Source organism: Micromonospora sp. NPDC007208 (assembly GCF_042869175.1).
Taxonomy (GTDB): Bacteria; Actinomycetota; Actinomycetes; order Mycobacteriales; family Micromonosporaceae; genus Micromonospora; species Micromonospora foliorum.
Map to the genome: position 1 here is coordinate 1 of NZ_JBIAFG010000011.1, position 226,729 is coordinate 226,729.

The window sequence follows — 226,729 nt, forward strand, 5'->3', positions numbered from 1 at the left end:
CCAGGCACCATCTACCAGCACACCCAAGATCCCAACCAACTGACACATGTATCGGGACTTCAACACTGACAGATGTCATGGGACTCAATAGTTAGCGCGGAACGGAAACTGTCCAAGATTGCCAGAACGGCGCAGACCGCTTCCGGTCGGATGGGGGAACCGACGGTCGGGGTCGCGCGTCCGACGGGAATGAGACCCGCATCGACGACCGCCGTCACGGTCGCGCTTCTGGCCGCGCTCCTGACCGGTTGCACAAGCGTCGACCGAGCCCCCACCACCACCTCTACCCAGCCCTCGGCCACCACCGCCACCGGCCCGGCTGCCCCGGCAACCGGCACCTTGCTGCCGACCACCGCCCCCACCGTCAGCGCCGAGGCCAGCGGGATGGCCCCCCGAGTGATGTTGCGGAGCTCCGGCGGCTTCGCCGGGCGCGGTGACTCCATCGTCGTCGAGCCGGACGGTCAGTGGACCGTGACGGACCGGGCCGGCAGTCGGCGCAACGGCCGGCTCACCCCTGCCGACCAGGGCACTCTCGCGGGACTGGCCGCCGACCCCCGGCTCGCCAGCGAGGCACGGCAGCCGACCACCGCAACCAGTTGCGCGGACGTCATGCACTACCGCCTCACCGTGGGCAGCACCGAAACCGGGTACGCCGACTGCCCGGCCGAGGGGCCCCCACCGCCGGCCACCCAGGCGGTGGTCAAGCTGCTGCTGCGGGCCACCGGCACCTAGGTCAGGTAGTCCGGGGGCAGGCCGGTGCCGCGCAGCTCCGGCGGAAGATGGGCCACGTCGTTGACGGCGACCAGACTCGGCGGGCCGGCCGCGCTGTACCGGATGACGGTCAGCCCCGCGTTGTGCGAGTTCAAGCCCAGCCACCGCCACTCCGGCGCGTCGAGGGCGTGCCGCACCAGCCAGGCGATCAGGAAGCTGTGCGTCACCACCAGCTCGCGGACCGGCTCACCGCCGGCGGGCCCCTCACCCACCGGGCCGGCGAACCGCCGCACGGCGTCCGCCGTCACTCGCGGCCCGTCGACCCGCTCGGCCGCCGAGAACTGCGTCAGGAATTCGGCGTACGCGGGCGGCAGGCCAGCCGGATCCGTGTCGTGTGGGAGATGGTCGCCGGCCAGCTCCGTCTCGTACACCGGAACCTCGGGCAGCGACTTGGCGATCAGCTCGGCGGTCTGCGCGGCCCGGCGCAGCGGCCCGTGATGGACGGCGGCGAACCGCCGGGCTCGCAGCCGTTCACCCAGCAGGGTGGCCTGCCGCCGGCCGCGCTCCGACAGGCCGGTATCCGGTTCGCCGCCATCGGACCCACTCAGCTCGGGCAGATCCTGCTCGGCGTGTCGGGTCAGGTACAGCAACCGGGTCACCATGGCACCCAGCTCAACACACCGGGAGGTACGGGTTCGACCCGCACCTCCCGGTGTTGCGGCCGTCGGCTCAGTCGGCCTGTCCGGACGCCGCCCGCGTGAAGGTGACCGACACCCACAGCCAGCCGGCCGTCACCGTCAAGCCGAACGCCACCATCACGGCCGGTGCCGGCTGGACGATCAGAGTCACCCAGGCCACCGCGAAGAACATCCCGGTCGCCAGGCTGTACGCGGCGCGACCGCGCGACCCCTGCCGGGCAGCCCGACGGGCCGCCACGTCGCCGCCTGCAGGATCGCCGAGCCGGCGAAGATCGGGCCGGCGAGCACCCCGCCGATCAGCAGCAGACGGTCCCACCCCACGGCGGCCGGTCGTACCACGGGAAACGCCGCGGCCTGGCTCATCACCCGCTCCCCTACGCCTGGGGGAACATCTGGCCGATGCGGATCCGGTTGCCGAACGGGTCCCGGATGCCGAAGTCGATCCCGTACGGGCGCTCGGTCGGCTCGTCAGTGATCTCGACGCCCTTCGCCACCAGATCCTCGTGGGTCTTGCGGGCGTCGTCCGTGGTCATGAAGAGGTACCCCCCGAGGGCACCCTTGGTGAGCAGCTCCCGGACCTGCTCGGCGGTGGCCGGGTCCAGCGCGGGCGGGCCCGGCTTCTCCAACAGGATCTCCCGCTCCGGGTCGCCGGGCAGGTTGACCGTGAGCCACCGCATGAAGCCGAGGTCCTGGTCGGTGTTGACCTCCATGCCGAGCTTGTTGACGTAGAAGTCAAGCGCGGCGTCCTGGTCGAGGACGTAGATCTGGGAGCGGCTGATCGCGTTCATCGTCATGCCCATGACGCTAGAGGTAGACCCTGACCTGCGCTTATCCAAAACTGCTTGGTCGGGTCCAGGCTTTGGTGAAGCACGACGGCACGTTGGCCGGCGCGACGCGCTGACGCCGGAAATCCGAGGGAGAATCCCCGACGATCTGCCGGAACGTCCGACTGAACGTGCCCAGGCTGCCGAAGCCGACGGCGTAGCAGATGTCCGTCACGTCCCGGTCGGTCTCCACCAGCAACGCCATCGCCCGCTCCACCCGACGGCGTTGCAGATAGCGGTGCGGCGTCTCACCGAAGGTGGCCCGGAAGGTACGGATGAAGTGCGCCTCCGAGACGTGCGCGATCCGGGCCAACGCGGGAATGTCCAGAGGCTCGGCGTACGCCCGGTCCATCGCGTCCCGGGCGCGCAGCATCGCCCGGTTCGACTCCTCCACCGCGCGACTCATCGACCCCCCGGCCCCACTTCGCTCGCCGCCGGAGCCCAGGCTACCGCCAGGCACTGCGTCGTCCGGTTGGTAGCGCGCTGCTCACCTCGGGGCATCCGCCGTGGCTGAGCTGTCACTTGCGGTAGTAGAAGTCGGCGGCTTCACCAGCGCGAGCCGGCGCGGTGATCTTCAAGGGCTTCCCGTGATCTTTCAAGGTGGTGGTCATCGTCAGTTTCGGGCCCTCGCTGGGGCTCAACTCCACCTTGATCGAGGTGACCCAGCCCTGGTCGTCGGTGGTGATCGTGAACGGCGACAGACGTGTGCCGATCGAGACGATGCTCGGTGCACCCACGGGAAGGAACGCAGTGGCGTCCTTGCCGTCGGGGTCGAAACGGCCGGTGTAGGTGTGCGGGTCGACGCGGTCCACCGAGACGATCGACGAGGTGAACGCCTTCAGACCGGTCGGGTCGGCCCAGTCGAAGCGCAGGAAGATATCGTCGCGCTTCACTCGCTTCAGGTCGACGTGCACCCAGTCCTTCTCGTCCGACGGCCGTACGTAACTGTCGGTGCCAATCACGATCCGGCTCCCCGCCGACGGGTATTTCCCGCCGGTGACCGAGATTGTGGTCTGGAAACGGCGCTTCTTCGGATCGAAGGCGCCCGTGCCGGTGACCTTCTTCCCTTCGGGCAGGTCGCCGCGCACCGCGTACCGGTGCGCAACCCCCTGCGACCGCTGCAGTCCCGCGACCAACTCGCCGCGGACGTCGGGCGTCGGAGAGGGAACGGCGGTGGTGGCCTGGACCGGTTTCTCGGCGCGCGTGGGCTCCGCCTTGGGAGTGCAGCCGGCAGCGACGAGCAGACCGCCGGCCACACCCAGCACGAGCAGGGTGGTGCTCTGTTTCATTGTGGTTCCCCCGTGGACCGCCGCCTGGTGGCGGACGGAGGCACGATAGCGAACTTGATCGAGGCCCGGGTGCCCCACGGGCGGACCGGCAGATGCGCAGCATTGCCGGTCCGGAAAGGTCTGATGGAATTGGAGCCCCCGGCCGGGATCGAACCGGCGACATCTCGCTTACAAGGCGAGTGCTCTGGCCAGCTGAGCTACAGGGGCGCGTGCGTCGAGGTCAGCATAGCGACTGACGTCCGGTTATCCCGATCGCGAGGCCTCCCGAGCATGGGAATCGTCAACAACCCGACGCACGACCGTTTGACTCGGCGTCGATTGATGTCTGACCGTGCCCGAGTGACCGGAATGCGTAGCCCGCCTGGCGCGATCGGCGGCCCCCCGCCTTGGCAGCACGGGTAAACGCGTTTACGGTTCACTGACACGGACGACAACCCGGGCGCCCCCGCGACCGGGCCGCCGTCCGCTGACCGGCACGGACACGTGCCGGTTGCTCCTTCACTCGGATCGTCCGGCACGTTCCTGCCGGTGAAAGGAAGCGCTTCACCATGGCTACGGTCACCTATTCCAAGGCGTCCCGGGTCTACCCGGGCCAAGAGCGTCCCGCCGTCAACGAGCTGGACCTCGAGATCGGCGACGGGGAGTTCCTCGTCCTGGTCGGCCCCTCCGGTTGCGGTAAGTCCACCAGCCTGCGGATGCTCGCCGGCCTGGAGGACGTGGACGCCGGTTCGATCTACATCGACCAGCGTGACGTCACCCACCTTCCCCCGAAGGCCCGCGACATCGCGATGGTCTTCCAGAACTACGCCCTCTACCCGCACATGACGGTGTACGAGAACATGGCGTTCGCCCTCAAGCTCCGCAAGACCTCCAAGTCGGAGATCGACCGGCGGGTCAAGGAGGCGGCCGGGCTGCTCCAGTTGGAGGAGTACCTCAGCCGTAAGCCGAAGGCGCTCTCCGGTGGTCAGCGTCAGCGTGTCGCGATGGGTCGGGCGATCGTCCGCGAGCCGCAGGTCTTCCTCATGGACGAGCCGCTGTCGAACCTCGACGCCAAGCTCCGTGTGCAGACCCGTACCCAGATCGCGTCGCTCCAGGCCAAGCTGGGCGTCACCACGGTCTACGTCACGCACGACCAGGTCGAGGCCATGACCATGGGTCACCGGGTCGCGGTGCTGCTCGACGGTGTCCTGCAGCAGGTGGACACCCCGCGGGCGCTCTACGACACCCCGGCCAACGTGTTCGTCGCCGGCTTCATGGGCTCTCCCGCCATGAACATCAAGACCGTTCCGCTCAACGAGCGGGGCGCCGAGTTCGCCGAGCTGCAGATCCCGCTGACCCGGGAGCAGGTCGAGGCGGCCCGCGCCGAGGGTGGCGACGGCAAGGTCACCGTGGGCTTCCGCCCGGAGGACTGCGAGCTGGTCAGCCCGACCGAGGGCGGCATGCCGGTCGTGGTCGAGCTGGTCGAGGACCTCGGCTCGGACGCCAACGTCTACGGTCACGCCGCGCTGGGTGGCAACTCGGAGCGCTTCGTCGTCCGCACCGACCGGCGCAACATGCCGAACATGGGTGACACCGTGTTCGTCAAGCCGGTTGCCGGTCGCAGCCACGTCTTCCACGCCTCCACCGGTGGCCGGATCTGACGTAACGCCGTACCGACAGGGGGCGGTCCGCTTCGGCGGGCCGCCCCCTTCGTCGTACCCGAAGCGGTTCTTCATCCTGATCTGACCACGAAGGCCCCCTCCCGCGCTCGGCGGGAGGGGGCCTTCGTCGACGTGCGTTACAGCTCGACGGAGCGCCGGCGGGCGACCTCGGCCAGGGCGACCGCCGCGGCCACGCTGGCGTTGAGCGACTCGACCTCGGAGATCATCGGGATGCTGACGGTCAGGTCGCAGGTCTCCCCGACCAGGCGGGACAGGCCGCGCCCCTCGGAGCCGACCACCACCACCAGCGGACCGACCGCGGCCTCCAGGTTGTAGAGGTCGGTGTCGCCGTCGGCGTCCAGGCCGACGACCATGAAGCCGGCGTCCCGGCACGCCTTCAGCGACCGGGTCAGGTTGGTCACCTGGGCGACGGGCACCCGCGCGGCCGCGCCGGCGCTGGTCCGCCAGGCGGTCGCGGTGATCCCGGCGGCACGACGCTCGGGTACGAAGACACCCTGCGCGCCGAACGCGGCAGCCGACCGGATCACGGCGCCCAGGTTGCGCGGGTCGGTGACACCGTCCAGCGCGACCAGCAGCGGAGCCTGCTGCTCCAGGGCAGCGGCGACCATGTCCTCGAACGGCTGGTACGCGAAGGGCGGCACCTGCAAGCCGACACCCTGGTGCAGCACCCCGCCGGTCATCCGGTCCAACTCGGCGCGGCTGATCTCCAGGTTGGCGATGCCCCGGTCGGCGGCGGTCCGGATGATCTCGTTGACCCGGTCGTCCATGTCGATGCCCTGGGCGGTGTAGAGCGCCGTCGCCGGCACGTTGGCGCGCAGCGCCTCCAGCACCGGGTTACGCCCGACCAGCAGCTCCGGGGTGTCCTTGGACGGGTTGGACTTGCGCCCCGGCGCGACCCGGGGGCCGGACCGCCCGGTGGGCTTGCCGCCCCGTCCGCCGGTGGCGCCGCGACCGACGGGTACGCCCCGACCGCCGCCCCGACCCCAGGTGGTGTCCTTGCTACCGGGCTGGCCGATCTTCGGGGCGCGCCCCTCCTCGGCCGCCGCGCGGCGCTCCTTGTCCTGCTTCCAGGCGGTGCGCTGGGGCAGCTTCTCGGTGCCCGAGTAGCCCTTGTGCCAGGGACGCTCGTCCGCGGGCAGGGTGCGACCCCGCCCGGCCAACGAGTCCTTGTTCTTGCCGCCGGTGCCCTTGGGGGCGCCTGCCTTCGACGTCAGTCGCCGGCCACGGCGCTGCGAGTTGCCGGCCATCAGTCCTGCTCTCCAATAGTCCAACGGGGGCCCTGGGGGGTGTCCTCGACCACCACGCCGGCCAGCTTGAGCTGGTCACGCACGGCGTCCGCGGCGGTCCAGTCCTTGCGGCCCCGCGCCTGCGCACGCTGCTCCAGGGCCAGCGCGATCAGGGAGTCCACCACGGCACGAAGGTCGTCCGATCGGCCGCCACCGGTCCAGGCCGGGTCGAGGGGGTCGATCCCGAGAATATCCAGCATTGCCCGCACCACGGCCAGCGTGGTGCGGACGGTCACATCGTCACCGACGCTCAGCGCGGTGTTGCCGTCCCGAATGTGCTGTTGCAGCACGGCCAGCGCGGCGGACGTGTTGAGGTCGTCGTTCATCGCCGCGACGAAGCCGGCGGGCAGCTCACCGATCTGCCCGGCACCGACCCGCTCGGCGGCCCGCTGCACGAAACCCTCGATCCGCCGGTACGCGGTGGCCGCGTCGCGCAGCGAATCCTCCGAGTAGTCGATCACCGAGCGGTAGTGCGCGGCGGCGTAGTAGTAGCGCAGCTCCACCGGCCGCACCCCGAGCGAGTCCACGTACGCCAGGTCCAGTGCGTTGCCGGCGGACTTGCCCATCTTGGCCCCACCGATGCTGAGCAGCCCGTGGTGCACCCAGTAGCGGGCGAACGGCAACCCGGCCGCCTGGGACTGGGCGATCTCGTTCTCGTGGTGCGGGAACGTCAGATCCAGCCCACCGCCGTGGATGTCGAACTCCGGGCCGAGGTAGCGCCAGCACATCGCCGAGCACTCGATGTGCCAACCCGGACGGCCCAACCCCCACGGCGAGGGCCAGTAGGCGTCCGCCGGCTCGTCCGGTTTGGCACCCTTCCACAGCGCGAAGTCGCGCGGGTCCCGCTTGCCCCGATCCGGGGCGTCCCCGGCGGACTGCATGGCGTCCGGAGACTGACCCGACAGCGACCCGTACGCCGGCCAGGACGCCACGTCGAAGTAGACGTCGCCGGAGCCGTCACTCGCCGGGTATGCGTGCCCGTCGGCGATCAACTTCGTGATCAGCTCATGCATCTCGGGGATGTGCCCCGTGGCGCGCGGCTCATACGTGGGCGCCAGCACGTTCAACGACCGGTACGACTCGGCGAGCAGCAACTCGTTGGCGTACGCGATCGACCAGAACGGACGACCCTGCTCGCCCGCCTTGGCCAGGATCTTGTCGTCGATGTCGGTCAGGTTGCGAATGAAGGTGACCTCGAAGCCGGCGGCCAACAGCCAACGGCGCAGGACGTCATAGTTGACGCCGGAGCGAAGATGACCGATGTGCGGCGGGGCCTGGAGGGTGAGACCACACAGGTAGACCCCCACCTTGCCGGCTTCCCGCGGGACGAAGTCCCGCACCGATCGGGTGGCGGTGTCATACAGGCGTAGCGTCACCGTACAAGGGTAGCTGTCCGTGCCTGTCCGGGTCCGCCGGTGCCGGGTCGTACGCTGCCAGGCGTGGATGCGACCGCACGCTCCGGTGGCTCCGGTGACACGCCAGCCGACCCCACCGCCCCCACCGACCCGGCCCCGGGGCCGGTCTTCGGACGAGCCTCCGGGTCCGCCGACGCGGCCGACGCTGGCGTGGGGCGGGCCGACGCGGTTGCGGGGCGGGGTGGGGAGACGTCACAGACGCTGGACCGGGGTCTGCGGCTGCTGCACCTGGTCGCCGACGCCTCTGGCGGTCTGACCGTCACCGAGGCCGCGAATCGGCTCGGCATCGGCCGGGCCGCCGTATACCGGCTGGTCAGTGCGCTGACCGGGCACGGCATGCTGCGCCGCGACGGGGACGGCCGGCTGCGCCTCGGTGCCGGCTTACTGCACCTGGCCCGACGCGCCCAGCCGCTGCTCGCCGAGGGCGCGCTGCCCGCGCTACGCCGCCTCGCCGAGCAGGCCGGCGCGACCGCGCACCTGACCGTGGTCGAGGGTGGAGAGGGCGTCGCCCTGGCCGTGGTCGAGCCGAGCTGGACGTCGTTCCACGTCGCATACCGGGCCGGGGCACGGCACCCACTGGACCGAGGAGCGGCCGGGCGGGCGATCCTGGCCGGTCGAGCCGGGATGGCAGAGCCGCTGAGTAGCAGCGGAGAGTTGCAGGCCGGGGCGTACGGGGTGGCCGCACCGGTGCTCGGCGTACCCGGCCTGGAGGCCAGCGTCGGCGTGGTCGCGCTCGCCCCACTGGACGTCGACACCATCGGCCCCCAGGTGCTGGCCGCCGCCCGAGCCATCACCACCGCCCTCAGCTGACCCCGTCCGCCGGGCCCCCTCGCCGACGCCCGGTTGGCTTGATCGACTCGGGTTCACGGAAGTCGCGGCATCCCGATGCCGGTGATCACCCGACTTTCAGGAACGCGAGTGGATCACCGCCCGTCGACGGCCCCAATGCCGGATTGATCGGTCGTTCTGGCCGTGCCATAGCACGATCGGCAGGCGGATTCGTGGTTGTCCACAGGTCCGGCGGCACGCGCGGGCCGGGTTGTCCACAGGGGTTTCGGTGGCCAGTCGGTCGCCGGCAGGCTGCTCGGCATGCCCCCACGTCCGCATCGCCCCGACGCCCTGGCCTGGCAGGTCTTCCGCGGCTCCGACGCTGTCCGGGACGGCCTGCTCACCGAACATCAGCTACGCAACTCCGCCTGGGTACGGTTGCGCCACGACATCTACGCCGACTCGCGGCTCGACCGGGACCACGCCCTCGCCTGTCGCGCCGCCCTCCTCCGGCTACCGCCCGGAGTGGTGGTCGGCGGCCCGTCGGCCGCCTACCTGCACGGCGTCCCGCACGCCGCGAGCTTCACCGACGATGTGCACGTCCTCGTGCCCCGACCGCTGCGGATCGGCCCACAGCGAGGCCTCCGCGTGCACGTCAACGCCATCACCCCACTCTCGGCGAGCGAGATCCCTGAGCCGGCCGCGCCAACCACACGACGATCGGCAGGCACAAGACGACCATCAGGCCGGCCACCGGACGCGGTCCGACCGCCAGGTGCAGGACGAGCGCCGGACGCAGACCAACCGCCAGGTGCAGGCCGAGCGCCGGACGCAGGCCAACCGCCAGGTGCAGGCCGACTGCCGGACGCGGGACGACCGTCGAGCGCTGGACGTCCACGTGATGCAGCGCGACCTACGGGAGTAGGGCGCCCACCTGCCGGCGGAACGTCAACACGCCCAGCACGGCAGCCCTCCCGGCCGGTCGCCGTGCCCGTCGGAGCAGGGGGCATGGTGGCGGCCGGTAGTGGCGAGGCGTGGGTGGCGGCCAGCCCGCTCAGGCCCAGAGACCGCGACCTGCCGATCCCGCGGTCCGACCCCGGGCGGGCCGCCTGGGAGACGGCTGTCTGGCTCGACCCGATCCGGGCGGTGGCCATCGTCGACTCGCTGCTCGGGCAGGGGCTGGCCGATCGCGACACCCTGGCAGCCATGGCTGCCCGCAATGCTGACCGGCCGGGTGGGCGACGAGCGCGCTGGGTGTTCGACCTGGCCGACGGAGGAGCCGAGTCTCCGCCGGAGTCACACCTACGCGTGCGGTTGGTGCTGGGCGGGCTGCCGCGTCCAGCGGTTCACCATCCGGTACGCCTGCCCACCGGCATAGTTCTGCACCCCGACCTGGCCTGGCCGCGATATCGGGTGGCGGTGGAGTACGACGGGAAGTGGCACTCCGACGCGGAGCAACTGCACCGCGACCGCCGTCGGCTGAATCAGCTGGTCGCCGCGGGTTGGCTGGTCCTGCACGTGACCAGCCGACGGTTGCACGGCGAGTTCCCGGCTGTGCTTCGAGAGGTACGCGACGCGCTGGTCAGCCGTGGGTGGCGACAGGGATCGTCCACATGACCCGGATCAACTCGGGTTCCTGGAAGCCGCGCCATCCTTCAGGCACCAACACCGCGCCTTTCAAGGAAACCGAGTCGATCATGACCGAATCCCGAACGGCTGGTACCGGAAGGCGGAGCCGTGAGACGGCGGGCACCGGACCCGGACCACGACTGGCAGGCGCGGACGACGACTTGCAGCGGCCCCGGACGGCCCGGGGCCCGGTCGACGAGTGTCGACCGGGCCCCGGGGGCGGTGGCAGTTGGGCCACCTCCGCACTGCGATGTGCGTTACGGGCGGGCGTTCGGCTTGAGCGGGGTCTTCACCGCCGCGTAGGCGTCGACGATCCCGTAGCCGTAGAAGCCGTTGAAGTTGACCCCACCGGCGCAGTACGCGTCGTAGGTCTCGTCCCGGCCCTCGTTGCGGTACTGCTGGAGGCGCGGCTCCGGGCAGGCGTGCTCGGCAGCCGTGCGGTAGAGGTGCTGCTCGACCTGGTCCGGCGACATCCCGAAGCCAGTCCGACCCTGCGCCTTGCCGTACCGGCTGACGATCAGCGCGGCGACACCGGCAGCGTGCGGGGACGCCATCGAGGTGCCCTGGAGGTACGTGTAGTAGCCGCACTCACCGTTGGCCTTGCACTGCTTGAACACGCTCGTGGCGACGCGCGGATCGATGTTGCCGTCCGCGTCCACCTTGGGGTCCGGGATGGTGACGGAGATGGGCTCCTCCTGGAGCACCTTCAGCGGGTAGCTGGAGAGGATCCGGTTGCCGGGGGTGTTGTACGTCGGGGTCCCGAAGCCATCCCTCGCGAATCCACCGGGCGCGGCGACCGAGATCTGCTCGGTGCCGTAGTTGGAGAAGTCCGACTTCTTGCCGGACGGGCCGACCGACGACACACCGATCACGTGCGGGCCCTCGGTGGGCAGGTCCCAGCAGCTCTCGTTGTCGATCGGTCGGTCGTACGGGTCGGCGCCGTAGTCGGGGCTTGTGGTGTCGGTACGCGGCGCGCCCAGGTCCTCGTTGTTGTTGCCGAGCGCACCGACGAGGGTGACGCCCTTGTTGTGCGCGAAGATCAGCGCCCGCTTCATCGCCTTGATGATGGCCCGCTGCTCGGCCTGGTCCTCCGGCGAGTCGGCCGGGTTGGCGGTGCAGTTGTAGAGCCACGGGTCGACGTAGAACGACATGTTGACCACGTCGATGCCGGACCGGCCGGCGTAGACCAGGGCGTTGACCACCGGGTCGAGGAAGAAGTAGCCGGAGTCCTGGCCGCCCTTGAGTTCGACCAGCGAGACGTTCGGGGCGACGCCGGAGAGGCCGAAGCCGTTGGCCGCGGCGCCGATGGTGCCGGCCACGTGGGTGCCGTGCCCGCCGTCGTCGGTGCCGACCGGGTCGAGGCAGCTCGCCACCTCGCAGGGGCCGTCCACGTCGGTCAGGTCGGGGGCGAAGTTACGCGACAGCAACCAGTTGAAGTTCGGCGCGATGTCCGGGTTGCTCGCGTCGACGCCGGTGTCCAGTACGCCGACGGTCACCCGACGGTCACCCGGCTCGATCTTGCGGGCCTCGTCGGCCCGGATCATCTCCAGGCCCCACAGCTTGTCATCGAGCGGGTCCATCTTGGCGCCGCGCCGGGCTGCGGCCCCCGCCGGCGCCGCCGTCAGGTCCTCCTGCTCGACCCGGTCCAGCTTCGGCTTGCGCCCGATGGCCTTCTGCTCGGCGGCGCCGATCAGCGTCGGCGCGGCGGTCGCCCTGGCCGCGAAGTCGGCCCGGTCGCTGCTGACCTGGAACATGCCGACCTCGTCGGACCGGGACACCACAGTGCCGCCAGCTGCCCGGATCGCGGCGACGGCCGTGTCGGCGGCGACGCCATCCTCGGCGACGACGGTGAAGGTGCGGGAGGTGCTAGGCGCGGCGTTGGCCGGCACACCCAACCCCGTAGCCGTAAGTACCAGCACTGCCGCGGTCGCGACCGTGCGGGCGGTGAAGCGCTTGCTCACCACATCGGATCCTCTCGTTGAGGGACGTGGCAGCCATCACACAACACCGTTTCGGATTACGCCAGTTGAACGCCCGTTATGGCCGTGAATCCCGCCAACGCGGCTGGCAGATCGGCCATGCTGGAGACTTCGGCGTCGGGCATGCAGTCGGGTGGGCGAGGCAGGCCGAGCCGGTTCAGCCACACCGATCGCAGACCGGCCCGCCGGGGCGCCACCACGTCGTGCTCCCAGGAGTCGCCGACGTACATGATCTGCCCGGCCGGCACACCGGCCGCCGCGACCACCGCGGCGTAGAACTCGGGGGCCGGTTTCTTGGGCAGGCCGTTCTCGTGCGCGTACAGCTCGAAGGCGAACTCGCCGGCGAGCCCGCACCGCTCGGCGCGGCTGTTGCCGTTGGTGGCGAAGCCCAGCGTGTACCGGTGGCGCAGCGTGGCCAGCGCCGGTGGTACGTCCGGAAACGGTCGGGTGAGAGCGAAGCGCTGGGCGAAGAAGAGGTCGGCGATCTCGTCCAGGTGGTGGACCAGCGCGGCGCGGGCCAGCGACCGGGCCAGTGCGGCGCGCCGGATCTCCGCCACCGGGGCGGCGCTCAGTTCGCCGAAGACCGCGCCCCAGTCCGACTCCAGATCGGCGAGCGTCACCCCGGCCGCCGCCGATGTGCGCCGCCGCATCTCGTCGAGGACGGCCACCAGCCCGCCCGTGACCGCTGGACGCAGGTCCAGCAGCGTCTCGTCAGCATCGAACACCACAGTGGTCAGCACGACGCCCACTCTCTCACCGCCCGCCGAACTCACCGCCCGCCGAACTCACCGCCCGCCGAACTCACCGCCCGTGGACAAGCGGCGACCATCAGGAGCAAACGGACGCCGAACCTCACCGAGCGTCGAGCGCCAGCTCAGGCTCGGGCGAGGCCGCCGCCGTCGCCGTCGCGGGCGACCCACGCAGCTCGTCGAGGCGTACCAGGGCGACGCCGGCGACGATCAGCGCACCGCCGAACAACTGCCAGCCGGTGGGCAACTCATTCAGGAAGAGCCAGGCGATCAGCACCGCGAAGAGCACCTCGGTCAGCCCGACGAACGACGACAGTCGGGGGCCGAGGATCCGGGTGCCGGCGATACCGGCGAGGTACGCGATGACGGCGGCCACCAGCGAGAGCCCGGCGATGGGCAGCAACCAGGTGGTGGTCTGTCCGGCGAAGGTGACCTCGCCGAAGGTCGCGTGCAGCGGCAGCACTCCAGTCAGCCCGATGAGAAGCAGCACGGCGGCGCCGACGGCCATTCCGCCGCTGGCCATGGCGACCGAGGGCAGCCGAGGGTCGACCCGGCCGGCGAGCACGAAGTACCCGGCCAGGCCGAACGCGGCGCCCAGTCCCCAGAGCACACCCACCGGGTGGAAGTCGGCGGTGCCGGCGAGGTCGAGCACGAATGCCAGCCCGGCCAGCGCGGCCACCGACCCGGCGACGGTGAGCCGGCGGGGCGGTTGCCCGTGCCGTAGCCACATCCAGACCACGACGAGGATGATGCCCAGGTATTCCAGCAGTAGCGCGACACCGACCGGCAGGTAGCGCACGGCGTTGAAGAAGCACACCTGGGCCAGGGCCACCCCGAGGAGCCCGAACAGCCCGATGGCTGTGGCGTTACTCCGCAGCACGTGCCACTTGCCTCGCAACGACAGCAGGGCGGGGATCGCCAGCACCAGGGCGGCCACGCCGACGCGGGCGATCACCGCGGACTCGGCTGACCAGCCGGCCTCGATGAGCGATCGCGCGAACGTACCGGAGGTGGCGAAGGTGACTGCGGAGAGCAGCGCCAACCCGACGCCGGCAGCAGGTCGTGAGTCCATGTCGCGCTCCTCGGGATGGGCACCATGTCATGAGCAAACTATCCTTGTGCTGATGACGCTAGGCGGAAGCCATGACAGGAGTCAAGTTGCTATTCGCTCATGACACCGAATGTTCGCTGATCGCCGCCGCGGCGTTGGTCAACACCGCAGGTCGGGACGGTGAGTTGCTGCCCGACATCGCGGCGCTGGACGCGTTCTTCGTCCGCTACTCCTACAGCGGTCGGCACGAGCACACCGACGCCGAGCTGCAGGCCGTCCGCGAGCTGCGGCCCCAACTGCGCCGCATCTGGTACGCCGAGCCACCCGAGATCGTCGCGGTCGTCAACGGTCTACTGCTGGAACACAAGGCGCTGCCCCAGCTCATCGAGCACGACGACGAGCCGTACCACCTGCACGCCGTGCCCCGCGACGCGCCGCTGGCCACCAGGATCGCGGTGGAGGCCGCCATGGCGATGGCCGATCTGGTCCGCGCCGGCGAACTGAGCCGGCTGCGGATCTGCGAGTACCCGGACTGCGACAACGTGGTCGTCGACCTGTCCCGCAACCGGTCCCGGCGGTTCTGCGAGGCCGGCTGCGGCAACCGCGCCGCGGTGACCGCCTACCGCGCCCGCCGGGCCGCCGGCCGCTCCTGACCGGCGGTCGCCCACTCCTCGGCCCGCACCTCGTACTCCACCTCGCCGTGCTCGGTTCCCGGAATCGGGTCGTCCCACTGCAGGTGGAAGGTCCGCACGTAGTGCAGCCCAGCCTTCACCATCACCCGCCGGGAGCGTTCGTTGACACTCATCGTCTCGGCCCAGACTCGACGCACCCCGACGGTGTCGAAGGCGTACCGGACCAACGCCCGCGACCCCTCGGTGGCCAGCCCTCGCCCCCACGTCGAGCGGCGCAGCCGGTAGCCCAACTCGGCCTCGGTGCCGTCCTCCGACGGGTCGAGCGCGAACCAACCCAGGAACTCGCCGGACTCCCGATCGTGCGCCGCCCACCGACCCAACCCGGGATGCCTGTCGTACTGGGCCAGCAGCCTCGGCAACTGCTCGTCGCGCACGGTCGCCAGCGGGGTCGCGACTCCACCGGTGAGAAACCGCATCACCTCGGGGTCGCTGTCCAGCTCGACCAGCGCGTCCACGTCGGCCCTGGTCAGCCGCCGCAACCGCAGCCGCTCGGTCCCCGCCGGCACACCCGCGCCATCGTCACCCATAGCCCGGATCATCCGTCCTGCTCGGGACACCGTCGACCCGTTTACCCGGGCCGCCAAGATCCACGCAACGTCAGGGAAACTGCTGTCTCAGGCCACACCGAGGCAGCAACTTCGGCGAAATTGCGCGAGAAGCCCGGCCGCCGTCGCGGACAAGGTGGTCGGGTCAGCGCGGAGGCGCGCCCACGAAGAGCCGCCAGGAGTACGCGTCGACGACGAGCACGGGCCCGTCCGAGTCCTTGCTGTCTCGCACCCCGACCACGTCCCCAAGATTCGTCGCCACCTCGACGCACTGGTCGTTGGAACCACTTCGGCTGCTCTTACGCCACTGAGCTCGGGTCAACTCCACGACTCTGCCAATTCCCTCAGCAACTCGATCGACTCCTGCGGTGGCAACGCCTGCCCGAGGGTAGCTTCCCAGGTCCGTTGTAGACGTAACAGATCCGCAGGCCGATCGAGTTCCTGGCCGCCGATCTGGCCACCAAGGTAGGCAAGATCGCTATGGTCGGCCACGGTGGCGAGGATGAATGGCCCGTTCAGGCCCGGATACTCCTCGGCCGAGCGATGCACCACATGGAGCTGAACTCGCGGATGCTCGGTCGCCAAGCGCGCCAGGTGCAGCGCCTGCTCGCACATGACCTTTCGACCGCCGACGCGTCGCCTCAGCACCGACTCGTCAAGCACCGCGACTACGTGCGGGGGGCGATCCCCATAGAGGACCTGCTGGCTGTCCATCCGGTCCGTCAGCCGACGCTCGACCTCATCGGCATCGAGCAGTCGGTCCGACTCGAAGATGGCGCGGGCATAGTCCTCGGTTTGCAGCAGCCCAGGGACGTGCAACGGGTCGAACCATCGCAGCGCCCGCGCCTCCGCGAGGATGGCACGCCAGCCGCGTAGCCAGGGCTGCGCCCGGTCAAGGCTGACGAGTTCGGTAGACATCCGGCCGAACAGGCCGCCGGTGTCCAGGGCGCGGTCGACGAGTTCCAGGTACTTGGCGGTGGGCGGCTGCTGGCCCAGCTCGACAGCGCTGACCATCGACGCCGAGTAGTTGACCGCCTTGGCCAGCTCGTCCTGACTCCAGCCCCGCCGAACCCGCGCCCGGCGCAGCTCCGCGATCAGGAACGCCGCCGCCGTCATCTGTCCATCGGCCATGCCGTGCCCGCCCTCCACCCCGCCGACGATCATCTCCAGCCGGTTGCCAGCGTCGCTGCCACCCAAAACAGGGCGACTATGACGACGCGGCCAAACCCTTCCGACCGTAGTCGCCTGATCACCAGACTGTGAAGTGCGGCGCCGCTCCCCGTCCCCCGGGATCTGCCGACGCCGCACGGGACCGCCCGCTCCCCCGTGCCGGGCGGTCCCACCCCCAGACCGAGCCGACCGACCGCGCAAGATCGTGCTCGATCGTGGAAGTAGTGGGGTCCTAACGTGCGGAAACCACTACATCCTGGATCGAGCGCGATCTTGGCGTGGCACCGCCACCGGGGCGCGGGGTGATGCCACAAACGAGTCAGCTCGAAAGGACCGCACCATGTCCCGGACCACGCTGGACGACCGCGCGACCACACCCCGTCGACCGCACCTGCCGCTGCGCCCGCTCTGGCTCTGCCGGGTCTGCGCCGCGCCCTGGCCGTGCCCGGTCGCCCGACTCACCCTGCGTCAGGAGTACGCGCACGACCGGATCGGGTTGAACATCTACCTGTGCACCGTCCTGCACGAGGCGGCTGCCGACCTGTACCGACTCAACCCGCACGACGGCCAGGACCCCGCGGCGCTCTTCACCCGCTTCCTGGGCTGGGCGAGACCACGGCACCTGCGCTGAGCAGGGCGAGGTAGGGCAACGCTGAGCGGGACGGGCAGGACGGGCTGAGCGGGACGGACAGGGAACCGCTGAGCGGGACGGGAAGGGCAGGGCAGGGCCGAGCGGGGCAGCGCGGGCGGGGCGGATCAGGGGTGGGTCATTCGGAGCAGGTCCAGCGTCTCGTCGAGCTGGGTCTCGGTGAGCTTGCCGGAGTCGACGTGGCCCCGGGAGATCACCACCTCGCGGATCGAGGTCTGCTTGGCCAGCGCCTCCTTCGCGATCGACGCGGCCTCGTCGTACCCCAGGTAGCGGTTGAGTGGGGTGACGATCGACGGTGAGCCCTCGGCGTACGCCAAACAGACCTCGGCGTCCGCGAACAGGCCGGCCACCAGCCGGTCGGCGAAGAGCCGGCTCACCGCGGAGAGCAGCCGGATCGACTCCAGCAGGTTGCGACCCATCACGGGGAGCATCACGTTCAGCTCGAAGTCGCCCTGCGATCCGGCGAACCCGACCGTCGCGTCGTTGCCGATCACCTGGGCGCAGACCTGCCGCATCGCCTCGGCGACCACCGGGTTGACCTTGCCCGGCATGATCGACGAGCCGGGCTGGAGGTCGGGGATGCGCAGCTCACGCAGACCGGCGCGAGGGCCGGAACCCATCCAGCGGATGTCATTGGCGATCTTGTAGAGGCCGATGGCCACGGTCCGCAACTGCCCCGAGGTCTCCACCAGCGCGTCCCGCGCGCCCTGCGCCTCGAAGTGGTTACGCGCCTCGCTCAGCGGCAGCCCGGTCGACTCACGCAGCTTGTCGATCACTGCGGCGGCGAAGCCGAGCGGGGTGTTGATCCCGGTGCCGACGGCGGTGCCGCCCAGCGGCAGCTCGGCCAGTCGGGGCAGCGCGCCCTCCAGGCGTTCGATTCCGTAGCGGACCTGGGCGGCGTACCCGCCGAACTCCTGGCCGAGGGTGACCGGCGTGGCGTCCATCAGGTGCGTACGCCCGGCCTTGACCACCGTCTCGAACTCCGCGGCCTTGGCCTCCAGCCCAGCCGCCAGGTGGGCCAGCGACGGCAGCAGGTCCTCCACGATGAACTGGGTGGCCGCCAGGTGGATGGAGGACGGGAAGACGTCGTTGCTCGACTGGGAGGCGTTGACGTGGTCGTTCGGGTGCACAGGTGAGCCCAGCTCACGGCTCGCCAGGGTGGCGATCACCTCGTTGGTGTTCATGTTCGACGACGTGCCCGATCCGGTCTGGAACACGTCCACCGGGAACTGGTCGTCGTAACCGCCGTCGGCCACGTGCGCTGCGGCGGCGGCGATGGCGGCGGCCACGTTGGCGTCGATCACGCCCAGCTCGCCGTTGACCTCGGCCGCCGCGCCCTTGATCTGGGCGAGGGCCTTGATCTGGGCCGGTTCGAGACCCCGGCCGGAAATCGGGAAGTTCTGCACGGCACGCTGGGTCTGCGCCCGCCACAGCGCCTCGGCGGGCACCTCCACCTCGCCCATCGAGTCGCGTTCGATGCGGTAACCGGTCGCCTCTGGAGTCGTCACGCGTACCATCCTGCCGCGCCCGTGGCCGACTCGCAGATGATCCGTCAGCCCAACTCGGTGAGCAGCCGTTCCGCCTCGTGCTGGTCCGGCGACTCAATCTGCCGGAACAGCGCCAGCGCCTGCCCCAGGTGCGCGCGGGCCGTCGTCGGGTCGGTGTCCCGTACGCAGCGGGCGATGCCCTCCAACGCCCGGGCCTTCTCGTAGCGGGCGCCGAGTCGGCTGGCGTCGGCGAGCACCCGGCGGTGCAGGTCGAGCGCGCTGGCGGCGTCCCCCTGCTCCAGGATCGCCCGGGCGAGCAGATTGCGCGAGCCGCACTGGGCGATGCGGTCCCCCACCTCGGTCATCGCGACGAGCGCCGCACGATGCAGGTCGGCGGCTCGTTCCGGACGACCGGCCGCACGCTCCATCGTTCCGATCTCGTTCAGCACCTCACCCTCACCGAACCGGGCGCCGGCCTGCCGCTTGAGGCGCAGAGCCGACCGCAGCAACCGACGTGCCGGCTCCGCGTCACCCAACCGGTGGCGGATCATGCCCAGGTGCCCCAACGCGTTGCCGATCTGTCGCGGGTCGCCAAGCTCGCGGGCCAGCGAGAGATGCCGTCGACACATGTCCAACGCCTCGTCGTACCGACCCCAGTAGAGCAGGGTGACGGACAGATTGTTGAGCGTGTTCGCCAGTGACACCTGCTCCTGCATCTGCCGAGCCAGCGCTGCGGATGCCTCCAGGTACTCCCGGCCCCGGCGATAGTCGCCATTGGCGACATACGAGTTGCCCAGATTCCCCAGGGTGTTGCGCACATCGCTCTGCAACCCGAGCCGGCGGTAGCCGTCGAGCGCCATCTCCATGAGCCGGTTCGACTCGGCAAACCGACCCAAGCGGTAGTGAGCCGAGGCGAGGTAGTTGAGAATCATCGCCACCGCCACCTCGTCGCCAAGTTGCTCGGCCGCACGCAGTCCAACCGCGTGCGTCTCGATCAACTCGTCGAGGTGACCGCTCTCGAACTGGGCGTACCAGCTGGCCCGCGCCAGTTGCCAGCAGTGCCGGGGAAAGCCCTCCGCCTCGGCCAGGCGGACCAGTGCGGTCAACGCGGCCAGGTTGTCGTCGAACCATCCTCGGCCCTGCTCGACGACGGGCAGGACCAGATCGGGACGCGCCGGGTCGGGCAGCAGCGCCAGGGTGAAGCTGGAGGAGAGTTCCCTCCTGCGGGCGATCGCCGTGGCGACATGCAGGTGATGGTCGAGCAGACCCTCGATGGCGTCCCGCCGCTCACCTGCCCACTCCGGCTCGGCGACGAGCGTCCGCGCGTACTCCCGGACCAGGTCGTGCAACCGGTAGCGGCCGGACCCCGTCTCCTCGACCAGGTTCGCGTCGACCAGTTCGTCGAGCAGGTCCTGCGCCTCCGGCAGCGGCTGCCCGGTGAGAGCGGCGACCACCGGGTTGTCGAACCGCACCCCGGGGTGCAGGCCCAACAACCGGAACGCGCGCTGCGCGGCCGGGGACACCTGGGCGTACGACAGGGCGAAGGCGCGACCGACGGACCGTTCGCCCGCTTCGAACTCGGCCAACCGATCCGGTCTGGTGCTCAGCCGCTCGGCCAGGTCGGCGATTCGCCAACGGGGTCGGTGTGCCAGCCGGGCACCGGCCAGCCGGATGGCCAGTGGTAGATGGCCGCAGCGTCGGACGACCTCGATGGCCGCCTCCGGCTCGGCCGCCACCCGCTTCACGCCGACGACCCGCCCGAGCAACTCGACCGCCTCGTCGCTGTCGAGCACGGGCAGCGACGACGGTCGTCCCTCGTCCACCCCGACCAGCCGACGACGGCTGGTGATGAGGATCAGGCAGTGCGAGCCGTTGGGGAGCAGCGGTGTCACCTGGTCGGCGGTCGCCGCGTTGTCGAGCACCAGGATTGCGCGGCGGCCGGCCAGCTCGCTACGCCAGAGCGCCAGTCGGTCGTCCTGGCTCGTCGGCACCCGCTCGGCGGGCACACCGAGCTGGCGCAGGAGCGTGGCGACCGCCGCAGCCGGCGTCAAGGGGGTGCGCTCGCTGTAGCCATGCAGGTCGATGTAGAGCTGGGCGTCCGGGTAGTCGTCCGCGAGGGCCGTGGCGACGTGCACCGCGAGGGTGGTCTTGCCGCTGCCGGCCATACCGTCGATGAGCTGGATCCGCGCACCGGCCTCCACCTCCTTCACCAGGCGGGCCACGGTCTCCTGCCGACCGACGAAGTCCCCGATAGCCCGGGGCAGCGAGCGGACCGCGCCGGCAGGCCCAGCCGGTCGGCCGGCCAGGGCCAGGTCACCCGCGAGCACCCGTTGGTGCAGCTCCTGCAGTTCCACCCCCGGTTCGATGCCCAGCTCGTCGGCGTAGATCCGCCGGCCCTCGCGGTAGACGGCGAGTGCGTCGGCCTGCCGCCCGACCGAGGACAGCGCCAGCATCAGTTGGCCTCGCAGGCGCTCCCGCAACGGATGCCGGTCGACGCTCTCCGCCAGTTCCTCGACCAGCTCGGCTGCCTGACCGAGGCGCAGCTCGACGTCGACGCACTCCTCCAACGCGGTGAGGCGTTGCTCGTCGAGCGCCTCCGCGCGGCGGCGGACGCTCCGGCTCGGAATGCCAGCGAGGGTCGGCCCCCGCCACAGCGCCAAGGCGGCGCGGAATCCCGTACGCGCCTCGCCCAGTCGGCCGGCGACGACCAGGGCGCGCGCCGCCTCCACGCCCCGGGCGAAGACCTCGGTGTCCAGGTCGTTCGGTGCGGTACGCACGCCGTACCCCGCCGGGTCGGTGACGATGAGTTCCGGTGCCAGCCCCAGTTCGGCGAACCGGCGACGCAACCGGGACACGCAGGTCTGCAACTGGGCGCGGGCGGTGGCCGGCGGCCGGTCCTCCCACACCGCGTCGACCAACTCGTCGACCGGCACCAGCCGGCCGGCCCGCAACAACAGCATGGCGAGCACGATCCGGTCGCGTCCCGCGGTGACAGTGGACTCGCCACCGCCCACCCGCAGGGGCCCCAGGATCCCGAACCGCATCTGCTCTCCCGCATCAATGGTGCAACTTCCAGCAGCGTAGTCCGGTGGTAACAGAGCGCCTCGGCCAGGCGATAGTGATCTGAGAGCGGATCGACAGCGGTGCGCAGGACACTCGGTCAGGGTTGTCGGTGACGGCATCCGACGGGGGCGGTGCGCCCGTCCCACCCCAGCGGGGCGGGCGTACCGATGTCGGCAGAGCACGGACGACAGAACGGGCGTCGGGCGAGTTCGCCCGGCGCCCGTTCGCGTGCCTGTCGGGTCAGCGGCGGCCGACGGTGAGCACCGGCTTGGTGACCTCGGCGAAGAAGTCGTTGCCCTTGTCGTCGACCACGATGAAGGCGGGGAAGTCCTCCACCTCGATCTTCCAGACCGCCTCCATGCCCAGCTCCGCGTATTCGAGCACTTCGACGTGCTTGATGCAGTCCTGGGCGAGGCGGGCCGCGGGGCCGCCGATCGAGCCGAGGTAGAAGCCGCCGTGCCGCTGGCAGGAGCGGGTCACCTGACCCGACCGGTTGCCCTTGGCCAGCATCACCTGCGAGCCGCCGGCGGCCTGGAACTTCTCCACGTAGGCGTCCATCCGGCCGGCGGTGGTCGGGCCGAACGAGCCGGAGGCGTACCCCTCGGGGGTCTTCGCCGGGCCGGCGTAGTAGACGGCGTGGTCACGCAGGTACTGCGGCATCGGCTCACCGGCGTCCAACCGCTCGGCGATCTTGGCGTGCGCGATGTCCCGGGCGACGACGAGCGGCCCGGAGAGCGAGAGGCGCGTCTTCACCGGGTACTTCGACAGCTCGGCGCGGATCTCGTCCATCGGCCGGTTGAGGTCGACCCGGACGACCAACTCGGCGTCGAGCGAATCGTCGGTGACGTCGGGCAGGAACCGCGCCGGGTCGGTTTCGAGCCGCTCCAGCCACACGCCCGACGGGGTGATCTTGGCGACGGCCTGGCGGTCCGCCGAGCAGGAGACGGCGATCGCCACCGGGCAGGACGCGCCGTGCCGGGGCAACCGGACCACCCGTACGTCATGGCAGAAGTACCGCCCACCGAACTGCGCGCCGATGCCGAAGTTGCGGGTCAGCTCCAGCACCTCCGCCTCCAGCTCCAGGTCGCGGAAGCCGTGCGCGCTCATCGAACCCGAGGTCGGCAGCGCGTCGAGATACTTGGCGCTGGCGTACTTCGCGGTCTTCAGCGCGTACTCGGCGGAGGTGCCGCCGATGACGATGGCCAGGTGGTACGGCGGGCAGGCGGCGGTGCCGATCAGCCGCAGCTTCTCCTCCAGGAACTGCATCATCCGCACCGGGTTGAGCAGCGCCTTCGTCTCCTGGTAGAGGTACGACTTGTTGGCCGAGCCACCGCCCTTGGCCATGAACAGGAACTTGTACGCGTCGGGGTGCCCGTCCGGGTCCTCGGCGTACAGGTCCACCTGGGCGGGCAGGTTGCTGCCGGTGTTCCGTTCGTCCCACATGGTCAGCGGGGCGAGCTGGGAGTAGCGCAGGTTGAGCTTGGTGTACGCCTGGTAGACGCCCCGGGAGATGGCCTCCGCGTCGGCACCGTCGGTCAGCACGTGCCGACCGCGTTTGCCCATCACGATGGCGGTGCCGGTGTCCTGACACATGGGCAGGACACCGCCGGCGGCGATGTTGGCGTTGCGCAGCAGGTCCAGGGCGACGAACCGGTCGTTCGGCGACGCGGCCGGGTCGTCGATGATCGACCGGAGCTGCGCCAGGTGCGCGGGGCGCAGGAAGTGCGCGATGTCGTGCATCGCCTCGGCGGTCAGCGCGGTGAGCGCGGCCGGCTCCACGGTGAGGAACCGACGGCCTCCCGGGCCGTGTACGACGTCCACGCCCTCGTCGGTGACGAGGCGGTAGTCCGTCTGGTCCGGGCCGGTCGGCAGCAGAGGGGCGTACGAGAATGCGGCGGCACTGCTCATGAGCGGCAAGCCTAGGGCAGACCGGTCGATCACTCCCACCCGCCGGGCGGGTCCTGGGACGCCGCTCTCATCCACCAGGCGTGCCGGGCCCGGCCGCCGTTCGAATCATGCGGCGAACCGCCCGCTCAGCCGTCCTTGCCGCCGTCCGGGTCGGGGCAGAGTTCCCCCTTCGGCCCGCAGTCGCCGTTGTTCGGACCGCCGGGGCCGGGACCGCCTGGGCCGGGATTCCCACCGTCGCCGGGCGGCCGGGTGGGCGAGCTTCCGGACCCGCCGCCGAAGCGGACGTACCCGATCTCCCGCCCCTCGCCAATGATCATGCCCTGCGACCCGACGGCGAGGGCGTTCGCCGAGGTGCGCAGTGCGGCCAACTCCCGGCCGGTGCGCGGGTCCAGTGCCGCCAGCCGGGACGGCTTCTCGTCGGCCACCACCGCCGCGTACGGGGTGAGCGCGGCCCCGGCCTTGCCACTGGCCTGTCGCGTCCAGAGCACCTTCTCGGTGCCCAGCTCACGGGCGATGACCGAGCGCTTGTCGGCGGCCCGGAACACCGCGAAACGATCGTCCACCGCGACCAACTTGGTGCCCGGCTCACCGACCCAGAGCAGCCGTCCGTCGTACCCGTCGATGACCGCCTCACGGCCGTCCGGAGCGACGCCGATCAGCACGTTCCGCGCACCCTGCGGGTCCTCGCGTTGCACGCAGCCGGCGGAGTCGGCGGTGCGCAGGTTGATGCCGGCCCGCTGCCAGGCCTCCTGCCCGGTCGCCGAGTCCCGGGCGGAGATGGCGAAGTAGCAGGTGCCGTCCTGGGAGCGGGCGGCGATCCGCAGCAGCCGGCCGCCCACCACGGAGAGCCGCTCGTCCCGGCTGGGCTCGACGTTCTGCAACACCCGGCCGGTGGCGGTGTCGACCACGTGGACCCGACCGTCGACCGGGAAGCCGAGCAGCGGTGGCGCGGCCTCCGCCCCGGCCACGCCGTCGTCGACCCGGGTGGCGGCGAGCCGTCTGGTGCCGCGCAGACCCGGGTTGTCGGCGAGCAGGCCGCTGTGCACCCCGGGCAGGAAGGCCGTCCAGAGCGGCGCGGTGCCACGCGGGTCCCAGGCGCTCAGGGTGCAGTCGGTGGCCTCCGTGCACCGGGCGTCGAGGAGCAGGTTGCGGTACGTCCAGACGGCCACCGCGTCATCGTCACGTCGCCGGGTCGCCCCGGTCGTCGGGTCGAGCAGCTCGTACCCCTTGACCAGGAGCTTGCCCACCGCCACGACCGGGTCGCGGTCGCCGCCGGCGACCGCCGCCCAGTCAGCCTTGCGCTCCCAGAGCTGGGCGCCGGTGGCCAGGCTGCGAGCCTCGACCCGGGTGCGCTGCTCGACCACGACGGCGTCACCGGCGATGGTCACGCTGCGCGGAGTGCCGCCGACCCGTTGCTGCCAGACCACGTCGGGCTCGGAGATGGGTTCGCTGCGGTCCACCCACTCCCACAAACCGGGGAACGGGTTCCACACGCCGGTCGCGGCGAGCGCGACGACCACGGCGAGGCCGAGCAGCAGCCCACCGCGCACGCTCCCCTTCGCCACCCGCACACCGTAGCCACGATCACGGATCTTCCGTACGCCCGCGCCGCCGTGTCGTCGCGCTTTCTGGGCTCGGAGGTGTTACAGCGCTTTTCCCTCGGCCCGAACAGCGCTGCGCACCAGCGGAAGCGTGCGGTAGGGGATCTGCTCGGCCAACGCGATGATCGTCGAGGCCCGGGTGATGCCCGCGGACGACACGATCTGGTCGATGACCCGTTGCAGGTCGGTGTTGGAGCGGGCCACGATCCGGCAGAGCAGGTCGCTGGAGCCGGTGATGGTGTGCGCCTCCAGGACCTCGGGGATGGCGGCGAGGTGGGCGGTGACCGGGTCGTGGCCGTGCCGCTGACTGATCTCCAGGGTGACGAAGCTGGTCACCCCGAACCCGATCGCGGCCGGTGAGATCTCCGGGCCGAAGCCCTCGATGACCCGCCGCTCCACCAGTTTGTCCAGCCTCGCCTGCACCGTCCCCCGGGCCACCCCGAGCCGCCGGGAGCACTCCAGCACCCCGATCCGCGGCTCCTCGGCGAGCAGTTCGATCAAGCGCACGTCGAGCGTGTCGAGCTGTACATTCTGCTCACCATTCATGAGTGACGACCATACCGAATGCGCAACCTGACCAGCATTTCTGGCAACAGTTGCCCACCTGAGGCCGGGCCAGCGATCCTCGCCACAAGAACCGACCACGGCGGCCCACAAGGCCGGCCGGTACGCGAGGGAGCCCACCATGACCCAGGCGATCGACCGACCCCAGTCGACCGAGGACGTCGACGTCGACCGGCTCGTTGGCGCTGTCGACCACGACATCAGCCACGACCCGTTCCCGGTCCGGGGCCTCGACCACGTGCACTTCCTGGTCGGCAACGCCAAGCAGGCCGCCCACTACTACTCCACCGCCTTCGGCATGACCTGCGTGGCGTACCGCGGCCCCGAGCAGGGCTACCGGGACCACGCCCAGTACGTGCTGACCAGCGGCTCGGCCCGGTTCGTGCTGACCGGCGCGGTGCGCCCGGACGCCGACGGCGCCGAGCACGTGGCCCGGCACAGCGACGGGATCAGCGACATCGCGCTGGAGGTCCCGGACGTGGACGCCGCGTACGCGCACGCCATCGCGCAGGGCGCCGCCAGCGTCGTCGAGCCGCACGAGGTGACCGACGAGCACGGCACGGTCCGGATGGCCGCCATCGCCGCGTACGGCGACACCCGGCACACGCTTGTCGACAGGTCCCGCTACACCGGCCCGTTCCTGCCCGGCTTCGTGGCCCGGGGCCCGATCGTGGACCGGCAGCCGATGATCGACGCCGGCATCCAGCCGAAGCGCTTCTTCCAGGCCGTCGACCACGTGGTCGGCAACGTGGAGCTGGGCCGGATGGACGAGTGGGTCGAGTTCTACAAGCGGGTGATGGGCTTCTCCAACATGGCGGAGTTCGTCGGCGACGACATCGCCACCGACTACTCGGCACTGATGAGCAAGGTCGTGGCGAACGGCACCCGGAAGGTGAAGTTCCCGCTCAACGAGCCGGCCATCGCCCGCAAGAAGTCCCAGATCGACGAGTACCTGGAGTTCTACCAGGGCCCGGGCGCGCAGCACATCGCCGTCGCCACCAACGACATCCTGGCCAGCGTCGACGCGATGCGCGCGGCCGGTCTGGAGTTCCTGGACACCCCGGACTCGTACTACGACGACCCGGAGCTGCGCGAGCGGATCGGCAAGGTGCGGGTGCCGATCGAGGAGCTGAAGGCCCGCAAGATCCTGGTCGACCGGGACGAGGACGGCTACCTGCTCCAGATCTTCACCAAGCCGGTGCAGGACCGTCCCACGGTCTTCTTCGAGCTGATCGAGCGGCACGGATCGCTGGGCTTCGGCAAGGGCAACTTCAAGGCGCTCTTCCAGGCGATCGAGCGGGAGCAGGAAGCCCGCGGCAACCTGTAACACTTGCGAGCGTGACGCAACCTCCGTCGTACCCGACGCCGCCGGCCGGTGGGCCCCAACCCGCCACCGGCGGCGTCGCCCCGCAGTACCGCCATGCCGAGTTCGCGGGACCAGTCGTCGTTAAGGTGTCCCCGTGAGCGAGCGAAGCGGAGCTGTGACGGCGTGAGCGTGCAACCTGGTTGGTACGTCGACCCCGCCGACACCGAGACCCGGCGTTACTGGGACGGCGAGGGTTGGCTCGGTGCGCCCATTCCCGTCGACGTGACCCCGCCGGACGGCCCGCCGCCGGCCGAGCCACCGCCCGCGCCGGTCACCCCGGCCGCGCCAGCGGCGTCGACAACCCCCGGCTCGGCAACCCCCGCCTCGGCGCCTCCCGCGCCGGGCTGGCCGCCGCAGCACGACCAACAGCCGGGGTACGGCCCACCCCCGGGGTACGGCCCGCAACCGGGACACGGCCCGGGCTGGGGCCCGCAGGCTGGTCCTCCGGGTTGGGGCCCGCAGGGCGCTCCACCCGGTTGGGGCCCGCAGGTCGGTCACCCCGGCTGGGCCGGACGACCCCCCGAGCCGCGACCGCACGGCCTCCGGCTGGCCGGCTACGGCCGGAGGTTCGTCGCCCGGCTGATCGACTTCGGCCTCGTCTTCGCACTGAACGTGGTCGTCAACGGCTGGTTCGTCTGGCGGTGGGCGCAGGAGTGGGCGCCGTACTGGCAGGAGGTCTTCCGGCGCGCGGCACGGGGGGACTCCTCCGCCGAGGGCCTGCCGATGCCCGGTGAGCAGGCCGGTTCCCTGCTGGTGGCGATCCTGCTGATCGCCACCGCGCTGTGGCTGGCGTACGAGGTGCCGACCATGGCCTCCGGCGGGCAGACCATCGGCAAGCGGGTGATGCGGATCCGGGCGGTGCCGATGGCCGCCGACCAGCCGCTGGGCGTCCGCCGGGCGCTGAGCCGGTGGAGCACGCTGGGCCTGCCAACTCTGCTCTGGTACTGCGTCGGGCTCGGCCTGGTCCTGCAACTGGTCGATGCTCTCTCCCCCCTCTTCGATCACCCGCTGCGCCAGGCGCTGCACGACAAGCGCGCGCAGACGGTGGTCGTCGAAGTCCCCTACCGCACCGATACCGCCCCCTCGAACGACCGCAACCAGCCCCCGGGAGACACCCCATGACCGACTCCGGACGTCACCAGCCGGCGCTGCGGCTGACCCGCGTCGACCTGGACGCGCTGCCCAGCTACGTGCCGGGGCGCAGCCCCGCCGACCTGGCCCGCGAGTTGGGCCTGCCGGAGGCCATCAAGCTGGCCAGCAACGAGGTGCCGTACGGGCCGCTGCCCGGCGTGGTGCAGGCGGTCACCGAGGCGATCACCACCTCGCACCGCTACCCGGACATGGGCGTGGTCGCGCTTCGGGACGCGCTGGCCCAGCGGTACGGGGTGGACGCGGACCGGATCGCCACCGGCTGCGGTTCGGTGGCGCTCGCCGAGCACCTGGTGCGGGCCACCTGCCTGCCCGGCGACGAGGTGCTCTACTCGTGGCGGTCCTTCGAGGCGTACCCGATCATCGTGGCGACCAGCGGCGCGACAAGCGTGCGGGTGCCCAACGACGCCGGGCACGGGCACGACCTGGCGGCGATGGCCGCGGCGGTGACCGACCGGACCCGGGTGATCTTCGTCTGCAACCCGAACAACCCCACGGGTACGGCAGTGCGCCGGGCCGAGTTGGACCGGTTCCTCGACGCGGTGCCGGACGACGTGCTGGTGGTGATCGACGAGGCGTACCGGGAGTTCGTCACCGACGCGGAGGTGCCGGACGGCCTCGACTACCTGGACCGGCCCAACGTGGCGGTCTTGCGCACGCTGTCGAAGGCGTGGGGGCTCGCCGGGCTGCGAATGGGCTGGCTGGTTGCCCAGCCGGTGGTGGCCGCCGCCATCCGCAAGGTGGCGACCCCGTTCTCCAGCAGCACGGCAGCCCAGGCCGGGGCGCTCGCCGCGCTGACCCAGGCCACCGAGATGGAGCGTCGCTGCGCCCTGGTCGTTGCCGAGCGGGACCGGGTCACCGAGGCGATGCGCAAGTTCGTGCCCGAGGTGCCGACGAGTCAGGCCAACTTCGTCTGGTTGCCGCTTGCCGAGCGGGCCGTGACGTTCGGCAAGGCGTGCGAGGCGCGCGGGGTGATCGTGCGGCCGTTCGCCGGGGACGGGGTCCGGGTCACCATCGGCACCCCGGCCGAGAACGACGCGTTCCTGGCCGCCGCGGAGGCAGCGCTGACCTGAGCGGCGACCGCTCGGCTGTGACCAAGGCATGACGAATGTGCCGTTTGTCCGGTTTCGTGCCTTGTTTGCCTTATCTTGCGAAGTAGCCAGACGTGCCGAGGATCGCGTCCGGCTCACTTCGAGGACGGGGTAAAACACAGTGCGTACTGCCAAGATCTGTCTGGCCGGGGCGGCCGCCGCGGCGATGGTGGGCTTCCTCGCCGCGCCGGCTGCCGCCGCGCCCACCGACACCACCGACACCACCTTCGAGGTGCTCGCCGGCACCCTCGACATCGTCGCGCCGACCGTCGCCGACCTCGGTGACGGCGCCCCCGGTGGCGTCATCACCGGCCAGCTCGGCGTGGTGACGGTCACCGACTCCCGAGGCGCCGCCGACGCCTCCTGGGTCGCCTCGGTGACCGCGAGTGTCTTCCAGACCGGCGGCGGCTCACCGCCCGAGACGGTCCTCCCCGAGGAGATCGACTACTGGTCCGGCCCGGAAACGGCGACCACCGGCAACGGCACCTTCACGCCGGGGCAGGCCACCGCCGGCGACGCTCAACCGTTGTCGAGCGTCACCCCGCTCACCGCGTTCACCCACAGCGGCGGCACCGGCGGCAACACCGCCAGCTGGAACCCCACCCTGGAGGTCAACGTCCCGCTGGACAGCATCGCGGGCCTCTACACCGGCACGGTGACACATTCCGTGGCGTAGTCGCCGGGGGCGGTCGACCATTTCGGTCGTGCTCGCCCTGTTCTGCCTCGCCGGTCCGGGTCTGCCGACCCGGGCCGGCGCGGTCGAACCGGATGCGGGATCGGACGACGGCACCATCGGGATCCGGTTGCTGGAGGCCCCGACCGAGCGCCGCACCGACCCCCGGGCGCTGCGCTACATCGTCGACCACCTACCGCCGGGCACCACCATCAAGCGGCAACTACTGATCGTCAACCGCACCGACCAAACCCGGCGGGTCGATGTGTATCCGGCGGCCGCGACCCTCAAGGATGCGGCGTTCCACTTCGGCGAGGGTCGCGCCGAGAACGAGCTGACCTCGTGGGTCACCCTCGACGAGCGCTCCGTGGAGCTGGGTCCGTGGGGCGAGACCCGGGTCCGAGCGACCATCACCGTGCCGTCGGCCGCCTCAAGGGGCGAGCGCTACGGAGTGGTTTGGGCGTCCACCGCCTCAACCCCCCGAGCCGGCGGCGAGATCACCCAGGTCCACCGGGTCGGAGTCCGGATGTACCTCGACATCGGGCCCGGTGGCGAGCCCGCCTCCGACTTCTCCATCGGCGAGGTCCGGCCGGCCCGCAGCCCCGAGGGCGAACCGTCGCTGACCGTCCAGGTCAGCAACACCGGAGGCCGTGCCATCGACCTGACCGGCGCGGTCGCCCTCACCGATGGCCCAGCCGGCAGCCGGGCAGGCCCGTTTCCGGTCGGACAGGGCGTCACGCTGGCACCGGGCGCGTCCGGGCAGGTCATCGCCCGACTTCCGGTCACGCTGCCGAACGGCCCCTGGAAGGTCGAGGTGAACCTGGAGAGCGGCCTGGTGAAGCGGAGCGTCACCGCGCAGATCACGTTCCCCGACGCCGGTCAGGTCGGGAAACGGGGCAGTGTCGTCTCCCGAATCTTCTCCGGGTGGACGGTGGCGGCGGCCGTCGCGGTCCTGCTGCTGGTTGTCGGCCTCGCCGTACTGGCCCGCCGCTCCCGGTCCGGTCGGCCTCCCACCGGCGGTCCGAGGGAACGCGTCGCGGCCGGTCGGTGACCGTGCCTACAGGCCGGACCCGGTCAGCTCGGCCGCCTGCGGCGGGCGGCGAACCACCCGACGACGATCAGGGCTGCGCCCAGCACGGCGAGTAGCAGCGCCGACCCGCCCGACCCGGTCACCGGCAATTCGCCGCCGTGGCTGGGCGGGGGTTGGGGTGGCGCCGTCGGCGTGGACGTGGGTGGCGGTTGGGTCGGAGGTGGGGTCGGCGACGCCGGCACGATCTCGAAGGTGACGCCGGTGTCCGCCGACGGCTCGGCCCGGGCGGCGCTGAACCCGCGCGCCGAGGCAGGGTCGGCGGCGGCCAGCACCGGCGACACCGCCAACGCCAGGCCCGCGGTGGCGGCGAGCGCGCCACCCACCAGGTAGTTGGCTGCTGTCCTGGCCATGCGTCGACCCCTTCCACCGGAAACCTGAACCATGAAAAACATACCCTTTCTGGACAAAGGGAATGGATCGGTTGAGTGTTCCGGCGCCGAAGACGCACGATCAGGTGGCGGCCAGAATCACCGTCTCCCCGGTGTAGTAGTAGCGCCGGTCGTCACCGGTGGGGTCGACCGGCTTGCGGAGCCGCTCGACCGCGACGAACCCGTCCTCGGCCGTCACTGCCCCGGGTGCCCAGCCGGTCCCGTCCGAGCCGACGTTGAGTGCGAAGCGGGACAACTGCCTACCGGTCACCGGATCCAGCGTCACCAGATCGTTCGCCTCGGTGAGCAGGTGCACCCGGCCCGGCTGCCCGGCCAACACCCGGGCCGCGCCCAGACCCACGGATCGCCACAGCTCCGCGCCCGTGCGTGCCGATCGACCCACCGCGACCCCGTCGAGCACGGCGACGGACTGTTCACCGACCAGCACGGTGCCGGCCGGGTCCAGCGCCGGGGCGGGGACCGGCGCGCCGGCACCCAACAACCAACCCCGACCGCCCTCGTCGCCCGGCCCGGCGGTCCGCAACCCCAGACAGTCCGACCGGCCGGTACGGCAGCCGAGCGGCGTCACCGCCAACGCGTCCGGGCCGTTCGGCGGTCGCCAACGCTCGCGCACCGCGCCCGTCGCCGCGTCCCGGAACTCGACAGTGGCCGCCCCGGCGCAGGTGTCCAGACCGATCAGTTGCCCGGCGGCGGTGGTGCCGACATCACTGCGGCACCTGCCCGGCAGCTCGACCCGCCACAGCTCCCGGCCGCCGCTCAGCTCGACCCCACGCGCCTGGGCCTCCCCGCTCACCACAAGCACGACCCGCCCGTCGGGGAGGTCGGTGAGCTGGAGCCCGGGTGCATCCCAGACGGTCGCCGCCCCGGTACGCCGCACCAGCGCGGCGCTCTCGGCGGGCTCCGGACCGTCGGTTCGCCAGAGCACCCCGCCGGTCCGGGCGTCCAGTGCGACAAGTTGCCCGTCGGACCAGCGGCTGACCACCGTGCTGCCGCTGGCCACCACCGCGGTCAGCTCCGCCGGCCACCGCCGGTACGACCAGTACGGGCTGGTCCGGTACCGCCCGTCGACCGGGCGGTCGGCGTAGACCTGGCGGTGTGCGGCGTACACCCGCAGCCTCCCGTCCACGATCAACGGGGCGACCGGCAACCGACCGATCACTCCGGCAGCCGGTCGGGCCGGGGCCGGATAGTCGGCCCGCGCCACCGTGCTCACCTCAGCCGGCGCGAGGACCCGGTGCACGATGACCGCGACGGCCGCCGTCGCGAGCAGCGCCGCGACCGCGATCACGAGCCGTCGCCGGCCTCTCGGGAACCTCATGCCGCACCTCCGCCCGGCACCCTACCCAGCGGAGAGGGCCGGACCCCGTTCAGGTCACGGCGAGGGGTGGCCGACTGGCGCTCAGGCGGCTTCGACGGAGCCGGTGGCACCGGCCGCGACGGCCAGGTCGGCGAGATCACGCCAGAGGGCCGCCTCGACCGCCCGCGCGGCCAGCCCGCCGAGCAGCAGCGCCACGACCCGACCGTACGGAGCGGTCGGCACCGCCTCCTGGGTGACGGTGACCGCTGTGCACCCCCGACGGCGGCGGCGGACCGGTCGTAGGCTCCAGGTGATGCGGTAGTCCGCGCCGGCACCGGAGGAACAGAGCACCAGTCGCTGCGGCGCGAACGCCTCGACCACCAGGAACTCCTCGGTCAGCGTGCCGCCGCCCGGCTGGACGCGCTCCTCGCGCCAGGAGGTGCCCGGCCCGAACGAACCCGGCGTGAGCACCTCGATCGGGCCGGCTGCGGTCAGCCGGGCCGCTCGGCCGGGCAGATCGGTCAGCAGACGCCAGACGTCGACAGCGTGCGCCTCGATGATCCCGGTAATCGCCACCGTCGACATGCCACCCTCCCGTGTCCCCGACGGTACGCGGAGTGAGGGCCGCACGGGGCCCCCGGGACGGAATTTCCACCACCCGGAGGCCACGTTGTCCGATTGGGCGGTCGCTCCGGCACCGGTCGTCGTCGACCGGTGCCGAAGCGCCGGTCAGCGTTCGAAGCGACCGGCCCGAATCGCGCCGATGAACGCTGTCCACCCCGGCGGGCTGACCGCGAGTGTGGGACCGGTCTGGTCCTTGGAGTCGCGGACCCCGACCAGACCATGGACATCGACCAGGTTGTCCGCCACTTCCACGCAGAGCCCCTGGTCGTTTGAGCGGCTGCTGGTACGCCAGACCGCGCCCGCAAGATCGTGCATCGTCGTTACCTCCGTGTGCGTCGGGATTGCCCCACCGCTGGCGGCCGGACAGAGGCCGGCTCGGATTGCGCGGTGTGGCAACGGAATCCGGACGCTCAACGGATCAACCAGGGCCGGTGATCGCACAGCCGGTGCGATCACGGGTCCCGTGCACGAGACGGGCGGCGGGTGCCCGCTCAGCGGGCCGGACGAACCGTCCCGGATACCTCACCGAGGGCGATGGTGGTGCCGTCCGGGCCGGGCGCGGTGGCCGTGATGGTCACCGTGTCACCGTCGTCGAGGAAGGTGCGGCTCTCACCGCCCACCTTGACCGGCTCGGCCCCTCCCCAGGTCAGTTCCAGGAAGGACCCGACCTGCCCCCGGTCCGGGCCGGAGACGGTGCCGGAGGCGTACAGGTCGCCGGTACGCAGCGAGGCGCCGTTGACGGTGAGGTGCGCCAACTGCTGTGCGGGGGTCCAGTACATGGTGGCGAACGGGGGCTCGCTGACCTGCTCGCCGTTCCACTCCACCGCCAGGCGGAGGTCCAGGCCCAGGTGCGGCACGTCCCGCAGGTAGTCGACCACCGGCGGGTCCTGGTCGGGGGCCGGCACGAAGGCGTCGGCGAGTGCGTCCAGCGGCGTCACCCAGGCCGAGACCGAGGTGGCGAACGACTTGCCGAGGAACGGGCCGAGCGGCTGGTACTCCCAGGCCTGGATGTCCCGGGCCGACCAGTCGTTGACCAGCACCACACCGAAGACGTGCTCGGTGAAGTCGTCCACGGCTACCCGATCGCCCAACGCGCTGGGTACGCCCACCACGAAGCCGACCTCGGCCTCGATGTCGAGGCGTACCGATGGGCCGGTGACCGGGCCCTCGGCGGAGGCCCGCTGCCCGGTCGGCCGGGTCACCGGCGTGCCGGAGACGACAACCGTGCCGGCCCGACCGTGGTAGCCGATCGGCAGGTGCTTCCAGTTGGGCAGCAGCGGTGGCTGGCCGGGGCGGAAGATCTGCCCGACGTTCGACGCGTGGTGTTCGGAGGAATAGAAGTCGACGTAGTCGGCCACCTCGATGGGGAGCAGCAGCTCCACGTCGTCGAGGGGCACCAGCAGCGGCTCCACCGCGGCCCGGTGCGCCGGGTCGGTCAGCAGCTCGGTGAGCCGCTGCCGCACCGCCGTCCACTGCGGACGACCCAGCGCCATGAAGTCGTTGAGCACGGGTCGGCACAGCGTGCCGGCGGCAAGCACCAGCTCGGCGGCCTCCGCCGCGGCGAGGTCGAGGACCCAGGACCCGATCCGTACGCCGATCCGCGACGGACCCCCGTTCTGCCGGAACACCCCGTACGGCAGGTTCGTCACCCCGTACGGCGAACCGTCGGCGCCGGTCACCCAGGTCATGCGTCGTAGCCCCCGTTCACCAGCCCAAGCCGGATCAGATCGGTAAGTGGTTCCAGGATGCTGCACGAGCCGAAGCCCACCCACAGGGGGCGAGGCACGTCCAGCCGGGCCGTCGCGCGCTCCACCAGGGGACGCGGGTCGACGACGGTCAGCAGCTCGGCGACCGAGCGCACACCGTCACCATCGGCGGCGGCCAGGGTCGCGGCCAGCACGTTGGCGTAGCCGTGGTGGGTGAACCCGGTCTCCGGGTCGAGGTGTCGGACCGCCTGGTGCAGCCCGGCGGTGAGCTTGAACGGCAGAACCCGGTCGCGGCAGGCGCAGATCACCGTGGCCAGCTCGGTCGGGGTGGGGAAGAGTTCGGCGGCCAGGCCGCCGGTGCGGAACTTGGCCGCGATCGGCACCCCGTCGGCTCGCGCGGCGACGAGCGCGTCCAGCGCGCCCATCAGCCCGAAGGTCAGCGGCAGCTCGGCGTAGACGGCCTCCACGCCCGGTAGCGCGTCGGTCAGCCGCAGCAACTGGGCGATGCCGGGCAGCGGGTCCTCACCGCGCTTGGCGACCGCCACCTCGACCTGCCGCGCGGTGACGCCGTCCGGGGCGAGGAACGACAGCGCGAACGGCAGGTTCCCGACCCCGGTGTCACCGATCACGCCGACCACCAGGCCCTCGCCCGGGTCGACGAGACCGCTCAGCTGACCGGCGGCCACGTCCGAGGCGGGGATCAGCAGCGGGCCGACCAGGTCGGCGTACCAGGCGGCGCGGTGCTGGCGGTGGGCGGCCAGGGCGTCGTGCAGCGCGGCGCTGCCCGGCGGGAAGACGGCGGCGTCGTCCACCAGGCCGTGGAGGAGTGCGGGCACCTGCGTTGACACGGAACAAGAATGTACGGGACGCTACGAGGAACGGACAACAGCGTCCGACTATCGGACGCCTTCGGCCGGTGAACGGGACATATCGGGAGGCGAGATGCCGTACTACCGCAGCGTCGGCGAGGTGCCGCGCAAGCGCCACACCCAGTTCCGGCAGCCCGACGGCAGCCTCTACGCCGAGGAGCTGATGGGCCAGGAGGGCTTCTCCTCCGACTCGTCCCTGCTCTACCACCGGTACGCGCCCACCGCGATCCTGGCCGCCGACGAGTTCACCCCGCCCGCGTTCACCCGGGCGCCGAACCTGCCGCTCAAGCCCCGCCACCTGCGCACCCACAAACTGGACACCGGCGGCTCCGACCCCGTCCTCGGCCGGCAGTACCTGCTCGCCAACGACGACGTACGGATCGGTTACGTCCTCGCCGACCGGCCCTCACCGCTGTTCCGCGACGCCACCGGCGACCAGTGCCTCTACGTCGAGTCGGGCACCCTGCGGGTCGAGTCCCCGTTCGGGGTGCTGGACGCGGTCGCCGGCGACTACGTCGTCATCCCCACCTCGACCATCCACCGGCTGGTGCCCACCGGCGACCAACCCGTCCGGCTGCTCGCCGTCGAGGCGTCCGGGCACATCGGCCCGCCCAAGCGCTACCTCTCCGTACGCGGCCAGTTCCTGGAGCACTCGCCGTACTGCGAGCGGGACGTCCGCGGCCCCGACGCCCCGCTGCTCGTCGACGGCGAGGAGGTCGAGGTGCTGGTCCGGCACCGGTCCCGGGCCGCAGGCTCCGGTGGCAGCGGCACTGCGTGGACTCGTCATACTTATGCCCACCATCCGTTCGACGTGGTCGGCTGGGACGGGCACCTCTACCCGTGGGCGTTCTCCATCCACGACTTCGAGCCGATCACCGGCCGCATCCACCAGCCCCCGCCGGTGCACCAGACCTTCCAGGGGCCCAACTTCGTCATCTGCTCGTTCGTGCCCCGCAAGGTCGACTACCACCCGCAGTCGATCCCGGTGCCGTACAACCACCACAACGTCGACTCCGACGAGATGCTCTTCTACACCGGGGGCAACTACGAGGCCCGGCGCGGCTCCGGCATCGAGCAGGGCTCGATCTCGCTGCACCCGTCCGGCTTCACCCACGGCCCCCAGCCGGGTGCCGCCGAGCGTTCCATCGGCGCGGACTACTTCGACGAGCTGGCCGTCATGGTCGACACCTTCCGCCCACTGGATCTCTGCGAGGCAGCCAGCGCCTGCGAGGACGAGGGGTACGCCTGGACCTGGGCGCGTCGCGGCTAGCGGATGGCGGTCCTGGTGAAGACGGCGAACTCGGCTACCGCCGTGACGGCGATGGCCAGCACCAGGGGCCACGGGGAGCCGACCATGGCGTACACCACCAGCAGCAGCGGCGCGGCGGCCACGGCGTAGATCGCGAGGGCCATCGTGCGGTCCGCGTGCAGCAGGGCGGGCAGGACGGTCCGGGTCAGCCCCGGCAGCCGGGCCGCGAGCTGCCAGACGACGACCCCGCCGGTGAGCGCGGCGAGCACCGCCAGGATGCGGGAGAACCCGTCGTTCGCCGACGCCGCGAACGCCACCAGCACCGCCGCCACCAGCGACCAGCCCGCGCCGTAGAGCACCAGGCGGTGCAGTCCGTACGCGAGGGTCCGTGGCGAGTCGATCCGGCTCGGGCTGACCGTCACCGCTTCGGCGATGTGCTCCAACGCCTCCGACCAGCGGCGCTGCTCCAGCCGCATGACGCCCACGTCGTGGCCCGCCTCCGCGATGCGCGGGTCGAGCCGCAGCGCCTCCCGGTAGGCCCGCTCGGCCAGGTCGAACAGGTCCAGCCGGGCGGCGACCAGGCTGAGCACGAGGTGCGCCTGCGGCTCCTGCGGGGCCAGCTCGACACCGCGCCAGGCCGCGTTCAGCGCCGGCTGACCGTTGCGCGCGCCGGCCAGGATCGCCGCCGCGCTCCGCTGGGCGTACGCGTCGGTCGGGCCGAGGGCGATGATCCGGTCGGCGGTGGCCGCCGCCTCGGTGTAGCGCTCCAGATCGGACAGGGCCATGCCCCTGGCGACCAGCGGCGGCAGCGCCTCCGGCGCGGCGGCCACGGCCGTGTCGGCGGCGCTGAGCGCCTCGGCCGGGCGGTCGGCGGCCAGGTGCACCCGGGCCAGCATGGTGAGCGCGTCCACGTCATCCGGTTGGAGGGCCAACCCGTAGGCCAGCTCGCCAGCCGCCTCGTCGTAGCGGCCGAGTTCGGCGAGGAGTTGGGCCCGCTGGACGTAGCCGTCGGCGGCGGACTGGTCGGGGGCGGGGTCGCTGGACATCGCGGCGAGCTTAGGCGGCCGGCGCGTCGTACACCAGGGCCACCGCGACCCCGGCCAAGCCTTCCTCACGGCCGGCGAAGCCGAGCCCGTCGGTGGTCGCCGCCGAGACGGTGACCGGGGCGCCGACAGCGGCAGAGAGGACCTCCTGAGCCTCCGCGCGGCGCCGGCCGATCTTGGGGCGGTTGCCGATGACCTGCACGGACACGTTGCCGATCTCCAGGCCGGCGGCCCGCACCCGGCGGGCCGTCTCGGTCAGCAGCGCCACCCCGGACGCGCCGGCCCACTCCGGCTGGCCCACCCCGAAGGCGGAGCCCAGATCACCGAGCCCGGCGGCGGAGAGCAGCGCGTTGCAGGCGGCGTGCGCGGCCACGTCGGCGTCCGAGTGCCCGGCGAGACCGTCCTGGTCGGGCCAGAGCAGCCCGGCCACCCAGCAGGGCCGGCCCGGCTCGAACGCGTGCACGTCGGTGCCGATGGCCACCCGGGGAACGATCATGATCAGAGGGTACGCGTCAACCGGCCGCGGCAAGCAGGTGCTCGGCCAGGGCCAGGTCGAACGGTCGGGTGATCTTCAGGGCGTACTCCGAGCCGGGCACGCAACTCACCGCGACGCCCTGCTTCTCGACCAGCCCGGCGTCGTCGGTGAGAGAGTCACCGGCTGCGGCGTGTGCGGCACTGAGCACGGCCCGACGGAAACCCTGCGGGGTCTGCACCGCGCGCAGGGCGGACCGGTCGACGGTGCCGAGCACCACCTCGTCGGCACCGACTTCCTTGATCGTGTCGACGACCGGCAGGACCGGGATCACCGCGTCACGCCCGCCGCGGACCGCCGCCGCGACGGATTCGACCAGATCAGGCGGGGTGAGCGCGCGGGCGGCATCGTGCACCAGGACGATCGTCGGGCCGGCGGGCACCGCGGCCAGCGCGGCGGCCACCGACGCCTGTCGTTCCGCACCGCCGGGCACCACGATCACCGGTGCGACCGGGGCCAACAACTCGCGGACGGCCTGCACCTCGGCGGCCGGCGCGGCCACCACGATGGTGTGTACCGAGGGCGCGGCGGCCAGGCGACGCACGGCGTGCACCAACAGCGGCTCACCGGCGAGCAGGCGCAGCGCCTTGGGTCGGCCGGGGCCGAGCCGTACACCGGCACCCGCCGCAGGCACGAGGACCGCGACGTCACCGCGCGGATTGAGCTGCGCGGTCACGTCGCGGTCCTCGGTGGTTTCATCACTACGGAGTGGGTACGACGATGCTGTGCGGACTAGGCCTCGGTGAGGACCTTGTCGAGCAGCGTCTCCGCCTCATCCTTGGTGCTCTTCTCGGCCAGCGCGACCTCGCCGACGAGAATGTCACGGGCCTTGGCGAGCATCCGCTTCTCGCCCGCAGAGAGGCCCCGCTCCCGCTCCCGGCGCCACAGGTCACGCACGACCTCGGCGACCTTCAGCGGGTTGCCGGAAGCCAGCTTTTCCAGATTGGCCTTGTAACGCCGCGACCAGTTGGTCGGCTCCTCGGTGTGCGGAGCCCGCAGAACGTCGAAGACCTTACCGAGGCCTTCTTCGCCGACCACCTCACGGACGCCCACGATCTCGGCGTTCTCGGCCGGCACCCGGACCGTCAGGTCACCCTGCGCGACCCTCAGGACGAGGTATTGCTTAGGCTCGCCCTTGATGACCCGAGTCTCGATTGCCTCGATGAGTGCGGCCCCGTGGTGGGGGTAAACAACGGTCTCGCCGACACTGAAAACCATAGGTTCGAAACCCCTTTCGCTGTGTCTAGGGTAACACGCTCAGGCACCGATGTCTCACCGATGTCCTGACCGTTGGCGCAGCTCAGGGGCCCTGTGAGAGGTCTTGCTTCAGCTTGACAGGCGGTCAAACCGATGGTTCGAACACGCTCCGTAACGCACAAATGACTGCCCGGTACGGGTGAACAGAACGTCGAGATCAAGGGCTATGCGCTCCTCCCATGGTAGCCCGGCCAGCAGGACCGCGCCCAGATGTAGCGGGAGGAGCCCCCGGTGCGCGACCCTGGAGACCGAGCCGCACTCCGCTCTCGAGACGCTTCCAGGAGGTCCGATGGGCAAGCCGGACGCAGAGGGTCACGGGCCAGCCGACGGCCTGCCCGGCCTGCCGCCCGAATGGGGCCGCGTGGTGGTTCCCGACGACGCCTCCGCGCTGGCCGCCGAGGCCGCCCAGGTCCGCCGTGAGCTGCGCCGGGCCAGCGGCCTCCCGGGCGGTCACCGGGCCCTGGCCCTACCGCTGCTGGTCCTGCTGGTGGCGGTCCTCACCACGCTGGCCGGTCTGCTGGTCGTCACCTGGCCCCGCGCCAACCGTGGCACCGACCGGCCGACCCCGGCCCCCTACGCGCCGCCCGCGACCCTCGTCGGTCGGGCGCTGCCCGCACTGGACCTGGTCGACGCGGACGACGCGCCCGTACCCCTGCGCGGCCTGCTACCCGCCATGATCATTCTGCTGGACGGCTGCCCCTGCCCGGACCGGGTCACCGACGCCCTGGCGGCCGCCCCCGCCGGCGTCTCCGTGGTCACCGTCACCGGAGGGCGGACGGCCCCGGCCGGGCCCACCACCGGGCGGAGGGCTCGCGCCCTGGCCGACCCCGCCGGAGGGCTCCGCTCGTTCCTCGGTCAACCGGCCCGCCCCGGCACCGCGGCCGCCCTGCTGGTCGACCGGACCGGCACGGTGACCCGGGTGCTGCCCGAGCTGGGCACGGTCGAGTCCTACCGGAACGACCTGAGCGCCCTGGCCGCCTGACCCGGCACGACTACCGGGGCAGCGCGACCAGCTGCGCCTGGATGTCGATGGGCCGGTCGACGGCCGACAGGGACACCCGGAACGGCCCGCTACCGGGCAGCACCTCGGCATTGGCGACCGTGCCGTCGCAGTCGATGCGGGGCTGGCCGACGATCTCGGCCCCGGTGCTCGTCACCGCCATCGTGCCGGGTCGGGTGCACCGGTACTGGAGCAGGTAGCGGGCGCCGTCGTCGCCGGCCTGCCGGGTCAGCCCCTGACCGCGAGCGAGCTCCCGCTCCTCCCGCCAGATCGTCTCCTTAAACACCGGCAGGTCACCCGAGGGAAAGAGCACGGCGGGATCGCCCTCGATGTCGGTGATCGAGCCCGTCGCCGGGTCGATCACCACCCGCGAGCCGGTGCGCACCCGGAGGACCTCGCCGGTGTTGGGGTCCATCCGCACCGTCACCCGCTCGTCGGGCTCCTCCGGCAGGATAAAACGTTCAATTGGGGTGCTGACGCTCGGTCCGACCGATGGCACCGCCGCCGCCGAAGGGACAGCCGTCCCGGCCGTCGACGCGGGCGCGGCGGCACGCCACCACCCGGCGCCGACGACCAGGACGGCCACCGCGGCACCACACAGCACCATCGAGCGCAGCCGGTCGTCCGAGGTCGCGTCCACCCCCCGAGCGTACCGGCCGGAGGTTCAGTCCTGTCGATCCAGCAGGGCGGCGTACAGGGTGAGGCCGGGGCCGAAGGCCAGCATGACGATGCGCCGAGCCGCCGGTGTCGCCCGGCCCAACCGGTCCAGGATCAGCAGCACGGTGGGCGACGAGCAGTTGCCGTGCTCGTCAAGCGTCGCCCGGGACGCCGCCAGCCCCAGCGGGGGCAGCGCCAACTCCCGCTCGACCACGTTGAGGATCCGCGGCCCGCCCGGGTGCACCGCCCAACCGTCCACCTCGGAGCTGGTCACGCCGTGCCGCGCCAACAGGTCGTCGACCAGCCCGCGGACGTGCCTCGACAGCACCTGCGGCACCTTCGGCGACAACCCCATCCGGAACCCCGCGTCGGTGACGTCCCAGGTCATGTGGTCGGCGGTCGAGGTGTCGGTGACGGCGGTGACCTCGCGTACCGCGTACCCCCGGCCGCCCGGCGCGACCACGGCGGCGACCGCGGCGTCCGAGAAGAGCGCGTGGGAGACGATCTGCTGGGTGTCCACCCGGGCGCTGGACGGCTGGATGTGCAGGCTGGTCAGCTCCGCGCAGAGCAGCAGCGCCGGACGCCCCCGGGCGGTGACGAAGTCACTCGCCGCACCGAGCCCCGGCAACGCCGCGTAACAGCCCATGTGGCCGATGAACATCCGCTGTGTGTCCGCGGCCATGCCCAGGTCCCGGGCGAGCAGGATGTCCAGCCCCGGGGTGGCGTACCCGGTGCAGGAGCAGACGATGAACAGCCCGATGTCACCGGCGCTCAGCCCGGCCGCGGTCAACGCGCGACCCACCGCCTCCTTGCCCAGCGGCAGCGCCTCCACCTGGTAGCGGCGCATCCGGCGCTCGGTCGGCCAGTCCGAGACGTCCTCCAGCAACGGGTTGACCGCGGCCTGCCGCCGGGTCACCCCCGAGTTGGCGAAGATTCGCTGGGCCAACGACCGGGTGGTGCCGGAGAAGTGCCGGGAGAAGAAGCCCTCCCACAACTCGTCCTGCGAAGCGGACGGCGGCTGCGCTGTCCCGAGCCCCGCGATCACTGGTACGAACACGATCCCCACCTCTCGTCAGATGCTGTCCTCCCCCTGGCCGTCCCACCAGCCACCTCGGCTGGTCGTTCTTTCGTGCGAGCCCGGTGCGGCGGGCTCACCAACGCGGTGCCGATCCGTCACGATCCGGGTCGCCGCCCAGCGCGGCGATGCCGAGCCAGTCGGCGCAGACATCCGACGTGGCCGGGTGCAGTGAGCCGCAGCGGGCGTCGCGGTAGAGCCGCTCCAGCGGATGGCCACGGCGGGTCGCCGAGGTGCCCGCCGCCTCCAGCACCGACGCCGCCACCTCGGCGGCCGTCGTGCCGGCGAGCAACTTCGCCCGCCACACCCAGCGGTTGGTCTCCTCGTCACCGGGCGCCTCGTCCACCCGGCGGGCCGCCTCGGCCACCACCAGCTGCGCGGCGGCCGTCGCCGCGTCCGCCCGACCCAGCCGGGCCCGCACCGCCGGCAGACCGGCCAGGTTGCGGGCGTTGAGGTGCCCGGCCGCGGCGTCGATCGCCGCACGGGCGACCCCCACGTAGACGGCCGCGTAGCTGGCCACCAGCCAGTGCGGCATCAGCTGGGCGACCACCAGCGCCAGCCCCTCCACGCCACCGAGCAGCCGGTCGGCGGGCACTGTGACGTCCAGGTGCAGGTCGTGGGAGGAGGTGGCGCGCATACCGAGCGAGTCCCAGGTCGGCTCCACGGTCAACCCGTCGCCGGCCGGCACCAGGAACTGTGAGACCACCGACTGGTCCGCCGCGCTACGCGCCGCCACCAGATAGCCGTCCGCGTGCCCGGCGCCGGAGCAGAAGGTCTTGCTGCCCTTGAGGTGCCAGCCCCCGTCGACCGGCTCGTACGCCGTGGTCAGCTGGGACAGTCGCGCGCCCGCGCCACGCTCGCTCATCGCGACCGCGTACCAGGAGCCCTGCGCCGCCGCGCTGAGCAGCCGGTCGCGGGCGACCAAGGCCTCGTCCGGTACGCCCAGCGCCTCGGCCAACTCCTCGGTGACCGCGCCCAGCGCTCCGGTCACCGAGGCGTGCATGTTGAACACCAGGGCGGTCGCACCGTTGCCCCGGGCAAGCTCAGTGGCCACCGCGGCGTACTCGGCGAAGGTGGCTCCCAGGCCGCCGAGTGCCCGGGGCACCATCAGCCCGAACAGGCCAGCCTCGCGCAGGTCGGCGAAGTCGTCCACGGGGAAGGAACCGTCCCGGTCGTGTTCGGCCGCCCGCGCGGCGAACCGCGGTGCCAACCGGCGTGCTGCCTCAAGCGCGTGCACCGTCATCTCGTCCCCTCCTTGGCGTTCCATACCCCGCCACGGCCTGACTATCCTTTGCGGACCCCCCGGCCCTGGTAGAGCACGGCGGTGGACCGGGTCGGCACGATGCGCGGCGGGCGGCCGGCGGGCTCCGCACCGGGCGTTCCGGCCGCGCGGGCGCGGCGCAGCAGCCAGGCGAGCATGCCGCCGACCTGCGGACGAATGCCGCGCAGGCGCAGGTCGACACCGTGCCGGGCACACTCGGCCACCAGCGCCCGCGCGTCCACGAACAACCGTGGATCATGGATGCCGCGGGGCACCGTCGGCAGCCGCTCGGCGATCCGGACCGCGACGAGCCGGGCCAGCGCCGTGTCGTTCAGGGTGTCAAGCACCAGCACGCCACCGGGGCGTAGCAACCGACACGCCTCGGCGACCGCGCGCGGCCAGGCTGGCACGTGCTCCAGCAACTCGCCCGCGGAGACCACGTCGGCGCAGCCGTCGGGCAGCGGGACCGCGGTGGCGTCACCCTGGACCACCCGCACCCCGTGCTCGGCCGCCTGGACAAGAGCCGAGCGGGTCAGATCCACCCCGACGTGGCGGTAGCCCTTGCCGGCCAGGTGCGGCGCGAGCAGGCCGGCGCCACAGCCCAGATCGACGAGCAGCGCGCCCGGCCGGGTGGCCGGCGGCACCATCGCCGCGCGGGCCTCCGCCAGCCAGTGCAGCATCGCGAACGCACCATCCGGCCGCCACCACTCACCGGCCAGATCGTCGTACTGACGCGGATCGTTTCGCGGCAGCACCCTCGGACCGGTGGAAGCCCCGGCCGCAGCCACGTCTCGCATGGAACCGAGCGTGGCACGACTGCTCGGTAACGACCAGACTTCCCTTATGTCGTCGAGGGTGTTAGGGCTGGTCAGAGCGAGCCATCCGGAACCGGCCGCGGCGGTGACCACGGTGGCCGGTCTGCTGGCGTGGGGAGTGGGCCACCGGCCGGCCGGAATCGTCTCGGTGGTGCTCGCCGTGCTGGCCAGCCAGCTCGCCGTCGGCTGGACCAACGACGCGCTGGACGCCGAGCGAGACGCCACTGTGGGGCGTACCGACAAACCGGTCGCCAGTGGCGCGGTCGGTCGGCGCGCCACGGCCTGGGCCGCCGCGGCGGCCGCGGTGGCCTGCCCGCTGCTGGCGCTGACCACGAACCCGACGGCGGCGTTCTGGCTGACGCTCGCCCTGGTCTCCGCCCTGCTCTACGACTGGCCGCTCAAGGCCACCGCGTTCTCGGTGCTGCCCTACGCCGTGTCGTTCGGCGCGCTGCCCGCCTTCGTGGTGCTGGCACTGCCCGGCCAGCCGGCCCCACCCGTCTGGCTGGTGACGGCGGCGGCCTGCCTGGGCGCCGGCGCGCACTTCGCCAACGTCCTGCCCGACCTGGCCGACGACGCCCGCACCGGCGTGCGCGGCCTGCCCCACAGGCTGGGCGCCGCCGGCAGCCGGGTGGCCGCGGCGGGTCTCCTCCTGGCGGCGACCGCGACCCTGGTCCTCGGACCACCCGGACCGCCGTCGGTGGTCGGCTGGGCGGCGGTCGGCACGGCCGCCGTGGTGCCACCACTGAGCTGGTACGCCGGACGCTCGGCGACCCGGGCCGGCCGGCGGCCGGTGGCGGCGTTCCGGGCGGTGATGCTGGTGGCCCTCATCGACGTGGTTCTGCTGGTGGCGAGCGGTCGGGTGGTGTGAACGCCACCCGGGCAGGTGGCATTGCCGGGTCCGCGTGCGGGCCTCGATCAGCCCCAACTACCCTGGAGCGCGGTCTGCGCGGGTATGGCCACCGTGCCCGGCGTACGGCCCGGGTGGGGATTGTGACGAGGAGGACCGACGTGACGCGCTCGATCAGGGGATCCCGGCGGGCGGCCCTGTTGCTGTCCGGGATTGCGGCGGCCAGCCTGCTGGCTTCCGGATGCGGCACCGGTCAGATCGCCGAGACCGCGTTGAAGGAGCCGTCGGTCCAGGGCGTCAGCCTCACGACCAACAACGGTTCCTTCTCGGTGCGAGGCCTGCTCGTGGACTTCCCGGGCACCGAGGGTTACAAGGCCGGCCAGGACGCCGGGCTCGGCGCCGTGATCTACAACGACTCCAAGGAGACGGTGACGGTCACCGTCACCACCGAGAGCGCCCGCGAGGTGGTGATCAGCGGCGGCTCGGCGAGCCCGTCGCCGTCCGCCTCGGAGTCCGCCTCCCTGAGCCCGTCTCCGTCCGGTTCGGCGAGCCCGTCGACTTCCGGCTCGGCCAGCCCGTCCAACTCGACGTCCGGTTCGCCGAGCCCGTCGGTGACGCCGTCCGAGACCGGCTCGTCCTCGGCCACCCCGTCCGCCCCGGAGTCGGCGCGGGCGTCCGGTTCGGCCAGCCCCTCCGCCCCGGGCCAGCCGGCTCGGATCGAGCTGGCGCCGTTGAGCTACATCCAGTTCAACTCCGAGGCCACCACGCAGCTCCGGTTGATCGGCCTGACCGAGGCGCTGCGCTCCGGCCAGAACGTCGTCGTGACCTTCGACTTCGGCAACGGCAACACGGTCACCGGCCAGGCGCCGGTCGCGGTGCCGCTCACCCCGGCGGTCCCGCCGTCGCCGATCATCGAGCGCGAGGGCGGCTACGAGGGCAACGAGGGCGGCACGACCCACGAGTGACCCGAACCCGCACATCGACAAACGCCCCGGCGTGGTGACCACCACGCCGGGGTGTTTTCGTCGTACGCGAGGGCTAGCGTCCTGATGTGACCACCTCCCGATCGACTCCTCCGCGTGGCGGCACGGCCGGTGCCGCCCGTGGTCGGTCCGCCGCCCGCGACCCGCGTCCGGCCTACCAGTGCGACGCGTGCGGGCACCAGCCGCCCAAGTGGGTGGGGCGCTGCCCGGAGTGCGGCGAGTGGGGCGCGGTGGTCGAGAGCACGGTGACCGGCCCGACCGTCGCCGGTCGAGTGGTCAGCTCCCGGATGCCGAGCGAGCCGGCCCGGCCGATCGCCACCATCAGCGCCGCCCCGGCCCGCGCCGTGCCCACCGGGGTGAGCGAGCTCGACCGGGTGCTCGGCGGCGGCCTGGTCCCCGGTGCCGTGGTGTTGCTCGCCGGTGAGCCCGGCGTGGGCAAGTCGACCCTCCTGCTGGATGTGGCGCAGCAGTGGGCGCTCGGCGCCGGCAGCCCCTCGCTGGTGGTCAGTGGCGAAGAGTCGGTCAGCCAGGTGCGCCTGCGCGCCGAGCGGATGGGCACCCTGCACGAGCAGCTCTACCTCGCCGCGGAGAGCGACCTGGCCTCGGTGCTCGGTCACCTCGACGCGGTCAAGCCGGGCCTGTTGGTGCTCGACTCGGTGCAGACCATCTCGACCAGCGGCACCGAGGGGGTGCCCGGTGGGGTGACCCAGGTCCGCGCGGTCACCGCCGCGCTGGTCTCGGTCGCCAAGGAGCGGGGCATCGCGACGGTGCTGGTCGGGCACGTCACCAAGGACGGCCAGGTGGCCGGGCCTCGGGTGCTGGAGCACCTGGTCGACGTGGTGCTGCACTTCGAGGGCGACAAGCACTCGTCGCTACGCCTGGTGCGCGGCGTGAAGAACAGGTTCGGCGCGGCCGACGAGGTCGGCTGCTTCGAGATGCACGAGGGCGGCATCAGCAGTCTGGCCGACCCGTCCGGGCTGTTCCTGACCCGCTACGCGGAGCCGGTCCCGGGCACCTGCGTGACAGTGGCCATGGAGGGGCGGCGGGCCCTGGTCACCGAGGTGCAGGCGCTGATCGGCGCGACCGTGGCGGGCTCTCCCCGACGCACCGTCTCCGGCCTCGACTCGGCGCGACTGGCGATGGTGCTCGCGGTGCTGCAACGGCGCACCGAGCGGCTGACCCTGCACGACAGGGAGGTCTTCGCCGCCACCGTCGGCGGGATCCGGGTGGTCGAGCCGGCCGCCGACCTGGCGGTGGCCCTGGCGGTCGCCTCCGGCGGGCTCAACCTGGCGATCGCGCCACACCTGGTGGCGATCGGTGAGGTGGGGCTGACCGGCGAGGTGCGCCGGGTCGGGGCGGTGCCGCGCCGGCTGGCCGAGGCGGCCCGGCTGGGGTTCAAGGTGGCCCTGGTGCCACCCGGCTGCGGCCCGGCCAGCACCGGCGCCGGCCCCGGGCAGATGCAGGTGACCGAGGTCACCGACGTCCGTTCGGCCCTGCACCATGCGGCCCGCGCGTCCGCCGAGTGACCCACCGTGCCGACGAGGGCGGCGAAACCGGACAGCACGTCGCAAGCGGGAAACGTTGAAGAGGGCGGCATCGTGACACATCACAGTAACCACGACAGCACCCACCGCACGGCAGTCCGTAGACTGTGCCCGTGCCGATCGACCGCGATACCACCAAGCCAGCCGGCGCGCCGCCCCAGGCCCGCACCGGCGCCGTGGGCTCGCCCGCCCGCCCGATCAGCGTGAGCGTGACCGCGGGAGCCGCCGGCAGCGCCGGAGATCCGCTGCGGGCCAATCTCGCCCTGATGGCCCCGGGCACCGCCCTGCGCGACGGCCTGGAGCGCATCCTGCGCGGCCGCACGGGGGCGCTCATCGTGCTCGGCTACGACAAGGTGGTCGAGGGCCTGTGCACCGGCGGCTTCCCACTGGACGTGGAGTTCTCCGCGACCCGGGTGCGCGAGCTGTGCAAGATGGACGGCGCTGTCGTGCTCTCCAGCGACGGCACCAGGATCGTCCGGGCGGCCGTGCACCTGATGCCCGACCCGTCCATCCCGACGGAAGAGTCCGGCACCCGGCACCGCACCGCCGAGCGGGTGGCCCGCCAGACCGGCTACCCGGTCATTTCGGTCAGCCAGTCCATGCGGATCATCAGCCTCTACGTCAACGGCCAACGGCACGTGCTCGACGACTCGGCGGCCATCCTCTCCCGCGCCAACCAGGCGCTCGCCACCCTGGAGCGTTACAAGCTCCGGCTGGACGAGGTCTCCGGCACGCTCTCCGCCCTGGAGATCGAGGATCTGGTCACCGTGCGGGACGCGGTGGCCGTGGTGCAGCGACTGGAGATGGTTCGCCGGATCGCCGACGAGATCGCCGGTTACGTGGTGGAGCTGGGCACCGACGGCCGCCTGCTCGCCCTGCAACTCGACGAGCTGATGGCCGGCGTGGACGCCGACCGCACCCTCGTCATCCGGGACTACCTCCCCGTCGGCCGCAAGTCGCGCACCCTCGACGAGGCCCTTGTCGAGCTGGACCTGCTCGGTGCCACCGAGCTGATCGACCTGGTGTCGGTGGCCAAGGCGATCGGCTACCCGGCCGCGTCCGACGCGCTCGACGCCGCGGTCAGCCCGCGCGGCTTCCGACTGCTGGCCAAGGTGCCCCGTCTACCGGTGGCGGTGGTCGACCGCCTGGTGCTGCACTTCGGCAGCCTCCAGCGTCTGCTCGGAGCGACCGTGGAGGACCTGCAAGCCGTCGAAGGGGTCGGTGACGCCCGGGCCCGCGGCGTCCGTGAGGGGCTGTCCCGGCTCGCCGAGGCATCCATCCTGGAACGCTACGTCTGACCCGCCTCAGCCGGTGACGGTGAGCTTCACCGGGTCGCTGAGCTTCGTGCCGACCCGAGCGAACACCTGGTACGACCCGACCGGCGCGAACGGCCCGGCGGCCAGTGCACCGTCACAGCGGCTGGTGTCGCGCCCGTTCCACGGCACCTGGTAGGAGCGCTCGAAGTTCGGCGTGAAGGTCTGCACGTCCGAGCCCACGACCTTGCCGCACGTGTCCGACGACCAGACCTTCTCGGCACCGGACTTGATGAAGATCTCCTGAAGGTCGGCGCCGACGTTGCGACTGCACGTCCGGTCCGACGTGTTCTTGATCCTCAGTTGCAGCTCGACCACCGCGCCCCGCTGCACCGAGGTCGGATTCGCCGACGAGATCACGCTGATCTCCGCGTTGGTGCAGGTGCCGTCGTCCTCCGAACCGGCGGCCGCGCCCAGCGGCGGTGTGTTGCTGGTGATCGCCGGGCTCGGATTCGTCGCACCCGAATCAGCGGACGCCGACGATGATGGCCCCCCGGTCTGCGGTGTCAGCACCGGCCCGCCGGGACCAGACGTCGCGGCGGACGTCGCCGACGGCGAACCTCCCGCCTTCGGCTCCTGACCGCCGGAACCACCCGAACCGGTGCAGGAGTAGAGCAGGACAATCAGGAACAGAAACCCCGCTCCGAGTACGACGGCGCGACGCCGCCAATACACGGCGGGTGGCAGGGGGCCGACCGTCAGACGCATGATGCCCTCCACCGTAGCCGCGCCGTACCCGGCAGTGCGGCGCGACGCGCCGGAACCGATTCGAGGGGTAGGCCCGACCCTCCACTGAGGACAGATGGCTCACCGATCACAGGTAGACCTTGCGCTGGTAGACGGCGTGCGCACCGGCCACCCGGTCCAGGAAGAGTAGCCCCGCGCAGTGGTCGATCTCGTGCTGCAACGCCCGAGCCTCGAAGCCGTCGGTCACCAGCCGGACCGGCTCGCCGCTGCCCGGCAGGTCACCCTCCACCACCAGCCGGCTGGCCCGCTTCACGTCCCCGGTCAGGTCCGGCACCGACATGCAGCCCTCCCGGCCCGGCTTCCACCGCGTCGCCTCGACCACCCGCGCGTTGCACAACACGAAGATGCCGTGCACCGTCACCGCCTTCGGGTGCCCGGTCACGTCGACGGCGAAGACCCGAGCGCCCACCCCGATCTGGGGCGCGGCCAGCCCGACGCAGCCCGGCGAGACCTTCATGGTGGCTATCAGGTCGGCCGCGAGTTGGACCGTCTCCTTGGCCGTGGGGTCGACCTCGTCCGCCGCCCGACTCAGCACCGGGTGCGGGGCGGACACCACCGGCCGCACCTCGCCCGGCACGTCCAGCGACTCCGGTGTCCAGTCCCCCAGGCCGACCTCCGGCCCACGCTCCTCGCCCGTCACAACAGATCCGGGTCCGCCGGCCGGAGGGTGACCTCCACGCCCAGCTCCGCAGCCGTCCGGTGCAGCCGGTCGATCAGAGTGTCCGCCACACCGGCCGGCAACTCGACTTCCGCCAGGACCACGTAGAGCGCACCGGTCAACCGGGTACTCAGGTCGGTGACATTCCCCCCGGCGTCCACCAGCACCCGCGTCATCGCCGCGACGATCCCCATCCGGTCCGAACCGTGCACCGCCATCACGTACGGCTCACCCGCCGGAGGTACATCGCCGTCCGGGGTGACCGCGCGTACCGTCGCCAGCAGCTGGCCCTCGGCGGCCAGCGGCGCCAGGGCGGCCTCGACCTCGGCGGCAGCCGGACCGGTGCAGATGAGGGTCATCGCGAAATGCCCCCGCAGCCGCGTCATCGTGCTGTCGGTGAGGTTCGCGCCCAGTCCGGCCAGCACCTCCGCGACGTCGGCCACGATGCCCGGCCGGTCCCGACCGATGACGGTGATCGCGAGCTCGTTCATCCGCGCATTCTCCCCCGTCCGCCGAACGACGACGTGGCACCCCGCCCGAGCCGCCCACCCAACGGGAACGCCGGGCGTGACATCATCGACGACGCCATGACTCAACCCGACTTCGCCACCCTGGTCAGCCGGTGGTTCCAGCAGCACGCCCGTGACCTGCCATGGCGCGAGCCCGGGGTCACCCCGTGGGCCATCCTGGTCAGCGAGGTCATGCTCCAGCAGACACCAGTGGTCCGGGTGGTGCCGGCCTGGCAGGCATGGCTGGCCCGCTGGCCGGAGCCGGCCGCGTTGGCGGCGGACACGCCGGCCGAGGCGATCCGGATGTGGGGACGCCTCGGCTACCCCCGCCGGGCGGTCCGGCTACGCGAGTGCGCCGTCGCGATCGTCGACCGGCACGGCGGCCAGGTGCCGGACCGGCTGGAGCAACTGCTGGCACTGCCCGGCGTCGGCACCTACACGGCGCGGGCGGTGGCCGCCTTCGCGTACGGGCAGCGGCACCCCGTCGTCGACACCAACGTACGGCGGGTCGTGTGCCGGGCGGTGGCCGGCGAACCGGACGCCGGACCGGTCACCCGACCGGCCGACCTGGTCGCCACCGAAGAGCTGCTCCCCACGGAACCCGCCGCGGCGGCGCTGGCCAGCGCCGCGTTCATGGAACTGGGCGCGGTGATCTGCACCGCCCGGTCACCGCGCTGCACGGCCTGCCCCGTCGAGTCGGTCTGCGCCTGGCGGGCGTCCGGCCAGGAGGCGCCCGCGGGGCCAACCCGCCGACCCCAGCGGTACGCGGGCACCGACCGACAGGTCCGCGGCCTGCTGCTCGGAGTGCTCCGGGACAGCACCGGGCCCGTCCCACACCAGCGGCTGGACCAGGTCTGGACCGACGACGTGCAACGCGCCCGCGCCCTCGCCGGCCTGGTGCAGGACGGGCTTGTCGAACCCGCCGGCACCGACTCCTTCCGCCTGGTCGGCGACGGCCCGTCCCTCCCAACCGCCGACCTCACCACCTGACCGTCGGCACGCGCCGCACGCCCGGCACGCCCGCCGCAAGATCGCGCTCGATCCTGGATGTAGTGGTGTCGGGCGCGCCGATGGCACTACATCCAGGATGTTGCGCGATCTTGTGGGCGGTGGCCTGCACCGGGAGCGAGGCAGGACACCGCTGAGCTCACCGCCCTGCCCACCGTCACGCCCCACAACATCAGGGAAAGTGCTGCCTCCGGACGCCGGGAGGCAGCACTTTCCCTGATGTTGCGCGGATCTTGCAGGGGCGGGCTACGTGAGGCGGGTGCGGTGGGTTTTGGCCTGTGGGGTGGCGCAACAAGCCGGGGCCCCGGTGGCTTACGCCACCGGGGCCCCGCCCACTGCTGGTTGTGTTACTCGTCCACGCCTGCGGCGGCGGTGCCAGCGGCGGTGCCACCGAGGTCGGCCGGGACGGCGTCCGGAACTTCAACCGGCTTGTCCGAGCCCCGGAAGACGAGCTTGGAATTGTCGATGTCATCCGGGTCGCCTTCGCAGTCGACCACGACGATCTGACCGGGGGTCAGCTCGTTGAACAGGATCCGCTCGGAGAGGTTGTCCTCGATGTCGCGCTGGATCGTGCGACGAAGCGGACGGGCACCCAGCACCGGGTCGAAGCCCTTCGCGGACAGGTACTTCTTGGCGTTGTCGGTCAGCTCCAGACCCATGTCCTTGTTCCGCAGCTGGCCCTCGATCCGCTGGATCATGATGTCCACGATCGAGAGGATCTCGCTCTGGCGCAGCTGGTGGAAGACGATGGTGTCGTCGATCCGGTTGAGGAACTCAGGCCGGAAGTGCTGCTTGAGCTCGTCGTTGACCTTCTGCTTCATCCGGTCGTAGTTGGACTCGGAGTCCTCCGACTGCTGGAAGCCCAGCGACACCGCCTTGGCGACGTCGCGGGTGCCCAGGTTGGTGGTCAGGATGATGACCGTGTTCTTGAAGTCCACGATCCGACCCTGACCGTCGGTGAGCCGACCGTCTTCCAGGATCTGCAGGAGCGTGTTGAACACGTCCGGGTGGGCCTTCTCGATCTCGTCGAAGAGGACCACCGAGAACGGCCGACGCCGCACCTTCTCGGTCAGCTGCCCGCCCTCGTCGTAGCCGACGTAGCCGGGAGGGGCACCCACGAGCCGGGAGACCGTGTAACGGTCGTGGAACTCGGACATGTCCAGCTGGATGAGGGCATCCTCGCTGCCGAAGAGGAACTCGGCGAGCGCCTTGGACAGCTCGGTCTTACCGACACCGGACGGGCCGGCGAAGATGAACGAGCCCGACGGGCGCTTCGGGTCCTTCAGGCCGGCCCGGGTACGCCGGATCGCCTTCGAGACCGCCTTGACCGCGTCCTCCTGGCCGATGACGCGCTTGTGCAGCTCGTCCTCCATGCGCAGCAGGCGCGAGGTCTCCTCCTCGGTCAGCTTGTAGACCGGGATGCCGGTCCAGTTGCCGAGCACCTCGGCGATCTGCTCGTCGTCAACCTCGCTGACGACGTCCAGGTCACCGGCCTTCCACTCCTTCTCCCGCTGAGCCTTCTGGCCCAGGAGCTGCTTCTCCTTGTCGCGCAGCTGGGCGGCGCGCTCGAAGTCCTGCGCGTCGATCGCGGACTCCTTGTCGCGACGCACCTGGGCGATGCGCTCGTCGAAGTCACGCAGGTCTGGCGGCGCGGTCATCCGACGGATCCGCATCCGGGCACCGGCCTCGTCGATCAGGTCGATCGCCTTGTCCGGAAGGAAGCGGTCGGAGATGTACCGGTCGGCCAGGGTCGCGGCAGCCACGAGAGCTGCGTCGGTGATGCTCACCCGGTGGTGAGCCTCGTAGCGGTCACGCAGGCCCTTGAGGATCTCGATGGTGTGGGCCAGCGACGGCTCACCCACCTGGATCGGCTGGAAGCGGCGCTCGAGAGCGGCGTCCTTCTCCAGGTGCTTGCGGTACTCGTCGAGCGTGGTGGCACCGATGGTCTGCAGCTCACCACGGGCCAGCATCGGCTTGAGGATGCTCGCGGCGTCGATCGCGCCCTCGGCGGCACCCGCACCCACCAGGGTGTGGATCTCGTCGATGAACAGGATGATGTCGCCGCGGGTGCGGATCTCCTTGAGCACCTTCTTGAGGCGCTCCTCGAAGTCACCGCGGTAGCGGGAACCGGCGACGAGCGCGCCCAGGTCGAGCGTGTAGAGCTGCTTGTCCTTGAGGGTCTCGGGCACCTCGCCCTTGATGATCTTCTGGGACAAGCCCTCCACCACGGCGGTCTTACCGACGCCGGGCTCACCGATCAGGACCGGGTTGTTCTTGGTACGGCGGGAGAGCACCTGCATGACCCGCTCGATTTCCTTCTCGCGCCCGATGACCGGGTCGAGCTTGCCCTCGCGGGCGGCCTGAGTCAGGTTGCGGCCGAACTGGTCCAGCACCAGGCTGGTCGACGGCGCGGCCTCACCCGGCGCGGCGCCCGCAGCAGCAGGCTCCTTGCCCTGGTAGCCGGAGAGCAGCTGGATCACCTGCTGGCGGACCCGGTTGAGGTCGGCGCCGAGCTTGACCAGCACCTGGGCGGCGACGCCCTCGCCCTCGCGGATCAGCCCGAGCAGGATGTGCTCCGTGCCGATGTAGTTGTGGCCGAGCTGCAGCGCCTCGCGCAGCGACAGCTCCAGCACCTTCTTGGCCCGCGGCGTGAACGGAATGTGCCCGCTCGGCGCCTGCTGGCCCTGGCCGATGATCTCCTCGACCTGCTGGCGGACGCCCTCCAGGGAGATGCCGAGGCTCTCCAGGGCCTTTGCCGCGACGCCTTCACCTTCGTGGATCAGGCCCAGCAGGATGTGTTCCGTACCGATGTAGTTGTGGTTGAGCATCCGGGCCTCTTCTTGGGCCAGGACGACAACCCGTCGCGCTCGGTCGGTGAACCGCTCGAACATGCCCTCGTGCTCCTCACGTGCCGTGCGCCTTGATGGTCAAGATCTTGGCGGGGCCGGTGCACGAACGTCCAGGACGGGCGTCCGTGCCTCCTTACTCTATCGTCGCTGACCGACTCAGCTGAGGTCGTGTGTCTCTGGTCTGGGTCGGTTCCACGTCGTTTTGAACAACCGTCCGCGCTCAGGAGGTGTTCCGGTAGCCCTGTCGCTACGCGCAGAGCGAAATCCGACTGGCTCCACGGAAGCCCGATCCGGGGTCCGAAGGCGTTCCGGGAGGCTCCGGGAGGGCGGACCGGGGGTCGCGACGAGCGCCGCGCCCAGCCCTGGGGGAGGTTGTCCACAGGCTGTGGATAGTTGCTCCACTGGTTGTGGACAACGTCGGTCGACCCGGAATGCTTCCCGCCCCGGACGGGCCCGGCGACGCCGCCCCGGCCAACCGAGCGAGGCCGCCCCGACCGACCCGGCGACGGCCGCCCCGAAACGGCGATGCCGGCTCAAACCGGACACGGCGACGCCGCCCGGATACGGCGACGCCGGCCCGGAGAACTCCTCCGGCCCGGCGTCGGTGTCGCCTGCGGTGGCGGCTGGCCACCAAACTGCTGACGGATCAGCGCTTCGCGTGGAACTCGTCCACGATCTCCTGCGGGATACGACCCCGGTCCGAGATGTCCTTGCCGGCCTTCTTGGCCCACTCCCGGATCGCCTTGTTCTGCTCCCGATCGGCGGTCGCGCCACCGCGACCGCGGGCAGCCCGCCCACCGATCACGACACCGCCCCGGCCGACCTTGGTGCCGGCACCGACGTACGACGCAAATGCATCGCGCAATTTCGCGGCGTTGGCGCTCGACAGGTCGATCTCGTACTGAACGCCGTCGAGGGCGAACTTGACGGTCTCGTCCGCGTCCCCGCCGTCCAGGTCATCGACCAGCTTGTGAATGATCTGCTTGGCCACGTCCCACATTCCTTTCGAGCAGGGTGCTCCTGCTAACGAGAGCACAATAACCCGTGCGCCGCTCGTCGCGTCAATAGGACCCGGTTACGGCTCGGTGTGAGCCCGGAGGAGGACTACTCCGGGCGGACCAACGGGAAGAGGATCGTTTCCCGAATTCCGAGCCCGGTCAGGGCCATCAACAGCCGGTCGATTCCCATTCCCATACCGCCGGCCGGCGGCATTCCATACTCCATGGCCCGAAGGAAGTCCTCGTCGAGACGCATCGCCTCGTCGTCGCCACGGGCGGCCAACTGCGCCTGGGCCACCAGCCGTTCCCGCTGCACGACCGGGTCGACCAGCTCGGAGTACGCGGTGCCCAACTCGAAGCCGAGCACGTAGAGGTCCCACTTCTCCGCCAGCCCCGGCTCGCTGCGGTGGGCCCTGGTGAGCGGGCTCGTCTCCTCCGGGTAGTCCCGTACGAAGGTGGGCGCCTCCAGGCCGGGAACGACCAGTTCCTCGAACAACTCCTCGGCCAGCTTGCCCGGGCCCCACTTCGGGTCCACGGCCAATCCCACCTTGTCCGCGTACTCCACGAGGCGGGAGCGTTCGGTGCGAACGGTGACCTCCTCGCCCAGTGCTTCGGAAAGCACGCCGAACAACGTCACGGACCGCCACTCGCCGCCCAGGTCGAACTCCCGACCGTCGGCGTGGGTCACCACCGTCGAGCCGCTCACCGCGATCGCCGCCTGTTGCACGAGATTGCGGGTCAACTCGGCCATCGTGTCGTAGTCGCCGTACGCCTGGTACGTCTCCAGCATCGCGAACTCCGGCGAGTGCGAAGAGTCGACACCCTCATTACGGAAGTTGCGGTTGATCTCGAAGACGCGGTCGACACCGCCGACCACAGCGCGCTTGAGAAACAGTTCCGGAGCGATTCGCAGATACAGATCGGTGTTCAACGCATTGCTGTGGGTCACGAACGGTCGGGCCGCCGCGCCTCCATGCAGCAGTTGCAACATCGGCGTTTCCACCTCGATGAAGCCCTGCCCGTGCAGTGAATCGCGCAGACTGCGTACCGCGGCGGCCCGGGTACGCACCATCTCCCGTGCCTGCGGCCGGACAATCAGGTCGACGTAACGCTGCCGGACGCGCGCCTCCTCGGAGAGGGGCTTGTGGGCCACCGGCAACGGTCGCAGCGCCTTGGCGGTCATCTCCCACTGCTGGGCCAGCACCGACAGTTCGCCCCGGCGGCTGGTGATCACCTCACCGGTGACGCCGACGTGGTCGCCGAGGTCGACGAGGCGCTTCCACGCCTCCAGCCGCTCCGGCCCGACCCGGTCCAGGGACAGCATCGCCTGCAACTCGGTGCCGTCGCCGTCCCGCAGGGTCGCGAAGCAGAGCTTCCCCGTGTTGCGCACGAAGATCACCCGGCCGGTGACCGCGACCTGGTCGCCGGTCGCGGTGTCGGTCGGCAGGTCGGCGTAGCGCGCCCGGACCTGCGCGAGGGTGGTGGTACGGGGGAAACCGACCGGGTAGGGCTCGACGCCCTCGGCGAGCATCCGGTCCCGCTTCTCCCGGCGGACCTTCATCTGCTCGGGAAGGTCGTCGGCGGGGTCCACTGGCACGGGGTTCTGCTCGCTCACGGCACGCTTCCTCGTCACGGAGATACAGGGGTCAGGCCCGAGCGTACTCAAGCGGTCCGGAGGCCGTTACGGGATAACCTGCCCGTCATGGTCGATCACACTCACGCCCTGTCGTTCGGCGTCGCTGCGGGTGATTACGACCGCTTTCGACCACGTTATCCCGAGGCTGCGGTCCGCTGGGCGCTCGACGGGCTGAGCGAGGCCCGGGTGGTCGATCTCGCGGCGGGCACCGGCATCCTGACACGTGGCGTGCTGGCCCTGGGCCACGAGGTTGTACCGGTGGAGCCCGATCCCGGGATGCGGACACAACTCGCCGCCAGCACCCCGGGCACGACGGCCCTGGCGGGCAGCGCCGAGACCATGCCGCTGCCCGACTCGGCGGCGGACGCGGTGCTGGTCGGGACGGCGTACCACTGGTTCGACCGGGAGCTCGCACACGCCGAGATCGCCCGCGTGCTCCGTCCCGGCGGCACCTTCGCCCCCATCTGGAACATCCGGGACGACAGCGTCGACTGGGTGGCCGAGCTGGGTCGCATCGCCCACTTCGGGGACAAGTCGACCCTCCAGCTCATCGGCGAGCACCCCGACTTCGGCCCCGCGTTCGGCACCGTCGAGCAGCGCGAGTTCACGCACCGCACCACACTCACGCCGGACGAGCTGCTCGGCGTGGTCCGCACCCGCTCGTACTGGCTCACCGCCACCAGGGAGGATCAGCAGCGGGTCGAGCGGGAGCTGACCGAACTCCTGAACACGCACCCCGCCCTGGCTCGCCGGGACACCGTCGAGCTGCCGTACCGGACGCTGGTGCTGCGCGCCCGGCGGCGCTGACGCCCGCCTGGAGGCCGGCCCCGACGGCGGCCGGGGTCACAGGTTGCGTTCGTAGACCATCCGCAGGCCGATCAGCGTGATCATCGGCTCGTGGTGGGTGATGCTGCGACACTCGTTGATCACCAGCGAGGCCAGGCCGCCGGTGGCGATCACCGCCCGCACCTCGCCCAACTCCTCGGTCATCCGCTCGACGATCCGGTCCACCTGCCCGGCGAAGCCGAAGTACAGGCCGGCCTGGAGGCACTCCACGGTGTTCTTGCCGATCACCGAGCGGGGCTTGGTGGCCTCGACCTTGCGCAGCTGCGCGGCCCGGGCGGCCAGCGCGTCGAAGGAGATCTCGATGCCCGGGGCGAACGCCCCACCGAGGAACTCACCGCGCTCGCTGATCACGTCGAAGTTCGTGGTGGTGCCGAAGTCCACAACGATCGACGGGCCGCCGTAGAGGGTGTACGCGGCCAGGGTGTTCACCACCCGGTCGGCGCCGACCTCCTTCGGGTTGTCGATCGCCAACTGCACGCCGGTGCGCACTCCCGGCTCGACCACCACGCTCGGCAGGTCGGCGTAGTAACGCTTGAGCATGGTGCGCAGCGACCGCAGCGCGGCCGGCACCGTGGAGCAGGCGGCCACACCGGTGATCTCGACGTTGTCCCCGGCGAGCAGACCCCGGAACATCAGGCCCAGCTCGTCCGCCGTCGAACGGGCATCGGTCTTGATCCGCCAGGAGTGCACCAGCTTGTCGCCGTCGAACGTCGCCAGCACGGTGTTGGTGTTTCCGATGTCGATGCAGAGCAGCACGCACGCAGCCTAGACAACTACTCCGTACGCAGGTCCAGCGCGATGTCCAGGATCGGCGACGAGTGGGTCAACGCGCCCACCGAGAGGAAGTCCACGCCAGTGGCCGCGTACCGGCCGGCCACCTCCAGGGTCAGCCCGCCGGTCGCCTCCAGCTCCGCCCGGTCACCCACCGCGGCCACCGCCTCGGCCAGCAGCTCCGGCGTCATGTTGTCGCAGAGCAGGAAGTCGGCCCCGGCCTCCACCGCCTCCACCGCCTCGTCGACGGTGGTCACCTCGACCTGCACCGGCACCTCCGGGAACGCCTCCCGGACCCGCCGATAGGCCGCCGTGATGCCCCCGGCCGCCAGCTTGTGGTTGTCCTTGATCATGGCCACGTCGTAGAGGCCCATCCGCTTGTTGGTGCCGCCGCCGGCCCGCACCGCGTACTTCTCCAGCGCCCGCAGGCCCGGCGTCGTCTTGCGGGTGTCCAGCACCATCGCCTTCGTGCCGGCCAGCGCGTCCGCCCACGCCCGGGTGTGGGTGGCCACCCCGGACATCCGGCAGAGCAGGTTGAGCGCCGTCCGCTCGGCCGTCAGCAGCAGCTGGGTCGGGCCGGTCACCGTCGCCAGCACGTCGCCGCGGGCCACCCGCTCGCCGTCGCGGGCCAACACCGACACCTCGACGGTACGACCGAAGCCCGTCACCTCGCCCACCAGCTCGAACACGGCGGCGGCCACGGCCATCCCGGCCATCACCCCGTCCGCGCGGGCCACCAGGTCGGCGGTGTCGGTCTGCTCCGCCGGAATGGTGGCCACGCTGGTGACGTCCAGGAAATCCGGGCCCAGATCCTCGCCCAGCGCGCCCTCGATCACCTGCCGCACCAACGCCGGATCCAGCCCGGCCGCCCGCAACGCCGCCTGCGTCGACTCCATCACGAGTTTCCCTCCCACTGTTGCGTCACCCGGCCCTGCGTCCCGACCGCCCCGACCAGATGGCCCAGCCACCGTTCGTCGGCCGTCGGGAAGTCCTCCCGCCAGTGACAACCCCGGGTCTCACCACGGGCGTACGCGGCGGCGACAAGCGTCGACGCCACGGTGAGCAGGTTCGTCGCCTCCCAGTCGGCGGTCCGTGGCCGGCCCCGGGCAACGCCCAACTCGGTCAACGTCCCGGCCGTCTCGGCCAGCGTCGCCGCGGATCGGAGCACCCCGGCCCCCCGGGTCATCGCCCGTTGCAGGGTCGGCGTCACCTCCGCGGGCAGCACCCAGCCGGTACCCCCGCGCCAGGCGCCGGTGTCCGCCGGCTGAGCCTGCTCGGGCAGGCCGGCCGCGATGTCCTCGGCGATCCGCCGGGAGAAGACCAGACCCTCCAGCAGTGAGTTGCTGGCCAGGCGGTTCGCGCCGTGCACGCCCGTGCAGGCCACCTCGCCGCAGGCGTACAGGCCGGGGATGGAGGTCCGGCCGCGCAGGTCGGTCCGGACCCCGCCGGAGGCGTAGTGGGCCGCCGGCGCCACCGGGATCAGGTCGGTCGCCGGGTCCACGCCGATCGCCAGGCAGGACGCCACGATGGTGGGGAACCGACCGGCCAGGAAGTCGCCGCCCAGGTGCCGTGCGTCGAGGAAGACGTGGTCCGCGCCGGTGGCCAGCAGCACCCGGTGGATGCCCTTGGCCACCACGTCCCGGGGTGCCAGCTCGGCCAACTCGTGCTGGCCCACCATGAACCGCTTGCCGTCGGAGTCCACCAGGTACGCGCCCTCGCCGCGCAGCGCCTCCGAGACCAGCGGCTGCTGCGCGTGCCCGGCACCGGGCACCCCCGCGCCGGGCGGGGTGATCAGGGCGGTCGGGTGGAACTGGACGAACTCCACGTCGGTCACCGCCGCGCCGGCCCGCAACGCCAGCGCCACCCCGTCCCCGGTGGAGACCGCCGGGTTTGTGGTGGCCGAGAAGATCTGGCCCATCCCGCCGGTGGCGAGCACCACCGCACGGGCCAGCAGCGCGCCGACGCCGTCCTCGCTGCCCTCACCCAACACGTGCAGGGTGATCCCGCAGGCCGGGCCGAGCCCATCCGGGCCGTCGCCGGGCGCGCGCAGCAGGTCCAGTACGAGGGCGTGCTCGACCAGCCGGATCCACGGGTCGCGCTGCACCGCGGCGTGCAGGGCCCGCTGCACCTCCGCGCCGGTGGCGTCCCCGCCGGCGTGCACGATCCGGTCCGCCCGGTGGCCGCCCTCGCGGGTCAGCATCAGCGAACCGTCGGGGTGACGATCGAACTCGGCGCCAATCCGCATCAGCTCACGGAGCCGGGTCGGGCCCTCCTCGACCAGCACCCGGACCGCCGCCGGGTCGCACAGCCCCACCCCGGCGATTTCGGTGTCCCGGGCATGGGCCGCCGGTGTGTCGGCCGGGTCGAGCACGGCGGCGATGCCGCCCTGCGCCCACCGGGTCGAGCCGTCGTCAATGTTGACCTTGGTTACCACCGTGACGTGCAGACCTGCCTCCCGCAGGTGCAGCGCCGCGGTCAACCCGGCCACGCCGGAACCCACCACGATCACGTCGGTGGTCTCCACCCAGCCGGGCGCGGGCGCGGCCAGCAACGCGGGCAGGGCAGGCAGGTCGACGGTCGGGAGGTCCATCCCCCCAGTCAACCCGAACCATCCTCGCCCGGGGCGGCGGGGGCGGGACGAGTGTTTTGGGCTACCCCGTCCGGCGCGCGTGGCGCGTCAGGCCGTGGTCACTTCGTCCGGACCGGTAGCCCCGCCGGGCCCGCGCCCTTCAGCGAGGCGGTCACCGTACGGTGGCTGAGCCACAGATAGCAGCGGACGCCCCGGTCACCGACCTTCCAGCGCCCGGCCCCCGGCGGTCGGACCACCACACCGCTGCGGACGGGCAGTGTGGCGTCGTCCGGAACGCCCACGTACCGGGCGAGGACGCTGCGACAACCCGTGTAGAGCGGCGCCCAGTCGGCATCCCGGGTCGGGTACGCCCGGTCCGGTGCGCGCCACACCCCGACGAACTCGGCGTCGTGCTGTTTGCCGCACTCCACCGGGGTCAGCGTCAGCACCCCCCGGCCGGCGCCACCGCGGGTCTGCTGGCAACCGAGGCGCAGCCCGGTGGGCCCCTTCAACGCGTCCCGCAGACTGCCCGACCGGACCACCACGGTGGCCGCCGCCTCGACCGTGGTCAGCTCGGTGAGGTCGCACCGGAACCACCGGGAACCCGCCGCCCAGCCCGGCCCGTTGGGCAGCGCCACGGACAGCCGCAGCCGGCCCGCCCGCCAGTCGTCACCCACGTAGCCGGTTGCACGGGTGTCGCACTCGGCGAACGCGCCGCGCAGCTCCGGCGAGCCACCCGCCGGAGCGGTCGTCCGTTCGGCTGGGAACACCCCGACATGCACGGTTTCCAGGCGGTGCGGCCCGGCGCAGTCCACCGGCTCGTAGCTGGCCAGGCCGACCAGATCGGTGAAGTCGGCGGCGTGACACACACCGGCGGCCGGGGTGAACGCCGACGGTGCCGGCAACGCCGCCCAGTCGTCGGTCAGATCACCGTCCAGGCCCCCGGACCCGGCACAGCCCACCAGCAGCGCCGCCGTGGCAACAGCGGCGAACAGGGTCGTCATGGCACGGCGCATCGCGGCCTCCCCCAGCCACCGACCGGCTTCCGCCAGCGTGCCCAGGGTAACCGGAAATGACCTTCCGGTAACAGACCGGAATCGCGGTACGCGGGATCAGACTCCGGACACGGCCAGCGGGCTGGGCACCGGGTTCCCGGCCGTGCCGGGTGCCGCCGCGGCCGGGTCGGCACCCAACTCGATCACCCGGTTGTCGGCGTCGACGTGCACGACCCGTGGCCGGTAGGACCGGGCCTCGGCATCGTCCATCTGCCCGTACGAGATCAGGATGACCAGGTCACCGGGGTGCACCAGGTGCGCGGCGGCACCGTTGATGCCGATCACGCCGCTGCCCCGCTCGCCCGGAATCACGTACGTCTCCAGCCGGGCGCCATTGGTGATGTCCACGATCGCCACCTGCTCGCCGGGGAGCAGGTCGGCGGCGTCGAGCAGATCCTCGTCCACAGTCACCGAACCGACGTAGTGCAGGTCGGCCTGGGTCACCGTGGCCCGGTGGATCTTCGACTTGAGCATGGTCCGCAACATCAGGGTGGCCTTTCGCGGGATTGGTGGAGGGTGGTGCGGCCGGGTCACGGACGCGGGGCGAGGTGGATCGCCGCGTTGTCGATCAACCGGGTGGCGCCCACCCACGCGGCGATCACCAGCCGGGCCGGCCCGGACACCGGCCCCGGTTCCAAGTCGGGATCGGTGAGCACCAGGTAGTCGAGGCGGGCACCGGGCGTACCGGCCCCGAACGCGGCGTGCGCGGCGGTCAGCACCGCCCCCGCGTCCAGGCCGTCGTCGGCGGCCCGCGCACCGGCCCGCAGCGCGGCGGACAGACTCAGCGCGGCGGCCCGCTCCGGCTCGCTCAGGTAGCGGTTGCGGCTGGAGAGCGCCAGGCCGTCCGGCTCCCGGACGGTCGGCACGCCGACCACCTCGACCGGCACATCCAGGTCACGAGCCATCCGTCGGACCAGGGTGAGCTGCTGGTAGTCCTTCTCGCCGAAGAACGCCAGGTCCGGCCGGGTGAGCTGGAGCAGCTTCAACACCACGGTGAGTACGCCGTGGAAGAAGCCGGGACGACTCGCCCCCTCCAGCTCCGCGCCGAGCGGGCCCGGATCGAGGCGTACGCGGGGCTGCCCGTCCGGGTACATGTCCGCCACCGACGGGGCGAAGACCAGATCCGCGCCCGCCCGCCGGCACACCTCCAGGTCGTCGTCGAGGGTGCGCGGGTAGCGGTCGAAGTCCTCGTTCGGCCCGAACTGCAACGGGTTGACGAAGATCGTCACCAGCACGTGGTCGGCCTGTTCCCGGGCCGCACGCAGCAACGTCTCGTGCCCGGAGTGCAGCGCGCCCATGGTCATCACCACCCCGACCGTGCCCTTCAGCCCGGCCCGCGCCTCGGCCAACTCGGCGCGCGTGTGCACGACCTGCGTCACAGCGACACCTCGGTTCGCGACTGCGGGGCTCGCAAGATCGGCTCACTCCTCACGCTCACGCCGCCACCTCCCGGCTCGTCTCGGCGAGCACGCCGAGCAGCGACTGGGCGTCCACCGGTCGCAGCCGGCCGGCGGCGATCGCCCGGTCGGCGGTACGGCGGGCCAGCGCCAGGTACGCGGGGACCGACTCCGGCGCGGTGGCGGCCAGCCGGGCCAGGTGTCGCTCGACAGTGCCCGCGTCGCCGCGGGACACCGGCCCGGTCAGCGCGTCGTCACCGAGGCGCAACGCGTTCTCCAGGGCGGCCCGCAGCAGCGGGGCGAGCACCTTCTCCGGGCGGGACACCCCGGCGTCCCGCAACCGGTCGGTCGCCTCGTTGACCAGGGTCACCAGGTGGTTCGCGCCGTGGGCCAGCGCGGCGTGGTAGAGCGGGCGGTCCGCCTCGGCCACCCACTCCGGCACGCCACCCAGGTCGGCCACCAGCCGGGCGGCCAGCGGGCGCAACTCCGCCGGGGCGGTCACCCCGTACGAGATGCCGTCCAGCCGGGCCAGGTCGTCCGGCGTACCGGTGAAGGTCATGGCGGGGTGCAGGGCGAGCGGCCGGGCGCCCGCAGCGACGGCCGGCCGCAGCACGGCCAGGCCGTGCGCTCCCGAGGTGTGCGCGACGATCTGACCCGGATGCAACGCACCCCGCTCCGCGAGGTCGGCCACCACGCCGGCCAGGGTGTCGTCCGGTACCGCGATCAGCAGCAGGTCGGCGGCGGCGTGCGCCACGGCGGTGACCGGACAGCGGGGCACCTCGGGCAACAGCAGGGCGAGGCGGGCGCGGCTGGCCCCGGAGCTGCCGGAGACGGCAACCACCCGGTGCCCGGCGGCGGCGAGCGCGGCACCCAGCACGGCACCGACCCGACCGGCGCCAACGACACCGACGGTGAGTAGACGGGAGGTGGCGCGGGCGCCGGGAACGGCGCGATCCCACGAGGCGGCGGGCCCGAGTGGGCCGGCCGGGCGCGGGCGCAGCGGTGCGCTCATGACGACGATCCAGTCCTCGAGAAGGGGTACCGGTCGATCGCAAGTATGCGCCCGCGTCACGGGGCCGAAACAGAAGGTGTGAAAACGTTCACCACCGAAGGAAGAGCCCGGTAGTGACCGGTCGGCCTCAGCCCGGGGCCGTCGTGAGCGTGCGTAGTTCGGTGGCCACCTCGGCGATCAGGTCGGCGAACGAGCCGCCATCGCTCTCGGGTGCGACCCAGCGGGCGAGCGCCACCCGGAAGACCATCACACCGGACTCGGTCGCCAGGGCGGCGGTCGTCTCGCTGAAGCCCTTGGCACGCAGAGCGGCGGCGACCGCGGCCGTCAGCGAGCTCGTCTTGCGCAGCTCACGCTCCTGCAACTCGGGACTACTGGCAATGATCGACTGGCGCATCCGGACCAGCTCGAGGCGGTCGGTGAAGATCTGCTCCGCCACCTGGCGGAAGGCGGCGACGACCGCCTCGAACGGCCCGGCGTCCGTCTCGGCCACCGCCTTGACCAGAACCTCCTCCAACTGCTCGCCGCCGCTGAAGAGCGCCTCGCGTTTGTCGCCGAAGAGTCGGTAGAAGGTGCGCTTGTCGAGCCCGGCTCGGGCGGCGATGTCGGCGACCGTCGTCTGCTCGAAGCCGCGCTCGCGGAACAGCTCGAAGGCGGCCGCCTCCAGGCGGCCACGCGCGTCGGGTTGCCAGCGGGCCATGCGGCGATGGTATCCGATGTCACGCTGCGACATTCTTTCCGGCCGAGCCATGTCACATTGCGACATCGTGCGGTACGGTGATGTCACAAGGCGACATGACCATCTCACAAAGGAACCGCCATGCGCGTATTCGTCACCGGTGCCTCCGGCCACCTCGGCTCCGCGGTCGTACCGAAACTGATCTCCGCCGGACACGACGTCGTCGGCCTGGCCCGCTCCGACACGTCCGCCGCCGCGATCGAGAAGCTCGGCGCCGAGGTACGCCGTGGCGACCTCTCCGACCTCGACGCGCTTCGGGAGGAGGCGGCCGGCTCCGACGGGGTGGTCCACCTGGCGTTCCGCCACGACCTCCTGGTCACCGGCGACCTGGCCGGCGCCGCCGAGGTCGACCTGGCGGCTCTCACGGCACTCGCCGACGGCCTGGCCGGCTCCGGCAAGCCCTTCGTCGGCACGGGCGGGACAGCAATGCTCGTGCTGGGCGGCATCGTCGGCCGCCCCGGCACCGAACGCGACACCTTCCCGGGCGGTGGCTACCGGATCGACGCGGAGAACTTCGTGGCCGGCCTCGCCGCCCGCGGTGTGCGCTCCTCCGTCGTCCGGCTCCCCATCGTGCACAGCTCGCTGGACCACGTCGGCTTCCTCACCACCATCATCGCGGCGGCCCGGCAGCACGGGTACGCCGCGTACGTCGGCGAGGGCACCAACAGGTGGTCGGCCGTGCACACGCTCGACGCGGCCGAGCTCTACCGACTCGCCCTCGAAAAGGCCCCGGCCGGTGCGCGCCTGCACGCTGTCGGCGACGCGGGAGTCCCCTTCCGGCAGATCGCCGAGGCCGTCGGCCGCAAGCTCGACATCCCGGTCCGGAGCATCAGTCCCGACGAGGCGAACGGGTACTTCGGCTTCCTCGAGACGTTCGCGCAGCTGGACAACCCGACGTCGTCCGCCGTCACGCGCGAGCTGCTGGGCTGGACCCCCGCCCACCCCGACCTGATCGCCGACCTCAACGCGGGGCACTACTTCCAGGCGTGAACCACGACCGCGCGGCCGGGGATCACGAGTCGCGCCGGAACCGGTGACCGTAGGGTCGGCACGGTGACACACCCTGAACGCGGAGGGAACTGATGTCGATCCGGTGGCGGGACGCGATGAGCCAGGCCCTCTACGGGCCGCACGGCTTCTTCGTCGCCGGCGCCGGGCCGGCCGACCACTTCCGAACCAGCGTGCACGCCTCCCCAGCCTTCGCCACCGCGCTGCTACGGCTTCTCACTCAAGTCGACACAGCCCTCGGGCATCCAGCCCGCGTGGACGTGGTCGACGTGGGCGCTGGACGGGGGGAACTGTTGCTCACCCTGCTCAGGCTCGTCGCGTCGGACAGCGCCGTCGGGGTTGCGGTGGGGGTTTCCGGGGAGCCCGCCCGCTCCGGGCGGTCAGGCTTGATCCCTGCGCGGGCGGGCTCCCCGGAAACCCTGACTTCCGCGGCCTCCGTCCGTCGGTCAGCCGACGATCCGTCGTCGGTCACCGTTCGTCCGTCGCTTGCGGAACGCGTGCGCTTCACAGCGGTGGAGTACGCGACCCGCCCCGAGAACCTTCCCGAAGAGATCACCTGGACGTCTGAGATTCCTGGTGAGATCACCGGGGTGCTGCTGGCAACCGAGTGGCTCGACAACGTGCCGCTGGACCTGGCAGTGCACACCGAGGACGGCTGGCGATACCTGTTGGTCGACCCGGAGAGCGGTGTCGAGTCGGTTGGCGAGCTGGTCGACGCTGCCGACCTCGACTGGCTGACCACCTGGTGGCCCAGCACCACGAGCCCTGCCGCCGACGGCGACCCGACCTCGGGCACCACGAGCCCAGCCACCGCCGACGGTGACCCGACCTCGGGGTTGACCGGGACGGGCGCGACAAGCGGAAGCGAGTCGGGTTTCCGGGCAGCCCGGCCGGCGCAGGGATCAAGCCTGACCGCCCGGAGCCGGCCGGGCTGCCCGGAAACCCCCCACAGCGCGCGGCCGGAACCCATGCACAGCGGATGGCGGGCCGAGATCGGTCGGACCAGGGACCATGCCTGGGCGGATGCGGTCGGCAGGATCAGCCGAGGGCTGGCGGTCGCGGTGGACTACGGGCATCTGCGGGAGGGGCGGCCTATCGACAGGACGTTGACCGGGTATCGGGGTGGGCGGCAGGTGCCTCCGGTGCCGGACGGGTCGAGTGATGTGACCGCGCACGTGGCCATGGACTCGGTCGCCTCCGCTGGTGCGGCGGTCGCCCGGTGCGCGTACTCCCTGGTCTCCCAGCGGGAAGCGCTGCGGGCGCTCGGGGCCGACGGCGGGCGACCGCCGCTCAGCCTGGCCGGCACCGACCCGGCCGGCTACGTGCGGGCGCTGGCCGCCGCGTCGGCGGTGGCCGAGCTGACCGACCCGGCCGGGCTCGGCGGGCACCTGTGGTTGCGCCAGCCGGTCGGCATCCCCCTCGGGCCGGCCGTGGCACGATGACGGGCATGACCACCGACGCCGGGGCCCTCCGTGAACTGACCGTCGGCACCGGAGCCGGCCTGGTCGCCGGCACCGGTGATCAGCAGCTCGGCACCGACATGGTGTTGAACATCGGGCCGCAGCACCCCTCCACCCATGGTGTGCTGCGGTTGAAGCTGGTGCTCGACGGCGAACGGGTGGTCGCCTGCGAACCGATCGTCGGTTACATGCACCGGGGCGCCGAGAAGCTCTTCGAGGTGCGTGACTACCGGCAGATCATCGTGCTCGCCAACCGGCACGACTGGCTCTCGGCGTTCTCCAACGAGCTGGGTGTGGTGCTCGCGGTGGAACGCCTGATGGGCATGGAGGTGCCGGAGCGGGCCACCTGGCTGCGGATGGCCCTCGCGGAGCTGAACCGGGTGCTCAACCACCTGATGTTCCTCGGCTCGTACCCGTTGGAGATCGGGGCGATCACGCCGATCTTCTACGCGTTCCGGGAACGCGAGACCATCCAGGCGGTGATGGAGGAGGTCTCCGGCGGCCGGATCCACTACATGTTCAACCGGGTGGGTGGCCTCAAGGAGGAGGTGCCGTACGGGTGGACCGGGCGGGCACGCGCGGCCATCGGTGAGGTGCGCCGCCGGTTGCCCGACCTGGACCACCTGATCCGGCGCAACGACATCTTCCTGGCCCGTACCGTCGGCGTGGGCGTGCTGTCCGCCGCGGACGCCGCCGCGTTCGGCGCGTCCGGGCCGGTGGCCCGGGCCTCCGGGCTCGACCTGGACCTGCGCCGCGACGACCCCTACCTGGCCTACGACGAGCTGGACGTGCCGGTGGTCACCAAGACCGCCGGCGACTGCCACGCCCGTTTCGAGGTGCTGCTCGACCAGGTGTACGCGTCGCTGGACCTCGCCGAGCAGTGCCTCGACCGGGTGGACCGGCTGACCGGGCCGATCAACACCCGGCTGCCGAAGGTGCTCAAGGCGCCGGAGGGGCACACGTACGCCTGGACGGAGAACCCGCTCGGCATCAACGGCTACTACCTGGTGTCCCGGGGCGAGAAGACGCCGTGGCGGTTGAAGTTGCGCACCGCCTCGTACGCGAACGTCCAGGCGTTGGCCACTCTGCTTCCCGGCTGCCTGGTCCCGGATCTGATCGCGATCCTCGGCTCGATGTTCTTCGTGGTCGGCGACATCGACAAGTGATAGGGGTCGCCTGACCGGTCAGCGCCAGCGGTCGGCGGGTGGGGCGCCACCGGCACGCGGCACGTCGTCCTGGGGTGGGTAGCCGTAGCGCTCGTCGACCCGCCGCCGGCCGGTCCGCTCCGGCGCGGGTTCCGCCTGGTGGCCGCGTTGACGCGGTGGGCGCCACTCGTCCGGCACCGGCACGCCGCCGACCGGCAGCGCGGGCCGTCCCGGCTCGGCCCGTCGGCCACCGTCGCGGTCGTGGCGGCGCGCCGGCTCGTCCCGGGGGTACGACTCCCGCTCCTCGTACCGGCGCGGCTCTTCATACCGGCCGGCGTCTTCGTGGCGGCGCGGCTCCTCATACCGGCCGGCGTCCTCGTGGCGGCGCGGCTCCTCGTGGCGGACGGCGTCTTCGTGGCGGCGCGGCTCCTCGTGGCGGACGGCGGCCCAGCGGTCGGCCACCCGGTACTCGGTGCCGGTGGCGTCGGCGTGCACCTCGGCCCGGCGTTCGCCGACCCGCAGCTCGCGGCCGTTCTCGTCGTCGCGGACGGCGGCCCAGCGGTCACCGGCCCGCAGCTGCGACCAGTACTCGCCGGTGTCGTCGGCCCGCAGCGGCGGCCCGGGCTGCGGCGCTGCGGCGCCCGCCCGATCACGCTGCTCCGACCAGCCCTGATCGTCCGGGCTGTCCCAGGAGCCCGCCGCCGGCCGCTCCGGGGTGCGGTGCGACCGGGCCGCCGGGGCGGGCTCGTCGGGCTGGGCGTACGCGTCGCGCCGATCGGTCCACTCCGGTTCGTCCCGGCGGCCCGTCCAGCCCGGCTCGTCGCCGTATCCGGCTCGGGGGCGCTCCTCCGGCTCGCTCCTCGCTCGGCCGGCCGGGCGGGGGCGCTCGTCCGCGTCGCCGCCCCGGGTCCACTCCTGCGCGGGTGGGGTCCACTGACCGGCGTACCCGCCGCCGTAGCGCCCGGCCGGCTCGGCCGGGCCGCCGTCCACCACTGTGTGTCGGGTGGTGACGTGCACGGTCTCGGTGTGTCGGACCACGCCACCCGGCCGGTGCGCCGCCTCCGGGCGGTCGTGTTCCCGGGGGCGGGCCGAGCCGTACGCGGTGGCGGCCGGCCGTTCCCCGCCGTACATCCCGGTAGCGGCCGGCGGTTCGGGGGCCTCCCGTGCGTACGCCGGCTCGTCGTCGTCCGGGTGCTCGGGGCGCCCCCAGCGGGGCGCGTCGTCGGGGCCGGCCACCCGGGCGCGGCCGGCCGGCGCGTCCAGCGGGACCCGGCTACGGGCCACCGGCGCGTCGTCCACCGGCGGCTCGACGGCGGTCACCCGCGCCCGTCCGGCGCCGGCCGGTTCGGCAGCGGGGACGGCACCGGCGAGGGCCGCACCGCTGGCGTCGAGGCGGCGGCGCACCGCGGCGATCCCCTCCTGGGCCCGTTGCGCCTGGTCGAGGGCCTGGTTCCCGCGCTGGGCGGCGGCCACGATCTCGCTGCGCAGCTCCCGACGCAGTTCCTCGATCTCGTCCAGCAGCTCGTCCGTCCGCGCCGAGGCGCCCTCGCCGTCCGGCCGCAGCGCGATGGAGAGACCGATCAGCACCACCGCGAGAATGGCGAGCACCGCGGCGAAGCGCAGCGGGCCGTTGCCGTCGGCCACCAGCAGGATCAGCGCCGCCACCGGCGCGAGAGCGACGCCCGCCCAGAAGAGCATGGTCAGCAGCGATGGTTGACGCCGGGCGTCAGAGGTGGCCGGGGCTGGCATGGATGTGCAGCCTACCCACGATATCCGGCGGAGGGAACGGGGTCCCCGGCACGCACGGACGCCCCCGCCCGGTCGGGGCGGGGGCGTCCTCAGCACGTGCTCAGCTGGTGGCGAAGGCGCCATCCGAGGAGAAGATCAGACCCACGCTGATCGAACCGTCGCGCAGCCCGCTCTTGGTCAGCGGCCCGCCCTGGTCGAGCGAGGAGAACTTGCCGACCGACAGCCCGTACGTCTTCTCCAGGCCCGGCTTGCAGAACGGACGCTGCTCGCACTCCGGCGGGCCACCGAGCACGGTCGCGCTGCCGGAGCACTTCGACGCCAGCTCGGAGAGGGTCCGTACGCCGTACTTGTCGGCGAAGGCCTGGGTCACCGCGAAGGCGTTCTGGTCCTGTGCGGCGGCCGGGGTGCCGAAGGTGAGGCCGGCCTTGTCGCCCTCGGCCTTGAGCGCGGTCACCGTCGTGTTGATGTCCGGTGAGGAGACCGGCTGTGCGTTCTGGCCGTTGGCCTTGGTGTTGAGGAACTCGGCCATGGTCGCCGCGTACTCCGGGACGACCTGGATCTCGCCCTTCTCCAGAGCCGGCGCGTACAGCTCCCGGTTGCCGATCTGCTGCACCTTGACCTGGTAGCCGGCGGCGGTGAGCGCGATCCGGTACAGCTCACCCAACGTCTGACTCTCGGCGAAGTTGCCGGCGCCCACCACGATGTTGCCGCCCGGGCCCTTGGCGATGCCCGCGGTGAGGTTGTTCGCGCTGGCGAACTCCTCGGCCGCCACCTTGGGGGTCTTGCGGTCCTCGTTCACCGCCTTGTTGAGCTGGATCAGCTTCGGGGTGTCCAGCGCGGCGGAGACCTTGTCCAGTGCGGCGAGCAGCTGCGGGTTGGCCGCCTTGCTGTTGACCGCGGGGATGACGTTGTCGGAGTTCTGGAGCTTCTTGTCGTCCTGCAGAGCGATGAGCTGCTGGCCCGCGACCGGGGCGCACCCGGCGCCGGAGGCGCTCGTCTGCGGTGCGTCGGTGCCGGACGAGCCGGCGTCACCGCAGCCGGTGAGGAGTGCTGCCCCGGCGAGGGCGCTGACCGCCCCGATCGCCAGACGTGTACGTGCGCGCATGTGCCCGCCTTCCGTGTCCCGGCGCGGCCCGTCCCGGGCCGGCCGCGTGTCCGACGGGCGATCCTGACTGTCGGCCGCCCGCGAATGTCCACCCAACATGCTCCGCAACCGACCGACAACTTGGGATGGACTTCGTCACCCCATCGTCACCGATTTGACGTGCGTGGGTCGTCAGCTCGACGCGGACTCACCCGGACGGGTCAGGCGCTCCCGGTGGCGTCGGCGGCACGGGGCCGCCCGAGGCGCTGCCGCCCGCGCCGCAGCGGCTTGGGGGTGACCAGCCGTTCGACGCCGCCGAGGACCACCTCGGCCAGCAGCGCGAGCCCGGCCACCAGCACACCGCCGGCGACGATCTGCCCGCCGCCGGCCGCGATACCGATACCGAAGCCGGTCCGGATGATCTGGCCCAGGCCGCCGCCGTTGACGAAGGAGGCCAACGCCGCGGTCGCGATCACCTGGACCGCCGCGGTGCGGAAGCCGGCCGCCAGGTAGGGCACCGCGAGCGGCAACTCCACCCGGCGCAGCAGCTGTGCGCTGGACAGACCCATCCCCCGGGCCGCGTCGCGGGCCTCCGGGTCCACCTGCCGCACCCCGGTGTACGCGTTGGCCAGCAGCGGCGGCACGGCGAAGACGGCCAGTGCCACCACGACCGGCGTCTTCCCGAAGCCGCTGGCGAAGACGACCGGCAGGATGGTCAACAGCGCCAGGGTGGGGATGGCCAGGGTGGCGTTGGAGATCAGCACCACGAGGCCGCCACCTCGGCCGAGGTGCCCCAGCCAGAGCCCGAGCGGCCAGGCCACCAGGCAGCCGAGCGCCACCGCCAGGGCGGAGATCGTCAGGTGCTCGCCGAGCCGGTCCAGCATGCCGCCGGGGTTGGTCCAGTTCAGTGGGTCGTTGATCCAGGTGATCGCCTGGCCGATCGGGTTCGCCGTGACGGTCACCGTGCCCTCCGGGTGGACCAGGGGGTCACCAGCCGGGCGACCAGGATGAGCAGCAGGTCGAGGACGATCGCGAGCGCCACGCAGAGCAGCGCGGCGGTCATGATCTCGGCCTTGTAGAGGTTGTTCTGGAAGCCCGCGAAGATCAACTGCCCGAGCCCGCCGTGCCCGACCAGCACCCCGACCGTGACCAACGCCACAGTCGAGACGGTCGCCAGCCGTACGCCGGTCACGATGCCCGGCAGCGCCAGCGGCAGGTCGATCCGGAACAGCCGCCTCCACCGGCCGTAACCCATGCCCTCGGCGGCCTCGCGAACCTCCGGGGGCACCTGGTTGAGACCGGCCACCACGTTGCGCACGATCAGCAGCAGCGCGTAGAGGACCAGCCCGACCAGCACCGTGGTCGCCCCGGTGCCCAGGTAGGGCGCGATGAACGCGAAGAGCGCCAACGACGGGATGGTGTAGACCACCCCGCTGACGGCGAGGACCGGACCGGCGAGCGGACGGAACCAGTACGCCAGCACGGACAACGGCAGGGCGATCAGCACCGCGATCAACACCGCCCGCCCGGTGAGAGAGGCGTGTTCGCGCACCGCGGCGAGGATCGTGTCAGAGTTGTCCCGCACGTACTGCCAGGAGAACCAGGGGTTACCCGGGTCGGCCCGGTAGCTCAGGCGGAAGGACATACGTGGACGTTACCCCGGAGGCTGCCCAGGTGGCCCAATCCCCTCGCGCGGCGTCGATCTCCCTGCAGGGCATCCAGAAGCGGTACCCGAACGGGACCGAGGCTGTCCGGGACCTCAGCCTGGACGTCCGGGCCGGCGAACTGGTGGTGCTGATCGGGCCCTCCGGCTGCGGCAAGTCGACAGTGCTGCGGATGATCAACCGTCTGATCGAACCGACGGCCGGTCGCATCACGCTCGGCGACGAGGACGTCACCGATGTCAACCCGGTGCGACTACGCCGCCGAATCGGGTACGTGATCCAGAACGTCGGCCTCTTTCCACACCAGACGGTGCGGGCCAACGTGGCCACCGTGCCGGGCCTGCTCCGGTGGCCCAAGGGCCAGACCCGGGCCCGGGTCGACGAGCTGCTCGACCTGGTCGGACTGGACCCGGCCGAGTTCGGCGGTCGCTACCCGCACGAGCTGTCGGGCGGCCAGCGGCAGCGCGTCGGGGTGGCCCGCGCGCTCGCCGCCGACCCGGTGGTGCTGTTGATGGACGAGCCGTTCTCGGCCGTCGACCCGATCGTCCGGGCCCGCCTGCAGGAGGAGTTCCTGCGCCTGCAGGCCGAGGTGCGCAAGACGATCGTGCTGGTCACCCACGACCTCGACGAGGCGGTCCGGCTCGGTGACCGGATCGCCGTGCTCTCCGAGGGCGGGCACCTGGAGCAGTTCGACACCCCGGCCGCCCTGCTCGGCGCACCCGCCACCCCGTTCGTACGCGAGTTCGTCGGCGCCGACCGGGGCATCCGCCGGCTGGCGGTCACCCCACTCGACCGGGAAGCGCTGGAACCGGTCCCCGAGGACGCCGCACCGGACCTGCCCACCGTCGCGGTGGACGGCTCCGCGTACGACGCGTTGGCGGTCCTGCTCACCTCGGGCCGGGACCGACTTCTCGTGACCGACGCCGGCCGGCCGGTGGGCGCGCTCAGCCGACAGCGTCTCCTCGACCTCGGCCGCCCGACCAACTGACCCGGCCCGGTCGGGTCGGGCACGACCGCCGCGCCTGACCCCGCCTCGATCGGGTCAGGCGCGACCGCCGAGGCTGGCGATGCCGATGATCCAGCCGGTGAGGAAGCCGTACCCGGCACCGGTGCTGGCGTCCTGCAGTGCCCCCAGCAGTGACGGCGCCGGGCCGAGTAGCGCCGCCAGCACGGCGGCCAGCCCGCCGGCCAGCACGTACGCGGCCCAGCCGGAGAAGAACTGGCTGACCGGGCCGGGCACCCGGGCGACCTGGGCGGCGGGCAACAGGTAGAGCAGAGCCACCGCGAGGACCACCAGCAGCACGGCCCGCAGGTCGGCGGCGAACAACCCGCCGGCCTGCCCGTCCGCGTCGAGCCGCCAGGCCGGCCACGCGAGCAGGCGCGCGTAGAAGGCGCCGCCCGACTCCGGGTCGGTCAGGGTGGCGGCCCACCCGGTGTACGCCGGGCTGCCGCAGATGCCGACCAGCAGCAACACGGCGAGCGCGCCGGTGCCGGCGGCCGTGCCGTAGCGGCTGACCGGGCCGGAGCGGTGCACGAGCGACGCGATCCGCCCAGGCCCCGAACCGCTGGCTCGGGCCGACCTGGGCTGCCCCGAGCGGCTCAGTGCTTCATCAGGTAGTCGATGAAGGCGGCCCGCAGCAGCGGCGCCGACTCCTCGTAGCCGTGACCGGTCAGCTCCCGCCACAGCGCGTTGGCTTCGTCGATCGTCGGGCCGATCGAGTTCGGGGCGCCGTCCAGCACCGTGGCCTCGTCCGCGTTCGGCAGGTGGCGCAGCACCGACCAGTAGAAGCCCACGTCCCGACGCTCTCGGGCCAGGGCGAACGCCCGCTCCCGCAGTTCCTCGGTGGACAGCGCGTCAAGCTCCTCGAACGAGGTTCCGCCCGGGGTGGCGGCAGGTGTGTCGGTCATGTCGCCGAGCCTAACGGTCGAGATCAGCTCCGGCTCGGCGGACGCGACGCGGCTCACCGCTCGTCGGTGTCCCACCGTCGCGGGCCGTCCTCCCACCGCGGATCCCGCCAGGGGTCGACCGGTTGGGGCGCGGCCTGGGTCGGCAGCGTGGGAGGCCAGTTGTCGACGGACTGCGCCTGCGGCATGGTCCAGCCCGAGCTGATCGTGCCGTCGCTGACCGGCTCGGGCCGGTCGGGCCTGCCCGTTCGGGGCCGCCCGAGCGTCTCGACCAGCCGGGTGGCCACCAGCCCGACGCCGAGCGCGGCCCCGCCGACCACCCAGTTGCTCAGCGTCCACCCGCGCTCCGGGGCGTACGCCTGGAAGACGGTGACCAGGCCGACCGCCAGCAGCGTGCCGAACACACCGCCCCGGCGACCGTACGCGCTGGTGCCGGCGAGCAGGGCCACGCCGATGGCCAGCACCGTCCAGTCCAGCCCGGAGGTGGGCGCCACCGGCCCGGGGTCGTTGGCGGCGAGCAGCACGCCGGCGAGAGCGGCCAGCACCGTGGAGACGACAAGCGCGACCGCGGTCACCGCGGCGGCCACCGCGCCGCGCCGACGGGCCGGGTCGGCGATCGGTCGGTACCGGCCGACGAGCCGGCGGATCGCCCGGACCGCGCCGAACAGCCCGCCGAGGATGGCCACCGCGGCGAAACCGGCGAAGAGGTACCCGGCGCTGCTCGTCGGGTCGTAGTCGCCCTGCACCAGCACGGGCGCCGAACGACGTTCGATGTACACCACCACGGCGGCGGCGCCGGCCAGGCTGGCGGCCCAGCCCGGCACGTGCAGCACCACCACGGCCAGCGCCAGCACGAGCCCGCCCACCGCGGCGACCGCCAGGGCCGGGCCGATCGACGCCGGCAGGCCCCGGTCACCCTGTTCGGCGTAGTGCAGGGCGGCCGCGACCGCGATCGGGCCGACGGCCAGGTTCGGCGCTGCCGTACGCAGGCTCAGCCCGGCGGCCAGGGCGAGCAACCCCAACCCGACCGCGTCGATCAGCAGCGTGCGCAGGTTGCCGTCGCGCACGGCGGCCGGATCCTCCCGCCAGAGCAGCCAGCTCACGGCCGCCAACCCGGCCAGCAGCAGCAGCTCCCACCCCAGGTGTACGCCGATCCGATCCCGGCCGGGCTCGCCCTGGGTGGGGTCGTCGAAGACGTTCTCCAGTACCGCGGCCGGCACCCCCGACGAGGGTTCGGCCGACCGGTCCCGGCCCGCTTCTTCGTACCCCATGACGCCGCCTCCCCAGTGGCCGGCCGTCCCCGGTCCGGCGCGCGGACGGACACCGGGCGGCCCTCGCTCCCGATCGCAGGCACCGTACCCGCGCCCGCAGCCGGGCGTAACCCCCTGCTCAGCGCTGGCCGGGGCGGCTCTCCCGTGGGTCCTGCTCGCGCTCGTCGTCCGGGCGTTCCGGCACCCGGCAGGAGCGCTCCAACCAGAGCGCGGCGCCGACCAGGGCCAGCGAGGCGAGCAGACCACCGGCAGCGGCCGGTCGATCGTCCAGGGCGGCGCGGGTGGTCTCCACGAAGAGCCAGCCGGCGAGCCCCGCGTAGAAGCCCGCGAAGATCGCCGCGGCCAGTGCCGACGCCTTGGCCAGCACCACGAAGCGGGCAACCATCAGCGGGTTGACCGGCTCCCGGCCCGGCTTGCGTTCGATCCGGCCCCGGGTGTTGACAGCCGCGTACGCCTCCAGCACGGCGAGCCCGGCCAGCGTCACCACAGGCAGCCAGGGCAGCCGGGGAACGCCGCTGTAGTAGAGGGTGCTGATCAGCAGCCAGGCCACCGCCGCCGCAGCCAGGCCGGCCACGACCAGGGTGGAGATCCGGGTGGGGCCCATTCGGGACCCGTCCGGGCCCGACCCACGGGGTGGAGGCTTCGCCTGCGTCATGCCGGCCGGTTCCGCTCGGTCATGCCGTCGACTCTAACGCCAACTCCGGCCGGGGACGCAGTTCCAACGCCTCGTCCGCCGCGGGGCCGGTGGTCAGCAGGTCGGTCAACCAACCGTGACCGGGCAGCCGACCGTACGGCTGGATGTCGATCCACGGACGCAGCACGAAGGCGCGCAGGTGCGCCCGGGGGTGCGGCAGCGTCAGCTCCGGGTCGTCGCTGAGCACCGGCTCGTCGTCGTCGCCCCAGACCGCGATCACGTCCACGTCGAGGGTGCGCGGCCCGAACCGCCGCTGCGGGTCACGGACCCGGCCCGCCGCGCGCTCCGCGTCGCGGGCCCGCTCCAGCCAGTCGCGCGGGGTCGCGGTCGCGTCCTGGGCGAGCAGCACCGCGTTGAGGTACGCGGGCTGGTCGGCGTCGCCCCACGGTGGAGTCTCGTACACCCCGGAGAGCACGAGCACCGCGTCGCCCAGGGTGGCGACGGCCGTGCGCAGGTGCGCCAGCCGGTCACCCAGGTTGCTGCCGAGCGAGAGGACCGCCCGGGTCACCGGGCACGCTTCCGGGTCATGGTGACGGCCACGTCGGTGAAGGTGTGCGGCACCGGCGCCTCCGGTTTGTGCACGGTGATCGTCGCGGCGTCGACCCGCTCGTCGGCCAGGCAGACCGCGAGGAGCCGGTCCGCGAGGGTCTCGATCAGGTTGACCGGCTCGCCGGTCACCACCGCGACCAGGCGTTCGGCCAGCTCGCCGTAGTGCACGGTGGCGGTGACGTCGTCGGTGGCGGCGGCCGGGCCGAGGTCCAACTCCAGGACGGCGTCGACCACGAAGTCCTGCCCCTGTACGCGCTCGAAGTCGTACACCCCGTGCCGACCGCGCGCCCGCAGGCCGGTGAGGTGGATGCGGTCCGTCGTCATCGCCGTACCTCATGTTCGTGATCGGGTCGCGCTCGCTTCTCGTCGTGCGGCGGCACGGCCAGGCGTGGGCTGCCCGTCGCTGCCCAGACGGCGAGCGCGTCGGCGGTGGCCCGCACGTCGTGCACGCGTACGCCCCAGGCGCCGGCGGCGACCGCCAGCACGCTGGTGGCCACGGTGGCCGCCTCCCGCTGGGCGGTCGGTCGCGGCGTGCCGTCCGCGGCGGCCAACAACCTGCCGAGGTACGACTTGCGGCTGGCCCCGAAGAGCAGCGGGTAGCCGAGATCCAGGAGCTCCGGCAGGCGGGCGCTGAGTTCCCAGTTGTGCGCGGCGGTCTTGGCGAAGCCGAGCCCGGGGTCGACGATGAGGCGGTCGGGGGCCACCCCGGCGGCCAGAGCCGCGTCGATCCGTTGGGCCAACTCGGCCCGGACGTCGGCCACCACGTCGGTGTAGGTGGCCAGCTCGCGCATCGCCCGGGAGTGCCCACGCCAGTGCATCAGTACCCAGGGGCAGTGCGCGTCGCGGACCACGCGGGCCATGTCCGGGTCGGCCAGCCCACCGGAGACGTCGTTGACCACCGCGGCCCCGGCGGCCAGGGCGGCCTCCGCGACCCGGGCGCGGCTGGTGTCGACGCTCACCGGCACGCCGGCGGCGGTCAGCTCGCGGATGACCGGCAACACCCGCTCGGCCTCGGTCGCGGCGTCGATCCGCTCGGCGCCCGGACGGGTCGACTCGCCGCCGATGTCGACCAGGTGAGCACCGGCGTCGCGCAGACGGACGCCGTGTCCGACGGCGGCATCCAGGTCGGCGTACCGTCCGCCGTCGGAGAAGGAGTCCGGTGTGACGTTGAGGACGCCCATCACCACCGGGCCCGAAGCCCGCACCAGATCGGTCACGACTAGACGGTACCGGTCGCGGCAGCGGTGCCCGCCGGCCCGGGTCGGCCCCGCGCCACCGCCCCTGACGTGCCAGTTAGAACAGGTGTACGATCGGTCATCCGGGCAGTTTCCGGCAGCCCCTTCGCGGCTTGTCGCAATCCGGGGCGGCCCGTACGCTTTGGAATTGGCCAGCATCGAGATGGCGAAGCTTGGAGGGAGGGCCGAAGCGGGGGAAAACCGCCCAAACCTCGCCACCCTCCGTGGTGAGTAACGAACACAGGGTCAAGAACGCCATGCCCTGTGGAGCACTTTTCCCGCAAGGCTTGCCTACTGCACCGCCGCGGCACCGCCGGCCGCGCTATGGGGAGGTTCCAGTGATCGCCTTCGAGCTCATGGAGACGGCGTCGTCAGGCGTCGCCCACGCGCTCTCCACCCTGGCGTCGACTCCACTCGCGGAGCCGGCACCGAAGGGGATCGACACCAACAGTGTCGTCACCTTCTTCGCCAGCAAGATCGCGCCGATCCTGCTCGCCGTCCTGGGCGTCATCTTCATCGGCCGTGCCAGCCGAGGCGAGATCTCCAAGGTGCTGACCAGCTCCGCGATCGCCATCGTCGGGCTCGCCTTCATTGCCGGCGCGGCAACACTCTTCTTCGTCGGCGATTATCTGATCGACCTGATCTTCGAATAGGCGCGTTCACCAGATGCGGCTGCGCACCGACGACGACATCTACCGGGCCCGCCTGGTCTACCTCGGGCCGCCCGGTTACACCCTTCCGGTCCACCTGCCCTACGCCCAGTACGGGCTCTTCATGCTGCTGGTCCCCCTCTACATGTTCATCCACTGGCTGTTCACGTTGACGGTCGAGCTCTTCCCAGCCTGGGAGATCGCGCTCGCCATCGTGACCACGTCGTTCATCTTCCGGCACGTCGACCCCGATCGGCCGGCGCGGGTGGTCATCCGCACCGCGCTGACCGACTGGCGACGCACCCGGGAGCCGGCGGTCGAGCAGCGCGATCCGCGCCTGGTCGGCAGCCGGATCAGGATTCGGGAGGAGCTGGCATGACCGGACGTACGTCGAACGGTCCGTCACAGGACGCGGGCAAGGGCCTGCCGACAGTGGCCGAGGCGGTCGCATGAGCCGCTCCTCCACGCCGGGCTCCCCGGCCGGCCGCCCAGGCGCGCCGACCGGTCACCGTGCGCACTCCTTCGACTACACCGAGGACGAGGACGAGGTCGCCCTCGACCCTGCGCTGGTGACGTCGCCCGGCCACGGTGCCGTTGGCGTGTTCCAGGCGCCCCGGCCGGTTCCCCGCCGGACGCCACCGGCCGAGCCCAGCGCCGTGTCGGCCGGCGAGAACGCCGACATCGACTCCCCCTTCCTGGACCTCTTCGGCGGCGGGGGGCGACCCGGCACGGCACGAGCCGTCACGGCCGGCCCGAGCACCCGTGAGCAGCCGGCGATCCCGCATCAGCCGCCACCCGTCGCCAACCCGGCACCAGCCCGCGCGGTTCCCGAGTTCGAGCCACCGTGGACACCCGCCGACCAGCCCGGCGGCGGTGGCCGATCCGTCGAGCCACGGCCCGGCGGCGGCCACCCGGCCACCGAGTCCCGGGTGCCGCACCAGGCCGGCGATCGACGGCCGATGCTGCGTCCACCGGACGAGCCCGGCCCGTCCGCCGGCGGCGGGTCGCCGTCGGCGACCACCGGTCCCGCCGGCCGTGCAGCCGGCACCCTGCCGGGCAGCCGACCCACGGCCACGCCGGCGGCTCAACCGGCCCGGCCTACGGCACCGGTCGAGCAGCCGGCCAGCATCACCGCCGCGGAGCGGCCAGCTCTGGAGCGCACGGCGCGCCGAGCCACCGACCCGGATCGACCCAGGGGCACCGAGCCCACCGGCAGGGAAGTCGCCCCGTCCCGCCAGCGCGCCGCGAGCCGACCGGTCAAGCCGACCCGGGTACGCGCCCCGAAGATCAAGTTCGGGGATCGGGATCCGTCTGTCGAGTTGGCGATCACCGAGATCGCCGGTCACCTGACCTTCACACCCAACACCGTCACGGCCTGGTACTGGCTGCCCGAGGTCCGCTGGGCGTTCCGGCCGGACGCCGAACGCGAGGCGCTGCTGTCGGCGATCTCCGAGCAGTACGCCGGCCTGGCCGGCTTCCGACTGCACCTGCGCCGCACCACCCGGCCGTTCCCCGCCGACGAGTGGGCGCGCACGATCGACACGCACACCTCGGCGCCGCTGCCCGACGTACCCGGCACCACGGGCTGGGCCGATCACCTGGTCGCCGCCCAACGGCACCTGATGGCGGTCAACCACGCCGAGGGCCAGACCTACCTGGGTGTCACCTTCGCCCGCCGCTCCCTCGGCGACTCACTCACCGAACGCCTGCTGCGCACCTTCGGGCGGGGCACCGCCGACGGCGAGCGCCGCAAGCTGGGCCGCACCGTGGAGCAGTTCGACGAGGTGCTCGGCGCGTTCGGCATGCGTGGCCGGCGGGTCACCGCCCAGGAGCTGGAGTGGCTGCTCTACCGCTCGGTGGCGCTGTGCATGTCGCCGCCGAGCACCCTCTCCCCCGTCACCGACGGTCGCTGGGAGCGCGGCGACCTGCTCGCCATGACCGAGCAGGTCGAGCGCTACCGCACCCCGTACGGCTCGACCGTCAAGCTGGTCAATCGGATGACCGGCGAGGAGCGGCACGTGGCCGTACTCGCGGTCGGCCGGATGGAGCCGCTGGAGATCCCCGAACGGCACGAGCCGTGGCTGCACTTCCACGAGCGGCTGCCCTGGCCGATGGAAATCTCCACCCGGGTCGACATCCTCGGCTCCGGCGACTCCTTCCGCAATCTCGAACACCGGCTGCGGATGATCCGCTCGCAACAACTCGACTACGCCGAACACGGCATCGACGCTCCCCCGGAGCTGGAACGACTGGCCAAGCGCGCCCTGGTCATCGGCGACGAGATGACCACCGGCCTGCCGGTCGACTCGGCCCGTGCGCACGGCTGGCACCGGATCGCGGTCGGCGGCCGGACCAGGGAGGAATGCCTGGAGCGGGCCCGCCGACTCATCCAACTCTACTCCCGGGAGCTGCGCATCTCGCTGCAGCACCCGAAAAACCAGGACTGGCTGGCCCGCGAGTTCATCCCCGGCGAGCCGATCGCCAACACCGGCTACGTACGCCGCATGCCGGTGCCGTTGCTCGCCGCCGCGCTCCCCCAGGCCGCATCGAACGTGGGCGACCGGCGGGGCGACCTGATCGGCCGGACCGCCGGCACCTGCCGCCGCCCGGTCTTCCTCGACCTGCACTTCCCCATGGAGGTCCGGGAACGCTCCGGGCTCGCGGTCTTCGTCGCCGAACCGGGCGGTGGTAAGTCGACCCTGCTCGGCGCGCTGGGGTACCTGGCCGCCCGTCGAGGTGTCCAGGTGACCCTGCTCGACCCGTCCGGCCCGCTGGCCCGCCTCTGCGCGATGCCCGAGCTGCGGCCGTACTCCCGGGTGTTGAACCTGACCGGCTCGGAGCACGGCACCCTGGCGCCCTACTCGCTCATCCCGACACCGCTGCGCTCCGAGTTCGGCAGCGGCGCCGCCGGTGACCGGGAGTTCGAGATCGCGGTCTCCAACGCCCGAGCCGAGCGGCGGATGCTGGTCCAGGACATCTGCATGATGCTCGTCCCGCCGCAGGTGGCCAGGGAGGCGTCGACCGCCACCCTCTTCCGGCACGCCGTCCGCCAGGTCCCCGCCGAGGAGACCTCCACCCTGGACGACGTGGTGAGCTGCCTCGGGCGGCTCGACGACGACGCCGGCAAGGAACTGGCCAACCTCCTACTGGACACCGCCGAGATGCCCCTGGCCATGCTGTTCTTCGGCCGACCGCCGGAGGGGCTGCTCGGCGCCGACGCTGCGCTCACCGTGATCACCATGGCCGGGCTACGGTTGCCCGACCTCAAGATCGAACGCGAGTACTGGTCGGCCGAGGAGGCCCTGGCGCTGCCGATGCTGCACACCGCGCACCGGCTCGCCGTCCGCCGCTGCTACGGCGGCTCCATGTCGTCCCGCAAGCTCGTCGGCCTCGACGAGGCGCACTTCATGGAGGGCTGGCGGTCCGGCCGATCCTTCCTGGTCCGACTCGCCCGCGACTCCCGCAAGTGGAACCTGGCCGCGCTGGTCGCCTCCCAGAACCCCCGCGACATCCTCGGCCTCGACGTGCAGAACCTCGTCTCCACCGTCTTCGTCGGCCGCATCGCCGAGGACGCCGAGATCGCCTCCGAAGCCCTGCGACTGCTGCGGGTGCCGGTCAACGACGGGTACGAGGCCACGCTGGCCTCCCTCTCCGCCGCCGACACCAGCTCGTCCAGCCGGCTCGGCTTCCGCGAGTTCGTGATGCGCGACGTCGACGGCCGCGTGCAGAAGGTCCGCGTCGACGTCTCGTACGTCGAAGGGCTGCTGGACCACCTCGACACGACGCCCGCCGCGATCGCCGCAGCGGCCGGAGTCCTGCCGAGCATCCCCCTGCCGGATCTGGAGGCGTGACATGGCTAGGGCCTGGGTCAAGGTCCTCGGTCGAACCGAGGCGGAAAGCCGTGACCAAGGCCCTGGGGTCCGGGCAAGGATCGTGTCGTTCCTGCTCGCCCTTGGCGTACTGGCCGGGGCCTCCCTCACCTGGCCGCTGATCGGCGCGGAGGCCGCAGCCGCCGCACCGCCCACCCCCCAGGCCCGCGCCGACCTCTGCACGACCGCCGAATGGCAAGCCGACTTTCGCACCTGCGTGGCAAAGCTGAAGCAGGTCGGTGAGGGAGAGATCGACTGCCGGAAGCCGCCCGTACCGTCCGCCCCGGATTCGGGCCTCGCCGGCTGGTTCGCCTCCCGCCCGGACTCGTCCAAGCTGCCTGGGCCAAAGGGCATCTACAGCGACTACGGCTACGGCGGTTACAGCTTCAACACCTATGACGTGGAGGGTGGTTGTGCCTCCGCCGTCCTCCATCCGGACTACAAGTTCACCACCACCGTTGCCAACGGTGAGCTCATGATCGCTACGGCGGTTGTAGGCGCCTCGAACGCCCTGCGGGAACGGGCCTGGGACCCTCGCTCGATGTGGGATTGGGCCGACCCGCTGGTAGAGAAGGCCACCAAAGCCGTCTACCAGAAGGTGTTCAGCGTCTTCGGGATCGTCACGCTCTGCGTGGTGGGCCTCTACCTGTTGTGGCGTTCTCGCCAGTCGGACATGAGCAATGCGATGACGACGGCAGGGTGGGCGTTACTGGTGATGGTGGCGGTCACCGCGCTGGCGGCTTGGCCGGTCAAGTCGGCGAACATTGCCGACGGCACCCTGATCACCTCGCTCGGCGTCGTGCACGACGCGGTAGGTCCCGCAGCTCGGGACACCCCGGCGGATCGTTGCGCCGTTCCCAACCCAGACGCTTGTGTGGATAAGAGACCGCCTGCCGTTCGGGCCAGCGACACTGCCACCGAAGCGATGCTCTACCGCAACTGGCTGCGTGGAGTGCTTGGCTCGGCGGATAGCGAGACTGCCCGCAAGTATGGCCCTGCCCTGTACGACGCTAAGGCGTTTTCCTGGGAGGAGGCCGAGAAGCTGCGTGCCAACCCGGGAACCCGGGGAGCGACGATCAAAGCCAAGCAGCAGCAGTGGATGACGATCGCAGAGCAGATCGAGACCGAAGACCCGGAGGCGTACGAGTTCCTGACGGGTGCCCGCGACATGGACCGAATCGGCTCCGGGTTCATCGCCGTGCTCGCGGCCGTGCTCTTCGCGATGTTCGACCTGACCGCGTCGGTGCTGGTACTGCTGGGCTTCCTGATCTTCCGCTGGGCGGTGATCGCGGCACCCATCCTGGGCACCATCGGCTTGCTCCGGCCGGCCAGCGCCGGACTGCGGCGGTTGGCGAACGCTGTGGTCGCCGCTGTGTTCAACATCGCCATCTTCGGCACCGGGGCCGCCATCTACCTGTTCGCCGTCGACCTGATCATGAGTACCCCTGCCCTGCCGGGTTGGCTTCAGGTGGTGCTGGTCTGGCTCTGCGGGGTGGTCGGATGGTTGCTGCTGCGGCCGTATCGGCGGATCACCCAACTCGGCGGCAAGGACAGCAGCGAAGCCGTCAGCTCGGCCGGGTCCTGGCACCGCAGGTTCTTCCGGGACATGCGGACCGCCGCGCGGCTGGACGTAGCCGAGCCGGGCGGCACCGCCGAGCCGGTGGGCGGACGTCGGCGGTCCCCCAACGCGGAGCAGACCCGGCTACGTCCGGAGGCCCGGCGGGAGGACCCGGTCCCGGTGCCCACCGCTGCGGCCGAGGGGCGGCGCACAGACGCGGCGCGCCCGGACGGTCGAGAGCGACCCGACGAGGCGGAGGAGGGCAGGGGTCGGAACCGTCCGGTCGCCCCGCAGCCCCGACGCCGACAGCCAGCGACCTGGACCGAGCCGGATGTTCCGGCTGAAAACCCGTCGTTCGTGGTCTACCGCCCGGGCTCCACCGAGCGAGCACCGGATCGCACCGGACCTCGGGTGCGCTCAGAGGCGAGGTGACGGTCATGCGACGGGCGTTGGAATTCCTCTTCACTCGGGCGCTGCGGTCCCGGCTGGGCATTGCGCTGGCGATCGGGGTGGTGGTCGTCAGCGTGCTCGGGGCGACCCGGCTGATCTCCAACCCGGTCGACTCAGCGGATGGGTTGAGCAGCCGTCCGGATGGGCCGATCATCACCGTGGACCCGACGGCAGGCGACGACGGTTTGCTCAACAGCGCCGCTCCGCCGTCACCCGTGACGTCGTCCGGCGCGCGCACGCCCGAACAGACCGCCGACCGCTTCGCCAAGGCCTGGCTGGGCCGTCCCGGGATGACCGCCGAAGAGTGGCAAGCTGGCCTGCGGCCACTCTCCACGCCGGCGCTGCGGGAGAAGTTGACCGGGGCCGAGCCCGAGAGTGTGCCGGCCGAGAAAATCACCGGTCCCCCAAGCATGCGAGAGCGGACCGAGACGTTCGTCGAGTTGCTACTTCCCCTTGACGCCGGCGGGCTCCGGTTGGAGCTGGTCACTTCCGACGATGGTTGGCTGGTCGACGTTCTGGACTGGGAGCGGCCGTGAACGACGTTGGTAACGCCGAAACCCGCCGCGGTCCTCTCCGGCTCGGTGTGGTCGCCGCGGTGCTCACCGGGATGCTGCTCCTGCTCTGCTGTACTGGCGGCACCGCGGCGTTCTTCCTCACCGGGCTCGGCGGCGACGACGCCGAGAACGGAGACGCCTTGGCGGGCAGGGAGTGCGGACCGGTCCGAGCGGTGAACATCACGGGCAAGCTTCCGCGGTTCACCGAGTACGGCGACAACCAGATCCGCAACGCTGCGATCATCATCAAGGTCGGCCAGGACATGGGCGTGCCCTCGCGAGGTTGGGTCGTCGCCATCGCCACCGCGATGCAGGAGTCCGCCCTACGCAACCTGGCCAACAGCGGAGTGCCCGCGTCCCTGGCCCTGCCGCACGAGGGCGTTGGCGCGGACCACGACTCGCTGGGCCTGTTCCAGCAGCGGCCGGGGTGGGGCACGGTCGCCGAGCGGTTGAACCCCGCGTACGCGGCTCGCAAGTTCTACGAAAAGCTCGTCAAGGTGGAGAGTTGGCAACGCCGACCGCTGACCGCTGTCGCGCAGCGGGTGCAGGTCAGCGCATACCCGGACGCGTACGCCAAACATGAAGAGGTAGCCAGCCGGATCGTGGACGCGCTGGCCGGCGGCGCGGCCCGCACCGTCGAGATCAATGGCAAGGCGGTGTGCAACGCGGCTGAGCGCGGCCAGATCGCGGCCTCCGGCTGGACCGCGCCGATCCCCGGTGGAGTCGGCTCCGGTTTCCGCACCGCCAGCCGACCCAGCCACAACGGAGTCGACATCGGCGCGGGAAAGGGCACCGAGATCCGGGCGGCAGCGACCGGTCGGGTGCTGGTTTCGACCTGCGACGAGGACCACCGCGGCCGTCAAGACTGCAACGTGGACGGATTCCCCGGCAAGGGGGGCTGCGGCTGGTTCGTCGACCTGCTGCACGCCGGTGGCTACATCACCCGGTACTGCCACATGGTGGTCCAGCCTTTCGTCAAGAAAGATCAGATCGTGACGGCCGGTCAGGTGATCGGAAAGGTCGGCAGCAGTGGCAACTCCTCGGGTCCGCACCTGCATTTCGAGGTGCACCTGCGCAACAACCGCAGCGCTTCTGGCGCGGTGAATCCGGTCCCGTTCATGCGCGAGCGGGGTGCCCCGCTGCGCGCCGCTGAGTGAGGCCACCACGGGTATGACCGGACCGTTACCCGACCCGTTCGCCGACCAGCCCGACTGGGCACCGCAACCGCCGAGACCGCTGGCCATCGTCCCCGCGACGGAGCGGGTGGAGCTACGCGGGCGACGGGTACTGGTCGGGCTGCCCGGGATGGGCTGGCGCGGCGATCTCCGCGCAGACGATCGGGTGGTGCAGAGCGCCCGGACCTACGTGCCGGTGATCCCCGAGCACGAGTGGTACCGGGCCGAAGCCGACCAGGTCGAGGTGTTCGCGCCGCTGGTGCCGGTGGAGCGGGTCTGGGTGGAAACCGTCGGCAGCCGACCTGGAATGGAAAGCGCCCGGGACTCGGGCATCCGGTTGGTCTCGCTGGACGGCCCGGCACACCGGACCCCTACACCGGTCTTCGAAGCGGACGCGGTCACCGGTCGGCGGGTGGTGCATGTCGAGGGCGGCCTGGAGCACCGTGACCTTCGAGCCGTCACCGAAACCTACTCGGGTGCCGAGGGGGACATCTGCGTGCGAATCACGCCGGAGGTGGAGTGGTATCGCTGGGCCTGGCGCGGCCAGTCACCCACCACCCTGGAGGTGCCGGTCCATCTCCTGTGGATTGAGTGACGTCAGCCAACTGGCGTGCCGGCACATACTTGCCAGCCTTCGGCCAACCGAGTATCAAACTGCCAGGGCTGACGGTCGCTCTGGTTCATCCCGTCGATTCGAGCCGAGATGATCAACGTGACCCCAACAGCAGCTACCTCGCCCTGCTTCTGCACGGCTAGGGGCCCCCAACTGACAGTTAGCGTGGTCCCGTACCGCTGTTCGCGTGCAAGTAGATCGGTCCGCAGAGCGTGTAACGCCTCCAACTGCGACCCGCTCTCGCAGGTGAAGAGACCTGCTCTTGTGTCATTGCGATCCACGAGGAACGCGCGCAGATAGTTGTCCACCACCACGTCGGGTGCGCTGCGGTCGGGCGTTGAGGCGCGGGTGTACCACACATAGGCCGTCGCGACCCCCCCGAGGAAGAGCAGGGCGAGTACGCCGGCGACGACCGTGAGCACCGTCCGCGTCCGGCGGCGGGGCGGCTGCGGTGCCGGTGTTGCCGGGGCGGGCGGCAGCTGCTCGGACGGTGTCCGCTGGGCCGGTACGCGGGAGACCTGGGAACCGGCGGGGGGCTGCACTGATTCCACCTCCTGAAGTTATCGGCTGGACGCTCCTGAGCCAATGCCTCAGATCCAGCGGATCGTGACGGACCCCTCCCCACCGGTGAGATCCACGACAACACCGGCGCAGCGCCGAGGCACCTCCCGGAGGTCCGCCCTCGGCTGGGATACCGTCTCTGCTTGGGGAGGGGTTGCCAACCTCGGGTAGAGGGGGTGGACGCGGTGGCCGGTCCGAAGGCTCGCACGAACCGCGCCGCAGCCCTGCACCGTCGGGCGACGGCGGTCGCGACCGCGGCTGCCGGGATTCTGGACGAGACGCGGCCGGCTCCTGCCGATCAGCGCCGTCAGTACGAGGTGGCCGACCGGTTACGGACGGCCGCCGCCGTGCTGGCCCCGGGTTGGGCGGGCGCCGCACTGGATTCACTCACCGTGAACTCGCCGGCGGGTGATGGTCCGCCGGCGTTCGTGCGGGTCGGTACCGCGGCGCCGTTGGACGACGCTCGTTTCCCCGCGTTGGTGCCACTTGTCGGCACCGGTCACCTCAGTGTGGACGCTGACGCGCGGGAGCCGCGGGTGGCGGGGTTGCTCCGGGCCGTACTTTTGCGGTTGTTGGGTGCGGCACCGGCGGGTGCCCTGCTGATTCGCGCGGTGGATGCCACCGGGGCTGTGCTGACGCCGTTCGGGGCGCTCGCGGATGCCGGTCTGTTGCCGCCGCCGGCGGTGGACGTGACGGGTCTGCGCGCGGTGCTGACCGAGGCGGAGCAGTGGGTCACGCCGGGGGCGAGCGGGCGGCGCCGTCACGATCGGACGCTGTTGCTGGTGGTGGCCGCGCTGCCGGAGTCGACCGGCCCGAGCGATCTGGCCCGCATCGAGACGTTGGCCGAGCAGGGGCCTGCCGCTGGGCTGCACCTGGTGGTGGCGGGTTGGCCGCCGGCCGGCCCGTACTCGGCCCGGGCGCCGTTGCCGCACGCCACGCCGTTGGCGCTGCGTAATGCGTACGCGCTGCTGGGTGACCCGCCGGGGGCGTCGTTCGCCGGGCCGGGCGCCGACCCGCCGGGCGGTTTGAACTCACCGGTCTTCGTCGAGTCGGACCCTCCGGCCAAACTGGTCGACGCGGTCTGTCGGCGGCTCGCCGAGCAGGTGGAGGCGGGCTCGCGGTTGGCGTTGGGTGCTCTGCTGCCGCCAATGGGTGAGCGGCTGTGGGAGTCCGACTCCGCAGACGGGTTGACGACGACGGTCGGCGATGCCGGGGGCCGCTCGGTGCCACTGGGTTTCACCGAGTTGACCCCGCACTGGCTGGTGAGTGGTCGGTCCGCGGCGGGCCGTGCCGCGTTTCTGACCACCGCGCTGCTCGGCCTGGCTGCCCGGTACGGCCCGGACGACCTGGCGTTCTACCTGGCAGATCTCGGCGACGGCGAGTCCTTCGTGGAGTTCTTGCAGACCGAGCGGGACCGGTCGTGGGTTCCGCAGGTGCGCGCGGCCGCGATGGCCGCCGACCGGGAGTACGTCCGGGATCTGCTGGACGAGTTGACGATCGAGGTCCAGCGCCGCACGGAGGCGGGTGCCCGGGCCGGGGGGCAACGCTTCGCGGAGTTGCGTCAGCACCAGCCGCTGCCGCGGATCGTCTGTGTGCTGGACAATGTGCCGCTGCTCTTCGCCGAGCGGGACCGGCTGGCCGCCGAGGTGGCCGCCCAGTTGGACGGGCTGGCCCGGGCCGGTCGGGCGTACGGCGTGCACCTGGTGTTGGCTGGCGCTGGCGAGTTGGGGCTGAGTGCGCGCGCCGACGCTGGTCATCGGGATTCGGTGCTCGGGCAGTTTCCGGTGCGGGTGGCGCTGCCGGGTGGCAGTCCGGTGCTGGAGCCGACGAACGATTCGGCGGCCGGTCTGCCGGTGGGCAGCGCGGTGGTGAACACGGCCGGCGGGCTCGGCGGTCCTCGGGGTGCGATCCGGGGTCACGAACGGTTGATTCGTCACCCGGATCCGCAGGATCATCCGGAGGTCGTGGAGCAGCTGCGGCACGAGTTGTGGGCGGCCCGGCCGGCCGGGTCGGTGCCGCCGGTGGTCTTCGCGGGTTACGCCCGGCCGCTGCTGGGCAACGATCCGCGCCACCGGGCAGCTCTGGCCGGGCAGGCGCACGGGCCGGCCGCCCTGCTGGGCCGGGCGGTGGACGTGGCCCGCTCGACTGTCGCCGTGCCGTTGGGGCCGGCGGCCGGGCGCAACCTCGCGGTGTTGGGTTCGGGCACCGCGGCCGGCGGGCTGTTGGCGACGGCGGCGCGGAGCACGTCGGCTCACCACGCACCAGGCGGCGCCCGCTTCTTGGTGGCGGCACCTGACCCGGGCTCCCGGGTGCTGGCGGAGGCGTTGACGGCCGAGTTGGCGGCCCGGCATCCGGCCGAGTTGGTGGATCTGCCGACGCTGCTCGCGGACGCGGCCGACGAACTGCCGACGTACCTGGTGGTCTTCGGGCTGGACCGGCCGGGCCCTCGGGAGCTGCCGGTGGACCGGCTGCGGTCGCTCCTACGCGACGGGCCTCCGGCGGGGAGACATCTGCTGGGCTGGTGGCGTGCGGTGCCGCCGTTCGCGGCGTTGTTCGAGCCGGCGGGCGAGGTCGACAAGCTGACCGCGGTGGCCGTGCTGGACGTGCCGGTCGCGCAGCTCACCGCGGTCTTCGGTCGGCCGGTCGAGTGGCAGGCGCGCCCGGACCGGGCCGTGCTCTGGGACGGCCCGGGCGAGCGGGGCATCGTCCTGGTGCCGTTCGCCGACGAGGCCGGCTGATCGGGTGGCGCGCGTAGGGGGTGTCGAGGTGAGTCCGAACGCGACGGTGACCGGGCCGGGGCCGCAGCGGACCGTTGCGGCGACCGGCGACGTCTCGCGGACGGCGGTCGAGCCGAGCACGGCCTGGGCGGAGTACCTTGCGGCCGCCCGCCAGTTGGACGGGGTACGCCGGAGCGCGGCTGCCGCCGCCGGTGAGCAGGCCCGGTCGGCGGAGGCCGCCCGGGAAGAGTTGACGGTGGTCCGTACCGGACTGGCGAGCCAGCAGGAACGGCTGCGCGAGTTGGGCGTACCGGCGATCTCCCTGGTGCCGTCGCCGCCGGAGCTGACCGAGGCCGCCCGGTCGATGGCGGGTGGCCCGGCGGCCGTTCTGGCGGCGCTGCGGGCCGCGCGGGGTTGGGCCGAGGCGGCGGACGCGGCGCTGGCCGCGCGCCGCCGGATCCGGCCGGGGTCCTGGCCCGCGCGAGCGCGCAACCTCCTGGTGTACGGGCCGTTTGCGCTGCTGGTGCCACTGATCCAGATGGCGGTTCTGGCGGCGACGGGGGTGGGACCAGCCACCGTGGCGGCGTTGATCTGCGGGCTGCCGATGCCGGCGGTCGCGTTCGTCGCCGGTTGGATCGGCATCGGGCGGTTGTTCCGGGTCAGCCCCACCGAGCGGTTGGACCGGACGGTGCGTTTCGGCGCGTTGGTGTGCCTGGTGCCGGCGGTGCTGGCCACGGCGGGCCTGCTGCTGGCCCTGCTCGCCGGCTGACCCGGCCGGAAGCCCGCCTACCCGGGAAGCCCGCCTAGCCGGAAGCCCGCCTGCCGGGCAACCGCGCGGCCGGAAAACCGCCCCGGCTCGAAGCGCCCGCCCGGAACCGCGCGCGGCCGCACCCGCCGGGCCGGCAAAGCCGGAACGCGACGGCCGGCCGTCCCGGAAGGGTGTCGGCCGGCCGTGGTGCGTCGGGGTGTCAGCGGGGGATGATCAGCGCCATCGCCTCGGCCCGCGACTTGGAGTCGCTCTGCAGGACGCCGCGTACGGCCGACGTGATGGTCTTGGCACCGGACTTCTGGATGCCGCGCATCGCCATGCACATGTGCTCGCATTCGAGCACGACGACGACGCCCCGTGGCGCGAGCTTGCTCATCAGCAGGTCGGCGACCTGCGAGGTGAGCCGCTCCTGCACCTGCGGCCGACGGGCGAAGACCTCGACGAGTCGGGCCAGCTTGGACAGGCCGGTGATCCGCCCGTCGGGGCCGGGGATGTAGCCGATGTGCGCGCTGCCCCGGAACGGCAGCAGGTGGTGCTCGCAGAGGCTCATCACGTCGATGTCCCGGACGATGACCAGCTCTTCGTGGTTGGCCTCGAAGGTGGTGCTGAGCACCTGGGCCGGGTCGACCCGCAGGCCGGCGAAGAGTTCGGCGTACGCGCGGGCGACCCGGGCCGGGGTCTGCTGGAGTCCGTCGCGGTCTGGGTCCTCGCCGACCGCGATCAGGATCTCGCGGACGGCCTTCTCGATCCGGCCGAGGTCGACCGCGTCCTCGACGGGGCGGCCGGTCAGCTTTCCACTGATCAGCCGCGCGGCCACGTAGTCCAGCTCGTCGTCGCCGTCGGGTTCGGTCGCGGAGACGGCCAGCTCCCGGTGTGGGGAGCTGGCCGTCGGGTCGTCGCTCAGTGCGTGCCGTCCGAGTTGTTGGACGGCGCCACGCCGCCAACCGACGCCTGCGCGCCGTCGGCCTCGGCCTGCGCCTTGAGCTTGTCCTTCTCCGCAGGGGTGAGCACGGGCGGCTCGGTGGAGGGCTGACGCTTGCCGAAGCCGTTGTACGGCGCCAGCGGCGGGCGCTTGACCACCCGGGAGCAGATCCGGGCCATGTCGGCCGTGGAGAGGGTCTCCTTCTCCATCAGCTCCAGCACGATGTTGTCCAGGACGTCCCGGTATTCCACCAGGATCTCCCAGGCCTCGTCGTGCGCCAGCTCGACCAGTGCCCGCATCTCGCCGTCGATCTCGGCGGCCACCGAGTCCGAGTAGTCCCGCTCGTGGCCCATGTTGCGGCCGAGGAACGGCTCGTCCCCGCTGGTGCCGTACTTGATCGCGCCGAGCTTGGAGCTCATGCCGTACTGGGTGATCATCGCGCGGGCCAGTTGGGTGGCCTTCTCGATGTCGTTGCCGGCACCGGTGGTGGGCTCGTGGAAGACCAGTTCCTCTGCGGCGCGACCGCCCAGCGCGTACGCCAGGGTGTCGATCATTTCGGCGCGGGTCTGGGTGTACTTGTCTTCGGTCGGGAGCACCAGGGTGTGGCCCAGCGAGCGACCACGGGACAGGATCGTCACCTTGTGCACCGGCGCGGCGTGCGGCAGAGCCCAGGCGACCAGAGCGTGACCACCCTCGTGGTACGCGGTGATCTTCTTTTCGTTGTCGCTCATCACCCGGGTCCGCCGCTGCGGACCGGCGACCACCCGGTCGATCGACTCTTCCAACGAGTCGTTGGTGATCGCCCGCTGCTCCTTGCGAGCGGTCAGCAGGGCCGACTCGTTGATCACGTTGGCCAGGTCGGCGCCGCTGAAGCCCGGCGTGCGACGGGCCACCGCGTCGAGGTCGACGTCGGGCGTGAACGGCTTGCCCTTGGCGTGCACCCGCAGGATGGCCTTGCGGCCCTCCATGTCGGGGGCGTCCACCGGGATCTGCCGGTCGAACCGGCCCGGCCGCAGCAGCGCCGGGTCGAGGATGTCCGGCCGGTTGGTGGCCGCGATCAGGATGACTCCACCCTTGGTGTCGAAGCCGTCCATCTCGACGAGCAGCTGGTTGAGCGTCTGCTCCCGCTCGTCGTGGCCGCCACCCATGCCGGCGCCACGGTGCCGGCCGACGGCGTCGATCTCGTCGACGAAGACGATCGCCGGGGCGTTCGTCTTGGCCTGTTCGAACAGGTCACGGACCCGGCTGGCGCCGACGCCGACGAACATCTCCACGAAGTCGGAGCCGGAGATGGAGTAGAAGGGCACCCCGGCCTCGCCGGCGACCGCGCGGGCCAGCAGCGTCTTGCCGGTGCCGGGCGGGCCGAACAGCAGCACACCCTTCGGGATCTTGGCGCCCAGGGCCTGGTACTTGGCCGGGTTCTGCAGGAAGTCCTTGATTTCGTACAGCTCTTCGACGGCCTCCTCGGCACCCGCGACGTCCGCGAAGGTCGTCTTCGGAGTGTCCTTGGTGATCATCTTGGCCTTGGACTTGCCGAAGTTGAGCACCCGGGAGCCGCCGCCCTGCATCTGCGACATGAAGAACAGCAGCAGGAGCACGAGCAGCGCGATCGGCAGCAGGTTGACCAGCAGGCTCACCCAGATGCTGTCCGAGGAGACCTTGGCGTCGGCCGGGCCGGTGACCCGGTTGTTCGCCTTGGCGTCCAGCACCTCGTTCCAGATCTGGTCGCCAGCCTGGTACGGGAACTGGGCCTCGATCTTGTTGGTCTCGGTCTTGCCGAACTTGGTCTTCTGGGCCAGGTCCAGCTGGAGCGTCTGCTCCTTGTCCTGGAAGACCACCTTGTTGATCTTGGCGGTGTGCAACTGATCGAGCGCAACGGAAGTGTCCACGCGGTGGTAGCTGGGACCACTGGTGAACAGCTGACTGAGCACAACGGCGCCGAGGATGACCAGGATGATCCAGACCACCGGTCGGCGGAAGAAACGCGTACGTTCCATACTGTTGTCGAGCGCCGGAGCGCCCGCATCCTCCTGATCGACGTCCTGACCGTCTGATGGTGTCGCCGCGTTGAGCGGCGGCCGGAGCCGCCGTGCGGGCCGGCCTCGACCCCGAGGCGCGAAAACTGCCGCGCCGCGGTCATTCGACGGTACACCGTGTACGCGAGGAGTGAGCTTGCGAGCCCCGCAGTCGTGCACCATCAAAAGCCGGCGTGGCGGGGAGTCCGACTCGGCCACCCGAGCGCCCGGTCACGCGATCGAGGGGGTCGAGCGCGGAGTAACCTCCGGGCCACCGTGGTACACGGTAACCGCATCAGCTGAGAGCGCGCTGAACGTCGGCTCGATGAATGCCGATGCGAGTCGGGCTCATGCCGACCGGCGGGCCGCCCGGACAGGCAGGCCGAACGCGTCGAAGCCCATCGTGTGCAGTCGGGCCCGGCGTCAGGAGCGGGCGTAGACCTCGGGCTTGAGCACCCCGACGTAGGGCAGCTCCCGGTAGCGCTCACCGAAGTCGAGGCCGTACCCGACCACGAACTCGGTGGGGATGTCGAAGCCGACGTACTTCACCGGGACCGGCACCTTCACCGCGTCCGGTTTGCGGAACAGGGCGACGACCTCGACGCTCGCCGCCGAGCGCGACTCGAGGTAGCGCAGCAGCCAGGAGAGCGTGAGCCCGGAGTCGACGATGTCCTCGACGACGACCACGTGCCGGCCGGCGATGTCTCGGTCCAGGTCCTTGAGGATGCGGACCACGCCGGAGGAGGTGGTGCCCTGGCCGTAGGACGAGATGGCCATGAAGTCGAGCTCCGCCGGGGGGCCGTTACGGCCCAGCGCCCGGGCGAAGTCCGCCATGAACATCACCGCGCCCTTGAGTACGCACACCAGCAGCAGTCCGTCGCCCACGTGGGCGTAGTCGGCGGAGACCTGCTTGGCCAGCTCCGCCGTCTTCTCGCGGATCTGCGCCTCGGAAATGATCACGTGGTCGATGTCGGCGTCGTACCAGGAGCCGTCAGCCATGACTCCTAGCCTGCCGTACGTCGGATGGCCTCCGTCGGCGGGGCCGCACCTTTTGGCGCGGTCCCGCCAAGGATTTTCGGCGCAAACAACGCTAATCACATCAGTTGGTGCGTGACCGCCAGCGGCGGCCGTCGTCGCTGGGCTTCCAGTCGGCCGAGTCGTGACTGTCGACGGTGAGGCCGGCCGCCGAGGCGGCGACGAGCAGGACGAGGAACAGGAGGAAGAGCAGGAACTCCATGGCGGCGCTCGCTTTCGCATGATTGCTGTCGGTTTCGCCGCCGGTGCGCACCGGACTAGGAACAGTCTGCGACCGCGTGATGCGTTCGGACAGTGGCAGGAATGCCATTGGTCATCGATTTACTGCCACCTGTTGGGTTACCCTCGTCACATGCTGCGGTCCGTTGCCGTCCTCGCCCTCGATCAGGTCGCTCCCTTCGAGCTCGGCGTACTCGCCGAGGTGTTCGGCACCGACCGGACGGCCGACGGTTTTCCCGCCTACCGCTTCCAGGTGTGCAGCCCGGACGGCGCTCCCGTGCGTACCTCGTCCGGCTTCCACCTCACCCCACACGCGGACCTCGGCCCGGTCGACGAGGCCGATCTGGTGGCCATCCCCGCGCACAGCCAGGGCACCACCGTCCCCGGCCCGGTGCTCGACGCGCTTCGCCGGGCCGACGCCCGCGGTGCCCACCTGTTCAGCGTCTGCTCCGGGGCCTTCCTGCTCGGCGAGGCCGGGCTGCTCGACGACCGCGAGTGCACGACCCACTGGCGGTACGTGGACGAGCTGCAACGCCGGCACCCGCGCGCCCGGGTGCGCTGCAACTCGCTCTACGTCCAGGACGGTCGGCTGCTCACCAGCGCCGGCACGGCGGCCGGCATCGACGCGTGCCTGCACCTGATCCGCCAGGAGCACGGCTCGGCCACCGCGACCCGGCTGGCCCGGCGGATGGTGGTCCCGCCGCACCGCGACGGCGGCCAGTCCCAGTACGTCGAGGCACCCATCCCGAAGGCGCCCGAGGCACCCACCCTCGAACCGGTGCTGGAGTGGCTGATGGGTCACCTGGACCGGACGACCACCGTGGAGGAGTTGGCGGCCCGCGCCGGCATGGCACCCCGTACATTCGCCCGCCGGTTCCGCGCCGAGACCGGCACCACCCCGCACGACTGGCTCACCAACCAGCGGGTGCTGCTCGCCCGACGGCTGCTGGAGGAGACCCCGTTGAGCGTGGAGGCGGTCGCCGACCAGTCCGGCTTCGGCGACGCCGCCGCGCTGCGCCACCACTTCACCCGCCGGGTCGGCGCCACCCCGCACAGCTACCGGACCACCTTCCGGGACCGGGCGCACAGCGGCTGACCGGAGATCTCAGCCGGGGACGACGGGAGCCAGGCGGTCGGCCCGGCGGAGCACCCGGACACCGCCGGGCAGGTCGGCCGGGCCCTGACCGTGCCAATCGGTGACCAGGGCGTCCAGCGCGGCGACGTGCCGATGGGACAGGGCACCCGGCAGCGCGCCCAGCTCACGGGCCCAGGAGTGCAGCACCCGGCCGCGTACGGCGGGGACCAGGCCGAGCAGCGCCGGTACGGACAGCCCTCCCTCGGGGCACCGGGCCGCCGCCAGCGCCGTCCCCGCCAGCTCGTCGAGCGCGGCGTTGTCGGCGGCCACCAGCCGGGCGGTACGCGCCAGGTTGTCCACCACGCCGGGTCCGAGCGCCCGCACCAGCGCCGGCAGCAGATCGGCCCGCACCCTCGACCGGGCGTACGACGGGTCGGTGTTGTGCGGGTCCTGCCACGGGCTCAGCCCGAGCACCGCGCACGCGGCGCGCGTCTGTTCCCGACCGATCTCCAGCAGCGGGCGCAGCAGCGGCACGCCACCCAGATCGCGTCGGGCGGGCATCCCGGCCAGCCCTCGTGGGCCGGCGCCCCGGGCGAGCGCGAGCAGCACCGTCTCGGCCTGGTCGTCGCGGGTGTGCCCGGTGAGCACCGCGACGGCGTTCTGCTGCCGGGCCGCCTCGGTCAACGCCTGGTAGCGGGCCTCGCGGGCGGCCGCCTCCGGACCGCCGGGGCGCCCGGCCACCTCCACCCGGACCACCGTCGCCGACGCGAACCCGACCCCCCGTCCCCAGGTGGCCACCGCCTCGGCACGCTCCGCGGAGCCGTCCTGCAGGCCGTGGTCGACGGTGACGAGCACCGCGGTGCGGCCCAGCCGGGGCGCCACGAACACGGTGGCCGCCGCGAGCGCGAGCGAGTCGGCCCCACCGGAGCAGGCGACCAGCACCGGACCGCCGGACGGCAGACCGGTCAGGGCGCGGCGGACCGCCACCCGGATCGCGGCAACCGGCGGAGCGAGCGCGGCCACCGGTGGGCGGTCAGCCAGCGGCCGGGATGGTGCCGGCCGGACCGTGCACCCGGGCGACCCAGGCGTCCGGGTCGCCCAACTCCGACAGCCGGGGCAGGGTCAGCGGCGAGTTGAAGATCGAGTTGAAGCCCTCCATGCCGACGCGTTCCACCACGCCGTGCACGAACTTGCGCCCCTCGGCGTACTGGCGCATCTTGACGTCCACGCCGAGCAGCCGGCGGATCGCCTTCTCCAGCGGGTTGCCCGCCTCCCGGCGTCGGTTGAACGACGCCCGGATCCGCTCCACGCTCGGGATCACCTGCGGGCCGACGCCGTCCATCACGAACTCGGCGTGCCCCTCCAGCAGGGTCATCAACGCGGTGAGCCGGTCCAGTACGGCCCGCTGCGCCGGGGTCTGCACGATGTCCAGCACGCTGGTGCGGCTCTCCGGGTCACGGACAGCCTCGGACAACGTGGCCACCCCGCGCCGCAACCGCTCGGCCAGGTGCTCGCTCCCGCTCGACGAGGCGTCGACGAACGCCTGCACCTCGCTGAGGAAGTAGGCCCGCATCCACGGCACGGCCGTGAACTGGGTGCGGTGGGTGACCTCGTGCAGGCACACCCAGAGCCGGAAATCCCGAGGGTCGGCGCCGAGCTTGCGCTCCACCTCGACGATGTTCGGTGCGACCAGCAGCAACTGACCCGGGTCGGCCGAGAAGACCTCGTACTGGCCGAGCACCCGGCCGGAGAGGTAGGCCAGCACCGTCCCGGCCTGCACTCCGGTCAGCCGGGACCCGATCGCCTCGGTCAACGCACCCGGTTGCTTGTCGCCGGAGAGCCGACTCACCAGCGGAGTGATCACCTCGCGGAGCCCGGCGATGTTGGTCGCGGCCCAGTCACGGCGGTCGACCACCCGGACCGGCGGATGCGCCACCTGCGCCCGCAGCCCCGTGTAGTCGGCCACGTGCCCGGCCGCCTCCTCGGTCAGCCGGCGCAGGTCGCCGACCACGTCGGTGGCTTCGGCGTACGACACGCGGGGGCCAGACTTGCTCAGTGCCCCCGCCGTGGCGGCGGCCAGATCCCAGTCCACGAACTGCGCCATGGACCCACCGTACCCGCGCCGCGACACCCCGGCCCGGGCTCGCGCCCTCGATCGACACCGGTGGCGACAGCGTCACCCTCGAATTGGCGACGGTCAGCCGCAGCCGCAACCGGCCAGCGCGGCGGCGATCCGGTCCAGCGCCGGCTGGGCGGTATCCCGGTCACCCGGCACCTTGTCGGTGAGCACCGCGAAGGTCAACAGCCGGCCGTCGGCGGTGGTGACCAGGCCCGCGATGGAGTGCACGCCGGTCAGGGTGCCGGTCTTGGCCCGGACGCTGCCCGCGCCCGCGGCGGTGCCGGCGGTGTCGCGGTAGCGCTCGTTCAAGGTCCCGGACCAACCGCCCACCGGCAGGCCACCGAAGACGCCGGCCAGCTCCGGGTGGTCCGGGCTGGCGGCCAACCGGATCAGATCGGTCAGCAGCGACGGGCTGATCCGGTTGAGACGGGACAGGCCGCTGGCGTCGGAGACGCTGATCTCGTCGGCGGGCAGGCCCAACTGGGCCACCTCGGCGTCCATGGCGGCGGCGCCCCCGTCGAACGAGGCAGGCTGACCGCGGGCCAACGCGACCTGCCGGGCGAGCGCCTCGGCCACCAGGTTGTCACTCTCGCTGATCATGACGTCGACGAGCCGGATCAGCGGCGGAGACTGCACCACGCCCAGCTCAGTGCCCGGTGCCGGGCTGGCACCGGCCGCCGCCTGGGGCGGGGCCGTGCCCCGCTTCACGGCGTCGGTCGGCACCCCGAGCAACCGCGCGAACGCCTTGCCGGCGGCCAGGTCCGGCTCGGCGAACCGCGGGGCGGACCCGTGTGCGACGCCGGGGTCGGTACGCGCGCCGTCGGTCATCAACGCGGTCACCGCGCCGCCCGACCCACCGGTGGGGATGTCGTCGTCCCAGCCAGGGCCGTAGACCGGGCCCGAGTAGACCGAGCCGTCGACTGTGACACTGGTCGGGGCTGTGCCGCCGAGCGCGGTACGCACCTGGGCGGCCAGTTCGTCCAGGCGCGCCGCACCCGGGTAGTAGCCCTTCTTGTCGATCGCGAGGGTCGGGTCGCCGCCACCGACGATCACCACCTCGCCGGCCTTCGTGCCGGCCACCGCACGAGTGGGAATCCGGTAGCCGGGCCCCCGGGCCGCCAGCACGGTCACCGCGGTCGCCAGCTTGGTCACCGAGGCGGGCACCGTGCCGTCGTCCGCCCCCTTGGCGAACAGGGTCTGACCGGTGATCACGTCGGCGACCGAGACATTCACCCGATCGCCCAGGGCGGCGACGCCGACCAGTGGATCGAGCGCGGCACGAACCCCGTCGGGGGTGGGCACCGGGGCGTTCGAATCCGGGCCGGCCAGCACGTCCGACGGGGCGGGTTCCGGAGTCACGCCGGCCGCGTTCGGCCCGGAGGCGGCGTCGTCGCCCAGCCACCCGGCGACCGGGCCGGGACGGGTGATCACGACTCCGACGCTGGCGAGCACCAGCAGGAGCACGGCGGCCAGCACCACCGGCAGCCGCCTCCGCCGGCCGGGCGGGGCGGGTACGGGTGCGGGTGCGGCGCCGGCGGGTGCCGGCAACGCGGAGATCGGCGGGCCCAGCGGGGGGACCCCGCCGGGGGCGGCCGGCCCGGGACCGAACGACGGGCTGACCGGCGCGGGGCTGACCGGAACCGTGGCACTGCCGCGCGGTGGGCCGCTCACCGGCCGCTCGCCGCCGGCCGACGGAAAGTGACCGGTGTTCGGAGCGGGCGACGCCGGGCCGGCCGGCGGGCGCCAGGGCAGTGGCGGGGGTCGCTCGGGCACCGTCTCCGGCGCCGGGGTCGGTGCTTCGGGAACCCGTGGGAGGTGTGCCTCCGGCACCGGGACCCGCCCCTTGGCACTGCCGGAGCCGGATCGTCCGGTACCGGGCGCGGAGCTCCCGTCCGGGCGGTAGTGTGAATCTTCCCTCCCCACGACCCCCTCCTCCCCCAGCGAAAATCGGCTTGGGTGACACTACTTCGGTCCGAAGACTATGCGGCGGCCGGAGTCGGTGGGTGGCATTCACCTGTCCGGAGGGCCGCCAGTGGTTCCGTTAGCCAGCGTGGGCAGACGAGGGAGCGTGCAGATGGATTTCGACGTGACGGTTGAGATCCCCAAAGGTCACCGGAACAAGTACGAGGTGGACCACAAGACCGGCCGGATCCGGTTGGACCGCACCCTCTTCACCTCCACCCAGTACCCGGCCGACTACGGGTTCATCGAGGGCACGTTGGGCGAGGACGGCGACCCGCTGGACGCCCTCGTGCTGGTCCCCGAGCCGACCTTCCCGGGCTGCCTGATCCGCTGCCGCACCATCGGCATGTTCCGGATGACCGACGAGAAGGGCGGGGACGACAAGGTCCTCTGCGTGCCCTACGAGGACCCCCGCCAGGAACACCTGCGCGACATCCACCACCTGGGCGAGTTCGACCGCCTGGAGATCCAGCACTTCTTCGAGGTGTACAAGGACCTGGAGCCCGGCAAGTCGGTGGAGGGCGCGACCTGGGTCGGCCGCACCGAGGCCGAGGCCGAGATCCACGCCTCCTACCAGCGGGCCAGGGACGCCGAGGCGCGCGGCGAATCCGCCCACTGACGACCGCTGACGCACCGGGCCCGAGGGTCGCTCATCCGAGCAACCCTCGGGCCCGGTCGTACAGGTCGAGCACCGCGCAGGCGATCGGCACCACGGCGACCACCAGGGCCGTGTCGGTGAGGTCCGCGACCCTTCCGAGGTACGGCGAGACCGGTCGGCGGGCGTACCCGGTGCCGCTGGCCGCCGCCACCAGGGCCAGCGCCGCCCCGCCGAGGACCAGCACCAACCGCCCGGTCTCGTCGGTACGACCGACCAGCACCGCGCCCAGCACCGCGTAGCCGGCCAGCCCGGCGAGCACCGTCGGCACCCGGTGTCGCAGCGCCACGAACAGCCTCGACCGCAGCAGCAGCACCGCCGAGGTGACCGCCACCAGGACCCGACCGGCCGTGCCACCGGCAACCACGAGCACGACCGCGGTGGCCACCACCAACAGGGCGTGACCGATCAACATCCCGGTGAGCATCTCCTCGGTGCGGATCACCGCGGCGTGCACCCGACCCCGGTCCGGCAGATCCCGGGCCCGCTCCGGCTCCTCCGCGGGGGTCGGGGCCGGCAGGGTGATCGGTGGCAGGGGCAGCTTGCCCAGCCGGATGGCCAGCAGCGGGATCACGCCGACGGCGAACACCAGTGCGCTGAGCAGCACCGCCGCCGTACCGGCCGTGGTCATCAGCAGCCCGCCGAGCGCGGCCCCCGCGCCGATCAGGCCGACCGTGACACCGGCCACGAAGACCCGTAGACGGCTGGCCACCCCGAGGAGACAGATCAACGCCACCAGCAGCAGGGCGACCGAGCCGGCCAGCAGTTCGGGAGCGCCCACCCAGCGGGCCGGCGCGAACGGCCCGACCGGGTCGCCGGAGCCGACGGCCAGGGCACCGGCAGTGAACGCGTAGGGCAGCGCGTAGCCGCCGAGCGTCGCCCCGGCGGCGCCGTCGCCGTTGGCGCGGGAGGCGACCGTGCCGGCCACGGTGAGCACCAGCGCCACCGCGACCGCCGCCAGCCAACCGGCTCGGTGCGTCGGGCCACCCGCGAGCAGCGCGAGCAGTCCCACCGCGAGTGGTACGGCGGCGCCGGCCAGACCGGCCACCCGGGTGGCGGTAGGCGACCAGGCACCGCCGCGGCGGCGAGCGCCGTCGGCGATCGCCTCGATGACGTCGTCGTACTCCAACTCGGGCCAGTGCGCGCGGGCCGGTACGAGGTGCAGCACCTCTCCGTCGCGGACCCCCTGCGGCAGCAGCGCCTGTGCCGTCACCAGCAACGCCCCGTCGGTGCGGCGGAGCACCCAACCGCCGTGCTGCTCGCCGTCGTCGGCGAGCCCGACACCGGCGTGCCGGAGCACGTCGGGCAGCAGCTCAGCCAGGGGCACCTGCTCCGGCAGGGCGACGTCCACCCGTCGTTGCGGCGCGCTGATGGTGACGCGTGCCAGCCCGGTAGTCATCGACTGGTCTCCATATCGAGGGGGATCGGAGGCTGCGCGGACGACAGGACTTTACCTACCATGAGCCAGGCTCGGGTTACCCAGCGCTGTCAGGAGGCCGAGTGTCCACCGTCGTCATCAAGCGCCCACCGCGCCGACCAGCACCGGAGATTCCCGCCGGTGAGCTGTCGGTCGAGGCACCGCCGGAGATCCCCGTGGTGACCGGCGGACGGTGGCAGCAGATGCTCATGCTGCTGCCCATGCTCGGCGGCACGGTGGCGATGGCGATGATGTTCGGCCGGGGCGGCGGCGCCTACTCGTACGTGGTGGGCGGCATGTTCGGGCTCTCCTCGCTGGCGATGCTTGTGACGTCCTGGGGCAGCGCTTCCGGCACCCCGAAGAAGTCCGAGATGATGGCCGCCCGCAGGGAGTACCTGCGCCACCTGGCCACGCTGCGGCGGCGGGTCCGGCGGACCGCGAGCCAGCAACGGGCCGGGCTCTACTACCGGCACCCGGATCCGGGCCGGCTCTGGTCGACCGTGGACAGCCACCGGGTCTGGGAGCGGCGTCCCGCCGACCCGGACTTCGCGGTGGTGCGGGTCGCCGTCGGGCCGCAGACCCTGGCCACCCCGCTCGTCCCACCGGTCACCCGGCCGCTGGAGGAGCTCGAACCGATGACCGCCGGCGCGTTACGCCGCTTCCTGGACGCGTACTCCGTGGTGCCGGACCTGCCGGTGGCGCTGTCGCTGCGCAGCTTCGCCCGGGTGCACGTGCGACCCGCCGGCCGCAGCCGGGCGACCACCCCTACCACCGGCGGGCCACCCACCGGCGATCCGGCGGCGCAGGCGCTGGTCCGGGCCGTGCTGACCCAGCTGGCGGTCTTCCACGCCCCCGACGAACTGCTCGTCGCGGTCTGCGCCGGCCCGGAGCGCCGCGCCTGCTGGGAGTGGGTGAAGTGGCTCCCGCACGCCCACCATCCCGGCCGCACCGACGCGCTCGGCCCGGTACGGCTGGTCACCAGCTCCGCCGCCGAACTGGAGTCGCTGCTGGCCGACGTGCTGGCCACCCGGTCCCGGTTCAGCCCGGCCGGCCCGGCCACCGACGGCCCGCACGTGGTGGTGGTCCTCGACGGCGGCGACCTGACCGGTGCCACCGACCTGACCGGCGACGGTGGCATCGACGCGGTCACCGTGCTGGACCTGGACACCCCGCCGCCCCGACTGCTGGACCGGTACGCGCTGCTGCTGGAGTTGCACGGCCGGCGCCTGCACTCGTGGTCGTCCGACGGGCACGCCGAGGTGGGCACCGCCGACCAGTTGGACCTCGCCGACGCCGAGGCGGTCGCCCGACGGTTGGCGCCGCTGCGGCTCGCCGGCACGGCACGCGGGCCGGACGCCCCGCTCCAGGCCGACCTGGGCCTTCCCGAGCTGCTCGGTCTCGGTGACCCGGAGAGCTTCACGGCGGAACAGGGCTGGTTGCCGCGTTCGGCACGGGACCGGCTGCGGGTGCCGATCGGGGTGGGCGTGGACGGCGGCGCCATCGAGCTGGACCTCAAGGAGTCCGCCCAGGACGGCATGGGCCCGCACGGCCTGCTCATCGGGGCGACCGGCTCGGGCAAGTCCGAGCTGCTCCGCACCCTGGTGCTGGGGCTCGCCGCCACGCACAGCTCCGAGCAGCTCAACTTCGTGCTCGTCGACTTCAAGGGTGGTGCCACCTTCACCTCGTTCGAGCGGCTGCCGCACACCGCGGCCGTGATCACCAACCTGGCCGACGCGTTGCCCCTGGTCGATCGCATGGTGGACGCGATCAACGGGGAGCTGGTCCGCCGTCAGGAGTTGCTGCGGCGCGCCGGCAACTTCGCCAGCGTCCGCGACTACGAGCGGGCCCGGGCGGCCGGCAGCCCCCTCGCACCGCTGCCGTCGTTGCTGCTGATCTGCGACGAGTTCTCGGAACTGCTCTCCGCCAAGCCCGACTTCATCGACCTGTTCGTGCAGATCGGCCGGCTGGGCCGGTCGCTCGGCGTGCACCTGCTGCTCGCCAGCCAGCGCCTGGAGGAGGGCCGGCTGCGCGGGTTGGACACCCACCTCTCGTACCGGATCGGGTTGCGTACCTTCTCGGCGCTGGAGTCCCGGACGGTGCTCGGCGTGGCGGACGCGCACGAGCTGCCCCGCTCGCCGGGCCACGGCTACCTGCGCGCCGGCACCGACCCGCTGGCCCGTTTCAAGGCCGCGTACGTCTCCGGAGCCGTCCGCCGTCGGGCCACGCCGGGCGGGGTCGCCGCCGAGGGGGGCGCGCGGCTGCTCACCTTCACCACCCATGTCGTACCGGTGCCCGAGCCGGCAGCCCCGGTCGCGCCCGTCGTGCCGGAGGAGGAGGGCAGCAGGACGCTGCTCGACCTGCTGGTGGACCGGCTCGTCGGGCAGGGCCCGCCGGCGCACCAGGTCTGGCTTCCGCCGCTCGGTCAACCGCCGGCCCTGGACGAGCTGCTCGGCCCGGTCGAGGTGCACCCGAAGCGCGGGCTCACCGTGGGCAACCCGGAGCTGCACGGCGCGCTCGGCGTGCCGATGGCGGTCGTGGACAAACCGTTGGAACAGCGCCGGGACCTGCTCTGGCTGGCGCTGGACGGCGCCGCCGGGCACGTCGCGGTGGTCGGTGCGCCGCAGAGCGGCAAGTCCACCGCCCTGCGCACGCTGATCTGCGCGCTGGCGCTCACCCACACACCGGCCGAGGTGCAGGTCTACTGCCTCGACTTCGGTGGCGGCGGGCTGGCGGCGCTGCGCGACCTGCCGCACGTGGGCGGGGTGACCGGCCGCGCCGACCCGACCGCCGTACGACGCACCGTCGGCGAGATGAGCACCCTGCTGGTCGACCGGGAACGTCGCTTCGCCGAGTTGGGCGTGGAGTCGATGGCCGCGTACCGGCAGCGCCGAGCGGCGGCGGGGACGGTTGGCCAGCCGGGCGCCGACCCGTACGGCGACGTGTTCCTGGTGATCGACGGGTGGAGCACCATCCGCGGCGAGTACGACGACCTGGAGCCGTTCGTCACCGACCTGGCCACCCGGGGTCTGTCGTACGGGCTGCACGTGGTCGCCACCGCGCTGCGCTGGCTGGATTTCCGGCCGGCGATCCGGGACCTGTTCGGCTCCCGGCTGGAGCTGCGGCTCGGCGACCCGGCCGACTCGCTGGTGGCCCGGCGCGCCGCCGCGAACGTGCCGGAGCGCTCCGGCCGGGGGGTGACCGCGGAGGGCTTGCACTTCCTCACCGCGCTGCCCCAGCTCGGTGCCGCCAGCGGGGACACCGCCGACCTGGTCAAGAGGGCCGCCGACGGGTGGGCGGGTCCCCCGGCGCCCCGGGTGCGGCTGCTCCCGCCGGTGCTGCCGTACGCCGATTTGGACCTCACCTCGACGTCCGGGCTGCGGCTGCCGATCGGGATCGCGGAGGCGGACCTGCGCCCGGTGCTGCTCGACTTCGCCACCGAGCCACACTTCGTGGTCTTCGGGGACTCGGAGTGCGGCAAGTCGTCGTTCCTGCGCGCGCTTGCCACGTCGATCATCACCCGGTTCACTCCCGAGCAGGCCCGGGTGATCCTCGTCGACTACCGGCGCAGCCTGCTGGGCGCCATCGAGACGCCACACCTGATCGGGTACGGCACCGCCGCGGCGCACACCGCCGACCTGGTCGAGTCGGCCGCCGGTTACCTGGAGCGGCGGGCCCCCGGGCCGGAGGTCACCCCGCAGCAGCTGCGGGACCGGTCCTGGTGGTCCGGACCGGAGCTGTTCGTGCTGGTGGACGACTACGACCTGGTGGCGGCGGGGCCGGCGAACCCGTTGCGGGCACTGGAGGAGCACCTGCCGCACGCCCGGGACATCGGGTTGCACCTGGTGCTGGCCCGCCGGTCCGGTGGGGCGGGCCGCGCACAGTACGAGCCGATCGTGCAGCGTCTGCGGGAGCTGTCCACCGCAGGTCTGGTGATGGCGGGCAGCCCCGAGGAGGGTGCACTCGTCGGGCCGGTGCGACCCGGACCGCTGCCGCCGGGGCGTGGTCGGCTGGTCACCCGGCGGGAGGGCGTACGCCTCGTTCAGCTGGCACAACTGCCACCGCAATGACCTGACTCGCCGGTTCTTCCCGTGACGGGTGGGGAAACCGGTAATCTCCGATCGTCATGGTTCCGTCGGGATGAATGGCTGGGGATGTGACTGGGGTGCGGTACAGCGGTCCGTCAGCGGCCCGACGGGCGACCGGCCGGGCGCTGCTCGGCGTGGCCGCGGCGCTCGCCGTCGTGGCCCCGACCGCGGCAGCCATGCCCGTCGCTGCGCCCACGAACGGCGGACAGCTCGCCGGCGCGCCGATGGCGTTCGCCCCCGGTGACACGATCGCCCGCACCGACCAGGTCCGCGACGAGCAGTGGCAGCTCGACGAGTTGCAGGCCGAGACGGCGTGGCGCAGCTCGACCGGCCGGGGCGTGACCGTGGCGGTGGTCGACTCCGGAGTGGACGGCACGCACCCCGATCTGGTCGGCCAGGTGCTGCCCGGCAAGGATCTGGTCGGTCCCGGCGGCGCGCCGGGGCCGGACCCGGTGGGTCACGGCACCACGGTCGCCGGCCTGATCGCCGGGCGCAGCGACGACAAGCGGGGCGTGGTCGGCCTCGCACCGGACGCCCGTATCCTGCCGGTCCGCGTGCTCGACGAGGAGAACCGTTACGACGACGCGCTGATCGTCGCCCAGGGCGTCCGCTGGGCTGTCGACAACGGCGCCCGCGTGATCAACCTGTCGCTGGGCGGCAGCGGCGACAGCCCGGCCCTGGCCGCCGCCCTGGACTACGCGTTCGTCCGGGACGTCGTCGTGGTCGCCTGCACCGGAAACCTGGCCACCTCGACCAGCACCAAGGTCTGGTACCCGGCTCGGGAGCCCGGTGTGCTCGCGGTCGCCGGCCTCGAACGCAGCAGCGACAACCTGTGGTCCGGCTCGATCACCGGCCGGGCGACGGTGCTCACCGCTCCCGCCAGCGGGCTGGTCGGCGCCAAGCCCCCCGGCGGGTACTGGCGGGTGCAGGGCACCAGCTTCGCCGCCCCACTGGTCGCCGCGACCGCCGCGCTGGTCCGGTCCCGCTATCCACAGATGCCCGCGGGCGAGGTGGTCAACCGGTTGCTGGCCACCGCCCGGGACCTGGGCCCCACCGGGCGCGACGACCGCTTCGGGTACGGAGTGGTCGACCCGGTGGCCGCGCTGACCGCCCAGGTGCCGCCGGTGACCGCCAACCCGCTGGACGACCAGACCTCGCCGGGCGTGACCGGTTTCGGCCCGGCGCCCGGCTCGGTCGACGACGGTCCGGTGGCCGGTGCCGGCAGCGACCCACTCGGTCTCGCCGCATCCGGTCAGCAGAGCCGGTGGACGGCTCGGGCGGCGGGCGGACAGGACACGTCCGCGCCGGAGCAACTGTGGACCACTGTCGTACTCCTCGTCGCCCTTGTCGGCGGTGCGGCCCTGATGGTGCGCCGGCTCCGCCAGCGGACCCGTTGATCACCGCCGGCCGGCAGGCCTGACCGACCGCCCGGCCGGGTAGAACGGACCCATGAGTACGCACCGGCCGCCCGTCCTCGCCCCCACCGGCCAGCCGTCCTGGCGGCACCGCCGATTCGACCCGGACTACGCGCTGGGGTTGCGGCTCACGCTCGCCGCGACGGCGGCCTTCCTGGTGCTGGTGCCCTTCGCGCTGCTCACACTGCTGGTGCTCGGCGCCTGGGCACCGCTGCACCGGCTGGACACGGCGGTCACCGACGCGCTGCACGGCTACGCGCAGGAGCACTCGGCCTGGGTCGTGCTGATGCGGGTCTGGACCGAGGTGTTCGCACCGATGCCGCTGCGTGCCGTCGCCCTGCTCCTGGTGGTCTGGCTGCTGCGTCGGGGAGCCCGCCGCCTGGCCCTCTGGGCGGCCACCACAATGGTCGTCGGCGGGTTGATCGGTCCGCTGCTCAAGCTGCTGGTCGGCCGGGACCGGCCGGAGTTGCTGGACCCGGTGGCCCGGGCCGCCGGTTACTCCTTCCCCTCCGGGCACGCGCTGAACGCCACCCTGGCCGCCGGGGTGCTGCTGCTGGTGCTCCTTCCGTACGCCAGGCGGGGGGCGGCGCGGGCCGCGCTCTGGGTCGCGGCGGTGCTGCTCACCGTGGTGACCGGGCTGAGCCGGGTGGCGCTCGGCGTGCACTTCACCAGCGACGTGGTGGGTGGGTGGCTGCTCGGTGTGGCGGTGGTCGCGGCTACCACCGCCGCCTTCACCAGTTGGCGGGCACACACCGGTCTCCGGCCGGTCCGGCCGACCCGCGACGGCGTCGCGCCCGAAGTCGAGCGGCACCCGGGAGCGGCCTGAGGAGTGACGACGAAGCCCAGCGGGTACTGGCCCACCCATGTCCGAGACCGTGGTCCAGATCGTCCGGCGGGTACTGCTGCCGGTGTCCGTCCTGCTCGGGCTCATGGTGCTGCTCGGGGTGCTGGTCACCCGGGTGTTCGCCCGGACCTGGCCGTTCACCGCGGAGGACGCGGTGAACCGGGAACTGGCCGCCGAGCGCACCGGCGACTGGAACAACATCTCGCTGGTGTTCAGCACGCTGGCCAGCACCCAGATGATCGTCGTGGTCACCGTGTTGGTGGCGTTGGCGCTGCGGCTCTGGCTGAAGCGTTGGCGCGAGCCGCTGTTCCTGTGCGCGGCGGTGACCGCCCAGGCGCTGGTCTTCCTGCTGACCACGCTGGCGATCGACAGGCGGCGGCCGGCGGTGGAGCACATGGACGTCTCGCCACCGACGTCGAGCTTTCCGTCCGGGCACACCTCGGCGGCGGTGGCGCTCTACGTCGGCATCGCCGTGCTGATGGCGCTGCGGGCACGGAGCACCGGCGCGAAGGTCGCCTGGTGGACGCTGCTGCTGATGGTGCCGCTGGGGGTGGCTCTGACCCGGATGTACCGGGGAATGCACCACCCGAGCGACGTCGTGGCGTCCTTCCTCAACGGCGGCACGTGCGTCGCGATCATGGCCCGCGCCGTGCTGGACCGAGGGCTGCGGTGGGGCCGGGCGAAGCTGCCGACCGCCGGGCGTCGCCCCCTGCAGGCCCAGAGCTGAGCCGACCCCGCAGCGACGCTCAGGTGCACTCGCCGGTGCCGACCTGCCGGTTGCGTTCGGCCCCGGCCAACGCCACAGGGCGGGCCTCGGCCGCCGTCACCGCGAAGCCGGTGTTCGGGTCGTCGGACGCCGCCGCGAAGATCACGCCGAGCACCAGGCCGTTGGCGGAGAGCAGCGGACCACCCGAGTTGCCGCTGCGCACCAGCGCCCGAATCGTGTAGATCTCCCGGGTCACGTCGGTAGAGGAGTAGATGTCCGGGCCCTTGATCCGGTCGACGTCCCGGACCCGCGCCGACTGCGCGTTGTACGGGCCGTCGAGCGGGAAGCCGAGCACGATGGCGTCGGAGCCGCTGCCCGCGTTGCCGGCGGCGAACCGCAGGGACGGCCCGGGCAGCCCGGGCACGAGCAGCACCGCCAGGTCCCGGTTCGGGTCGTAGACCACCACCTTGCCGTCGTACCGCTCGCCGCCCAACTCCACGGCGACCGAGCGGGTGCCGGCCACGACGTGCGCGTTGGTCATCACCCGGTCGTCCGCGTACACGAAGCCGGAACCCTCGATCCGGCGTGAGCAGCTGGGCGCGGAACCGAGCACCTTGACGACCGACTGCTGACCGCTGACCACCACCTGGGAGCCGGCCAGCGCCGGGTCCGGCGGGTCGACCTGCCGGGCCCGGGTGGGTGCGAGGTCACCGAAGACGTCCGGGAACCCGTCGGTGTCGACGGTGTCCTCCAGCGCCGTGGACAACTGCTGGGCCTGCTCCGGCAGGACCTGGTTGACCACCGTGATCAACGCGCTGTTGCGGACCGAGGCGGCGAGCCAGGGCACCGAGGACGAGCCGAGCGGCACGGCCACCAGCCAGGCGAGCAGGAGCACCGCGAACAGCGAGACGAACGCCCCACCGACGTCGTCGATCCGTTTGCCCACGTCGCTGGTGATCGTCTTACGCAGGTGCGAGCCGAGCCAACCGGCGAGTGCCTGCCCGACCACCGCCAGCCCGAAGATGGCCACGAGCGAGATCAGCACGCGGGTGCCGGCGTCCACGAACTGTCTGGCGAACAGCGGCCCGAGCTGGAGACCCAGCAGCAGACCCAGGAAGAAGCCGGACAACGACGTGACGCCGATGACGAAGCCCTGGCGGTATCCGCTGATCGCGAACACGAGCATGAGCAGCAGCAGGACGAGATCCACGACGGACACGGGTCAAGCGTACGGGCAGTGTGCCCGCCGGATGACCATCGCTTGCGGATGGTGACCGCGCGGTCAGCGCAGGGCGTTCTCGTCAGCCTCGTCGGTGCCTGCGGAAGGGGCCGGGGTCGCCCCGGTCGGCGGAAGCTCCACCACCCGGCCACGCGACCACGGGCGGGCCCAGCCGCCCATCTCGAGCAGGGTGGCGAGCACGCCGGCGGTGAAGCCCCAGACGAGCATCCCGCGCGCCGAGAACGCCGGCCCGATCCAGCCGCTCGGGTGGCGGACCCGCAGTCGGTTGGCCGGGTCGACCAGCTCGCTGACCGGCAGGCGGGCGACGTGTGCCACCTCGGCCGGCTCCCGTGGGTGCACCGGGTGCGGGTCGTGCCACCAGGCCAGCACCGGCGTGACCACGAAGTCGCTGACCGGGATCCACAGTTTCGGCAGCTCGGCAAGCACGGTCACGCTGGCCGGATCGAGGCCCACCTCCTCGTTCGCCTCGCGCAGGGCGGTGGCGCGGACGTCGACGTCCTCCGGGTCGGCCGCGCCCCCGGGAAAGGCCGGCTGGCCGGCGTGGTTGCGCAGGGTGGCGGCGCGTTGCAGGACCAGCACGTCGGGACCCGCGCCGGGTTGCTCGCCGAGCAGCACCAGCACCGCGCTCTCCCGACCGCCCTCGGCAGGGGTGGTCAGCCGGGTGAAGTCCTCGGCGCGGGCGGTGCCGAGCCGGGTCAGCAACGGCTCGATCCACTCGGGTGGCCGACGAGTCACGCCGACACCGCCAGGCCGAGGTGCTGGCGGACCAGCTTGGCGAGCTTGGCGTCGTCGAGAGCGCCGCTGGCGTCGATGTGCCGGACCTGGCCGTCGGCGCCGACGAAGAGGGTCAGCGGAATGGCGTTGCGCTTCAACTCGCGCTGGAGCGCCTCACCCTGGTCGACAAGCATCGGGAACCGGACCCCGAAGTCCTCACCGATGGACTGGGCGCCGCTGCGGCTGTCCCGGCTGTTGACCCCGACCACCTGGAGCTGACCGGCGGCCCGCTCGCTGAGGCGTTGGAAAGCGGGCAACTCCTTGCGGCACGGCGGGCACCAGGAGGCCCACACGTTGATCACCGCCGGCCCGGCCACGTTCCGCAGCACGACGGGGGTGCCGCCGGTGAAGCAGGAGAGAGTCAGCTCCGGCAGCGCCGACCCGCCACCGGCGCGGGCCGTCGGACCGGACGTACCGGGAGCCGCAGTGTCCGGCGACGCCGGGGACGCGGAGGTCGCCGAGCCGGAGCCGGGGGACGCGGGGGTCGCCGAGCCGGAGCCGGGGGACGCGGCCGTGGGTGCCGTGCTCAGCGCGGAGCAGTCCCGGAACGGGGACGGACGGTCGGCTGCGGCCGGGCGGGGGGTCGGCTCGTCGTCGGCCGTGCCGCTGGTGCAACCGGTGACGGCCAGCAGCAGCGGCAGGACGGCAAGGGCGAGGCGGCGGTTCACGGCACCTCCGCCGTGATCGCCTGCGCCGGCACCAGCTCCGGGTCGACCCCGGCGGCCACCGCGAGGTCGCGCGCCCGAGGGCCCTTGAGCAGCTTGGCGGCGGCCGCCGGCTCGGTCGGGCCGGTGCCGTACGAAGGGCAGAGCTTCGCGAGGGTGCACGCCCCGCAGGCCGGTTTACGGGCGTGGCAGACCCGTCGCCCGTGGAAGATGATCCGGTGCGAGAGCATGGTCCAGTCACGCTTGTCGTACAGCGCGCCGATCGAGTGCTCGATCTTGACCGGGTCGGTCTCGGTGGTCAGCCGCCACCTGTGGACCAGCCGCTGGAAGTGCGTGTCGACGGTGATGCCCGGGACGTCGAAGGCGTTGCCGAGGATCACGTTGGCGGTCTTGCGGCCGATGCCGGGGAGGGTCACCAGGTCGACGAGGCGGCCCGGGACCCTGCCGTCGTACCGGTCGAGGAGGGCCTGACCGAGCTTGAGCAGCGAGTCGGTCTTGTTGCGGTAGAAGCCGGTGGGCCGGATCAGCTCCTCCATCTCGCCCCGGTCGGCGCCGGCGTACGCGGCAGCGTTCGGATAGCGGGCGAAGAGTTTCGGGGTGACCTCGTTGACCTTCTTGTCCGTGCACTGCGCGGACAGGATCGTCGCGACGGCCAACTCCAGAGCGTTGGAGTGGTCCAGCTCACAATGCGCGTCGGGGTGCGTCTCGGTCAGCACCCGGCCGATCTTGCGGGCACGGCGTTTGCGCCCGAGATCGGTCTCGCTGGCACCGGGAGGGCTACTGGTCACGACGGTCAGCCTACGTCGCACCCCGGACGGTCCTGCTCGGGTCAGCCGCCGGTCGGCGGCGAGATCTTCCCCTGCCCGTCGAGCCGAGCGCCGCTCTTCGGGAAGTCGGCGCGGCTCAGCTCGGTGACCAGGCCCAGGCCCCGGTCGTCCGGGTCCATCGTGGGCTTGCGGGCGGAGTTCATGTACGTCGAGGTGAACGAGCCGCCGGCCCAGCTTCCGTCCGGCTTGAGCGACACCTTCAACACGCCGCCCCAGCCGAGTCGGCCGGTGTTGTCCAGCGAGTTGCCGCCGCCGGCGAAGTTGCCCAGGCTGTAAGCGATCAGACGCCCCTGGTAGAACTCCATCCCGCGCAGGACGTGCGGCCCGTGCCCGACGATCAGGTCGGCACCGGCGTCGATCATGGCGTGCGAGAACTTGACGGGGTCGCCCCGGTTCTCACCCAGGAAGATCTCGGTGCCCGGCTTCACCCGGGTCATGTTCGCTCCCTCGCCACCCATGTGCACCTGCACCACGACCAGGTCGGCCATGGTGGCCGCCTTGGCGACCACCGCCTTGGCCTTGGCGATGTCGACGAGGCTGTTCGACCAGACGTACGACGAGAAGCCGGCGACCGCGACCTTGATGCCCTTGACGTCGACCACGGTGATCTGGTTCGGCGCACCGGTGTGCTTCAGGTCGTACTTCTCCAGGGCCTTCTGGGTGTTCTCGTAGCCCTTGGGCCCGTAGTCGTAGCCGTGGTTGTTGGCCTGGTTCAGCACGTCGAAGCCGGCGTCGCGCAGGTGCGCGGCGTACTCCGGCGGGGCCCGGAACTGGAAGCAGCGGGTGGAGTTGGCCCCGCACTTGCCGGTGCCGGTGTCGACAGTCAGCGGCTCCTCCAGGTTGCCCATCACCAGGTCGGCCTTGAGCGCCTCGGTGACCGAGTTGAAGAAGCCCTTACCGCCGGCGGCGGGCAGCCGACTGGGCGCGTTGCCCATGATGATGTCGCCGGTGGCGGAGAGCGAGATCGCGCCACCCTGACCGGAGGATGCCGGCGCGGTGGTCTTCGGGCCGGCCGTGGAGACCGGCGCACCGGTGCCACCACCTCCCGCGCCGGGCTGCCAGACGGGTGCCTCACCACCGGAGTCGGCGCAGCCGGCCACGAGGAGGGCGGCCAGCAGCGCGGCGAGGCCGAGGGCGACGCGGCGACGCGGGCGGGACGCGAGGGAGGCGGGAGCGTACATCGCCCGCGACCCTACCGGTCGTTAAACCCGCCAACGACAGCCGATCGGGTGGACTTTGCGCTCCCGAGCTGCTCAGACCACGGCACGACCGGCCGAGCGCCGCCGGCGAGCACCGCCGCGTGCACCGCTCGGGCGAGCGGAGCGCCCCAGGTGGAGCGCGGCCCGCCGTACGCGGCCTCCGGCCCGCCCACCGGGCAGAGCACGGTGACCGCGTCGGTGGGCGTGCCGGTCCCCGGCAACCCCAGCTCGGTGATCGCCTGGGTCTTCGCCTCGGTCGAGGTGGCCACCGCGTTGACAAGTGCCGAGTCGGCGAGCCGGGCCGGCACGTACACCACGATGTTGACCGTGCCGACGCGTTGGGCGAGCGCGGTCGGCGTCGGCGCGGCCGCGGGCACCGGCAGGCCCAGCCCGACCGTCGCCCAGGCCCGCACCCCGGTGTCGGTCCGCGCCACCACCTCGGTCACATCGACGCCGGTCAGCAGACCGACCCCGGGCCCGTCGAGGGCCAGCTCAGCGGCGAGCGAGGCCAGGTGCGCCGCGGGGTCCTCCCGGTCGTACGACATCGGTACGGTCGCGTTCAGCACCCACCGCCGGAGCCCGATGCCACCGCCCAGCGGGCCACTGCTGATCGACCGCAGGGGCACGTCCGCGTGCCAGACGAGCAGCGGCACGTGCCGCCCGTCCTCGGCGCGGCTGGTCAGAGTCGGGTCGCTCAGCACGTCGGGCAGGTTACGCCCACCGATCAAGATTCCAGGGGCGACCTCTGATTCATGCTCACGTGCGCCTAGACTTGGCGGCGCGCGAGGGGATCAGCGGACGGCGGCCCCGGCCGACGGACGGCACGCGCAACCGGAGGTGCGCAATGGACGAGGTACTGGCCCGCAGCGGGATCTTCCAGGGTGTTGACCCGGAAGCTGCCGAGGCGCTTGCCAAGGAGATGGAGACGATCGAAGTCCGCAAGGGCGAGATCGTTTTCAATGAGGGCGAGCCCGGTGACAGCCTCTACATCCTGCTGTCCGGGAAGATCAAGGTTGGTCGCCGCGCGGCGGACGGCCGACAGAACCTGATCGCGGTGATGGGGCCGTCGGACATGGTCGGTGAGCTGTCGCTCTTCGACCCGGGTCCGCGTACGGCGACCGCCACCGCGGTGACCGACACCCGGCTGGTGCGGCTGCGTAAGCAGGCGCTGCGGCCGTGGCTCAACAACCGCCCGGAGATCGCCGAGCAGTTGCTCCGGGTGCTCGCCCGGCGGCTGCGCCGGACCAACGACTCGCTCGCCGACCTGATCTTCACGGACGTGCCGGGCCGGGTCGCCAAGAACCTGCTCCAGATGGCGGGCCGCTTCGGCACCCGCGACGGCGGCGTTCTGCGGGTGACCCACGACCTCACCCAGGAGGAGATCGCCCAGCTCGTCGGCGCCTCCCGGGAGACCGTCAACAAGGCGCTGGCCGACTTCGCCTCGCGCGGCTGGCTGCGGCTGGACGGCAAGAGCATCATCATCCTGGACCCGGAGCGCCTGGCCCGTCGCGCCCGCGTCTGAGCAGCACCAAACGTCCCCGCCTGCCGTCACCCACGGTAGGCGGGGACGTTTGCCATCTGCCTGGCGCAGAATCGCTGGCCCCGAGTCGGTGCTGGCGGTGAGGGTGGGGCCATGGTGAACCGAGTTGCCGTGCTCTCCGACATCCATGGTGCCCTGCCTGCGCTGGAGGCCGTACTGGCCGAGCCGGACGTCGCCGCCTCCGATCTGATCGTGCTCACCGGTGACATCGCCGCCGGCCCGCAACCGGTCGAGGTGCTGGACGTGCTCGCCGGCCTGGGTGACCGGGTGTGCTGGGTCGGCGGTAATGCCGACCGCGAACTGGTCGAGGCCCGGGCCGGCCGGCCGGCCTCGATCGAGGTGTCGAACTGGGCCGCCGGGCAGCTACGCGACGACCAGGTGGCCCGGCTCGCCGCGCTGCCGGCGACAGCGACGCTGGAGATCGACGGCCTCGGGCCGACGCTGTTCTGCCACGCGACACCCCGCGATGACGAGGAGATGGTGCTCGTCGACTCCCGGATGGCGCGCTGGGCGGAGGTGTTCGACGGTCTTCCCGCCGAGGTCGCCACGGTGGTCTGCGGCCACACGCACATGCCCTTCACCCGGTTGGTCGACCGGCGCCTGGTGGTCAACCCGGGCAGCATCGGCATGCCGTACGGGGGCGCGGGCGCGTGGTGGGCGCTGCTCGGGCCGGGCGTCCAGCTGCGCCGCACCGCCTTCGACGTGGACGCGGCCTGCGCCCGGGTGGCGGCGGAGTCGACCTTCCCCGACGCCGCCGCCTGGGCCGACGAGTACCTGCGCTCCCAGCACAGCGACGCCGACGCGCTGGCCGTCTTCGGCCCCCGCGACGGCCGCTGAGGGAGCAGCCCGACCGGCACCCGAGCCATCTCGTGCGCCGCAGCCACACCATCACCGCCCCACCGCGAGCCCGCCCGCCGCACCCGCCGGAGGGCCACCATCTAGAAAAAGTCAGTCTTGACTGTTTGTTTCGTAGGGCCCAGGCTGTCCCCGTGCCCACCGCATCGACGCGTGTCCCTCAGCAGGAACGCAGCCGCGCCACCCAGGCCCGGCTGCTGGAGGCGACCGTCGACTGCCTGATCGAGCACGGCTGGTCCGGCACCACGACCACAGTCGTCGCGACGCGGGCCGGTGTTTCGCGGGGGGCTCAGCTGCACCACTACCCGACGAAGGCGGCGCTGGTGACGGCCGCCGTGGCGCATCTGGCCGAGCGGCGGGCCGACGAGTTGCGCACCGAGGCCGAGGCGCTGCCGGCTGGGCCACAGCGGTTGGACCGGGTGGTCGACCTGCTCGCCGTGGCGTTCACCGGGCCGTTGTTCGTGGCCGCGCTCGAGCTCTGGGTCGCTGCCCGCACCGATCGGGAGCTTCGGGACGCCCTGGTGCCGCTGGAGGCGACGGTCGGGCGGGAGATGCACCGGCTCACCGTCGCCCTGCTCGGGGTCGACGAGCGCCGCCCCGGCGTCCGCGAAGCGGTGCAGGCCACGCTCGATCTGCTCCGCGGGCTCGGGGTGGCCAACCTGCTCAGCGACGACTCCGCCCGCCGGGCCGCCCTGTTGACCACCTGGAAGCGCCAGCTCGCCACCCTGCTCACGCCCTGACCGCCGGCCGCACCGGCCACCACCGACCGGAGGCACCATGGTCGACCTCAGCGACCTGCTCACGGACCTGGCCGACGAGTCCGCCGAGCTGGACACCCTGGTGGCCCCACTACCCGTGACCGCCTGGGCGAGGCCGACCCCCGCCCCGAACTGGAGCATCGGGCATCAGATCGCCCACCTCGCCTGGACCGACCACGTCGCGCTGTTGGCCGCGACCGATCCCGAGGCGTTCTACGCGACGGTGACCGCCGCGTCGGACGTGACCCGACTCGTCGACGTCGGCGCCGAGGAGTTCCTCGCCCCGCCGGCCGAACTACTCGCCCGTTGGCGGGCCGGGCGAACCGCGCTCGTCGACGCGCTGGCCGCCGTTCCGGCCGGCGGCAAGCTGCCCTGGTACGGGACCCGGATGTCGGCCACCTCGATGGCCACCGCCCGGATCATGGAGACCTGGGCGCACGGCGCGGACGTGGCCGACGCCCTCGACGTGGTCCGCCCCGACAGCGACCGGCTTCGGCACGTGGCGCACCTGGGTGTGCGTACCCTCGGGCACGGCTTCGCCGCGCACGGCCGGGAGGCACCGACGGCGCCGGTCCGGATCGAGCTGGTCGGGCCCGGCGGCGACACCTGGAGTTGGGGTCCGGCGGACGCCGCCGACCGGGTCACCGGCCCGGCTCGGGACTTCTGCCTGCTGGTCACCCAGCGTCGACACCGCGCGGACCTCGCGCTGGTCGCCACCGGGCCGGTCGCCGACGAGTGGCTCGACGTGGCGCAGGCCTTCGCCGGGCCGCCGGGTGAGGGCCGGAAGCCGGCGGGCGCAGACGGGGTACGGGCATGATCCGCATCGGCAACGCCTCCGGCTTCTACGGCGACCGGTTCACCGCCTGGCGGGAGATGCTCGACGGCGGCGAGCTGGACGTGCTGACCGGCGACTACCTGGCCGAGTTGACCATGCTGATCCTCGCCCGGGACCGCCTGCGCGACAGCGACCTGGGCTATGCGAAGACGTTCCTGCGGCAACTGGAGACGTGCCTCGGCACCGCCCTCGACCGGGGCGTACGGATCGTGACGAACGCCGGTGGACTGAACCCCGCCGGCCTGGCCACCGCCATCGAGAAGCTCGCCGACCGGCTCGGCCTGCCGGCCCGGGTCGGGTACGTCGAGGGCGACACGATCCAGCGGCCGGACGCGTTGAGCGCGAACGCCTACCTCGGCGCGTTCGGGATCGCCGCCTGCCTCGACGCCGGTGCGGACGTGGTGGTCACCGGCCGGGTCACCGACGCGTCGTTGGTGGTCGGGCCGGCCATCGCCCGGTACGGGTGGGGCCGCGACGACCTCGACGAGCTGGCCGGGGCCACCGTCGCGGGGCACCTCGTCGAGTGCGGGGCGCAGGTCACCGGCGGCAACTTCAGCTTCTTCACCGAACTGCCCGACGGCGGTCATCGGCCCGGGTTCCCGATCGCCGAGGTGCACGCCGACGGCTCGTCGGTGCTCACCAAGCATGTCGGCACCGGCGGCGCGGTCACCGTGGAGACGGTCACCGCCCAACTGCTCTACGAGATCGGCGGGCCGTCGTACCTCGGGCCGGACGTGGTCACCCGACTGGACACGGTGACACTGAACCCCGACGGGCCGGACCGGGTCCGGGTCTCCGGGGTACGGGGCACGCCGCCACCGCCCACGCTCAAGGTGGGCGTCAACAACCTCGGCGGCTTCCGCAACTCGATGACGTTCGTCCTCTGCGGGCTGGACATCGAGGCGAAGGCGGCCCTGGTCCGGGGCCAGGTCGAGGAGGCGGTGGGCAAGGACGGGCTGGAGTTCACGCTGGCCCGGACCGACCATCCGGACGCCGCCGACACCGAGGCTGCCAGCGCCCTGCTGCACGTACACCTGCGGGACGGCGACAAGGCGCGGGCCGGGCGGGCCTTCTCGGCCGCCGCCGTGGAGCTGGCCCTGGCCTCGTACCCGGGCTGCACGCTGACCACCCTGCCCGGTGACGCGACACCGTACGGCGTCTTCACCGCCGACGCGGTGCCGCAGGACGCGGTGGCGCACGTCGCGGTGCTGCCCGGCGGCGAGCGGGTGCCGATCGCCCCGCCGATCCGCACCTCCCCCATCTCGCAGGACCGGTCCGCGGCGGTCGGCGACGCGGCGGTCGACGGTCCGACCCGGCGCGGGGCGCTCGGTCAGGTGGTCGGCGCGCGCTCCGGGGACAAGGGCGGAGACGCCAACCTCGGGGTATGGGCGCGCTCCGACGCCGGGTACGCGTGGCTGCGGACCTGGTTGACCGTCGAACGGCTGGCCGAGCTGCTGCCGGAGACCGCGTCGCTGCCGGTGCGGCGCTACGAGTTGTCGAACCTGCGCGCGGTCAACTTCGTGATCGAGGGCCTGCTCGGCGCGGGGGTGGCCGCGTCCACCCGGTTCGACCCGCAGGCCAAGGCGCTCGGCGAGCTGCTGCGCGCCCGGATCGTCGACCTCCCGGCAGGAGTGGCGCCGTGAGCGCGAGGAGTGAGCCGGTCCTGCGAGCCCCGCAGTCGCGAACACAGGAGGCTCAGTGAGCATTGTCGACACTCCGGAGCGGCGGCAACTGCGCGAGCTGACCCGGGCGTTCGTGACCCGGGAGGTGCTGCCGCACCTGGACGACTGGGAGCGGGCCGGTGAGGTGCCCCGGGCGCTGCACGCGACCGCCGCGAAGCTCGGCCTGCTCGGCGTCGGCTTCCCGGAGTCGGTCGGTGGCAGCGGCGGTGACCTGCTCGACTCGATCATCGTGACCGAGGAGCTGATCCGCTCCGGTGGCTCGTCCGGGCTGGTGGCGGCCCTGTTCACGCACGGGATCGCGTTGCCGCACATGGTCGCGGCGGCCGGTGCCCGTACCGGTGGCTCGCTGGGCGGTCGGCTCGGCGGTGTGTCGTCCCCGGGGGACGACAGCCTGATCGAGCGGTACGTCCGGCCCACCCTGTCCGGCACGATGATCGGCGCGCTGGCCATCACCGAGCCGGACGGCGGTTCGGACGTGGCAGGCATCCGCACGACCGCCCGCCGCGACGGCGACCACTACGTGGTGAACGGCTCGAAGACGTACATCACCAGCGGGCACCGGGCCGACTTCGTGACCACTGCGGTGTGTACCGACTTCCCCGGCAGCGGTGAACTGACCCTGCTTGTCATCGACAAGGGGTCGCCCGGGTTCACCGTGGGCCGCCGGTTGGAGAAGCTGGGCTGGCACTGCTCGGACACCGCCGAGCTGTCCTTCGCGGACGTGCGGGTGCCGGTCGCCAACCGGATCGGCGCGGAGAACACCGGCTTCCTGGCGATCATGCAGCACTTCGCGGCGGAGCGGCTGTCGCTGGCGACCCAGGCGTACGCGACCGCGCAGCGCTGCGTCGAGTTGGCGGTGCGCTGGTGCCGGGACCGGGAGACCTTCGGTCGTCCGTTGGCCAGCCGGCAGCTGATCCGACACCGGTTGGCCGAGATGCACACGCGGGCCGAGGCGGCCCGGTCGTACGTGCACGGGGTCGCGGGCCGGGTCGCGGCCGGTGAGCCGGTGGTGACCGAGGTGGCGATGGCGAAGAACGTGGCGGTGGCCGCCTGCGACCACGTCGTCGACCAGGCGTTGCAGTTGCACGGCGGCTTCGGCTACCTGCGCGACGCCGAGGTGGAGCGGCACTACCGCGACGCCCGGATCCTCGGCATCGGCGGCGGCACCACCGAGATCATGAACGAGATCATCGCGAAGGGCATGGGCCTATGACCACCCTGGACAGCGCGGTCGACCCGTCCGCGCCCTCGTATCTGGCGAACCGGGCGGCGTTGCTGGAGCGGCTGGCCGAGTTGGACGCCGCGCTGGACCAGGCGCGGGCCGGCGGCGGCGACAAGTACGTGACCCGGCACCACGCCCGCGGCAAGCTGCTCCCCCGGGAGCGGATCGAGCTGCTGGTGGACGCCGACAGCCCCTTCCTGGAGTTGTCGCCGGTCGCCGCGTACGGCTCGGACTTCCCGGTCGGGGCCAGCGTGGTCACCGGCATCGGGGTGGTCGAGGGCGTGGAGTGCCTGATCGTCGCGAACGACCCGACGGTACGCGGCGGCGCGGTCAACCCGTGGTCGCTCGCGAAGACCCGGCGGGCCGGCGAGATCGCCCTGGCCAACCGGCTGCCCATGGTCAATCTGGTCGAGTCGGCCGGGGCGGACCTGCCCACCCAGGCGGAGATCTTCATCCCGGGCGGTCGGGTGTTCCGTGACCTGACCCGGCTCTCGGCGGCCGGCATCCCCACGGTCAGCGTGGTCTTCGGCAACGCCACGGCCGGTGGCGCGTACGTGCCGGGGATGTCCGACCACGTGATCATGATTCGGGACCGGTCGCAGGTCTACCTGGCCGGTCCGCCGCTGGTGAAGATGGCGACCGGTGAGGTCACCGACGACGAGTCGTTGGGTGGCGCGGCGATGCACTCCGGCACGTCCGGGCTCGCCGACTACCTGGCCGCCGACGAGCGGGACGGCATCCGGCTGGCCCGGCAGTGCGTCCGCCGGCTGAACTGGCGCAAGCAGGGCCCGTCGCCGCGTACGGCGGTGCCGCAGCCACCGAAGTACGACCCGGAGGAACTGCTCGGCATCACCAGCGCCGACCTGAAGGTGCCGTTCGACCCCCGGGAGGTGCTGGCCCGGATCCTCGACGGCAGCGACTTCGACGAGTTCAAGCCGGCGTACGGGGACGCGCTGGTCACCGGCTGGGGCGAGCTGCACGGGTACCCGGTGGGGGTGCTGGCCAACGCCCGAGGGGTGCTGTTCAGCGCGGAGGCGCAGAAGGCGGCCCAGTTCATCCAGCTCGCGAACGCCTCGGACACCCCGCTGATCTTCTTGCAGAACACCACCGGCTACATGGTCGGCACCGAGTACGAGCAGCGCGGCATCATCAAGCACGGCGCCCTGATGATCAACGCGGTGTCGAACTCGACGGTGCCGCACCTGACGGTGAACCTGGGCGCCTCGTACGGGGCCGGCAACTACGGCATGTGCGGCCGGGCGTACGAGCCGAGGTTCCTGTTCACCTGGCCGAACGCGAAGTCGGCGGTGATGGGCCCGGCGCAGCTCGCGGGGGTGCTGTCGATCGTGGCCCGGCAGGCGGCTGCCGCCCGGGGGCGCGACTACGACGAGGACTCCGACGCGGCGATGCGGATGATGGTCGAGCAGCAGATCGAGTCGCAGTCCGGCGCGCTCTTCCTCTCCGGCCGGCTCTACGACGACGGGGTGATCGACCCCCGGGACACCCGGACCGTCCTCGGGCTCTGCCTCTCGGCGATCCACAACGGACCGGTGAAGGGCGCCGACGGTTTCGGCGTCTTCCGGATGTAGAGGGGGCCACCCATGATCGACAGACTGCTCGTGGCCAACCGGGGCGAGATCGCCCGTCGGGTCTTCGCCACCTGCCGAGCGATGGGCGTGCAGACCGTCGCCGTGCACTCCGACGCGGACGCCGACGCGCCGTTCGTGGCCGAGGCCGACCAGGCGGTCCGCCTGCCGGGTGCCACGCCGGCCGAGACGTACCTGCGCGCCGACCTGATCCTGGACGCGGCCCGGCGCAGCGGCGCGGACGCCGTCCACCCCGGCTACGGGTTCCTCGCCGAGAACGCGGAGTTCGCGGCGGCGGTGACCGACGCCGGTCTGGTCTGGGTCGGGCCGCCGGCCAAGGTGATCGCCGCGATGGGCGACAAGCTGGCGGCGAAGGCGCTGCTCGCCGAGGCGGGCGTGCCGATGTTGCCGAGCTGGACCGACACCGACGACGTCGCGGACTTCCCGGTGCTGGTGAAGGCGTCCGCCGGCGGTGGTGGCCGGGGCATGCGGATCGTCCGGACCGCCGACGAACTGGCCGAGGCGGTCGCCTCCGCACGCCGCGAGGCGGCTGCGGCGTTCGGCGACGGCACGGTCTTCATCGAGCGGTACGTCGAGCGCGGCCGGCACGTCGAGGTGCAGATCTTCGGCGACACCCACGGAAACGTGCACGTGCTCGGCGTCCGGGAGTGCTCGATCCAGCGCCGGCACCAGAAGATCATCGAAGAGGCTCCGGGTGATCTCCCGCCGGGGCTGCATGATCGGCTGCACGAGACGGCCATGGCTGCCGGGCGGGCGGTCGACTACGTGGGGGCCGGCACGGTCGAGTTCCTGCTGGCACCGACCGGCGAGTTCTTCTTTCTGGAGATGAACACCCGCCTCCAGGTGGAGCACCCCGTCACCGAGTTGGTCACTCCGGTCGGGCTGGACCTGGTCCGGATGCAGTTGCTGGTGGCCGAGGGCGCACCGCTGCCCGCGCATCACCACTACCCGGCCACACGCGGCTACGCGATCGAGGTACGGCTGTGCGCCGAGGAGCCGGCGCAGGGCTGGCGGCCCGCCACCGGCACCCTGCACCGCTTCGACGTGCCCGGGGTGGACCGCGAGTTCGGTTGGATCCAACGGGCGGGCCTGCGGCTCGACTCCGGCGTGGTGGCGGGCTCGGTGGTGGGCGTGCACTACGACTCGCTGCTCGCCAAGGTGATCGCGGTGGCACCGACCCGGTCCGAGGCGACCCGGGCCCTGGCGGGCGCCCTGGCCCGGGCCGAGCTGCACGGGGTGGCCACCAACCGCGATCTGCTGGTCCGGGTGCTGCGCAGCCCGGAGTTCGCGGCGGCGGAGATCGACACCGGCTTCCTGGACCGGCACCCGGAGGTCTTCACCCCACTCCTCCCCGCCGACCAGGTCCCACTCACCGCCCTCGCCGCCGCGCTGGCGGGCGCCGCGCACCGTCGGGCGACCGCACCGGTGCTTGCCGGGCTCCCCTCGGGTTGGCGCAACGTGCCGGCGGTCCCGCAGGTCAGCCGGTTCGTCGGGCCGGACGGCGACGAGATCGAGATCCGCTACCGCCTGGACCGGACCGGCCGGCTCGCCGACTGGTCCAGCACGTCAGCGGCCGAGGACTCCGCCGAGCGGCGGGCAGCGACCGACACCGCCGGGTCGGCGGGTGAGCCCACCGTGGCGCTGGTCGAGGCCACAGCGGACCGGGTGGTGCTCGACGTCGACGGGGTTCGACGCACGTACCGCGTACACCGGGTGGGGTCGGCTGTCTTCGTGGACGGCCCGGGCGGGGCGGCGAGCCTGATCGAGCTGCCGCGTCTCCCGCTGCCCACCGCGGCGGTGGCGGCCGGGTCGCTGCTCGCGCCGCTGCCCGGCGCGGTGACCCGGGTACACGTCCAGGTCGGCCAGCGGGTCGCCGCCGGTGATCCGCTGCTCACGCTGGAAGCGATGAAGCTGGAACATCCCGTGCTCGCCCCGATCGACGGCGTGGTCGCCGAACTGCCGGTGCCGGCCGGTGGTCAGGTGCAGACCGGCGCCGTGCTGGCCGTTATCGAAGAAGAGGACGCCCGATGACCTTCGACCTCACCCCTGAGCAGGACCAACTGCGCGACGCCGTGCGGGCGCTCGGCCGCCGCTACGGCCATGGTTACTTCGTCGAGAAGGCGAGGGCCGGCGAACACACCACCGAGCTCTGGGCGGAGGCCGGGCGGCTCGGCTACCTGGGGGTCAACATCCCCACCGAGTACGGCGGCGGGGGCGGCGGCATCACCGAGCTGGCCATCGTCTGCGAGGAGTTGGCGGCGGCGGGTTGCCCGCTGCTGCTGCTGGTGGTCTCCCCCGCCATCGCGGCGACAGTCCTCAACCGGCACGGCACCGAGGAGCAGCGCAAGAAGCACCTGCCGGGCCTCGCCGACGGCTCCCAGAAGATCGTCTTCGCGATCACCGAGCCGGAGGCCGGCTCCAACTTCCACCGGCTCGGCACGGTGGCTCGCCGCGACGGCGACGGCTGGCTGCTGAACGGCCGCAAGTGCTACATCTCCGGGGTCGACGAGGCCGGTCACGTGCTGGTGGTGGCCCGTGTCGCCGTCGATGACGGCCCGGCCGGTTCGGCGGATGCGTCTCCGCAGAAGCTGAAGCCGGCGCTGTTCCTGGTGCCGACCGACGCGGCCGGGCTGACCCGGTCCAAGCTGGACATGGAGATCGTGTCTCCGGAGAACCAGTTCCTGCTCTACCTGGACGACGTGCGGGTGCCCGCCGACGCGCTGCTCGGTGAGTCGCTGGACGCCGGGCTGCCGGCGCTCTTCGCCGGGCTCAACCCGGAGCGGATCACGGTGGCCGCGATGGGCGCCGGCACCGGTCGGTACGCCATCGAGCGGGCCAGTGAGTACACCGCCACCCGCAAGGTCTGGGGTGGTCGGAGCATCGGCTCGCACCAGGGGGTGTCGCATCCGTTGGCACACGCGGCCGTGCAGGTGGAGCTGGCCCGCCTCATGATCCAGAAGGCGGCCACCCTGTACGACGCCGGCCGCGACCTGGAGGCCGGGGTGGCCGGCAACATGGCCAAGTACGCGGCCGGGGAGGCCGCCGCGCTCGCCGTGGACACCGCCGTCCAGGTGCTCGGCGGGGCCGGCATGACCACCGAGTACGGGGTGGCGACCCTGCTGGGCGCGGTCCGGGCCGGCCGGATCGCCCCGGTCAGCCGCGAGATGATCCTCAACTTCGTGGCCCAACACGTCCTCGGTCAGGACAAGTCGTACTGATCCGGGCCGCCGCGGGCGTGGCGGGCCGTGAACGCGCGCGCCCGCACTGCGTGATCGACTCGGTTTCCTTGAACCTGCGGTGTCCCAGCGCCAGCGATGCCCCGACTTCCTGAAAGCCGAGTCGATCACGCGCGAGCGGCCTGCCGGCGGCGCTCAGGCCGGGGTACGGCAGGCGGCGTCGATGCGGTGCACCGGGCGGACCCGACGGCCCATGCCCTCCAACAGGGAGTCCTCGATGTGGAAGTCGTGAATGCGCAGTTGGTGGCGGGGTAGCTCCTCTTCGCTCGGGCAGAGCACCTGGGCGCGGACCAGATCGACCGGGACGTATCGGACGCCGCCCCGTTCCTGGAGGATCACCATGTTGACGTCGTCGGTGGTGACCACGTGCCCGCGTACGTCCTCGGTGGGCCCACTCTCCGGGCCCACGGTGGTGACGGTCAGCGGCAACACCGGTGTGCTGATCACCGGCACCGCCGCCCAGACCAGGGTGGCCAGCACCGCCACCTCGGTCACCGACGCCAGCGGCCGGATCACCATGCCCGGCAGCGGCCCCGCGATGAACAGGGCCAGCAGCGGAGGCACCACGATGAGCACCAGCACCAGCCACTCATCGCCCTGCTGCACCGCCTGGCGCAGCGTGGGCAGCATCAGCCAGCCGTACCCGGCGAGCAGCACGCCGACCAGCAGCAGCCGAGGTACGACCCGCTCGTGCAGCCGCCCGGGTCGCAGTTGGAACGCGGCCACGAACGCCGGCAACAGCAGCGGCAGGTAGAGCAACGGCCAGGTGATCAGGGCGAGCAGGAAGCTGGCCAGCACCACCCAGGCCGGGGTGATGTCGGCCCAGCGGGCGAAGAGCGGGCGTCGCCGGGTGCCCGGCGGGAGCCGGTCCGCGCTGACGGCCAGCACCGCGCCGAGGGCGAAGACGGCGACCAGACCGGTGGAGAGCAGCCGGGCCGCCGTGGTGAGGAAGCCGGCGAGCAGGTTGACCGGCCCGACGTTGGCCACCAGCAGCAACGTGGTCTGGAGTTCACCGCCGGCCTCCACACCGAGGCGGAGCACCGAGAAGATGGCGGGTACGCCCACCACCGCGGTCCAGAACGACTGGCTGGCGCGGGCACGCCGCTCGGCTGGATCCCAGCGGACCCGCCCGGGCTCGACGTCGGCGACGACCGGCTCGGCGGGTTCGGCGACCGGCACGGCGGCCGGCCAGGCAACCGCACCTCCCGCACCCGTGCTCGGACGGTCGACGAACGGCGGCGCCGCGGCGTCGATCGTCGGCGAGTCGGCGGCGCCACCGGGCACGGACGTGCGGGGCGGCGGGACCGGCCCGTCGCCACCGGTGGCGGTCGGCGCCGTGCTCACTTCGCGGGCGCCTTGTCGTCGAAGTCGACCAGCTTCGGCACCTCCAGCGGCTGCGGCTGGCGCTTCTCGGCCTTCAGCCAGGGGCCCAGGGTCCGGTTGTACGCGGTCTGCCAGGGGCTGGCATCTCCGTCGCGGCCCTGCACGTAGCTCTTCTGCAGGAAGAAAGCGACCAGGTCGCGCAACGCGGGATCACCGATCGGCACGCCGATGCCCAGCAACTCGCTGGTGCCGAACGGCATGTCCACGATCTCGAACTCCTTGGGGAAGCTGGCCAGGAAACCGGCGAGGATCGACTCGTCGGAGCTGACCGCGTCGTACCGGCCCTTACGGATGCCATCGACGCAGTCGCCGACATCCTTGACCACGAACGTCTTGACCTGGTGCTTCTCCAACTCGGCCTCGGTGGTGGAGCCACCGCTGGTGCAGACCTTGTAGGCCGGGTCGCGCAGATCCTCAATGGTGCGGATCTTGTCCTTGAGTCGGACCGGCACCATCACCTCCTGCGTGGTGACGAAGTACGGCCCGGCGAAGCTGACCAGTTGCTTACGGTCCTCCGTCATGGAGAAGCTGGACACCACGAGGTCGACGGTGCCGCCCTGGAGCGACGGGATGCGGTCCTCGGTGGCGACGGACACGAACTCCAGCCGCTGGTCCCCCTCGTAGCCGAGGGAGGCCGCTATGTACCGCGCGATCTCGACGTCGAACCCGACGTGCTGGCCGTTTCGCAACTCGCCCATGAGCGGCTCGTTGGTGGCGACACCGACCCGCAGCTTCGACTGACCGTAGATGTGCGTCTCGCGCATCTTCTCCTGCACGGAGGGCAGCTCCGGTTCCTGCCGGCTGTCGCAGCCGGCGGCGGCGGCGAGCACGAGGGTGAGGGCGACCGCCAGTGTCGACGCGACCGAGCGGAGCCGGGACTGCGAACTGCCTGGATTCATGGGCGACCTCGCTGCCGGAAGAGCCTGCGGGACACCGAGAGTAGCCGTTCTTGTCCACTCCGTGTGGGTGGCGTGGTCCATGTCGGGCGGCCGCTCGGATCGACGTCGATCGGCGCGGCGGTCGGCTCTGCGGTTGACAGCCGGCCTTGTCGCGACATGCTGGACGGGTGAGCCGATTGTCCAGACCAGATGCGCGCACGGTGGCGGTGCTCGCGGCGCTGGGAGCCCTTGCGCCGCTGGTCATGCTGGTCGTGTGGCGCCGACAAGATCTCCTCGGTGTGGTTCTCGCGCTGCTCTGCGTGCTCATGACCATGATCGCCGGGGTGGCGGTCTCCGCCGCCCGCCAGGTCGACGACCCGGAGCCGGCGGACCGGTCGGCGGCCTTCGGGCCGCCCGAGCTGATGCCGTACGGGATCGACGCGGACACTCTCGACGCCCTGGACAGCCGGGACGCGTTGCGTGCGGTGCGTGACCGCCGACGCGGGTCGAACGGGCTCAGCGGCCGGTGAGCGTCGGCGCGGTGAGCGCGTCCACGCCGCGCCCCGCCAGACAGCGGTAGGTTCGGTCGATGCTGCCGTCGACCGGCGGGAGCACCTCCAGGTGCCAGCCGGTCACCTCGGCGATCCCGGTGGTCAGGCGGAACGTCGTGGCGCTGCACACCTGCCGTACCGGTTCGGCGGCGGCCACCTCGTCGTAGTCGGCGCCGACAAGCGACACCGGCAGGATGCCCTCGGCGTACGTCTCCCAGGTGTGTCGGCCGGCGCAGGACAGCCGAACCGCCTCGGCGCGGCTGCCGCGGATCCGCATCGGGCCGAAGCACTCCAGCTCGGGCAGGCACCGGGCGCCCTCGGGCAGGGCGGTGGGCGCGCCGGTGCCGGTCGCGCAGCCGGGCAACGGCCCGGTCGCCGGTGCGGCGATCTGGGTGGCGGACGGGTACGGGGCGGGTGGTGGCGCCCGGTCGGCGACCCAGGCCCCGGCGGTCGCGGAGGCGGCGAGCGCGAGCACCCCGGCGCCGCCGAAGAGCCAGCGCCGCCAACGCCGACCGGCGGGGACCGTTCGCTGAGTGTCCTCGATGGGCGGGCGGGGCACCGGCTGGCTGGCCGCGTACGGGCCGGAGAGCGTCGCGCCGCCGCTGACCGGAGCGCCGCTCACCGGTGCCGCCGGCGAGCCGAGTGGCAGGTTGGTGAGCAGGTCGTGCAGCTCCAGGGCGGAGGGTCGCTCGGCCGGGTCGTTGGCCATGCCGGCGCGCAGCACATCGATCAGCTCGTCCGGCACCCCGGGTAGGGCGGGGAGTGGCTGGTTGAACATCTCCAGCACGGTGACCAGGCTCGGGTTGCGCTCGGACTGCCAGCGCGGCGGCCGGCCGTGCATGACCGCGTAGAGGGTGGCGCAGAGCGCGTACACGTCGACGGCCGGCGACGGCGGGCTGTGGCTGAACATCTCGGGCGGCGCGTACGCCGGGGTGAGCACCTCCAGGGTGACCGAGGCGTCCCGGTGCTCGGCGAGGACGGCGAGCCCGAAGTCGGCGAGCACCGCCGAGTTGAAGGGCGAGTAGAGGATGTTCGCCGGTTTCACGTCCCGGTGCAGCACCCCGGCGGCGTGCGAGTGGGCCAGCGCGTCCGCGATCTTGATGCCGAGGTCGCGGGCCTCCACCGGGCCCAGCGGTGAGGTGCGCATCCGTTCGGCGTACGAGCCGTCGCAGAGCTCCATGATCAGGTAGGGGTGCTGGTCGACGGTGACCCCCACGTCGAAGAGGTCCACCACGTGCGGGTGTGACGACATCCGGCCGGCCGCCCGGGCCTCGCGCAGGAAGCGGGCCTGATCCCGCTCGCTGTCCAGCGTCCGGTTCTCCACCTTGACGGCGACCTCGCGACCCACGGAGATCTGGGTGGCCTGGTAGACGGTCGCGTACCCGCCCCGGGCAAAGACCCGCAAATCAGTCAGACCGGGCACGATCGGCACTGGGGGGCCGCCGGTCGGGGTGTCGGTCACCGCTCGAAAATACCCAACCCGACCGATGGCTCAGCGCACCGCGTCCGCCGGAGCGGCACCGGCGGGACCGGTACCCTCCTCGGCGACCGCAGCCGTGTCGGCACCCTCGGACGATCCGACCCTGCCGGCGGCGAGGCCTCGACGGGCATCCAGCCGCAGACCGATGGCGGTGGCCACCGCTCCCAGCCCTTCCCACGCCGCCACCCCGAAGAACCGGTCGGGGGCGATGTCGGCCAGCACCGCGATGGTGAACACGGTGAACGTGACCAGTCGGAAGACCACGGTGAACCGGTAGAACACCCGCCACTCGGTCACCGTGGCGAGCAGGTAGTAGACGCCCATGTTGAAGGCCGCCATCGAGGACGCCAGCAGGAACGTCCCGGTGTGGTCACCCACGGCCCGCGTCGCCGGCACCTCCAACCCGAGCATGCGCAGCTGCGCCTCCGGCCAGAGCAGCCCGACCGCGCCCATCACCAGCGCCAACACGCCGAAGACCGCGATGGTCCAGCCCGCGATGGATCGCGGCAGCTTCATGAAGGGCCTCCCCAGGCACGGCGACGGTCACCACTGTGGACCCGTACGCGGTGGTGACACGCTAGCCGCTCCCCCCGACCACCACATCCCCAAAACCGGCAAAAACCTGCCCCATCCCCCGGGGCCGCGTTGATCAAGAGCTTTCGGTCACCGGAAGCCCGAATCCTGACGCAAACCTCTTGATCAACAGCGGGGGCGGGGCGGGGGGGCGGGGGGCAGGGGGCAGGGGTTAGACCAGGGCTGTGGTTAGGCGGGTGTGTAGGGCGTCGGCTGCGGCTCGTTCGCTGCGCTGCTCGGTGGCGTACGCCAGGCGGACGGCCTCCTCCGCACAGGACAGCGCCTCCGCCGGGCGACCGCAGGCGGCCAACGCCTCGGCCAGCACACTCGCCGCGATCACCTGGCTGCGCACGTCCTCGGCCGGTGCGGTGACCGCCCGGCGGGCCCAGTCCAACGCCTGCTCCCGCTGACCGTGGGCGAGCAGCGCCGCAGCGTACTGGGCCATCGTCTGGCGGCGGGAGAAGAGCAGCGAGGGTGCGTTCGCGGCGGCCGTCGCCACCGGGGCGAGCAGCCCGACGGCGGTCGCCGAGTCACCGGCGGCGAGACGGGCCGTGGCCAGCAGCACCCGGGGCGCCACCTGCGCCGGGGCCTGCGGGTTGTGCGGCTCCACGGCGGTCAGCACCGAGCGGGCCACCCGCTCGGCCGTCTCGCAGTCGCCCATGTCCAAGGCGACGAAGCCGCGCAGTGTGCCGGCCATCCCGGTGAGCAGCGGGTGCGAGGTGCGCTCCGCGTACGCCAGGGCGTCGGTGAGCAGGTCCGCCGCGTGCTCCGGCTCGCCCAGCCCGCGCGCCACCACCGCCCGGACCACCAGGGCGAACCCGCGCCCCCAGTCGTCGGAGGCGGCGGCGAACTCCCGGTACGCCCGCCGGGCCTCCCGGTCCGCCTCGGCCAGGTCACCCAACTCGGCGGTGGCGAACGCCGCCACCGCGCGCAACGTGCCCACCGCCCACGCCTCACCGACCCGCTCGCCGAACGGCAGGAACACCTGCGCCATCCGACACGCCTCGCGCAGTCGGCCGGCGAGCAGCCGGGCGAACGCCGTGGTGCCCCGCAGCCAGGCCCGCCCGTACGGGTCCTTCAGCTCGGCGAAGAGCCGGGCGGCCCGGCCGAGCACCGCGTCGGTGCCGGCGAAGTCACCCCGGGTGGTGGTCACCCAGGCCAGGTTCTGCAGGGACCACGCCTGCCCGCGGCGGTCCTGCGCGCCGAGGCTTACCTGGTACGCGGCCGCCAACCGGCTACTCGCCTGACTCAGCCGCCCGGCCACGAAGTCGGCCATGCCGAGCCGGCGCATCGCCGTGGCGCGCTGAATGGGCAGCTGACCCGCCGTGGCCACCTGCAACGCCTCGTGCCAGGCGGTCACCGCCCGACCCTGGTCGCCGAGGGTCTCCTGGGCCTGCCCGGCCAGCAGCAGGGCGCTGACCCGGGTGACCTCGTCCCCCGCGTTCGCGGCGATCTTCTCCGCGTACGCCAGCGCGTCGGAGACCCGGCCGACCTGGAGCAGAGCCCGGGCGTGCACCACCTGATCGGCCGCCGGCACCCCGTCGCGGGCCAGTTCGGTGGCGCGTTCGGCGTACTCCACGGCCATCGCCGGCTCACCGGCGGACAGCGCCCGGCGGGCGGCCCGGCCGAGCGCGGCGACGCCGAGCGGAACCACCGCCCGGGCCGGCGCGTCCGGGCGCAGCTTCACCGCGTCGGCGAGCGTGGCGGCCCGCTCGACGTGCGTCGCCACGAAGTCGTCCCGGGCCTCGTCGGTGAACCCGCCCACCGTGCTGGCCGTGGTGTCGTCCGCCGGCGCCGCCCAGCGGGCCAGCGCGGCGTGCCGCTCGGCCAGCTCGGCCTTGCTCACCCCGGCGTACGCGGCCTCCCGCATCAGCGGTGTCGCGAAGGAGTAGCCGGTACGCGAGCGGTGCAGCATCCGGCGTTGCAGCAACTCCTCGACGGCCCGGTCGAGCTCGACGGCGACCACTGCCGACGGCCGGCCGTCGCGACCACCCCGTTGCTCCCGCATCGCCTCCAGCGCGCCGGTCGGCACCGTGTCACCGGTGACCGCGGCGTCGCGCAGCACCGACCGGGCGTCCGGCGGCAGCGCGTCGATGCGGGCCGCCAGCACGGCGGCGAGGTCCCGGGAGAGCAGCCGGCTGCCCAGCGAACCCGGCACCAACCGCCAGCTGGCCGGCCCGCTCTGCTCCCGCTCGCCGGAGCCGGGCCGCTCCGCGGCGGCACCCCGCGCCGAGCCGGCGCCGCGCACCGACGCGGCAGCGGAACCGCGCACCGACTCGGTGGTGAGCGCGCCGCGCTCGATCAGCAGGGTGACCAGCTCAGCCAGGTAGAACGGATTGCCCTGCGCGGTGGCGAGCAACCGGTCGGCGTCGGCCTGTGGCAGCTTGCCGCCGCCGAGGTAGGTGGTGAGCAGCCGGGCCGCGTCGGCGCCGCGCAGCGGCGGCAGCGAGTGCACCTCGGCGTCCGCGACGCGGGTCAGCGCGCCGGCGGTACGCACCAGCTCGGGGCGGCCGAGCAGCAGCACCAGCACCGGGCCGGTGAGCCTGGACAGCGTCAACCCGAGGGCACTGATCGTCTCGGCGGTGGCGTCGTGCAGGTCGTCCACCACGATCACCAGCGGCGCCTCCGAGGCGAGCCCGCTGAGCAGGTCGGCGACCGCGTTCGGCACCACTTCGGCATCCGCGGCGGGAGTGCCCGATCCGCCCCACTCGCCGCTGTCGGTGCCACTGTGCGCCGGGAGTTCGGCGTAGCCGAGAAGGGCGAGCAGCTGCTCCGTGGCGATCGGCGGGGTCTCCGCGCCGGAACGGGCCAGCCGCTGCCCGAGCCGGCGCAGCCGCTCCTCCACCGCCGGGCGGGTCAGCGCGGTGGACGCGTCGCTGGGCAGGCCGACGGCGGCCCGCACCAGGTCGGCCAGGGGCGCGAGCCGTCGCCGCTCACCGAACGCGGCACAGCGCACCGAGAGCACCCGGGCCCCGGTGTGCGCCGCGTACCGGCCAGCGCCGACGTCGTACCCGGCGGCGAGGCGCTCCACCTCGGCGGCGAACCGGGACTTGCCGATGCCCGCCTCGGCGGTCATCAGCAGCACCCGTGGGTCGCCCTGGTCGATCACCTCGGCGAGCCGGCCGGCGACCCGCCCGATCTCCGTCTCCCGGCCAACGTACGGCGCCTCGTCGCCGAGCCCGGAGCGGGTGCCCGGGGCGTCCAGCAGACCCAGCAGCTCGTACGCCTCGACCGGCTCACGCTTGCCCTTGAGCCGCAGCGGGCGCAGCGCCCGCCAGGAGGAGACGTGCCTGGTGGCCGCGGCGGTGCGTCCACCGGCGTAGACGGCCCCGACCGCGGCGGCGTCGGCGAGCCGGGCCGCGGTGTTCACCGTGTCGCCGATGACCGTGTATTCGATCGCGGCCTGGATTCCCGCGATGACGTCGCCGGTGTTCAGGCCGACCCGCAGCCCGAGGGGCGCACCGCCGCCCCGCTCGTCGTCGAGCACCCGGCGGACGGCCCGTTGCATGGACAGGGCGGCCCGGACGGCCCGTTCGGCGTCGTCCTCGTGCGCCACCGGGGCGCCGAAGACCGCCATGATGCCGTCACCGGTCAGCTTGTCGACGTGCCCGCCGAACGTCTTCACCGCACCGGCGAGGGCGGCGAGCACCCGGTCGGTGACCGCGCCGACGCGTTCCGGGTCGAGGTCCTCCGACCAGGAGGTGAACTCGGAGAGGTCACCGAAGAGCACGGTGACCACCCGGCGCTCGGCCGCCGGCAACGTGGCGGCGGCCGGCAGCGCGGCGCCACAGTTGTGGCAGAACCGCGCCCCGGGAACGGCAACAGTTCCACACACGGGGCAGGTCACATGTGCTCCAACCCACTGACCCCGGGCGCGGATTCCCCGGTGTCGACGCCCAGATACTCCAGCTGGGCACGGACCGACCATTCGGCCGCCCACCAGAGTGAGCGGTCCACGTCCGCGTAGACCGTCGCCACCACGTCGGCCGGGGTGTGGGCGCCGGCGGCGACCGCCGCCCGGACCTGGTCGAGCCGGGCCCGGCGGTGGGCGAGGTAGAAGTCGGCGGCGGCGGCGCAGTCGGCCAGCGCCGGGCCGTGGCCGGGCAGCGCCGGGATCCCCCGGTACGCGGACAGCAGCTCCAGGCTGGTCAGGTAGTCACCGAGGTGCCCGTCGGGGTGGGCGACGACGGTGGTGCCCCGGCCGAGGATGGTGTCACCGGTGAGCACCACCCGCTCGTCGTCGTGCGCGACCAGGAAGCAGACCGAGTCGGCGGTGTGCCCCGGCGTGCCCAGCAGACTGATCTCCAGGCCGAACCCGCCGAGGCGTTCGGCCGGCTCGGTCAACGGTTCACCGCCGATGGTGTGCGCCGGGTCGACGGCGAGCACCGGCACCCCGCCGAGCAGTTCGCTGAGGCGGGCGGCGCCCTCGGTGTGGTCGGGGTGGCCGTGCGTGATCAGGATCAGCCCGATCGGGCCGTGCTCGGCGATCCGGGTCAGGTGCCCCTCGTCCGCCGGCCCCGGGTCGACCACGACGGCGTACTCGGCTGCCGGGGCGCGCAGCACCCAGGTGTTGGTGCCGTCGAGGGTCATCGGCCCCGGGTTCGGCGCACGCAGCAGTGAAACCCAGCGGGGTAGCTCGTCGGCAAGCGCCGCCACCGCCCCCGTCACGTGCCCGCTCATGGCTGCGATCGTACGACCCCGCCCGCCACACCCCACGATCTTGCACTTGCCGTCCCTGATTCATCCCCGTTCAGGGCTTTCGTCCGAGCGGAAACGGCAAGATCGCGGGGCGTTGGGGACGCGTCAGGCGACCTCGACGATCAGCTCGATCTCCACCGGGGCGTCCAGGGGCAGTTCGGCCACACCTACCGCGCTGCGCGCGTGGCGGCCGGCCTCCCCGAAGACGGTGCCGAGGAGGTCGGAGGCACCGTTGATCACGGCGGGCTGACCGGTGAAGCCGGGCGCGGACGCCACGAACCCGGTCACCTTGACCACCTTGACCACGTTCTCCAGGCCGACCAGCGAGTCGACCGCGGCCAGCGCGTTGAGCGCGCACCGCTGGGCCAGGTCCTTCGCCTGTTCGGCGGAGATCCCGGCGCCGACCTTGCCGGTCGCGAGCAGCTTGCCCTCGGCCATCGGCAACTGGCCGGAAACGTACACGTGCTGCCCGGACTGCACGGCCGGGACGTAGCTGGCCACCGGCGGCACGACCTCGGGCAGTTCGAGACCGAGCTCGGCGAGCTTCGCGTGCGGACCGTTGCTCACGCCTTGGGCCGCTTCAGGTAGGCGACCAGCTGGTCCGGATTCGGGCCGGGGACCACGGCGACGAGCTCCCACCCGTCCTCGCCCCAGTTGTCGAGGATCTGCTTGGTCGCGTGGACCAGCAGCGGGACCGTGGAGTATTCCCACTTCTGCATCGCTGAAGGGCTCCCTCTCGGTGCGGAATTGTTCGAGGGACAGCCTACGGTCCGCTGGCCGGACCGGGTACGGGACGCTGCTCCGGCGTGGCCGGCAGCTCCCCGCAGCCCCCTTCGTGCTCGTACCCCTGGGGGCAGCGGGACCGGTCGGGCAGCAGCAGGTCACAGAAGACCCGGTGCCTGTTGTTCTGGTCGTCGGCGTTGGACACGGTGGTCTCGCCGGCGTCCAGCTCGGGCAGGAACCCCAGGGACACCGCGACCCGGCCGGCCAGCACGGTCGCCGCCGCCAGATTCGGCACCCGGATCGGCAGGTGGATGACGAAGCCCGGCTCGTCGTCCTCACGGGTCCGCTCGGCGGGCTGGCTCGGCATCCGGCCCGTCTCCGTCTGCTCCGGCATCCGGCGGTACGACCGTTCGTTGATCGGCTGGCTGGTGACCTGCCCGCCGGCCTCGACCACGGCCCCGGGCCGGCGGGGCCGGTCGTTCGTCGGGAACTGGGTGCGAGGGATGTTGTCCGCGTCGCGCATGCACTGCCTCCGGTCGTACCTCTCGGATCATGCTTCCGGCCCGGACCCATTCGTCCGTTCCGGCCCCCGCACCGGGACGAAGGTAGGTCTGTGGCCGCAGTCCCGCCAACAGGACGCGCACAAGAGGACACCAACAGTCACATATGCGACACACCGCAGGTCGGGGGCCCGACACCGGAACCGACGCGGGTACCCCTCACCGGATCGTGGGGCCCGCCCGGCAGGCAGGGGCGACACCGACCCCGTCATCGACCGCTACCCTTCCGGTCGGACGGTCGCGCAGCGCCCGGCCGCCCGCTCGATCACGCTCGGCGCCAGGGGTGGCGGCGGGCGCCGCACCCCTGGGGGAACGACATGACCCACCCGCCCAGCGGCGACCAGGCCGGCACACCCACTCACCCACCGGCCCATCCGGATCCCGCCGGTCAGCCCGGCGCACCGAACATCCCCGCCCAGCCAACCCCAGCTCCGCCGCCCGGGCAGCTCGCCCTTCCCACCTCCCCCGCGCAGCCGGCGCTCCCCGCCGCCCCCACCGCACCGACCTTCCCCGGGCAGCCAGCCGGCTCCAGCCAGCCGACCTTCCCCGGGCAGCCCGGCGGTGCCGGCCAGCCGGAAGGGACCGGCGGCCCCACCTCGACCGCCACACCCCCGACGCAGCCGGGTGCCCCGAACCCCTCGTCGATCCCTCCGCCCCCGCCGGCCTACCCGCCCTACCCGGGCACGGCCGAGCCGAAGAAGAAGCGCGGCCTGCTGATCGCGGCGATCGCACTGGTCGTGATCATGGTGCTCTGCGTGGGCGGCGGCGTGGTGGCCTTCCTGACCCTGCGCAATGCCGAGACCGGCGAGGGCGCCAAGGAGCCGGCGGTCGCCGTCGACGAGTTCCTCACCGCGGTCTACAAGGATCGCGACGCGACCAAGGCGGCCAGTCGCGTCTGCGCCGCCTCCCGCGACGACGACAAGATCGCCGCGAAGGTGGCCGAGGTGGAGAAGTACGCCTCCACCTACCAGAACCCGCGCTTCCGCTGGACCACCCCGAAGGTGGACAACCAGACCGGGGAACGGGCCACCGTCTCCACCCGGCTCACCATGACCACCGCCGACGAGAAGGTCGCCGACCAGGAGTTGCGCTTCACTGTGGTGCAGAAGACGGGTTGGTGGGTCTGCGAGGTCGCGTGACCTCCACGCCTGGATAGGCTCGACGGGTGTGTGCAGCTGAGCGCCCCATCGACCCGGCCGGTACCGGATGGCCCGCCCGTCTCCACGTGGTGACCGGCAAGGGCGGCACCGGTAAGACCAGCGTGGCGGCGGCGCTGGCCCTCGCGCTCGCCGCGGGTGGCCGGCGCACCCTCCTGGTCGAGGTGGAGGGGCGGCAGGGCATCGCCCAGCTGTTCGGCATCGAGCCCCTGCCCTACGAGGAGCGCCACCTCGCCGACGCGCCGGACGGTGGTGAGGTGCGCGCGCTCGCGGTGGACGCCGAGGAGGCGCTGCTCGAGTACCTGGACATGTTCTACAAGCTGGGCGCGGCGGGCCGGGCACTACGCAAGCTGGGTGCCATCGACTTCGCCACCACCATCGCGCCCGGCCTGCGGGACGTCCTGCTCACCGGCAAGGTGAAGGAGGCCACCACCCGCACCACCGGGCAGCGGCGGGCGTACGACGCCGTGGTGCTGGACGCCCCGCCGACCGGACGGATCGGCCGGTTCCTCAACGTGACGGCGGAGACCGCCCGGCTGGCCAAGGTGGGCCCGATCAAGACCCAGAGTGAGGGGGTCGCCGCGTTGCTGCGCTCCCCGATGACCGCGGTGCACGTGGTCACGCTGCTGGAGGAGATGCCGATCCAGGAGACCGTCGACGCGATCGCCGACCTGACCGCCCTCGGCTTCGGCGTCGGAAAGGTGCTCGTCAACGGTGTCCGAGCCCCGCTGCCCGCCGGACCGGCGGTCACCGCCGCGGAGTTGAGGCGCGGGCTGGTCGCCGCCGGGCTGCCGGCCGATCGGGACATCGTGGCCGGGCTGCACGATGAGGCACGTGACCAGCTCATCCGGCGCGAACTGGAGGATTCGCTCCGCGCCGACCTGGTGGAGTTGGGGCTGCCGATGATGGAGCTGCCGTTGCTGCCCGACGGGGTGGACCGGGCGGGGCTCGCGACGCTGGCCCAGGCCCTCGTCCGCGCCGAATGACTCACACCTAGGCGCAGCGCGGGCGCGTGGACCCGCCGGCCCGATACGCTCGATTGGTGCCTTCCGAAGACGCGGCGCCGCAGCTGGACGTCGACCAGATCCTCGCCGACCCGGGCGTGCGGATCGTCGTGTGCTGCGGTGCCGGCGGAGTGGGAAAGACGACCACGGCCGCGGCGCTGGCGCTGCGGGCTGCCGAGCACCACGGCCGGCGCACGGTGGTGCTCACCATCGACCCGGCCCGCCGGCTGGCCCAGTCGCTGGGCCTGACCGAGCTGGACAACACCCCCCGCCAGGTCAAGGGCATCGACGTCGAGAGCAGCGGCGGCGAGTTGCACGCCATGATGCTGGACATGAAGCGCACCTTCGACGACGTGGTGCTGCAGCACACCGACCCGACGAAGGCCGCGGAGATCTTCGCGAACCCGTTCTACCAGGCGATGAGCTCGACCTTCGCCGGCACGCAGGAATACATGGCGATGGAGAAGCTGGGCCAGTTGCACGCCCGGGGCGAGTGGGACCTGATCGTGGTGGACACACCGCCGTCCCGCTCGGCACTGGATTTCCTGGACGCGCCCGCCCGACTCTCCCGTTTCCTCGACGGCCGGATGCTGCGACTGCTGCTGGCTCCGGCGCGCAGCGGTGGCCGGAGCATGTTCAGCCTGGTCACGGCCTCGTTCGGGATGTTCTCGAAGGTGGTGCAGAAGGTGCTCGGCGCGCAGCTGCTCACCGACCTGTCCGGCTTCGTGGCGGCCCTGGATTCGATGTTCGGTGGTTTCCGGCAGCGCGCCGAGCAGACGTACCGCATCCTGCAGGCGCGGGAGACGGCCTTTCTGCTGGTCGCGACACCGGAGCCGGACGCGGTCCGGGAGGCCGCCTACTTCGCGGGCCGGCTGCGGGACGAGCGGATGCCGCTGGCCGGCCTGGTGCTCAACCGGGTGCACCGTCCGGCGGTCCCGGAGCTGGACGCCGAGCAGAGCCGGGTCGCCGCCGAGCGGCTGACCGAGCTGGGTGGGCACGAGGCCACCGCCGACGTGCTGCGGGCGCACGCGACGCTGGCTCGCCAGGCGGTACGCGAGCAGCAGGTCGCCGCGCGCTTCACCGAGGCGTTCCCGGCCGTGCCTGCGGTTTCGGTTACGGCGCAGCCCGCCGACGTGCACGACGTCGACGGGCTACGGACGATCGGCGCGGCGATCAGCCGGCCGTGACCGGCGTCAGTTGGCCGCGCTGACGAGAATCTTGTCCTTACCGGCCTTGTCCTTACTGTTCTTCTTCATCGCGGCCTCGAACATCTTGCGCCAGCTCGTCACCTGCGGGTGACGACGCAGGAGCGCCCGCCGTTCGCGTTCGGTCATGCCGCCCCACACACCGAACTCGATCCGGTTGTCCAGCGCGTCGGCCAGGCACTCGTACCGAACTGGGCAGCTCCGGCAGATCCGCTTCGCCACGTTCTGTTCGGCGCCCTGTACGAACAACGCGTCCGGGTCCCCGTTCTGACATGCCGCAAGCGACGGCCAGTCAGTGATCATGCCCATGTGTACACGTCCCCCCTTGCAGTACCTACCGACCTCGTCGATGCACGTCAGCCGGCAATTCCCCCCGATCGCCCGGCCTGCCTTCCCCAAGGCGGCGCGGACGACATGTGGCGCTGTCGCCGCCCCCATCATGCTCTGTAGTCGACTGATTACGCAACGTTGTCGACGAAATCCATCATTCCGGACACTCCCGGCTTCCCGGGCCTTCGACCGCCGGTTACCCCGCCGAGCTCGGCGATAACGCTGCGCCGCCTCACCGAATCGGAGGAGACTCGCGCCGGGTCACACGCAACCAAGTACCGGGGGTCGTGCGTTTAGCACAACGAGGGCAGCGCGCGCAGGAAATGGGGAAAGAACGCCCCAGCGCCCCTCGTTCCCTACTCGCGTACCCTGTCGAGGTGACCTGGATGCGGAAACGTGACCACAATGTGCTGACCAACGCCGCATCGCTACTCGTGTGTGGCCTGCTGGCCGGCGTGGTGGTCGCTGCGGCGGCCTTCCCCGCGGTAGCGATGTCCGGCCTGGCCGCAAAGGCTGGCGCCGAGACATTCGGTGCCCTGCCCACGGAGCTGACGGTGGCCCGCGCGCCACAGATCAGCTACCTGCTGGCCTCGGACGGCAAGACACCGCTCGCGACGATGTACGACGAGAACCGGCGCGACGTGAAGCTCGCCGACATCTCGCCGTTCATGCAGAAGGCCATCATCGCGGCCGAGGACCATGACTTCTACAAGCACAACGGCGTCGACATCAACGGTGTCGCCCGCGCGTTCGTCAACAACCAGAGCGAAGGCTCCGGCCGGCAGGGCGCCTCGACGCTGACCATGCAGTACGTCCGGCTGGCCATCGCCTACTCGGCCACCCACCCGGCGGACGTCGTCGCGGCGACCGAGGACACCAGCGCCCGCAAGCTCCGCGAGATGCGGCTGGCCCTCCAGGTCGACAAGGAGTTCTCCAAGGACGAGATCCTCACCCGCTACCTCAACCTGGCCTCGTTCGGCAACGGCGCGTACGGCATCTATGCCGCCAGCCAGGTCTACTTTGGCAAGCCGCCGAGCAAGCTGAAGATCGAGGAAGCGGCGTTGCTGGCCGGCATGGTCAAGGCGCCGACGACGAACGACCCGACCACCGAGGCGGGTTACCCGCTCGCCAAGGACCGGCGCGACTACGTCATCCAGAACATGGTCGACATCAAGGCCATCACCCAGCAGGAGGCGGACGTCGCCAAGGCGACCAAGCTGGTGGTGAAGGACAAGCGCACCCCCAACGGCTGCGTTGCCGCCAACGTCAACGAGTGGGGCTTCTTCTGCGACTACTTCTACCGCTGGTGGATGGATCAGGAGACGTTCGGCTCGACCACGTACGACCGGGAGCGCCGGCTGAAGAGCGGCGGCTACACCGTCGTGACCTCGATCGACGTCCAGGCGCAGCGTGGCGCGGACAAGGCGGTCCGTAAGGCCAAGAGCGTGAACAGCAAGGAAGCGGCAATGGTCGCGGTCGTCGAGCCGGGCACCGGTCGGGTGCGGGCGCTCGCGGTCAACCGGCAGTTCAAGCTCGACGACCCGAAGAACCCGAAGAACAAGATCTCCAGCGATCCGGCGAAGAGCAGGAAGGGCATCCGGGGCAACTACCCGGCGACGGTCAACCCGCTGCTCACCGGCGGCAATGGCATCACCGGCTACCAGGCCGGCTCGACCTTCAAGATCTTCAGCATCGTCGCCGCCCTGGAGAAGGGCATCCCGCTCAGCTACACCTTCAACGCGCCGCAGCAGTTCAAGTCGGAATACATCATCGACAGCAGCAGCCCGGCGGCCTGCAAGGGCACCCACTTCTACTGCCCGACCAACTCCGGCCTCAAGGCCGGCGGCGTGCAGAACATGTGGAGCGCGTTCGCCCAGTCGGTCAACACCTACTTCGTCCCGCTGCAGCAGCAGGTCGGCGCGGAGAACGTGGTCGACGCCGCCCGGCGGGCCGGCATCCAGTTCCGGGCGAGCAACGACGCCAAGTTCGCCGCGACCAAGAACGATGCCCACCAGTGGGGCGCCTTCACCCTGGGCGTCTCCTCCACCACCCCGCTCGACCTGGCCAACGCGTACGCGACCCTGGCGGCCGACGGCAAGTACTGCGAGCCGATCCCGGTGCAGGAAATCCGGGACCCGGAGGGCAACAAGCTGGACATCGCCAACCCGCGCTGCGAGAAGCGGTTCAGCACCGAGGTGGCCCGGGCCGCCGTGGACGCCGCCCGTTGCCCGGTCGGCGACAACTCCAGCACCAGCAAGTGCGGTGGCAGCCGTACGGCCGCCGTCGTGAAGGGCATCGTCGACGCGCCGGTGGCCGGTAAGTCCGGCACCACCGACTCGGAGAAGACGGCAGCCCTGGTCGCCATGACCAAGCAGTACTCGGTGGCCGGCATCATGGCCGACCCGGACTGGCCGCAGACGAACGTCAAGATGAAGCACAAGGAGAAGGACGGCATCAACCCGCCGGTGTACGAGACCCTGCGGGATGCCATGAAGGGCAAACCGCGGATCCAGTTCGAGCCGCCGGGCCAGAAGATCTCCGAGGGTGACCAGCGCAGCATCCCCGACGTGAAGTGCGTTTCGGTGGATCAGGCGAAGTCCCGGCTCAAGGGCGCCGGCTTCGAGCCGGTCGTCTCCAGCGCGAAGGTGCCGTCCTCCTGCAAGGCGGGCGACGCGGCCGGCACCAGCCCCGACGGCCGCACGATCAAGGGTGGCGTGGTCACCATCCAGGTCAGCAGCGGCGGCGGCACGCCGGGCAACACCGACGGCACTCCGGGCGGCCAACCCGGTAACCAACCCGGCGGGCGACCCGGCAACGGCCGTCCGAACGGCTGAGCCGACCAGTAGGACACAACGGGCGGGCACCCTCCTCGGGTGCCCGCCCGTTCCGTCTGTCCGGACCAGCGAGCGCTGCGACAACCGTCCCGGCGTACGGCTGATCCTGCTGGGTCAGAGACCGAGCTGTCGGCGTACCTCGGCGGCCACCCGGCCACCCTCGGCCTGGCCCGCCACCGCGGCCTGGGCCGCCTTCATCGCCGGGCCCATCTGGGCCTTGCCGGTGAAGCCGCCCGCGGCGAGCGCCCCCGACACCAGCTCGGTCAGCTCGGCGTCCGAGAGCTGCTTGGGCAGGTAGCGGTCCAACACCTCGCCCTCGGCGCTCTCCTTCGCGGCCTGCTCGGCGCGGCCGGCGTCGGCGAAGGCGGTGGCCGCCTCCCGACGCTTCTTGGCTTCCTTGGTCAGCACCGCGAGCACCTCGTCATCGGTGAGCTCGCGCTTGGCCTTGCCGGCGACCTCGGCGGTGCCGACGGCGGCCAGGGCCATCCGCAGCGTGGAGGTGGTCAGCTCGTCGCGCGCCTTGAGCGCGGAACGCATGTCGGCAGTGAGGCGGTCCTTCAGCGTGCTCATGGACGGTCAAACTACCCTGAACGCCATGCGAAAGCGCACACTATTCCGGCTCGCCGCCGGAACCGCCACGATCGGCGCGGCCACCCTCGCGTACGCGTCGCTCGTCGAGCGAAACATGTTCACCCTGCGGCGGTACGACGTGCCGGTGCTCCCGGCCGACGCGGAACCGCTGCGCGTGCTACACCTCTCGGACCTGCACATGATGCCCGACCAGGCGCGCAAGCAGCGCTGGGTGGCGTCGCTGGCCGCCCTCGACCCCGACCTGGTGGTGGTGACCGGCGACAACATGGCGCACCCGGGCGCGATGCCCGGGGTGCTACGGGCCCTGCAACCACTGCTGGACTATCCGGGCGCGTTCGTGTTCGGCTCCAACGACTACACCGGGCCGGTGCTGAAGAACCCGTTCACCTACTTCCTGCCCGACCGGGAGTACACCGAGGGCGTCGAGCTGCCCTACGAGGAGCTGCGTCAGGTCTTCACGGGCGCCGGCTGGGCGGACCTCAACAACGCCCGGACCATGCTGAAGGCTGGCGGCCGACAGCTCGACCTGGTCGGCGTGGACGACCCGCACATCGACCGGGACGACTACCCCGCCGTGGCCGGCGCGGTGTCGTCCTCGGCGGACCTCTCCATCGCGCTGACGCACTCACCCGAGCCACGGGTGCTCGACCAGATGGCGGCGGACGGCTTCGGTCTGCTGCTGGCCGGGCACACCCACGGTGGTCAGGTCTGCGTACCGGGGTTCGGGGCGCTGGTGACCAACTGCGGCCTGCCGCGGTCGATGGCGCGCGGTCTGCACCGGTGGCCGGGCTCGGACTCCTGGCTGCACGTCTCCGCCGGCCTCGGCACCCACCCGACCGCCCCGGTCCGCTTCGCCTGCCCCCCGGAGGCCAGCATCCTCACCCTCATCCCCCGCTGATCGACCCGCCGCCCGCTGGCCGGGGCGGCGGGGGTACCGAGTTTGACCATCGGGGCTAGTGGGCTACTATTTGTCGGCACGCCTCGGGGTGTGGCGCAGCTTGGTAGCGCGCTTCGTTCGGGACGAAGAGGTCGTCGGTTCGAATCCGGCCACCCCGACCAGGTCAGAGGGCACATCCGATCCATGGATGTGCCCTCTAGTGCTTCCTGGGTGACCAACTGAGTGACTACGCCTCAGCAGACGGCGCGAAGATGCGATCCATGACGGCCGCGCCCTGGAGCAGCACCGGCCGAAGCTGGTGACGGTAGACCAGCTCGGTGACGGTGGTGCCGGAGTGCCCGCACAGGTCGGCGATGTCCTCCAGGCTCACCCCGCTGTCGGACAGCAGCGACACAAAGCTGTGCCGCAGCTCACGAGGTGTCCAGGCAGCCGGATCAAGGCCAGCCAGGGCGAGGACTCGGCGGAAGGCCCGGCGGACGTTGGCCGCATCGAGGGCAGTGCCGACAGTCGAGGCAAAAACCACCCCAAGCGGCTGCCAGTCCTTGCCGGCAGTCTTGCGCTCCTGTTCCTGGCGTTGCCGGTGATGAGTCAAGGCGGTGACGCACCGGGCAGGTAGAGCGAGGGTGCGTCGGGACTTGCGGGTCTTGGTATCGCCGCCGTCCCGATCAGAGCGCCACACCTGGATCGAAGGTGGTAGCGGCGGATCCATGTCGAGTTGGCCGTCAAGGTCAACGTGGTCCCAGCGCAGGGCGCGGAGTTCTTCGGTGCGCGCGCCGGTCAGCAACGAGAGCACGACATAGGCGTGCAGGCGAGTTCCCTCGGACGCGCCGAGGACGGCCTTCGCCTGGTCCAAGGTGAGGGACTTGGAGGGGCGACCCCCCTGGCCACGCGGGACGGTGCACAGCGCGACGACGTTGCGCTTCACCTTGTCCCGGGCCATGGCTCGGTTCACAGAGCGGTTGAGGCACCCGTAGAGGTCACGAAGGGTGCGGGTGCTGAGGGTGGTGGCCTTGTCGGCTAGCCAGCGGTCGACGTCCTGGGCGCGAAGCTCGCGGAGCTTCCGAGCGCCCAACGCCGGAATGATGTGGGTACGGCACAGGATCTCGCACTTGGTCTTGGTGCGGTCCGATCGGCCGTTGAGTCCGTAGGTCAGCCAGTCGGTGACGGCCTCAGTAACGGTGTAGTGGTGCTCGGCGATGGCGAGCCCGTCTTCGTAGTCGCGGATCTTCTCCCGTAGTTTGGTACGGGCTTCGGTCTTGGTTTTGCCGCTGCCTTTGCGCACGATGCATTTGCCGGCTGGGGTGTAGCCGACGGTGATGGTGGCGATCCAGCGTTGCCGGGACTCGTCCCAGTGCAGGCCGCCTTCTCCTCGGGCGCGGCGGGTGGTCATCGGGTGCCTCCTTTCTGTGCTTCGTGTTCGAGCAGGTCGACGTAGGCGGTGATCGCCGCGTCAGGGACGAGGCGGGTGCGGCCTTGTCGGACGGTGCGCAGTCGGCCGGCGCGGATCTGTTCGTAGATCACGGAGCGGGACAGGCTGAGCATGGTCATGGCTTCGGGGATGCGGTAGAGCGCCTTTCTCTCGGGTGCGGTCAGGGTGGTGGGCAATGGGCTACCTCTCCTCGGATCGGTGGTTGACCGTCAAGCCGGTCTTGACGGTGAGTCGGTGGGTGGGTCAGGCCACGGCGGTGAACTCCTCGCGGGCCACCTCGTGCCTTTCACGCGCCATGGCGGCGGCGGTGTTGGCGAGCAGTGCGTCTCCGGTGGTGCGCCATCCGGACCCGGCGTAGGTGAGCAGGCCGACGATCAGCGTCGTCTCTTCCTCGGGTTGGTCGGCGTATTCGTGGCCGGTTTCGGTGCGTCGCCAGATGACGCGGGCGTTGCGCAGGATGCGGAAGGTGGTGGAGTAGCGGCGGCTTTTGGTGAGGAAGTGGCCGCCGAAGCCGAGCATGTGTGCCCAGCGTCGGAGGTGTTGCCAGTCGCGGTTGCGGCCGAGGGTCCAGCAGGCGTCGATGAGCCGTTCGGGGTGGCTGCCTTGGTGGTTGGCGTAGAGGTCGATGACGTCGCCGTCGAGGCGGCGGGACACGTGCCCGGTGGCCTCGGTGCTCTTGGTGGCGTACTTGGCCAGGTACCCGGCGACTTTGCCGTCGGTGATCTCTCCGTCGGCGGCGATGGGGCGGACGTCGACCTGCTCGCCCCAGGCGATCCCCCAGCCGGTCTGGGCTGCCGGGTGTGGGCGGGTGGTGAAGGCGACGGTGGCGGCGGTGTGTTCGGCGGCGGCGATCAGGTCGTCAACGCCGGAGGCTGCCGGGGGTGGGATCACGGCGTCGGGGTCGTAGGGGTGGATGCCGTCGAGGCGGATGATGGCGTGGTAGTGCACGACGGCGCGGCGTTGCATCTCGGCGACCTTGCCGAACGACGGCTTAGCCGGTGGCACCCGACGCACCCGGCCGGAGGCGGTGACCTGCTCGACCCAGGGCAGCCCGAGCTGGCGAGCGCGGGCACGGAGGTGTCGGGTGATGGCGATGGTGGTGCGGCGCCACAACTCGGGTGCGGAGTGGTTCCACACGACCTGGGCGTCGTAGTCGTAGCAGTCCAGGCACAGCGGTTGACCCAGCCGAGGATCGGACTCTTCGTGACGCGCCCAGCAGACCGACGGCTGCCCGTGCTCACATGGCCCGGCGGTGGGGTCGGTGGCCCGGCGGGGGTGGCAGGGCTCAGCCCGGCAGTCGCAGCGGCGACGGCTGGAACAGGTGTGCCGCTTCACGATGCGCGTGTGCACGGTGCCGAACGACGGGGCGGTGAAGGTGACGAACACCGCCGGATGCCCGGCAACGGACGCGGGGATGCCTTTGCCGCCGGCGAGTCCGGCGCGCAGGAGTTGGTAGGCGTCGCGTTGGTAGGTGCGGGCGCAGGAGGGGCAGACGGCGTGTCGGCGGTTGCCGCACGGCTTGTAAATCTCCCCGTCTGGCATGTCCTCGGTCCGGGCGGCGGACAGGAGTTGGCCGGTGGCCCGGTCGACGGTGGCGACTTCGCCTGAGAGGCGGATGGGGTGGGAGCAGCCCGCGGCTGCCTTGACGTGGTCGAGCCAGTCGAAGACGTTCGGGTCGGTGGCCCGGTGGAACGCGGACTCATCCCGGCCGACGAAGCCGGTCGACGAGGTGGGCCGGAGCCCCGGACCAGCAGTCGTGCACTGGTCCGGGACAACGGTCATCAGGTCAGCGGCCACGGTTGCGGGCCGCCTTCATCGGGAGGTGGGTGATGGGGCCGGTGGCGAACGGGTTGGGTCCGTCGAAGATCCGGCCGAGTAGGCAGGCCACGGGTGCGGGCAAGTCGGCCCGGTGGTGCTCCCACAGGTAGATGTCGCGGATGAGTTGGTAGGTCTTCGGCAGCTCCACGCCGTCCCGGGCGGCGAGGATCTTCAAGCGGCCGATGAGTTGGACGGGTTCCCAGCCTCGGACAAGGCGGGGTTGACGCCACCGGTAGCCGATGGGGGTTGAGGTGGCGGTCATCAGGCCACCGCCTGCATAGTCTCGGCGGGTAGAACCGGGGTGGCGGTTTCGGTGATGCTGTCGAGGCTGGTCAGGTAGAGCCGGGACAGCGGCCCGTTGGTCAGGGCGCGGAGGTGGATGACGGGGGCGAACGCGGCGGGGCAGCCGTCGATGCCCGTGCGGATGATCAGGTCGTTGTCGACCATCAGGATCGTGGTGGCCATCGGGCCGGGGTAGCGGCTGACGGAAATGCCGTGTTCGACCAGGGGTAGGTAGACGGCTTCGGCCTGCATGGCGCGGATCTTGTCGATGCCGTCGGTGGCGGTGTTCGGGTCGGCGACGATGACCCGCACGTGAACGCCACGGTGGGCCTTCTCGGCCAGGAGCCTCGGCAGGTTTGGCACGAGGTCGGACAGGGCGAGGTCGCCCATGATGACGATGCGCTGCTGCGCGTCGGTGAGTAGCCGAGCCCACAGGTTGGGCGGGACGGCGGCACGGCCGGGCCAGCAGGCGGTCAGTTCGTCGGTGCCGTCGATTTTGCTGATGCGGGTGCCGTGGATACGCGGCCACAGGTAGGTGACGTCCACGTCCAGGAGGCGGGCCGCCTGGTAGGCGATCCGGGGGTAGGGGGTGCGGTCGGCGTTGCCGATCCACCGCTCGACGGTCTTCGGGTCGACGCCGAGCTTGGAGGCGAAGTCAGCCGGTGACTCGCCGAGCGAGAGCAGAGTTTCGCGGAGCCGTTCGTTGCAGCGGGTAGCGGTGCGCGGGTTGGTGTTGGGCCGAAGGTCAGCGGGGGACAGGTGCGAGTGAGCACCGGGAGGCGTGTCGTGGAACGTCTTGGCAGGGGTCGACGCCACCGGCCGGAGCCGGTTAACAGACGGCAGGGCCGGGGCGTTCGTCTGAAGACCCGAGACGCGACACGCAGGGACATGGGTACGCTGAGCAGGCATCGTGATTCCTTTCGCAGAGGGCCGATGCACTTGGCCTCGACGGGCCGCAATCCCGTCGGGGCCTCTTTGCGCTCCCCATATCCCTTGTAAAGGGGGGTTGCGCACCGATGTGTGGCCGAGGTTACGCAAGCCCCCTTGCTTGGGTCAAGCCCCATCCTGCGATAAGGTGCGTTGAACGTTCAGCGCACCGGATCGGAGGGACCGTGGAGATCAGCCCGCACGGCCTGGCTGACATCCAGGACCCGAGCGACAGAGCACGCAAGGCCAGCGACTTGATCGATGAGCATCAGGCGGCCGTCAACGAGCTGTCACGGCTACGCCGTGAGGCGTTGGACGAGATGGTGTCGCAGGGAATGACGCACGCGCAGATCGCTCAAGTCGTCGGCATGACACGCGCCCGCGTCGGACAGCTCCTGTCGTCTGGACCCCGACCCGAGCGAGCGATGCTGGGCAGTGGCCCGCTCACCGTCGCGGTCGGGGGCAAGTTCGAGGCGGGCAAGGCGAACCCGTACGCGGTCGTCTCCGCTGAGATGCTGGCGGCGTACGAGAAGCTGTCCAACCTCGCTCGGGGACTGGGCTTGAAGACGGAGTACGAGGTGGTGCCACCGCCGGGCATGGTGGACCTGAACCGCACCAACCTTGTCGTGGTCGGTAGTCCCCGGATTCTGCCGTTCGTTGGGCAGGTGCTCGCGTCCGATCCGAAGCTGGGCTTCGGCAGCGATGACGACGGCGTCTATCTCGTGAACCGACAGACCGGCGAGGAGTTCCGCTCTCCGTCGGACAGCGGCGAGCCGGTCGACTATGGATACCTGGGCCGGCTTCCCCGCCCTGATGGACGTGGCACCTTCCTCTACCTCGCCGGCATCCACGCCATGGGCACCCTTGGGGTAGCGCAGTACCTGGACGACCACCTGGACGAGCTGTACCGCGAGGTGAAGAACCGGCGGTTCTCTCTGCTGGTGGCCTGCACCTACGACCCGAAGAAGCGGGCCGTGAAGAAGGTCGACGCGTTGACGCCGATCTACCGCAGCGAAGCCGTGGCCTGATGCGCGTCTCGACCGCCTCGGAGGCCGGCAACCCGAAGTCGCCCAACGAGGACTGGGCCATGGCCAGCGAGAACCTGATCGTCGTTCTCGACGGTGCTACGGCCCGCACCGGCACCGGCTGTGTCCACGGCATCGCTTGGTACGCGGCAAAGCTTGGCTCTGCTCTCGCCGGCTTGGCCGCCGATCGTGACTCGGAGTTGGTCAACGCGCTGATGTACGGCATCCGGTTCACGGCCGACCAGCACCGGGACACCTGCGACCTCAGCCACCCGGGTACACCTTCGGCCGCTACCGCTGTGCTGCGGCTCAAAGACACGGCGCTGGAGTACGTGGTTCTCGGTGACGTGACGGTGCTGATCGACACTGTCGACGGCATCAAGGTCATCACTGATGACCGGGTGGACAAGACCGCCCGCGCGGAACGTGACGAGGCCGACCGGCACCCGTTCGGATCGGCCGAGAAGCAGGCGGCACTGCTGCGGATGAAGCACGCCGAGCTGGCCGCTCGTAACCAGCCAGGCGGGTATTGGGTCGCAGCGGCTGACCCGTTCGCCGCTCGGCACGCAATCACCGGTGAAGTACCGCTCGATAGCGTCCGACGGGTCGCCGTGCTTACCGACGGAGCAGCGCGCCTTGTGGCCCTGTTCGGTCTGCTCGACTGGCCCGACGTGCTCGACGTCCTCGCCCAGGACGGCCCGACCGAGCTGATCAGCCGAGTCCGGGCCATCGAGGCCGCCGACCCATCATGCATGAAGTGGGCACGCAACAAGCGCAGCGACGACGCTACCGCCGTCTATGCAGCCTGAGCAGGCAGATCGGCCGCGCGGACAGCGACTTTCGACCGCTACAGTCGAGGCGTGCTCAATATGGACACGACACGTCGCCCCGTTCGTCCCAGCGAGTGGCTCGCAGTGCTCGACGCGGTCTACAACGCAGAGCAGAGCGATGAGCAAACTTGGCTGGAGTGGAAGTCCAGCCTGGACTTGCGTTCCAAAGAACAGATGGCGAAGATTGTTTCGAAAGCAATCATCGCGATGGCTAACCGTGATCCTAACGAAGCTGCACTGACAGTCGGCGGCATAGGCATCCTCCTCATCGGCATTGAGCCGGGTTCCGTGGCAGGTGTAAACCAAGTGGATAACGCCGACTTGGACCAGATGATTTCCAACTATATCGGCAGCGACGGGCCTGTTTGGCAGCCACACTGGACCCAGTACCAAGGCATGCAGATTCTCATTATCGAAGTAAATCCGCCACGGTGGGGAGACCCGCCACACTCCTTTCGAAAAGCATTTGATGTAATCAGCGACGGTCAGGTGTACGTTCGGAAGATGGCGCGATCGGTTCCGCCCGATCATAGGGACGTCCGCCGGCTAGCGGAACGATTTGCGGCCAGCCCAATTAAGGAAACCCTCGATGTTGCCGTCGTAGTGGAATGTCCCGAGCCGCTATCACGATACAAGTGGTCACAGGCTGACGCGAAAAGATTCGCCGATTCCGAGCGCATGCGCTTGATGGAACCTCTTAGAAGAAGTTCGAGGAGTCCATCGAGTGGGCCATATGCTGGACTGGGTAGCGCAGTAGACAGATACACGAGGCTTCCCTCTGTGGATTACGGACTTAACCGTGAGATCCCAGAGGAGCGCTCCGAAGAGGAGTACGAGGCGCAAGTATCTCTATATCTTAAGCAAGTTCAAGACGTTTGGGCAGAGGCTATGCTGTCTGCTGCGGCAAGCCTAATTAAGCCGCCGACCTTTCGGGTAATCAACAGATCTGCCAGGAATTACCAACAGCTTGAAGTGAAACTCTATGTTGCTGGCGAGGCAGACGCTGCCGAATTTCATCCGAGCCAGGCGGACCTTAGCCTAGAGAGGCTTCTACCCACCCCTCCCCGCCTCTGGGGGCCTTACAAGCGGCAGCAATACTTAGGTTGGGCGACTACGGGATCTCACTTTGCGACACACCTTCCCTACCAGCCTCCCGGGCCTTCCACGCGGGTGGAACGGGGTGGCAGCTTCACCCTTACCTTCCCGCCCGTTAATCTCCGACCCCGTCGCACCGAGATCCTAGAGTGCGAATGGAGCGTCCTGATCCCCAGCTCACGTGCTGAAGCAGTCACCGCAAGCTGGACGGCCACCGCCACGAACGTAGATGACGTTGCGCATGGCGAGGTTGCGATCCCGTTCGAGGCCGAGGACCTAGACGTGCACAGCACGCTTCTCGGCCTATCCAGCGAGGAAGACTAGAAGGCCTTCACGCACCAGGGTGAACGGCCACCGTGCCCGGCCGGCTGCCAGCGGGGTTGTGAGAAGTTTCTGTACGTCTTCAAGGCGGCCCTGAACGGGCCGCACGCGCCGCCGCCTGGGCGCGCGTCCGTCGCTCCGCTGGCGCTCCGACTCCGGCCACGCAACACGCCCGGCGGCTGGCGCGGAAGGCGGGGAGCCCGGGGGGCCGCCGACGGTAGCGGCGAAGGTGGTTGGGGGTTCGTGGGCCGGCAGCCGGCCGGGACGCGGCGGCCGTCGCACCGCCGCGCCGCAGGGCGAGTCACCGCCGGCCGTGGTGGGGATGCGGCGCGGAGGATGCGGGGCCGCCCCTCCGACCTCAAGGGTGCTTCGCATCGCTGCGCGACGGCCCTTCGGGCCGCCCTTGACCTCGGAGCCTCTGCGACCCCTCGGGCCGGCGTTGCCGGCAGGCGGGGGCCTGCCCGTGATGCTCGCGCCGCATCCCCACCACGTCCTCGTACGCTCTCGCCCCCTAAACCCAGTCAATTCTCGCTTGACAACAGGCGGGGCTAGCGGCGTTCTGACCGTCCGCCGAACTCCTTCAATTGCTCATTGATTAGGTAGATTTGAGCAAGCAAAGCAGCCGCAAACGCAAGCCCGCTTTCAGCATCCTCTCCCTTGACTGCCGGCCTAGCGCCGTGAATCACGCCATTCGCCATATGCACGACGTCCGACCCCCACTTTGCAAGGCGTTCGTCAATCTGCCGCGACTCCTTCAAGTAACGAATTCCGTGACCTGCGGTAATGTCTTCGAATCCCCGTTCCGCACAGACTGCTTCAATAATCCATCTCACAAGGACCAGGGTAGTATCGAAGCGAGACTCCCGCATAGAGGACAGGGCGGAAGAAAAGGCGGTCAGAACAGTGCTGGGGAGCCGGCCCTCAAGATAGACCGATAAGGCTAGGGGTTGCCTGCCTACGCCCATCATCAGATGAGAATTATTGTCTATCGCCAGCATGTTATTGACAAAACGTTCACCCCTTGCCGCAGTTGCGGCAACGTGACCCGTACCGCTCTCAAAGAGAGCCGCATCATGCAACTCCTGGAACGATTGAATGTCGCCATTGAGCTGCCGAACGACCTTTTCTACAAGACTCCAACGGGGGGTGCTGGCACCAGTTTCTGCGGCACTCAAGGAGGATGGGCTATAACCAATCTTATCCGCCACAGCCCTAAGTGAAACACCTTCATTTCGGCGCAGGGCGCGCAATGCGCGCGCCAATTGGTATCGCGCAGAAGATGTCGAATCGAGAGCTGGCACAAACTTGGCATCGGGGTCACGCCCCGCGTCAGTCTCAGCAAGTGCATGGCCGGAGGCACGGAGGTCACTCCGCACACGTCGCGCGACCGCTGGTGCCAGCCTCATCTCAGAGGACTTTGCATGTAGGCCGAGTTGCTGGAGTGCGGACCGCACCCGCGCTTCGTCGACCCCCAAGCTCTCCGCCAACTCAGCGACTGTTGCAGAGCGGTCGGGACCAGGTTCGTCCGAAAAGTGGGCTTCTGTCACTGTCCATCACCTTTTCGGCCGTACGTTGCTAGCGCGATGTTCGGCGTTGTACGGTGTGTTCGCCGAACACCTGGGCTGACCGAACGGTCATGCCCTGCGGCCTTGCCGCCCTCAGGGAAGGATGTCCCAGCCGTGCTGGTCGACGCTCGATGGATCATGTTGGTTGCCGTCTTCACGCTTGTCCTGGTCATGGTGCGCAAACGGAAGGAGTGGGCAGAACCACTCCTTGTCGCAACTGCCGTAGCGACACTGCTGATCACCGCGCTGTTCTTCATCTCGGAACCGCTGGGGATGCTCTCCTGAGTGCCGGAACCGAACGCGCCGAACGGTGCCGAACACATGGTACTACGAGAGTTGGACCGAAGATCAATCATCGCTGGCAGGGCGGTCCCGGTGGGCCGCCCAGGTCGCCCATTGAGAATTCGCGACGTCCGGTCGTCCTGGGTGACCAACTGGGTGACGACGAGCACGAGCAACGCCGGATGCCCATGGACTGCGGCGGACCGTTCGGGCCACTCGACTCTGCTGCTGACGCAGCTCATCAACGGCCGGTGGTTCCTTCGGGACGAAGAGGTCGTCGGTTCGAATCCGGCCACCCCGACCAGAGGTGAAGGCCAGGTGAGATCTTCTCTCACCTGGCCTTTTTGTCTGCCCCGGCAAGCCCTGTCGACCGATTCCCGTCGTAGGGCCGCATGGTTAGCGTCCGCGTATGACCCACCCTCAGGCACCGCAACCGTGGCTCCCGCCCGACGGTCCGGCGGGGGCACCCCCCGCCACCCCGGGCAGCCCCGTCTCCTTCCTGGCCGTGTACGTGTTGGCGGGCCTGGCAACGGTGTGTTGGGCGGGAGCGGCCTACAGCGCCCGGGCGATCTTTCTTGGCCGCGACATGGTCGAGGGCCTGCTGAGCTTCGTCGGACTAGTCGGGCTCGCGGGATGTGAAGTGTTCGCGTTGCTGTTCACCATCACCGCCGCCTTCGAGCTGCGCGGACGCAACTCGCCTCGGGCGGCCCTGGTGACCGGTCTGGTCGCGGTCGCCGGAGTCGCCGCGACGATCGTGTTCCTGATCTGGGTTTCCACGACCGCGAGTACCGGCTCGTAGCGACAGGTAACCAGCTCTCGCCTTCAACCTTCTGGCCCTCGACGGAGTCGTGAGAGGTAACCAATCAAGGCGGGGGCTTATGGCAGTTGACGACGAGCATTTTCGAGAGTTCGTCGAGACGCGTTACGTGGATCTCCTTCGCGTGGCGTACCACCTCACCGGCTCGCCCCAGGATGCCGAGGATCTGGTGCAGGCCGCGCTGGTGAAGGTGATGCGTCGGTGGCGGCGGGTCGACGATCCGATGGCCTACCTGCGGCGAGTCATGATCAATCAGCACATCAGCGTCTGGCGCCGCCACCGGATGCACGAGGTGGTGACGGCCTTCTTTCCCGAGCGGCCCACCCGGGACATGACCGAGACGGTTACCGAACGGCGCGCTCTCTACGAGGCGATGCGGGAGCTGACACCTCGTACCCGTGCCGTGATCGTGCTCCGGTACGTGGTCGATCTGCCGGAGGCGGAGGTCGCGGCCGCTCTCGGCTGCTCCGTCGGGTCGGTCAAGAGCCGCGCATCACGAGGACTGGCTCGCCTGCGTCTGGCGTTGGCAGCTGATCCAGCACCGACCGGGACGACGAAGATGACGGGGGTAACACCATGACGGTCGACGATGAGCTGAGCCAGGCCCTGGCCGAGCTGAGCAGGACACTGACCCCGCAGCCAGACCCGTACGGTCGAGCGAGGGCGCGATACCGACGCAGCCGGCAGCGACGCCTCGGCGGCCTGGTCCTGGCCCTCGTGGTCTCCATGGGAAGCATGGCCTTCGCCGTCACCAGCCCGGGCCGGACCACGCAGCCGCTGCCGGCCGACCCGACGGAATCCATCGCACCCGTGCTGGCGTGGTCGGACAGACTCCTCCAATCGCCGCCGCGCGGTGCCGTCGCCGGGGACAGCGGCTACGTGCGTCAGCTCTCTGAACAGTTGTTGGCCGCCCAACGCCGGGGAGAGTTCTCCCGCCTGATGGTGCCGGTGAGCGGGGTGAAGGTGCTCTTCGCCGACGACGTGGACGGCCAGCGGGTCGCGCTCGCCGCCTTCGTCCGCAACCAGCCAGATCCGGTCACCGGCTGGCCGAGCGCCGCCGTGTGGCTGGTCGCCGACGAAGGTGCCAGCGCCCAGGAACTGGCCGGCACCGCCGCCGTTCGGGGCGTCAGCGACGCTCTGGAGCCCTACGAGAGCCTGGCTGTGGACGGTCCCGAGGCGGTACACGTGGCAGTCGCCCCGGCCGGCTGCGTCTTCCTCAGCTCACCGTTGCCCGACGGCAACACCTTCCGGTGGGCCCCGGAGCCGACCGGGTCCTACCTGATCCGTACGGCAGAGACCCAGCGGCCCGAGTGGTGGCGGGTCGACTGCGGCGGGGTGACCCGCAAGATAACGCCCGGGCCAGGTTCGCTGGCCTCCACGCCGATCACCGACGCTCAACTAGCGACGGCGATGTCGCGCGCACGCGGCAGTGTCGAGCAGCAACGTGCCCGGGAGTTGGCGTACCAGTGGGCCCAGTCGGTGGGTTACCGCCTGACCGCCCTTCCGAGCGTGGTGTGGGGCGGGCACGTTGTCGGCCTTCCTATCAGCCCGGCCGAGGGGTCGCCCAACGCGACAGAGCCGTCGGTGGAGGACGCCCAGGTGACGGTCCTGTCTGCTCCCACTGTGGGCGGCAACTGGGTCGGTGAGGTGTCGATCGCTCCCGAACAGCCACGGTCCGACGGCGTACTCAGCACCGGCACCTCCTTCACCGCGACGGCCGACCCGACCGATCCCGGCGGCGTGCTGGCCGTGTCCATCGACGATGACGCTGCCGGCGGCAAGGGCCAGCAGTTCCTACTCGTGGTGACGCCGGCAGCCGCCACCACGGTGCGCGTCCTGCGCGATGGGCAAGAGGTGGCGAGGAGCGCCGTCAGCGGCTCCGGGACGGCCATGCAGGTACCCCGCCCCACCGCGGGTCTCGTCGTGGAGGCGCTCGACGCGTCCGGCCGGACAATTGCCAGCGGCCAGGTGGCCCAGCAGGGTGCACAGCGAACAGCCGAGACCGACACCTGGAACCAGGAGTGACCGCCCCCGCCGACCCGGGCGACGCCTGGCAGACCCCGCTGACCGGCCTTGAGCTGCCAAGATACGTGTTGTCACCGATCCTCCGAGGTGCCGCCACCCCTAACGTCAGTGGCTCACCAAACTCCGAGGGGGACCACCCATGACCATCGCACCCGATCTCATCGCGGTAAGGCACGCCAGCCGGTGGCGTAGCGGACCCTAGACCCGGCCTGACGCCCCTCCGCGCCCTCCCTTCGAGGCGGCGTGGACCGGTCAGTCCTGCCGTTCGGTGCGCTCGATCTCCGTGAACGCGGCGGCCAGGTAGTCGTCCAACGGCACGCTGGTCGCCGCCAACAGGTCCGCCACGAGCAGTGGGGCGTGTCGGGCCAGAGCGGACGCGTCCGGAGGGGACTCGTCGCCCTCGGGGTCGTACACCCCCAGGGCACCGGCCAGCAGGACGAGCACCACGTGCGGGTCGACGTCCGAACGCCACCGCGTCGACTCCTGCACGCAGCGGGTCAACACCTGGCGGATGTCGTCGCCGGTCAGCCCGTCCGGATGGCTCTCCTCCAGCAGCAACCGGACCACCGCGCCGAGCACCAGCCCGGAACGCTCGTCCGCGGCGAGACCGCCGACCGCCTCGTCGTACGCCCCACCGTCGCGTGCCTGGGCGGCGGCGACGGCTGTCGTGGCGGTCACCGCGATGGCGCGGGCGGTAGCGGGCAGATGTCGCCAGGTGCCGGTCATCGCGCCAGCATCGCAGACCCGGCGGACACCGGCCGAGCGCGACCAGGACGAGTGGATCAACGTGGGATTGGTCACCGAACGGTCCCGGTGACCGCGAGGCGTGGCCAAAACGGTTCGCGCGGCGTCAGACCCACCGAACAGAATGCCGGCATGCTGCGTCGTGCCCTGCCCCGCCGTTCGGAAGCTCGCCGACTCCTCCTCGGCACTCTGCTGTCGGCGGTCGGGCGGGGTCTGACCCTGCCGTTCCTGTTCATCTACCTGACCGACGTACGCGGGCTCACCGACACCCGCGCCGGGCTCGTGATCGGCTGGTACGGCGTGGTCACCCTGGCCCTGTCTCCGCTGGGCGGGACGCTGATCGACCGGATCGGCGCCCGCCGGGTGGTGGTGCCCTGCCTGGTGATCGAGGCGATCGGCACCGGCTCTCTCGCGCTGGTCCACTCGACCGGTTCGGCCCTGCTGGTGATGACGGTGATCGCCATCGGCAGCTCGGCGATCTGGTCCGGGCAGAACACCATTCTCGCGTCGCTGACCGACGACGATGAGCGGCAACGCGTCTTCGGGCTGAACTTCGCCCTGCTCAACCTCGGCATCGGCATCGGTGGCATGACCTCCGGCGCGATCGTCGACACCGCCCGACCCGGCACCTTCCAGGCGATCTACCTGCTGGACGCGGTGACCTACCTGATGCCGGCGCTGATCCTGCTCACGCTACCCGGCGTGGGCCACCGACTCGGCAAACGTCGAGGTGTCGACGAGCCGTCGCCCGGCGGCTACCTGACGGTGCTCCGCGACCGCCCGTTCCGACGGCTGGTGATCTTCGGCCTGATCCTCACCACCTGCGGGTACGCGCAGGTGGAGGTGGGCTTCGCCGCGTACGCGGTGCGGGTGGCCGAGGTGAACCCCCGCGTCGTGGCCTGGGCGCTCGCGGCCAACACCGTGATGATCGTGCTCGCTCAACTGCTGGTGATCCGCCGGATCGAGGGACGCAGCCGCACCCGGGCGTTGGCCGTGGTGGGAGCGGTGTTCGCCGCCGCCTGGCTGGTCCTCGGCGGGGCCGGCCTGGTCAGTGGTGAGCACGCGGTGCTGGCCGCCCTGTTCGTCGTGCTCTGCTCCGCGATCTTCGGCTTCGGCGAGACGATGCTCTCGCCGGTGATGCCCGCACTGACCAACGCGCTGGCCACCGACGAGCTGCGCGGCCGATACAACGCGATGAGTTCGATGATCTTCGGAATCAGCGGTGTGATCGGCCCGGTGACCGCCGGCCCACTCATCGGCGCCGCCAACGGCATGGTCTGGGTGGCGACCGTGGTCGGCGGCTGCCTGGTCGCCTCACTGGTCGCGCTCTCCCTGCGACGGCTGCTCACCACCGAGCAGGACGGCCTCGCGTCGCCCACCCCGGCGTCCCCCACCCCCGCGCCCACCCCCGCCTGACCTCGAACGGTGGAGCAGTTGGCCGCGCCGCTGCACCCCGGCGCGCGGCCCGTGACACGCCCCACGCCACACACACCCCCACACCCCACACCCCGCGCCCCGCGCCCCGCGGCCCGCACCCCGCACCCCGCGCCAAGATCCGAGCAACTTCCCGGATCTTGCTGCCTCAGGTGCGCGGGAGGCAGCAACATCCCCGATGTTGCGCGGGCCTTGATCGCGCCGAGCAGCAAGACCGCGCACGATCCTGGATGTAGTGGCATCCCGGCGCCCTCGACGCCACTACATCCATGTTCGAGCGCGATCTTGCGGGGCGCGGCCAAACGCACCGCGCGGGCAAACGCACAGCGCGGCGGCGGTGTCGGGGACGGGTCGGGCCCCGGAGCTGGTGCTCCGGGGCCCGATCGTCGCGGGGTCGGCCGTCAGGCGGCGGGGACCTCGGCGGTGGTGCGGATCCGGTCCAGCGTCGGTGCGGAGACCGGCGACTGGGCGGTCAGGTACGCCACGAACGCGTCCAGGTCGATCTGGCCGGTGACCAGGTTCGTCCCGCCGGTGAAGGTGCTGAAACCGTCACCGCCGCCGGCCAGGAAGTTGTTCACCGTCACCCGGTAGGTGGCGGCGGTGTCGACGGCGGTGCCGCCGATGGTGAGGCTGCCCCGGACCACGCGAGTGCCGGCGCACGGGTCGGCCGCGGTGGCGCTGGTGCCGTTCAGGTCGACCACGTAGCCCAGCGTGGCCGACGGGTACAACGTGCGGCCGGTGACGAACTGCTGCTCCAGGACGCAGTAGAGCTGCGCGCCGGTCAGGTCGAGCGTCACCAGGTTGTTGGCGAACGGCTGCACCGTGAACGCCTCCCCGTAGGTGACCGGGCCGGCGTCCAGGGGGGCCCGCACCCCGCCCGGGTTCATGAGGGCGGCCACCGCGCCCTGCTCGTCATCGGTGGCGGCGAGTTGGGCGTCCGCGATCAGGTTGCCGATCGGGGACTCTCCGCACGAGTTGGGCACCTGCGGTGAGCAGGTGCCGAGCAGGTTCTCCTGCGTCGTGAGGAGGGCGGTGGCGGTCACGCCGACCTGGCGGTCGGCGACCGGGCCGAGCACCTTCTTGTACCGGTCGATCAGCTCGGTCTGCCGCGGGTCCTTGGCGACGTCGCGGGTGACCACGACGTTGTTCGCGGCGGCCGAGAGCACGTCCCCGCTCCGACGGTCGATCTTGAGGTCGATGTCGGTGACCAGGCGACCGAACGAGCTGGCGCTGGTGACCAGCTTGCCGTTGATGTCGCAGTTGTACGCCTGGTGGGTGTGCCCGCTGACCACCACGTCGATCGACGGGTCCATCCGGTTGGTGATGTCCACGATGGGACCGGTCATGCCGACGCAGTCGTTGATGCCGCCGGTCGACGCCTGGGCGCCGCCCTCGTGCAGCAGTACGACGATCGCCTCCACGCCCTTGCGGCGCAGCTCGCGCGCGTACCGGTTGGCGGTGTCCGCCTCGTCGGCGAAGCTGAGGCCGGCGACGCCCTGCTGGCTGACGATCTGCGGGGTGCCCTCCAGGGTCATCCCGATGAAGCCGACCTTGACGCCCTGCACCTTGTGGATCGCGTACGGCGCCATCAGCGGCTTGCCGGTGGCGGTCCTGAAGGCGTTCGCGGACAGGTACTGGAAGCCCGCACCCCGGTACGGGGTGCCGTCGGCGCAACCATCCACCGGGTGGCAGCCGCCGTTCTGGATCCGCAGCAGCTCGGCGGCGCCTTCGTCGAACTCGTGGTTGCCGACGCTCGCGTAGTCCAGCCCGGCCATGCTCAGCGCCTCGATGGTCGGCTCGTCGTGGAACGCGGCCGAGAGCAGCGGGGACGCGCCGATCAGGTCACCGGCGGCGACCGTGATGGTGTTCTTCTTCTTGGCTGCGGCACGCAGCTCGGCAAGGTGGGTGGCCAGGTACTCGACGCCGCCCGCGGTCTGCCCGGCGATGGTGCCGCTGGACCCGGTCGGCGGTTCGAGGTTGCCGTGGAAGTCATTGAGGGCGAGCAGGGTGACGTCGACCGGCTTCGGTCGGGCGTCGGCCTGCTCAGGGCTGGTGGCGACCGCGCCGAAAGCGGCCACCGCGAGCGCGGTCAGGCCGACAGCGGCCCGACGCATCCCGGGTATGAACATGAATCTCCTCGTGAGAATCGGCGCGTACGGTGCCCGGCCTCTGGGTCGACCGGGCCGCCGACGAACGCCGTCGGAAGGGTCGCGGATGGCGGCGGTTGAGCATGGCCCCCGCCCCGACAGCCTCTCACCCGCACGCCGAGTGGTCGACCCAGGCGACACATCGGAGCAGGGGGTACGCCGAAACCAAGATCGATCACCGTTTAACGCGGTCTGTCGGACAGTGTCGGACCGAGGGTCTAGAAAGGACGGGACAGCAAACGAGGACTGGGGGCGGCATCGTGAGCGGAACGACACCAGTGGCGGAGCAGGTGCGATCGGTCGACGGCACGCCCGTCGCGTTCGAGCGGTCCGGGGCCGGGCCGGCGGTCATCCTGGTCGGCGGCGCGTTCAGCGATCGCAACGCGACCCGTGACCTGGGTGCGGCACTGGCACCGGATTTCACCGCCTTCAGCTATGACCGTCGGGGTCGGGGCTACAGCGGCGACACCGCACCGTACGAGGTCGGCCGCGAGATCGACGACCTGGCCGCCCTGATCGCGGCGGCAGGTGGTTCCGCCGCCGTCTACGGCATCTCCTCCGGCGCCGTCCTGGCCGCCCTCGCCACCGCACAGGGCCTGCCGGTGACCGCGTTGGTCATGTTCGAGCCACCGTTCCAGGTCGGCCCGCACGTGGGCGTGCGCAAGGACATCACACCGCAGCTCATCGAGCTGATCGCCGCCGATGACCGGGACGGCGCGGTGGAGACCTTCCTCCGCGACTCGGTGGGGCTGCCGGCCGAGCAGATCACCGGAATGCGGTCGCAGCCGATGTGGGGTGGGCTGACGGCGGTCGCGCACACCCTGGTGTACGACGCGATCATCACCGCCGGAGGGCGACTCCCCGCGGACCGGCTGGCGACCATCACCGCGCCGACCCTCGCACTGGACAGCACCGGCAGTCCACAGTGGTTGCGGGATGCGAGTCGGGCTGCGGCCGAGGCGGTCCCGGGTGGCCGATCGATCAGCCTCGACGGCGGCTACCACGACGTGCCCCCGACGACGCTGGCCCCGGCGCTGCGCGAGTTCCTACTCGGTTGACGGCACCAGTACGCCGCCCAACCAGCGCACCGCCCAACCAGCGGGCCAGGGGTAGGCAGGGGTTCGGCAGGTCAGCCGTCGACCAGCGCCCCGTCGACCAGGGCCGCCACGGCGTCCGGCGGCCAGGCGTCGGCCACGCCGGGCCGGGCCGCCAGGTAGCTGGCGATCCGCTCGGCCTGCCAGCCGTGCGACTCGCGCAGCCCTCGGGCGATCATGCCGAGGTAGATCGGCGCGGGTGGTCGGCACCGCACGGCTGACGCCCCCTCGGGGGCGGTGAAGGTGAGCATCGGAACGCCGTCGCGGCTGCCCGGGCAGACCAGCGTCTCGTACCGTCCCGGGCCGAGGGTGGCCCGTCCGTTGGCGACGGCGGCGTCGATGGCCGCGCCGGTCGCCGGGATCAGGTCGGCCGTGTCGCCCGGCGGGCGGTACATCTCCTGTGCCGCGATGTCGGTGAACTGCTCCAGCGTGACCAGGTAGGCGCGGGCCGCGGCCTCGCCCGGCAGGTGCGGGTCGTAGAAGGCCATGCCGCCGGTCCAGGCACCGGACTCGCCGGCGAAGTAGATGCCGCCGGGCAGCGACACGGGCGCGGACCGGCTCGGTGGACGCCGGTCGCGGCAGCCCGGGTACGTCCGCTTTCCGCCGGGTGGGCAGCCGCCACCGATGTACCAGGCCAGCCGGGCGGCGTGCATGTTCGAGCCGTACGAGACGTACCAGACCAGCACGACGACGCCCTCAGAAGCCGCAGGTCTGCCCGGCGGAGTGGCTCACCTGCACGGTGTGGGTCACGCACCCGCCGGCCTCGACCGAGTGCAGCAGGAAGGCGGTGGGTTCGTTGACCCAACCGATCTGCTCGTCGGCGCTCATGGTGAGCGTGCTCTGCTTCCACGTGCTGGGTGCCACGGTGAGGACGGTGCCCGCGTACGCCGTGGTGACCGGGCGGTGCAGGTGACCGGCGGCGACCCGTACGACGTGCCGGTGCCGGCCGATCACCTCGGCGAGCGCGGCACCGTCGGCGAGCCGGATGGAGTCCGCCGTGGGGATGCCGACCGTGACCGGCGGGTGGTGCAGGAAGATCACGGCGGGCACCTCGGGCCGCCCGGCCAGCACCCCGTCGAGCCAGCCGAGCTGTTCCTCGCCGAGTTGGCCGCCGTCGCTGCCGGGGACGAGCGAGTCGAGCACCACGACGGACGCCGCCTCGTGGTCGACGTGGTAGTAGGCCGAGAAGCCGCCGCCGAGCCACGGTGTGCCCCCGAACGCGTCGAGCAGGGACTCCCGGTCGTCGTGGTTGCCGGTGGCCAGGTGCACCGGCAGCGGGAACCGGCCGATCACCTCGCGCAGCGCCGCGTACTCGTCGGGCTGGCCGTGGTCGGCCAGGTCGCCGGTGATCACCACGCAGTCCGGTCGGGGTCGCAACGCCAGCACCCGGCCGAGCGCTCGGTGCAACCCGGCGGCCGGTTCGGCGGCGAGCAGGCCGGTGGTCAGGTGCGGATCACTGAGCTGGGCGATGAGCATGGGCTCGCCTCCTCGGCGCCGGGATGCTCCACGCTATCGCCAGGCACGGCATCCCGGGGGCCACGTCCACAGGCTGCGTCCACAGGCTGTGGATAGCACGTGTGTACGAAGCCCGACCCGGTCCCAGCCACCGTGAGTACGCTTGATCGAGCGGTTCGGCGTCGGCCGGGCCCCTCCCCTACCTGGAACGACGTGCGAGTGGATCATCAGCGAGTCATCCGTGACGTCACCGGCCGCCTGCCGATGGCGTCGAGCACGCCGGAGGCGTGTCGGTGGACGGTCACCGCGTTGTCCCGGCACACCCCGGCGACCATCTCCGTGCTGCTCGCGGCCCACGACCGCCTGCGCTGCGTCGCGGCGACCGGGGCCTGGCAGGTCTTCGCCACCGTGCCGGCCCGGACCGGCATCGTCGGTCGGGTGTACGCGACCGGCGTACCCGCCGTCGTTCCGGACGTCACAGTCGACCCGGACTACCTCCCGGTACGCCCGGACGTGACCGCCGAGCTGTGCGTACCGGTGCTGGACCCGACGGGTCGGGCGATCGGTGTGCTCGACCTGCAGTGGAGTGAGCCGACCGACCTGGAGCCGTGGCGGGACACCGCGCAGCGGCTGGCCGACGGGCTCGGCGCGCGGGTCGCCGCCCTCGGGGGGCCACCGGCGGAGAGCCGCAGCGAGAAGCTGCTCCGGCACGCCGCCGCGCTCTCCGCCGCACCGACCGAGGGGGAGGTGATGGGGGCGGCGGCCCGGGCTGCCCGGGAGGTCTCCACCCTGTCCACCGCGCTGCTGCTGCTCGGCGGTCAGCTCGGCCCGGCCCCGGCGACGCCGGGTGACCTGGAGACCCGGATCCGCGCCGAGTTGGCCGGGGCGGGTCCGGCCGCTCTGGACCGGATGGTCGACCGGGCACACCGCTACGGCGCCGGGTACACGCTGGGCGAGCCCGGGCATCCCCCGACCGAGGACTACCGTCCGCTGACCCGGGCGGGGGTACGCACGCTGGTCGCCGTGCCGGTCGGGCCGACCGACGCGGGCGGGGTGTTGCTGGTCGCCGACGAACGCGCGCTGCGTCCGGACCCGACCACGGTCAGCCTGATGGAGTTGCTCGCCGGGCAGGCGTGGACGAGTGTGGACCGACTGCGCACGTTGGCCCGGCTACGGGAGCAGGCCAGCTCCGACCCGCTGACCGGGTTGCGGCACACCGGCCCGTTCGGGCAGCGGATCGCGGCGGCCACCCCCGGGCGTACGGCCCTGCTGGCGATCGACGTGGACGGCTTCAAGACCGTCAACGACACGTACGGCCACCAGGCCGGTGACCGGGTGCTGGTCGGGTTGGCCCGGGCACTGGAGGGCGCGCTACGGCACGGCGACGAGTTGTACCGGATCGGCGGCGACGAGTTCGTGGCGGTGATCGAGGTGAGCCGCCCGGAGGAGGCGGTCCGGATCGCCGAACGGCTGACCGAGGCGGCCCGACGTATCGGCCGCACGATCAGCGTGGGTGTCGCCCTACCCCGCCCCGGCGAAACCCCCGACCGAACCCTGAAGCGAGCCGACCAGGCCCTCTACGCGGTAAAACGCCAGGGCCGAGACGGCGTCCTACTCTCCGCCGCCTAACCTAACGCCCCACGCCCGCCGATCTTGCACTTTCGGTTGTCGTTTTGTCGCCCTCATCCCTTATGCCGGCGCAGAAACTGCAAGATCGCCGCAGCGGGAGGGGCGGGGAGCCGCAGCGGGGAGCGGGGACGGGTAGGGGGACGGGGACGCGCGCGGGGTCAGGCGGTGCGGAGTTCTTTGGCCAGGAGCTCGGCGATCTGGGCGGTGTTGAGGGCCGCGCCCTTGCGGAGGTTGTCGCCGGTGACGAAGAAGTCGAGGGCGCGGGGGTCGTCGAGGGCGCGGCGGATCCGGCCGACCCAGGACGGGTCGGTGCCGACGGCGTCGATCGGCATCGGGAACTCCCCGGCCGCGGGGTCGTCGACCAGGATCACCCCGGGGGCGTTGCGCAGTGCCTCGCGGGCGCCCTCGGCGTCGACCTCGGTGGCGAAGACCGCGTGCACGGCGACCGAGTGGGCGGTGACCACCGGCACCCGGACGCAGGTGGCGGAGACCTTGAGGTCGGGAAGGCCGAGGATCTTCCGCGACTCGTTGCGGATCTTCATCTCTTCCGACGACCAGCCGCTGTCCGCCGGTGAGCCGGCCCAGGGCACCACGTTGAGCGCCATGGGTGCCGGGAACGGGCCCAGGTCGTCGCCGACCGCCTGGCGTACGTCGCCGGTGCGCGAGCCGAGCGCCCGATCGCCGGCGACCTTGGTGAGCTGGTCGTGCAGGATGTCGACGCCGGACTGCCCGGCGCCGGAGACCGCCTGGTAGGAGGCGAGCACCAGCTCGCGGAGGCCGTACTCGCGGTGCAGCGGCGCGACCGCGACGATCATCGCGAGGGTGGTGCAGTTGGCGTTGGCGATGATGCCCCGGGGTCGGTTGCGGACCTGCTCGGGGTTGATCTCCGGAACGACCAGCGGGACGTCGCGGTCCATCCGGAACGCGCCGGAGTTGTCGACCGCGATCGCGCCACGGCTGACGGCGATCGGCGCCCACTCGGCGGAGACCTCGTCGGGCACGTCGAACATGGCCACCTGGACCCCGTCGAACGCCTCGGGGGTCAGCGCCTGGACGACGAGTTCCTCGCCCCGGCAGCGCACCCGACGCCCGACGGAGCGCTCGGAGGCGAGCAGCCGGATCTCACCCCAGACGTTGCGTCGTCCGGTGAGCAGCTCGCACATCACGGTGCCGACGGCACCGGTCGCTCCGACCACGGCGAGGGTGGGCAGCGCCGTCATCGGCGCTACCTACCCGTCCCCGCGTAGACCACGGCTTCGGTGTCGCCGCCCAGCTCGAACGCGTCGTGGATGGCGCGGACGGCGGCGTCGAGGTCGGTGTCCCGGCAGACCACGGAGACCCGGATCTCGGAGGTGGAGATCATCTCGATGTTGACCCCGGCCGCGCCGAGCGCGGCGAAGAAGCCGGCCGCCACACCGGGGTGCGAGCGCATGCCCGCGCCGATCAGCGAGACCTTGCCGACGTGGTCGTCGTAGAGCAGGCCCTTGAACTTGACCGGCTCCTGGATCTTGCTGAGCGCCGCCATCGCGGTGGGGCCGTCGGCCTTGGGCAGGGTGAACGAGATGTCCGTCCGGCCGGTGCCCTCGGTGGAGACGTTCTGCACGATCATGTCGATGTTGATCTCGGCGCCGGCGACGGTGTCGAAGATCCGCGCGGCGGCACCCGGCTCGTCGGGCACCCCGACGATCGTGATCTTGGCCTCGCTGCGGTCGTGCGCGACCCCGGTGATCAGTGCCTGCTCCACGGAAAGGTCCTCCATCGATCCGGTGACCATCGTGCCGGTGTTGGTCGAGTATGACGAACGGACGTGGATCGGCAACCCCGCCCGCCGGGCGTACTCCACGCTACGCAGGTGCAGCACCTTCGCGCCGCACGCCGCCAGCTCCAGCATCTCCTCGTAGGTGATGTGCCGGATGTGCCGGGCGTTCGGCACGATCCGCGGGTCGGCGGTGAAGATGCCGTCCACGTCGGTGTAGATCTCGCAGACGTCGGCGTGCAGGGCGGCGGCGAGCGCCACGGCGGTGGTGTCCGAACCACCGCGGCCCAGCGTGGTGACGTCCTTGGTGTCCTGCGAGACGCCCTGGAAGCCGGCCACGATGACCACCGACCCCTCGTCGAGCGCGCCCTTGAGCCGCCCGGGGGTGACGTCGATGATCCGTGCGCGGCCGTGCACCGAGGTGGTGATCACGCCAGCCTGCGAACCGGTGAACGAGCGGGCTTCGTACCCCAGGTTGTGGATGGCCATGGCCAGCAGGGCCATGGAGATCCGCTCCCCGGCGGTGAGCAGCATGTCCAGCTCGCGGCCCGGCGGCAGCGGGCTGACCTGGTTGGCCAGGTCGAGCAGCTCGTCGGTGGTGTCGCCCATCGCGGAGACCACCACCACCACGTCGTCGCCGGCCTTGCGGGCGGCGACGATGCGCTCGGCCACCCGCTTGATCCGCTCGGCGTTGGCGACGGAGGACCCGCCGTACTTCTGCACCACGAGTGCCACGACGTGCACTCCCTCCCAGCGACCCTGAGCGTGCCGACGCCGCCGGAACCGGGGCCGGCGGCGCGTGTCAGACCCCATGAGGGTATCCGGCGGGCAACGACGCCGGGTCAGGTGATCCCACCATCCGGCCCGCCCGGGGCCGGCCAAGCCGGTCCCGCCAGGTCGGGCGGTACGTGGGAACGCTTCGCCCGACACGCCGGGACGAGCCGGTACGCGCCGGCACCCACCAACCGCCCACACCCACCAGAATGGGCCGGTGCCAGTCCTCATCCGCTCGGCCGGCCGCGTGCTCGGGCCGCTCGTCCTCGCCCTGCCAGCCCTCCTGGTCGCCTGCACCACTGAGCAGCCTCCGACCCCACCGCCCGCCGATCCGGGGCCGGTCGAGGTGGATGCCGCACGGGATGAGCTGGCCGCGCTGGCCGCGGCGGCTCAGGACCGTCACCTGGTGGCCCAGTACGTGTACAGCCGGGCGGGCGAACCGGATCGCACCATCGTCTTCACCAGCGCGAACGACGGCAGTTGGCGGGTCGACGTGCCGGGGGGCGCGTTGGGCGGCACCGCCGACGTCTCGATGGCCAGCACGGCCGACGGGCTGTTCCAGTGCGCCCTGCCGTCGGCCGGTCATGCCGGGTCGGCGAGTTGCGTACGCCTGGGTGATCGCGACGACGCGATCCCCCGTCGGTCGGACCCCCGGGTCCAGCACCCGTTCACCGACTGGCTGGACGTGCTGACCGACCGACGCGCCCCCTTGGCGGTCGCGCCGGCGAACGCGCCCGAGGGCGTCACCGGCACCTGCTACTCGGTGGACTCCACCTCGGCGTCGCTCAACGCCCCGCTGGACGTGGGCATCTACTGCTACGACGGGGACGGCACGCCGACCGGGGTCCGGACCGGGGCCGGGACGCTGAGGCTGGCCGCCGCGCCCGGCCCGGCACCGGCCACCGTGCAGCTGGCCGGCCCGGTGGTGGTCGACCGGGAGCCGCTCGACACCGCGGCGCCGACCCCGGACCCGTCGGGGAGCCCCAGCGCGGGAACGCCCTGATCTTCGTCCCGTTACGGGTGCTCTTGCCCACATTCATCCACCCCACCCCGAGAGGGCGAATCACCCATACAGGACGATCCGTCGTATGGCCGACCTCACCCCGCTGCTCGCCTACCGCTGGAGTCCGCTGGCGTTCCACCCCACCGAGGAGTTGAGCGCGAGCGATGCGTCCTCCCTGTTGGAAGCGGCCCGCTGGGCACCGTCACTGGGCAACCGCCAACCCTGGCGGTTCACCCTCGGTCACCGCGACGACGAGACGTGGAAGCGGATCCTGGTCAACCTGCCCGAGCGCGACCAACGGTGGGCGCACCGTGCCGCCGCGCTGCTGCTCGCCGCACACGTCGATGGCGACACCGCACCGAACGCCGCCACGCCGCCCGACGGAGCGGCGTACGACCTGGGCCAGGCGGTCGCCCATCTCACCGTGCAGGCCACCGCGCTCGGGCTGCACGTGCGGCAGGTGCTGACCGTGGACCGCGCCGGCCTCGCCGCCGACCTGCACCTGCCCCCCGACGTGCGGCCGTACGCGGTGCTCGTCGTCGGGCAAGTCGGCGACCCGCTCAGCCTGCCGGCGGACCTCGTCGCCGAGGAGACCGGGTTGCGCCGCCGCCGACCGCTGGCCGAACTCCTGCTCGGCTGACCGCTCCCCGGCCCTACTCGCCGCGGCTCGCGCGAACTCGCCGGTCTTACTCGCCGCGGCTCGCGCGAAGAAGGACCGTCGCGGCCTCGGTGTTGCGGTACAGGACGTGCCGACCCTGTCGAGACCGGTCGACCAGGCCGGCGGCGTGCAGGGCGGCCAGGTGCTGGGAGACGTTTCCGGCGGACATCCCGGTGAGTCGAGCCAGGTCGGTGGTGGTGGTCGCCGTGTCGAGCCGGTGCAGCAGCGCGGCTCGCCCCGGGCCGATCACCCGTGCCAGTGGGTCGCCGGGCGACGGCGTGGTCGCCTCCCAGAGCGTGCCGACGGCACGGACCGGGTACGCGCCGGCCGGCAGCGAATCCTCCAGCAGGTTCCACAGCACGTGCTGCTCGGTGAACACCGTCGGGTTCAGCGCCAGCCCACGCCCACGGAGGTCGAAGTCCCGCTCGAACGTGTCGTCGCTGATCACCCGGTCGCCGTGCCAGCGCAGGCTCGGGTGGAGCTGCTCGAAGAACCGACCGGCGCCGCTCTCGGCGAGCTGCGCGGCCCGGTACGCCACGTCGGCGTCGAGCAGCGCCCGCATCCGCGGCCAGTCCGGGGCGATCGCCTCGTCGTACCAGACCCGCACCGCGTCGACGACCAGCGGCAGCAGCCCGCCGGGGTCGGCGAGCAGGGCCCGCCCGAACGGGCTCAGCGGTTTTTGCCAGGTGGTCGACAGCAGGTCCTGGACCACCACGGCCGGCGGCGTCGCGGCAATCTGGTCGAGCTGCTCGGCCATCTCCACGTTCGGTCGCGCCGCGGGGGTGAGGAAGTCGGGCAGCCAGCGACCCGGCACGACCAACCCCACCAGCGGTCGGACCCGGTCGGCCACCTCGGGACGACGCAACGTCACCCGGGCCCGGTCGATCCAGGGCAGGTGCACCGCGTAGCGGACCGGGTTGGCCAGCGCCCACATGCTCATGACCGTCTCGTTGGCCGGTGACACGGCGAGCCGTACTCCCGCCACGTCGGCCAGGCTGAACCGCAACTCGGACACGCGCCCCCCACAAGCAGGATTCGGTCCAGCCTAAAAGACTCGACCGAGGTGATGGGGACCCGCTTCACTCCCCGGACATGGGGACCAGAGAAACCATCCGTACCGCCGTTCGAGACGTCGTACCGCCGGCCGGGCTGACTCGCGCCCTGGCCGTGCAGGCCATGGTCTACGCCGTTGGCAGCGGGTTGTTCCACGCCGGCAGCGCCGTCTTCTTCACCCGGGCGCTGGGGCTCAGCGCCGCCCAGGTGGGGCTGGGGCTTTCCATCGCGGCGGGGGTGTCGCTGCTGGGCACGGTGCCGCTGGGCGGGCTCACCGACCGGTACGGACCGCAGCGGGTCTGGGTGGTCGGGCTGGTGCTGAACGCGGCGCTCTTCGCGACGTACCCGTTCGTCGGCGGCTTCGCCGGTTTCCTCGCCGTGGTGGTGGCGCTGGCCGGCGTGGACGCCGCTGTCGGCGTGGCCCGGCAGGTCTACTCGATCAACGCGCTCCCCCCGGCCGAACGGGTCACCGCGATGGCGTACCAGCGCTCGTCGCTGAACGTCGGCTTCGGGCTCGGCGCGGTGATCAGCGGCCTGGTGCTGGCGGTGGACACGATCACGGCGTACCGGGGGATGGTCTGGTTCATCTCGACTGTCTTCCTGGTTACGGCCCTGTTCGTGCGGCGACTGCCCCGGCTGTCGCAGGTGGCCCGGCCGGTGGAACCGATGAGTCGACTCGCCGTGCTGCGGGACCGCCCGTTCATGACGGTGTCCCTGCTGTCCGGGCTGCTCACCGCGCACCAGGCGCTCTACCTGACGGTCATGCCGCTCTGGATCCTCACCCACACCGACGCCCCGAAGACTGTGATCGCCGGGCTGGTGCTGCTCAACACGGTCCTCATCGTGCTGCTCCAGGTCCGCGTGAGCCGGGGCGCCGACACCGCGGCGGGCGCGGCACGTGCCTCCCGCCGGGGCGGACTGCTGATCGCCCTGTTCTGTCTGGTCCTGCCGATCTCCGGGCTGACCCGGGGCGCGCTCACCGTGGTGGTGCTGGTGGCCGCCGCCACGGTGCTGATCCTGGCCGAGCTGATCGAGTCGGCGGGCAGCTGGGGGCTCACCGCCACCCTGCCGCCGGCCGGTCAGCGCGGCGCGTACGTGGGGGCGTTCGAGCTCGGCTCGCAGGTGCAGTACCTGATCGCCCCGGCCGGGCTGACCGCGCTCGGGGTGACCATCGGCGGGTGGGGTTGGTTACCGATAGCAGCGATCTTCGTGCTGGTAGCGGTAGCTATCGTGCCCGTGGTGGCCTGGGCGCAACGGACGCCACGGCTGGGTGCCGAGGCCGCAGCGCCGGCCATGACCCCGGTCCCATAGTCCGGACCTGTCTTTCCACCCCCCGTTCCATCACGTAGGGTGACCTGGTCATGTGGCGGGCGCTTCTTCTCCTTAGCCGCCGCGACGAGGCCTGACCGGCCGGCACCTCGTCGCGGAGTCGCATCGCGCCGTCCAGCACATCCGAGTTTCTTCTCGGCACCGCCGCGCACCGTCGCCCGGCACCCGCCGACACCTTCCGATCTGCTGACGCCACATGTTCCAGGGAGCACTCTGAGATGGCTCAACCTGTCACCGACGCCGAGACCGATCCCGACGCCGATCCCATCGCCCGGCAGCGCCCCAGCCGGATGCCGTACCACCGCTACCAGCCGTACCGGGAGCAGTTCCGGGTCGAGCTGCCGGACCGCACCTGGCCCACCCGCACCGTCGAGGCCGCCCCCCGCTGGTGCGCCGTGGATCTCCGCGACGGCAACCAGGCCCTGATCGACCCGATGTCGCCAGAGCGCAAGCGCCGGATGTTCCAGCTGCTGGTCCAGATGGGCTACAAGGAGATCGAGGTCGGCTTCCCGTCGGCCAGCCAGACCGACTTCGACTTCGTCCGGCAGCTCATCGACGACGACATGATCCCGGACGACGTCACCATCCAGGTGCTCACGCAGTGCCGGGAGCACCTGATCGACCGGACGTTCGAGTCGCTGCGCGGCGCGAAGCGGGCCATCGTGCACTTCTACAACTCGACCTCCACCCTCCAGCGGCGGGTGGTCTTCGGCCTGGACAAGGACGGCATCGCCGACATCGCCACCACCGGCGCGCGGCTCTGCCAGAAGTACGCGGAGATCCACACGCCGGACACGGAGATCTTCTACGAGTACTCGCCGGAGTCCTACACGGGCACCGAGCTGGAGTACGCGCTGGAGGTCTGCTCCCGGGTGATCGACGTGATCGACCCGACCCCGGACCGGCCGCTGATCATCAACCTGCCGGCCACCGTCGAGATGGCCACCCCCAACGTGTACGCCGACTCGATCGAGTGGATGCACCGGCACCTGCCGCGCCGGGACAGCGTGGTGCTGAGCCTGCACCCGCACAACGACCGGGGCACCGGCGTGGCCGCCGCCGAGCTGGGCCTGCTCGCCGGAGCCGACCGCATCGAGGGCTGCCTGTTCGGCAACGGTGAGCGCACCGGCAACGTCGACCTGGTGACCCTGGGGCTCAACATCTTCTCCCAGGGCATCGACCCGATGATCGACTTCTCGAACATCGACGAGATCCGGCGAGCCGTCGAGTACTGCAACCAGCTGCCGGTGCACGAGCGCCACCCGTACGCGGGCGACCTGGTCTACACCGCCTTCTCCGGCTCCCACCAGGACGCCATCAAGAAAGGCTTCGACGCCCTCACCGCCGAGGCGAAGGCGGCCGGCGTACCGGTGGACGAGCACACCTGGGCGGTGCCGTACCTGCCGATCGACCCGAAGGACCTGGGCCGCACCTACGAGGCGGTCATCCGGGTCAACTCGCAGTCCGGCAAGGGCGGCGTCGCGTACATCATGAAGAGCGAGCACCAGCTGGACCTGCCGCGCCGGCTCCAGATCGAGTTCTCCGGGGTGGTGCAGCAGGTCACCGACCACGACGGCGGCGAGGTCGACCCGGCCGCCATGTGGGAGATCTTCGCGACGCACTACCTGCTCGACCACCAGCCCGACCCGGCGGTCCGGCTGGCCGGCTACACGATCGGCACGGCGGACGGCAAGGTCGAGATCGAGGCCCAGGTCGGTGTGGGCGGCGAGCAGCGGTCCCTCACCGCGGTCGGCAACGGCCCGATCGACGCGTACGTGAACGCGCTCCAGTCGGTCGGGGTGGGCGTACGGGTTCTCGACTACCACGAGCACGCGCTCTCCTCCGGTGGTGACGCGCAGGCGGCCGCGTACGTGGAGTGTGAGGTGGACGGGAAGACGGTCTGGGGTGTCGGCACCGACGCCAACATCGTCACCGCGTCGATCAAGGCGGTCACCAGCGCCGTCAACCGCGCCCGCCGCTGACCTACCCGCGACACCCCCGAGGTGGATCCCTACTTCGGGGGTGTCGCGGCGGGCAGCGAATGGCAGGGCTGGGACGGCGGGGCTTTCCGGGGCGGTCGGTGGACGAGCACCAGGGCCAGCAGCGCGCCGGCCACGAGCAGCCCGGCACACCACTCCATCGCGCCCCGGAACGCGTCGGTCAGCTCGGCCTTCTGCTCGTACCCGCCGCCGGAGAGCCCGACCAGCAGCGGCAGCGCCGCCACCGCGAGCAGGCCGCCGGCCCGGGACGCGGCGTTGTTGAAGCCGCTGGCCACCCCGGAGAACCGGTCCTGCACGGCGGCCAGCACCGACGCGGTCAGCGGTGCCACCACCAGGGTCAGCCCGATGCCGAAGAGCAGTACCCCGGGCAGCACGTCCCGCCAGTACGACGCGCCCGGTCCGACGCCGCGCAGCAGCAGCAGACCGACCGCGGCGATCACCGGTCCGATGGCGAGCGGCAGCCGTGGGCCGATCCGCGCCGACAACGCACCGGCGCGCGCGGAGCCGACCAACAGCAGCAGGGTCATCGGCAGCAGCGCGATGCCGGTGCGGAAGGCCGACCACCCGACCACGTTCTGCAGGTAGACGGCGAAGAAGAAGGTGAAGCCGCCGAGGGCCGCGTAGACGACCACTGTGAAGAGGTTCAGCACCGAGAAGAGTCGGCTGCCGAACAGCCCGGTGGGCAGCATCGCGGCGTCGCCACGCCGCCGTTCCAGCAGGACGAAGGCCACCGCGGAGAGCACCCCGACCACCGCCGCGATCAGCACCTCGGCGGAGTCGAACCCGCGGGCCGGCGCGTCGATCAGGGCGTAGGTGACGCCGGCGAGCGCGAGCGCTCCGAGCAGGGCTCCGGCGACGTCGAACCGCCGTCGGGTCGGACCCCGCCCCTGGGTGCGGGAGGCGCTCTCGTCCCGGCTCTCCGGCACCCAGCGCAGGGCGGCCAGCAGCACCAGCACGGCGATCGGCAGGTTGAGGAAGAAGATCCAGCGCCAGGAGAGCGTGTCGATCAGCCAGCCCCCGATGAACGGTCCCAGCGCGGTGGACACCCCGGACAGCCCGGCCCAGGCGCCGATCGCCCGGCCCCGGTCGTCCGGGTGGAAGCTCGCCTGGAGCACCGACAGCGACCCGGGCGTGAGCAGCGCGCCACCGGCGCCCTGGAGGAACCGGGCCGCGATCAGCATGCCGGTGCCCTGGGCCAGCCCGCAGAGCACGGAGGCGGCGGTGAACCAGACCACGCCGATGAGGAAGACGCGTCGCCGGCCGAAGCGGTCCCCGAGTGCGCCTCCGAGCAGCACGAACGCCGCCAGCATCAGCAGATAGCCGTTGATGGTCCACTGGAGATCGGCCACGTTCGCGCCGAGGTCCTGCCCGAGTTTCGGCAGCGCCACGTTGACGACGGTGCTGTCGAGGAAGACCATGCCAGAGGCGAGTACGGCGGCGAGCAGCGTGCCCCGGCCGGCGGTGGTGCCCATCCGGAGGGCGGACGCCGGTACGGGTGCGGTCATCCCACCAATCTGCCTTGCATCATGTGGGAGACGCCACGAAACGCCGAAACCCTGCCCGGGTACTGTGCGCAATCGCCGGGAGCCCCCAAGCTGGAGAGGTGTCGTCTGTGCGTACCAGATCAGGACCGCGAGCGGCGGTGGCCGCGCTTGCCGCGGCGCTGGCGCTCGGCGTGGCCGGTTGCGTCCCGCAGGATGAGCCGACCGCACCGCCGCCGAGCGACGGCGGCAACGCCGCGGAGCAGTTGAGCCAGCTCACCGTCGCTACCGCCGGCTCGATGAAGGGTTACAGCCGGGAGCGTTTCCCGCACTGGCGGGACACCGGCAAGAACTGCGATGTCCGGGACAGCATCCTCCAGCGCGACGGCAAGGACGTGAAGCTGTCCGGCTGCAACGTGGTCGGTGGGCGCTGGGAGAGCGTGTACGACGGTCGCAGCTTCTCGGATCCCTCCGACGTGGACATCGACCACATGGTGCCGTTGGCCAACGCGTGGCGCTCGGGTGCCGACGAGTGGGACAACGCGAAGCGCGGCGATTTCGCCAACGACACCACCCGTCCGCAGCTCTTCGCGGTTTCCGCCTCGTCGAACCGGGCAAAGGGTGACCAGGACCCGTCGCAGTGGAAGCCGGCAAACCGGTCTTACTGGTGCAAATATGCCCAGGACTGGGTGACGGTCAAGCACTACTGGCGGCTGACGGTGACCACCGCCGAGAAGGCCGCCCTGACCGACATGTTGGAGGGCTGTTCAGTGGGGAGCGATTCGTGACCGCCGCCGGGGAGAGCGGCCCGTCCGCCGCCGGCATGACCGCGGACGGCACCGCCGAGACCCCCGCCGCCGTGCCCGGTGCCGGCATGGTCGCGGATTCGGGGGGCGCGGCCGGCCCACAGAGCCGCACCACCGACATCGTGCCCGGCCCCGGCGGTGTGATGACCGACGAGGTCGGCGTCGTCACGGGTGACCTGACGCTGCGCACCGAGTACGCCGACGGCAAGGTCACCCTGCGGGTGCAGTACAAGGACGCGGACGAGTGGTACGCGGTGACCGGCACGTCGGTCACGCTGGCCGACCCGGCCGGGCTGGACGCGGTGCACGGCGTCGCGGTGGGGCTGCTGAACCGCCCCGAGGGCTGACAACCGCCGGCACCGCGTCCAGTCTCAGACGTACGAGCCGGGCTCGGTGGGCGCGGAGACCACGCCCGGCGCGTCCCCCTCGCCCTCGGGCCGGACGACCTGCGCGCTGACCCCGTGCGGGCGCAACTCGCCGCTGGCGATCTGCTCGGCGAAGTGGCAGGCCACCCGGCTGACCCCGATGTCCCGCAGCACCGGTCGCTCGTCGGCGCAGCGGGTGGGCTGCGCCCACGGGCAGCGGGTGTGGAAGCGGCAGCCGGACGGCGGGTTGGCCGGCGACGGCAGGTCACCGGCGAGCAGGATCCGCTCCCGGCGGTCCTCCACGTCCGGGTCCGGCACCGGCACCGCGGACATCAGCGCGCGCGTGTACGGGTGCAGCGGCTCGTTGTAGAGCCGGTCGCTCGGCGCCTCCTCGACCAGCGCCCCCAGGTACATGACGCCGACGGTGTCGGAGATGTGCCGAACCACAGCCAGGTCGTGCGCGATCACCAGGTAGGTCAACCCCAGGCTGTCCTGGAGTTCGTCCAGCAGGTTGACCACCTGGGCCTGGATCGACACGTCGAGCGCCGAGACCGGCTCGTCGGCGACGATCAACTCCGGCCCGAGCACCAGCGCGCGGGCGATACCGATGCGCTGCCGCTGCCCGCCGGAGAACTCGTGCGGGTAGCGGGACAGCGCCCAGCGCGGCAGCCCCACCGCGTCCAGCGTCTCGCCGATGATCCGTCGACGGTCGGTGCGGTCGGTGCCGATCCCGTGGGTCTGCAGGCCCTCGGTCAGGATCGACTCGACGTTCTGCCGGGGGTCGAGGCTGGACATCGGATCCTGGAAGATCATCTGCATCCGGCGACGCATGCTGCGCAGCTTGCCGGACGGCAGCGTGGTCAGCTCGACGCCGTCGAAGCTGACCTCGCCGGCGGTCGGCGGGGTGAGCTGGAGCAGCGCCCGGCCCAACGTCGACTTGCCGCAGCCGGACTCGCCCACCAGGCCGTACGTCTTGCCCCGGGCGATGCTCAGGTCGACCCCGTCGACGGCCTTCACCTGGCCGACCACCCGGTCGAAGAGCACCCCCCGCTTGATCGGGAAGTGCACCTTCAGGTCACGCACCTCGACGAGGATGTCGTTCTCGCTCACGCTCGTTCCTCCTCGCGCGGGGCGGGCACCATGCCCGGCAGCGGCTCCGGGTTGACGCACCGGTAGCTCCGTCCGTCGTGCGCGTGCACCAACTCGGGCGGCTCGCCCACGCACTCGTCGACCCGTCGGGCGCACCGCGGGGCGAAGGCGCAACCGTCCGGCCACGGCAGCAGGTCGCGGACCGAGCCGGGAATCGGGTTGAGCTTCTCGCCCCGCCCGGCGTCCAGGCGCGGCACCGAGCCGAGCAGACCCACGGTGTACGGGTGACGCGGCTGACGGAACAGCGGACGACGGCGGGCCGTCTCCACCACCCGACCGCCGTAGAGCACGTTGACGGTGTCGCACATGCCGGCCACCACGCCCAGATCGTGCGTGATCATCAGCAGCGCGGTGCCGGAGTCCCGGACCAGTTCCTTGAGCAGCTCCAGGATCTGGGCCTGGATGGTGACGTCCAGCGCGGTGGTCGGCTCGTCGGCGATCAGCAGCCGGGGCTGGCAGGCCACCGCCATCGCGATGAGCGCACGCTGGCGCATCCCTCCGGAGAGCTGGTGCGGGTACTCCTTGAGCCGCCGCTTCGGGTCGGGGATGCCGACCCGGTCCAGCAGCGCCGCCGCCTCCTTCGCCGCGGTCTCGCCCTTCATCCCCCGGTGCCGGGTGAGCACCTCGGTCACCTGCAAGCCGATCGGGATCACCGGGTTCAACGAGGAGAGCGGATCCTGGAAGATCATCGCGATGTCCCGACCCCGGATGTCCCGCCGCGACCGGTCGTCGAGCTGGAGCAGGTCGGTGCCGTCGAAGACGGCCTTGCCGCCGACCCGCAGGCCGGGCTGCTTGGGCAGCAGACCCATGATCGCGAGCGAGGTGACGCTCTTGCCGCAGCCGGACTCGCCGACCAGGCCGACCACCTCCCCGGCGTCGACCGAGAAGGACACCCCGTCGACCGCGTGCACGGCGCGCTGACCGCGGCGGGCGAACGTGACGGCGAGATCTTCAACTTCGAGCAGTGCCATTGCGGGCCTACTTCCGCAGCTTCGGGTCGAGGGCCTCGCGCATCGCCTCACCCAGCAGGGTGAAGCCGAGCGCGGTGATGATGATCGCGACCGCCGGGTAGATCGCCAGCGACGGCCGGATGCCGAGGTACTGCTGCGCGTCGGCGAGCATGACGCCCCACTCCGGTACGGCCGTGTCCGGGTTACCGAGGCCGAGGAAGGAGAGCGCCGCCGCCTCGATGATCGCGGTGGCCAGGGTCAGCGTGGCCTGCACGATCACCGGGGCGAGCGAGTTGGGCACCACGTGGGTCAGCGCGATCTTCGACTTCTTCACGCCGAGCGAGGTCGCCGCCAGCACGTAGTCGCTGTTGGCCTGGGAGATCATCGAGCCGCGCAGCAGCCGGGCGAACACCGGCACCGAGACCACACCGACCGCGATCATCACGGTGGTCAGGCTGGCTCCGAGCAGGGCGGCGATGCTCACCGCCAGCAGCAGGCTCGGCATCGCCAGCAGCATGTCGATGAAGCGCATCAGGGTGGTGTCGATCCACCGCCCCCAGCGGCCACCGAGACCGGCCGCGGCACCGGAGACGCCACCGATCAGCGCGCCGATCGCCAGACCGATCAGGGTGGAGACCACACCGACCAGCAGGGTCTGCCGGGCACCCACGATCATCCGGCTGAACTCGTCACGGCCCTGGTGGTCGTAACCGAACCAGTGGTCACCGGTCGGGCCGGGAATGACACCCGGCTTGATCAGCCCCTCCCGGATGCCGATCGTGTCCGTCGCGGCGTACGGCACGAGGAACGGGCCGACCACCGCGACCAGCACGAAGAGCGCCAGGATGACCGCGCCGACGATCGCGGCCGGGTTACCGCGCAGCCGGCGGAACGCCTCCTGCCAGAGGCTGACGCCCCGCTCGTCGTCACGGGCCGCCAGTTCGGAGAGCCGGTCGATCTTTTCGCGCTTCTTGCCTGGGCTGAGTGTCATCGCACCCTCACCCTCGGGTCGATGAAGCTGTAGGAGAGATCGACCAGGAGGTTCACCAGCACGTACACCACCGCGATGATCAGGATGAAGCCCATCAGCACCGGATAGTCGCGTTGGCCGATGGCCTCGGCGACGAACGCTCCGATGCCACTGAAGGCGAAGACGGTCTCGGTCAGCACCGCGCCGGAGAGCAGGCCACCCGCGAGCAGACCGATCGAGGTGGCCACCGGCAGCATGGCGTTGCGCAGGACGTGCCGGCGACGAACCGTCTGCTCGGTCAGGCCCTTCGCCTCCGCGGTCCGTACGAAGTCCTCGTTCAGCACCTCCAGCACGCTCGCCCGGGTGATCCGGACGATAATCGCCAGCGGAATGCTGGCCAACGCGATGCTGGGCAACACCAGATGCCAGAGGGCGTCGGCGGCGGCGTCCCACTCACGGGTCATCAACCCGTCCAGGACGAAGAAGTTGGTGACCCGGGTCGCTCCGAGCGTTGGGTCCTGCCGGCCGCTGGACGGGAACCAGTGCAGGTTCTCCGAGAAGATCGCTTTGAGCACGTAGCCCAGGAAGAAGACCGGGATGCAGATGCCGATCAGCGAGCCGCCCACGGACGCGTGGTCCAGGAAACGGCCGCGACGACGGGCGGCCAGGTAGCCCAACGGGATGCCGACACCGATCGCGATGATCATCGCGGTGATGGTCAGCTCGACGGTGCCGGGGAAGCGCTCGATGAACTCCGTGGTGACCGCCCGCTTGGTGGAGGTCGAGGTGCCCAGGTCGAGCTTGATCAGCCGCCGTACGAAACGGCCGTACTGCACCAGGATGGGCTCGTCGAGCCCCATGTTGCGGCGGATGGCGGCACGCATCTCGGGCGTGCCGCGCTCGCCGAGGATGGCGGTCTCGGGGCCGCCGGGGAGTCGGCGGAGCCAGATGAAGAGCAGGAGGGAGAGCCCGAACAGCGTGGGTATCAGCTGAAGCAGGCGCCTGACGATGAACCGGAACACGGCGGCCTCGAAGGGGTGCGGAGGGTTGCGGGCGGGCGCTGTGCGACAGCGCCCGCCCGCGTTCCTTGCTGCGTCAGATCAGGACTTACTTGAACTCGGCGGTGGCGTACCGCTCGTCGGTGAGCGGGCTGGCCTTGACGCCGGTCACGTCCTTGCCGAACACGATCGCCGGCGGCGAGTGCGAGATCGGCACACCGGGCAGGAAGTCCATCACGGACTTGTTCAGGGCCTTGTACTTCTCGGTCCGGGCCGCGATGTCGGCGGTGGTGTCCGCGTCCTTGAACTGGTCGAACAGGGCCTTGTTGTTGAAGCCCCACTCGTCCTTCGGCCGGTCGAAGAAGGTGCCGATGAAGTTGTAGGCGTCGCCGTAGTCACCGGTCCAGCCCAGGAAGTGGATGTCGTGCTTGCTACCCGAGGTGGTGGCGTTCAGGTAGTCCGGGCTCCACTTCAGCGGGATCGCCTCGACGGTGATGCCAACGGCCTTCAGGTCCGCCGAGAGCAACTCGAAGATGTCCTTCGGGTTCGGCATGTACGGCCGGGTGACCTCGGTCGGGTAGTGGAACTTCAGCGTCAGGTTCGACGCGCCGGCCTCGGCCAGCAGCGCCTTCGCCTTGGCCGGGTCGTAGGTGTACTTCGTGACGTCACCGTTCCAGCCCTCGACGGTGTCCGGCATGAAGTTGTCGGCGACCTTGGCGCCCGGCGGCAGCTTGGAGGTGACCAGCTGCTGACGGTTCAGGGCGTACGCGATGGCCTGCCGGACACGGAGGTCGGCGAGCTTCGGGTTGCCCTTCTGGTTGATCGCCAGGTAGAGCACGTTGAACGCCGGACGGGTGAGGACGTTGAAGCCCTCGCTCTTCAGCGGGTCGACGTCGGCCGGGCCAACCAGGTCGTAGCCCTGGATGTCACCGGAGCGCAGCGCCTGCTTGCGGGCGTTCTCGTCCGAGATCGTCTTGAAGATGAGGGTCTTCAGCTTGGCCTTGGTGCCCGAGTAGTCCTCGTTGCGCTCCAGGGTCAGCGTCTTGTTCGCGACGTCCCAGGCCTTGAACTTGAACGGGCCGGTGCCGGTCGGGTGCTCCGTCGCGTACGCCGGGTACTTGATGTCCTCGGCGGTGCCCGCGACGTTGCTCGCGTCGAACTCCTGCAGCGCCTTCGGGCTGTGGATGGAGAACGAGGGGAGCATCAGCGCGGCCGGGATCTTGCTGGAGACCCGCGTGAAGGCCAGGTCCACAGTGGTGGCGTCCTTGGCGGCGCAGGACTTGAAGAGGCTCGGCGGGAGGTCGGCGTTCTCGTTCTTGGCGAAGCCGCCCATGACGTCCTGCCAGTACGCGGTCACGTCCGGGCTCTGCATGAGGCCCTTGGCGTTGTACCAGCGGTTGAAGTTGACGCAGACGGCCTCGGCGTTGAAGTCGGTGCCGTCGTGGAACTTCACGCCCGAGCGGAGCTTGAAGGTCCAGGTGGTGCCGGCGGCGTCCGGGGTCCAGGACTCGGCCAGGCCGGGGGTGACCTTGGTGCCACCCTCCTCCGGTCGGACCAGGGTCTCGAAGACCTGCCGCGCCACGCGCAGCGACTCACCGTCGCTGGCGAAGCTCGGGTCGAGCACCTTCGGGTCTCCGGCGACGCCGAAGACGAGGGTGTCCTTCTTGCTACCACCGGATTTGTCGTCGCGGTTGCTCTCGGCGCAGCCTGCTACCGCGAGGGCCGCGACCGCGATGGCCGCGATCGCGACCTTCGGCCTGGGTGCACGCATGTGTGCTTCACCTCGTCCTTGGGGGTACGGACAACGTGGTGACAGGGGTCACCGATGGCGGTGACCATAGCTCCCGAGGCGTCCACCCGGAAACCGGTGAGTGGACGGTTGGTATCGGATCGTGCCTCAACCGCCGCTTGACATTCGATTCGTAGGTAAACAGCGGCAAAAACCGATCAATCAGCAACCGCGATGCCAAACTGTTACGTCGAACAGCCCCGATGAGGGCACAGGTGTCAGATCATTTCCGGGCAGAGACGCAGCGGTGGCCGGCACCCGCGTGGGTGCCGGCCACCGGCCGTACGTCAAGGGGGTCAGACCGCGCGGCGCCCCTCGAAGGCCCGACCGAGGGTGATCTCGTCGGCGTACTCCAGATCGCCGCCGACCGGCAGCCCACTGGCCAGCCGGGTCACCGAGATGCCCATCGGCTTCACCATCAACGCCAGGTAGGTGGCGGTCGCCTCGCCCTCGGTGTTCGGATCCGTGGCCAGGATCAACTCCCGCACGCCACCGCCACCGAGCCGGATCATCAGCTCACGGATGCGAAGGTTGTCCGGGCCGATCCCCTCCAGCGGATTGATCGCGCCACCCAACACGTGGTAGCGACCGCGGAACTCACCCGTCCGCTCGATGGCCACCACGTCCTTGGGCTCCTCCACCACGCACAGCACCTCCTCGGTGCGACGCGGGTCGCGGCAGATTCGGCACTGCTCGGACTCGGCCACGTTGTAGCAGGTCGTGCAGAACCGCACCAGCTCCTTGACCTTGCGCAGCGCGCCGGCCAGCCGGTTGACGTCGGCCGGATCCGCCGACAGGACGTGGAACGCGATCCGCTGAGCGCTCTTCGGACCCACGCCCGGCAGCCGACCCAGCTCGTCGATCAGATCCTGGATGGCACCTTCGTACATCTGCCGGCTCAGAAACCGGGCAGGCCGAGGCCGCCCATGCCGCCGGCGACCGGGCCCATCTTGCTTTCGGTCATCTCCCGAGCCGCCTCGGCGGCGTTGTGCACGGCCGCGACGACCAGATCCTCCAGCGTCTCCACGTCGTCCGGGTCGACGGCCTTCGGGTCGATCCTGATGGCCTTGAGCTCACCGGAACCGGAGACGGTCGCGGTGACCAGCCCACCACCGGCGGTGCCGGTCAGCTCGGCCTCGGCCAGCTCGGCCTGGGCGGCGGCGATCTGCTGCTGCATCTTCTGCGCCTGCTTCAGCATCTGCTGCATGTTCGGCTGTCCACCTGGGCGCACGGGATGGCTCCTTCTCGCACTCGTCTGCTCGACCGCCGCTCAGCCTATCCGCTGGGACCGACCTCGCCCCGCCCGGTGCGTCCGACCACGCCGTGCCTCCCGGTACGGCTACCCCTACCCCGAACCGGCCATCTGGGGGTAGTGCGCCCGGACCCGTCGCACTGGTCTGCTCGTGGCATGAACCTCAACCGCACCGGCCGGTTCGGCGCGCTGTGCTGGCTCGCGGCCGCACCCCTCTTCCTCGTCGCCAGTCTGGTCACCGGGCTGCGGTGGCGCGAGCCCACCTACAGCTGGGCCACCCACAACATCAGCGACCTCGGCAACGCCCACTGCGGCGTCTGGGACACCACCCGCCCCCGCTACGTCTGCTCGCCGTGGCACCCACTGATGAACACCGCGACACTGGCCACCGCCGTACTGCTCGCCGTCGGGCTCCTGCTGACCTGGCGAATCCTCGGCCACGGCCCGGTGGTGCGCTCGGCCCAGACACTCCTGCTGCTGGCCGCCGGCGGATACGCCCTCGCGGCCGTCTACCCGGCCGACGTCGACGAGAACCTGCACGTCCTCGGCGCATTCCTGATCATGGGGATGGGCAACGTCGGCCTGCTCCTAGCCGGCTTCGCACCCGGCAGCACGACGCTCGGCCGGTGGCGACGACTCACCCTCACCGCCGGGCTCATCGCGCTGGCCGGGACGACGCTGTTCGCCGCCCAACAGGGTCTAGCTATCGGGGTAGGCGGCATGGAACGGGTAGCCGTCCTGCCCTTCCCCCTCTGGGCCTGCTGCCTCGGCGTCCTACTAGCCGAAGCCCCCCGCCTGCGCGATCTTGCACTTTCTGCGTCGACATAAGCCGCCATTCCGCCCAAGACGGCGACCGAAACCGCAAGATCGCCGAGCCGGGCGCGGCGGGGTCTCAGCGGGCGTCGACTTCGTTGATCTTCTCGGCGCCGAAGGTTTCCCGGAGCAGCCGTACCGCCTGCTCCTCGCTGGACTCCCGCGCGGTCTTCTCGTCGATGATCTCGTCCAACGGCTCGTCGCCCGGGTCGAAACCCTCAAAGGCCGGGGCCGCCGCCGGTGCCGCGCCGCCGGGCCGGCCGGCCCGCGCAGGGCCGTCGTAGTCCGGGTCGTAGGGCGGCTCGCCGGCCCATTCGGCGTCCGCGACAGGCCGGGCTGCCGCTCCGGTACGCGGACCGCGCCCCGCCGCCGCCGCGCGAGCCGCGGCGATGGCGCTGCTCACCGGCGCACCACCGGCTGTCGCCGGCTGCCGGGCCGCCGGCGTCGGGTTACCCCGCCCGCCCGGCTTACCGCCACCGGCCGCTGCCCCGGGACCGCCCGAGCCGCCTGGTCCGGTGCCGTTGGGGCCACCGCCGTTGGGGCCACCGCCGTTGCTGCCGCTCCCGTTCGTGCCGGTCGACGCCGGTGCGGAGTGGGCGCTCGACTCGTTTCCGGCCGACGCGCCGCCGGGTCGGGCAGCCTCCGGCCAGTCCTCGTCGTCCGTCGCCTCGCCGGCCGGGGGCGCACCGCCGCCGGGACGGGCCGGCTCCGGCCAGTCGCCTTCGTCGTCCGCCGCCGGGGCGGACGGCGCTGCGCCCTGCCCACCGGCACCGTGACCACCAGACCCGGCGCCGACGCCGACACGCGAAGCCCGGCCGGCAGCGCCGGTCGGGTGCGAGGCGGTCGGCGGAGCGTTCATCGGGCCGGTAGCGCCGGTCGGGGCGTCGAGTGCCGCACTCCCCGGCTCGGCGGTGTATGCACTTGGCGCAGCGTTCGAGCCTGGCGCGGCTGGCGGCACGCTCACCGAGCCCGAAACGGCGTTCGAGCCTGGGCCGGGGTTCGAGCCTGGGGCGGGGTTCGAGCCTGACCCGGCGTTTGAGCTTGAGGCGGGGTTCGAGCTTGGGACGGCTGGCGGCGCGCTCGTCGGGCCGGCGGCAGTCGGGGTCGGGGCGTTCGGCGAGGCGGGCGGCGTGTCCGACGTGGTTGGCAGCGCGGCGGGTCGGGCCGGTGCGGTGGGCTGCGAGCGCGGGGAGCCGGACAGCGACACGCCACCGCGCTCGCCGGCCACCTCGCACCGGATCTGCCAGCGCCCGCCCAACTCCTCGTAGAGCGCGTCGGTGAGTACCGCCGCGTGGTCGGCCATCATCTTGGCCAGCACGGTGGACTTCACCGTCAGCACCAGCATGTCGCCGTCGAGTTCGCGGACGACCGCGTCCCGCATCAGGGCGGCGATCCGTTTGTTGGTCCGGTTGACCTTGCCGACCACGTCGGGCCAGACGCGGCGGACCGCGACCGCGTCCAGCGCGGCGGCCGGCGCGCCCGGTCGGGGCGGCGCGGGCGTGGCCGGGTCGGGCAGCACCGCCGACGGTGGCACCACGCGACGCGGGGCGGGCCCGGCGGGCGAGACGGGTGCGGCCTGGTCAGCAGGGGCCGACCCGGTCGACGCGCCGGGGGACGCCGGGATCGGCGAGTCGGCCGCCGAGACGTACGAGGCCGGTGCACCGGAGGTCGGAGCGGGTGCCCCGGCTACCGAGGCAGCCGGGGCGGGAGCGCCCGCAGCGCTCTGGGTCGGGGACGCCGTTGGGTCGACCGCCCACGGCGGTGCGGAGGTCGGGGCGTTCACGGGTGCCGGGGTGGCGGCAGCCGGGACCGGGGTGGCTGGCTGTGGGCGTACCCCTGGGTTGTTGGTTGGCGCGTCGGTGCCGCTCAGGGTGAGCCGGCGTTCCATCCGCTCGAGGCGCTGGAGCAGGCCGCCGGTGGAGTCGTCCACGCCGGGCAGCAGCATCCGGGCGCAGATCAGCTCCAGCAGCAGGCGGGGCGCGGTGGTGCCGCGCATCTCCACCAGGCCGTCGTGCACGATATCGGCGCAGCGGGAGAGCGTGGCCGGGCCGAGTTGCGAAGCCTGGGCGGCCATCCGCTCGATCTGGTCGGCCGGGCCGTCGATGAGGCCCTTCGCGGCGGCGTCCGGCACCTGCTGGATCACGATCAGGTCGCGCAGCCGTTCCAGCAGGTCGGAGGCGAACCGGCGCGGGTCGTGCCCGGCCTCGGCCACCCGGTCGACGGTGGCGTACGCGGCGGCGCCGTCCCCGGCGGCCAGCGCGTCGCACATCTCGTCGATCAACGCGGCGTCGGTGACCCCGAGCAGGGCGGCGGCCCGTGCGTAGCTGACCCCTTCCGGACCGGCCCCGGCGATGAGCTGGTCGAGCACGGAGAGGCTGTCCCGGGCGCTGCCACCACCGGCGCGGACCACCAGCGGGAAGACCGCCGGCTCGACGGAGACACCCTCGGCCTGGGTGAGCTGCTCCAGGTACGGGCGAAGCACCTTCGGCGGGATCAGCCGGAACGGGTAGTGGTGGGTTCGCGAGCGGATCGTGCCGAGGACCTTCTCCGGCTCGGTGGTCGCGAAGATGAACTTGACGTACTCCGGAGGCTCCTCGACCAGCTTGAGCAGGGCGTTGAAGCCCTGGGTCGAGACCATGTGCGCCTCGTCGATGACGTAGATCTTGAAGCGGCTGCTGGCCGGCGCGAAGAAGGCGCGCTCGCGCAGCTCGCGGGCGTCGTCGACACCACCGTGGCTGGCCGCGTCGATCTCGATCACGTCGATGGAGCCGGCGCCGTCGGTGGCGAGCGAGCGGCAGGACTCACACTTGCCGCACGGCTCCGGGGTGGGGCCCTGCTCACAGTTGAGCGAGCGGGCCAGGATCCGGGCGCTGGAGGTCTTGCCGCAGCCGCGTGGGCCGGAGAAGAGGTAGGCGTGGTTGAGCCGTCCACTGCGCAGCGCCTGCGACAGCGGCTCGGTCACGTGCTCCTGACCGATGACCTCAGCGAAGGTACGCGGCCGGTACTTGCGGTAGAGCGCCAGCGTCACTCGTCCCGCCTCCTCTCGACCGAGCCATTCTGCGCCGGTCGGGCGCGGGTGACCACCCACCACCCCGGGGCGCCTGGGCCTTCGGATTTGATCGACTCGGCTTCCCGGCCGCCGGGCTTGATCGACTCGGCTTCCTAGAAACCGCGGTGTCCGCATGGCCGGGACACCGCGACATCACGGATGCCGAGTGGATCAACCGGCCCACAGACAAAAAGGCCTCCCGTGCACCCGGCAGAGCTCGCTTATCCTTGCTGCCTTCCGGCCCTGGGGAGGTTCACGAGATACCGCCGCACGGGAGGTGACGCCCACCCTACCCGACCGCCCGTCGATCTTCAGGGGGTGGTGGGGTGGCCCGGCCGACACGGGCCTGTATCCTGGCTCGCGGAGGATTCGCCTAGAGGCCTAGGGCGCACGCTTGGAAAGCGTGTTGGGTTTACACCCTCACGAGTTCGAATCTCGTATCCTCCGCTCGCCTGAGCAGCACGAACGACAGGGCCGGCCCCAACGGGGACCGGCCCTGACTCGTCTGTGCGGTGGCGTCAGCCCACCACCTGGACGTGCTCCGCGCCCTGCGCCGAGAACCACGCCTCCAGCTCAGCGCCGCCGAGGGACCGGTTCGCTTGCTCGTCGACGAGGACCGGGCCGACGACGGCACCCTTCGCGCCCTCGAACTGGCAGCCGAACATCCTCGCGCCGGTCAGCACCGTCGGCATGCTCGTGCCGCCGAGCGTGCACCAGCGCAGGCTGGCCAGCTCGAGGTTGGCGCCACGCAGGTCGGTCTTGTAGAGCTTGGCGGAATTGAGAATGGCGTGGCGGAGATCCGCCCCTTCCAGAACGGCGTCGTCGAGCTGCACCGCGAACAGCCGCGCCGAGCGGAACAACGCCTTACCGGCCGAACAACCGACCATTTCCGCCTTGGCCAGGTCGGCGAAGGAGAAATCCGCGCCGTGCAACTCGGCGTTGGTCAGGTTGGCGTCGCCGAGGTTGGCCTCCTCGAATCGGACACCGACCAGATGGGAATTGGCGAGATAAGCGCCGGTCAGGTCGAGACGGCTCAGGTCCGCGCCGCGAAAATCAAGAAAATCCCCGGACAGGTACGCCGTGGCCGAAGCGTCGGCGAACCACTCTTCCAGCGCTTCCCGCGCGTCGGAGCTGTCTGGCCAGCGGAGTACGTCGCCGCTGGCACGCTTGTACTTACTCATTTGTCGAACACCACCTTGCCGTCCCACTCCGGTCGATCAGCGACCCGCGCCCTGAGATCGGCCAACGCACTCGGCGACAGGCTCCGGGTGTTGAGGATGACGTTCTGTCCACCAGCGACCTCGTCGGCGAGTTTCTGCTCGAACTCCTCGCCATCGTAGCGGCCCTTCATACCCTCGGGCATCGGCTCACCGGCCCGCCGCCCGGCGGGGAACAAATCATTCGGCGACTTGACGTCCCAGTTCTCCCCGTTGGAATCGAGGAACTCACCCTGGTCCTTCTGGAATGCGGGATCGGAGTTGTCGAGTTCGGCCCGGCGGATCGGCCCGGGGATCTTCCCGTCCGCCTCGGCCGCGAGCCCCACCTCGGCCTCGATTCGGGACTTCGGGCTGATGTTGCCGTTGTGTGCCGGGTCGGCCGCGAGTTCCTCCAGCCGTCGGTCGTACTCGGGGGTGCCGGGCTTGGGGGTCTGGTATCCGTCGTCGCCGCCGGGCGGACGGCCCGGGGGGTCGCCGGAGTCGCCGCCGGGTCGACCGAGCTTGAACTCCGCGTCGGCGATGTCCTGCCCGCCGGTGACGCTCTCGGGCACCTCGCTGGAGCTGCGGTGCCGCTGCCCCGGGACGTCGCTGTCACCGTCACCCGGACGCGACGTCGTTCCGCTGTCACCGTTTCCGCCGGGGGGCTTGGGTTTCGCCATCGTCTACGCCCTAGCCGTTCAGCAGCTTGGACAGGTTGGTGAGGCTGGAGATCAGCGCGGCGACGTAGGTGAGGATGCGTCCACCCCACTTGACCACGGCCGCCACGATCGACGCGGCGATCGCCGGGATGGTGACGACGAAGATCGCCTCGATGGCCCACACGATCACGCGGGCCACCAGGTCGGCGATGAGGTCGCGGACGACGTCACGGGTGAACGCCACCAGGTTTCCGGCGGCCTGGGTCGCGGCGGCCATCGCGGCGGAGATGCCGCTGAGCGCGTCGATCCCGGTGACGTTGTGCGCCATCAACGCCTGGTACGCCGTGGCGGCCTGCCCCTGCCAGCCGGGCAGGTCCACCCCGAGGTGGGTCTTCAGGTCGTTGGCCATGCTCTCCAGTTCGGCGGCCATGTTGTTCCAGGTCGCCGCGTGCGAGGCCACCACGTCGGGCATGCCGGTGAGTTGGTCGAGGATTTCGCGCAGCGGCTCGAAGTACTCCATCGCCCAGCCCAACCCGTTGGCGAGCAGGGCGCTGAAGGGGTCCAATACCGTCGCGACGGCCTCGACGCCGAACGCCGCACCGGCCAGGAGGTCGTCGACCCAACCCTCGCTGTGGATGGCGTCGACCAGACCCTGGAAGCTGTCCGCGGCGGCCGCGCCGGTCCAGGGCTTACGGGTCGACTGGACGTCGGCGATCAGCGACGCGTCGGTCATGACGCCGTGTCCAGTTGGCTGCCGACCTTGCGGATCGTGTTGTCGGAGTCCACGTCGGCGTTGGCGTAGTTGTCGGCGGTCGTGCCCAACCCCTTCACCACCAGGGACAGGTTCTCCTCGGCGTACGCGATCAGCTCGTCCTGCCGAGTGTGCCGGCCCTCCAGGATCCCGGAGATCCACCCACACAACAGCCCGTACGCGGCGTCGTCCTGCGTGATGTGCGCGCTGGCGCTCTTGACCGCGGCGAAGCGGGCCCGCAGCGCCTCGATGTTGCGGGCGTGCTGGCGGATCTGTTCGGCGTCGACCTCGAACCCGCCGCTCACCGACTCACCACCGGCCGTGCTGCTCGTCCGGGCCACCCAGCGGGGGCTCGGCATCGCGCAGTTGCTGCCCGACGCGTTCGGCGATCGCCCGCGCGGCGGGCGAATCGGTGCCCAGGGTGTCGCCGATGATCTCCTGAGCGCGGTCGGCCAGTTGCCGTTTGGCCGTAGCGATCGTGGTCATGATCGTCCGGGCGGCGACATCGGGGGCGACCCGTTGCACCCGCTGGCCCAACTTCAGGTCGACAAGCGCGCCCACGGAGTCGACGGTGACCTCCACCAGCCCGTTGCCGTCGGCGACCGTCACCCGCAGTTCCTGGATGCGCGCGCTCATCGCGTCGGTGGCGGTCGCCAACTGGTCCAGGCGACCCTTCCACTCCGCGAGCCGATCCATGGCGCCGCCCGGGTCCAGCAGTCCCCCCGCGTGTGGAACCTCGGCCGTCATGTGTCCCCTCGGTCGCTCAAGGTGATCATGCTTAGCGCAGGGAGATTAACATGAGTGCGTCTGCACGACTGTCCACCTGGGACGCGATAACCGCCCGTACGCTCGACTCTGTGGTCTCATCGAGGTCGTGACCGACGCGGTGTGGGAGTGGGACGAGACCTTGTACGCGGGCAGCGCCAGCCACTACCGCGTCGGCCGGATGCCCTATCCACCCAGCCTCGCCGAGGCGATCGGCACAGCGCTCGACCTCGACGGCACCGGGCGACTCCTCGACGTCGGCTGTGGGCCCGGATCGGTGACGCTGCTGCTCGCGCCCCTGTTCGAGGCGGCCGTGGGCGTCGACGCGGACCGGGACATGCTCGTCGAGGCCCAGGCAAGAGCCGACGAGGTCGGGGCCACCAACGTCGAGTGGCGCCACCTGCGCGCCGAGGCCCTGCCGGCCGACCTGGGTACGTTCCGGGTGGTCACGTTCGCCCAGTCGTTCCACTGGATGGACCGGCCGCTCGTGGTTGGTCGCGTCCGCGACATGCTCACGCCCGACGGGGCCTGGGTCCACGTCGGCGCCAACACGCACCAGGGCGTGACCGGGGATGACCCGCTGCCGTACCCCCGACCGCCCTGGCAGCAGATCGACGAGCTGGTGGCGAGCTACCTGGGACCGGTCCGCCGGGCCGGGCAGGGGTTGTTGCCGACGGGCACCCCCTCCGGCGAGGGGGAGATCATGCGCGCCGCGGGCTTCACCGGCCCCACCCGGATCACCGTCGAACAGGGGATGGTGGTGGAACGCACCGTGGACGAGGTCACTTCGGCGGTGTTCTCGCTCTCCAGTGCGGCGCCACACCTGTTCGCCGACCGGCTCCCGGCCTTCGAGGCGGACCTGCGCCACCTCCTGACCACGGCGGCACGGAACGGCCGCTTCGCCGAACGACGCCGCGATATCGAGGTGACGATCTGGCGCCCCTGACGCTCGGTCAGGCGCGGGCGCGGCACCGGGGGGCGGTCGGCCCGGCGGGGGCGGGGCCGGGCGGAAAGCGGTCGGTCAGGCGCGGGCGCGGGCCCAGGAGAGGAAGCGGTCGGTCAGTCGGGCCGGGTCGACGTCGGTGAGGTGTTCGCCGGCTTCCGTTTGTAGCGTCGCCAGGTAGACGGTCAACGCGAGCCGGTCGTGCCGGTACTCGCCGAGCAGCCGCAGCTTCGCCGCCGAGCAGGGCCAGGCGATGCCGCACGCGGCACAGCGCCAGGTCGGTCGGGTCGGCAGGTGGTTCCGGTAGCGGCGGCGGGGCATGGACGGACCTCCTGCGCGGTGGACGGGGGGCCGCCCCGCCTCCCCGTCGGGGCGACCCCCGGACTGACACCGACCGCCGGGCTCCTGCGCCTCCACCGGTCGCGCCGTCTTCTGTGGACAACCTTCGGGTGAGTTACGAGACAGATACACCGCGTAGCGATATGGTCCTCAGATATCTAGGACATCCGATGGAGGAGCCGTGAACGACGCGCTTCGGGTGGCGCTCAGCGACACCGGGCACACCACCGAATCCCTCGCCGAGACCGTGGGCGTCGACCCCAAGACCGTGGGGCGCTGGCTGACCGAGGACCGCATCCCTCATCCGCGGCACCGGTTGGCGGCGGCGGAGGCGCTACACAAGGACGTGTCGGACATCTGGCCGGACACTTCAAGACGTCGTGACCCCATCTGGTTCCGTCCGTGGCAGGAGATCGAGCGCGAGGCGGTGTCGCTTCGCTGGTTCGAGTCGACAGTTCTGCCGGGGCTGCTCCAGACCGAGGCGTACGCCCGCGCGGTGCTGGGCGGCGCGGGCCTGATCCCCCGGGGTGAGATCGAGCGGCATCTCACCGTCCGACTCGGCCGGCAGGGCGTGCTCAAGCGGACGACCCGCCGCAGTTCACGGCGGTCGTCGACGAGGCGGTCATCCGCCGCCCGGTGGGCGGCCGGTCGACGATGCGCGAGCAACTGTTGGCCGTGGTGGCGGCGTGCGCCGAGCCGCACATCCGGGTGCACGTCGTGCCCAGCACGGTCGGCGCCTACGCCGGCCTCAACGGGCCGTTCGTGATCGCGCACAGCCACGACCACCGGGTTGCCGGCTACCTCGACAACCAACTCCAGGGACAAGTCGCTAGCGATCCCGACGACATCGCCGCCATGATGGCGGCATGGGAGAACGTGCGCGGGGAGGCGTTGTCCCACCGGCAGTCGGTCGACCTTATTCAGGAAGTGGCGGAGTCATGGAGCTGAACGGCGCCCGGTGGCGCAAGAGCAGCCGCAGCAGCGGCAACGGCGGCGCCTGTGTCGAGGTCGCCGACAACCTGCCCGGCGTCATCGGCGTACGGGATTCGAAGGACCCGACCGGCCCGGCGCTCGCCTTCGCGCCCGCGGCCTGGCGCGCGTTCGTCGCCCAGCTCGCCCGGCGGGCCTGAACGGCCCCGACGACCGTCGCAGCGCCGACCGCTACCCGGCCCTGACGGCCCGGATGCGGCCCACCCCCATAACTCCGTCGAGATCTTGGACAGTTTCCGTTCGCGCGGAACGGAAACTGTCCAAGATCTGGAGACTTGGTTCCGGAAGGCTTGCCGAGCGGGCACCGTCGTACCGGTAGCCGTCGGCGCGACCGCCTGTCTGCCGGGTCCGAACGGCGCCGACAGGCCGGTCCACCGTCGCCCACAGGCCGGTACTCGCGCGAACGCCCGGCAGGTCCACGACGGACCTGCCGGGCGTTGCTGCGCTCAGCTCAGAACAGCGAGCCGCCGCTCTGCGGCCCGGCAATCCGGAGACCGTAGTTCAGCAGCGAGGCGACTTCGGGGCGCTCGGACAGACCGCTCCACGTCTTGTTCTGCGGTACGAGCCCGCCGGCGGCACCGTGGAACGGGTTGACGACCCCGGACGGATATCCGGCGAGGCCACCACTCACCTCTTCCCCGGGCGACGCCACGAGAGCGTCGAGCCCGCCGGTGCGGTCGAGGTTCAGCAGGGCGATGGAGGAGCCGAACTTGTCGCCAGTCTCGGACGCGTCCGGAACGGCCGAGTGGTTCTGGTCGAACGCCTGCGCACCGGACCCTGTCAGCCCAGCAGCGGACCCCTTGAGCAGGGTGACGCTGCCGGCCCCGGCCCGCGAGCCGATCTGGTCGCCGGGGGCGCCGACCAGCACGTCGGCCCTGCCGTCGCCGGTCACGTCGCCGACCGCCAGCACACCGCCGAAGCGCTCGTCACTCGCCGGGTCGCCCGGTACGCCGGCCGTACGCTGGGTGATGACCTGCACCCCACTGCTGGACAGGCCGGCGGCACGGCCGGGGAAGGCCGCGATGAGGCCGCCGTTGATGTCCGGGGTCTGGGCGCCGGAGGCTCCGACGACCACCTCACCCAGCCCATCGCCGTTCACGTCGCCAATCGCGACCGCATCACCCAGGTACCAGGCGATGGTGCCGGTCCCATCGTTGGGTTCGATGGCCGCACCGGTGACCGAGGTAGCGCCGGTCAACGACACCCCACTCTGCGAGCCCCACATCAGGGTGACCATGCCGGTGCCGTCCCAGCTCACGCCGTCGTTCTCGCGAGGAGCCGTGATGACCAGGTCGTGGTACTTGTTGTTGTCGACCTTCCCGATGGCCAGCGTGTAGCCGAACTGGTCATTGGCCTCAGCCGCGCCCGGAACCGCGGCCAGGTCCTGCTGAAGGTGTTGCGCCCCGGTGGCCGTGAGACCCGCCGACCCGCCGAAGAGGACGGTGACCGCGCCGGCCATCGCCTTGCTTACGATCGCCTCTCCCCAGGCACCGATGGCGAGGTCCTCGCGGCCATCGCCGTTGATGTCGCCGGCCGCGAGGGCGCCGCCGAACTGGTCGAAGCTTTCCGGGCTGTCCGGAACACCCGGCGAATCCTGGTTGAAGTGGATTGCCGAGTCGACCACCAGGCCGGTGCCGCTGCCCGGAATGACCCAGACCCCACCGGCGTGGGTCTTGTTCTTGGGATCAGGCTCGTCGGGGTTACCGATTGCCAGGTCGTCGAAACGGTCGCCGTTGAAGTCCCCCGCCACGAGGGCCATCCCGAACGCGGTGGAGCCGCCGCCGCCCGTCATGACACCCATGAGGTAGTCGACCTTCGGGGCCGACGAGTAACTCACGCTGACCACGCCGGTCGGGTCCAATGGCAGGTTGTATTCGAACGGGTAACTGGTTACCGCGATGTCGTCGACCCCGTCGCCGTCGAAGTCGGAGCGGCCGACACCCGTGCCCCGAAACCGGGTGGGCGTCTTCATCCAGGACACCTTGTGGTGTTGAAGAGCGACGCCGTCCCGGGTGATGGTCCGTACGCTTTCCGCAGCCTTCGCCGGAGCACTGAGCACCAGGCTGGCTAAGACAGTGGGAAGAATGAGAAAGGATGCGCTTCGCTTCATGGAGACCCCGTTTCGATAGGCGCCCCGACACCATAGGCGGGCGATTAGGTTGTCGAAATGAGACGAACGGGTAGTGGGCTGGAGGGATAGGCGCGGACGGCGGGTACCGTCCGGGAGCCGGCGGGCCGGAAACCGTCGTACACATGTTCTATCCACAGGCTGTGGACGGCGGAGGGACCTGATGGGTTACCAGCTCAGCGCGGTGGTCGCGGACGCTGAGCTGCTCCGCGAGCAGACCGCCGAGCTGGATCACGCGGTCCTCGGCGAGTTGCGCCAGGACTTCGCGTTGCTGCCGGTCACCCCGCAGTTGGTGGTCGAGCTGACCGGGTCCCTGCCGGATTTCGCGACGGACGACCGGACCGCCGCGCGCCCGTTCGGCCTGGTGTTGTCGACGGCGCTGGTCGAGGTGCTGACCCGCTGGTCGCAGTCGGGGCCGGTGGCCTACCTGGAGGCGGAGTTCGGTGGTGGCGTCGGCTACCAGTCGGCGGCGGTGTGGTTGGGCGGGGCGCTGTCCTGGGGCCCGAGCTTCGACGACGAGTTGGACGCGCCGCGCGAGCGGTGGCCGATCAACGGGGCGCTGACCCGACTGGGCGTCGAGCCCGGCACGTGGATCGACCCGTTCGCCGAACTGGGGTTGCACCTGGAGCGGAACACCGACGGCTGGCTGGCGCACGGGCGGCGTCGACTCAGCGCCGACTACTGGGATGAGCTGGTCGAACAGTGGGAAAACCAGTAATCCGGCCACCGGCAGCAACCTGAACGCTCCCGTTCCGTTGGGGACTGGGGGATTCCATGAAATTGCGACAATTTGCGTTTATCGCCATGCTGATGACGGCTGCCTCGATCGCTGGCAGCGGCGTACCGCCAACCGGGCCGATCCCGGAGGGCCGGCCCGCCGGCAGCGTGGAGATCATTGACCTGAACGGCCTGCGGAACATCGAGTTCGGTGCCACCGAGGACGAGCTGACCCGGCGCGGCATCCTGCGTACCAGCCTGGATGCCTGCGGGCCGGTGCTCGCCGGCCATGACACGGTCAGCCCGGTCTTCGTGGAGGACAAACTCGTGCTCCTCTGGGTCGGCGACCCGATGCGGACACCGGAGGGCATAACGGCGGGCTCGCCCGTCGGCCAGGTCTGGGACCGCTATCCGGAGGTCAGTCGACTCCGCGCTCCACAGGGGACACACCGCCTCGACGGGTTACTCGCCCGCAGCGGCGACCGCGCGTACCTGTTCCTGCACGACGGGCGCACGGTCCGAAAAACCATCGCCGGGTACGCGGACTGGGCCCGCCGCCTCTTCGACGAGGGTGCGGGCCCGTGCTGACCGGCGCGGACTGACCTGTCGTTCGGCTCGGTCCACCATGGACCACGCCGACCGCCAGGTCAGTCGTCGTTCAGCGGAGCGACCGCCAGAAGTCGTACGAGTGGGCTGCCGCGAAGTCCGTCGTGCCCGAACCGCCACCACCGGCGAACACCCGCACGTACGGGGCGTCAGGGCGCAGTCGAGGCCAACCCGCCCGACCCGTCCGGGCGAAGTCGCTCCAGGTGCGGACCATCTCGTCGGAGAGCCGCCGCTGGGTCGGCGCGAGCGCCTCGGCGTAGTCGACAGTGAACAGGTACGGCAGCTCAGCGCAGTGGTACGCGCCGGCGGCGAACGTTGGCTCGGGTCCCTCGGTGAAGAACGGCGCGTCCTCGTCGGCGAACTCGTACCCGAAGGTCGGCACCTGCCGCGCGAACGCCAGTGCGGCGGAGTAGACAGGCTCGGCGTAGTCGTGATCGGTCAGCACCGCACCCAACGTCGCGCTGGCGGGTTGTGCGGGGTCGCGCGGATAGCGGGCCAGCACCTTCTCCGCCTGGTCACCGAACATGCCGCGCACCTGGTCGCGGTACTGGTCGTCGGTGAGCGGGCAAGACTCCGGCTCCGGCTCCGGCTCCGGCTCGGTCGACGGCGACGGCGACGGCGACGGCGACGGCGGCGGCGACGGCGACGGCGACGGCGACGGCGGCGGCGACGGCGACGGCGACGGCGACGGCGGCGGCGACGGCGACGGCGACGGGCAGTTGAGCCCGACCCGTTCCATCCCCCACACCACGAGCCGGGACTCGTCCCGGTTCATCCCGGTCAACACCGGCACCCGATGCAGCCGCCCGGTGGTCAGCGCTTCGGCCGGGTCCACCGGCAGCGTGTGGCCGTCGACGACCGGGCCGAGGTCGACACCCGCGCCGGGATAGCCGACCGTATCGACCAGCCGAGCGGGGGTCTGTCCGCGCAGGCAGGCGGCGACCCCGGCCGGGTCGGTGCAGCCGATCCTCCGAGCGAACTCCTCGGCCGCCCCGGTCGCCTCGGCCCGGGTCTGTACCGGGTTGGCGCACGAATTGCTCTGCATGATCGCGCGGTGGAACAGGCCAGCGGTGGCGGGCGCGGCGAGCTGAGCGCAGACGCTTGTCGCCCCGGCGGACTGGCCGAACAGTGTGACGTTGCCCGGGTCGCCGCCGAAGGCCGCGGCGTTACGTCGTACCCAGCGCAGCGCGGCCTGCTGATCCTGCAGGCCGAAGTTGCCGGTGCTTCCGTTCCGGCCGGCCAGCGCCGGATGCGCCAGGAAGCCGAGCGCGCCGAGTCGGTAGTTCACCGTGACGACGATGACGTCACCACCGGCCGCCAGCCGCTGTCCGCCGTACCCGGCGCCGCTGCCGAACCGGAAGTCCCCGCCGTGCAACCAGACCAGGACCGGTCGAGGCGTTCGGGTGCCGGATCGCGGGGTGGTGACGTTCAGGTAGAGGCAGTCCTCAGCCTCCGAGGGTGCGTCCATCGGCAGCCCTTGCAGTTGCGCACAGTCGGCACCGGGCCGGGTCGCCTCGCGTACTCCGGTCCACGTCGGACCGGGCTGTGGCGGCGCCCAGCGCAGCGCGCCCAGCGGCGGGCTCGCGTACGGGATGCCCTGGAACGACCGGTGGTCCGCCGCGACGGTCCCCCGCACCGCGCCCTGGTCGGTGCGGACGACGGCCGCGCTCCGGAGACCGTCGGTGGCCGCGGCCGGACCGACGGCCAGCGCCGGGCCGAGGAGGGCGAGGGCGCCCAACGCAACGGCCCATCGAGAGTACGGAATGCTGGTCATGGTCTCCCCATCTCGTCGACGCCGGTACGGCGTACGCACCGGGCTGCGCTGAGCATGTCGAGCTGGCAACAAGCTGGCCAGGGAGCTCTAGTACGCCGAGACAGAGAGACGCGAGTATCGACGGGGCACCTGCCGGTGCTCTAGTGCGCTACGGTCACCGCGAGGCCGGCAGGAGGCGACCGTGGCGGAGATCGACGAGAGCACTCCCCCCTATCTGCGCATCGTCGGGGAGTTGCGACGACGCATCCTGGCCGGCGAGTTGAGCCCCGGTGACCGGGTGCCGTCCACCCGGCAGATCGTCCGGGAGTGGGGCGTCGCCATGGCGACCGCCAGCCGCGCCCTCACCGCGCTGCGGCAGGAGAGTCTGGTGCGGGCGGTGCCGGGTGTGGGCATGGTGGTGACCGGCGCGGAGCCGACCGTGCCAAGTCGGGGCACACCGGCCGGCGGTCGGCGGCTGCCGGCCCCGGGGCTGACCCGCGACCAGGTGGTGCGGACCGCCATGGCGATGGCCGACGCCGAGGGGTTACCGGCGCTGAGCATGCGGCGCATCGCGACGGAGCTGGACGTCCCCACCATGTCGCTGTACCGCCAGGTTCGGGGCAAGGAGCAGCTTCTCGTGCTGATGGCGGACGCGGCCTTCGCCGCGCATCGGCTGCCGCGCACGTTCCCGCCTGGATGGCGAGCCCAACTGGAGTTGCTCAGCCGGCTCCAGTGGTCGATCTACCGGCGGCATCCCTGGCTGGCCCAGGTCATCTCGCTGACCCGCCCCCTGATGGCGCCGCACGCCGTCGCGCACACCGAGTGGGCGTTGCGCGCCCTCGCGCGGCACGGCCTGGACCAGCACACCCAGCTCCACCTGGTGGCGGCCCTGGCCAACCATGTTCGCGGCACCGCCATCAACCTGGAACGGGAGGCCGAGGCGGAGCAGGACACCGGCCTGACCGACGACGAGTGGATGGCGGCCCAGGCCGAGGTGCTCGGTGGGTTGCTCGCTGCGGGCGAGTTTCCGCACCTGGCCCGACTCAGCCGGACGGCGGTCGACCTCAATGTCGAGAGTCTCTTCGAATTCGGTCTGCAACGTCTGCTCGACGGGGTGGCGGCGCTGCTCGAACGGTGACCGCTCAGACCGGGTGGTTGGCCTGCTCGGGCAGGCGCGCCCCGGACGCGGCGGCGAAACCGGCGAGCGCGATCTCCGCTGCCTGTCGCAGGTCCTCCCTGCTGACTCCGGCGGCGGCGTGCACCGCCTGCCCCTCGGTGACGATCATGACGAAGCGGGAGAGCGCGACCGGGTCGGCGTGCGCGGGTAGGTCACCGTCGGTGACGGCGCGGGCGAGCCGGTCGGCGAGGGCGCCTTCACCGGCGAGGCGACTGCTGGCGAGGAACCCGGCGATGGGCGCGTTCTCGGTGGAGCAGCTGGTGCCGCCCTGGATCGACAGGCAACCGGCCGGCCGGTCGGTCCGGGTCACGGCGACCACGTTCTCGCGCAGCAGGGTGGCGACCACCTCGTACGCGGTCGGTTGTGCGAAGGCGTCCCGCGCGTACCCCATGTCCTTTTCGGCGTAGCGGGCCACGGCCTTGCGGAACAGCTCCTCCTTGCCGCCGTAGGCGGCGTAGAGGCTGGGTTTGTTGATCCCCATGGCCTCGGCGAGGTCGTTCACCGAGGCGCCCTCGTACCCCTGACGCCAGAACACCTCTACCGCGCGCTCCAGCGCCTCGTCGGCGTCGAAGCCCCGTGGTCGCCCTCGTTGCGGCACAGCCCACCACCACCCTTTCCCCTCATCCTACCGACAGCCGAAACCGATCGGTACAGAAATTTGCGGACCCGGCCGGAGGTTGCTACGGTCAGATACGTACCGCTCGGTACAGAATTTGCTGGAGGCCCGGCCGGCCGCACACCACCACACGCCAACAGAGGAGATCCATCGTGGGACAGCTCGACGGCAAGACCGCCCTCGTCACCGGAGGCACCACGGGCATCGGCCTGGCCGCCGCCCGCCGCTTCGCCGCCGAAGGCGCGTACGTCTTCGTCACCGGCCGCCGCAAGGGTCCGCTCGACGAGGCCGTGGCCAGCATCGGCGCCAACGTCACAGGCATCGCCAGCGATGTCAGCAAGCTCGACGACGTGGACCGCGTGATGCGGGCGATCGAGGAGCGTGGCGCCGGGCTGGACGTGGTGTTCGCCAACGCCGGCGGTGGGGAGTTCCGTTCGCTCGACTCGATCACGGTCGAGCACATCGCCAACACCTTCGACACCAACGTCTACGGCACGATCTTCACCGTCCAGAAGGCCCTGCCCCTGCTCAACGAGGGCGCGTCGGTCGTGCTGACCGGCTCGACGGCCGCCAGCAACGGCACCCCGGCGTTCAGTGTCTACGCCGCATCCAAGGCGGCCATCCGCTCGTTCGGCCGCACCTGGGCCGCCGAGCTGATCGGCCGGAAGATCCGGGTGAACACCCTGATCCCCGGCTCGACCGAGACCCCCGGGCTCGCGGGGCTCGCACCCAGCCCCGCGGAGGCCCCGGGGTTGCTCCAGGCCATCGCCTCGGGCGTGCCCATGCAGCGGATGGCACACCCGGACGAGATCGCCAACGCGGCGCTCTTCCTCGCCTCCGACCAGAGCAGCTTCATGACCGGCGGCGAGATCTTCGTCGACGGCGGCGAACAACAGCTCTGACGCGAAAACGCCCGGTCGATCCTCGCGGATCGACCGGGCGTTTCGGCATTTCAGAGCGGTGGCGGAGGGATTTGAACCCTCGGAGGGCGTTAACCCTCACACGCTTTCGAGGCGTGCTCCTTAGGCCGCTCGGACACGCCACCGCCGACGAGGGTACAGGACCGTCGGTTCGGACGCCGAACCGGTATCGCCCGGGCCGGCCTGGCAGGATCTTTGCCATGAGTACGCACATCGGCGCGAAGCCGGGCGAGATCGCCGAGCGGGTCCTGATGCCGGGTGACCCCCTGCGGGCCAAGTGGATCGCGGAGACCTACCTCGAGGGCGCCACCTGCTACTCGACGGTTCGGGGCATGCTGGGCTTCACCGGCCGCTGGAACGGCGTCGAGGTTTCCGTCCAGGGCTCCGGCATGGGCATGCCGTCGGCCTCCATCTACGCCCACGAGTTGATCAACGAGTACGGCGTGAAGACGCTGATCCGGGTCGGCTCCTGTGGTGCCCTCAGCACGGACCTGCAACTGCGGGACGTGGTGGCGGCGATCGGTTCGTCCACCGACTCGAACATGAACCGGATGCGCTTCGACGGGCTGATCGACTACGCCCCGGTGGCCGACTTCGGGCTGCTGCGTACGTCGGTCGAGGTGGCTGAGCGGCGCGGCATCACCATGCACGTCGGCCCGATCCTGGCGGCGGACGCCTTCTACACCGACCGGCCGGACCTCTACGACACCCTCGCCGACTACGGCGTGCTGGCGGTGGAGATGGAGTCGGCGGCGCTGTACACGATCGCCGCCCGGTTCAAGGCCCGCGCGTTGACCGTGTTGACCGTCAGCGACCACATCAAGACCGGCGAGAAGACCACCTCGGAGGAGCGCGAGCAGACCTTCAGCCAGATGGTCGAGATCGCCCTCGACACGATCATCGCCTGATCCATCTGACTGGGCGGGCAATACCGCGGAGAGCGTGATGACTGTGGGGCATCAAGATGCCGCACAGTCATCACGCTCTTTCGCGTCCGACCCGCCCGACCCGTCCGCGGCTGAGGCGCAGCCCCGCCCGGACGGCCCGGCTCAGCGGAAGAACGCGCGCAGAACGGCGGCGGTCTCGGCCTCCAGCACCCCGCCGTAGACCTCGGGGCGGTGGTTGAGCCGACGGTCCCGCAGGACGTCCCAGAGCGACCCGGCCGCGCCGGTCTTGGGCTCCCACGCGCCGAACACGACTGTGGAGACCCGGGCCAGCACCAGCGCCCCGGCGCACATGGTGCACGGTTCCAGGGTGACCACCAGGGTGCAGCCGTCCAGCCGCCACCGGCCGGCGCGCTCGGCACCCCGGCGCAGGGCCAGCACCTCGGCGTGGGCGGTGGGGTCGCCGGTCAGCTCCCGCTCGTTGCGGCCGGTGGCCAACTCGGTGCCGTCCGGACCAAAGAGCACCGCCCCCACCGGCACGTCGTCGACGTCGGTGCTGACCGCGTCGTCGACGGGTGGACCGGCGACGGCGACCTCCAGGGCGCGGCGCATCCACAACTCGTGCCGCTGCCGTCGGCCGGCCTCGCCCAGGTCGGCCAGGCCCTCGTTGGCGCCGGGCCCGGCGCGGCCCACCGCACCGGGGGTCGGCTGGCCCGGCCGGATCGACTCCAGAGACGGATCGGTCGCGTCGGCCGGCTCAGACCTCACGCAGCTCCTCGACCTCGTCGGCGCAGCCGAGCACCTGGCAGATCTCGGAGGTGACGTCCGCCGGCATCATCCCCTCGTGGGTGCAGAGGGTCAGCAGCTTCTGCGCGGAGATGCCCAGGTTGGCCAGCAGGTCGGCGTCACCGACCGGGTCGGCCTCCGGATCGACGACGGGCTGCTCGCTCTCCTCGTCACCGGTGCTCACCGGGCGTGGCTCCTCGTCACCGTCGAGCCCGGTGACCGAGGTCTTCAGGTCACCGACCAGCACCGACCCCAGCAGCGACTCCTCGGCGTACGCGGAGTCCGAACCGAACACCCGCAGGTCCTCGCCCTCGTCGAGGCGCAGGATCACCAGGTACGCGTCGTCGGCCTCGACGAAGAGCAGCGACACGTCGGCCTCCAGGTCGACGTCCCGCAGCCGGTCGGCGACCTCGTCGATGTCGGTGGCGCCACGCAGGCTGACCTCGGCGGCGGTCCAGCCACTGTCGTCGCGCACCACGGCCGCAGCGAAGTACGACACGGTCCCCCCAATAGCCCTCGACACAGCGTCGACTCGTTACGCGTGCACGTTAGCCGGTCGGGTCGGCGGGCGACCCGTCAACGCCCCGAAGGGCGGGTCATTCCTGACAAAGTCGGATCAGCCGACGACTCGGCGGCGGGTGGCGATGAGCTGGCGCAGACGCTCGGTGCGCTGCCGCTGCGGTCGGCTGCGCTGGCGGACCGCCCGGGCGCCCGCCAACTCGGCCAGCAACTGCAGGCGACGGCGACTGCGATCGGGATCCTGCCGGGGAGTGGTCCAGGCCATAGTCCCGAGCGTGCCGAGTCTCGGCGGCCACGTCAAGACGGCGTTCGCTACGCAGCCAACCGGGCACAGGGCGCAGTCACCGAGCGCCGTTTCGGGGCCTGTCCGTGCCGGTCACCACAGCGGCCAGTCACCACTTGTCGCCCAGCGGAGCGCCACCACCGCGGCGGCGATGCTCCAGCCACCCGCCGTGACGATGGCGACGCCGGTGGCCACCCCCCGGTCGCCGTAACGGACCAGCACCAGGGCGGTGACCCAGGCCAGCAGGCCGGCGATCACCGTCCACCAGGCGTAGCTGGCCACGTCGGTGCCGAGCAGGCCGAACAGCAGCAGCCAACCGGCCGCCGCGCCGCCGCCGGCGGCGACACCACCGCCGGTGACCGGGTGCGGCTCGCGGTAGGTGGGCCGGGTCGGAGGCCCGGAGGGGAAGAGGCCCGACGGGGTACGCGGCACCGGGCGGGCGGCACCGAAATCCGGGCCAGGTTCGGGTCGGACAATGGTCACCGTCGCTGCCCTCCCTCACGCGTGCCGCTCGTGCCCACGGTACCGGCTCTGCCAGGATGACCTGATGTCCTCGCCGACGATCAGCCGCCGCGCTCGTCCGGCGTACCCGATCCTGCTGCTGCTCGCCCCGGTGCTGGCCGCCGGCTGCGCGACCACCCGGCCGGGGGTGCCCGACGGCGCCGCGCCGACGCCACCTGCGGTCTGGGCGACCGCCGACCAGCCGGCGTCACAGTCGCCCACGCCGACGGCGGCCGACCCGAGCCCCCCGGCGCCGTCGTCGGCCAGGCCGTCGGCGACGGCACCCCGCACCGGGCTGAAGCATGTCTTTCCGGTACGCGCCGACAACGTCGACTACCACCCCACGCACGGGGCGTACCCGGCGACGGACCTCTTCGCCGACTGCGGCGAGCCGTTCGTGGCGGTGACCGACGGGACGGTGCTGGAGGTGAGCCGCGTCGACCGGTACAGCAAACGTGGGCGGCAGGGGCCGGACAACGGCGGCCTGTCGGTCGCCCTGCTCGGCGACGACGGGGTGCGCTACTACGGCTCACACCTGAGCGTGGTGACCAGCGGCGTCGACGCCGGGGTGCGGGTCCGGGCCGGGCAGCAGCTCGGCAAGGTGGGCCGCACCGGCAACGCGAACAACGTCTGCCACGTGCACTTCGGCATCTCACCGGCGTGCTCGGGCAAGGACGGCTGGTGGATCCGACGCGGGGTGATCTGGCCGGCGCGTTACCTGGACTCCTGGCGGCGTGACGGCAACCGGGAACCGGCCGCCGAGGTCACCGCGTGGCAACGCCGACACGGCTGCCCGAAGGCGCCCTGACATGGCCCGCGCGAGAGATCCCATCGCCGACCTGCGCCGGATCGCGTTCCTCCTGGAGCGCGCCAACGAGGCCACCTACCGCGTACGCGCGTTCCGGTCGGCGGCGAAGGCGCTGGCCGGCATGCCCGCGACCGAGCTGACCGAACGGGCCGGCAACGGCACGCTCACCGAGCTGGCCGGGGTCGGTGACGTCACGGCCCGCTGCGTGGCGGAGTCCCTCGCCGGTGAGGAACCGGTCTACCTCCGTCGGCTGGTGGCGACCGAGGGCAGCGACCTGGACGCCGAGGCCACGGCGCTGCGCGCCGCCCTGCGCGGCGACTGTCACACCCACTCGGACTGGTCCGACGGCGGTTCACCCATCGAGGAGATGGCGCTGGCCGCGGTGGAGTTGGGCCACGAGTACCTGGTGCTGACCGACCACTCGCCCCGGCTGACGGTGGCCCGGGGGCTGACCGCGAGCCGGCTGCGCCAGCAACTCGACCACGTGGCAAAGGTCAACGCGGCGCTGCCCGAGGGCTTCCGGATCCTCACCGGGATCGAGGTGGACATTCTCGCCGACGGCTCCCTGGACCAGGACGACGACCTGCTGGCGCGGCTCGACGTGGTGGTCGGGTCGGTGCACAGCGGCCTGAAGGACGAGCGGTCGAAGATGACCCGGCGCATGCTGAAGGCCGTCGCCAACCCACACCTGGACATCCTCGGCCACGTCACCGGCCGGATGGTGTCGTCCCGCCCGGCCGGGGTGACCGGTCCAGGCGACCGAGGGCACCGCGCCCGTACCCGGGCGGAGAGCGACTTCGACGCGGACGCCGTCTTCGCCGCCTGCGCCGAGCACGACACCGCCGTCGAGATCAACTCCCGGCCGGAGCGGCAGGACCCCCCGAAGCGCCTGATCCGCCGGGCACTGGAGGCTGGCTGCCGGTTCGCCATCAACACCGACGCGCACGCGCCCGGCCAACTCGACTGGCAACGATTCGGCTGCGAACGCGCCGCCCTCTGCGGCGTCCCCGCCGACCGCGTCATCAACACCTGGTCGGCGGAGCAACTGGTGGCCTGGACGCAGAACCGTCCCTGACCAGCCCTCCAGCGCCGGATCCGGGTGGTCGGTCAGCGGCGGGCGGGTTCGGCGGCGGGTGTGGCGGGTGCGCCGACGCCGACGACCGGGCTGGTCCGGCGGCGACTGAACATCCCTTGCGACACCGCGACCCCGAGCAGCACGATCAGCGCGCCGACCGGTTGGTGCCAGTTGAGTCGTTCGTCGAGCGCCACGGCACCGATCAGCACCGCGAAGATCGGGATCAGGTACGTGACGGTGGACGCGGTGCTCGCGCCGGCCACCCGGATGTTGCGCATGTTGATCACGAACGCGAGCCCGGTGCCGAGCGCGCCGAGGGTCAGCACACTTGCCACCACCCCCGCCGACAGCTCGGTGGGCAGCGGCGGCAGGCCGGCGACGAAGGGAGTGACGATGGCCAACTGCGCGGCGGCGAGCAGCAGTTGCGCGGTGGAGAGCGACAGCCCCGAGTACGCGCTGCCGGCGACGAACCGCTTCTGGTACGGGATGGCCACGCCGTAGCAGGCCGCCGCACCGAAGCACATGAGTTGCCCGGTGAAGTGCGCCCCGCCGATGCCCTCCCAGACCCCGAGAACCACCAGCACCCCGACGAAGCCGAGCCCGAGCCCGACCGCACGGCGCATCGTGAGCCGCTCGGTGCGGAAGACCAGCACCGCCAGCGGCAGCACGATCAACGGCGTGGTGGCGTTCCAGATGCCGGCCAGCATCGACTCGACCCGCTGCTCGCCGTAGCCGAAGAGGGTGAACGGCACAGCCACGCCGAAGGCGGCGACGACGGTCAGGTGCGCCCAGACCCGGGGCTCGCGGGGCAGCCGGTCGCGCAGCACGGCGAGAACGACCAGCAGGGTCAACGCGCCGGCGACGACCCGGTAGAGGGTGAGTTGAACCGGGTGCAGCTCGGCCACCCCGACCTTGATGAAGAGGAAGCTGGAACCCCAGATCGCGGCGAGGGCGACGAAACCGGGCAGCCAGGCGCGGACCGGCGCTTTGTCAGGAGTGGTATCGGTGGTCACCCCTGACACTCTGCCGCAACCGTACGACAAAGTCGCGCGCCTTTCGGCCGTCGCGCCGTGCCTGAACCCGCAGCTCGAACACGACAAACGTCGGCGACACCGGGGTGGGGTGGTCACGTAGGGTCGCACCGTGGGACGAATTGATGAACTCGCCAACCGCTACGTGGCCGAGTGGGCGCCGTTGAGCCCCACCGGCGCGACCTTCGTCGGCATCGCCGGCCATGACGACCAGCTCGACGACCTCTCGCCCGACGGTTATGCGGCCCGCGCGGACCTCACCCGCCGGACGCTCGCCGAGCTTGAGGTGACCGAGCCGGAGACCGAATCGGAACGGACCGCCAAGGAGGCCATGCAGGAACGGCTCGGCCTGGACCTTGCCCGCTACGACGCCGGCGAGGTGACCAGCGAGGTCAGCGTGATCGCCAGCGGGCTGCACGAGATTCGCATGGTGTTCGACCTGATGCCGACCGCGACCAGCGACGAGCAGGCCAACATCGCCGCCCGGCTCAACGGCTTCGGGGCCGCGCTGGAGGGCTACAAGACCACGCTGCGTGAGGCGCTCGCCGCCGGTCAGGTCAGCGCGAAGGTGCAGCTGGTCGAGGTCGCCAAGCAGTGCGACATCTGGGTCGACCCGACCGGCGACAACTTCTTCCACGGGCTGGTCGAGCGGCTGGGGGCGGAGGGCACGCTCGGCGCGGAGCTGCGTCGGGGTGCCGCGGCGGCGACCGCGGCGACAGCCGAGTTCGGCCAGTTCCTGCGTAACGAGCTTGCCCCGCACGGGCGGGACAAGCAGGCCGCCGGCCGGGAGCGCTACGAGCTCGCCTCGCAGTACTTCCTCGGCGCCAAGATCGACCTCGACGAGACGTACGCCTGGGGTTTCGCGGAGTTGGCCCGCCTGGAGGCGGAGATGCGGGTAGTGGCGGGGCGCATCGCCGGCTCCGGTGCCAGCGTCGACGAGGCCGTGGCCACGTTGGATGCCGACCCGGCCCGGACCATTCAGGGCAAGGAGGCGTTCCGGGACTGGATGCAGGCGCTGGCCGACAAGGCGATCACCGAGCTGCACGGCACCCACTTCGACATCCCGGAGCAGGTCCGCCGCATCGAGTGCTGCCTCGCCCCGACCAGCGACGGCGCCATCTACTACACCGGCCCGAGTGAGGATTTCTCTCGCCCGGGTCGGATGTGGTGGGCGGTGCCGCAGGGCATCAGCGACTTCTCCACCTGGCGAGAGGTGACCACGGTCTACCACGAGGGCGTGCCGGGTCACCATCTCCAGGTGGCGCAGACCGCTGTCCGGGCCGACCTGCTCAACCGCTGGCAGCGGTTGCTCTGCTGGGTCTCCGGGCACGGCGAGGGCTGGGCGCTCTACTCGGAGCGGCTGATGGACGAGCTGGGTTACCTGGAGGACCCGGGCGACAAGCTGGGCATGCTCGACGGCCAGGCGATGCGCGCGGCACGGGTGATCGTAGACATCGGCATGCACCTGGAGCTGGAGATCCCGAAGGACAATCCCTTCGGTTTCCACCCGGGCGAGCGGTGGACGCCCGAGCTGGGCTGGGAGTTCATGCGGGCGCACTGCCGGGTTCCGGACGAGAACCTGCGCTTCGAGTTGAACCGCTACCTGGGTTGGCCGGGGCAGGCGCCGTCGTACAAGGTGGGTGAGCGGATCTGGCTCCAGGCCCGCGAGGACGCCAAGGCCCGCAAGGGCGCCGATTTCGACCTGCGGGAGTTCCACCGGCAGGCGTTGGACCTGGGTGCGCTGGGTCTCGACCCGCTGCGCCGGGCGCTGGCCCGGCTCTGACCGGCCATGGCTGCGCGCGCCGACGGTACGACGAGTCCGTCGCCGCGCGCAGCCACGCCCCGAGCCGAGGCTGCTCCCGCGACCGACCGCCCGAGTCGAGGCTGCTCGCCCGACCGACCGCTCCGCCCGAGGCTGCTCGCCCGACCACCGCTCCACCCGAGGCCGCTCGCGCGACCGAGGGCTCAGCCGAGGGTGAGTGCCAGCGCCGGCCGTGCGGTCAGCGTGTTGCTGGTGACGTACGCCAGGTCGATGACGGGGTCGGTGAACGTGATCGGGATGGGCGAGGTGACCGGAAGGCCGTCCGGTAGCGGCAGGTCCGGCGTCAGCGTGATCTTGATGCCGAGCAGTCGGCCGACGAACCGGGTCGCGTAGAAGGCCACGTCTCCCCGGACGGTCAGCTGTTTGGTCGCGTACCGCTGGGTGCGCCCTGCGGGGCCGTCGGCCTGCAGTAGGAAGTCTGCGGTCACCGCCTCCCGCATGCTGAACTTCAGCACCTTGAGGTCGCCCTGCACGGTGTGCAGGTCCGTGACCCCCTCGAACCGTAGCCCGGTCATCCGCACCGACGACCCGGTGAGCTTCGACGGCGTCCGGGCCACCGTCGGCAGGGCCGGATCGGCGGCGATACGCGGCAGCGGCTTGCCCGGCTGCACCGTGCCCGGCTTGTCGGGTGCCGGAGTGCCGGGCTTGCCCGGTGGCTGCGACGGGCAGTCGCCGGGGCTGGGGCGTGGCGCCGCCGTGCTGGTCGGCCGGGCTGTCGGCGTGGCGGTGGGGGTCACCGAGGGCGCCGGGTCCTCTTGGCCGCCGACGCCGAGCAGATCGCCGATTCCGTCCAGGATGTCGGTGATCACGTTGCCGCCCCGCGCAGGGCTCGGGGTGGGCGTCGACGTGGCCGCGCTGCGGCTGGGCGACGGGATGACGGCCCGGGGTGGGGTGGGGCAGCCGGTCGAGGCCGGTCGGCTCGGCGCGGCCTGCACCGCTCGGGGCTGGCTGGCCAGGCCGACGGCCGCCAGGCCGAGAACCACGAGAGCGACGGCGAAGGCCCGCGGATCCACCGTACGTCCCGGCCACTTGGGCGGCGAACCCTCGTCGGACGCGCCGTCCAGGCCGGCACCGTCCAGATCATCGCCGTCCTGCTCGGTCTCGACCTGTTGCGGGGTGGGTGGTGCGGGGCGGGTCGGCGTCCAGGCGAAGGCGAGCGCGCTGCCGACGATGCCGAGCAGCAGACCGACGAAGAAGCCGCCGAGGTTGAGCCCGATCAGCGAGTACACCGCGGTGACCGCCGCGACGATCGAGTAGAACAGCCGCTGTGCCGGGGTGAACCAGAGCAGCAGCCCACAGGTCACCAGGATGATCGGGATCAACAGCGAGAGCAGGCCGCCCGCGCCACTGTGGAAGCTGAGGCCGTTGAGGGTCATCCGGGTGGAGGCGAACATCTCCAGTCCGGCCAGGGCGATGAGCAGTCCGCCCCAGAACGGCCGGCTGCGCTGCCAGCGGCGGAAGCGCCGCCACGCCTGAGCCGGACCACCGGGCCGGGCGTGGGACGGGTTCGCGGTTGTCACGTACTCCTCCTGGCCGAGCGGGGATGGGGGCATGGGCCCGGCCCGCGGTGCTGACCACCACGGGCCGGTGCTCACCTCAGAAGCACTCCTTGCCCTTGGCGTCGTCACCCACGTTGACCTTGAGTCGGAGGCCGACCAGGTTGAACGTGGCCGCCGTGGTGTAGCGGGACACCTGTTGCAGGTTGGTGATGGTGACATGGTCGGAGTTCTGGCCGAACGACCCGGCCTGTGCGGTGGGGTTCAGGTCGGTGGCGTCGCGGCCGATCCTGATGTTGGTGAAGGTGGCGTTGCCGTTCAACGAGTCCATCGCGATCAACAGGTCCTTGGCGCGGGCGGGTTCCTTGCCCTCGCCGGCGTTGATGGTGAGCACCACCGGCAGGCCGGGCAGGTCGGCGCGGACGGACTGGCAGAGGCTGTACAGCTCGGCGCTGCTGATCTCGGAGAGCGCGATCGGGTGGACCTGGCCGGACTTCCCGTCCTTGCCCTTCTCGCGGACGATGCCGCCGTACTGCTTGAAGCCGTCGCCCTCAAGCCGGTCGGCGCCGATCTTGAACGTCTGCCCGGAGACCGTGATGTCGGACGCGATCGCGCCGGTCGACATTCCGAACAGGATGGCGCCGGCGGCCGCCGTGGCGGGCACCATCATGGCGGCGAAACGCCACCATCGGGTACGACCCTGACTGTCTAACCGATCCTGCACGGGCTCCTCCTCGGGTCGATGCGCGCGAGTGGCCGGTCCGAACGGGCGGCCCGCACGGGGAGCCCGCGTTCTGTTACCGGCTGGTAACCATCGGGCTTGATGGTGCACCCGTTGCGGCGCAGGTCACAACCCCCTGATTACCCGGCGGTAACAGTCGCGCGACCGGGCGGAGGTGTGGCATCACAGAAGGTGAGCGCACTCGCCATCGCAACCCTCCTAAATGGCCACAAGGCGGGCGCAGGGCGGCAGCGGAATCAGCGCAAGGTGACGCTACATTGACTAATTACAATCGAGTAACAAATGTAAAGCAGGCAGGTCGCGCGGGTTGTCACAGAACCGAGGGGTGGACCGCGTCGCGGTCCACCCCTCGGTCGTACGTCCGGTCGTGCGCGCGTCAGCGCTGCTCCACCTCGCCCGGGGCCGGACGCTGGGTCGGCACCGTCGGGTCTTCCGACTTCCAGTTCGTCGAGGCCGGCGGAATCTCGTCGGTCAGTGGCCCGCCGACCGGCTGCGGCCTGGGCTGCTCGACGGTCTCCGTGTCGCGCACCGGCTCCTGGTCCACCCGGGTCGGGGTCGGGTCGACGACCGCCGGCTCGGCGCGGTGCCGGGCCGTCCCGCCCTCGGGTCGGGTCACCAGCCACACCCCGAAGACGACCGCGAGCAGACCGAGGACACCGGCGACGATCGGGCCCCAGAAACTGATCAGGCCAATCTTGAAGCGGTTGTCCTTGACCGTCTCGACACTGCGGCTGACCGTGTCGTCGGTGTAGTTGAAGTCCGCGTCCAGCAGCACCGTGGGCGTGCCGGTGTTGGGGCGCAACTCCTTGTGCTGCTGCTCCCGCACGTTCACGTAGGAGCCGGTGACCGGGTCGACCCAGAGCGTACGGGTGTTGCTGTAGACGACCTGGCCACTGGTGGCGCCGGGGGCGAACTTGCCGACCAGCGTCTGGATGCTGCTCTCCGGGGTGGCCAGCACCTCGTTCTCGATCCGCTGCTCGAAGCGGTACGCCTCGACGCCCTTGACCTTTTCGGTGCCGACGAACTTCGCCGGGACAGCCCGCTTCAGGTCACGGTCGAAGACCTGGTAGTCGCGCTTGGCGGTGCCGAACGGGAACTTGTAGATCTGGCCGGAGTACTTCACGTTGCCGACCGGAGTCCCGTCCGCCCCGGTCTCGTTGAGCCACTGCTCCTTCCACGAGGCGGCCGCGCCGGAGATCCGGTAGAGAGCGAGTTCGGTGCTGTACTGGCTGACCACGTCCTGGTTGTCGGTGCGCCGGACCGTCTGGTAGACGTCCCAGATCACCGCGTCGCCCTTGAGGTCCTTGGGCAGCCGATCCTTGGTGTCGTCGGGCTGTGGAATGACCTCCACACTGGACACCAGATCGCCCTGCGGAACCTCGATGCTCACCGAGCTCCCGGTTGCCGTGATCTTCAGGAACCTGGCGTTCTTCGCCTCGGCGACGGACGTCGTCGGCTCAAGGTCGTAGGGGAGCTTGGTCACGGCGGGGGCCACGTAAAACGGCAGCCCGGCCGCGAAGACCAGCAATAAGACGCCAAGCCCGAAGAGCGCGGCGCCCACGCGAAGCTTCACTCATCCTCCTGTAACCTGCCGCCCTACGACCTGTTGTCCGGGGCACCCGATCCTTAACATGGCGGGAGGTTACTCCCCGGTCACCTTCAAAGCGACCCCCTGGATGTCCAGATGTCCACAGCCGCCGCGCCAACAGTTTCGGAGCCTTCGGTAACCGGCCGACTTCCCGCCCTCGACGCGCTGCGAGCAATCGGCGCGGTGGCGGTCGTCGGTCACCACGTCGGGTTCCAGACCGCCGTCACCATGAACACCACCTGGGGCGGCTGGCTGGCTCGGCTGGATGTCGGCGTCGCCATCTTCTTCGTACTCTCCGGGTTTCTGCTGTTCCGGCCGTGGGCCCTCAACGCGGCGACGGGCCGGGCCCGACCCGGTGCCAAGCGCTACCTGTGGCGGCGGGCCCTGCGCATCCTGCCCGCCTACTGGTTGGCGATCGTGGTCTGCCTGGTCGTCCTGCCGCAGAACCGGCAGGCGTCCGTCGGCGACTGGATCCGCCACCTCACCTTCACCCAGATCTACCAGCCGGGGCAGTTGCGCGCCGGGCTCAGCCAGACCTGGAGTCTCGCCACCGAAGTCGTGTTCTACCTGCTCCTGCCGCTGGTCGCCGTGCTCGCCGTGGGCCGGTCCTGGCGTCCTGTCCGGACCGTCGTGATCCTCAGCGGGAGTGCGCTACTGACCGCGGGGTGGCTCATCCTGATGGGGCTCGGCCGGCTCGACGCCGCCCTGCACACGATGTGGTTCCCCTCGTACGCCGCCTGGTTCGGCACCGGCATGGCACTGGCGACGGCGCACGTCGCCCTGCGCACCGGGACCGCGCCCACTGCCTTCCGGGTCCTGGACGACCTGGCCTCGGCGCCGGTCACCTGTTGGGCTGCCGCCGTTGGCCTGATGGCGATCGCGACGACGCCCGTCGCCGGCCCCCGCGACCTCACCGAGCCGACGGCCGCCGAGTTCGGCGTCAAGCTGGCCCTGTACCTCGTGATCGCGGCGCTGATCCTGATCCCGGTGGCTTTCGGCGGGCCGACCCGGATCAAGGAGGTCTTCGGCAGTTCGTCCGCTCGATGGCTCGGCGCGGTCTCGTACGGGCTGTTCCTGTGGCACCCCATGGTCATCGAACTCATCTACCTGATCGACGACCGACCGCTGTTCTCCGGCGGGCTGCTCAACACCTTCGCCCTCACCATGGCCTTCGGTCTGGTGTACGCCACGGTCAGCTACTACGGCGTCGAGCGACCCCTGCAACTGCTCGGGTCGCAGCGTCGACGCCGGCCGGCCGGGCGCGGGCAGGCATCCGGGACTCACGCCGCGGACGTGGTTGCACCGGCCACCACACCGCCGAGCCTCGCGGCTGGCACGCCGGTGCCGACGGTCGGCGGATAGCGCCCAGCGCTGCCCCATCGGGGCATTGCCGGCCGGCACACCAGCCCCTAGTGTGACGCGGGTCGCTAAATTACTTGAGAGTAGGGTTCGCGTGGAGCGTCGCTTCGGCATGCCCGGACACGTGTTGTTCCTCAACTGGCGAGACACCCGCAACCCCGAAGGTGGCGGTTCCGAGGTGTACGTCGAGCGGATCGCCGCCGAGTTGGTGGCGCGCGGTTTCCGCGCCACTCTCTTCTGCGCCGCCCACAGCCAGGCTCCCGCCGACGAGGTCAACGAGGCGGGCGTACGGCTGGTACGGCGCGGCGGCCGACACACCGTCTACCTCTGGGCGGCGCTCTGTTACGTCGCGGGCGCGCTGGGCATCGGCCCGCTGGCGGCCCGCCGAGGCGGTCGGCCCGATGTCCTGGTCGACGTCTGCAACGGGTTGCCGTTCCTCGCCCCGCTCTGGGCCCGACGCCCGGTGGTCAAGCTGATCCACCACGTGCACCGCGAGCAGTGGCCGGTGGTGCTTCCACAGTGGGCGGCCCGGTTCGGTTGGTGGATCGAGTCGTCGCTCGCCGTACGCCTCTACCAGCGGTGCCGGTACGTCACCGTCTCCGAGGCCACCCGCCGGGAGTTGGCAGTGCTCGGTGTGCCGCCGGAGCAGGTCTCCGTGGTGCACAACGGCACCCCGACGCTGCCCCACACCGACGTCGAGCGGGCGACGTTCCCGCTGCTCGTGACACTGAACCGGCTGGTGCCACACAAGCGGGTGGAGGTGGCGCTGCGGGCCGTCGCGGCCCTCGCCGACGAGCTGCCCCAACTACGTCTGGTCGTCGCCGGCCAGGGCTGGTGGGAGTCGCACCTGCGTGAACTCGCCGCGGAACTCGACATCACCGAGCGGGTGGACTTCCGGGGTTTCGTGACCGAGGAGGAGAAGGCCGCGCTGCTCGCCTCGGCCTGGGTGGCCCTGACCCCGTCGCTCAAGGAGGGCTGGGGGCTCACGATCGTGGAGGCGGGTTCGGCGGGCACCCCGACTGTCGCGTTCCGGGGGGCGGGCGGAGTCGCCGAAGCGGTCGTCGACGGGCGTACCGGCCTGCTGGCCGACGACATCGACGACTACCTGCTGAAGGTTCGCACGCTTCTGCACCGGGATGAGCTGCGGCGGGAGATGGGCGCACAGGCCCGGGAGCACGCGGCCAGCTTCACCTGGCAGGCCGCGGGTGGACGTTTCGAGGCGATCCTCAAGGGTGTGGAGTCGCCCCGCCCAGTGCAGCAGCGGGGCGAGCCGTCCTACCTGTCGCCGTAAACCGCGGGGGCGTACGGGTCCTTCTTTCCGGCCCGCTTGGCCGCCTCCGAGACGAGCTTGGCCTCGCTTGCGGCCTCCTCGTCGGTGGCGGTCGCGGCGGCCGAGATCCCGCCGAGAGCCAGGATCCCCAGCAACGCCGCCACCAGGCCAGACACGGCCAGGGTCAGAGCTCTACGCATGCCAATCCTCCAATGGCGAGACGTGCGAGCGGACGTTACCACGCGGTAGGTCGCCGGTGTAGTGCCGAAACGGCGGCAGCGACGACCACCAGAAGGGCAGCGCCGAGGGCCGCCACCACCGCCAGTCGGGCCGGCCCGGACCCGCCCGGTTCCCGCACGGTCGACGGGTTGCGGTACAGCGTCAGGAACGGTCCGTCGTGGACGCGCACCAGGCCACCGAGCACCTGAGGGTCCACCTCGCCGGAGACCTCGTGCTGCACCAGGACCCAGCGCACCCCCGTGGTCCAGACCGGCCGTCCCTCGGCCAACGCCCGGCGCAGCTCACGGACGCGCGGATTCTCACCGGCCACGGCGACGTCGCCGACCCGGAGCGTGTCGTCGGTCAGGACCGTCCCCGGCAGGTAGCGGGGCGCCGGGTCCAGGACGACCCGACCGGGGTTCCACGGGTACGCGCGGTAGGCGCTCAGCGGCAACGCGAGGACCTCCCCCGGCTCCTCGTCGACGTACTCGGCCACCCGCTGCCACTCCGCCGGATAGCTCACCGGACGAAGCCGACCGACGCCACCGAACGCGAGGTCCGGCAGGACCGCCACCGGCAGGAACAGCAGCCCGACCAGGACCACCCCGGCCACCTCCCGGTCGATCCGGGCCACCAGCCGCTCGGCCCCCAACGCGGCGCACACCACCAGCAGCAGGGCGTACGGTGCCAGGAACTTCTGGCCATCTCGCAGCAACCCCGCGCCCGGCAGGTGCACCACCGCCCACCGCAGCGCGGCATCCCCGCCGGGGAGCACCCCGAGCGCGGCCAGCAGACAACCGGCCCCGGCGAGCACCGCCAGCCGCGCCGCCCCGCCCGGGGGCAGCCGGCGTCGCAGCAGGCCCGCCCCGACACCGGCCAGGACCAGCAGCACCACTGTCGCCACCGGCACCAGCGGCGCGGCGCGACTGGCGGGGGTGGCCTGCGCGCTCCAGATGCCGCCGGTGCCGGCGAGCGCCACCAGCGGGCCGGCCCAGTTCTCCGACCGTGCCGCGAACGCCGCGACACCCGCCGGGTCCGAGGAAGCCCCGGCGCCGGTGACCAGGGCCGCTACCACCCAGGGGGCGTTGAGCACCCCGACCGCGGCAAACGCCTGCCGGGACCGGAGCGGATGCATCCGCTCCGACACCAGCAGCGACCGACGCGCGCGCATCCGGTCCGACGTCAGCACCAGCACCGTGCCCAGCGCGACCAACCCGCCGGTCGGCGTGATGGCGGCGGGAGCGGCGGCGAGCACCACCCGGGCGAGCGCGCCGTCGCGCCCCGCCCGCAGGTCCAGCGCCGCCCGCACCAGCCAGGGCAACGCGGCGTACGCGAGCAGCAGCCCCCACTGCCCGATCAGCAACCGCTCGGCGAGGTACGGCGTCCACGCGTACGCCACCGCGGCGAACAGCCGCACCGCGCGCCGATCGGTCGGCACCAAACGGCCGGCGCCGACCGCCGCGAGGAAGACCGCCCCGGCGAGCGCCAGTCGCTGCACCAACCAACCCGGCACGAGCTGGGTGACCAGCGAGACCAGCGCGTCCATCGGCACCGCCCGGGGCAGGCTCTGCGCCGGGGCGACGAGATCCCAGGTCAACGGCTGCCGGGGTACGAAGACCATGTCGTACAGCAGCGCGTACCCGGGCGCGGCCAGCGGCGCCAGCACCACCACCGTGACCGCCGCCGCGACCGCGTACAGCGGCAGCGTGTCCCGCGCCCGCCGAACCGGTGCGGCCCCGACGCCGTCGGTCGGCTCAACCATTCACGACGCCGGCACCGCCCGGCCGACGGTGATCAGTTGGGTGCACACCCCGACGCCTGGCGTGCGCACGGTGACCTCGACGGCGTCCCCCGCACCCTCCAGCAGGAAGTACAGGTCGTTCAGCCCGCTCCGCAGGGTGATCTCGCGCGTGGCGTCCCCGAGCCGGAACAGCGCCGTCGAGTCACCCGAGCTGAGGTAGCCGAAGTGCACGACGTACGGCCACTCCACCAGGTACCCGTCCAACGGGATCCGGGTGGGTCGGCCGCCCTCCGCCAGGTGCCCGCAGCCGTCCACCGGGCCCGGCACGATCTTCCGTCCCTCGACCACGACCGGACGGATCCGGCCGAGCTCATCGAACGTCGACGGTCGCGCGGCCTCCGTCACGAAGGTGGGCCGGCGCTCGGCCGGGCGGAAGAAGTGCGACTGGCGATTGTCCGGCCAGAAGTAACCGGCGACGACGCGGTCCGGGACTGCGGTGTCGAAGAAGACGGTGCCCGGCGGCGCGGCGGCAAGCTCCGCCTGCGTCGTCGCGAGATAGTCCCGCCCGTACTTCGTACTCCAGTTGTCCCCGAAACGGGCCGTGCTCCACAGGGTGCCCACGCCGATGGTCGCCAGCACGACGATCATCGAGACCAGGCCGACCGCGAAGGCGCCCGGCTCCCGCAGGACCGTCGGCACCGGCCACGCCGACACCTCGTCCTCGTCGGTGTCCTTGATCCCCAGCAGGGCCGCACCGACACAGATCGCCGCGACCAGCACCACGTCGGCGACGTACCGGGGAACGACGCCGACCAGCGGGCCGAGCGGCCCCCCGAGCCGGGTGACGGCGAAGAGCGTGGCGACCAGCCCGAGGTAGGAGGTGAACAGCAGCCAGGCCCGTCCGGCCGACGGGCGCCGCCGGACGGTGACCACGACCAGCGTCGCCAGCACCGCCCAGGACAACCACTTGGCGATGTCGTACGGGTCGGCGAGCGGGGGGCCGTCACCGGCGTAGGTCCAGCGCCACGGACCACCGAGCAGACCCGGCACCACGGTCTTGCCGACCAGGTCACCGAGGAAGTTGAGGACCGGACCGACGGACGTGGGTTCGTCCAGCTCGCGGGCGGCGGGTCGGGTCAGGTAGAACGCCAGATATCCACCCGACAGCGCGCTGAGCATCAGCCAGACCGGCCAGTGCCGGCGGAGCGCCGTCGCGAGACTGCGCCACACGCCACCGGACGTGAAGAGGAAGACGGTCAGCAGGAACAGCAGCGGCACGATCAGCAGCGACTTGGTGTCGAAGAACAGGCCGAACACCAGCCAGAGCGCGACCGCCACGAGGTGCCGCAGGCGACCGGTCCGCACGTACCGGACCTGGGCTGCCACCGCCATGACCAGGGCCAACTGCATCGGCAGCACGAGCAGCCCGACCAACCACAGCGAGGAGACCTCAAGCGTGAGCGGGCTGAACACGAACAGGCACAGTGGGATGAGCAGACCCCAGCCGGGCCGGAGCAGGTCGCGCAGCAGCCGGTAGACGGCGAGCCCGGTCGCCGCCTGACCGACAGCCAGCAGCAACACCCACGGCCAGGTGGCGAAGCCCGCCGCCCGCACCATCGCCCACGCCACCAACAGGCCGCCGGGCATGAGGTGGTTGTTGAACGTACGCAGGAGATAGTCCGCGTCCAGTCCGGTGTCGAGAACCTGGGCGGCGATGACGAACTCGTCCTGCGAGAACCAGCCGCGAGCGGCGAGGCCGGCGCGCCAGGCGACGGACACGGCGATGAGGGCGATCGCCACGGCGCGGACGGGGTCGGCGCGGAGCCATCGGCCGATCGGCCCCGGCCCGCCGCCATCGGACGCGGCGCGTTCCGGATGCGTCTCGGCCTCAGCTTCTGGCATTGACATGGTCGGCAGCCTGCCACACGCTTACACGCCGTGGGGACGGCCGTTCTCCCGATAACGCCACCGCAGCGCCCCTGGTCGCCCGTCCGTGCCCGGTCCGGATAACGTCGCGCGACAGTCGTCGGCTGCAGGTGCGCGTCCGGCCGGTGAAGACAGGAGCCGACATGCGTGCAGAGGTGGCCAGTGGCGCCGCTCCGGGGTCCAGCCGGAGCCGGCACACGGCCCGACGGTTCCGGCACCTGGTCATCTGCATCGCGCTGACCGCCCTCGCCTTCCAGCAGGCCCCGGGCCAGGTCGTCCCGGACACCAAGGTCGACCTGAACGTCAACCCGGCCGGGTGGCTGCTCCGCTCGCTGCACCTGTGGGACCCCACCGGCACGTTCGGCCAACTACAGAACCAGGCGTACGGCTATCTCTGGCCGATGGGCCCGTTCTTCCTGCTCGGATCGGAGTCCGGCCTCGCGCCGTGGGTGGTGCAGCGGCTGTGGTGGGCACTGCTCTTCTGTGTGGCCTACCTGGGCGCCGTACGCCTGGCGGGCCGGCTCAACATCGGCACGCCCGCCGGACGCATGATCGCCGGCGTCGCCTTCGCGCTGTCACCCCGCATTCTCACCCAACTCGGCTGGTCCTCGGTGGAGGCCTGGCCCAGCGCCGTCGCACCCTGGGTGCTCATCCCGCTCGTCGGTCTCGCCGCCGGCACGTCACTGCGGCGCGCCGTCGCCGCGTCGGCTCTCGCCGTCGCCTGTGCCGGTGGGGTCAACGCCACCGCCGTGTTCGCGGTGGTGCCACTGGCCCTGCTCTGGCTCGCCACCATCCAGCCCGTACGCCGCCGCGTCATCGCCATCGCGGCCTGGTGTGGGGCGGTGGCCCTGGCCACCGCGTGGTGGTTGGTTCCGTTGCTGGTCCTCGGGCGGTACAGCCCGCCCTTCCTGGACTACATCGAGACCGCCCGAAACACCACGAGCGTCACCGACGCGGTGACCACCCTTCGCGGTGCCTCCTACTGGGTCGCCTACCTGGCCTCCCCGTTCGGAGCGACCATCCCGTCCGGGGCGCGACTCGCCAACGAGGCCGTGCTTGTCGCCGCCACCCTGGCGGTCGCCGCCCTCGGTGTGCTCGGGCTCTCCCGACGCGGGATGCCGCACCGCCGGTTCCTCATCACCGGTCTGGTCCTCGGCGTCGCGCTCGTCGGCCTCGGGCACGTCGGCGACCTGCCGAACATCCTCGCCGGCCCGCAGCGGGAGTTCCTCGACGGCGTCGGCGCACCCCTGCGCAACGTGCACAAGTTCGACGTCCTGCTCCGCCTGCCCCTGTGCCTGGGCATGGCGCACCTAATCGGCCTGGCCGTCCGGGCGGCGCGCACCGCGCCCACCCGGCACCGCCCGCGAACCGTCGCCCGCGCCTGGCTGACCGCCGGCGCCGCCATCGTCGCCGTCACGGCGGTCGCCACACCCGCGCTCGCGGGTGGTCTCGCCACCCCGGGCAGCGTGAAGGAGGTGCCCGGCTACTGGCACGAGGCCGCCGACTGGCTCGACGCGAACACGGGGCGCGGGCGGGTGCTCGTCGTACCCGGGGCGCGCTTCCCGTCGTACGACTGGGGCAGCACCACCGACGAGATCACCCAGCCGCTGCTCAACAGCCGGTGGGCGGTACGCAACGCCATCCCCTTCACCCCACCGACCACGATCCGGTTGCTGGACGTCATCGAGTCGACGCTCGCCACCGGCTCCGGGTCGGCCGGCCTGGCGGACCTGCTGGCCCGATCCGGGATCAGCCACGTCCTGTTCCGCGCCGACCTCGACCACGGCCGCTCCGACACGGCCCGCCCAGCGGTGGTCCGTCAGGCGCTGGAACGGTCACCCGGGTTGACCCGCGTCACGTCCTTCGGCCCCCTGCGGGGCGGGCCCTCGTCCCCCGACGAGTTCCGCGACCATGGGCTCGACGTGCCCGTCCGGGCGCTGGAGGTCTACCGCGTCGACCGGCCCGTCGAGCCGGTCGTCGCCTACGACAGAGCCGACGTCACCACAGTGGTGGGCGGCCCGGAATCCCTCCTCGACCTCGCCGCCGCGGGGCAGCTCGGCTCGGCGCCCACCGTCCTGGCCGGCGACGCGCCGACCGCCGACGTCGCCGGGCCGGTGGCGATGACCGACGGGCTGCGCAGACGCGACGTGTCGTTCGGTGGACTGCGCGACAACACCTCCCAGACGCTTACCGCCGACGACCCCTTCGACGTCACCGCACCCGCCCACGACTACCTGCCCGAGTGGGGGGCACAGCACGCCACCGTCGCCCGTTTCGAGGGCATCACCGCGATCCGCACCTCGACCGCCCGCTCGCAGGTGGACTCCCCCGGCGGTGCCCGCCCCGAGCACCAGCCGTACGCGGCGATGGACGGCAACCCGGCGACCTCCTGGCAGTCGGCGCCGTACTCGCCCAGCGACCGGCAGTGGATCGAGGTGGGCCTCGCCAACCCGACGACTGTCACCCGGGTCGAGGTGTGGTTCGACCTGAAGGCCGACGCCCTGCCCACGACGGTGACCGTCAGCGCCGGGTACGAGAGCAGCACCGTCGAACAGTTCAGCGACCACATGGTGTTCGAGCTGCCCGGCGTCCACGCCATCCGCGAGGTCCGGGTCTCGGTCGACAGCGCGTACGACCTCCGCCCGTTCGGAAACGGATCGGTCGGCATCGCCGAGATCAAGATTCCCGGCATCCAGACCAGCCGCACCCTGGTCCTGCCCGCCGCACCGGTCACCGACCGGCCGGCGACCGTCGTCGTGTCCGCGGCACCCACCACGCCGGCCTGCTTCTCCGTCGACGGGCAGCCGCGCTGCTCCACCGACGCCATCCGTGGTTCCGAGGACGCGTCCACCATCGACCGGACCCTGACCCTGCCGGCGGCCGCCGCGTACGACGCCAAGCTGTGGGCGCGGCCGACGGCCGGCCCCGACCTGGACGACACCCTCGACAAACTGGTGACCGACGCGCAGCCGCTGCGCCTCGCGGCACAGATCAGCGCCTCCTCGACGGCCGTGCCCGACCCGACCGGGCGGGCCGGCGCGGCGCTCGACGGCGACCCGGCCACCAGTTGGTCACCGGCGATCGACGACGAGGCGCCGATCCTGCGACTCAAGTGGCTCAAGCCGCAGACCATCACCGGGCTCCGCTTCTCGGTCGACGACAAGGCAGCCGCCACCCGACTGGGCAGCGTGCGGGTGGTCGGCGACGACGGCTTCCGCAGCAGCCTGCTCGGCGACGACGGGCTGCTCCGCCTGGACCCGCCGATGCGCACCGACGAGATCACCATCCAGTTCCTCGACAAGCCGTCCGCCACCAGCACCGACCCGTACAAGCTGCGGTTGCCGGAGAAGCTGCCCATCGCGGTCGGTGAGGTGACAGTGCTACCCGGAGCGCCCACCGTCGGACCGCGCCTCGACACACCCCTGTCGCTGGCCTGCGGATCGGGTCCGACGCTGCAGGTCGGCACGGCGCGGGTGACCACCTCGCTGCGCGGCACGCTCCGCGACATGCTGGAGATGCGCGAGATGCCGGTGACGCCGTGCGGCCGGGCCACGCCCCGACAGCTTGACCTGGGCCGCGGGGAACACCGGATCGTCACCACCCCGAGCCGGCTGGCCTCGCCCACCCGGGTCGCCCTGGTGCCGCGCACGACCACGCCGGCCTCGGCGACCGCGAGCGCCACCGAGGTCGAATCCTGGGCGGCCACCGAGAGACGGGTACGGGTGACCAGTCACCCCGTCGACCGGGTGCTCGCCGTGCGGGAGAACACCAACACCGGCTGGCAGGCGACCCTCGGCGGGCGGACACTGAAACCACTGGTGGTGGACGGGTGGCAGCAGGGCTGGATCCTTCCCGCCGGCGCCTCCGGAGAGGTGCTGTTGCGCTTCGCCCCGGACACCCCGTACCGGGCGGGCCTTCTCCTCGGCGGCATCCTGCTCGCGGTCGTGGTCCTGCTCGCGGTGCTGCCCGCCCGGCACACCACCGGACGGCCCTCGACGACCGCCGTACCGCGCGGCCGGGTCACCCGCTCGCTGCCGCTGCTGGCCGTCGGGGCCGCCGCGCTGGTGCTGTGGAGTGGCCTCATCGGCGGCCTGCTGGTCGCGGCGGGATTCATGCTGGCCGTGCCCGGCCCACGCCGCCTGCCCTGGCCGGCCGACCCCCGTCGGGCCAGGACCATCAGCCGGGCCGTCGAGACCTGGCTCCCGGGCGCGCTCGTCCTGCTCGCCGGGTGGCTCTACCTCGACTCGACACGACGGAACACCGACGCGCTCGTGCAACTCACCATCGTCGTTGCCCTGGGCGCCCTCTGGCTCACCACCGCCGCCCGACGACGGCCCGTACGCCACGCCACGCCAACCGCCGTGACCTCAGCCGTCGCGGCGGCTGCGCTGGTCGCGGAGGGACCGAAGCCCGACGCCATCGAACCGGACGGGACCGAGGCGGTTGCGGCTGAGCAGGACCGCAGGAAGCCGGACGCGGCCGAGCACGACGCGGCCGAGCCGGCGAGGCCCGGCCAGTCGGCCGGGACAGCCGACGGGCAGCTTCCGACCTTCTCCGAGATCACGTGAGCCTCCGACGACCCGTCCGCCGGGAGAGGGCGGCCCAGACGGAGCTGACCCGCGGATGGAGCACGGGCCTCGGTGCTGCGGGGGTCAGCGTCACCCTGGCCGGGGTTCTCGTCAACGGCCTGGCCTACCTGGTGCCGGTGCTGGCCGCGCGACGACTCGACCCGGCCGACCTCAGCGCGCTCGCCGCCGCTCTCGGTCTGGTGGCCATCGTCGGTGTGCCCGGGCTCGGTCTGCAACTGGCCGTCGCCGTGCACCACGCCCGGCACGGGTCCTCCGACACTCGGAGGCTCACCGTGGTCACCGCCGCGGTCTGCGCGGGAACCCTGATCGCGGCGACGCCACTGCTGGTCACCGCCCTGGATCTCCCGGTCGAGATGCCCGCGCTGCTGGCGGTCACCACGGCGGCCATCGTGCTGTCCTCCCGGTCCCTCGGGGAGTTGCAGGGTGGCCAGCGTTTCGTGCGGCTCGCCATCGGGATGGCCCTGCTCGCCGCCGGCCGCTACGGCGGCGTGATCGCCGGGCTGCTGCTCGGCGCGGGACCGACCGGCGCGCTGGCGGTCGGCGCGTTGACCGCCGCGCTCGCCCCGGCGGTGCTTGCCCGACTCGCCCGCGAGCCCGCTCGA

Annotated in this window: 210 protein-coding genes, 4 tRNA genes, 1 other RNA gene and 2 pseudogenes (1 of these 217 cut by a window edge); 88 read left to right on the forward strand and 129 right to left on the reverse strand. The window is 71.6% G+C overall.

Annotated features, from left to right (window positions below; genetic code table 11):
- Window positions 1-189 precede the first annotated feature (189 nt).
- Window positions 190-732, forward strand: a complete 543-nt coding sequence (locus ACFYL6_RS21170) for a hypothetical protein (protein ID WP_387173486.1) — start codon at window positions 190-192, stop codon at window positions 730-732.
- Here the strand turns inward: ACFYL6_RS21170 and ACFYL6_RS21175 are convergent.
- The 6 genes from ACFYL6_RS21175 to ACFYL6_RS21200 all read right to left on the reverse strand — a co-directional run bounded on the left by ACFYL6_RS21175 (window position 729) and on the right by ACFYL6_RS21200 (window position 3,729).
- On the reverse strand, window positions 729-1,373 hold the full coding sequence (locus ACFYL6_RS21175) for a histidine phosphatase family protein (RefSeq protein WP_387173488.1): 645 nt from the start codon (window positions 1,371-1,373) through the stop codon (window positions 729-731). The genes ACFYL6_RS21170 and ACFYL6_RS21175 overlap by 4 nt on opposite strands.
- A gap of 67 nt (window positions 1,374-1,440) precedes the next feature.
- The gene (locus ACFYL6_RS21180; protein ID WP_387173490.1) at window positions 1,441-1,647 is read right to left on the reverse strand and encodes a hypothetical protein; all 207 of its coding nucleotides are present in this window, start codon (window positions 1,645-1,647) and stop codon (window positions 1,441-1,443) included.
- A gap of 136 nt (window positions 1,648-1,783) precedes the next feature.
- Window positions 1,784-2,203, reverse strand: a complete 420-nt coding sequence (locus ACFYL6_RS21185; RefSeq protein ID WP_387173492.1) for a VOC family protein — start codon at window positions 2,201-2,203, stop codon at window positions 1,784-1,786.
- Between the two features lie 34 nt (window positions 2,204-2,237).
- Entirely contained in the window at window positions 2,238-2,639 is a 402-nt protein-coding gene (locus ACFYL6_RS21190; RefSeq protein ID WP_124818916.1) for a helix-turn-helix domain-containing protein, read from the reverse strand.
- Between the two features lie 112 nt (window positions 2,640-2,751).
- The gene (locus ACFYL6_RS21195) at window positions 2,752-3,522 is read right to left on the reverse strand and encodes a hypothetical protein (protein WP_387173494.1); all 771 of its coding nucleotides are present in this window, start codon (window positions 3,520-3,522) and stop codon (window positions 2,752-2,754) included.
- A 130-nt stretch (window positions 3,523-3,652) separates the two neighbouring features.
- A tRNA-Thr gene (locus ACFYL6_RS21200) sits at window positions 3,653-3,729 on the reverse strand.
- 341 nt (window positions 3,730-4,070) lie between these two features.
- Here ACFYL6_RS21200 and ACFYL6_RS21205 point away from each other — a divergent pair.
- Window positions 4,071-5,162, forward strand: coding sequence for an ABC transporter ATP-binding protein (locus ACFYL6_RS21205; RefSeq protein ID WP_196920052.1), 1,092 nt, complete (start codon window positions 4,071-4,073; stop codon window positions 5,160-5,162).
- Window positions 5,163-5,299: 137 nt separating this feature from the next.
- Here ACFYL6_RS21205 and rlmB read toward each other — a convergent pair whose 3' ends face one another.
- Both rlmB and cysS read right to left on the reverse strand, forming a co-directional pair.
- On the reverse strand, window positions 5,300-6,430 hold the full coding sequence (gene rlmB, locus ACFYL6_RS21210; protein WP_387173496.1) for a 23S rRNA (guanosine(2251)-2'-O)-methyltransferase RlmB: 1,131 nt from the start codon (window positions 6,428-6,430) through the stop codon (window positions 5,300-5,302).
- Entirely contained in the window at window positions 6,430-7,845 is a 1,416-nt protein-coding gene (gene cysS / locus ACFYL6_RS21215; protein WP_387173498.1) for a cysteine--tRNA ligase, read from the reverse strand. Before cysS ends, rlmB begins: the two co-directional genes overlap by 1 nt.
- A 63-nt stretch (window positions 7,846-7,908) precedes the next feature.
- Here cysS and ACFYL6_RS21220 point away from each other — a divergent pair, with 63 nt between their 5' ends.
- On the forward strand, window positions 7,909-8,694 hold the full coding sequence (locus ACFYL6_RS21220) for an IclR family transcriptional regulator (protein ID WP_387173500.1): 786 nt from the start codon (window positions 7,909-7,911) through the stop codon (window positions 8,692-8,694).
- A gap of 471 nt (window positions 8,695-9,165) precedes the next feature.
- Here the strand turns inward: ACFYL6_RS21220 and ACFYL6_RS21225 are convergent, their stop codons facing one another.
- Complete coding sequence (locus ACFYL6_RS21225) at window positions 9,166-9,306, reverse strand: hypothetical protein (RefSeq protein WP_387173502.1); 141 nt, start codon at window positions 9,304-9,306, stop codon at window positions 9,166-9,168.
- A 121-nt stretch (window positions 9,307-9,427) separates the two neighbouring features.
- Here ACFYL6_RS21225 and ACFYL6_RS21230 point away from each other — a divergent pair, with 121 nt between their 5' ends.
- Window positions 9,428-9,577 (forward strand): hypothetical protein, encoded by a 150-nt coding sequence (locus ACFYL6_RS21230; RefSeq protein ID WP_387173504.1) that lies wholly within the window; start codon window positions 9,428-9,430, stop codon window positions 9,575-9,577.
- A gap of 83 nt (window positions 9,578-9,660) precedes the next feature.
- Complete coding sequence (locus ACFYL6_RS21235; protein WP_387173506.1) at window positions 9,661-10,269, forward strand: endonuclease domain-containing protein; 609 nt, start codon at window positions 9,661-9,663, stop codon at window positions 10,267-10,269.
- A 269-nt stretch (window positions 10,270-10,538) separates the two neighbouring features.
- Here ACFYL6_RS21235 and ACFYL6_RS21240 read toward each other — a convergent pair whose 3' ends face one another.
- The 3 genes from ACFYL6_RS21240 to ACFYL6_RS21250 form a co-directional block, all read right to left on the reverse strand.
- Window positions 10,539-12,242, reverse strand: a complete 1,704-nt coding sequence (locus ACFYL6_RS21240) for a S8 family serine peptidase (RefSeq protein WP_387173508.1) — start codon at window positions 12,240-12,242, stop codon at window positions 10,539-10,541.
- A 56-nt stretch (window positions 12,243-12,298) separates the two neighbouring features.
- Window positions 12,299-13,000: an HAD family hydrolase gene (locus ACFYL6_RS21245; protein ID WP_387173510.1), complete on the reverse strand. Its 702-nt coding sequence runs from the start codon at window positions 12,998-13,000 to the stop codon at window positions 12,299-12,301.
- A 112-nt stretch (window positions 13,001-13,112) separates the two neighbouring features.
- Window positions 13,113-14,081, reverse strand: coding sequence for a DMT family transporter (locus tag ACFYL6_RS21250; RefSeq protein ID WP_387173512.1), 969 nt, complete (start codon window positions 14,079-14,081; stop codon window positions 13,113-13,115).
- A 71-nt stretch (window positions 14,082-14,152) separates the two neighbouring features.
- Here ACFYL6_RS21250 and ACFYL6_RS21255 point away from each other — a divergent pair, with 71 nt between their 5' ends.
- Window positions 14,153-14,713 (forward strand): CGNR zinc finger domain-containing protein, encoded by a 561-nt coding sequence (locus tag ACFYL6_RS21255; protein ID WP_387173513.1) that lies wholly within the window; start codon window positions 14,153-14,155, stop codon window positions 14,711-14,713.
- Here the strand turns inward: ACFYL6_RS21255 and ACFYL6_RS21260 are convergent.
- The 3 genes from ACFYL6_RS21260 to ACFYL6_RS21270 form a co-directional block, all read right to left on the reverse strand.
- Window positions 14,680-15,279 (reverse strand): GNAT family N-acetyltransferase, encoded by a 600-nt coding sequence (locus ACFYL6_RS21260; protein ID WP_387173515.1) that lies wholly within the window; start codon window positions 15,277-15,279, stop codon window positions 14,680-14,682. The genes ACFYL6_RS21255 and ACFYL6_RS21260 overlap by 34 nt on opposite strands.
- Before the next feature lie 163 nt (window positions 15,280-15,442).
- Window positions 15,443-15,625, reverse strand: a complete 183-nt coding sequence (locus tag ACFYL6_RS21265; RefSeq protein WP_387173517.1) for a DUF397 domain-containing protein — start codon at window positions 15,623-15,625, stop codon at window positions 15,443-15,445.
- Window positions 15,616-16,428, reverse strand: a complete 813-nt coding sequence (locus ACFYL6_RS21270) for a Scr1 family TA system antitoxin-like transcriptional regulator (RefSeq protein WP_387173813.1) — start codon at window positions 16,426-16,428, stop codon at window positions 15,616-15,618. Before ACFYL6_RS21270 ends, ACFYL6_RS21265 begins: the two co-directional genes overlap by 10 nt.
- A 379-nt stretch (window positions 16,429-16,807) precedes the next feature.
- Between ACFYL6_RS21270 and ACFYL6_RS21275 the strand changes: the two genes are divergently transcribed.
- Window positions 16,808-17,098, forward strand: a complete 291-nt coding sequence (locus ACFYL6_RS21275) for a hypothetical protein (RefSeq protein WP_387173519.1) — start codon at window positions 16,808-16,810, stop codon at window positions 17,096-17,098.
- Window positions 17,099-17,223: 125 nt separating this feature from the next.
- Here ACFYL6_RS21275 and ACFYL6_RS21280 read toward each other — a convergent pair whose 3' ends face one another.
- The 5 genes from ACFYL6_RS21280 to ACFYL6_RS21300 form a co-directional block, all read right to left on the reverse strand.
- Complete coding sequence (locus ACFYL6_RS21280; protein WP_387173521.1) at window positions 17,224-18,633, reverse strand: class II fumarate hydratase; 1,410 nt, start codon at window positions 18,631-18,633, stop codon at window positions 17,224-17,226.
- 35 nt (window positions 18,634-18,668) lie between these two features.
- Window positions 18,669-21,647, reverse strand: coding sequence for a BTAD domain-containing putative transcriptional regulator (locus tag ACFYL6_RS21285; RefSeq protein ID WP_387173523.1), 2,979 nt, complete (start codon window positions 21,645-21,647; stop codon window positions 18,669-18,671).
- Between the two features lie 259 nt (window positions 21,648-21,906).
- Entirely contained in the window at window positions 21,907-23,574 is a 1,668-nt protein-coding gene (locus tag ACFYL6_RS21290; protein ID WP_387173525.1) for a fumarate hydratase, read from the reverse strand.
- Between the two features lie 125 nt (window positions 23,575-23,699).
- On the reverse strand, window positions 23,700-25,145 hold the full coding sequence (locus ACFYL6_RS21295; protein WP_387173527.1) for a PQQ-binding-like beta-propeller repeat protein: 1,446 nt from the start codon (window positions 25,143-25,145) through the stop codon (window positions 23,700-23,702).
- A 72-nt stretch (window positions 25,146-25,217) separates the two neighbouring features.
- Window positions 25,218-25,721, reverse strand: a complete 504-nt coding sequence (locus ACFYL6_RS21300; RefSeq protein WP_387173529.1) for an Lrp/AsnC family transcriptional regulator — start codon at window positions 25,719-25,721, stop codon at window positions 25,218-25,220.
- 139 nt (window positions 25,722-25,860) lie between these two features.
- Between ACFYL6_RS21300 and hppD the strand changes: the two genes are divergently transcribed.
- The 5 genes from hppD (at window position 25,861) to ACFYL6_RS21325 (ending at window position 31,069) form a co-directional block, all read left to right on the forward strand.
- Window positions 25,861-27,066 carry a 4-hydroxyphenylpyruvate dioxygenase gene (hppD, locus tag ACFYL6_RS21305; protein ID WP_196920065.1) on the forward strand — a complete coding sequence of 402 codons (1,206 nt, stop codon included), beginning with the start codon at window positions 25,861-25,863 and terminating at the stop codon, window positions 27,064-27,066.
- A 162-nt stretch (window positions 27,067-27,228) separates the two neighbouring features.
- Window positions 27,229-28,227 carry an RDD family protein gene (locus tag ACFYL6_RS21310; protein ID WP_387173531.1) on the forward strand — a complete coding sequence of 333 codons (999 nt, stop codon included), beginning with the start codon at window positions 27,229-27,231 and terminating at the stop codon, window positions 28,225-28,227.
- The gene (gene hisC / locus ACFYL6_RS21315) at window positions 28,224-29,327 is read left to right on the forward strand and encodes a histidinol-phosphate transaminase (RefSeq protein ID WP_387173533.1); all 1,104 of its coding nucleotides are present in this window, start codon (window positions 28,224-28,226) and stop codon (window positions 29,325-29,327) included. Before ACFYL6_RS21310 ends, hisC begins: the two co-directional genes overlap by 4 nt.
- A gap of 139 nt (window positions 29,328-29,466) precedes the next feature.
- A complete protein-coding gene (locus ACFYL6_RS21320; RefSeq protein WP_387173535.1) occupies window positions 29,467-30,021 on the forward strand; it encodes a hypothetical protein in 555 nt (184 codons plus the stop codon).
- Between the two features lie 28 nt (window positions 30,022-30,049).
- Window positions 30,050-31,069, forward strand: a complete 1,020-nt coding sequence (locus ACFYL6_RS21325; RefSeq protein WP_387173537.1) for a hypothetical protein — start codon at window positions 30,050-30,052, stop codon at window positions 31,067-31,069.
- 23 nt (window positions 31,070-31,092) lie between these two features.
- On the opposite strand, the gene ACFYL6_RS21330 is transcribed toward ACFYL6_RS21325, so the two are convergent.
- The 6 genes from ACFYL6_RS21330 to ACFYL6_RS21355 form a co-directional block, all read right to left on the reverse strand.
- Window positions 31,093-31,458: an LPXTG cell wall anchor domain-containing protein gene (locus ACFYL6_RS21330; protein WP_387173538.1), complete on the reverse strand. Its 366-nt coding sequence runs from the start codon at window positions 31,456-31,458 to the stop codon at window positions 31,093-31,095.
- 100 nt (window positions 31,459-31,558) lie between these two features.
- Window positions 31,559-32,815: a PQQ-binding-like beta-propeller repeat protein gene (locus ACFYL6_RS21335; RefSeq protein WP_387173540.1), complete on the reverse strand. Its 1,257-nt coding sequence runs from the start codon at window positions 32,813-32,815 to the stop codon at window positions 31,559-31,561.
- An 81-nt stretch (window positions 32,816-32,896) separates the two neighbouring features.
- Window positions 32,897-33,379 carry an SRPBCC family protein gene (locus ACFYL6_RS21340; RefSeq protein ID WP_387173542.1) on the reverse strand — a complete coding sequence of 161 codons (483 nt, stop codon included), beginning with the start codon at window positions 33,377-33,379 and terminating at the stop codon, window positions 32,897-32,899.
- Between the two features lie 144 nt (window positions 33,380-33,523).
- Entirely contained in the window at window positions 33,524-33,733 is a 210-nt protein-coding gene (locus ACFYL6_RS21345) for a DUF397 domain-containing protein (RefSeq protein WP_130405275.1), read from the reverse strand.
- 176 nt (window positions 33,734-33,909) lie between these two features.
- On the reverse strand, window positions 33,910-35,106 hold the full coding sequence (fahA, locus tag ACFYL6_RS21350; protein WP_387173544.1) for a fumarylacetoacetase: 1,197 nt from the start codon (window positions 35,104-35,106) through the stop codon (window positions 33,910-33,912).
- Window positions 35,103-35,972, reverse strand: a complete 870-nt coding sequence (locus ACFYL6_RS21355; RefSeq protein WP_387173546.1) for a hypothetical protein — start codon at window positions 35,970-35,972, stop codon at window positions 35,103-35,105. The genes fahA and ACFYL6_RS21355 overlap by 4 nt, the downstream gene beginning before the upstream one ends.
- 94 nt (window positions 35,973-36,066) lie before the next feature.
- On the opposite strand from ACFYL6_RS21355, the gene ACFYL6_RS21360 reads away from it, so the two are divergent.
- Complete coding sequence (locus ACFYL6_RS21360) at window positions 36,067-37,263, forward strand: homogentisate 1,2-dioxygenase (RefSeq protein WP_387173548.1); 1,197 nt, start codon at window positions 36,067-36,069, stop codon at window positions 37,261-37,263.
- On the opposite strand, the gene ACFYL6_RS21365 is transcribed toward ACFYL6_RS21360, so the two are convergent.
- From ACFYL6_RS21365 to ACFYL6_RS21380, 4 genes are read right to left on the reverse strand one after another with little or no spacing between them, the layout of a single operon-like run.
- The gene (locus ACFYL6_RS21365) at window positions 37,260-38,288 is read right to left on the reverse strand and encodes a tetratricopeptide repeat protein (RefSeq protein ID WP_387173550.1); all 1,029 of its coding nucleotides are present in this window, start codon (window positions 38,286-38,288) and stop codon (window positions 37,260-37,262) included. The genes ACFYL6_RS21360 and ACFYL6_RS21365 overlap by 4 nt on opposite strands.
- Window positions 38,289-38,298: 10 nt before the next feature.
- Window positions 38,299-38,784, reverse strand: coding sequence for a 2-C-methyl-D-erythritol 2,4-cyclodiphosphate synthase (gene ispF / locus ACFYL6_RS21370; protein ID WP_196924679.1), 486 nt, complete (start codon window positions 38,782-38,784; stop codon window positions 38,299-38,301).
- A gap of 13 nt (window positions 38,785-38,797) precedes the next feature.
- Entirely contained in the window at window positions 38,798-39,493 is a 696-nt protein-coding gene (gene ispD, locus ACFYL6_RS21375; RefSeq protein ID WP_387173552.1) for a 2-C-methyl-D-erythritol 4-phosphate cytidylyltransferase, read from the reverse strand.
- Between the two features lie 56 nt (window positions 39,494-39,549).
- Window positions 39,550-40,035, reverse strand: coding sequence for a CarD family transcriptional regulator (locus ACFYL6_RS21380; protein ID WP_007073334.1), 486 nt, complete (start codon window positions 40,033-40,035; stop codon window positions 39,550-39,552).
- Window positions 40,036-40,363: 328 nt separating this feature from the next.
- Here ACFYL6_RS21380 and ACFYL6_RS21385 point away from each other — a divergent pair, with 328 nt between their 5' ends.
- Complete coding sequence (locus ACFYL6_RS21385) at window positions 40,364-41,056, forward strand: hypothetical protein (RefSeq protein WP_387173553.1); 693 nt, start codon at window positions 40,364-40,366, stop codon at window positions 41,054-41,056.
- Between the two features lie 10 nt (window positions 41,057-41,066).
- Here the strand turns inward: ACFYL6_RS21385 and ACFYL6_RS21390 are convergent, their stop codons facing one another.
- The 4 genes from ACFYL6_RS21390 to ACFYL6_RS21405 form a co-directional block, all read right to left on the reverse strand.
- The gene (locus ACFYL6_RS21390) at window positions 41,067-41,714 is read right to left on the reverse strand and encodes a hypothetical protein (protein WP_387173555.1); all 648 of its coding nucleotides are present in this window, start codon (window positions 41,712-41,714) and stop codon (window positions 41,067-41,069) included.
- 24 nt (window positions 41,715-41,738) lie between these two features.
- The gene (locus tag ACFYL6_RS21395; protein WP_387173557.1) at window positions 41,739-42,797 is read right to left on the reverse strand and encodes a type III polyketide synthase; all 1,059 of its coding nucleotides are present in this window, start codon (window positions 42,795-42,797) and stop codon (window positions 41,739-41,741) included.
- 85 nt (window positions 42,798-42,882) lie between these two features.
- On the reverse strand, window positions 42,883-44,049 hold the full coding sequence (locus ACFYL6_RS21400; RefSeq protein ID WP_387173560.1) for an acyl-CoA dehydrogenase family protein: 1,167 nt from the start codon (window positions 44,047-44,049) through the stop codon (window positions 42,883-42,885).
- A 41-nt stretch (window positions 44,050-44,090) separates the two neighbouring features.
- Window positions 44,091-44,864, reverse strand: a complete 774-nt coding sequence (locus tag ACFYL6_RS21405) for a class I SAM-dependent methyltransferase (protein ID WP_387173562.1) — start codon at window positions 44,862-44,864, stop codon at window positions 44,091-44,093.
- Between the two features lie 46 nt (window positions 44,865-44,910).
- Between ACFYL6_RS21405 and ACFYL6_RS21410 the strand changes: the two genes are divergently transcribed.
- From ACFYL6_RS21410 to disA, 4 genes are all read left to right on the forward strand, one after another.
- Entirely contained in the window at window positions 44,911-45,750 is an 840-nt protein-coding gene (locus ACFYL6_RS21410; protein WP_387173564.1) for a UbiA family prenyltransferase, read from the forward strand.
- Between the two features lie 140 nt (window positions 45,751-45,890).
- Entirely contained in the window at window positions 45,891-46,694 is an 804-nt protein-coding gene (locus tag ACFYL6_RS21415; RefSeq protein ID WP_387173566.1) for a hypothetical protein, read from the forward strand.
- 86 nt (window positions 46,695-46,780) lie between these two features.
- Window positions 46,781-48,238 carry a DNA repair protein RadA gene (gene radA / locus ACFYL6_RS21420; RefSeq protein WP_387173568.1) on the forward strand — a complete coding sequence of 486 codons (1,458 nt, stop codon included), beginning with the start codon at window positions 46,781-46,783 and terminating at the stop codon, window positions 48,236-48,238.
- 131 nt (window positions 48,239-48,369) lie between these two features.
- On the forward strand, window positions 48,370-49,554 hold the full coding sequence (gene disA / locus ACFYL6_RS21425; RefSeq protein ID WP_030327921.1) for a DNA integrity scanning diadenylate cyclase DisA: 1,185 nt from the start codon (window positions 48,370-48,372) through the stop codon (window positions 49,552-49,554).
- Between the two features lie 6 nt (window positions 49,555-49,560).
- Here the strand turns inward: disA and ACFYL6_RS21430 are convergent, their stop codons facing one another.
- From ACFYL6_RS21430 to ACFYL6_RS21440, 3 genes are all read right to left on the reverse strand, one after another.
- Entirely contained in the window at window positions 49,561-50,277 is a 717-nt protein-coding gene (locus ACFYL6_RS21430) for a hypothetical protein (RefSeq protein WP_387173570.1), read from the reverse strand.
- Window positions 50,278-50,383: 106 nt separating this feature from the next.
- Window positions 50,384-50,956 carry a peptide deformylase gene (locus tag ACFYL6_RS21435; protein ID WP_387173572.1) on the reverse strand — a complete coding sequence of 191 codons (573 nt, stop codon included), beginning with the start codon at window positions 50,954-50,956 and terminating at the stop codon, window positions 50,384-50,386.
- Window positions 50,953-51,465, reverse strand: coding sequence for a glycine cleavage system protein R (locus ACFYL6_RS21440; protein WP_387173574.1), 513 nt, complete (start codon window positions 51,463-51,465; stop codon window positions 50,953-50,955). The genes ACFYL6_RS21435 and ACFYL6_RS21440 overlap by 4 nt, the downstream gene beginning before the upstream one ends.
- A gap of 96 nt (window positions 51,466-51,561) precedes the next feature.
- On the opposite strand from ACFYL6_RS21440, the gene ACFYL6_RS21445 reads away from it, so the two are divergent.
- A complete protein-coding gene (locus ACFYL6_RS21445) occupies window positions 51,562-52,473 on the forward strand; it encodes an A/G-specific adenine glycosylase (RefSeq protein ID WP_387173576.1) in 912 nt (303 codons plus the stop codon).
- Window positions 52,474-52,838: 365 nt separating this feature from the next.
- Here ACFYL6_RS21445 and ACFYL6_RS21450 read toward each other — a convergent pair whose 3' ends face one another.
- The 3 genes from ACFYL6_RS21450 to lysS form a co-directional block, all read right to left on the reverse strand.
- Complete coding sequence (locus ACFYL6_RS21450; RefSeq protein WP_238660073.1) at window positions 52,839-55,382, reverse strand: ATP-dependent Clp protease ATP-binding subunit; 2,544 nt, start codon at window positions 55,380-55,382, stop codon at window positions 52,839-52,841.
- Between the two features lie 604 nt (window positions 55,383-55,986).
- A complete protein-coding gene (locus ACFYL6_RS21455; protein ID WP_036392792.1) occupies window positions 55,987-56,331 on the reverse strand; it encodes an Lsr2 family protein in 345 nt (114 codons plus the stop codon).
- A gap of 113 nt (window positions 56,332-56,444) precedes the next feature.
- Window positions 56,445-57,953, reverse strand: a complete 1,509-nt coding sequence (lysS, locus tag ACFYL6_RS21460; RefSeq protein ID WP_387173578.1) for a lysine--tRNA ligase — start codon at window positions 57,951-57,953, stop codon at window positions 56,445-56,447.
- 87 nt (window positions 57,954-58,040) lie between these two features.
- Here lysS and ACFYL6_RS21465 point away from each other — a divergent pair, with 87 nt between their 5' ends.
- Complete coding sequence (locus ACFYL6_RS21465) at window positions 58,041-58,781, forward strand: class I SAM-dependent methyltransferase (RefSeq protein ID WP_387173580.1); 741 nt, start codon at window positions 58,041-58,043, stop codon at window positions 58,779-58,781.
- 36 nt (window positions 58,782-58,817) lie between these two features.
- Here the strand turns inward: ACFYL6_RS21465 and ACFYL6_RS21470 are convergent, their stop codons facing one another.
- The 8 genes from ACFYL6_RS21470 to ACFYL6_RS21505 all read right to left on the reverse strand — a co-directional run bounded on the left by ACFYL6_RS21470 (window position 58,818) and on the right by ACFYL6_RS21505 (window position 66,321).
- Window positions 58,818-59,576 carry a type III pantothenate kinase gene (locus ACFYL6_RS21470; protein WP_238660076.1) on the reverse strand — a complete coding sequence of 253 codons (759 nt, stop codon included), beginning with the start codon at window positions 59,574-59,576 and terminating at the stop codon, window positions 58,818-58,820.
- Between the two features lie 17 nt (window positions 59,577-59,593).
- The gene (gene nadC, locus ACFYL6_RS21475; protein ID WP_387173582.1) at window positions 59,594-60,487 is read right to left on the reverse strand and encodes a carboxylating nicotinate-nucleotide diphosphorylase; all 894 of its coding nucleotides are present in this window, start codon (window positions 60,485-60,487) and stop codon (window positions 59,594-59,596) included.
- Window positions 60,487-62,181, reverse strand: coding sequence for an L-aspartate oxidase (locus tag ACFYL6_RS21480; protein ID WP_387173584.1), 1,695 nt, complete (start codon window positions 62,179-62,181; stop codon window positions 60,487-60,489). The genes nadC and ACFYL6_RS21480 overlap by 1 nt, the downstream gene beginning before the upstream one ends.
- A 98-nt stretch (window positions 62,182-62,279) precedes the next feature.
- Entirely contained in the window at window positions 62,280-63,176 is an 897-nt protein-coding gene (locus ACFYL6_RS21485) for a septum formation family protein (RefSeq protein WP_387173586.1), read from the reverse strand.
- Between the two features lie 96 nt (window positions 63,177-63,272).
- Window positions 63,273-63,701, reverse strand: a complete 429-nt coding sequence (panD, locus tag ACFYL6_RS21490) for an aspartate 1-decarboxylase (RefSeq protein ID WP_030327945.1) — start codon at window positions 63,699-63,701, stop codon at window positions 63,273-63,275.
- Window positions 63,702-63,745: 44 nt separating this feature from the next.
- A complete protein-coding gene (gene panC / locus ACFYL6_RS21495; protein WP_387173589.1) occupies window positions 63,746-64,594 on the reverse strand; it encodes a pantoate--beta-alanine ligase in 849 nt (282 codons plus the stop codon).
- A 55-nt stretch (window positions 64,595-64,649) separates the two neighbouring features.
- A complete protein-coding gene (locus tag ACFYL6_RS21500) occupies window positions 64,650-65,624 on the reverse strand; it encodes a Rossmann-like and DUF2520 domain-containing protein (RefSeq protein WP_387173591.1) in 975 nt (324 codons plus the stop codon).
- A gap of 127 nt (window positions 65,625-65,751) precedes the next feature.
- Window positions 65,752-66,321 carry a TetR family transcriptional regulator gene (locus tag ACFYL6_RS21505; RefSeq protein WP_387173593.1) on the reverse strand — a complete coding sequence of 190 codons (570 nt, stop codon included), beginning with the start codon at window positions 66,319-66,321 and terminating at the stop codon, window positions 65,752-65,754.
- Window positions 66,322-66,441: 120 nt separating this feature from the next.
- Here ACFYL6_RS21505 and ACFYL6_RS21510 point away from each other — a divergent pair, with 120 nt between their 5' ends.
- The 3 genes from ACFYL6_RS21510 (at window position 66,442) to ACFYL6_RS21520 (ending at window position 69,994) form a co-directional block, all read left to right on the forward strand.
- A complete protein-coding gene (locus ACFYL6_RS21510) occupies window positions 66,442-67,350 on the forward strand; it encodes an SDR family oxidoreductase (RefSeq protein WP_387173595.1) in 909 nt (302 codons plus the stop codon).
- A 92-nt stretch (window positions 67,351-67,442) separates the two neighbouring features.
- Window positions 67,443-68,810: an SAM-dependent methyltransferase gene (locus tag ACFYL6_RS21515; protein WP_387173598.1), complete on the forward strand. Its 1,368-nt coding sequence runs from the start codon at window positions 67,443-67,445 to the stop codon at window positions 68,808-68,810.
- Window positions 68,807-69,994 carry an NADH-quinone oxidoreductase subunit D gene (locus ACFYL6_RS21520; protein ID WP_238661369.1) on the forward strand — a complete coding sequence of 396 codons (1,188 nt, stop codon included), beginning with the start codon at window positions 68,807-68,809 and terminating at the stop codon, window positions 69,992-69,994. Before ACFYL6_RS21515 ends, ACFYL6_RS21520 begins: the two co-directional genes overlap by 4 nt.
- A gap of 18 nt (window positions 69,995-70,012) precedes the next feature.
- On the opposite strand, the gene ACFYL6_RS21525 is transcribed toward ACFYL6_RS21520, so the two are convergent.
- From ACFYL6_RS21525 to ACFYL6_RS21540, 4 genes are all read right to left on the reverse strand, one after another.
- Window positions 70,013-71,722 (reverse strand): hypothetical protein, encoded by a 1,710-nt coding sequence (locus ACFYL6_RS21525; RefSeq protein WP_387173600.1) that lies wholly within the window; start codon window positions 71,720-71,722, stop codon window positions 70,013-70,015.
- A 100-nt stretch (window positions 71,723-71,822) separates the two neighbouring features.
- Window positions 71,823-72,827 carry a glycine betaine ABC transporter substrate-binding protein gene (locus ACFYL6_RS21530; RefSeq protein WP_387173602.1) on the reverse strand — a complete coding sequence of 335 codons (1,005 nt, stop codon included), beginning with the start codon at window positions 72,825-72,827 and terminating at the stop codon, window positions 71,823-71,825.
- Between the two features lie 200 nt (window positions 72,828-73,027).
- Entirely contained in the window at window positions 73,028-73,768 is a 741-nt protein-coding gene (locus ACFYL6_RS21535; protein ID WP_387173604.1) for an ABC transporter permease, read from the reverse strand.
- A complete protein-coding gene (locus ACFYL6_RS21540) occupies window positions 73,765-74,451 on the reverse strand; it encodes an ABC transporter permease (protein ID WP_387173606.1) in 687 nt (228 codons plus the stop codon). The genes ACFYL6_RS21535 and ACFYL6_RS21540 overlap by 4 nt, the downstream gene beginning before the upstream one ends.
- 2 nt (window positions 74,452-74,453) lie before the next feature.
- Here ACFYL6_RS21540 and ACFYL6_RS21545 point away from each other — a divergent pair, with 2 nt between their 5' ends.
- Window positions 74,454-75,458, forward strand: a complete 1,005-nt coding sequence (locus tag ACFYL6_RS21545; RefSeq protein ID WP_387173608.1) for an ABC transporter ATP-binding protein — start codon at window positions 74,454-74,456, stop codon at window positions 75,456-75,458.
- 54 nt (window positions 75,459-75,512) lie between these two features.
- On the opposite strand, the gene ACFYL6_RS21550 is transcribed toward ACFYL6_RS21545, so the two are convergent.
- From ACFYL6_RS21550 to folP, 7 genes are all read right to left on the reverse strand, one after another.
- On the reverse strand, window positions 75,513-76,004 hold the full coding sequence (locus ACFYL6_RS21550; RefSeq protein ID WP_091403231.1) for a hypothetical protein: 492 nt from the start codon (window positions 76,002-76,004) through the stop codon (window positions 75,513-75,515).
- A gap of 65 nt (window positions 76,005-76,069) precedes the next feature.
- Complete coding sequence (locus ACFYL6_RS21555; protein ID WP_184179324.1) at window positions 76,070-76,378, reverse strand: hypothetical protein; 309 nt, start codon at window positions 76,376-76,378, stop codon at window positions 76,070-76,072.
- A gap of 53 nt (window positions 76,379-76,431) precedes the next feature.
- Entirely contained in the window at window positions 76,432-77,646 is a 1,215-nt protein-coding gene (locus tag ACFYL6_RS21560; protein ID WP_387173610.1) for an ABC transporter permease, read from the reverse strand.
- 118 nt (window positions 77,647-77,764) lie between these two features.
- The gene (locus ACFYL6_RS21565) at window positions 77,765-78,301 is read right to left on the reverse strand and encodes a DUF3180 domain-containing protein (protein WP_387173612.1); all 537 of its coding nucleotides are present in this window, start codon (window positions 78,299-78,301) and stop codon (window positions 77,765-77,767) included.
- A 19-nt stretch (window positions 78,302-78,320) separates the two neighbouring features.
- Complete coding sequence (gene folK / locus ACFYL6_RS21570; RefSeq protein ID WP_387173614.1) at window positions 78,321-78,848, reverse strand: 2-amino-4-hydroxy-6-hydroxymethyldihydropteridine diphosphokinase; 528 nt, start codon at window positions 78,846-78,848, stop codon at window positions 78,321-78,323.
- Entirely contained in the window at window positions 78,845-79,213 is a 369-nt protein-coding gene (folB, locus tag ACFYL6_RS21575) for a dihydroneopterin aldolase (RefSeq protein WP_387173616.1), read from the reverse strand. The genes folK and folB overlap by 4 nt, the downstream gene beginning before the upstream one ends.
- Complete coding sequence (folP, locus tag ACFYL6_RS21580; RefSeq protein ID WP_387173618.1) at window positions 79,210-80,106, reverse strand: dihydropteroate synthase; 897 nt, start codon at window positions 80,104-80,106, stop codon at window positions 79,210-79,212. Before folP ends, folB begins: the two co-directional genes overlap by 4 nt.
- Before the next feature lie 356 nt (window positions 80,107-80,462).
- Between folP and ACFYL6_RS21585 the strand changes: the two genes are divergently transcribed.
- From ACFYL6_RS21585 to ACFYL6_RS21615, 7 genes are all read left to right on the forward strand, one after another.
- Window positions 80,463-80,777 carry a hypothetical protein gene (locus ACFYL6_RS21585; RefSeq protein WP_074315118.1) on the forward strand — a complete coding sequence of 105 codons (315 nt, stop codon included), beginning with the start codon at window positions 80,463-80,465 and terminating at the stop codon, window positions 80,775-80,777.
- Window positions 80,778-80,790: 13 nt separating this feature from the next.
- Complete coding sequence (locus ACFYL6_RS21590; RefSeq protein WP_053654782.1) at window positions 80,791-81,153, forward strand: hypothetical protein; 363 nt, start codon at window positions 80,791-80,793, stop codon at window positions 81,151-81,153.
- A 70-nt stretch (window positions 81,154-81,223) separates the two neighbouring features.
- The gene (locus ACFYL6_RS21595; RefSeq protein WP_387173621.1) at window positions 81,224-84,625 is read left to right on the forward strand and encodes an ATP-binding protein; all 3,402 of its coding nucleotides are present in this window, start codon (window positions 81,224-81,226) and stop codon (window positions 84,623-84,625) included.
- 82 nt (window positions 84,626-84,707) lie between these two features.
- A complete protein-coding gene (locus tag ACFYL6_RS21600) occupies window positions 84,708-86,633 on the forward strand; it encodes an MFS transporter (RefSeq protein ID WP_387173623.1) in 1,926 nt (641 codons plus the stop codon).
- A complete protein-coding gene (locus ACFYL6_RS21605; RefSeq protein WP_387173625.1) occupies window positions 86,630-87,187 on the forward strand; it encodes a hypothetical protein in 558 nt (185 codons plus the stop codon). The genes ACFYL6_RS21600 and ACFYL6_RS21605 overlap by 4 nt, the downstream gene beginning before the upstream one ends.
- A 71-nt stretch (window positions 87,188-87,258) precedes the next feature.
- Window positions 87,259-88,362 (forward strand): M23 family metallopeptidase, encoded by a 1,104-nt coding sequence (locus ACFYL6_RS21610; RefSeq protein WP_387173815.1) that lies wholly within the window; start codon window positions 87,259-87,261, stop codon window positions 88,360-88,362.
- Window positions 88,363-88,375: 13 nt separating this feature from the next.
- A complete protein-coding gene (locus tag ACFYL6_RS21615) occupies window positions 88,376-88,975 on the forward strand; it encodes a hypothetical protein (protein ID WP_387173627.1) in 600 nt (199 codons plus the stop codon).
- Window positions 88,976-88,977: 2 nt separating this feature from the next.
- Here ACFYL6_RS21615 and ACFYL6_RS21620 read toward each other — a convergent pair whose 3' ends face one another.
- Complete coding sequence (locus ACFYL6_RS21620) at window positions 88,978-89,535, reverse strand: hypothetical protein (protein WP_387173817.1); 558 nt, start codon at window positions 89,533-89,535, stop codon at window positions 88,978-88,980.
- 195 nt (window positions 89,536-89,730) lie between these two features.
- Here ACFYL6_RS21620 and ACFYL6_RS21625 point away from each other — a divergent pair, with 195 nt between their 5' ends.
- Together ACFYL6_RS21625 and ACFYL6_RS21630 are read left to right on the forward strand one after the other, a co-directional pair.
- Window positions 89,731-92,292, forward strand: a complete 2,562-nt coding sequence (locus ACFYL6_RS21625; protein ID WP_387173628.1) for an FtsK/SpoIIIE domain-containing protein — start codon at window positions 89,731-89,733, stop codon at window positions 92,290-92,292.
- Between the two features lie 4 nt (window positions 92,293-92,296).
- The gene (locus tag ACFYL6_RS21630; protein WP_387173630.1) at window positions 92,297-93,040 is read left to right on the forward strand and encodes a hypothetical protein; all 744 of its coding nucleotides are present in this window, start codon (window positions 92,297-92,299) and stop codon (window positions 93,038-93,040) included.
- A 199-nt stretch (window positions 93,041-93,239) separates the two neighbouring features.
- Here ACFYL6_RS21630 and folE read toward each other — a convergent pair whose 3' ends face one another.
- From folE to ACFYL6_RS21650, 4 genes are all read right to left on the reverse strand, one after another.
- On the reverse strand, window positions 93,240-93,905 hold the full coding sequence (gene folE / locus ACFYL6_RS21635; protein ID WP_355065033.1) for a GTP cyclohydrolase I FolE: 666 nt from the start codon (window positions 93,903-93,905) through the stop codon (window positions 93,240-93,242).
- A 35-nt stretch (window positions 93,906-93,940) separates the two neighbouring features.
- Entirely contained in the window at window positions 93,941-95,959 is a 2,019-nt protein-coding gene (gene ftsH / locus ACFYL6_RS21640) for an ATP-dependent zinc metalloprotease FtsH (RefSeq protein ID WP_112677273.1), read from the reverse strand.
- A 441-nt stretch (window positions 95,960-96,400) separates the two neighbouring features.
- A complete protein-coding gene (gene hpt, locus ACFYL6_RS21645) occupies window positions 96,401-96,976 on the reverse strand; it encodes a hypoxanthine phosphoribosyltransferase (RefSeq protein ID WP_030328005.1) in 576 nt (191 codons plus the stop codon).
- A 100-nt stretch (window positions 96,977-97,076) separates the two neighbouring features.
- Window positions 97,077-97,214: a hypothetical protein gene (locus ACFYL6_RS21650; RefSeq protein ID WP_238659545.1), complete on the reverse strand. Its 138-nt coding sequence runs from the start codon at window positions 97,212-97,214 to the stop codon at window positions 97,077-97,079.
- A gap of 150 nt (window positions 97,215-97,364) precedes the next feature.
- On the opposite strand from ACFYL6_RS21650, the gene ACFYL6_RS21655 reads away from it, so the two are divergent.
- A complete protein-coding gene (locus ACFYL6_RS21655) occupies window positions 97,365-98,327 on the forward strand; it encodes a GlxA family transcriptional regulator (RefSeq protein ID WP_238659544.1) in 963 nt (320 codons plus the stop codon).
- A 9-nt stretch (window positions 98,328-98,336) separates the two neighbouring features.
- Here ACFYL6_RS21655 and tilS read toward each other — a convergent pair whose 3' ends face one another.
- The 3 genes from tilS to dacB all read right to left on the reverse strand — a co-directional run bounded on the left by tilS (window position 98,337) and on the right by dacB (window position 101,973).
- Window positions 98,337-99,329, reverse strand: coding sequence for a tRNA lysidine(34) synthetase TilS (tilS, locus tag ACFYL6_RS21660; protein WP_387173633.1), 993 nt, complete (start codon window positions 99,327-99,329; stop codon window positions 98,337-98,339).
- 10 nt (window positions 99,330-99,339) lie between these two features.
- Complete coding sequence (locus tag ACFYL6_RS21665; RefSeq protein ID WP_387173635.1) at window positions 99,340-100,410, reverse strand: zinc-dependent metalloprotease; 1,071 nt, start codon at window positions 100,408-100,410, stop codon at window positions 99,340-99,342.
- A 93-nt stretch (window positions 100,411-100,503) separates the two neighbouring features.
- Window positions 100,504-101,973, reverse strand: coding sequence for a D-alanyl-D-alanine carboxypeptidase/D-alanyl-D-alanine-endopeptidase (gene dacB / locus ACFYL6_RS21670; RefSeq protein WP_387173819.1), 1,470 nt, complete (start codon window positions 101,971-101,973; stop codon window positions 100,504-100,506).
- A 526-nt stretch (window positions 101,974-102,499) separates the two neighbouring features.
- Here dacB and ACFYL6_RS21675 point away from each other — a divergent pair.
- Entirely contained in the window at window positions 102,500-103,006 is a 507-nt protein-coding gene (locus ACFYL6_RS21675) for an inorganic diphosphatase (protein ID WP_109816465.1), read from the forward strand.
- A 31-nt stretch (window positions 103,007-103,037) separates the two neighbouring features.
- Here ACFYL6_RS21675 and eccD read toward each other — a convergent pair whose 3' ends face one another.
- Window positions 103,038-104,441, reverse strand: a complete 1,404-nt coding sequence (gene eccD, locus ACFYL6_RS21680; RefSeq protein ID WP_387173638.1) for a type VII secretion integral membrane protein EccD — start codon at window positions 104,439-104,441, stop codon at window positions 103,038-103,040.
- A gap of 101 nt (window positions 104,442-104,542) precedes the next feature.
- On the opposite strand from eccD, the gene eccCa reads away from it, so the two are divergent.
- The 4 genes from eccCa (at window position 104,543) to ACFYL6_RS21700 (ending at window position 111,530) form a co-directional block, all read left to right on the forward strand.
- Window positions 104,543-108,526 (forward strand): type VII secretion protein EccCa, encoded by a 3,984-nt coding sequence (eccCa, locus tag ACFYL6_RS21685; protein WP_387173640.1) that lies wholly within the window; start codon window positions 104,543-104,545, stop codon window positions 108,524-108,526.
- Window positions 108,527-108,600: 74 nt separating this feature from the next.
- Complete coding sequence (gene mycP, locus ACFYL6_RS21690) at window positions 108,601-109,941, forward strand: type VII secretion-associated serine protease mycosin (RefSeq protein WP_387173642.1); 1,341 nt, start codon at window positions 108,601-108,603, stop codon at window positions 109,939-109,941.
- A gap of 52 nt (window positions 109,942-109,993) precedes the next feature.
- The gene (locus ACFYL6_RS21695; RefSeq protein ID WP_387173644.1) at window positions 109,994-110,785 is read left to right on the forward strand and encodes a phosphatase PAP2 family protein; all 792 of its coding nucleotides are present in this window, start codon (window positions 109,994-109,996) and stop codon (window positions 110,783-110,785) included.
- A 37-nt stretch (window positions 110,786-110,822) separates the two neighbouring features.
- Complete coding sequence (locus ACFYL6_RS21700) at window positions 110,823-111,530, forward strand: phosphatase PAP2 family protein (protein ID WP_387173646.1); 708 nt, start codon at window positions 110,823-110,825, stop codon at window positions 111,528-111,530.
- A gap of 19 nt (window positions 111,531-111,549) precedes the next feature.
- On the opposite strand, the gene ACFYL6_RS21705 is transcribed toward ACFYL6_RS21700, so the two are convergent.
- The 6 genes from ACFYL6_RS21705 to ACFYL6_RS21730 form a co-directional block, all read right to left on the reverse strand.
- A complete protein-coding gene (locus ACFYL6_RS21705) occupies window positions 111,550-112,728 on the reverse strand; it encodes a MarP family serine protease (RefSeq protein WP_387173648.1) in 1,179 nt (392 codons plus the stop codon).
- 63 nt (window positions 112,729-112,791) lie between these two features.
- Window positions 112,792-113,484 (reverse strand): NUDIX hydrolase, encoded by a 693-nt coding sequence (locus ACFYL6_RS21710; RefSeq protein WP_387173650.1) that lies wholly within the window; start codon window positions 113,482-113,484, stop codon window positions 112,792-112,794.
- Window positions 113,481-114,191 (reverse strand): redoxin family protein, encoded by a 711-nt coding sequence (locus ACFYL6_RS21715; RefSeq protein WP_387173652.1) that lies wholly within the window; start codon window positions 114,189-114,191, stop codon window positions 113,481-113,483. Before ACFYL6_RS21715 ends, ACFYL6_RS21710 begins: the two co-directional genes overlap by 4 nt.
- A complete protein-coding gene (gene nth, locus ACFYL6_RS21720; RefSeq protein WP_387173654.1) occupies window positions 114,188-114,976 on the reverse strand; it encodes an endonuclease III in 789 nt (262 codons plus the stop codon). Before nth ends, ACFYL6_RS21715 begins: the two co-directional genes overlap by 4 nt.
- 41 nt (window positions 114,977-115,017) lie before the next feature.
- Window positions 115,018-116,196 carry a CapA family protein gene (locus tag ACFYL6_RS21725; protein ID WP_387173656.1) on the reverse strand — a complete coding sequence of 393 codons (1,179 nt, stop codon included), beginning with the start codon at window positions 116,194-116,196 and terminating at the stop codon, window positions 115,018-115,020.
- Between the two features lie 11 nt (window positions 116,197-116,207).
- Entirely contained in the window at window positions 116,208-116,915 is a 708-nt protein-coding gene (locus ACFYL6_RS21730; RefSeq protein WP_387173657.1) for an adenosylcobinamide amidohydrolase, read from the reverse strand.
- Window positions 116,916-117,058: 143 nt separating this feature from the next.
- Between ACFYL6_RS21730 and ACFYL6_RS21735 the strand changes: the two genes are divergently transcribed.
- The 9 genes from ACFYL6_RS21735 (at window position 117,059) to ACFYL6_RS21775 (ending at window position 127,931) form a co-directional block, all read left to right on the forward strand.
- Complete coding sequence (locus ACFYL6_RS21735) at window positions 117,059-117,736, forward strand: Crp/Fnr family transcriptional regulator (RefSeq protein WP_007466162.1); 678 nt, start codon at window positions 117,059-117,061, stop codon at window positions 117,734-117,736.
- 111 nt (window positions 117,737-117,847) lie between these two features.
- Complete coding sequence (locus ACFYL6_RS21740; RefSeq protein ID WP_387173659.1) at window positions 117,848-118,591, forward strand: metallophosphoesterase family protein; 744 nt, start codon at window positions 117,848-117,850, stop codon at window positions 118,589-118,591.
- Window positions 118,592-118,743: 152 nt separating this feature from the next.
- Window positions 118,744-119,349, forward strand: coding sequence for a TetR/AcrR family transcriptional regulator (locus tag ACFYL6_RS21745; protein WP_387173661.1), 606 nt, complete (start codon window positions 118,744-118,746; stop codon window positions 119,347-119,349).
- Window positions 119,350-119,386: 37 nt separating this feature from the next.
- Window positions 119,387-120,184 carry a TIGR03084 family metal-binding protein gene (locus tag ACFYL6_RS21750; protein ID WP_387173663.1) on the forward strand — a complete coding sequence of 266 codons (798 nt, stop codon included), beginning with the start codon at window positions 119,387-119,389 and terminating at the stop codon, window positions 120,182-120,184.
- Window positions 120,181-121,845 carry an acyclic terpene utilization AtuA family protein gene (locus ACFYL6_RS21755; RefSeq protein WP_387173665.1) on the forward strand — a complete coding sequence of 555 codons (1,665 nt, stop codon included), beginning with the start codon at window positions 120,181-120,183 and terminating at the stop codon, window positions 121,843-121,845. Before ACFYL6_RS21750 ends, ACFYL6_RS21755 begins: the two co-directional genes overlap by 4 nt.
- Window positions 121,846-121,900: 55 nt before the next feature.
- Window positions 121,901-123,097, forward strand: a complete 1,197-nt coding sequence (locus ACFYL6_RS21760) for an acyl-CoA dehydrogenase family protein (RefSeq protein WP_387173667.1) — start codon at window positions 121,901-121,903, stop codon at window positions 123,095-123,097.
- Window positions 123,094-124,695 (forward strand): acyl-CoA carboxylase subunit beta, encoded by a 1,602-nt coding sequence (locus tag ACFYL6_RS21765; RefSeq protein ID WP_387173669.1) that lies wholly within the window; start codon window positions 123,094-123,096, stop codon window positions 124,693-124,695. Before ACFYL6_RS21760 ends, ACFYL6_RS21765 begins: the two co-directional genes overlap by 4 nt.
- Before the next feature lie 12 nt (window positions 124,696-124,707).
- Window positions 124,708-126,744 (forward strand): biotin carboxylase N-terminal domain-containing protein, encoded by a 2,037-nt coding sequence (locus ACFYL6_RS21770; RefSeq protein ID WP_387173671.1) that lies wholly within the window; start codon window positions 124,708-124,710, stop codon window positions 126,742-126,744.
- A complete protein-coding gene (locus ACFYL6_RS21775) occupies window positions 126,741-127,931 on the forward strand; it encodes an acyl-CoA dehydrogenase family protein (RefSeq protein ID WP_387173673.1) in 1,191 nt (396 codons plus the stop codon). Before ACFYL6_RS21770 ends, ACFYL6_RS21775 begins: the two co-directional genes overlap by 4 nt.
- Window positions 127,932-128,084: 153 nt before the next feature.
- Here the strand turns inward: ACFYL6_RS21775 and ACFYL6_RS21780 are convergent, their stop codons facing one another.
- Entirely contained in the window at window positions 128,085-129,293 is a 1,209-nt protein-coding gene (locus tag ACFYL6_RS21780; protein WP_387173675.1) for a hypothetical protein, read from the reverse strand.
- Window positions 129,290-130,231 (reverse strand): transporter substrate-binding domain-containing protein, encoded by a 942-nt coding sequence (locus ACFYL6_RS21785; RefSeq protein ID WP_387173677.1) that lies wholly within the window; start codon window positions 130,229-130,231, stop codon window positions 129,290-129,292. The genes ACFYL6_RS21780 and ACFYL6_RS21785 overlap by 4 nt, the downstream gene beginning before the upstream one ends.
- Window positions 130,232-130,407: 176 nt before the next feature.
- Here ACFYL6_RS21785 and ACFYL6_RS21790 point away from each other — a divergent pair, with 176 nt between their 5' ends.
- Window positions 130,408-130,740: a hypothetical protein gene (locus tag ACFYL6_RS21790; RefSeq protein ID WP_387173679.1), complete on the forward strand. Its 333-nt coding sequence runs from the start codon at window positions 130,408-130,410 to the stop codon at window positions 130,738-130,740.
- Here the strand turns inward: ACFYL6_RS21790 and ACFYL6_RS21795 are convergent.
- The 7 genes from ACFYL6_RS21795 to ACFYL6_RS21825 form a co-directional block, all read right to left on the reverse strand.
- Window positions 130,727-132,223: a serine/threonine-protein kinase gene (locus tag ACFYL6_RS21795; protein WP_387173681.1), complete on the reverse strand. Its 1,497-nt coding sequence runs from the start codon at window positions 132,221-132,223 to the stop codon at window positions 130,727-130,729. The two genes, ACFYL6_RS21790 and ACFYL6_RS21795, sit on opposite strands and share 14 nt — an antisense overlap.
- 30 nt (window positions 132,224-132,253) lie before the next feature.
- The gene (locus ACFYL6_RS21800; protein ID WP_387173683.1) at window positions 132,254-132,757 is read right to left on the reverse strand and encodes a hypothetical protein; all 504 of its coding nucleotides are present in this window, start codon (window positions 132,755-132,757) and stop codon (window positions 132,254-132,256) included.
- A gap of 229 nt (window positions 132,758-132,986) precedes the next feature.
- The gene (locus tag ACFYL6_RS21805) at window positions 132,987-136,661 is read right to left on the reverse strand and encodes an adenylate/guanylate cyclase domain-containing protein (protein ID WP_387173685.1); all 3,675 of its coding nucleotides are present in this window, start codon (window positions 136,659-136,661) and stop codon (window positions 132,987-132,989) included.
- A complete protein-coding gene (locus ACFYL6_RS21810; protein ID WP_387173687.1) occupies window positions 136,658-137,494 on the reverse strand; it encodes an MBL fold metallo-hydrolase in 837 nt (278 codons plus the stop codon). Before ACFYL6_RS21810 ends, ACFYL6_RS21805 begins: the two co-directional genes overlap by 4 nt.
- 123 nt (window positions 137,495-137,617) lie before the next feature.
- The gene (locus tag ACFYL6_RS21815) at window positions 137,618-138,079 is read right to left on the reverse strand and encodes a RidA family protein (protein ID WP_354969064.1); all 462 of its coding nucleotides are present in this window, start codon (window positions 138,077-138,079) and stop codon (window positions 137,618-137,620) included.
- A complete protein-coding gene (locus ACFYL6_RS21820) occupies window positions 138,076-138,231 on the reverse strand; it encodes a DUF4177 domain-containing protein (RefSeq protein ID WP_007466198.1) in 156 nt (51 codons plus the stop codon). The genes ACFYL6_RS21815 and ACFYL6_RS21820 overlap by 4 nt, the downstream gene beginning before the upstream one ends.
- Window positions 138,232-138,275: 44 nt before the next feature.
- Window positions 138,276-138,758 (reverse strand): hypothetical protein, encoded by a 483-nt coding sequence (locus ACFYL6_RS21825; RefSeq protein ID WP_387173690.1) that lies wholly within the window; start codon window positions 138,756-138,758, stop codon window positions 138,276-138,278.
- A gap of 618 nt (window positions 138,759-139,376) precedes the next feature.
- On the opposite strand from ACFYL6_RS21825, the pseudogene ACFYL6_RS21830 reads away from it, so the two are divergent.
- The 3 genes and pseudogenes from ACFYL6_RS21830 to ACFYL6_RS21840 form a co-directional block, all read left to right on the forward strand.
- A pseudogene (locus tag ACFYL6_RS21830) lies at window positions 139,377-139,934 on the forward strand (hypothetical protein); the annotation flags it as partial.
- 26 nt (window positions 139,935-139,960) lie between these two features.
- Complete coding sequence (locus tag ACFYL6_RS21835) at window positions 139,961-140,938, forward strand: ArsA-related P-loop ATPase (RefSeq protein ID WP_387173692.1); 978 nt, start codon at window positions 139,961-139,963, stop codon at window positions 140,936-140,938.
- 53 nt (window positions 140,939-140,991) lie between these two features.
- Complete coding sequence (locus ACFYL6_RS21840; RefSeq protein ID WP_366333219.1) at window positions 140,992-142,143, forward strand: ArsA-related P-loop ATPase; 1,152 nt, start codon at window positions 140,992-140,994, stop codon at window positions 142,141-142,143.
- A gap of 6 nt (window positions 142,144-142,149) precedes the next feature.
- Here ACFYL6_RS21840 and ACFYL6_RS21845 read toward each other — a convergent pair whose 3' ends face one another.
- Entirely contained in the window at window positions 142,150-142,470 is a 321-nt protein-coding gene (locus ACFYL6_RS21845; protein ID WP_030328078.1) for a WhiB family transcriptional regulator, read from the reverse strand.
- 407 nt (window positions 142,471-142,877) lie between these two features.
- Here ACFYL6_RS21845 and ACFYL6_RS21850 point away from each other — a divergent pair, with 407 nt between their 5' ends.
- Window positions 142,878-145,325, forward strand: a complete 2,448-nt coding sequence (locus ACFYL6_RS21850; protein WP_387173694.1) for a penicillin-binding protein — start codon at window positions 142,878-142,880, stop codon at window positions 145,323-145,325.
- 114 nt (window positions 145,326-145,439) lie between these two features.
- Here ACFYL6_RS21850 and ACFYL6_RS21855 read toward each other — a convergent pair whose 3' ends face one another.
- Window positions 145,440-145,895: a GatB/YqeY domain-containing protein gene (locus tag ACFYL6_RS21855; protein WP_030328082.1), complete on the reverse strand. Its 456-nt coding sequence runs from the start codon at window positions 145,893-145,895 to the stop codon at window positions 145,440-145,442.
- A gap of 25 nt (window positions 145,896-145,920) precedes the next feature.
- On the opposite strand from ACFYL6_RS21855, the gene ACFYL6_RS21860 reads away from it, so the two are divergent.
- Together ACFYL6_RS21860 and ACFYL6_RS21865 are read left to right on the forward strand one after the other, a co-directional pair.
- On the forward strand, window positions 145,921-146,814 hold the full coding sequence (locus tag ACFYL6_RS21860) for a metallophosphoesterase (protein ID WP_387173696.1): 894 nt from the start codon (window positions 145,921-145,923) through the stop codon (window positions 146,812-146,814).
- 84 nt (window positions 146,815-146,898) lie between these two features.
- Window positions 146,899-146,975 (forward strand) — tRNA-Pro (locus ACFYL6_RS21865).
- A 65-nt stretch (window positions 146,976-147,040) separates the two neighbouring features.
- On the opposite strand, the gene xerC is transcribed toward ACFYL6_RS21865, so the two are convergent.
- The 5 genes from xerC to ACFYL6_RS21890 all read right to left on the reverse strand — a co-directional run bounded on the left by xerC (window position 147,041) and on the right by ACFYL6_RS21890 (window position 151,159).
- Window positions 147,041-148,204, reverse strand: a complete 1,164-nt coding sequence (gene xerC / locus ACFYL6_RS21870) for a tyrosine recombinase XerC (protein WP_387173698.1) — start codon at window positions 148,202-148,204, stop codon at window positions 147,041-147,043.
- On the reverse strand, window positions 148,201-148,419 hold the full coding sequence (locus ACFYL6_RS21875; protein ID WP_354890463.1) for a helix-turn-helix domain-containing protein: 219 nt from the start codon (window positions 148,417-148,419) through the stop codon (window positions 148,201-148,203). The genes xerC and ACFYL6_RS21875 overlap by 4 nt, the downstream gene beginning before the upstream one ends.
- A gap of 67 nt (window positions 148,420-148,486) precedes the next feature.
- A complete protein-coding gene (locus ACFYL6_RS21880) occupies window positions 148,487-150,040 on the reverse strand; it encodes a replication initiator (RefSeq protein ID WP_387173700.1) in 1,554 nt (517 codons plus the stop codon).
- Window positions 150,030-150,323: a hypothetical protein gene (locus ACFYL6_RS21885; RefSeq protein ID WP_387173702.1), complete on the reverse strand. Its 294-nt coding sequence runs from the start codon at window positions 150,321-150,323 to the stop codon at window positions 150,030-150,032. The genes ACFYL6_RS21880 and ACFYL6_RS21885 overlap by 11 nt, the downstream gene beginning before the upstream one ends.
- Window positions 150,323-151,159, reverse strand: a complete 837-nt coding sequence (locus tag ACFYL6_RS21890) for a hypothetical protein (protein WP_387173704.1) — start codon at window positions 151,157-151,159, stop codon at window positions 150,323-150,325. Before ACFYL6_RS21890 ends, ACFYL6_RS21885 begins: the two co-directional genes overlap by 1 nt.
- Before the next feature lie 296 nt (window positions 151,160-151,455).
- Here ACFYL6_RS21890 and ACFYL6_RS21895 point away from each other — a divergent pair, with 296 nt between their 5' ends.
- The 3 genes from ACFYL6_RS21895 to ACFYL6_RS21905 are packed head-to-tail and all read left to right on the forward strand — an operon-like array spanning window position 151,456 to window position 154,544.
- The gene (locus ACFYL6_RS21895; protein WP_387173706.1) at window positions 151,456-152,298 is read left to right on the forward strand and encodes a sigma-70 family RNA polymerase sigma factor; all 843 of its coding nucleotides are present in this window, start codon (window positions 151,456-151,458) and stop codon (window positions 152,296-152,298) included.
- Window positions 152,298-153,104 carry a hypothetical protein gene (locus ACFYL6_RS21900; protein WP_387173708.1) on the forward strand — a complete coding sequence of 269 codons (807 nt, stop codon included), beginning with the start codon at window positions 152,298-152,300 and terminating at the stop codon, window positions 153,102-153,104. Before ACFYL6_RS21895 ends, ACFYL6_RS21900 begins: the two co-directional genes overlap by 1 nt.
- A 60-nt stretch (window positions 153,105-153,164) precedes the next feature.
- The gene (locus ACFYL6_RS21905) at window positions 153,165-154,544 is read left to right on the forward strand and encodes a helix-turn-helix domain-containing protein (protein WP_387173821.1); all 1,380 of its coding nucleotides are present in this window, start codon (window positions 153,165-153,167) and stop codon (window positions 154,542-154,544) included.
- Window positions 154,545-155,089: 545 nt separating this feature from the next.
- Here ACFYL6_RS21905 and ACFYL6_RS21910 read toward each other — a convergent pair.
- Complete coding sequence (locus ACFYL6_RS21910) at window positions 155,090-155,947, reverse strand: helix-turn-helix domain-containing protein (protein ID WP_387173823.1); 858 nt, start codon at window positions 155,945-155,947, stop codon at window positions 155,090-155,092.
- Between the two features lie 273 nt (window positions 155,948-156,220).
- Here ACFYL6_RS21910 and ACFYL6_RS21915 point away from each other — a divergent pair, with 273 nt between their 5' ends.
- The 4 genes from ACFYL6_RS21915 to ACFYL6_RS21930 all read left to right on the forward strand — a co-directional run bounded on the left by ACFYL6_RS21915 (window position 156,221) and on the right by ACFYL6_RS21930 (window position 159,230).
- Window positions 156,221-156,391, forward strand: coding sequence for a hypothetical protein (locus tag ACFYL6_RS21915; protein WP_358007676.1), 171 nt, complete (start codon window positions 156,221-156,223; stop codon window positions 156,389-156,391).
- A 406-nt stretch (window positions 156,392-156,797) separates the two neighbouring features.
- Window positions 156,798-157,187 (forward strand): hypothetical protein, encoded by a 390-nt coding sequence (locus tag ACFYL6_RS21920; RefSeq protein ID WP_387173710.1) that lies wholly within the window; start codon window positions 156,798-156,800, stop codon window positions 157,185-157,187.
- A 79-nt stretch (window positions 157,188-157,266) separates the two neighbouring features.
- Window positions 157,267-157,785, forward strand: a complete 519-nt coding sequence (locus ACFYL6_RS21925; protein WP_387173712.1) for a SigE family RNA polymerase sigma factor — start codon at window positions 157,267-157,269, stop codon at window positions 157,783-157,785.
- Complete coding sequence (locus ACFYL6_RS21930) at window positions 157,782-159,230, forward strand: hypothetical protein (RefSeq protein ID WP_387173714.1); 1,449 nt, start codon at window positions 157,782-157,784, stop codon at window positions 159,228-159,230. Before ACFYL6_RS21925 ends, ACFYL6_RS21930 begins: the two co-directional genes overlap by 4 nt.
- A gap of 252 nt (window positions 159,231-159,482) precedes the next feature.
- On the opposite strand, the gene ACFYL6_RS21935 is transcribed toward ACFYL6_RS21930, so the two are convergent.
- The gene (locus ACFYL6_RS21935; protein ID WP_387173716.1) at window positions 159,483-160,031 is read right to left on the reverse strand and encodes a hypothetical protein; all 549 of its coding nucleotides are present in this window, start codon (window positions 160,029-160,031) and stop codon (window positions 159,483-159,485) included.
- Between the two features lie 75 nt (window positions 160,032-160,106).
- Between ACFYL6_RS21935 and ACFYL6_RS21940 the strand changes: the two genes are divergently transcribed.
- Window positions 160,107-161,390: an MFS transporter gene (locus ACFYL6_RS21940; protein WP_387173717.1), complete on the forward strand. Its 1,284-nt coding sequence runs from the start codon at window positions 160,107-160,109 to the stop codon at window positions 161,388-161,390.
- A 419-nt stretch (window positions 161,391-161,809) separates the two neighbouring features.
- Here ACFYL6_RS21940 and ACFYL6_RS21945 read toward each other — a convergent pair whose 3' ends face one another.
- Window positions 161,810-163,537: a bifunctional metallophosphatase/5'-nucleotidase gene (locus ACFYL6_RS21945; RefSeq protein WP_387173719.1), complete on the reverse strand. Its 1,728-nt coding sequence runs from the start codon at window positions 163,535-163,537 to the stop codon at window positions 161,810-161,812.
- 278 nt (window positions 163,538-163,815) lie between these two features.
- On the opposite strand from ACFYL6_RS21945, the gene ACFYL6_RS21950 reads away from it, so the two are divergent.
- Window positions 163,816-164,613: an alpha/beta fold hydrolase gene (locus tag ACFYL6_RS21950; RefSeq protein ID WP_387173720.1), complete on the forward strand. Its 798-nt coding sequence runs from the start codon at window positions 163,816-163,818 to the stop codon at window positions 164,611-164,613.
- Between the two features lie 71 nt (window positions 164,614-164,684).
- Here the strand turns inward: ACFYL6_RS21950 and ACFYL6_RS21955 are convergent, their stop codons facing one another.
- Both ACFYL6_RS21955 and ACFYL6_RS21960 read right to left on the reverse strand, forming a co-directional pair.
- On the reverse strand, window positions 164,685-165,335 hold the full coding sequence (locus ACFYL6_RS21955) for a histone deacetylase (protein WP_387173722.1): 651 nt from the start codon (window positions 165,333-165,335) through the stop codon (window positions 164,685-164,687).
- A gap of 10 nt (window positions 165,336-165,345) precedes the next feature.
- Window positions 165,346-166,125 carry a phosphodiesterase gene (locus ACFYL6_RS21960; protein ID WP_387173724.1) on the reverse strand — a complete coding sequence of 260 codons (780 nt, stop codon included), beginning with the start codon at window positions 166,123-166,125 and terminating at the stop codon, window positions 165,346-165,348.
- Between the two features lie 243 nt (window positions 166,126-166,368).
- Here ACFYL6_RS21960 and ACFYL6_RS21965 point away from each other — a divergent pair, with 243 nt between their 5' ends.
- The gene (locus tag ACFYL6_RS21965; RefSeq protein ID WP_387173825.1) at window positions 166,369-167,733 is read left to right on the forward strand and encodes a diguanylate cyclase; all 1,365 of its coding nucleotides are present in this window, start codon (window positions 166,369-166,371) and stop codon (window positions 167,731-167,733) included.
- A 158-nt stretch (window positions 167,734-167,891) separates the two neighbouring features.
- Here ACFYL6_RS21965 and ACFYL6_RS21970 read toward each other — a convergent pair whose 3' ends face one another.
- Both ACFYL6_RS21970 and ACFYL6_RS21975 read right to left on the reverse strand, forming a co-directional pair.
- Complete coding sequence (locus ACFYL6_RS21970; protein WP_387173726.1) at window positions 167,892-168,953, reverse strand: aspartate-semialdehyde dehydrogenase; 1,062 nt, start codon at window positions 168,951-168,953, stop codon at window positions 167,892-167,894.
- A 5-nt stretch (window positions 168,954-168,958) separates the two neighbouring features.
- Window positions 168,959-170,224, reverse strand: coding sequence for an aspartate kinase (locus ACFYL6_RS21975; protein ID WP_151491046.1), 1,266 nt, complete (start codon window positions 170,222-170,224; stop codon window positions 168,959-168,961).
- Between the two features lie 256 nt (window positions 170,225-170,480).
- Between ACFYL6_RS21975 and ACFYL6_RS21980 the strand changes: the two genes are divergently transcribed.
- The gene (locus ACFYL6_RS21980) at window positions 170,481-171,266 is read left to right on the forward strand and encodes a hypothetical protein (protein WP_387173728.1); all 786 of its coding nucleotides are present in this window, start codon (window positions 170,481-170,483) and stop codon (window positions 171,264-171,266) included.
- A gap of 85 nt (window positions 171,267-171,351) precedes the next feature.
- A complete protein-coding gene (locus ACFYL6_RS21985) occupies window positions 171,352-171,906 on the forward strand; it encodes a nitroreductase family protein (protein ID WP_387173730.1) in 555 nt (184 codons plus the stop codon).
- A 46-nt stretch (window positions 171,907-171,952) separates the two neighbouring features.
- On the opposite strand, the gene ACFYL6_RS21990 is transcribed toward ACFYL6_RS21985, so the two are convergent.
- On the reverse strand, window positions 171,953-172,939 hold the full coding sequence (locus ACFYL6_RS21990; protein ID WP_387173733.1) for an ArsR family transcriptional regulator: 987 nt from the start codon (window positions 172,937-172,939) through the stop codon (window positions 171,953-171,955).
- A gap of 77 nt (window positions 172,940-173,016) precedes the next feature.
- Here ACFYL6_RS21990 and ACFYL6_RS21995 point away from each other — a divergent pair, with 77 nt between their 5' ends.
- Both ACFYL6_RS21995 and leuA read left to right on the forward strand, forming a co-directional pair.
- Window positions 173,017-174,288 (forward strand): MFS transporter, encoded by a 1,272-nt coding sequence (locus ACFYL6_RS21995; protein ID WP_387173735.1) that lies wholly within the window; start codon window positions 173,017-173,019, stop codon window positions 174,286-174,288.
- A 236-nt stretch (window positions 174,289-174,524) separates the two neighbouring features.
- The gene (gene leuA / locus ACFYL6_RS22000; protein WP_387173737.1) at window positions 174,525-176,288 is read left to right on the forward strand and encodes a 2-isopropylmalate synthase; all 1,764 of its coding nucleotides are present in this window, start codon (window positions 174,525-174,527) and stop codon (window positions 176,286-176,288) included.
- A gap of 29 nt (window positions 176,289-176,317) precedes the next feature.
- On the opposite strand, the gene ACFYL6_RS22005 is transcribed toward leuA, so the two are convergent.
- Entirely contained in the window at window positions 176,318-177,811 is a 1,494-nt protein-coding gene (locus ACFYL6_RS22005) for an MFS transporter (RefSeq protein WP_387173739.1), read from the reverse strand.
- 107 nt (window positions 177,812-177,918) lie between these two features.
- Between ACFYL6_RS22005 and ACFYL6_RS22010 the strand changes: the two genes are divergently transcribed.
- Both ACFYL6_RS22010 and ACFYL6_RS22015 read left to right on the forward strand, forming a co-directional pair.
- Window positions 177,919-178,575 (forward strand): HNH endonuclease family protein, encoded by a 657-nt coding sequence (locus ACFYL6_RS22010; RefSeq protein WP_238658003.1) that lies wholly within the window; start codon window positions 177,919-177,921, stop codon window positions 178,573-178,575.
- Window positions 178,551-178,940: a hypothetical protein gene (locus ACFYL6_RS22015; RefSeq protein ID WP_387173827.1), complete on the forward strand. Its 390-nt coding sequence runs from the start codon at window positions 178,551-178,553 to the stop codon at window positions 178,938-178,940. Before ACFYL6_RS22010 ends, ACFYL6_RS22015 begins: the two co-directional genes overlap by 25 nt.
- A gap of 24 nt (window positions 178,941-178,964) precedes the next feature.
- Here the strand turns inward: ACFYL6_RS22015 and ACFYL6_RS22020 are convergent, their stop codons facing one another.
- From ACFYL6_RS22020 to ACFYL6_RS22050, 7 genes are all read right to left on the reverse strand, one after another.
- Complete coding sequence (locus tag ACFYL6_RS22020; protein WP_387173741.1) at window positions 178,965-180,068, reverse strand: ABC transporter ATP-binding protein; 1,104 nt, start codon at window positions 180,066-180,068, stop codon at window positions 178,965-178,967.
- Window positions 180,065-181,078, reverse strand: a complete 1,014-nt coding sequence (locus ACFYL6_RS22025) for an ABC transporter ATP-binding protein (protein ID WP_387173743.1) — start codon at window positions 181,076-181,078, stop codon at window positions 180,065-180,067. Before ACFYL6_RS22025 ends, ACFYL6_RS22020 begins: the two co-directional genes overlap by 4 nt.
- Before the next feature lie 7 nt (window positions 181,079-181,085).
- Entirely contained in the window at window positions 181,086-182,048 is a 963-nt protein-coding gene (locus ACFYL6_RS22030) for an ABC transporter permease (protein ID WP_238657999.1), read from the reverse strand.
- Entirely contained in the window at window positions 182,045-183,049 is a 1,005-nt protein-coding gene (locus tag ACFYL6_RS22035; protein ID WP_145778530.1) for an ABC transporter permease, read from the reverse strand. Before ACFYL6_RS22035 ends, ACFYL6_RS22030 begins: the two co-directional genes overlap by 4 nt.
- Before the next feature lie 85 nt (window positions 183,050-183,134).
- Window positions 183,135-184,796, reverse strand: a complete 1,662-nt coding sequence (locus ACFYL6_RS22040) for an ABC transporter substrate-binding protein (RefSeq protein WP_387173746.1) — start codon at window positions 184,794-184,796, stop codon at window positions 183,135-183,137.
- 314 nt (window positions 184,797-185,110) lie between these two features.
- Window positions 185,111-185,704 (reverse strand): recombination mediator RecR, encoded by a 594-nt coding sequence (recR, locus tag ACFYL6_RS22045; RefSeq protein WP_238657997.1) that lies wholly within the window; start codon window positions 185,702-185,704, stop codon window positions 185,111-185,113.
- Between the two features lie 8 nt (window positions 185,705-185,712).
- Window positions 185,713-186,021, reverse strand: a complete 309-nt coding sequence (locus ACFYL6_RS22050) for a YbaB/EbfC family nucleoid-associated protein (protein WP_387173829.1) — start codon at window positions 186,019-186,021, stop codon at window positions 185,713-185,715.
- 201 nt (window positions 186,022-186,222) lie between these two features.
- On the opposite strand from ACFYL6_RS22050, the gene ACFYL6_RS22055 reads away from it, so the two are divergent.
- Window positions 186,223-186,894, forward strand: a complete 672-nt coding sequence (locus ACFYL6_RS22055) for a DUF998 domain-containing protein (RefSeq protein ID WP_387173748.1) — start codon at window positions 186,223-186,225, stop codon at window positions 186,892-186,894.
- Between the two features lie 64 nt (window positions 186,895-186,958).
- On the opposite strand, the gene ACFYL6_RS22060 is transcribed toward ACFYL6_RS22055, so the two are convergent.
- Window positions 186,959-189,907, reverse strand: coding sequence for a DNA polymerase III subunit gamma and tau (locus tag ACFYL6_RS22060; RefSeq protein WP_387173750.1), 2,949 nt, complete (start codon window positions 189,905-189,907; stop codon window positions 186,959-186,961).
- A 211-nt stretch (window positions 189,908-190,118) separates the two neighbouring features.
- Window positions 190,119-190,208, reverse strand: an RNA gene (gene ffs / locus ACFYL6_RS22065) — signal recognition particle sRNA small type.
- Between the two features lie 82 nt (window positions 190,209-190,290).
- Between ffs and ACFYL6_RS22070 the strand changes: the two genes are divergently transcribed.
- Window positions 190,291-190,375: transfer RNA gene (locus ACFYL6_RS22070), tRNA-Ser, on the forward strand.
- A gap of 71 nt (window positions 190,376-190,446) precedes the next feature.
- Here the strand turns inward: ACFYL6_RS22070 and ACFYL6_RS22075 are convergent.
- The 5 genes from ACFYL6_RS22075 to ACFYL6_RS22095 are packed head-to-tail and all read right to left on the reverse strand — an operon-like array spanning window position 190,447 to window position 193,281.
- The gene (locus ACFYL6_RS22075) at window positions 190,447-191,109 is read right to left on the reverse strand and encodes a pentapeptide repeat-containing protein (RefSeq protein ID WP_387173752.1); all 663 of its coding nucleotides are present in this window, start codon (window positions 191,107-191,109) and stop codon (window positions 190,447-190,449) included.
- Window positions 191,106-191,804: a hypothetical protein gene (locus tag ACFYL6_RS22080; RefSeq protein ID WP_387173754.1), complete on the reverse strand. Its 699-nt coding sequence runs from the start codon at window positions 191,802-191,804 to the stop codon at window positions 191,106-191,108. Before ACFYL6_RS22080 ends, ACFYL6_RS22075 begins: the two co-directional genes overlap by 4 nt.
- 10 nt (window positions 191,805-191,814) lie before the next feature.
- A complete protein-coding gene (locus ACFYL6_RS22085; RefSeq protein ID WP_387173756.1) occupies window positions 191,815-192,516 on the reverse strand; it encodes a WXG100 family type VII secretion target in 702 nt (233 codons plus the stop codon).
- Window positions 192,513-192,893: a hypothetical protein gene (locus ACFYL6_RS22090; protein ID WP_387173758.1), complete on the reverse strand. Its 381-nt coding sequence runs from the start codon at window positions 192,891-192,893 to the stop codon at window positions 192,513-192,515. The genes ACFYL6_RS22085 and ACFYL6_RS22090 overlap by 4 nt, the downstream gene beginning before the upstream one ends.
- Window positions 192,844-193,281 carry a YbaB/EbfC family nucleoid-associated protein gene (locus tag ACFYL6_RS22095; RefSeq protein WP_387173760.1) on the reverse strand — a complete coding sequence of 146 codons (438 nt, stop codon included), beginning with the start codon at window positions 193,279-193,281 and terminating at the stop codon, window positions 192,844-192,846. Before ACFYL6_RS22095 ends, ACFYL6_RS22090 begins: the two co-directional genes overlap by 50 nt.
- A 127-nt stretch (window positions 193,282-193,408) precedes the next feature.
- Here ACFYL6_RS22095 and ACFYL6_RS22100 point away from each other — a divergent pair, with 127 nt between their 5' ends.
- On the forward strand, window positions 193,409-194,245 hold the full coding sequence (locus ACFYL6_RS22100) for a class I SAM-dependent methyltransferase (protein ID WP_387173762.1): 837 nt from the start codon (window positions 193,409-193,411) through the stop codon (window positions 194,243-194,245).
- 75 nt (window positions 194,246-194,320) lie between these two features.
- On the opposite strand, the gene ACFYL6_RS22105 is transcribed toward ACFYL6_RS22100, so the two are convergent.
- The gene (locus tag ACFYL6_RS22105; protein ID WP_112604744.1) at window positions 194,321-194,563 is read right to left on the reverse strand and encodes a flavin reductase; all 243 of its coding nucleotides are present in this window, start codon (window positions 194,561-194,563) and stop codon (window positions 194,321-194,323) included.
- Between the two features lie 199 nt (window positions 194,564-194,762).
- On the opposite strand from ACFYL6_RS22105, the pseudogene ACFYL6_RS22110 reads away from it, so the two are divergent.
- Together ACFYL6_RS22110 and ACFYL6_RS22115 are read left to right on the forward strand one after the other, a co-directional pair.
- Window positions 194,763-195,529, forward strand: a pseudogene (locus ACFYL6_RS22110) (Scr1 family TA system antitoxin-like transcriptional regulator).
- Window positions 195,520-195,711: a DUF397 domain-containing protein gene (locus tag ACFYL6_RS22115; protein WP_387173764.1), complete on the forward strand. Its 192-nt coding sequence runs from the start codon at window positions 195,520-195,522 to the stop codon at window positions 195,709-195,711. The pseudogene ACFYL6_RS22110 and the gene ACFYL6_RS22115 overlap by 10 nt, the downstream one beginning before the upstream one ends.
- Before the next feature lie 311 nt (window positions 195,712-196,022).
- On the opposite strand, the gene ACFYL6_RS22120 is transcribed toward ACFYL6_RS22115, so the two are convergent.
- Window positions 196,023-197,543, reverse strand: a complete 1,521-nt coding sequence (locus tag ACFYL6_RS22120; RefSeq protein WP_387173766.1) for a hypothetical protein — start codon at window positions 197,541-197,543, stop codon at window positions 196,023-196,025.
- Between the two features lie 319 nt (window positions 197,544-197,862).
- Here ACFYL6_RS22120 and ACFYL6_RS22125 point away from each other — a divergent pair, with 319 nt between their 5' ends.
- Complete coding sequence (locus ACFYL6_RS22125; RefSeq protein ID WP_387173768.1) at window positions 197,863-198,417, forward strand: hypothetical protein; 555 nt, start codon at window positions 197,863-197,865, stop codon at window positions 198,415-198,417.
- Window positions 198,418-198,509: 92 nt separating this feature from the next.
- On the forward strand, window positions 198,510-199,004 hold the full coding sequence (locus ACFYL6_RS22130) for a hypothetical protein (protein ID WP_387173770.1): 495 nt from the start codon (window positions 198,510-198,512) through the stop codon (window positions 199,002-199,004).
- A gap of 70 nt (window positions 199,005-199,074) precedes the next feature.
- Here ACFYL6_RS22130 and ACFYL6_RS22135 read toward each other — a convergent pair whose 3' ends face one another.
- Window positions 199,075-200,796: a carboxylesterase/lipase family protein gene (locus ACFYL6_RS22135; RefSeq protein WP_387173772.1), complete on the reverse strand. Its 1,722-nt coding sequence runs from the start codon at window positions 200,794-200,796 to the stop codon at window positions 199,075-199,077.
- A gap of 181 nt (window positions 200,797-200,977) precedes the next feature.
- Here ACFYL6_RS22135 and ACFYL6_RS22140 point away from each other — a divergent pair, with 181 nt between their 5' ends.
- Window positions 200,978-201,913 (forward strand): TetR/AcrR family transcriptional regulator C-terminal domain-containing protein, encoded by a 936-nt coding sequence (locus ACFYL6_RS22140; RefSeq protein WP_387173774.1) that lies wholly within the window; start codon window positions 200,978-200,980, stop codon window positions 201,911-201,913.
- Between the two features lie 4 nt (window positions 201,914-201,917).
- Here ACFYL6_RS22140 and ACFYL6_RS22145 read toward each other — a convergent pair whose 3' ends face one another.
- Entirely contained in the window at window positions 201,918-202,550 is a 633-nt protein-coding gene (locus ACFYL6_RS22145; protein WP_387173776.1) for a TetR/AcrR family transcriptional regulator, read from the reverse strand.
- 170 nt (window positions 202,551-202,720) lie between these two features.
- On the opposite strand from ACFYL6_RS22145, the gene ACFYL6_RS22150 reads away from it, so the two are divergent.
- Window positions 202,721-203,470: an SDR family oxidoreductase gene (locus ACFYL6_RS22150; RefSeq protein WP_387173778.1), complete on the forward strand. Its 750-nt coding sequence runs from the start codon at window positions 202,721-202,723 to the stop codon at window positions 203,468-203,470.
- Window positions 203,471-203,526: 56 nt separating this feature from the next.
- Here ACFYL6_RS22150 and ACFYL6_RS22155 read toward each other — a convergent pair.
- Window positions 203,527-203,613, reverse strand: a tRNA-Ser gene (locus tag ACFYL6_RS22155).
- 75 nt (window positions 203,614-203,688) lie between these two features.
- Here ACFYL6_RS22155 and deoD point away from each other — a divergent pair.
- Window positions 203,689-204,396, forward strand: coding sequence for a purine-nucleoside phosphorylase (gene deoD / locus ACFYL6_RS22160; protein WP_074315244.1), 708 nt, complete (start codon window positions 203,689-203,691; stop codon window positions 204,394-204,396).
- A 141-nt stretch (window positions 204,397-204,537) separates the two neighbouring features.
- Here the strand turns inward: deoD and ACFYL6_RS22165 are convergent, their stop codons facing one another.
- From ACFYL6_RS22165 to ACFYL6_RS22180, 4 genes are all read right to left on the reverse strand, one after another.
- Window positions 204,538-204,984 (reverse strand): nucleoside deaminase, encoded by a 447-nt coding sequence (locus tag ACFYL6_RS22165; RefSeq protein ID WP_387173831.1) that lies wholly within the window; start codon window positions 204,982-204,984, stop codon window positions 204,538-204,540.
- 145 nt (window positions 204,985-205,129) lie between these two features.
- The gene (locus ACFYL6_RS22170) at window positions 205,130-205,657 is read right to left on the reverse strand and encodes a tRNA adenosine deaminase-associated protein (RefSeq protein ID WP_387173780.1); all 528 of its coding nucleotides are present in this window, start codon (window positions 205,655-205,657) and stop codon (window positions 205,130-205,132) included.
- Between the two features lie 117 nt (window positions 205,658-205,774).
- Complete coding sequence (locus ACFYL6_RS22175) at window positions 205,775-205,942, reverse strand: hypothetical protein (protein ID WP_167493094.1); 168 nt, start codon at window positions 205,940-205,942, stop codon at window positions 205,775-205,777.
- Window positions 205,943-206,053: 111 nt separating this feature from the next.
- Window positions 206,054-206,443, reverse strand: coding sequence for a hypothetical protein (locus tag ACFYL6_RS22180; RefSeq protein WP_387173782.1), 390 nt, complete (start codon window positions 206,441-206,443; stop codon window positions 206,054-206,056).
- 64 nt (window positions 206,444-206,507) lie between these two features.
- Here ACFYL6_RS22180 and ACFYL6_RS22185 point away from each other — a divergent pair, with 64 nt between their 5' ends.
- Entirely contained in the window at window positions 206,508-207,269 is a 762-nt protein-coding gene (locus tag ACFYL6_RS22185) for a M23 family metallopeptidase (RefSeq protein WP_387173784.1), read from the forward strand.
- A 1-nt stretch (window position 207,270) separates the two neighbouring features.
- Window positions 207,271-208,344 (forward strand): PHP domain-containing protein, encoded by a 1,074-nt coding sequence (locus ACFYL6_RS22190; protein ID WP_387173786.1) that lies wholly within the window; start codon window positions 207,271-207,273, stop codon window positions 208,342-208,344.
- Between the two features lie 32 nt (window positions 208,345-208,376).
- Here the strand turns inward: ACFYL6_RS22190 and ACFYL6_RS22195 are convergent, their stop codons facing one another.
- Window positions 208,377-209,357: a DMT family transporter gene (locus tag ACFYL6_RS22195; RefSeq protein ID WP_387173788.1), complete on the reverse strand. Its 981-nt coding sequence runs from the start codon at window positions 209,355-209,357 to the stop codon at window positions 208,377-208,379.
- 130 nt (window positions 209,358-209,487) lie between these two features.
- On the opposite strand from ACFYL6_RS22195, the gene ACFYL6_RS22200 reads away from it, so the two are divergent.
- Window positions 209,488-211,158: a DUF885 domain-containing protein gene (locus ACFYL6_RS22200; protein WP_387173790.1), complete on the forward strand. Its 1,671-nt coding sequence runs from the start codon at window positions 209,488-209,490 to the stop codon at window positions 211,156-211,158.
- Window positions 211,159-211,340: 182 nt separating this feature from the next.
- Here the strand turns inward: ACFYL6_RS22200 and ACFYL6_RS22205 are convergent, their stop codons facing one another.
- From ACFYL6_RS22205 to ACFYL6_RS22215, 3 genes are all read right to left on the reverse strand, one after another.
- A complete protein-coding gene (locus ACFYL6_RS22205; protein WP_387173792.1) occupies window positions 211,341-212,717 on the reverse strand; it encodes a DUF6114 domain-containing protein in 1,377 nt (458 codons plus the stop codon).
- A 76-nt stretch (window positions 212,718-212,793) separates the two neighbouring features.
- The gene (locus ACFYL6_RS22210) at window positions 212,794-213,417 is read right to left on the reverse strand and encodes a DUF6230 family protein (protein ID WP_112700053.1); all 624 of its coding nucleotides are present in this window, start codon (window positions 213,415-213,417) and stop codon (window positions 212,794-212,796) included.
- A gap of 394 nt (window positions 213,418-213,811) precedes the next feature.
- Entirely contained in the window at window positions 213,812-215,008 is a 1,197-nt protein-coding gene (locus tag ACFYL6_RS22215) for a DUF3068 domain-containing protein (protein WP_387173794.1), read from the reverse strand.
- Window positions 215,009-215,119: 111 nt separating this feature from the next.
- Here ACFYL6_RS22215 and ACFYL6_RS22220 point away from each other — a divergent pair, with 111 nt between their 5' ends.
- Window positions 215,120-216,385: an acyltransferase family protein gene (locus ACFYL6_RS22220; protein WP_387173796.1), complete on the forward strand. Its 1,266-nt coding sequence runs from the start codon at window positions 215,120-215,122 to the stop codon at window positions 216,383-216,385.
- A 109-nt stretch (window positions 216,386-216,494) separates the two neighbouring features.
- Window positions 216,495-217,673, forward strand: a complete 1,179-nt coding sequence (locus ACFYL6_RS22225) for a glycosyltransferase family 4 protein (protein ID WP_387173833.1) — start codon at window positions 216,495-216,497, stop codon at window positions 217,671-217,673.
- Here the strand turns inward: ACFYL6_RS22225 and ACFYL6_RS22230 are convergent.
- From ACFYL6_RS22230 to ACFYL6_RS22240, 3 genes are read right to left on the reverse strand one after another with little or no spacing between them, the layout of a single operon-like run.
- A complete protein-coding gene (locus ACFYL6_RS22230) occupies window positions 217,658-217,852 on the reverse strand; it encodes a hypothetical protein (RefSeq protein WP_387173798.1) in 195 nt (64 codons plus the stop codon). The two genes, ACFYL6_RS22225 and ACFYL6_RS22230, sit on opposite strands and share 16 nt — an antisense overlap.
- Before the next feature lie 35 nt (window positions 217,853-217,887).
- Window positions 217,888-219,633 (reverse strand): hypothetical protein, encoded by a 1,746-nt coding sequence (locus ACFYL6_RS22235; protein WP_387173800.1) that lies wholly within the window; start codon window positions 219,631-219,633, stop codon window positions 217,888-217,890.
- Complete coding sequence (locus ACFYL6_RS22240) at window positions 219,634-221,514, reverse strand: hypothetical protein (protein WP_387173835.1); 1,881 nt, start codon at window positions 221,512-221,514, stop codon at window positions 219,634-219,636.
- Between the two features lie 167 nt (window positions 221,515-221,681).
- Between ACFYL6_RS22240 and ACFYL6_RS22245 the strand changes: the two genes are divergently transcribed.
- Window positions 221,682-226,106: an alpha-(1->3)-arabinofuranosyltransferase gene (locus ACFYL6_RS22245; RefSeq protein WP_387173802.1), complete on the forward strand. Its 4,425-nt coding sequence runs from the start codon at window positions 221,682-221,684 to the stop codon at window positions 226,104-226,106.
- Window positions 226,103-226,729, forward strand: the beginning of a protein-coding gene (locus ACFYL6_RS22250; RefSeq protein ID WP_387173804.1) for a lipopolysaccharide biosynthesis protein. 714 nt of this gene lie beyond the right edge of the window; 627 of the gene's 1,341 nt are visible here — the first part of the coding sequence; the start codon lies at window positions 226,103-226,105; its stop codon lies off the right edge, out of view. The genes ACFYL6_RS22245 and ACFYL6_RS22250 overlap by 4 nt, the downstream gene beginning before the upstream one ends.

What these genes read in the sequence shown, in the direction of transcription:
- ACFYL6_RS21610 (WP_387173815.1), top strand. Translation starts at nt 87,259, where the DNA reads ATGCTGCTCCTGCTCTGCTGTACTGGCGGCACCGCGGCGTTCTTCCTC.
- ACFYL6_RS22095 (WP_387173760.1), bottom strand. Translation starts at nt 193,281, where the DNA reads ATGACGGCCGAGGTTCCACACGCGGGGGGACTGCTGGACCCGGGCGGC.
- ACFYL6_RS21855 (WP_030328082.1), bottom strand. Translation starts at nt 145,895, where the DNA reads ATGAGCACGCTGAAGGACCGCCTCACTGCCGACATGCGTTCCGCGCTC.
- ACFYL6_RS21885 (WP_387173702.1), bottom strand. Translation starts at nt 150,323, where the DNA reads ATGACCGCCACCTCAACCCCCATCGGCTACCGGTGGCGTCAACCCCGC.
- ACFYL6_RS21775 (WP_387173673.1), top strand. Translation starts at nt 126,741, where the DNA reads ATGACCTTCGACCTCACCCCTGAGCAGGACCAACTGCGCGACGCCGTG.
- ACFYL6_RS21750 (WP_387173663.1), top strand. Translation starts at nt 119,387, where the DNA reads ATGGTCGACCTCAGCGACCTGCTCACGGACCTGGCCGACGAGTCCGCC.
- ACFYL6_RS21175 (WP_387173488.1), bottom strand. Translation starts at nt 1,373, where the DNA reads ATGGTGACCCGGTTGCTGTACCTGACCCGACACGCCGAGCAGGATCTG.
- recR (WP_238657997.1), bottom strand. Translation starts at nt 185,704, where the DNA reads ATGTACGAAGGTGCCATCCAGGATCTGATCGACGAGCTGGGTCGGCTG.
- ACFYL6_RS22225 (WP_387173833.1), top strand. Translation starts at nt 216,495, where the DNA reads ATGCCCGGACACGTGTTGTTCCTCAACTGGCGAGACACCCGCAACCCC.
- ACFYL6_RS21665 (WP_387173635.1), bottom strand. Translation starts at nt 100,410, where the DNA reads ATGGCGCAGTTCGTGGACTGGGATCTGGCCGCCGCCACGGCGGGGGCA.
- ACFYL6_RS21195 (WP_387173494.1), bottom strand. Translation starts at nt 3,522, where the DNA reads ATGAAACAGAGCACCACCCTGCTCGTGCTGGGTGTGGCCGGCGGTCTG.
- ACFYL6_RS21380 (WP_007073334.1), bottom strand. Translation starts at nt 40,035, where the DNA reads ATGGTTTTCAGTGTCGGCGAGACCGTTGTTTACCCCCACCACGGGGCC.
- ACFYL6_RS21480 (WP_387173584.1), bottom strand. Translation starts at nt 62,181, where the DNA reads ATGGACCTCCCGACCGTCGACCTGCCTGCCCTGCCCGCGTTGCTGGCC.
- ACFYL6_RS21770 (WP_387173671.1), top strand. Translation starts at nt 124,708, where the DNA reads ATGATCGACAGACTGCTCGTGGCCAACCGGGGCGAGATCGCCCGTCGG.
- ACFYL6_RS21920 (WP_387173710.1), top strand. Translation starts at nt 156,798, where the DNA reads ATGACCCACCCTCAGGCACCGCAACCGTGGCTCCCGCCCGACGGTCCG.
- nadC (WP_387173582.1), bottom strand. Translation starts at nt 60,487, where the DNA reads ATGGAGTCGACGCAGGCGGCGTTGCGGGCGGCCGGGCTGGATCCGGCG.
- ACFYL6_RS21410 (WP_387173564.1), top strand. Translation starts at nt 44,911, where the DNA reads ATGTCGTCGAGGGTGTTAGGGCTGGTCAGAGCGAGCCATCCGGAACCG.
- leuA (WP_387173737.1), top strand. Translation starts at nt 174,525, where the DNA reads ATGGCTCAACCTGTCACCGACGCCGAGACCGATCCCGACGCCGATCCC.
- ACFYL6_RS21555 (WP_184179324.1), bottom strand. Translation starts at nt 76,378, where the DNA reads ATGACCGACACACCTGCCGCCACCCCGGGCGGAACCTCGTTCGAGGAG.
- ACFYL6_RS21655 (WP_238659544.1), top strand. Translation starts at nt 97,365, where the DNA reads ATGCTGCGGTCCGTTGCCGTCCTCGCCCTCGATCAGGTCGCTCCCTTC.
- ACFYL6_RS21995 (WP_387173735.1), top strand. Translation starts at nt 173,017, where the DNA reads ATGGGGACCAGAGAAACCATCCGTACCGCCGTTCGAGACGTCGTACCG.
- ACFYL6_RS21445 (WP_387173576.1), top strand. Translation starts at nt 51,562, where the DNA reads ATGACTCAACCCGACTTCGCCACCCTGGTCAGCCGGTGGTTCCAGCAG.
- eccD (WP_387173638.1), bottom strand. Translation starts at nt 104,441, where the DNA reads ATGACTACCGGGCTGGCACGCGTCACCATCAGCGCGCCGCAACGACGG.
- ACFYL6_RS21450 (WP_238660073.1), bottom strand. Translation starts at nt 55,382, where the DNA reads ATGTTCGAGCGGTTCACCGACCGAGCGCGACGGGTTGTCGTCCTGGCC.
- folB (WP_387173616.1), bottom strand. Translation starts at nt 79,213, where the DNA reads ATGACGACGGACCGCATCCACCTCACCGGCCTGCGGGCGCGCGGTCGG.
- ACFYL6_RS21785 (WP_387173677.1), bottom strand. Translation starts at nt 130,231, where the DNA reads ATGAATCCAGGCAGTTCGCAGTCCCGGCTCCGCTCGGTCGCGTCGACA.
- ACFYL6_RS22080 (WP_387173754.1), bottom strand. Translation starts at nt 191,804, where the DNA reads ATGGCGAAACCCAAGCCCCCCGGCGGAAACGGTGACAGCGGAACGACG.
- panD (WP_030327945.1), bottom strand. Translation starts at nt 63,701, where the DNA reads ATGTTGCGGACCATGCTCAAGTCGAAGATCCACCGGGCCACGGTGACC.
- ACFYL6_RS22085 (WP_387173756.1), bottom strand. Translation starts at nt 192,516, where the DNA reads ATGACCGACGCGTCGCTGATCGCCGACGTCCAGTCGACCCGTAAGCCC.
- ACFYL6_RS21465 (WP_387173580.1), top strand. Translation starts at nt 58,041, where the DNA reads ATGGTCGATCACACTCACGCCCTGTCGTTCGGCGTCGCTGCGGGTGAT.
- ACFYL6_RS21505 (WP_387173593.1), bottom strand. Translation starts at nt 66,321, where the DNA reads ATGGCCCGCTGGCAACCCGACGCGCGTGGCCGCCTGGAGGCGGCCGCC.
- ACFYL6_RS21340 (WP_387173542.1), bottom strand. Translation starts at nt 33,379, where the DNA reads ATGTCGACGGTGGCGATTACCGGGATCATCGAGGCGCACGCTGTCGAC.
- ACFYL6_RS22050 (WP_387173829.1), bottom strand. Translation starts at nt 186,021, where the DNA reads ATGCAGCAGATGCTGAAGCAGGCGCAGAAGATGCAGCAGCAGATCGCC.
- ACFYL6_RS22120 (WP_387173766.1), bottom strand. Translation starts at nt 197,543, where the DNA reads ATGAAGACGCCCACCCGGTTTCGGGGCACGGGTGTCGGCCGCTCCGAC.
- ACFYL6_RS21930 (WP_387173714.1), top strand. Translation starts at nt 157,782, where the DNA reads ATGACGGTCGACGATGAGCTGAGCCAGGCCCTGGCCGAGCTGAGCAGG.
- ACFYL6_RS21940 (WP_387173717.1), top strand. Translation starts at nt 160,107, where the DNA reads ATGCTGCGTCGTGCCCTGCCCCGCCGTTCGGAAGCTCGCCGACTCCTC.
- mycP (WP_387173642.1), top strand. Translation starts at nt 108,601, where the DNA reads ATGGCTGGGGATGTGACTGGGGTGCGGTACAGCGGTCCGTCAGCGGCC.
- ACFYL6_RS21820 (WP_007466198.1), bottom strand. Translation starts at nt 138,231, where the DNA reads ATGCAGAAGTGGGAATACTCCACGGTCCCGCTGCTGGTCCACGCGACC.
- ACFYL6_RS22245 (WP_387173802.1), top strand. Translation starts at nt 221,682, where the DNA reads ATGCGTGCAGAGGTGGCCAGTGGCGCCGCTCCGGGGTCCAGCCGGAGC.
- ACFYL6_RS22230 (WP_387173798.1), bottom strand. Translation starts at nt 217,852, where the DNA reads ATGCGTAGAGCTCTGACCCTGGCCGTGTCTGGCCTGGTGGCGGCGTTG.
- ACFYL6_RS21260 (WP_387173515.1), bottom strand. Translation starts at nt 15,279, where the DNA reads ATGGGTGACGATGGCGCGGGTGTGCCGGCGGGGACCGAGCGGCTGCGG.
- ACFYL6_RS21905 (WP_387173821.1), top strand. Translation starts at nt 153,165, where the DNA reads ATGGACACGACACGTCGCCCCGTTCGTCCCAGCGAGTGGCTCGCAGTG.
- ACFYL6_RS22165 (WP_387173831.1), bottom strand. Translation starts at nt 204,984, where the DNA reads ATGCGCCGCGCCCTGGAGGTCGCCGTCGCCGGTCCACCCGTCGACGAC.
- hppD (WP_196920065.1), top strand. Translation starts at nt 25,861, where the DNA reads ATGACCCAGGCGATCGACCGACCCCAGTCGACCGAGGACGTCGACGTC.
- ACFYL6_RS22040 (WP_387173746.1), bottom strand. Translation starts at nt 184,796, where the DNA reads ATGCGTGCACCCAGGCCGAAGGTCGCGATCGCGGCCATCGCGGTCGCG.
- ACFYL6_RS21965 (WP_387173825.1), top strand. Translation starts at nt 166,369, where the DNA reads ATGGCGTCGAGCACGCCGGAGGCGTGTCGGTGGACGGTCACCGCGTTG.
- ACFYL6_RS22190 (WP_387173786.1), top strand. Translation starts at nt 207,271, where the DNA reads ATGGCCCGCGCGAGAGATCCCATCGCCGACCTGCGCCGGATCGCGTTC.
- ACFYL6_RS22175 (WP_167493094.1), bottom strand. Translation starts at nt 205,942, where the DNA reads ATGGCCTGGACCACTCCCCGGCAGGATCCCGATCGCAGTCGCCGTCGC.
- ACFYL6_RS22005 (WP_387173739.1), bottom strand. Translation starts at nt 177,811, where the DNA reads ATGACCGCACCCGTACCGGCGTCCGCCCTCCGGATGGGCACCACCGCC.
- ACFYL6_RS21290 (WP_387173525.1), bottom strand. Translation starts at nt 23,574, where the DNA reads ATGAGCAGTGCCGCCGCATTCTCGTACGCCCCTCTGCTGCCGACCGGC.
- ftsH (WP_112677273.1), bottom strand. Translation starts at nt 95,959, where the DNA reads ATGGAACGTACGCGTTTCTTCCGCCGACCGGTGGTCTGGATCATCCTG.
- rlmB (WP_387173496.1), bottom strand. Translation starts at nt 6,430, where the DNA reads ATGGCCGGCAACTCGCAGCGCCGTGGCCGGCGACTGACGTCGAAGGCA.
- ACFYL6_RS21205 (WP_196920052.1), top strand. Translation starts at nt 4,071, where the DNA reads ATGGCTACGGTCACCTATTCCAAGGCGTCCCGGGTCTACCCGGGCCAA.
- ACFYL6_RS22025 (WP_387173743.1), bottom strand. Translation starts at nt 181,078, where the DNA reads ATGGCACTGCTCGAAGTTGAAGATCTCGCCGTCACGTTCGCCCGCCGC.
- ACFYL6_RS21515 (WP_387173598.1), top strand. Translation starts at nt 67,443, where the DNA reads ATGTCGATCCGGTGGCGGGACGCGATGAGCCAGGCCCTCTACGGGCCG.
- ACFYL6_RS21800 (WP_387173683.1), bottom strand. Translation starts at nt 132,757, where the DNA reads ATGAAGCTGCCGCGATCCATCGCGGGCTGGACCATCGCGGTCTTCGGC.
- ACFYL6_RS21590 (WP_053654782.1), top strand. Translation starts at nt 80,791, where the DNA reads ATGCGGCTGCGCACCGACGACGACATCTACCGGGCCCGCCTGGTCTAC.
- ACFYL6_RS21765 (WP_387173669.1), top strand. Translation starts at nt 123,094, where the DNA reads ATGACCACCCTGGACAGCGCGGTCGACCCGTCCGCGCCCTCGTATCTG.
- fahA (WP_387173544.1), bottom strand. Translation starts at nt 35,106, where the DNA reads ATGACCTGGGTGACCGGCGCCGACGGTTCGCCGTACGGGGTGACGAAC.
- ACFYL6_RS21520 (WP_238661369.1), top strand. Translation starts at nt 68,807, where the DNA reads ATGACGGGCATGACCACCGACGCCGGGGCCCTCCGTGAACTGACCGTC.
- ACFYL6_RS22130 (WP_387173770.1), top strand. Translation starts at nt 198,510, where the DNA reads ATGACGGCTGCCTCGATCGCTGGCAGCGGCGTACCGCCAACCGGGCCG.
- ACFYL6_RS21525 (WP_387173600.1), bottom strand. Translation starts at nt 71,722, where the DNA reads ATGCCAGCCCCGGCCACCTCTGACGCCCGGCGTCAACCATCGCTGCTG.
- ACFYL6_RS21235 (WP_387173506.1), top strand. Translation starts at nt 9,661, where the DNA reads ATGGTGGCGGCCGGTAGTGGCGAGGCGTGGGTGGCGGCCAGCCCGCTC.
- ACFYL6_RS21400 (WP_387173560.1), bottom strand. Translation starts at nt 44,049, where the DNA reads ATGACGGTGCACGCGCTTGAGGCAGCACGCCGGTTGGCACCGCGGTTC.
- ACFYL6_RS21970 (WP_387173726.1), bottom strand. Translation starts at nt 168,953, where the DNA reads ATGACGGCGCTGCCCACCCTCGCCGTGGTCGGAGCGACCGGTGCCGTC.
- ACFYL6_RS21190 (WP_124818916.1), bottom strand. Translation starts at nt 2,639, where the DNA reads ATGAGTCGCGCGGTGGAGGAGTCGAACCGGGCGATGCTGCGCGCCCGG.
- ACFYL6_RS21595 (WP_387173621.1), top strand. Translation starts at nt 81,224, where the DNA reads ATGAGCCGCTCCTCCACGCCGGGCTCCCCGGCCGGCCGCCCAGGCGCG.
- ACFYL6_RS22030 (WP_238657999.1), bottom strand. Translation starts at nt 182,048, where the DNA reads ATGACACTCAGCCCAGGCAAGAAGCGCGAAAAGATCGACCGGCTCTCC.
- ACFYL6_RS21695 (WP_387173644.1), top strand. Translation starts at nt 109,994, where the DNA reads ATGAGTACGCACCGGCCGCCCGTCCTCGCCCCCACCGGCCAGCCGTCC.
- hisC (WP_387173533.1), top strand. Translation starts at nt 28,224, where the DNA reads ATGACCGACTCCGGACGTCACCAGCCGGCGCTGCGGCTGACCCGCGTC.
- ACFYL6_RS22235 (WP_387173800.1), bottom strand. Translation starts at nt 219,633, where the DNA reads ATGGTTGAGCCGACCGACGGCGTCGGGGCCGCACCGGTTCGGCGGGCG.
- ACFYL6_RS21675 (WP_109816465.1), top strand. Translation starts at nt 102,500, where the DNA reads ATGGATTTCGACGTGACGGTTGAGATCCCCAAAGGTCACCGGAACAAG.
- ACFYL6_RS21285 (WP_387173523.1), bottom strand. Translation starts at nt 21,647, where the DNA reads ATGCGGTTCGGGATCCTGGGGCCCCTGCGGGTGGGCGGTGGCGAGTCC.
- ACFYL6_RS21170 (WP_387173486.1), top strand. Translation starts at nt 190, where the DNA reads ATGAGACCCGCATCGACGACCGCCGTCACGGTCGCGCTTCTGGCCGCG.
- ACFYL6_RS22055 (WP_387173748.1), top strand. Translation starts at nt 186,223, where the DNA reads ATGAACCTCAACCGCACCGGCCGGTTCGGCGCGCTGTGCTGGCTCGCG.
- ACFYL6_RS21825 (WP_387173690.1), bottom strand. Translation starts at nt 138,758, where the DNA reads ATGCGCGACGCGGACAACATCCCTCGCACCCAGTTCCCGACGAACGAC.
- ACFYL6_RS21360 (WP_387173548.1), top strand. Translation starts at nt 36,067, where the DNA reads ATGCCGTACTACCGCAGCGTCGGCGAGGTGCCGCGCAAGCGCCACACC.
- ACFYL6_RS22125 (WP_387173768.1), top strand. Translation starts at nt 197,863, where the DNA reads ATGGGTTACCAGCTCAGCGCGGTGGTCGCGGACGCTGAGCTGCTCCGC.
- ACFYL6_RS21910 (WP_387173823.1), bottom strand. Translation starts at nt 155,947, where the DNA reads ATGAGGCTGGCACCAGCGGTCGCGCGACGTGTGCGGAGTGACCTCCGT.
- ACFYL6_RS21440 (WP_387173574.1), bottom strand. Translation starts at nt 51,465, where the DNA reads ATGAACGAGCTCGCGATCACCGTCATCGGTCGGGACCGGCCGGGCATC.
- ACFYL6_RS21270 (WP_387173813.1), bottom strand. Translation starts at nt 16,428, where the DNA reads ATGGCCGATGGACAGATGACGGCGGCGGCGTTCCTGATCGCGGAGCTG.
- ACFYL6_RS21565 (WP_387173612.1), bottom strand. Translation starts at nt 78,301, where the DNA reads ATGACGCAGGCGAAGCCTCCACCCCGTGGGTCGGGCCCGGACGGGTCC.
- ACFYL6_RS21365 (WP_387173550.1), bottom strand. Translation starts at nt 38,288, where the DNA reads ATGTCCAGCGACCCCGCCCCCGACCAGTCCGCCGCCGACGGCTACGTC.
- ACFYL6_RS21430 (WP_387173570.1), bottom strand. Translation starts at nt 50,277, where the DNA reads ATGCGTCTGACGGTCGGCCCCCTGCCACCCGCCGTGTATTGGCGGCGT.
- ACFYL6_RS21615 (WP_387173627.1), top strand. Translation starts at nt 88,376, where the DNA reads ATGACCGGACCGTTACCCGACCCGTTCGCCGACCAGCCCGACTGGGCA.
- ACFYL6_RS22090 (WP_387173758.1), bottom strand. Translation starts at nt 192,893, where the DNA reads ATGCCGAGCCCCCGCTGGGTGGCCCGGACGAGCAGCACGGCCGGTGGT.
- ACFYL6_RS21560 (WP_387173610.1), bottom strand. Translation starts at nt 77,646, where the DNA reads ATGGGGTACGAAGAAGCGGGCCGGGACCGGTCGGCCGAACCCTCGTCG.
- ACFYL6_RS21335 (WP_387173540.1), bottom strand. Translation starts at nt 32,815, where the DNA reads ATGAGGTTCCCGAGAGGCCGGCGACGGCTCGTGATCGCGGTCGCGGCG.
- ACFYL6_RS21485 (WP_387173586.1), bottom strand. Translation starts at nt 63,176, where the DNA reads ATGCGCCGTGCCATGACGACCCTGTTCGCCGCTGTTGCCACGGCGGCG.
- ACFYL6_RS22135 (WP_387173772.1), bottom strand. Translation starts at nt 200,796, where the DNA reads ATGACCAGCATTCCGTACTCTCGATGGGCCGTTGCGTTGGGCGCCCTC.
- ACFYL6_RS21405 (WP_387173562.1), bottom strand. Translation starts at nt 44,864, where the DNA reads ATGCGAGACGTGGCTGCGGCCGGGGCTTCCACCGGTCCGAGGGTGCTG.
- xerC (WP_387173698.1), bottom strand. Translation starts at nt 148,204, where the DNA reads ATGACCACCCGCCGCGCCCGAGGAGAAGGCGGCCTGCACTGGGACGAG.
- ACFYL6_RS22115 (WP_387173764.1), top strand. Translation starts at nt 195,520, where the DNA reads ATGGAGCTGAACGGCGCCCGGTGGCGCAAGAGCAGCCGCAGCAGCGGC.
- ACFYL6_RS22105 (WP_112604744.1), bottom strand. Translation starts at nt 194,563, where the DNA reads ATGCCCCGCCGCCGCTACCGGAACCACCTGCCGACCCGACCGACCTGG.
- ACFYL6_RS21725 (WP_387173656.1), bottom strand. Translation starts at nt 116,196, where the DNA reads ATGTACGCTCCCGCCTCCCTCGCGTCCCGCCCGCGTCGCCGCGTCGCC.
- ACFYL6_RS21510 (WP_387173595.1), top strand. Translation starts at nt 66,442, where the DNA reads ATGCGCGTATTCGTCACCGGTGCCTCCGGCCACCTCGGCTCCGCGGTC.
- ACFYL6_RS21860 (WP_387173696.1), top strand. Translation starts at nt 145,921, where the DNA reads ATGCGAAAGCGCACACTATTCCGGCTCGCCGCCGGAACCGCCACGATC.
- ACFYL6_RS21500 (WP_387173591.1), bottom strand. Translation starts at nt 65,624, where the DNA reads ATGAGCGCACCGCTGCGCCCGCGCCCGGCCGGCCCACTCGGGCCCGCC.
- ACFYL6_RS21280 (WP_387173521.1), bottom strand. Translation starts at nt 18,633, where the DNA reads ATGGTACGCGTGACGACTCCAGAGGCGACCGGTTACCGCATCGAACGC.
- ACFYL6_RS22185 (WP_387173784.1), top strand. Translation starts at nt 206,508, where the DNA reads ATGTCCTCGCCGACGATCAGCCGCCGCGCTCGTCCGGCGTACCCGATC.
- ACFYL6_RS21900 (WP_387173708.1), top strand. Translation starts at nt 152,298, where the DNA reads ATGCGCGTCTCGACCGCCTCGGAGGCCGGCAACCCGAAGTCGCCCAAC.
- ACFYL6_RS21275 (WP_387173519.1), top strand. Translation starts at nt 16,808, where the DNA reads ATGTCCCGGACCACGCTGGACGACCGCGCGACCACACCCCGTCGACCG.
- ACFYL6_RS21740 (WP_387173659.1), top strand. Translation starts at nt 117,848, where the DNA reads ATGGTGAACCGAGTTGCCGTGCTCTCCGACATCCATGGTGCCCTGCCT.
- ACFYL6_RS21650 (WP_238659545.1), bottom strand. Translation starts at nt 97,214, where the DNA reads ATGGAGTTCCTGCTCTTCCTCCTGTTCCTCGTCCTGCTCGTCGCCGCC.
- ACFYL6_RS21300 (WP_387173529.1), bottom strand. Translation starts at nt 25,721, where the DNA reads ATGAATGGTGAGCAGAATGTACAGCTCGACACGCTCGACGTGCGCTTG.
- ACFYL6_RS21530 (WP_387173602.1), bottom strand. Translation starts at nt 72,827, where the DNA reads ATGCGCGCACGTACACGTCTGGCGATCGGGGCGGTCAGCGCCCTCGCC.
- ACFYL6_RS21250 (WP_387173512.1), bottom strand. Translation starts at nt 14,081, where the DNA reads ATGGACTCACGACCTGCTGCCGGCGTCGGGTTGGCGCTGCTCTCCGCA.
- deoD (WP_074315244.1), top strand. Translation starts at nt 203,689, where the DNA reads ATGAGTACGCACATCGGCGCGAAGCCGGGCGAGATCGCCGAGCGGGTC.
- ACFYL6_RS22220 (WP_387173796.1), top strand. Translation starts at nt 215,120, where the DNA reads ATGTCCACAGCCGCCGCGCCAACAGTTTCGGAGCCTTCGGTAACCGGC.
- ACFYL6_RS21330 (WP_387173538.1), bottom strand. Translation starts at nt 31,458, where the DNA reads ATGGCCAGGACAGCAGCCAACTACCTGGTGGGTGGCGCGCTCGCCGCC.
- ACFYL6_RS21945 (WP_387173719.1), bottom strand. Translation starts at nt 163,537, where the DNA reads ATGTTCATACCCGGGATGCGTCGGGCCGCTGTCGGCCTGACCGCGCTC.
- ACFYL6_RS21755 (WP_387173665.1), top strand. Translation starts at nt 120,181, where the DNA reads ATGATCCGCATCGGCAACGCCTCCGGCTTCTACGGCGACCGGTTCACC.
- ACFYL6_RS21185 (WP_387173492.1), bottom strand. Translation starts at nt 2,203, where the DNA reads ATGACGATGAACGCGATCAGCCGCTCCCAGATCTACGTCCTCGACCAG.
- ACFYL6_RS21810 (WP_387173687.1), bottom strand. Translation starts at nt 137,494, where the DNA reads ATGAGCGGGCACGTGACGGGGGCGGTGGCGGCGCTTGCCGACGAGCTA.
- ACFYL6_RS21845 (WP_030328078.1), bottom strand. Translation starts at nt 142,470, where the DNA reads ATGGGCATGATCACTGACTGGCCGTCGCTTGCGGCATGTCAGAACGGG.
- hpt (WP_030328005.1), bottom strand. Translation starts at nt 96,976, where the DNA reads ATGGCTGACGGCTCCTGGTACGACGCCGACATCGACCACGTGATCATT.
- ACFYL6_RS22075 (WP_387173752.1), bottom strand. Translation starts at nt 191,109, where the DNA reads ATGAGTAAGTACAAGCGTGCCAGCGGCGACGTACTCCGCTGGCCAGAC.
- ACFYL6_RS21385 (WP_387173553.1), top strand. Translation starts at nt 40,364, where the DNA reads ATGGGCAAGCCGGACGCAGAGGGTCACGGGCCAGCCGACGGCCTGCCC.
- ACFYL6_RS22240 (WP_387173835.1), bottom strand. Translation starts at nt 221,514, where the DNA reads ATGCCAGAAGCTGAGGCCGAGACGCATCCGGAACGCGCCGCGTCCGAT.
- ACFYL6_RS21985 (WP_387173730.1), top strand. Translation starts at nt 171,352, where the DNA reads ATGGCCGACCTCACCCCGCTGCTCGCCTACCGCTGGAGTCCGCTGGCG.
- ACFYL6_RS21735 (WP_007466162.1), top strand. Translation starts at nt 117,059, where the DNA reads ATGGACGAGGTACTGGCCCGCAGCGGGATCTTCCAGGGTGTTGACCCG.
- ACFYL6_RS21345 (WP_130405275.1), bottom strand. Translation starts at nt 33,733, where the DNA reads ATGCACGATCTTGCGGGCGCGGTCTGGCGTACCAGCAGCCGCTCAAAC.
- ACFYL6_RS21925 (WP_387173712.1), top strand. Translation starts at nt 157,267, where the DNA reads ATGGCAGTTGACGACGAGCATTTTCGAGAGTTCGTCGAGACGCGTTAC.
- ACFYL6_RS21960 (WP_387173724.1), bottom strand. Translation starts at nt 166,125, where the DNA reads ATGCTCATCGCCCAGCTCAGTGATCCGCACCTGACCACCGGCCTGCTC.
- ACFYL6_RS21850 (WP_387173694.1), top strand. Translation starts at nt 142,878, where the DNA reads ATGCGGAAACGTGACCACAATGTGCTGACCAACGCCGCATCGCTACTC.
- ACFYL6_RS21255 (WP_387173513.1), top strand. Translation starts at nt 14,153, where the DNA reads ATGACAGGAGTCAAGTTGCTATTCGCTCATGACACCGAATGTTCGCTG.
- ACFYL6_RS21540 (WP_387173606.1), bottom strand. Translation starts at nt 74,451, where the DNA reads ATGTCCTTCCGCCTGAGCTACCGGGCCGACCCGGGTAACCCCTGGTTC.
- ACFYL6_RS21700 (WP_387173646.1), top strand. Translation starts at nt 110,823, where the DNA reads ATGTCCGAGACCGTGGTCCAGATCGTCCGGCGGGTACTGCTGCCGGTG.